The organism is Achromobacter sp. KK8, assembly GCF_054188005.1.
Genome location: NZ_CM135178.1, coordinates 3,033,274 through 3,263,959, shown reverse-complemented (window position 1 = coordinate 3,263,959; position 230,686 = coordinate 3,033,274). Strand labels below are relative to the sequence as shown.

Sequence of the window (230,686 nt, the reverse complement as noted above, 5' to 3'; positions counted from 1 at the left end):
GGACTGGTCTTCAGGTTCGTCGGGCACGCCCGAGTGCGGGCCGGGCCGGTTTGCGCGGTCGATGAGGATCGACATTTCGATACCACGGGCAATCTGCTCGTCGTGGAAGAAGCGCAAAGTGGGGACAGTATGAATGTGCAGCAGCTTGTACAGCTGGGAGTGCAGCCAGCCGGCCTTCTCGTTCAGCAAGGCGGTCGCGGCCTCGGGCTCGGCGCCCAGGACCGTGAAATACACCTTGGCATGCGCGTAGTCGGTCGACAGTTCCACACCGGAGAGCGTGATCAAGCCAGCGCGGGTCGTGTCGATCTCGCGCTGGATGATCCCGGCCAGATCCTTCTGGATCTGGTCGGCCAGCCGCAGATTGCGGCCGGGGATGGCTTTGGACTTGTGACGGCTCATTGGAAGCAATGCCTCGCGACGCTTTACAGCGTACGCGCGATTTCCTTGATTTCAAAGACTTCCAGCTGGTCGCCCACCTGGATGTCGTTGTTGCCGCGCAGCGTAAGACCGCAATCGAAGCCCGACTTGACTTCCTTGACGTCGTCCTTGAAGCGGCGCAGCGAATCGAGCTGGCCGGTCCACTGGACCACGTTGTTGCGCAGCAGGCGGACCTGCGAATCGCGACGCACCAGGCCGTCGAGCACCATGCAACCGGCGATGTTGCCGATGCGGGAGATGCTGTAGACCTCGCGGATCTCGACCAGGCCGATGATCTCTTCCTTCTTCTCGGGCGCCAACATGCCCGACATGGCTGCCTTCACCTCGTCCACGGCGTCGTAGATGATGTTGTAGTAGCGCACGTCGATGCCGTTGGTCTCGGCCAGCTTCTTGGCGCTGGCTTCGGCGCGGACGTTGAAGCCGATCACCACGGCGTTCGAGGCGATCGCCAGGTTGATGTCGCTTTCCGAGATGCCGCCCACGGCCGCGTGCACCACTTGCACGCGCACTTCGTCGGTCGACAGCTTGGTCAGCGACTGCACCAGCGCTTCCTGCGAACCCTGGACGTCGGTCTTGACGATCAGCGCCAGGGTCTGGGTGCCTTCGCCCAGGTTGTCGAACATCGATTCCAGCTTGGCGGCCTGCTGGCGCGCCAGCTTGACGTCGCGGAACTTGCCCTGGCGGAACAGCGCGATCTCGCGCGCCTTGCGCTCGTCGGACAGCACCATCAGCTCGTCGCCGGCGGCCGGCACTTCGGTCAGGCCCTGGATTTCCACGGGGATGGACGGACCGGCTGCCTGGATCGGCTTGCCGTTCTCGTCGAGCATGGCGCGCACGCGGCCGAAGCTGGCGCCGGCAAGCACCACGTCGCCACGGTGCAGCGTGCCGCTCTGGACCAGGATGGTCGCGACGGGGCCGCGGCCCTTGTCCAGGCGGGCTTCGATCACCAGGCCCTTGGCGGGCGCGTCCACCGGCGCCTTCAGTTCCAGCAGTTCGGCCTGCAGCAGCACGTTCTCGAGCAGGGCGTCGATGCCCTCGCCGGTCTTGGCCGACACCGGCACGAACGGCACGTCGCCGCCGTATTCTTCCGGCACCACTTCCTCGGCGACCAGCTCCTGCTTGACGCGCTCGGGGTTGGCGCTGGGCTTGTCGATCTTGGTCATGGCCACCACCATCGGCACGCCGGCGGCCTTGGCATGGTGGATGGCTTCGCGCGTCTGCGGCATCACGCCGTCGTCGGCCGCGCAGACCAGGATGACGATGTCGGTGGCCTTGGCGCCACGGGCACGCATGGCGGTGAACGCCTCGTGGCCCGGGGTATCCAGGAAGGTCACCATGCCACGCTCGGTTTCCACGTGGTAGGCGCCGATGTGCTGCGTAATGCCGCCGGCTTCGCCCGCGGCAACCTTGGCGCGGCGGATGTAGTCCAGCAGCGAGGTCTTGCCGTGGTCGACGTGGCCCATCACGGTCACGACCGGAGCGCGCGGCAGCTGTTCGGCTTCCGACACGCTGGCGGTTTCGTCCAGGAAGGCTTCCGGGTCATCGAGCTTGGCGGCGATCGCCACGTGGCCCAGTTCCTCGACCACGATCATGGCGGTTTCCTGGTCCAGCACCTGGTTGATGGTGACCATCTGGCCCAGCTTCATCAATTGCTTGATGACTTCGGCGGCCTTGACGGACATCTTGTGGGCCAGGTCGGCCACGCTGATGGTTTCCGGCACGTGCACTTCGCGCGCGATGAATTCCTGCGGCGCCGGCTCGTTGCGGCGATCATTCTGCTGGTTGCGGCCACCGCGGCCGCCACCCTTGCCACCGCCCTTGCCGCCGGCACGCCAGCCGTCGCGGCTGGCCGGCGCCGCCGGCTTGTCGGCCGGCTTCTTGCGCGAGGCGTCATCCGACCAGGTCGAGGCGACTTCGGCCGTCTTGATGGTCTTCTTGGTGCCAGGCGCGGCGGGCTTGGCGTCCTTCTTGGCGCCAGGACCCGCGGCCCCCTTGCCGGCCGGCTTGTGCAGCGTGCCCGAAATCGGCGCGGCTGCCGCGGCGGGCGCTTCCGGTTCGGGTGCGCGCAGCACCTTGCGCGGGCGGTTCAACATTTCGCGCAACGCGGCGGCTTCGGCCTCGGCGGCGCGGCGGGCCTCATCACGGCCGGCGCCAGTGGCGGAGGCGGCGAGCGGCGGGCCGGCGCGGCGGTTGTCGGCACGGTTGCCAACCTTGGCGGCGGGCGCGGCGGCCTCGACCGGCTTGGCGGCGGACTTGGCGGGTTCGGACTTCGCCGCAGGCGGGACCTGGGCGACAACAGGCGCGGCGGCCTGGGAGGACGATGGTTCGGACTTATTGGCTAGCACAACGGGTTCCGGCTTGGCTTCTTCAGCCTTGGGCTCGGTGGATTCAGTCTTGACTTCGGGCTTGGCCTCTTCGGCCACGGGCTCGGCAGGAGCGGGCGCCGGCGTCGGTTCCGGTTCAGGCTGGGCCTGGACTTCGGCGGCGGGGGCCGCAACGGGGGCGGGCACTTCGGCCGCGACGGGTTCAACAGGCGCGGGCGCTTCCACCGGCGCGGGCGCTTCTACAGCAACGGGTTCCTGCGCCGGAGCCGGAGCGGGAGCCTGGACCGGCGCGGCTTCGCGCGGCTCGACCGGCGCCGTCACTTCGGGCGCGGCCGGCGCGGACACCTGCGCGGCTTCTTCCGCGCCCGCTTCCTCTTCGGCGCGAGCGGCGGCGGCCTGCTCCAGGGCCAGTTCGGAGGGATCACGCTTGACGAACACGCGCTTCTTGCGGACCTCGACCTGGATGGTGCGCGAGCGGCCGGTGGCATCGGCCTGGCGGATCTCGGAGGTCTGGCGGCGCGTCAGGGTGATCTTCTTGCCTTCGGTCGCGCCGTGGGCGCGGCGCAGCGATTCGAGCAATTTCGCCTTGTCGCTGTCGGTGACGGAATCGTCCACCGATTTGAGGTCAACGCCGGCCGAGCGCAGCTGTTCCAGCAGCACATTGGCAGGCATTTTCAGCTCGGTAGCGAACTGGGCGACGGTGTTACTCGACATTAGGCTCTCTCTTCCCTATATGCAGCTATTACAAACAACGTGAACTTGCGGCGGACTTGACGGCCATCCGCCGCAGACCCGTGTCCTTTTGGTTATTCTTCGTCAAACCAATGGGCGCGGGCACGCATGATGAGGTCGCTGGCTTCCTGCTCGGTCAGGCCGGCGATTTCCGCCAGCTCGTCCGTCGCCAATTCGGCCAGATCATCACGCGTATGCACTTGACGCTCGGCCAGCTTGGCGGCCAGTTCCGGCGTCACGCCTTCGAGTTCGAGCAGATCCTGGGCCGTTTCAAGACGCTCTTCCTGGGCGATGGCCTCGGTCAGCAGCGCATTGCGGGCACGGGCGCGCAACTCGTTGATGGTGTCTTCGTCGAACGCCTCGATCTCCAGCAGTTCCTGCATGGGCACGTAGGCGATTTCCTCGATACCGGTGAAACCTTCGTCGATCAGGATGTCGGCGACTTCCTCATCGACGTCCAGCTTGTTCATGAACGTGGCGCGCAGGCCCGAACGCTCGACTTCCTGGCGGTTCAGGCTTTCTTCCGGCGTCATGATGTTGATCTGCCAGCCGGTCAGCTCGGAAGCCAGGCGCACGTTCTGACCCTTGGCGCCGATCGCCTTGGGCAGGTTTTCCTCGTCCACCACGACGTCCATCGCGTGCTTGTCTTCGTCCACCACGATGGACTCGACGTTGGCCGGGGCCAGGGCGCCGATGACGAACTGTGCCGGATCTTCCGACCACAGCACGATGTCGACCTGCTCGCCGCCCAATTCATTGCGCACGGCGGTCACGCGCGAACCGCGCATGCCCACGCAGGTGCCGATGGGGTCGATGCGCTTATCGTATGCCACCACGGCGATCTTGGCACGCACGCCGGCGTCGCGAGCGGCTGCCTTGATCTCGAGCAGGCCCTGCTCGATCTCGGGCACTTCATTCTCGAACAGCTGGCGGATGAACTCGGGCGAGGTGCGCGACAGGATCACCTGCTGGCCACGAGCGGCGTGGTCGACGCGCAACACGAAGGCGCGCACGCGATCGGCGACCCGCAGGTTTTCCTTCGGGATCATTTCCGAACGCGGCAGGCGCGCTTCGATCTTGCCGGTCTCGATGATGGCGTCGCCCTTGTCCATGCGCTTGATGGTGCCGGACACGATGGTTTCGCCGCGATCCAGGAAGTCGTTCAGGACCTGTTCGCGCTCGGCGTCGCGGATCTTCTGCAGGATCGCCTGCTTGGCGGCCTGGGCGCCGATACGACCGAACTCGATGGGCTCGAGCGGTTCCTCGATGTACTCGCCAACCTGGATGTTGGGCACGATCTCGACCGCGTCCGACAGCATTTCCTGCTTGTCGGGCTCTTGCAGGCCCGCTTCGTCGGGCACCACCAGCCAGCGGCGGAACCCTTCGTGGTCACCGGTTTCACGATCGATGGCAACACGAATGTCCGCATCATCCTTGAAGCGCTTTTTCATGGCCGAGGCCAGCGCGCTTTCCAGCGCCCCGAACACGACATCACGCGTGACGTTCTTTTCACGCGCCAAGGCATCGACCAACAGAAGAATTTCGCGACTCATCGCTTTTTGCCCTTGAAATCCAGAACGGGATCCAGTTTTGCACGCTCGATATCGTCGACCGTGAAATTCAACACCTGGATTTCGTTCTTTTTTGCCTCAAATTCGAGACCGAACACGGTCTTGTGCATGCCTGCCACGGCGTCCGAAGCCGCGGGCGCGTCTTCGGGCACGGTCAACGTGCCGGAGAAGACCTTGCGTCCGTCCAATGCCTCGCGCAGCTTGATCTCGATGCGTTCGCCCGCGAAGCGACGGAATTCGGCCTCGTTGCGCAACGGGCGGTCAATGCCCGGCGAACCGACTTCCAGCCGCTTGTAGTCGATGTTCTCGACCTCGTACACCCGCGACAATTGGCGGGACACCTGCTCGCAGTCTTCGATGCGCACACCGCCGACCCGATCGATCGTGACGCGCAAAAGGCCCAGCGCGGCACGTTCGACGTCGACGAGTTCGACGTCCATGCCGGCCAGTGCCTCTTCGGTCAATGCGAATAAATCAGCCATATACTCAAAAAAAATGGGCTGCACGCCCAGCCCACCGTATTGCACAGTGCCCAGCCGCCACCCTACTGCACGTAAGGAGCAATGCTGGGCAGCGCCCTATATTGCGACCTAAATTTCGGCTCGCGCCGCCCTTGCGACGCATTCGCCAGCTTCGCATTCCGCATTTGCTTGCACACCCGCCGAGCCAACCGCCACAGCCAGGATGCACGCCATCAAACAGGCATTCCGGCGCGCCAGACAGCAAAAGCGGGGCGCGAACCAGGGAACGCGCAACGAACGCGAAGCCATGAAAACCATTGATTTTACCAGATAAACTGGAAAAACGCCTGATTCGTCACGGGCTTACGGTTAAGTGGGACGCATCCGGCCGGCGGCGCCATCCTGGCGCCGCCCCGAGGGTGGCTTAACGCCCCCTGCCGCCTCGGCCGCCCATCACGCCAAGGCGCGATTCATGGGCCGAGGCGCCACGCGGCTGCCAGTCGTCGCCACGAGGCGCCGAACCGCCGCGGGCCGCGCGCGGCTTGCCACCGGCGCCCGGCCCCTTGTTGCCGCCGGCGCGCGCGCCCTCGGCCTTGTTGCCCGCGCGACCGGCTCCCGCCGGCTTGTTCCCGCGGCCGGCATTGCCGCCGCGCGCGCCTGCCGGCTTGCCGCCAGGCTTGGCGCCCGCCGGTTTCCGGCCAGCGCCCACTGCCGCTTCCGGCGCGCCGGCCGAACCAGCGGCCGCGGCACGCACGCCGCGCGCCTTGCCGCCACCCGCCTTGCCGCCTCGTCCGCCGGACTTGCCACCCGTGCCCGCCTGGCCGCGACCGCCAGCGGGCTTGCCGCCCTTGCGATTGCCGTTGGCTTCGCCCGCCAGAGGGTGCCCATTGGCATAGCCGCCCGCGATCATCAAGCCGGTCCCAAAGGGATCGGAGGGACACGCCGCCGCCTGGCCAGCGCTGCCGGCACGGCCACCCTGGATCTTGCCGCGACGACCGATGCGGGCACCGTTCATGCCGTTGCGGTCCATGGTGCCAAAGCCGGGAGGCAAGGCGCTGTCATGCGACTGCGGTTGCTTGGAGCGACGGCGGTTGCCGCCCGACTCGTCGTCTTCACGCAACAGCCCGAGCTGCACCATCAGCGCGGTGACCAGCGAGGCGTCCAATTCTTCCCAGCGGCCACGACGCAGCGTGCGGGGCAACACCACGTCGCCAAAGCGGGTGCGGATCAGCCGGCTGACCGTTACGCCAACCGCCTCGAACATGCGGCGCACTTCGCGATTGCGGCCTTCCTGCAGCGTCACCCGGTACCAACGGTTGCTGCCGTCGCCACCCAGGTAATCGAGCGCGCCGAAAGCGGCCACGCCGTCTTCCAGCTCGATGCCATCGACCAGCGATTGACGCTGCGCCTCGTCCATCTCGCCCAGCACACGCACGGCGTATTCACGCTCGGTGCCGTAACGCGGGTGCATGATGCGGTTGGCCATGTCGCCCGAGGTGGTGAAGATCAGCAGACCCTCGGTATTCAGATCGAGCCGGCCGACCGACAGCCACTTGCCGGTGCGCAGCTTGGGCAGGCGCGCAAACACGCTGGCGCGGCCACCCGGATCGTCATGGCTGACGATTTCACCCGCCGGCTTGTGATACAGGATCACGCGCGGCGGCTTCTTGGTATTGGCCCGCATGATCGGCTTGCCATTGACCCGCACCTGGTCATTCGGCGCCACGCGCTGGCCGATGTGCGCCGGCTCGCCGTTGACCGATACACGGCCGGCGACGATCAGCTCTTCCATCTCTCGACGCGAGCCAATGCCCGCATCCGCCAGCACCTTGTGCAGCTTGGGCATGACGGCTTCGCTGTTCAGGTACTTGCCCAACCGCTGCTCCATGCGGTCGGCGGTCTCGAGGTACGACAGCGCCTGCTCGGCTTCCTGCTCGCCGCCACGGGCATCCGCCGCATCCGCCTGGCCAGCCGTCGCGGCCTGCCCTTCGGTAGCGGGAGCCTGCTCGGCGGCCGCGTCACCGCGACGGCGGCGGAACGGCGTACGCAATTTGCGGCCACGGCCACGGGCTTCGCCCTCGGCGGCCGGTTCGCGGCCGGCGGAAGCTTCCGCCGGCCCATTGGAAACGGCGTCGTCCGGACGGGGGGTGTCGTCCTGCATTGCTGTATTCGTTGTCACTGGGACAGCTCCGAATGTCAAACTTGGGGAGGCCTGCCAGGAGCAGGCGCATCATCATCTGGGGACTCCGGCTCGCGATCAGCCTCGGGCTGATCCGAATCCGGCTCGGTCGACTCCGCCGCGGCGGGGCCGGTATCGGTCTGGAACGACCCGACGCCATGCGCCAGGGGTTCAGCCTCGTCTATCGGTTCGGTCGGTTTCGCGCTTTCCGCGTACTGGGCAACTTCGATTGCAACGCCGGACTCGGCGGCTGCATCGGAAGCGTCAGCGTCTGCGGGATTTTCGGACAACCCGCCATGCGCCTCTTGGGCGGCATCCACCAGCGGCGTTTCGGCCTGCGTTTCGGCTTGATTGAAACGCCCGGCATCCTCGATGTCCGCAGAGGGCGCATCGGACAAGCTTTCGGCTTGCGCCCGGACGGTGGCATCGTCTGCGGGAATCGCGTCTTCTTCTGCGCGCGAAAGCCGGGATTCTACGCTATCGCCCGCCACGATGGTGGCTTCGTCGTCCGAAACAGACAATTCCACAGCCGGAATACTGGTCTGGGCCGCCTCGCCATCGGCGCCCTCGGGCAACTCGGCAGCCTCCGGCGCTGGCGCCGCCCCCTCCAATTCATCGACCGCACCGGCATCATTGGCCGCGCCAGCCGTGTCGGCATCGGCCTCTTCGGCGGCCTGCGCCAATTGTTGCACCTCGCCCAGGTCCAGGCCAGCCAGGGCCGCGGCGGCATGCGCCGATTCGAGCGCCGGCAGTTCGTCCAGCGCGCGCAAGCCCAGATCATCGAGGAACTGGCGCGTGGTGCCAAACAGGGCCGGGCGTCCCGGCGCATCGCGATGGCCGATCACCTCGATCCAACCGCGATCCTCCAACGCCTTCACGATGTTCGACGATACCGTTACCCCGCGAATGTCCTCGATGTCGCCGCGGGTCACCGGCTGGCGCCAGGCCACGATGGCCAGCGTCTCCATCACCGCGCGGGAATATTTGGGCGGCTTCTCGGGATTCAGCCGTTCCAGGTAGCGCTGCATGTGGGGACGGCTTTGAAACCGCCATCCGGTTGCCAGCTGCACCAGTTCCAGCCCGCCATCGGCCCAGTTGTTCTGCAGGGTCTCGAGCAACGCGCGCAATGCGCTGTTGTCGAATTGTTCATCGTCCCCGAACAGCTTGCGCATTTCGGACAGTTGCATCGGCTGCACCGCGCAAAGCAGCGCGGTTTCCAGCACGAGTATCGCCTCGCTATCGTTCATCGACATTCAAATTCAAAAAAGGGCTAACTTGCGTTAGGTTGAAAATAAGGCTATTATTCTTTTCTCAGACGCGGGGTGGAGCAGTCTGGCAGCTCGTCGGGCTCATAACCCGAAGGTCGTAGGTTCAAATCCTGCCCCCGCAACCAAATTGATCAAGGCCTGGCGAATGCGCCGGGCCTTTTTCATTTGCGGCCGAAGAATTGTGGCCGAAGAAAATTGCGGCCGAAGAATCGTTAAAGATATTCCGGGCAAACGCGTCAGGAAAAATGCGTTTTTGAGTGAAGGCGCCCCGGGTAAAGACAGCTCGGGTGAAAACGCCTTGAGCAAGCGCGCCTTCGGCCAGAACCACCTGGGCCGGGGCCTGGCGAACCGGCGAACCACCCTCACAGCCACCGACCCGCGCAGCCACCCGGACCGCCACATCGGCCGGACCGCCACAGACAGCGCTGGTTTGCGTATTTCTCACGAGAATCCTGTAGTTACTGCCAAGCACCGCATCAAGGGCCACATCAAGGGCCACATCAACGGCCACGCATCATCGGCCACACATCGCGGGACGCCCCACGAATAACAACCCCACGAGCCGCGCACCCATCGCTACGCGGTTTAGCGAGCAGGTTCGCGCCGGATGGGCTGCGCATACGCCCCGACGAGGGCGGGGACAAATTCGTCAGCGGTAAATCCGTCAACGAAGAACCGTATAAGCAAAATCTGGAAAAAGCTGGCCAACGAGCCAACGAGCCTGCGGGATGCGCCACCGCCTGGCAGCCTTCTCGCGGCGATCGATATTGCGGCAATCGATATCAAGAACCTGAATCGTCAGGCATCGGTCACTGGCGCCACGCGCCTGCCACCGTCATCCGGAAAATCCGGCGAGCCTCCCCTGGTGCTCCTGGCATCCGACCCCGCAATGTCCAGCCGTGCGGCCGGAACCACGACACATCGGAACCACGATTCTTAGATGTTTTCTAAGACTACATGCTAGCGGACATTGGCAAAAGCCCTGATGCGCAGCGCTCAGCCTGTCGAGGCAGCAATCAAATTATACCGTTATATACCCTGCCCTCAACCCAGGCGACCCGGCAATCCCCCCACGGCAGCAATTCCTAGGACTGATCCCATGGCGCCGGCCCCAGCCTTTCGACCAGGAAGTCCAGCATGGAACGCAGGATCAGGGGCATCTGGCGGCGCGACGCATAGACGCCGTAAATCCCGAGCTCCTGCGGCCTGGCCTGCGGCAGGATGGCCTTGAGCCGCCCCTGCGCAACATATTCGGCGGCGTAATAAGTGGGCAGCATCGCGATGCCCGCGCCCTCCAGGGCCGCCTGCAGCAACACCGACACCTCATTGGCACTGATGTTGCCGCTGACAGGCACGTCCACAGGCACCCCGTCACGCTCGAAACGCCACAGGCTCTTGCCGAAATAGGAGTGGGTCAGGCAATTGCGCAAGGACAGGTCCTCGACCCGCGCTGGCTCGCCTTCACGCTGCAGATATTCGGGCGACGCGCAGACGACCGAACGGCACACGGCCAGCTTGCGGGCAATCAGGTTGGGATCCAGGTCGTTGGTGATGCGCACGGCCAGATCCACCCGCTCTTCGACGAGGTTGACCGCCCGCTCGACCAGCATCAGGTCGACCGACGTACCCGGATGCAGCTTGACGTAATCGGTGACCACCCGCGCCAGATGCCGCGAGCCGAACGACATGCTGGTGGTCATGCGCAGCAGCCCCCGCGGCGTGTCCTCGGGAGTGGACACGGCGCTGCGCAGGTCGCCCACCATGTCAAGCATCTGCCGGCACCGCGGCAAGGTTTCGGCGCCGGCCGGCGTCAGGCTCAGGCGCCGGGTGGTGCGATGCAGCAGGCGCACGCCCACCCATTGCTCCATTTCGGCCAGGTAGCGCGACACCATGGCGCGCGACATATCCAGATGGACCGCCGCCGCCGACAGGCTTCCCCGGTCGGCGACCTCCACGAATACCTGCATCGCTTTCAATCGGTCCATGATTGTCTCGATTCTTGCACCAGACTTTGCGGTTATACCGTACTTCCGTGCATTTTCAGCACCTGAAATGGCAACCACCAGACCATTTCAAGCCCCCTGGCAATCGCCGCCGTGCTTGCGCCCGCCACGACTCATGACCTGCCGGCACGGAACCTGAAGCGTCGATCTTCCCGGCCATCCGCCCCTTGGCGCAAGCCTCGGCTTGCCGTAGCGGCACACCGCAAGAATCCCCGTTCCGGCGCGAAGCCCGGCCGGCGGCCACGCCGCCAGCGATCGCCCCATCCAGCCGCGGGATCAGAGGGGAAACTGCCCCAGCGCGGCGCAGACTTCGGCACGCACTTGCGCCACGTCGACGCCGCGGACGATATAGACCAGCCGTGACAGCCGCTCGTCATCCGGCCATTGCGGCAACGGCCGGATCGGATATAGCTCGCCATGTACGCCATGGACCTCGCACGGCAGGATTTCGCCGTCGAAGCACACCAATCCCTTCATCCGCAGCAAGGCCGTCCCGAACCGTTCCTGCACCCGCGATACGCCCGCCAGGAAAGCCGCCCGCCCTATCGGCGCGACCAACGGCAACGAGAAGCTCGCGACCTGCGCATGGCGGCCGGCCATCGGCTTGGCGAACGCTTGCAGCCATCCGGCCAGATCGGCGCCATCACGACGCGCCTGCGTATCCGACCCCTCCAGCAGCGCGCTCGCCAGGGGCGCATCGCTGCGCTGCACGCAACGACGCGCCCCCGGATTGATCGTCGCGACGGCCTGCTCGACGCGACGCAACTGCGCCGCATCCGCAAGATCGGATTTACTCAGCACGACCGTGTCGGCCAACGCCAATTGCCGCAGCGCCTCGGGTTGATCGGCCATGTGCGCCGCGCCATGCGGCACCTCCACCACCACGATGGCGCCTTGGTAGGCATAGCGCTCGGCCAGGAAACGATCGTGCTTGAGCGTGAACAGGATCGGTGCGGGATCCGCCAGGCCGCTGGTTTCGATCAGCACGCGCCGGAAGGGCTTGATGCGGCGGCTCAGCGCCAGCATGAACAGTTCGCGCAAGGTATCGGCCACTGCGCCGCTGACCACGCAGCAAAGGCATCCGCCTTCTATCAAGACGATATTGTCCTGCGCCATGCGGACCAGGTGATGATCGACGCCGATATCGCCGTACTCATTGACGATCACTACCGCGTCGGCATAAGCGGGTTCGCGCAACAGCCGGTTCAACAGCGTCGTCTTGCCACTGCCCAGAAATCCCGAAATCACCGTCACGCCGATGCGTTTGTCGCCTTCCGCCGCCATCCATGCCACGGACTCCCGCCCGCCCTCTCTATTGCGCCGCGCCCCAAATGGGGAATGGATCCCGAATCGTAGCCAATTCGGCCGCGGGCCGGGCCATTTCTTCCTGCGTCATCAGGCAGGCGCGCAAGCGCGCGTCCAGCGCCGCCTGGTCCATGCCGATGCCGATCAGCACCAGTTCCTGGCAGCGGTCTCCATAGACAGGATCCCAGTCGGCAATGATCCGGGCACGGGAATCCGCATCATCGGGCCAACGCTCGCGCGGCAACGCCGCCCACCAGTATCCTGCCGCACCATGGCGCGTGACCGGCCCGGCCTGCGACCACGAAGCCGCGAAGGCGGGACGCGTCACCAACCAGAAATACCCTTTCGAGCGCACCACCCCGGGCCATTCTTGCTGCATCCAATCCCACAGGCGCTGCGGATGGAACGGACGCCGGGCACGGAACACGAAGCTGCCGATGCCATACTCCTGGGTCTCGGGCGTATGCTCGCCGCGCAATTCCTTCAGCCAGCCGGGCGCCCGCGCCGCTTCCTCGAAATCGAAGCGCCCGGTGTCCAGCACGCGCGCCAAGGGCACCCGGCCGAATTCGCCCCGCACGATATCGGCCCGCGGATTGAGTTTGCGCAATATGGCCTCGAGCCGCGCCAATTCGTCCGCCGCGACCAGATCGGTCTTGTTCAGCACCATCACGTCGCAGAATTCCACCTGCTCGATCAGCAGATCCACCACGGTGCGCCCATCCTCGTCGCCCAGCGTCTCGCCGCGCGCGGCCAGGCTGTCATGGCTGGCATAGTCGCGCAGGAAATTGAATGCGTCCACGACCGTCACCATGGTGTCCAGGCGCGCCAGGTCGGACAGGCTGGCGCCATCCTCGTCGCGGAACGTGAACGTTTCGGCGACCGGCAGCGGCTCCGAGATGCCGGTCGACTCGATCAAGAGATAATCGAAGCGCCCCTCGGCGGCCAGCCGGCGGATCTCGATCAACAAGTCTTCGCGCAACGTACAGCAGATACAGCCGTTGCTCATTTCCACCAGCTTCTCGTCCGCCCGCGACAGCGCCGCCCCGCCCTCGCGCACCAGCCTGGCGTCGATATTGACCTCGGACATGTCGTTGACGATGACCGCCACCCGCCGCCCCTCGCGGTTATTGAGCACATGATTGAGCAGGCTGGTCTTGCCCGCGCCCAGGAAGCCCGACAACACCGTCACGGGCAGACGCGCATCGCGCCGGCGACCGCCGCCGTCCGGACCGCGAGTCAGCTTCTCGACCGACGCCTCGCCCACCGACCCCGCTTCCGCCCCGCCACCAGCCTTCTCATCTTTCATCCGCATGACGCCACCCAAAAAAGGAAATGTTATTACATAACAAATCTTACGCGCAGCGAGGCAACTGGAGCAACACGAAATGGAGCAGCACGGCATGAACCCGCCGCTGGAAAGGTCACGCACACGTATCGCCACGTAGCGACACGGAAAACCAAAAGGGCCACTCACTTGCGTGAGTGGCCCTGAATTCTTTGGCTCCCCGAGCTGGGCTCGAACCAGCGACCTGCGGATTAACAGTCCGTCGCTCTACCGACTGAGCTATCGGGGAACTGCTAAGAAACGAGATTATGAAGGAAAAATTCGAAGTGTGCAAATCCGATGTTTTTTCACGCGAGGGGCGCCGCATGTTTCCCATCGCAGAAAAACTCTGATATGATTTCGGTCTTTCCAGATCGGGCCCCATAAACAGGGCATGAACTGCGAAGAAAAAGATGTTTTGCTTGAAGTTCTGGCTTGCCGGAAACGAAGCAAATGGTCTTGCCGGCATAGCTCAGTTGGTAGAGCAGCGCATTCGTAATGCGAAGGTCGTAGGTTCGACTCCTATTGCCGGCACCAGAATTCAAAAAGCAGCCCGACCGGGCTGCTTTTTTCATTTCCGGCCGCATCCACCGCCCGGCGTCCCCCGCCACTTCCCTTGCGGGAACTCCCGCCTTGCCGCGCGCGTCCAACCCGCTGGACACATCACGGCAACGACTATCATGCGCATCCTTCTCGTAGAAGACGACACCATGATCGGGGAAAGCGTGCTGGACTGCCTGCGCGCCGAGCACTACGCCGTCGATTGGGTCAAGGACGGCCACGCGGCCGAACTGGCCCTGCGCACCGATCCCTACGACCTCGTATTGCTGGACCTCGGGCTGCCTCGCCGCGATGGACTGACGCTGTTGCGCGAACTGCGCGCGCGCAAGGACCGCACCCCGGTGCTGATCGCCACGGCGCGCGACGCCGTCAGCGACCGCATCGCCGGACTGGATGCCGGCGCCGACGACTACATCGTCAAGCCCTATGACGTCGACGAACTGCTGGCCCGCATGCGCGCGCTGATCCGCCGCAGCGCGGGCCGCGCCGAGCCGGTGTTCGAACACGACGGCATCACCATCGATCCGCAATCCCACGCCGCCACGGTCGACGGCACGCCGGTGCCGCTGACCGCGCGCGAATGGGCGGTGCTGGAACCGCTCATCGCGCGGCCCGGCATGATCTTCTCGCGCGCCCAGCTCGAGGAGAAGCTGTACAGCTGGAAGGACAGCGTCAGCAGCAATGCGGTTGAGGTTTATATTCATGGCCTGCGCAAGAAACTGGGGCAGAACCTGATCCAGAACGTCAGAGGCGTCGGCTATGTCATTCCCAAAACATGAGCATTCCGCTTAGCTATTCGCTGCGGGCACGATTGCTGTTCTTCCTGCTCGCGGCGATCGCGGTCGGCGCGCTGGTGCAAGGCGCCATCAGCTACCGCAGCACCTTGCAGCAGGCCGACGACATCTTTGACTCGCTGCTGCAGCGCACCGCGCTGTCGCTGGGCACGGGCGACGGCCTGTTGCGCATGGGTCCCGCCCACGCCCAGGGATCGGCCACGCCCATGGCCGACGACCTGATCATCCAGATCTGGACGCCGGATGGCGTGCGCGTGTTCAATTCGCGTTCGCGCCGCCCCCTGCCCGACCAGATCGTCCTGGGGTTCGCCGACACCGAGGTCGAAGGCAACACCTATCGCGTCTATTCACTGGCCACGCCGTTCCAGGTGATCCAGGTGGCGCAGGACATGGACGTCCGCAAGCGCATGGCGGGCGCGCTGGCCTGGCGCACGGTGGCGCCGATCGCGGCGGCGGCGCCGCTGCTGATGCTGATCGTCTGGTGCGTGGTGAGCTGGTCGCTGCGGCCGGTCAAGCGCGCGCGGGCCCAGGTGGCGGACCGCCAGCCCGAGGACCTGTCACCCATCAACGTGCCCGACCTGCCGGACGAGATCCGGCCCCTGATGCAGGAACTGAACCTGCTGCTGGAGAGGATGCGAGGCGCATTCGCGCTGCAAAAGCAGTTCGTCGGCGATGCCGCGCACGAACTGCGCTCACCGCTGGCGGCGCTGAAACTGCAACTGCAATCGCTGCGACGCGCCGGCGACGACGCCAGCCGCCGCGTCGCCGAGGAACGCCTGGCGGCGGGCATCGAGCGCGCCACGCGGCTGGTGGAGCAGTTGCTGTCCATGGCGCGCCACGAAAACGCCGCCGAACGCGCCGCGCCCGAACCGGTGGACCTGGCCGAGGTCCTGCGGCTGGCCCTGTCCGAAACCCTGGCCGACGCCAACGCCAGGGACATCGATGTGCAAATGCATGGCGAGCCGCAAGCCTGGGTGCGCGGACGGCGCGACGACCTGGTGCTGCTGGCGCGCAACCTGCTCGACAATGCGATCAAATACACGCCGCCCGGCGGCCATATCGACATCCGGCTCGAAGCGCCCGCCGGACAGGCGCTGCTGCTGATCGACGACAACGGTCCGGGCATCCCGCCCGGGGAACGCGCCCGCGTGTTCGACCGCTTCTACCGGCTCGAAGGCAACACCCAGCACGGCAGCGGCCTGGGACTGGCGATCGCGCGCGCCATCGCCGAACGCCACGGCGCGACCATCACCCTTGAAGATGCGCCCGGCGGCAGCGGCCTGCGGGCCAGGGTCGCCTTTGCGCGCGGCCCCGCCCCGACTTAAGATTCACCTAAGTGTCAGGCCCGAAGATAGCGCCATGTCCCCACACATGAACGCAGGAGCCGACATGAAGACTTCGCAGATCAAACCCTCGCGCCTGGTGCTGGCGCTTCTGGCCGCCGGCGCGATTGGCGGCGCGGGCGCCGCCGCCACGTTCGGCGGCGTTTCGATGGCGGCCAGCGCGCCGTCCGCCACTGCCGCCGAGATCGCGGCCACCAGCGCCGCCACGCCGGGCGCCCCGATGATGGTCGCCCCCAACTTTGCCCAGATCACGCGCGACTACGGCCCCGCCGTGGTCAACATCAGCATCAGCGGCACGCGCAAAGTGTCCGACGACGACGACGATCCCTTCGCCCAGTTCTTCGGGCAGATTCCCGGCGCGCGCGGCGGCATGCCCTCGCGCGAAGTGCCGGTGCGCGGCGAAGGATCCGGCTTCATCGTCAGCAACGACGGCATCATCCTCACCAACGCCCACGTGGTGCAAGGCGCCAAGGAAGTGACCGTCAAGCTGACCGACCGCCGCGAATTCCGCGCCAAGGTGCTGGGCGCCGACACGCAGACCGACGTGGCCGTCATCAAGATCGACGCCAGGAACCTGCCGGCGGTCAAGATCGGCGACGTCAACAAGCTGCAGGTGGGCGAATGGGTGCTGGCCATCGGCTCGCCCTACGGCCTGGAAAACACCGCCACGGCGGGCATCGTCAGTGCCAAGGGCCGTTCGCTGCCGGACGACACTTCGGTGCCATTCATCCAGACCGATGTGGCGGTCAACCCCGGCAATTCGGGCGGACCGCTGTTCAATGACCGCGGCGAAGTCGTCGGTATCAATTCGCAGATCTACAGCCGCACCGGCGGCTTCCAGGGGCTGTCGTTCTCGATCCCGATCGACGTGGCGTACAAGATCAAGGACCAGATCCTGGAGCACGGCAAGGTGCAGCACGCACGCCTGGGCGTGACGGTGCAGGAGGTCAACCAGGACCTGGCCAATTCGTTCAAGCTGGACACGCCGTCCGGCGCCTTGGTTTCCAGCGTCGAAAAAGGCAGCGCGGCCGAAAAGGCCGGCCTGCAGCCCGGTGACGTGGTGCGCAGGATCGACGGCAAGACGATCGTGTCGTCGGGCGACCTGGCCTCGCTGATCACGCTGGCCAAGCCCGGCGAAAAGATCACGCTGGATCTGTGGCGCAACGGCGCTCCCAAGGAAGTCGTGGCCACGCTCGGCGGCATGCCGAAGGACCGGACGCAGGCTGCCGGCGACAGCCGCGACGTGCAGAAGGGCCAGCTCGGCCTGGCCTTGCGGCCGTTGTCGCCCCAGGAGCAGGAAGCGGCGGGCACGCAGGGACTGTTGATCGAGCAATCGGCCGGCCCGGCCGCCAAGGCGGGCATCCAGCCGGGCGACGTATTGTTGTCGCTCAACGGCCAGCCTGTGCGCAACATCAGCCAGGTCAAGGATGCGCTGTCAAAGGCCGGCAAGACGGTCGCGCTTCTGGTGCAGCGCGGTGAAGACAAGATCTTCGTGCCGGTGCAGCTCGGCTAAGGCTGGCGGGGCCCCTCGCGGGGCCGCCAGCCTTACTCCGCGTCGGGCTGCTTGCCCGGCGCGGCGGCGTCGAACGCCGGCAACTCGCGGCAGGCGGCGTCAATCCGCACGACCGTGGGCATCGCGGCCAGATCGCATTCGAAGCGGCGCGCGTTGGCCACCTGCGGCACCAGGCAAAGGTCGGCGATGGTCGGCGTGTCGCCATGGCAGAACTTGCCGGTGGCGGACGACCCGGCCAGTTGCGCTTCCAGGGCTTCCAATCCCTGGCGCACCCAATGCTGATACCAGGCCGTCTTGGCGGCTTCGTCCACGCCCAGCGTGTGCTTCAGGTACTTCAACACCCGCAGGTTGTTCAAGGGATGCGTATCGCAGGCAATGCCCAGCGCGAGGTCGCGCACGCGCGCCCGGCCGATGGCGTCGGCCGGCAGCAGCGGCACCTGCGGATGCGTTTCCTCCAGGTACTCGATGATGGCGAGCGATTGACCGATGACCGCGTCGCCGTCGACCAGCGTCGGCACCAGCGCAGTCGGGTTGACCTTGCGGTAGTCGGCCGACAATTGCTGGCCGCCATCCTTCAGCAGGTGCACCGCCAGGTATTCGTACGGCAGGCCCTTCAGGTTCAGGGCGATGCGCACGCGATAGGCGGCCGAACTGCGGAAATAGCTGTACAACTGCATGAAGTCTCCTCGATTCTTGTTCTTGGCGGCGCCCGCGGCGGGGGCCGCGCCTATTCCAGCGATTCGGTCTGCGCCACCTTGCGCGACAGCCCCTTGGGCAACGGGAACGCCACGTTCTCTTCCAGGCCCGGCATGGTGCGCACCGACACCGCGCCCAGTTCCTTGACCCGCGCGATCACCTGCTGCACCAGGATCTCGGGCGCCGAGGCGCCGGCGGTCACGCCGATGCGCTTGCGGCCTTCGAGCCAGGCCGGGTCGATGGAATGCGCGCCGTCGATCAGGTAGGACGCCACGCCCTTGCGGTCCGCCACTTCGCGCAGGCGGTTGGAGTTGGAACTGTTGGGGCTGCCCACCACCAGCACCAGGTCGCATTCCGGCGCCAGCACCTTGACCGCGTCCTGGCGGTTCTGGGTGGCATAGCAGATATCGCTTTTCTTGGGCTCGACGATGCTCGGGAAACGCGCCTTGAGCGCCTTGGATACCGCCGCCGCGTCATCCACGGAAAGGGTCGTCTGCGTGACGTAGGCCAGGTTCTCGGGGTCGTTCACCTGCAGGCCGGCCACGTCCTCGACCGTCTCGACCAGGTACATGCCGCCCTGGGCCTGGCCCAGCGTGCCTTCGACCTCGGGATGGCCCTTGTGGCCGATCATGATGATCTCGCGCCCGGCCGCGCGCATGCGGGCCACCTCGATATGCACCTTGGTCACCAGCGGACAAGTGGCGTCGAACACCTGCTGCCCGCGAGCCTCGGCCTCGGCCCGCACCGCCTTGGACACGCCGTGGGCGGAGAACACCACGATCGCGCCCGTGGGCGCGTCGTCGAGTTCGTCGATGAAGATGGCGCCCTTGGCGCGCAGGTCCTCGACCACGTAGCGGTTGTGGACGATCTCGTGGCGCACGTAGATCGGCGCGCCATGCAACTCGAGCGCGCGCTCGACGATGTCGATGGCACGGTCGACGCCGGCACAGAAGCCGCGCGGCTGTGCCAGCACGACTTCGGCGTCGGCCGCGGTGACGGGGACAACCTGGCTCATCAGAGAACTCCCAGCAGCGCCACGTCGACTCGCAAACGGACGCCCGCAAGCGGGTGGTTGAAATCGAACAACGCCGATTCCTCGTTGATTTCCTTCAGAACGCCCGAATAGCGCCCGCCATTGGGCGCGGCGAATTCGACCAGGTCGCCCGGCTCGAAGGTGGCGTCCGCGCCGGCGTGTTCGGCCAGCATCTTGCGCGTCACGCGCTGGATCAGCTCGGGATTGCGCTCGCCATAGGCATCGGCCGGCTCGAGCGTGACACTGAACCGGTCGCCTTCGGCCTTGCCGAGCAAGGCGGTTTCCAGGCCGGGGGCCCACTGGCCGCTACCCAATTGCAACGTCGCCGGACGGCCGTCGAAGGTGTCGGTGAATACCGACCCCTCGCCCGGCCCCGAGGCCAGGGTGATGCGGTAGTGCAGCGTCAGGTAGGAGTCCGGACGGACCAAAACGTTCACTTCGTTAGAGGCGATGCTCAAGATCTGCCACCGTATTCAGACAGTAAGTAAACCCTGATTTTAGAGCCTCTTATGAAATTGTCTGCGCGGGTGCCAAAAGCCGACCGTCCCAGGGAGCGCCTGCTGCGCCTGGGGGCGTCGGCGTTACAAAATGCCGAACTGCTCGCCATCGCCCTGCGCACGGGGGTGCCGGGCCTGAATGTGCTGGACCTGTCGTGCCAATTGCTGGACCGCTTCCATGGCCTGCGCGGGCTGCTGGGCGCCACCCCCGAGGAACTGCAGGCGTTGCCGGGGCTGGGCACCGCCAAGGCCTGCGCCCTGGCGGCCATACTGGAAATGGCCAAACGCGCGGTCGAAGAGGAACTGGCGCGCGACAGCACGCTCGACCACCCGTCCCGGGTAAAGCAATACTGCCGGGTCACGCTGGCCCACCGCCGGGTCGAACATTGCATCGCGCTCTACCTGGACAGCCGGCTGCGCCTGATCGCCAGCGGCGAACTGGCGCGCGGCACGCTGTCGCAGGCCTCGGTGTATCCGCGCGAAGTCGTGCGCGAGGCCCTGAGGCACCATGCCGCCGCGCTGATCGTGGCCCACAATCACCCCTCCGGCCTGGCCGAGCCAAGCGCGGCCGACCAGGCCTTCACCCGCCACCTGAAACAGGCGCTGGCCCTGGTGGACGTCGCCCTGATCGACCACCTCATCATCGCCGGCGACACGGTCACCTCGATGGCGGAACTGGGCCGCATCTGAGGGGCTGCGCGCGCCGCGGGAATTCGTTAGACTACGGCCCGAAATTGCTTTAGGCTTAACCTAATTCCGCTTTCCCGATTCCGCTTTCGCGACCCGCGCCCTCCATGAAACGCCTGTGGGATATCTCCCCTCCCGTCTCCACGGCTTCGCCCGTGTTCCCCGGCGATACCCCGTATCGCCAGGAATGGAAGTGGTCGCTCGCGCCCGGCTGCCCCGTCAACGTCAGCGAAATCACCCTGTCGCCGCACGTGGGCGCGCACGCCGACGCGCCGCTGCACTACCAGAACGGCGCCGCCGCCATCGGCGCGGTCTCGCTCGAACCGTTCCTGGGCCCCTGTCGCGTCATCCACGCGATCGACTGCGGCCCGCTGATCACCCCGGAGCACCTGCTCCACGCCGCCAACAACCTGCCGCCGCGCATCCTGGTGCGTACCGCCAAGCATGCCGCGCAGGAATGGTGGACCGACGACTTTTCGGCCTACGCGCCGCAAACCATCGAATGGCTGGCCGAACGCGGCGTCATGCTGATCGGGCTGGACACCCCCAGCATCGACCCCGCGTCCAGCAAGACCCTGGACAGCCATCACACCATTCTGCGGCACGACATTCGAGTACTGGAGAACCTGGTGCTCGACGACGTGCCGGAGGGCGATTACGAACTGATCGCACTGCCGCTGGCTTTGATCCAGGCTGACGCCAGCCCGGTGCGCGCCGTCTTGCGCGAATTGGGCTGAAACACCGGCCACGGGCGGACCGTGCGGGCCGCGGCGCAATGATGGCGCCGCCGCTGCGCCGACCGCCCCATTCGAAAGAAGCACGACCATGACCATTCCGTACGACCCGCGCATGGCGCTCGCCTGCGCCCGCCTGCCATTTTCCGGCTGGCGCAGCCTGCCCGCCTCCGCCCGCCGCGCGGCCCCACCCTGCCAGCGAGGCCAGGCATGAGCCAGAACCAACGCCCCGAAGACATCGTCCACGAGGAAAAAGCGCAGCTGGATTTCGCGCGCGACATGACCTACGGCGACTACCTGCACCTGGACGAGCTGCTGGGCGCGCAGCACCCGCTGTCGCCCGAGCACAATGAGATGCTGTTCATCGTGCAGCACCAGACCAGCGAACTCTGGATGAAGCTGATGCTGCACGAGCTGCGCGGCGCCATCGCCAACCTGGCGGCCGACCGCCCGCAGCCCGCCTTCAAGATGCTGGCCCGGGTCAGCAAAATCATGGAGCAGTTGGTCCATGCCTGGGACGTGCTCGCGACCATGACGCCGCCCGAGTACTCCGCCCTGCGGCCCTATCTGGCCCGTTCCAGCGGCTTCCAGAGCTACCAGTACCGCCAGATCGAGTTCCTGCTGGGCAACAAGAACGCCGCCATGCTCAAGCCGCACGCGCATCGCGCCGACCTGCTGGCGCAGGTGCAACAGGCCTACGAGGCGCCCTCGCTGTATGACGAATCCCTGCGCCTGCTGGCGCGGCATGGCGTGACGGTCCCCGCCGACCGCCTGGAACGCGATTGGACCCAGCCTTACCTGGCCTCCGATGGCGTCGAACAGGCCTGGCTGACCGTCTACCGCGACACCGACCGCTACTGGGACCTGTACCAACTGGGCGAAAAGCTGACCGACCTGGAGGATGCCTTCCGCTTGTGGCGTTTCCGCCACGTCACCACGGTCGAGCGCGTCATCGGCTTCAAGCGCGGCACCGGCGGCACCTCGGGCGTGGACTACCTGCGGCGCATGCTGGAAGTGGTGCTGTTCCCCGAGATCTGGAAACTGCGCACGAACCTCTGATCCGGCGCCTATCCGTCCCTGAATGGGCATCCGGGCAGGTCCGCCCGGATTGCCTCGCCCGCCCCGTGATTCCCATGCTAGAATGCACAGTTACTTTTCGGATACGTGGCAGGAACCTGAAAGCGGTTCGTGCTGGCGACCCTAACTTTTGACATGACTCCCTGGGGGAGTCCTAGGAAAGCACCATGAAAGAAGGCATTCACCCCGAATACCGCGAAGTCGTCTTCGCCGACCTGCAAACGGGCAGCAAGTTCATCACCCGCTCGACCGTCCAGACGCGCGAAACCATCGAACTCGATGGCAAGACGTACCCGCTCTTCAAGTGCGACGTGACCTCCGAATCGCACCCGTTCTACACGGGCGCCCAGACGCGTATCGTCGAAACCGGCCGCGTGGAAAAATTCCGCGCCCGTTTCGCCCGCACCGCTGGCACGGTCAAGTCCGCTTCCTGATCCTGTTGCTCCCACGGGAGTCACAGCAAAAAGGCAGCCTCCGGGCTGCTTTTTTTTCCCCTGGCCCTGCTTGTCGATCAACCAGGGGCTGGCGCTTCCCGATCTCTCGGTTACATTAACGCCCGTGTCCCCACTTTCCATTTCCACTCCGGCCCGGCTGACGTCCGTGGCCACCGCGAAACTGCCCAGGCTGATCCTGCTTGGGCTGGCGCTGGCGTACATCGTCGCCGGCCTGTTCATGCGCGACCCGTGGAAAACCGACGACGCGGTCGGCCTGGCGACCATGATCACCGCCATCCGCGAGGGTGGCATCACCTGGCTGCTGCCGCAGGTGGGGCACCTGGCGCATGCCGAGGAAGGCCCGCTGATCACCTGGGTTGGCGCCATCTGCATCTGGCTGTTCGGCCCCTTCATCGGCGACATCACCGCCGGCCGCCTGCCCAACCTGCTCTGGTTCGGCATCACCGCCACCAGCGTCTGGTACGGCACCTATCTGCTGGGCCGCCGCGCCGAAGCGCAGCCACTGGCCCTGCCCTTCGGCGGCGAGCCGGAACCGCGCGACTACGGCCGCATGCTGGCCGACGCCGCGCTGCTGCTGCTGCTGGCCACGGTCGGCATCCTGCAGCGCACCCATGAAACCACGGTCGTGCCCGCCATCATGGCGTGCCAGGCGCTGGCCTTCTATTCGCTGGCGCGTACCGTCGATCGTCCGGTCACCGGCTCGACCACCCTGGGCATCGCGCTGGCCGCCAGCTTTCTCACGCGCGGCTGGATCGGCGCGCTGCCGATCATGGTGGGCGCCCTGCTGGCCTTCTATCCGCGCGGCCCGCTCTGGAAATGCAAGCGCTGGCTGCCCTGGGCGGCCGCGTTGGCCGCCGCGCTGATCCTGGCCTGGTGGATTCCGGCCACCCAGGCCAGCGAATACTGGATCCGCAACTGGAAGACCTGGAACCTGGCGTCCTTCGCCGTGCCCGCCTGGCACGACCTCGGCCGCACGCTGCGCGACCTGCCCTGGTATTTGTGGCCCACCTGGCCGCTGGCGCTGCTGGCCATCTGGCGCTGGCGCGCCTGGATCTATGCGCCGCATATCTGGTTGCCGCTGATGCTGCTGATCTGTTCTGCCCTCGTGCTGTTCGGGTTGGACGAGGCCAGCGATTCGGAATACGTACTGCTGGCCGTGCCTTGCGCGGTGCTGGGCGCGTTTTCGCTGCCGACCTTGCGTCGCGGTGTGGTCAACACGCTGGACTGGTTCGCAGTGATGTGCTTTTCGCTGACCGCCGCCACCGCGTGGCTCGGCTGGATCGCGTTGCATTTCCACTGGCCGGCGCAGATCGCGCGCAACATCGGCCGCCAGACCACCGGGTATGAGCCCGTCATCTCCTGGGTGGCCTTCGCCCTGGCGGTGGTCTTCACGCTCGGCTGGATCGCGCTGGTGGTCTGGCGCCTGCGCGTCAAGCCGCAAGCGCTGTGGCGCGGCACCGTGCTGTCGGCCGGCGGCCTGACGGTCACCTGGATCCTGCTGGTGCTGCTGTGGCAGCCCGCGGTCGACTACGCCCGCAGCTACCGCACCGTGTCGGGCGAGCTGGCGCAGGCCCTGGCGCAGAACCTCCGTCCGGGCGAATGCGTGCGCGGACTGAGCCTGGGCAGCGGCCAGCGCGCCTCGTTCCTGATCTTCAACAACCTGACGTTCACGTTCGATTCGAAGTGCACGCTGGTGCTGCAGCAGACCACCAACCAGAGCCTGCGCGACAACACCGCCGCCTACAGCGACAGCGCCGACGTGCTGTGGCAGGGCGGCCGCCGCGCCGACCGCCAAGAAGTGTTCCGCCTGCTGCGAGTCGGCCCCACCCGATGACGCCCCCCCAACCGGCGGTGCCCGGTTTCGGCGCCACCCTGCGCAACATCGCCAAACAGGCCTGGCCGGTCCTGATCAGCCAATGGGCCGGCATCTCGTTCGGCGTGCTGGACACCGCCATGACCGGCCACGCCAGCGCCAACGACCTGGCGGCGATGGCGCTGTCGGCCTCGATCTACATCACCGTTTTCGTGGGTCTGATGGGGGTGGTGCACGCCCTCATCCCGATCCTGGCGCAGCATTTCGGCGCCGGCAACAACCGCGAAGTGGGCCGCAGTTGGGGCCAGGGCGTGTGGCTGGCGCTGGGCCTGTCGGCGGTGGGCGGCATCCTGATGCTGTTCCCGGATTTCTGGCTGTCGATGTCGGGCAACGTCGATCCCGGCGTGCGCGACCGCATCGCTTCGTACCTGCGGGCGCTGATCCTGGCGCTGCCGGCCGCGCTGGTGTTCCGCACCATCTACGCGCTCGGCACCTCCGTGTCGCGGCCCAAGCTGGTGATGGCGATCAACCTCACCGCCATCGGCTTCAAGGCCTTCTTCAACTGGCTGTTCATCTACGGCTCCCTCGGCCTGCCGGCTATGGGCGCCACCGGCGCCGGCCTGGCGACCGCCGTGGTGTCGTGGATGAGCCTGGGGCTGGGCCTGTGGGTCATCACCCACGACCGCTATTACCGTCGGTTCCACCTGCACGTCGGCCGGCCCGACTGGAAGACGCTGAAAGAACTGCTGCGACTGGGCATCCCCATGGGCGGTTCGTATCTGGTGGAGGTCTCGGCCTTCACCTTCATGGCCTTGCTGGTCGCGCGCGAAGGCACCTTCGTGACCGGCGGCCACCAGATCATGTCGAACCTGGCGGCATTGTGCTACATGATGCCGATGGCGCTGGGCGTGGCTACCGCCGCGCTGACGGCGCAGGCGATCGGCGCCGGCAACCTGACGCATGCCCACCGCACCGGCATGGCCGGCCTGGCGCTGGGACTGATGGGCGCCCTGCTCACCGCGGTAGTGCTGCTGGCCGGCCGTCCGCTGATCCTGGCGGCCTACACCGACAATCCCCAGGTAGCCGCGGTGGCGACCACGCTGCTGGCGGTGCTGCCGCTGTTCCACCTGTTCGACTCCATGCAGTGCATCAACTCGTACCTGCTGCGGGCCTATAAAGTCGCGGTGGTGCCGCTGCTGCTGCAGACGGTGGCGCTGGCCGGCGTCGGCCTGGTCGGCGGCTGGTGGTTCGGTTTCGGCCCGGGCCGCGGCGGCCTGGACGGGCTGCGCGAGATCCTGGTGCCGGGCTCGCCGCAGGGCGCGGGCAGCATGTGGTTGATGGCAATGGCGGGCCTGGCGCTGTCAGCCACCCTGCTGCACTTCTGGTATCGGCATATCGTGCGGACCGTGGCGCGCCAGGCCTGACGGCGCGCCCGGCGGGCAGCGACGGCGCAAAAAAAAGCAGCCCGAGGGCTGCTTTTTTCATGGCGGTGTGGCCGCCCCGCGCCGTTGCCGGCGGCGGGGACGCGCAGCGCGCTCAGCCCTTGGGGCGCTTGTCGATCACACGGCGGGCCTTGCCGGTCAGCGTGCGCTCGACGTGGCCGGCGTCCGACACCTGGATGCGGGCGCTGACGCCGATGTGCGTCTTGACCGCATGCTGCAGTTGCTTGCCCAGCGCCGCGCGCTCGGCGTCCGACAGGGTCGCGAACTCGGCGCGGACTTCCGTCAGGATCTCGAGCTCATCCATATTGCCCGTGCGCGACAGCACCAGCTGGTAATGCGGGGCCAGTTGCGCGATCTTGAGCACCAGTTCCTCGACCTGGGTCGGGAACATGTTCACGCCGCGCACGATCAGCATGTCGTCGCTGCGGCCGGTGATCTTGCCGATGCGGCGCATGCTGCGCGCGGTGGGCGGCAACAGGCGGGTCAGGTCGCGGGTGCGGTAGCGGATGATGGGCATCGCTTCCTTGGTCAGCGAGGTGAACACCAGTTCGCCCGGCTCGCCGTCCGCCACGGGCTCGCCCGTGTCCGGATTGATGATCTCGGCGTAGAAGTGGTCTTCCCACACCACCGGACCGTCCTTGGTCTCGACGCACTCGCTGGCCACGCCCGGGCCCATCACTTCGGACAGGCCGTAGATGTCGACCGCGTCGATGCCCGCTTCGGCCTCGATGTCGGCGCGCATCTGCCCGGTCCAGGGCTCGGCGCCGAAGATGCCGATGCGCAGCGAACTTTGACGCGGATCAATCCCCTGGCGGCGCTGCTCCTCCAGAATATTGCAGAAATAGGAGGGCGTGACCATGATGATGTCCGGACGGAAATCGTTGATCAGCTGCACCTGCTTTTCGGTCTGCCCGCCCGACATCGGGATGACGGTGCAACCCAGGCGTTCGGCGCCGTAATGCGCGCCCAGGCCGCCCGTGAACAGGCCGTAGCCGTAGGCCACGTGCACCGTGTCGCCGGGCTTGCCGCCGGCCGCGCGGATCGAGCGCGCCACCAGGTTGGCCCAGTTGTCCAGGTCGCGCTGGGTGTAGCCCACCACGGTCGGCTTGCCGGTCGTGCCGCTGGACGCGTGGATGCGCGAAATGCGCTCGCGCGGCACCGCGAACATGCCGAACGGATAGTTCTCGCGCAGTTCCTTCTTGGTGGTGAAGGGGAACTTCGAAATGTCGGACAGCTGTTTCAGGTCGTCCGGATGCACGCCGATCTCGTCGAACGCCTTCTTGTAGTGCGGCACGTTCTCGTAGGCGTGCTTGAGCGACCACTTCAGGCGCTCGAGCTGCAACGCGCGCAGCTCATCCTGGCTGGCATGCTCGATGGGGTCCAGCCCCGGCTTGCTCATGGTGTTGGGCATGGTTATCTCTCTCCTGGAATGCTCTACCCTCCGTGCCGGGGGACGCGCCGCGCGCCCGCCTCGGCCGGTGGCCTTGTCTCTGATTGGTTGACGCGTTCAAGCCTCGGTCGGCGTGCCGACGATCTGCCCCTTGATGCGATAGGACCGGCCCCGGAACAGGGCGACGTTGCGGCCGTCCTGGTTGGTGACGGTCACGTCGTACACCCCGGTGCGCCCGGCCAGCGAGCGCTCCTGCGCCACCGCGGTCAGCAGGTCGCCCTCGAAGCCGGGGGCCAGGTAATCGATGGTGCAGCCCGACGCCACGGTGCTGACATTGCGGGAATTGCAGGAAAAGGCAAAGGCGCTGTCGGCCAGCGCGAAGATGAAGCCGCCATGGCAGGTCTTGTGGCCGTTGAGCATATCGGGGCGCACCCGCATGCTCAGGCGCGCATAGCCCGGCGCCATTTCCTCGACCTTCATGTCCAGGCCCTGCGAGGCCGCGTCGCCGGCGTACATCACCGTGCCCACGGCCTGCGCCAGTTCCTGCGGATCCGTCGGCGCCTCGACGGGCGGAACGTGCGTGCTGCTCATCATTGCCCCTTGAACTGCGGTTCGCGTTTGCCCAGGAAGGCCGCCACGCCTTCGGCGTAGTCGGCGCTGCGGCCCAATTCGCGCATCATGTCGCGCTCCAGGTCGAGCTGGGTCGCCAGGTCATTGCCCAGGCTGGCCTGCAAGGCGCGCTTGGTGAAGGCCAGGCCCTTGGTCGGCGCGCGCGAGAAATGCTGCGCCAGGTTTTCCAGGGTCGTGTCGAACGCGTCGTCGGCCACGCATTGCCAGATCAGGCCCCAGGCCTCGGCCTGGCGCGCGCTGAGCTTGTCGCCCAGCATGGCCAGCCCCATGGCGCGGGCGCGGCCCACCAGGCGCGGCAGCACGAAGGTGCCGCCCGTGTCGGGGATCAGGCCCAGCTTGCAGAACGACTGGATGAAGTTGGCCGATTCCTTGGCGATGACGATGTCGCCGGCGAAGGCCAGGTTGGCGCCGGCGCCGGCCGCCACGCCATTGACGCCCACCACCACCGGCATCGGCAAGGCGTTCAGGCGCCGCACCAGCGGCGCGTAGAACTTGTCGACGGTCTCGCCCAGGTCGGGCGGCGTGCCGTCGGGCGCGGGCTTGCGCTCGCTCAGGTCCTGCCCGGCGCAGAAGCCGCGGCCGGCGCCGGTCAGCACCAGCACGCGCGCGCCTTCGGTTTCGACGCGGGTCAGCGCATCCGCCACTTCGCCATGCATGTTGGCAGTGAAGCTGTTGAGCTTGTCCGGGCGGTTCAGCGTCAGGCGAGCGATGCCGTCGGCCAGTTCGAATTGGATGTCTTGATAGGTCATGTCCGGATCCACCGTTCAGATGTGGCGGCGGGTCTGCACCACGCGGAAGCGGTTGGACACGTAGGCCGAGTCGGACAGCGCCGCGTTGGCCGCCGGGTTGGCGCCGGTGCCGTGGAAATCGCTGAAGGCGGCGGTCTGGTTGACGAACACCGCGCCGGTCAGGTTCAGCGACAACGACACGCCGGACTCTTCCGCCGCGTCCTGCACCTGCTCGGCCACCTCGTTGCTGGTGGTGTAGGCCGACAGCGACAGCGCGCCGTGCTCGATCACGCTGTCGCGCGCGATCTGGATGCTGTGGGCGGTGGAATCGGTGGCGACCACGAAGGCGATCGGGCCGAACCATTCCTGGCTGATGGCGGGGTTGCCGGCCTCGGCGCGCAGCAGCAGCGGCGTGCGCACGCGGGCGTTCTCGAACTGCGGGTGCGTCAGCGCCTTGCTGTCGGCCACCACCGGCAGGCCCAGCGCGCGGGCCTTCTCGATGCGTTCGACGATGCCTTCGTTCTGGATCGCGCCGGTCAGCTCGACGGCCTTGGCGGCGTCGGCGCCGAGCTTGTCGACCGCGGCGCCCAGGGCGGCGGCGACCTCATCGAAGCTGACGCGGCCTTCCGGCGTCTGGATGCCGTCGCGCGGCACGTAGATGTTCTGCGGCGCCGTGCACATCTGGCCCGAATACAACGCCAGCGAGAACGCCAGGTTGCGTGCCACGCCCTTCAGGTCGGCGGCCGAATCGATGATGACCTGGTTGACGCCGGCCTTCTCGGTGTAGACCAGCGCCTGGCGGGCGTTGTTCTCCAGCCAGTCGCCGTTGGCGGTGCTGCCGGTGAAGTCGATGATCTTGACGGCGGGGTCCAGCGCCAATTGGCGCGCGGTGTCTTCCTCGGCGGTGTGCGCGGCCAGCAGCACCACGTCCGGATCGAAGCCGGCTTCCTGCAACACTTCGCGCGCCACCTTGACGGTCAGGGCCAGCGGCAGGATCGCGCCCGGATGCGGCTTGACGATGACGGTGTTGCCGGTGGCCAGGCTGGCGAACAGGCCGGGGTAGCCGTTCCAGGTCGGGAAGGTCGAGCAGCCGATCACCAGCGCCACGCCGCGCGGCACCACGGTGAAGTGCTTTTCCATGCGGATGGGGTCGTTCTTGCCCTGCGGCTTTTCCCAGATGGCGACGCCAGGAATGCGCGACATTTCCTGCCAGGCGTAGGCCACAGCCTCGAAGCCGCGATCCTGCGCATGCGGGCCGCCGGCCTGGAAGGCCATCATGAAGCCCTGGCCGGTGGTGTGCTGCACCGCGTAGGCCATTTCGAAGCTGAGCTTGTTCAGGCGCGCCAGGATTTCCAGCGACACGCCCACCCAGGCCTGCGGGCCGGCGCGGCGCCAGTCCTGCAGCGCGCGCTTGGAGGCGGCCACCAGCTTGGCGGCGGGCACGTGCGGATAGGTGATGCCCAGGTCGAAGCCGTAGGGCGACTTTTCGCCGCCGACGGTGCCGTCGGCGTCGTGCAGGTTCAGCGGGAACGGCTTGCCGCGCAGCGCCTCGAAGGCGGCGCGGCCGTCGTCATTGGCGGTCTCGCCATAGTTGCGGGGGCTGGGCGACTCGGCAAACGGGCTCCAGTAGCCGCGCAGGGCGGCGGCGGCCAGGGCTTGTTCCAGCTGGGGCTGGTGGCGTTCGAAGAATTTCTGGGACACTGCGTCTCTCCAAATGGAATAGGGGTGTGGCTGGCGCGCGCCGGGTCAGGTTTCCTGGTCGAAGTCGATCACCAGGCGGTCGCTGACCGGAAAGCTCTGGCAGCTCAGGATAAAGCCTCGGGCCACTTCGTAGTCTTCCAGGGCGAAATTGGCGTCCATGTCCACTTCGCCCTCGACCACCTTGCAGCGGCAGGTGGAACACACTCCGCCCTTGCACGAATACGGCAGCTCGATGCCCTGCGCCAGCGCCGAATCCAGCACGCTGTCTTTGTTCTTGTCGATCACGAACTTGCGGCTGTGGCCGTCCTGCACCACGGTCACCTCGCACTGACCCTTGCCGGGAGCCTGGCGGGCATCCTGCCCCGTGCGCAACGCGCGCGGCCCCTTCGGGGCGCCGAACAGTTCGAACTTGATGTTCGCCTTCGGGATGCCGCGGGCCTGCAGCCGCTCGACCACGCTCTCGGTCATGGTCTGCGGACCGCAGACAAAAGCGTAGTCGATATCCTCGGGACTCATCCAGGCCGACATCAGCTGGTCGACCTTGTCGCCGTCCAGGCGGCCGTTGAACAGCTCGATGTCCTGGGTTTCCCGGCTCATGACGTAGACCAGCGAGAAGCGGTCCATGTACAGGTTCTTCAGGTCCTCGATCTCTTCGCGGAACAGCACGGCCGACGAGGCGCGGTTGCCGAAGAACAGCGTGAACTTGCTGTTCGGCTCGGTCGACAGCGCGGTCTTGACCAGCGAGAACACCGGCGTGATGCCGCTGCCCACCGCGAATGCCACGTAGTGCCGCTGGTTTTCCGGCGCGAAGTCGACGGTGAAGTTGCCGGCCGGCGCCATCACTTCCAGCGTCTGGCCCGGTTGCAGCTCGTGGTTGGCCCAGCTGGAGAAGACGCCCTCGTCGACCTTCTTGATCGCCACGCGCAGCAGCTTGTCGCGCGGCGCCGAACAGATCGAATAGGAGCGGCGCAGTTCCTCGCCGTTGAGCTGCGTGCGCAGCGTCAGGTATTGGCCGGGCTGGAAAGCGAACTCGTCGACCAGCGTATCGGGCAGGTCGAACGTCACGACCACCGCGTCGCGCGTGTTGCGCGCCACCGAGGCCACTTTCAGGGGGTGGAATTGGTTCAGGCTCATTCTCGAAACCACTCTCAGTGAGTCTTGAAGTAATCGAACGGCTCGCGGCAGCTGACGCAGCGGTACAGCGCCTTGCACGAGGTCGATCCGAAGTTGCTGACCAGGCGCGTGTCGCGCGAGCCGCAGCGCGGGCACTCGATGGCGGGCCCGGCACTGCGCCGGCTGATGCCCGAGATGTCGATGGCCTGCTGCGCGGGCGCGGCGATGCCGTAGTCCTTGAGCGCGGCGCGGCCTTTTTCGCTCATCCAGTCGGTGGTCCAGGCGGGCGACAGGCGCGTCTCGACGCGCACCTCGCCGATGCCGTGGCGCGCCAGCACCTGGCGGATGTCTTCGGTGATCTCCCGCATCGCGGGGCAGCCGGAGTAGGTCGGCGTGATGACGACGACACAGGCGTCGCCGTCCCAGGACACGTCCCGCACCACGCCCAGGTCCACCACCGACAGCACGGGGATCTCCGGATCGGGGACCTCCTGCAGCCAGGCGTAGACCTGCTCGATGGACACGGGCGCGACGGCGTTCACCACTTGGCCCCCGGATAGGCGCGCGGCAGGTACTGCATTTCCGCCAGCACGTAGCCCAGTTCCTCGGTGTGACGGCCCTGGCGGCCGCCACGGTGGGCCGGATGGTTTGAGGCCGCGGAGTCCGGCACGGTCAGCGTGGCTTCCTCCAGCACTTCGCGCACATGCTGTTCCCAGGGCGCGCGCAGCGCGGCCAGCTCACAGCCGATGCCGCGCGCCGCCATGTCCTGGTCGATCGCGTCGTCGGTGAACAGTTCGCCGGTGAAGCGCCAGGCGTCGTCGATCGCCGCCTGCATCCTGGCGTGGCTGGTCTCGGTGCCATCGCCCAGGCGCACCACCATGTCCGACGAACGGCGCACGTGGTAGGTCACTTCCTTGAGCGACTTGGCGGCGATGCCGGCCACGCGCTCGTCCGACGATTGCGCCAGGCGCTGCAAGAGGAAGTAGTGCCAGACGTCGAACAGGAACTGGCGCGCCATGGTGTCGGCATAGTTGCCGTTGGGCCGTTCGACCAGCAGCGCATTGTGGAACTGATGGGCATCGCGCAGATAGGCCAACGCGTCTTCGTCGCGGCCGGCGCCTTCGACCTCGCCGGCCAGCGTCAGCCACATGCGGGCCTGGCCCAGCAGGTCGAGCGCGGTGTTGGTCAGCGCCAGGTCCTCTTCCAGGATCGGGCCGTGCCCGGTCCAGGCGCCCAGCCGCTGCGACAGGATCAGTGTGGTATCGCCCAGGCGCAGCAGGTATTCGAAGAAAGTCTTGTCCATGTCTCCCCCGCCGCCTTACATGTGCTTGATTTCTTCAGGCATCGGAAAGAACGTGGGATGCCGGTAGACCTTGCTGTTGGCCGGCTCGAACAAGGGATCCTTGTCGCCCGGGCTGCTGGCGGAAATGTCGGAAGCCCGCACCACCCAGATGCTCAGGCCTTCGTTGCGGCGGGTGTAGACGTCGCGGGCGTGGTTGATCGCCATTTCGGCATCGGGCGCGTGCAGGCTGCCGACGTGCTTGTGCGCCAGGCCGTGCTGGCTGCGGATGAACACTTCCCACAGAGGCCAGTCTTTGCTCATGATGGATATCCTCGGATGCCGGGCGCGCGTGGCGCCCCGGGTATTGGATGGGTAAGGAGTTGGAAGGCCGGGCGCCGCCCGGCCAAGGCTCAGGCCGCCTTGCGCTCGGCCTGCTTGTCGGCGTAGGCGACCAGCGCCTCGCGCACCCAGGCGCCGTCTTCGTGCGCCTTGACGCGCGCCGCCAGGCGTTCGCGGTTGCATGGGCCATTGCCCTTGAGCACGGCGTAGAACTCGCTCCAGTCGATCTCGCCGAAGTCATAGTGGCCGCGCTCGGCGTTCCACTTCAGTTCGGGATCAGGAATGGTCAGGCCCAGGTATTCGGCCTGCGGCACGGTCTGGTCGACCATCTTCTGGCGCAGCTCGTCGTTGGAGAAGAGCTTGATCTTCCAGGCCATCGACTGGGCGCTGTTGGGAGAGTCGGCATCCGACGGGCCGAACATCATGAGGGCCGGCCACCACCAGCGGTTCAGCGAGTCCTGCACCATCGCCTTCTGTTCGGGCGTGCCGTGCAGGCACATCTGCATCAGCAGGTCGTAGCCCTGGCGCTGGTGGAAGGACTCCTCCTTACAGACGCGCACCATGGCGCGGGCGTAGGGGCCGTAGGAGCAACGGCACAGCGGGATCTGGTTGATGATGGCCGAGCCGTCGACCAGCCAGCCGATCATGCCGATGTCGGCCCAGCTGAGCGTGGGGTAATTGAAGATGCTGGAGTACTTGGCGCGGCCGGCGTGCAGGTCGTCGATCAGGTCGTCGCGTGATACGCCCAGGGTTTCGGCGGCGCTGTACAGGTAGAGGCCGTGGCCGGCTTCGTCCTGCACCTTGGCCAGCAGGATGGCCTTGCGCTTGAGCGACGGAGCGCGGGTGATCCAGTTGCCTTCCGGCAGCATGCCGACGATTTCGGAGTGCGCGTGCTGCGAGATCTGGCGCACCAGGGTCTTGCGGTAGGCCTCGGGCATCCAGTCCTTGGCCTCGATCCGCACGCCATCGTCGATGCGGCGCTGGAACGTCTGTTCGCGGCCTTCGAGCTGGTCCGCGGTCTTGACCTGCTTGACGCCGGTTTCGACGAGTTGAGCGTACATGGTTGTCTCCTTGAGACGGTTTGCGATAGCGCAAAGCGAACGCCGCGCAGTGCCGTCATGTCATAGGCGGATTATTTAATACAAAAAAACCATTGTCAAACTCAAATCTGTATCACATTGGATTTATGTATCATATCCAGGATCCCGATATCGGCCCCTTGCGGCCCCCCTTATGGCAAACCCTCAGTCGCCCCTGGACCGTTACCTGTCACGCCTCATCAAGAGCGATCCGCCGCGCGCCAAATCGCTCTGCGTCAGCCTGCTGGGCGACGCCCTTGCGCCGCACGGCGGCGCCATCTGGCTCGGCGACCTGATCGAGTTGCTGGCCCCGCTGGGCATCAACGAACGGCTGCTGCGCACCAGCGTGTTCCGGCTGGTGGCGCAGAACTGGCTGCAGTCCGAACGCCACGGCCGGCGCAGCCTCTACCTGATTTCCGAGCAGGGCCTGCGCCACACGGCGCACGCCTCGCAGCGCATCTACGTCGGCGCGCCGCGGGAATGGAACGGGGAATGGACGCTGGTGGCGCTGCCTCGCACCGGCAACGGGCTGGCCGAGCGCGCGGAGCTGCGCCGCGAGCTGGTCTGGGAAGGGTTCGGGATGATCGCGCCGGGGCTGTTCGCCCATCCGCACACCGAGGCCCGCGCGGCCCATGACATCCTGGAAAAGCTGGGCATTCCGGACAAGGCGCTGGTGCTGTCGGCGCGCGACCTGGCCGGCGCCGGCGGCCTGCCGATAGCCAGCCTGGCCTCGCAGTGCTGGAACCTGGACGACGTGGCCGAGCAATATCGACAGTTCAGCCGCAATTTCGGCCCGCTGGAAAAACTGCTGGAAGCCCCGCCCTCGCCTTCGGACGCCTTCATCGCGCGCGTCATGCTGCTGCACAATTGGCGCCGGATCGTGCTGCACGATCCCCACCTGCCCGGCCCCATGCTGCCGGACAACTGGCCCGGCCACGCGGCCCGCGATCTATGCGGGCGCATCTACTGGCAAGTATTCGACGCCTCGGAAGCGCACCTGAACACCCTGGCCGGGCGCGACAACGAACGCTACACGCCGCTGGCCGCCGACATCGCGGCGCGCTTCGGCGGCCGGCCGACATAGCGCCCTGGGCCGAGGGGCCGCGGAACAGCCCCTTCTCAGGCGTCGTCGTCCTCCCCCGGCATTACCACCCCCAGCGTGTCGAGGTGCAATTCGCCGGCCGCCTGCGCGGCCAGCGCCAGCCCCCGGGCCCGGCCGATGAAGGACAGCGTCCAGCGCGCCCGGATCGGCCGGCCCAGTGCCGCACCGGTATCGGCGTCGATGCCACTGGGTACGTCCAGCGCCAGCACGGGCGCGTTCCAGCCATTGACCGCATCCACCAGCGCCTGCCAATCAGGCCCCAACGGACGATTCAGGCCGATGCCGAACAGGCCATCGATGACCAGATCCGGCAACAGGTCGGGAGTCAGGGTGGACAAGGCGATGCCGCCGGCCGCGACCCAACCCGCATACGCGCGTGCGGCGTCGGGCGGCAGGCATTGAGCGCCCGCCGGCAGCAGGACCCGCACATCATGGCCCAGTTCCCGCAGCCGGGTCGCCGCCTCCAGGGCATCGCCGCCATTGTTGCCGGGTCCGGCCAGCGCCAGCACCACCGAGCAGGGCTCGATCCGCTGCGCCACGAAACGGGCCGCCGCCGCGCCCGCCAGCGGCATCAGGCGCCGGCCTTCGGCCAGGGCCTGGCGTTCGGCGGCGCGGATCCTGGCGACGGAATGGGAAGACGACATGGCGGCTCGCGGGCGGTTGCCGACGGTTCGGCGGCGGCTTACACCTTAAGGAAGTGCTCGCGGTAGTACTTCAGTTCGTCGATCGATTCATAGATGTCGGCCAGCGCCTCGTGGCGGCTCTTCTTCTCGAACCCCTTGTACACGCCCGGCGCCCAGCGGCGCGCCAGTTCCTTGAGCGTGCTGACGTCCAGGTTGCGGTAATGAAAGAACTGTTCCAGGCGCGGCATGTAAGCAAACATGAACCGGCGGTCCTGGCTGATGGTGTTGCCGCACAGCGGCGACTTGCCTGCCGGCACGTGCTGCGCGAGAAACGCCAACAGCGTATCCTCTGCCTGCGCTTCGGAAATCGTCGAGGCGCGCACCTTGTCGATCAGGCCACTCTTGCCGTGGGTGGATTTGTTCCAGTTGTCCATGGCGTCGAGCAGGCTGTCGGACTGGTGCACCACCAGCACGGGGCCTTCGGCGACCACGGTCAGGTCGGCCTCGGTGACCACCACGGCGACCTCGATGATGCGTTCTTTTTCAGGGTCCAGGCCGGTCATTTCCATGTCCAGCCAAACCAGGCGATTTTCGTTCACAGCCATATAATTTGCCTATAAAACACGCGATTTTCCAATACGCAATTTTCGCACATCCCCACTTGAGCCAGCCGCATCGCCCATGTTCACACTGCTGTTCGTTGCCTTCCTGCTGACCGATATCGCCGTGCGCATGTGGCTGGCCAGCCGCCAGATCCGCCACGTGGCGCGCCATCGCGACCAGGTGCCGCCGGAATTCTCCCATCGGATCGGCCTGGCCAGCCACCAGCGCGCGGCCGACTATACGGTGGCGCGGGTCAGGCTGGGCATGTTCGAACGCACCTATGATGCCATCTTGCTGATCTGCCTGACCTTGATGGGCGGCCTGCAGGTCATCGACCTCTGGGTGGGCCAGCTCACCGACAACGACTTCCTGCGCCAGATGCTGTTGCTGGTGACGGTGGCGCTGCTGCTGGGCCTGCTGGGCCTGCCCTTCACGCTGTGGCGGCAGTTCAAGCTGGAGGCGCGCTTCGGTTTCAACCGCATGACGCCCGAACTGTTCATCTCGGACGCAGCCAAGGGCCTGCTGGTGGCGGCGGTGCTGGGGCTGCCCCTGGCGGCCGCCGTGCTGTGGCTGATGGGCAGCGCGGGGCAGTATTGGTGGGTCTGGGCCTGGGCGCTATGGACCGCATTCAACCTGGCGCTGCTCATCGTCTATCCGATGTTCATCGCGCCGCTGTTCAACAAATTCACGCCGTTGTCCGATCCGGAACTGGCCGGCCGCATCCAGCGCCTGGCGCAGCGCTGCGGCTTCGCGCTCAACGGCCTGTTCGTGATGGACGGCTCGCGCCGCTCGGCCCACGGCAACGCCTATTTCACCGGTTTCGGCCGTTCGCGCCGCATCGTGTTCTTCGACACGCTGCTGGCGCGCCTGAACGCCGACGAGATCGAAGCCGTGCTGGCGCACGAACTGGGCCACTTCGCCAAGCGCCACATCATCAAGCGCATCGTCTTCAGCTTCGCGGCGGCCCTGGTATTTTTCGCCATTCTGGGCTGGGTCGCGCAGCAACCCTGGTTCTACGTGGGCCTGGGCGTACTGCCCCAGCTGGGCGGCCGCAACGACGCGATGGCCCTGCTGCTGTTCTTCCTGGCCATTCCCGTCTTCACCTTCATCTTCACGCCGCTGGCCAGCTGGTACTCGCGCCGCGACGAGTTCGAGGCCGATCGCTACGCGGCCGAACAGAGCTCGCCGGACCGCCTGGTATCGGCCCTGGTCAAGCTCTACGACGACAACGCCGCCACCCTGACTCCCGATCCCGTGCACTCCGCCTTCTACGACAGCCACCCCCCCGCCGCCGTGCGCATCCGCCACCTGACGGCGCCCGCGGCATGAGCATGAACGATCGCAACAAGGCCGCCTTCCAGGACTCGCCCCAGACGGGCGCGCATGGTGATGCCGCCAACGAAGGCCGCATCATCGCGGCGCATGGCCGCCACTACACCGTCGAGCTGGCCGACGGCAGCCTGCGCAAATGCTTCCCGCGCGGCAAGAAGGCCGGCGCCGCCGTCGGCGACCGCGTCCGCATCACGCGCCAGGGCCAGGACGAAGGCGCCATCGATGCGATCCTGCCGCGCCGCAATCTGCTGTACCGCTCCGATGAAATGCGGTCCAAGCAGTTCGCCTCGAACGTCGACCAGTTGCTGATCGTGGTCGCGGTGCAGCCGACCTTCTCCGACGACCTCACCGGCCGCGCGCTGGCAGGCGCCTGGAGCGCCGGTATCGAACCGCTGATCATCCTGAACAAGACGGACATCATCGACGCGCTACCCGCCGCCCGCGCCCGCCTGGCGCCGATTGCCGCGCTGGGCGTGGACATCATCGAACTGAGCGCGCTCGAACCCGAAAAGGTCCACACCCTGCTGGCGCCGCGCCTGGCCGGCCGCACCAACCTGCTGCTGGGACAAAGCGGCATGGGCAAGTCGACGCTGCTGAACGCGCTGGTGCCGGACGCCGCGGCGCCCACCCGGGAACACTCGACGGCGCTGGACATGGGCAAGCACACCACCACCAGCACCCGCCTCTATCACCTGCCCGCGCCAGGCGGAGACCTGATCGACTCGCCCGGCTTCCAGGCCTTCGGCCTGCAGCACCTGAGCCGCGAAGACATCATCCGCGGCTTCCCGGAATTCACCAAGCCGATCGAGTCGTGCCGTTTCTACAACTGCACCCATCGCCACGAGCCCGGTTGCGGCGTGGTCGCGGCGCTGGACGCGGGCGCGATCGACCCGGCGCGCTACGCGCTGTACCTGCGCATCCTGGACGAGAACCTGGCGGGACAACAACGGTATTGAAGCCGCTGGTTGGCAGGTCCCGGCACGGCTCTCAACGCGGCTCGAAGCCGTTGCGCAACAGGTGATAAAGGTTGCGCAGCATGCCGGCCGTGGCGCCCCAGATGAAGTGCCGGCCATACGGCATGCCGTAATAGTGACGCACCCGGCCGTCCTCCAGCCGCGCCTCGTACAAACGGTGATTGGCCGGATCCATCAGGAACGACAGCGGCACTTCGAACACCTCGGCGACTTCGAACGCGTCCGGCGCCAGCTGGAAGCCGGGCGTAACCAAAGACACGACCGGGATGATGGAGAATCCAGTGGCGGTCAGGTACGGGGGCATGCTGCCCAGCACCTCGACGTGGTTGGCCGGCAGTCCGGTTTCCTCCTGCGCCTCGCGCAGCGCCGCGGCGACCGGCGTCGCATCGCTGGTCTCGATACGGCCGCCCGGAAAACTGATCTGGCCGGCATGGTCGTGCAGGTGCGCGGCGCGCTGGGTCAGCATGATGTGCACGCCATCGTCGCGCGTCACCAGCGGAATCAGCACGGCCGCGGGCACCGGGGCGCCTTCGCGGCCGGGATAGCGCAGGTCATTGTCGCGCGACAGCTCGAGCGTCCAGGTGGACGGCTGGCTGAGCGTGCCGCGCAGCAGGTCGGGCGTCAGCAAGCCGGCCGGCACCGCCGGCAGGGAATCGTTGGCGACCACCCAGGGTTGCGACGCCGGGTCGAACCCGGGGCGCGCCAGCGGCCGGCGCGGCCGCGCAGAAGACGAGGAATCAGACATTCGGCTTTTCAAAAAGAAAAAGGCACCCTCGCAGGTGCCTTTTTAACCCGGAAACCCGTGCCGAACGAAAACGCTGGATGGCGTGTGCGTCCGACACTGGTAGGGCCGTGTGCCGATAAGCGATCAAGCCGCCGAGGCTTGCTTGCTGACCAGCTTTTCCTTGATACGCGCCGACTTGCCCGAGCGGTTGCGCAGGTAGTACAGCTTGGCGCGGCGCACGTCGCCGCGGCGCTTGACTTCGATGCCGGCGATTTGCGGCGAGTACAGCTGGAACGTACGTTCCACGGCTTCACCCGACGAAATCTTGCGCACGGTGAACGCGGAGTTCAGGCCGCGGTTGCGCTTGGCGATCACGACGCCTTCGAAGGCCTGCACGCGCTTGCGGGTGCCTTCAACGACGTTCACGCTCACGATGACGGTGTCACCAGGAGCAAATTCAGGCTTGGCTTGACCGCCGGTCAGGCGGGCAATCTCTTCCTGTTCCAGGATAGCGATAAGGTTCATTGAGAACTCCTAGATCATCATGCCTTTGCGGACTAAAGCGCTTTGCCGTTCGATGTTGTTCGGGCCGGGGCTGAAAAACCGCGCCTGGCCGTGTACCGCAAGCAGAGGATGAGATTTGGCAAACCAATGATTCTACACCAAAATTTGCCCGGTGCCTCAGGTAACATGACGCCCTGCCCGCGGGTTTGCGGTACCCTAGCGGTTTATGTAACAAACACGTCATAAGACGCTGTTCCCCTCATGTCGTACTCGTCCCTGTTATTGGTCGTCCTGGCGGCGATGGCCCACGCAACGTGGAATCTGCTCGCCAAGCGCGCGGCCATGGTGGGCGCTCCATTCGTCTTCGCCTACGGGCTGTGCGCCTCGGTGCTGTATGCGCCATGGGTGGTATGGGTACTGTTGCATGACGGCATGACGTGGACCTGGCCGGTAGTCGGCGCGATCCTGACCTCCAGCCTGTTGCATCTGGGCTACAGCCTGTGCCTGCAGCGCGGTTATCAGGTGGCGGATCTATCGGTGGTCTATCCCATTGCGCGCGGCACCGGCCCCCTGCTTTCGACCACCGGCGCCTTCCTGCTCCTGCGCGAGCCCGCCACCGGCACCGGCATTGCCGGCATGCTGTGCGTGGTGATCGGGGTGTTGCTGATCGCCACCCAGGGACGGCTGTCGATCTTCCGCAACCCACAGGCCTGGGTCGGCGTGCGCTGGGGCATGGTGATCGGCCTGTTCATCGCCGCCTACACCGTGGTGGATGCCTATGGCGTGAAGGTGCTGCTGATCAGCCCGGTGCTGTTCGACTGGTTCACCTGTGTCACCCGCACCGCCATGATGACGCCGCACATGCTGAACCGCCGCGCCCAGGCCTGGGAATCGATGCGTGGGCATTGGCACCTGGCCCTGGCGGTGGGCTTGCTGTCGCCGCTGGGGTACATCCTGGTGCTCTACGCGCTGCGCAACGGCGCACCGCTGAGCCTGGTGGCGCCCGCCCGCGAAATGTCGATGATGCTGGGCACGCTGGCCGGAATGTTCCTGCTGCGGGAAAAGGTCGGCCCCGGCAGGCTTGCAGGCTGTCTGTCGATCCTGGCGGGCGTGATACTGCTTGGCTCGACCTGAGCCTTCGCCGGCCCCGTGGCGGGCCGGCGGCGAAGGCGCCGCCCTGCGCCCGGGTGCCGGCCCGGGCGGCGACGAGTCCTTCAGAAGCCGCCGGCCACGCCCAGCCACATGAGGGCGGGAATCATCGCGCCCCAGGCCAACACCAGCACCACGTCCAGCACCATGCTTTTCACGCTGACCTGATCCGACACCGGCTCGACCGTGGCATTGCCCAGGCTGCGCTCGCGCGGGCCACGGACGACGGACGCGCCAGCTTCGGCGGCCGGGGGGAACGGCCATTTGCCAGGCAGAGCGCGCTCACGCTTGCGTGGCTCGGTCTCGACGGGCGCCGTCGGGGCAGCGCCGACAGGCAACGCCAGGTCCACCGTCGCCGCGCCAGCCGCCGCCCGGCCCGTCGCCGCGCCGGACCAAGGCGTGGCCAGCCCCGAAAAACGGGCGCCAAGGGCCCTGACGCGTTGAGCGGCACGGCGCAGCGGCGTGAGGGAAACGGCGGCGAGATCATCCGGCAGGACGGAAAGTTGAGCGGTGTTCATGGGGAACTCCTTTAACGCGATCAAGAACCGCGGCACGACGCCACGGCGGCAACCCGGGCAAGCCGCGGGTCAGTCGAACAACGACAGCTGGCCGGCGACCATGGCGCGCAACTGGCGCGCACCGCGCCCGTAGGCGCCGGCCGCCGGCGCGGCACTGGCAAAAGGGACCCCTGAAGACGCTTTCGCGCCAGCCGGGGATGGAAAAACGGGGATATCAGCCATATTGGCGCCCGGGCCGAACAAGGCGGCGGATGCGCCAACCGGCGCAGGCGGCTGGAAGCGGTCGCAGTCGAGCGCCAGGCGATGGCGGTTCAGGCCCAGCTTGCGGGTGGCCACGGCAAAGCGCTGGCGCAGCAGGTCGGCCCAGATGCCGGTGCCGCGCATGCGCGAACCGAAGTTGGGATCGTTGCGGCGGCCGTTGCGCAGGTCTTCGATGCGGTGCAGCACGCGCTGGGCGCGGTCGGGGTAATGGGCGTTGAGCCAGTCCTCGAACAGGGTTTTGACTTCCCAGGGCAGGCGGATGACGGTGTAGCTGGCGTAGTGCGCGCCCGCCGCCTTCGATTCCTGCAGGATGTGTTCCATGGCGTCATCGTTGATGAACGGGATCACGGGCGCCACCAGCACGCCGACCGGCACCCCGGCGGCGGTGAGGCTGCGCACGGCTTCCAGGCGGCGCCAGGGGGCCGCGGCGCGCGGCTCCAGCGTGCGGGCCATGCCGGCGTCGAGCGTGGTGATGCTCATGTAGACGACCACCAGGTTCTGTTCGGCCAACGCCGCCAGGAGGTCGAGGTCGCGCGCCACCAGCGCGTTCTTGGTGACGATGGTGACCGGGTGGCGGGTTTCGAGCATCAGCTCGAGCATGCCGCGCGTCAGGCGCCAGTCGCGCTCGATGGGCTGGTAGGCGTCGGTGGCCGATCCGATGTTGATGGGCGACGGCTTGTAACCCGGGCGGCTGATTTCCGCCCGCAGCGCCTCTACCGCGTTGGCCTTGGCCACCAGCCGCGTCTCGAAATCGAGGCCGGGAGAGTAGCCCAGGTAGGAATGGGTCGGGCGGGCATAGCAATAGACGCAGCCATGCTCGCAGCCACGGTAGGGATTGACGGCGACGTCGAAGGGGATGTCCGGCGAATCGTTGCGCGACAGGATCTTGCGGGCCTCTTCGGCCGTGACGGTGGTCTTGGGCGCGGCGGGCGCCCGGCGGTCGTCGGGCAGGATGGGGATGACGGCGGCCGCGGGCGTAACGGCGGCGGCATCGGCCTGGTCTACCAGGCCGAGCGTGTCGGACGCGCCATCGGGAGAATTATTGGGGACAGCATCGACGAAATCTACCGGGAGGCCCGAAGCGGACCAGCCATCGTCGACCTGCACGCGGTCATCTTTCTGGAAGCGATGCCGAACATTAGTAACCGCACCCCGACCGCGCAAGGCGGCGGGGGCGGCAGCCGGGGACCCAGAACCGGCGGGAAAAGAATGATCGGTGCGTGCCATGAAAACTACTGTACAAAAACACAGTGGTTTTGACAAGCACCAAAAGCCTTTCCGTAAGACAGCCCCACTTTACCGCAAGACGAAGACGGCGTCCGGAGAATTCGATTTCATCTTGCGATATCGCCCGGAAACCCGCGCCAGCATTAGGTTTGGAATAAAAACAACACCGCAGAGACAAGCTCGGCCGAGGCGTTTCCGCCCCGGCTTGCGGTTTACCGCAGCATGCCCGCCGCCGCGGTCTGATGCGTGGCTTCGTCGATCAGGATGAATGCGCCGGTGGCGGGTACATCCGCATATCGATCGATCGCCAAGGACTCGCGCGTGGTGAACGTGACGCGGCCGATGTCGTTCATGCGCAGCGTGCCTTCGGTGTTCTCCACTTCCTGCAATTCGTGGATGTCGCGATGCGTGAGCACCGCGCGGATCTTCGCCGACGTCAGGCGCGTGCCATGCTTGAGCAGATACTTGCGCGCAGGGTTGAGCGCCTGCGCGTCGAGCCAGCACAGCTCGGCCTCGAACTCGCGCGCCACCTGCGCCGGCGCCGACGCATGCACGATCACGTCGCCGCGCGACACGTCGACATCGCGGTCGAGCACCAGCGTGACCGAATCGCCCGCCACCGCTTCATCCAGCGCGCGATCGAACAGCCGCACCTCCTGCACGCGCGCGGTCACGCCCGAGGGCTGCACCGCGATCTCGTCACCCGGACGCAGCACGCCGCTGGCAATGCGGCCCGCGTAGCCGCGGAAATCATCCTTGAGGCTGCCGTCGTGGCGCGACACCCATTGCACCGGAAAGCGCAGCGGCCCGGCGCGGCCATCGGCCGCCAGATCGAGCGATTCCAGCAGCGTCAGCAGCGGCTGGCCCGTGTACCAGGGCGTCTTGTCCGACAGCGTCACCACGTTGTCGCCGTTCAGCGCCGACAACGGCAGCGCGTCGAAGTGCGCGATGCCGAGCTTGCCCGCCAGGTCGGCGTAGGCGTCGCGGATGCGCTCGAACACGGCGGGGTCCCAGTCCACCAGGTCCATCTTGTTGATCGCCACCACGATGTGGCGGATGCCGAGCAGGCGGGCGATGGTGCTGTGGCGCTTGGTCTGCGGCAGCAGCTTGCCGTCGGCCGCGCGCGTGGCGTCGATCAGGATCACCGCCACGTCGGCGGTGGACGCGCCGGTGACCATGTTGCGGGTGTACTGCTCGTGGCCGGGCGCGTCGGCGATGATGAACTTGCGCGCCGGCGTCGAGAAATAGCGGTAGGCCACGTCGATCGTGATGCCCTGCTCACGCTCGGCTTCCAGGCCGTCGGTCAGCAGCGAAAAATCGATGGCGCCCTCGGCCACGCGCTTGTACTTGGCGCGCGAGATGGCGTCGAGCTGGTCGGCGAACACGCCCTTGCTGTCATACAGCAGGCGGCCGATCAGCGTTGATTTGCCGTCGTCGACCGAACCCGCGGTGATCAGGCGCAGCACGCCCGTGTCGGCGCCGGAAAGAAAAGAATCGTTTACTGCGTTCATATGCGTCCCCTGTGGGCCGGGCTGGCGCCGGCCGCTCATGCAATCAGAAATAGCCTTCCTTCTTGCGGCGCTCCATCGAGGCCTCGGAAGTCTGGTCATCCATGCGCGTGGCGCCGCGCTCGGTGATGTCGGTCACCGCGGTCTCGGCGATGATGGCGGCGGTATCGGCGGCCTCCGAGGCCACCGGGCAGGTGCAGGAAATGTCGCCCACCGTGCGGAAACGCACCGACAGGCGCTCGACCGTATCGCCGTCCTGCGGCGGCGTCAGGCGCGTCACCGGCACCAACAGGCCCTTGCGCCGCACCACCTCGCGCTGGTGGCTGAAGTAGATCGACGGCAGCGCCAGCCGTTCGCGCTGGATGTACTGCCAGACGTCCAGCTCGGTCCAGTTGGAGATCGGAAACACCCGCATGTTCTCGCCGCGGTGCACCTTGGTGTTGAACAGGTTCCACAGTTCCGGGCGCTGGGCCTTGGGGTCCCACTGGCCGAACTCGTCGCGAAACGAGAAGATGCGTTCCTTGGCGCGCGCCTTTTCCTCGTCGCGGCGGGCGCCGCCGATGCAGGCGTCGAAGCCGAATTCCTCGATCGCCTCCAGCAGCGTCACGGCCTGCGCCGCGTTGCGCGAATCGGTCTCGCGCCGCAGCACCACGCTGCCGCGCTTGATCGAGTCTTCCACGCTGCGCACGATCAGGGTCTCGCCCAGCTCGGCGGCGCGGGCGTCGCGAAAGGCAATGACCTCGTCGAAGTTGTGGCCGGTGTCGATGTGCATCAGCGGGAACGGAAAGCGTCCCGGGCGGAAGGCCTTTTCGGCCAGGCGCAACAGCACCACCGAGTCCTTGCCGCCCGAAAACAGCAGCACGGGCTTCTCGCTTTCGGCGGCCACCTCGCGCAGGATGAAGATGGCTTCCGATTCCAGCCAGTCCAGGTGGCTGCGTTGGATCACTGCGGACATGAATATTCCCCTAAAACGGATTTCTGATGGGTGGCGGCGTCAGTCGCGGGGAGCCGCGACGATGCCGATGACCCGGTTGCCTGCGTGCAGGCCGCATTCCTTGGAATCCGACGACTCCCACCACCAGCGCCCCGCGCGCAGGTCTTCGCCCGGGCGGATGGCGCGGGTACAGGGTTCGCAGCCGATGGACGGATAGCCCTGGTCGTGTAGCGGGTTGTACGGAATGCCGAGGGCGCGGATCACGCCCCAGACGTCCGCTTCGCTCCATTCGGCCAGCGGGTTGAACTTGTAGAGCCCGAAGGTGGCGTCGTCTTCTTCCAGGTGCAGCTCGCCGCGCGTGGCCGACTGCGCCCGCCGCTGCCCGGTGATCCAGGCGCCGCGCCCGGCCAGCGCGCGCTTGAGCGGCTCGACCTTGCGGATCTGGCAACAGGCCTTGCGCAGCTCGACGCTTTCGTAGAAGGCATAGGCGCCATGCTCGGCCACGTGGCGTTCGACCGCGTCGCCGTCGGGCCGGTACACGGTGACCTCGCGCCCATAGCGCTCGCGCACCGCGTCCAGCACGCCCAGCGTTTCCGCGTGCAGCCGGCCGGTGTCGAGCGTGAAGACTTCCAGGCCCAGGCCGGCGCTGTAGATGGCGTGCGTCAACACCATGTCCTCGGCCGCCAGCGACGACGCCAGTGCCGCATCGGGATAGCGCCGCTGGATGTCGGCCAGCCGCGCCTGCAGTTCGTCCCAGCGTGCTGCCAGGGCCGGCTCCAGGCCGGTATCGAGTGCGGCCGCCGTCATGCTTGCACCGCGAAGATACGGGCCCGGCGCGGGCGGGCCAGCAGCACGTCGCCATCGCGCAGGCCGAGCTCCCGGTACAGGTGCTCGGGCACCTCGGCCTCGATGACGGCGTCGGAATCCTCGCTGGCCAGTTCCAGGTAGGCGCTGGGGCCGGCCAGGTAGGCATGGGACAGGCGCACCGGAATGCCGGCGGCGCCGGCCCGATAGCGCTCGATGTCGAATTCGTGCGGCCGCACATAGGCGGTGGCGCGCTGCGCCTCGGCCTGCGCCAGTTCGGGCGCCGGCAACGACAGGCCCGCCCCTTCCCAGACGCCGCGGCTGGCCACGCCCTGCAACTGGTTGACGTCGCCCAGGAAGCCATAGACGAAGGGCGTGGCCGGCCCTTCCCAGACTTCGCGCGGCGTGCCGACCTGTTCGATCTTGCCGGCATTCATCAGCACCACGCGGTCGGCCACCTCCAACGCCTCTTCCTGGTCGTGCGTGACGAACACGCTGGCCACGTTCAGCTCGTCGTGCAGGCGGCGCAGCCAGCGCCGCAGTTCCTTGCGCACCTTGGCGTCGAGCGCGCCGAAGGGCTCGTCCAGCAACAGCACGCGCGGTTCCACCGCCAGCGCGCGCGCCAGGGCGATGCGCTGGCGCTGGCCGCCCGACAGCTGCGCCGGGTAGCGCTCCGCCAGCCAGTCCAGCTGCACCAGATTGAGCAGGTCATGCACCTTGCGCCGGATCTGCTCTTCCGGCGGCCGCTGCGAACGGTGCTTGACGCGCAGCCCGAAGGCGACGTTCTCGAACACCGTCATGTGCTTGAACAGCGCGTAGTGCTGGAACACGAAGCCGACCTGGCGCTGGCGCACGTCCACCGCGGTGGCGTCCTCGCCGGCGAACAGCACGCTGCCCGTGTCGGCCGACTCCAGCCCGGCGATGATGCGCAGCAGCGTGGTCTTGCCACAGCCCGAAGGCCCCAGCAGCGCCACCAGCTCGCCCGTCCCGATGTGCAGCGAGACGTCGTTGAGCGCCCGGAACTGGCCGAAGCGCTTGGAAAGATTGCGTACTTCGATACTCATGCTTGTCTCCGTCTGGCCGGCCGCGTCAGGCGACCGCCGGCTTGATGGCCGTCGCGGGCCCGGGATACTCGACCGGCAGTTCCGCCGCCTTCAGGTAGCGCGCGTTGCGCCACTCGATCACGTTCTTGGCCACCAGCGTCACCAACGCCAGCAGCGCCAGCAGCGAGGCCACCGCGAACGCCGCCGAATACTGGTATTCGTTGTAGAGAATCTCCACGTGCAGGGTCATGGTGTTGGTCAGGCCGCGGATCTGGCCCGACACCACCGAGACCGCGCCGAACTCGCCCATGGCGCGCGCATTGCAGAGAATGGCGCCGTACAGCAGGCCCCACTTGATGTTGGGCAGCGTCACGCGCCAGAAGATCTGCCAGCCGCTCGCGCCCAGCGTCAGCGCGGCCTGCTCTTCCTCGCTGCCCTGCGCCTGCATCAGGGGGATCAGCTCGCGCGCGACGAAGGGGAAGGTCACGAACAGCGAGGCCAGGATGATGCCCGGCACGGCATAGACGATCTTCAGGTCGTGCGCCTGCAGCCAGTCGCCGAACCAGCCCTGCGTGCCGAACAGCAGCACGAACACCAGGCCGGCCACCACCGGCGACACCGAGAACGGCAGGTCGATCAGCGTGATCAGGAACTGCTTGCCGCGGAACTGGAACTTGGTGATGGCCCAGGCGGCGGCCACGCCGAACACCAGGTTGACAGGCAGCGCGATCGCCGCCACCACCAGCGTCAGGCGGATCGCGGCCAGCGCATCGGGCTCGACGATGGCCTCCAGGTACAGCTGCCAGCCCTTGCGGAAAGCCTCGTAGAACACCGCGGCCAGCGGCACCAGCAGGAACAGTGCCAGGAAACCCAGCGCCAGGAACAGCAGGATGCCGCGCACCCAGCGCGGCTCGGTCAGGTGGGCGGGACGGTCAACAAAGCTCATGCCTGTCTCCCGAGGCCACGACGGGCCTGCCAGCCCTGCAGCAGATTGATGACGAAAAGCAGCACGAACGACAGCACCAGCATCACGGTGGCAATGGCGGCGGCGCCGGCATAGTCGAACTGCTCCAGCTTGGCGATGATCAGCAGCGGCGTGATCTCGGACACCATCGGCATGTTGCCGGCGATGAACACCACCGAACCGTACTCGCCCACCGCGCGGGCGAACGCCAGCGCGAAGCCGGTCATCAGCGCCGGCACCAGGCTCGGCAGCAGCACGCGGCGGATCGTCTGCCAGCGGTCCGCGCCCAGGCTGGCGGCGGCCTCCTCAATCTCGCGCTCGATGTCTTCCAGCACCGGCTGCACCGTGCGCACCACGAACGGCACGCCGATGAAAATCAGCGCGATCACGATGCCCAGCGGCGTGAACGCCACTTTCAGGCCGAACCAGTTGGCCAGCGGCGCGCCCAGCCAGCCCTTTTCCGCGTACAGCGCGGTCAGGGCGATGCCGGCCACGGCGGTGGGCAGCGCGAACGGCAGGTCCACCAGCGCGTCCAGGATCTTCTTGCCCGGAAAGCGGTAGCGCACCAGCACCCAGGCCACGATGGTGCCGAACACCAGGTTCACCAACGCCGCCAGCAGCGAGGCGCCGAAGGTGAGTTGATACGACGCCAGCACCCGTGGCGCCGTCACCGCGTCCCAGAAGCCCTGCCAGCCCAGCGAGGCGCTCTTGATCGGCAGCGCCGCCAGGGGAATCAGCACGAGCACGCTCAGGTACAGCACCGCGTAGCCCATGGAAATGCCGAAACCGGGCAGCACGCCCGGGCTGTTGCGCCGAACGGCAAAAGGCGCCCGCGCGCCCTTTGCCGTCGGAATCGAGGCTGTAGTCATGGCCGTCGTCCGCTGGTTGTCCGCTTACTTCTTCTGCGGCTGGTAGATCTGGTCGAAGGTGCCGCCGTCGCTGAAGTGGTCCTTCTGCGCCTTGCGCCAGCCGCCGAAGATCTTGTCGTCGATGGTCACCAGCTTGACCTTGGGGAACTTGCTTTCGTACTTGGCGGCCACGGTCTTGTCGATCGGCCGGTAGTAGTTCTTGGCGATGATTTCCTGGGCTGCCGGGGTGTAGAGGAATTCCAGGTAGGCCTGGGCCGCGGCGCGGGTGCCCTTCTTGTCGACGATCTTGTCGACGATGGCCACGGGCGGCTCGGCCAGGATCGACAGCGACGGCACCACGATGTCGAACTTGTCCGGACCCAATTCTTCCAGCGCGAGGAAGGCCTCGTTCTCCCACGCCAGCAACACGTCGCCGACGCCGCGTTCGACGAAGGTGGTGGTAGCGCCGCGGGCGCCGGTATCCAGCACCGGCACGTGCTTGAGCAGGTCGCCGACGTAGGCGCGCGCCTTGTCTTCGCTGCCGCCGTTCTTTTCCAGCGCGTAGGCCCAGGCGGCCAGGTAGTTCCAGCGCGCGCCGCCGGAGGTCTTGGGGTTGGGCGTGATCACCTGCACGCCGTCCTTGATCAGGTCGTCCCAGTCCTTGATGTGCTTGGGGTTGCCCTTGCGCACCAGGAAGACGATGGTCGAGGTGTAGGGCGAGCTGTTCTGCGGCAGGCGCGCCTGCCAGTTTTCGGGCAGGAGGCCGCGGTCGGCGATGGCGTCGATGTCGTAGGCCAGCGCCAGCGTCACCACGTCGGCTTCCAGGCCGTCGATGACCGAGCGCGCCTGGCGGCCGGAACCACCGTGCGACTGGCGGATGGTCAGGTCGACGTTGGCCTTTTCCTTGTATTGCTTGATGAAGGCGTCATCGATGGCGCGGTACAGTTCGCGCGTCGGATCATAGGACACGTTCAACAGCGTCTGCTTCTGCTGCGCCTGCGCCGGCGCAATCGCGGCAAGAGACATCGTCACTGCGGCCAAGGCGGCCAACCATCCGGCTTTCCTGAAAGACATTCCTTGCTCCCTTCGCGTGTTTGGCAATGTGAAAGCAAGTGTGCCGGCGGCCTGTTCTGAACGGAACGAATCATTCTTTGATTGCTCATCGCTTCCAGGCATATAGCGCGCCCGCCGCAAGACGTGAAAAAGCCGCGCATTCCCAGGGAATACGCGGCTTTGCGGGCGCTTTTTCGGGCGCCGTCCGGACGGGCGGCGCCGGCCGCCCATAAACGGATTTCTTATTTACTTATTCGGCTGGGGCGTAATGCGCAGGTACGGACGCACCGCCTTGTAGCCCTTGGGGAACTTCTGCTTGATCACGGCTTCGTCCTGCAGCGACGGCACGATGATGACGTCATCGCCGTCTTCCCAGTTGACCGGCGTGGCCACGCTGTGGCTGTCGGTAAGCTGCAGCGAGTCGATGACGCGCAGGATCTCGTTGAAGTTGCGGCCGGTGCTGGCGGGGTACGTGATGATCAGGCGCACCTTCTTGTTCGGGTCGATGATGAAGACCGAGCGCACCGTCAGCGTGGCATTGGCGTTGGGGTGGATCATGTCGTACAGCTCGGACACCTTGCGGTCCTTGTCGGCCAGGATCGGGAAATTGACCTTGGTCGACTGGGTGTCGTTGATGTCCTCGATCCACTTGGTGTGCGAGTCGGTGCCGTCCACCGACAGCGCCAGCACTTTCACGTTGCGCTTGGCGAATTCGTCGGCCAGCTTGGCGGTGTAGCCCAGTTCGGTGGTGCAGACGGGCGTGAAGTCGGCCGGATGCGAGAACAGCACGCCCCAGCTATTGCCCAGATACTCATGGAAACGGATCGGGCCGGCGGAGGATTCCTGCTCGAAATCGGGCGCGGTGTCGCCCAGGCGTAGATGGCTCATGGTGTCTCCTGCTTGCGGATTCGGGTTGCGGAATCGACCGGCCGCCCTGTCCGGCGGCCGGTTGGAAAAACGTTTCGGCGGCGGCCGGTGCCGCCCTCCAAAACGATTCTTCCATCAAACCTGTTGCAGGGGAAATACGCAAGACATATAACCTTATGCAATATTCGCGGCGGCGCCGCAGGCGTCCGCCACCACCCCGGCGCGCACCGCCGCCGACAGCGCCAGGGCGCGCGGCAGGATGTGGGCGGCGTAGAACAATCCGGTCGCCAGCTTCTCGCGATGGAACGGATCGGTCGATCCCGCCGCCAGGTGCCGGCGGCACGCCAGCACGGCGCGCGCCATCTGCCAACCGCCGTGCACCACGCCGGCCAGCATCAGGTACGGCACGCTGCTGGCATAGACGGCGCGGATGTTCACCGCCGTTTGCTCCAGGATGAATTCCACCCCCGACTCGTAGGCCTGGATCGCGCTGTCGAGGTTGTCGCGCAGCAGGCGCAGGCCGTCGCGCTCGGACGCCGCGGCGCGCGAGGACTCGGCCTCGACCGCCCGCAGCGTCTCGCGCATGGCGGCAATGGCGGCGTAGGCGGTGGCACCGGCATCGCGCTGGGTCTTGCGGCTGACCAGGTCATTGGCCTGGATCGCGGTGGTGCCCTCGTAGATCGGCAGGATGCGGGCATCGCGGTAATACTGGGCCGCCCCGGTCTCCTCGATGTAGCCCATGCCGCCGTGCACCTGCACGCCAAGCGAGGCCACCTCCACCGCCGACTCGGTGGCAAAACCCTTCACGACGGGCACCATGTATTCGTAGAAAGCGCGGTTGCGGGCCCGCTGCTCCGGGTCGGGATGGTGAGTGCCCTTGTCGTGGGCCGCCGCCGTCACGTAGGACACGGCGCGCGCCGCCTCGGTCAGCGCCTTCATGGTCAGCAGCATGCGCTGCACGTCCGGATGGCGCGCGATCGCGACGGCGGCGCTGGAACCTTCCACGGCGCGTCCCTGCACCCGTTCGCGCGCGTAGGCCAGCGCGTGCTGGTAGGCGCGCTCGGACACGCCGATGCCCTGCTGGCCGACCGAATAGCGTGCCGCGTTCATCATGATGAACATGTATTCCAGGCCACGGTTCAGTTCGCCCACCAGGTAGCCGACCGCGCCCTCGCCCGCCTCGCCCTTGCCGGATCCGTACAGCAGCACGGCCGTGGGACTGCCATGGATGCCCAGCTTGTGCTCCAGCGACGCGCACCAGACATCGTTGCGCGGCCCCAGGGAGCCATCGGCCCCGACCAGGAACTTCGGCACGATGAACAGCGAGATGCCTTTCACCCCGGGCGGCGCGTCCGGCGTGCGCGCCAGCACCAGGTGGATGATGTTCTCGGCCAGATCGTGCTCGCCGTAGGTAATGAAGATCTTCTGGCCCGACAGGCGGTAGCTGCCGTCTTCCTGGCGCACCGCGCGGGTGGCGACCTGGGCCAGGTCCGAGCCGGCCTGCGGCTCGGTCAGGTTCATGGTGCCGGTCCATTTGCCGCCGATGAGATTGGGCACGAACTTCTTGCGCTGTTCTTCCGAGCCGACGGTGAGGATGGCCTCGATCACGCCGTCGGTCAGCATCGGGCACAGCGAGAACGCCAGGCTGGCCGCCTGGATGTTCTCGCCGGGCGCGGCCGCCACCAGCTTGGGCAGGCCCTGCCCGCCCCAGACCTGCGGATGCTGCAGCCCCTGCCAGCCGCCGGCCGCGTAGTCCTTGAAGCCCTGCGCGTAGCCCGGCGTGGCGGTGACCTGGCCATCGTTCCAGACCGGCGGGCGCGTATCGCCGGGCACGTTCAGCGGCGCGATTGCCTGCTCGACGAATCGGCCGTTTTCTTCCAGGATGGCGTCCACCAGATCGGGCGTCACCTCTTCGAATCCGGGCAGCTTGAGGACGTCGTCCAGGCCGGCCAGTTCCTTCAGCGCGAAGCGGAAATCCTGCAGCGGGGTAAGGTAGGGCATCTTGTCTCCATGAGCCTGCGCCCGTGACGGCGGGTGCGGCGGGGTGCGATGGGATGCCGCCTTGGGCGACAGGCATGGCGCGGTCGCTGGCGGTCTCGGTAGTTTCCCTAGCCTATGTTAAACCCTCGCTCCGCCTCATGGCGCGACGCGCCCTGCCGGCCTCATCCACCGAGGTGATGCGCCAGCGACACGATGATCGGCCCCAGCACCGGCAGCAGCACGTTGGCGATGGCGTAGGTCACCGTGTAACCCAACAGCGGCACCGCGCTGCCGCTGGCCCCCAGGATGGCGCTGATCGCCGGCGTGCTGACGTGCTGGCCCGCGATGGCGCCGACCAGCAGCGGCCCCTCTATCTTGAGTATCTTGTGTCCGACCCACAGCGACAGGCAGGCCGGCCCGAGCGATACCAGCAGGCCGATCAGCGGCAGCACCGCGCCATGCTCGCGGATCAGCGCCACCGCCTCTGGCCCGGCCGACAGGCCGACGCAGGCGACGAACACCGCCAGGCCCAGATCCTTGAGCAATTGCACCGCCTGGTCCGGCATGTGCCCCAATGCAGGTCGCTTGGCGTTGATCCAACCGCACACCAGGCCGCTCACCAGAGCGCCGCCGCCGCTGCCCAGCGACACCGGAATGCCCCAGAGGCGTGCCCCCAGCGCGCCGATCATCAGGCCCGCGAGAATGCCGAAGGCCAGGAACACCAGGTCGGTAACGCCGCTGCGCCGCAGTTCGTTGCCCAGCCCCGCGCCTGCCTGCGACAGCTCGGGCTCCGCGCCCACCAGCGTCACCAGGTCGCCATACTGCACCACGGTGGCAGGCGTGAGCGGCAGCATATGGCCGGACCGCTGGATCGACTGCAGGAACACGCCCCGGGCCCGCTGCGCGCGCGGCCCCTTGGCCAATTCACCCAGGGTGCGGCCATTGACCGTCTTCCTGTTGACGATGACCTGCAGCTCGGCCAGCTGCAGGTCATCGGCATGCGCCTCCGGCAACTGGATTTCCGGCCCGACGACCGAGCCGGCCCGCAGCGCAAAGCGGCGCAGACCCAGCACGACGACGATATCGCCGGTGGCCAGCCGGTCCTCAGGCGTGGGCTCGATCGCCTCGCCATTGCGCAGGATGCGGCTGATGGCGGTGCGTCCGCCCAATTCGGCTTCGACCTCGCCCACCGTCCTGCCGTCCGCGTCCTTGACCACGTGCGAGCGGCCCACCAGCCGCGGCAGGGTCGGCAGCAGGTTCTCGTCGGTCTCGCCCGGCCCCCCGCCCAGTTTTTCCTCAAGCGCTTTGGAGGCCTCGCGCAGGTTGATGCGCAACAGGGCGGGCGCCACCTGGCTGGTGAAGAACACGATGCTGATCAGGCCCACCAGGTAGGTCAGCGTGTAGGCGGTGGCGATATTGGCCTCCATGCGCTGCACGTCGGCGTCGGCCAGCCCCAGGTGCTTGAGCGCCTCCGCCGCGGTCCCGACCACGGCCGACTCGGTTGCCGCCCCCGCAGCCAGTCCAGCCGCCGTGCCCGCGTCCAACCCGAACAGCGGCACCGCCAGCAGCACGATGGTCAGCACCAGCAGCGCCTCGATGATGGGCAGCACGATGTAGCGCAGGCTGGACCGGTTCAGGTTGGCGAAGAACTGCGGTCCGCCCGAATAGCCCATGGCGAAGATGAACAGGGCGAACGCGACCTCCTTCAGATCGCCGCGCATCTGGCAGCCGGTCTGGCCGATCAGCAGGGCAACGATGAGCGTGCCGCACACGCCCCCCAGCTGGATCGGCCCGACCCTGAGCTTGCCGATCAGGTATCCCAAGCCCACCGTCAGGAACAGCACCGCGATGGGAACGTTATTGAAAAACCCGACTGAGCACGTCATGAGGTCATGTCACCCTGGATATGGCGGACGATGGCGGCTACTTCGCCCCTTTGGTGGCCGAGCGCTCGGCCTTGGCGGCCTTCTTGACCGCCTGCTTCACCGCCTTCTTGGCGGCTTGCTTGCCGGCGGCCTTGCGCTTGGCGGCGGCGGGCTTGACCTTCTGGCCCTTGCCGGCGGTCGGACCCGAACGCACCAGTTGACCGGCCTTCCAGGCTTCGACGTATTCCGTGGCGGCGTCGACCATGTGCTTGCCGATCTTGGAATAGTCGCCATCGTCCAGGTTGGCCAGCGAAATACGGATCGACCACGGCGGGCCGCCGAAACCGCCGCCGTCCATCAACACCACGCCGGATTTCTCGGCCACGCGGAACAGGAAGTCGACCGGCTCGTAGTTGGACGTCATGTATTTGCAGAAGGCGTCGCCATAGGTGTTCTTGGCCCAGACCATGAAGTCCAGTTCGACGTAGTACCAGCCACGCATCGGATCCTCGGGCGGCAACGGCACGCCCAGCCCGCGCCACAGCGCATCGCGCCGCGCCCGCACGATCTGCATGGTCAGGTGCTTGTACGCGTCCTTCAGGTCCAGCAGGTGCGACAGGGCGAAAAAGCCCATCTGCACCTGTTGCGGCAGCGACAGGCCGGCAGTGTGGTTCAGCGCCACGTTGCGGCTGTCGGCCACCATGCGGTCGATGAACTTGAGCTTCTCGGGCTCCATGGTCATGGCGCCATAGCGCTTGTTCAGGCGGTTCTTCCACGATGCCGGCAGTTCGGCGATGCGGCGGTCCATGGTGTTCTTTTCATGGGTCGCGATCACGCCCAGGCGCCAGCCGGTGCAGCCGAAGTTCTTCGAGAAGGAATACACGCAGATGGTGTTGTGCGGCACTTCGGCCATCAACGAACGGAAGTTCGGCACGAAGGTGCCGTACACGTCGTCCGTCACCAGCACCAGGTCCGGATTCTTGCGGATCAGTCCCACGATCTGCTTCATCTCGACCGGGCTGAAGGCCACCGACGGCGGATTGCTGGGGTTGACGGTCACCGCCAGTTTGATCTTCGGGTTCTCCAGCTTGGCGATTTCCGAGGCCGGATAGTGCCAGTCGTGGGTGCCGTCGGCGCGCACGCTGCTGGCATTGATGGCGACGATCTTGAACTGGAAGCGCTCCAGGTGCGCGATCTCGATGTAGGGCGTGAAGGTCGGCAGGAACAGCGCGATGGTGTCGCCCTGCTTGAGCAGCCCGTTCTGCATCAGCGAATCAAAGATGTAGCACATGGCCGCCGTGCCGCCCTCGACCGGGAACAGGTCGAACTTGCCCTTGGGCGGACGGCCGTCGCACATTTCCTTGATCAGGTAGTCGTGCACCACCTGCTCAAGATGCACCAGGGCGCGCGGCGGCACCGGGTAGTTGTCACCGATGACGCTGTCGGTCAGCTCATGGATCCATTCGTCGGGCACGAAGTTCTTGATCTTCACGCCGTATTCCAGGACGCCCGCCAGGAAGTCCGCGCCCGCCGCGCCCTTGTTCTTGGACAGGAACTTGCGCAGGCGGTCGGCGCACCCCTTCTTGGGTGGCATGCCCGCCAGGATGACATCGTCGCGCACCCGTCGCGCCTCCTTCATGGCGAACTGGCCCAGCAGGAAGAAAGCGTCGCGCGGCTCGGTGGCGATCCAGTTGGGATTGCCGCGACCGGCGTTCAACATGGTCAGCGCGGCCGTCTGCTGTGTGTCCTTGGCCAGCGTGATCAGGTAATCCTTCAGTTCGAAGGGCGACAGTTGCTCCAGGTCGCGCTGGCGCGACCGGGTGGTTTTCAGGGCCGAGGCCAGGCTGACGGTGAGAGGCGCGGTGGAAGCCATTGTTCAGTACTCCTGGTTTGCGATTGACGGACGAGATTTCCTGCGGCGGAAACGGCCCCTAGGTCATGAGCATGACGATGACGATGCCCCAGATGATGAGCAGGGTGTTGCCGATGGCGTAGGGCACCGTGTAGCCCAGCGCCGGCACCTGGCTCTTCGCGGTCTCGGTGATCTGGCCGATGGCGGCCGTGGTGGTGCGGGCGCCGGCGCAGACGCCCAGCACGATGGCCGGATGGAACTTGAACACGTAGCGGGCGATGTACACCCCCAATATCATCGGCACGCTGGTGGCGATGATGCCGGCGATGAAGAGCTTGGCGCCCAACTGCTGGAAGCCCTGCACGAACCCCGGCCCCGAACTGATGCCGACCACCGCCACGAAGGCAGTGAGGCCGACCGACGTCAGGAACCAGTGCACCGGCTCCGGCACCCGTCCGAAGGTCGGATGCACCGAGCGCAGATAGCCGAAGATGAGGCCGGCGATGAGCGAACCGCCGGAGGTCGACAGCGTGATGGGAATGCCGCCCACGGTCAGCACCAGGGTGCCGAACAGGCCGCCCAACAGGATGCCGAAGCCCACGAACACCATGTCGGTCTGCTCGGTGGCACGGTCCACGTACCCCACCTTGCCGACCACGCGCTCGACATCGCGCTTGGCGCCAAGGATGAACAGGCGGTCGCCGCGGTCGAGCTTCAGGCCCCAGTTGACCGGCATCTCGTGGCCGCCGCGCACCACCTTGCGCAGGAACACGCCGCGGCCCAGCTCGCGCACCTGCTCCATTTCGGCGATTTCCTTGACCGTCTTGCCGGCCAGGTTCTTGTTGGTCAGCACCACCTCGACGATCTCGGCGGGCAGGTTGATCAGGTCACGATCCTCGACTTCGGTGCCGATGATCCCGGCCGCCTGCAGCACCAGCGCGTCGTGCCGGCCAGCCACGCCGAGCACGTCGCCGGCCTGCAGCACGGTGGTCGAATCGGTATCGAGGATCTGGTCGCCGCGGCGGATGCGCTCGATGAACACGCGCGCCTCGACAAAGCGCGACTCCAGCTCGCCCACCGTCTTGCCGGCCAATTCGGGATGATCGAGCTTGTAGGCGCGCGAGATGAACTTGCGATAGCCGGACAGCTCCATCGAATCGGCGCCGCCGGACATCTTGGCCTCGTACTCCTTGCACTCCTTGACGATGTCCACGCGCATCAGCTTGGGACCCAGCGAAGCCAGCAGCCAGGCGCTGCCGACGGTGCCGAAGATGTAGCAGACCGCGTACGCCACCGGAATGCTGTCGATCCATTTCTTCTTGGTGGCCGCGTCGATGCCAAGGCCGTTGATGGTGTCGGTCGCCACGCCCATCACCGCGGAAATGGTCTGCGCGCCGGACAGCAGGCCCGCCCCCGTTCCGGCATCGAAACCGAAACCGACGGCCGTGCCCCAGGTCACCAGCAGGCAAATGACGCAGATTATGACGGCGAAGATGACCTGCGGCAGGCCATCGCTTTTCATGCCGCGAAAGAATTGCGGCCCGACGCCATAACCCAGGCCAAACAGGAACAGCAGGAAGAAGACCTGTTTGACGATCGGGGCGATCGTGATATTGAGCTGGCCGACCAGCACACCGACCAGCAAGGTGCCGGTCACCGCCCCCAGGTTGAATCCGAATATCTTCTTGGCGCCTATCCAATACCCCAGCCCGAGGGTAAGGAATATTGCCAGTTCAGGGTATTTCCGCAGAGTGTCAAATAACCATTCCATCCCGAATCTCCTTCGTTATGTACAGGCCAAGCACTTGCGCGAATCCTAGCTGCGCGCGGCATACATTATCAGAATCCTTCAAAAGATCAAAAGATTTGCTCGGTAAATATCAAATGGTTTCGATTGTCAGCCAGAAATGGAGTTCGTCGACCATGAATAAAAAAAGCCCGCGGACAATAATGTCCGCGGGCTTTTCGGAGTAAGGCCGGAGTGCGTTGGCTTACAGCGCGCCGGTCAGTTCGGGCACCACCTGGAACAGATCACCCACCAGGCCATAATCGGCCACGCCGAAAATCGGCGCTTCGGGATCCTTGTTGATGGCGACGATGACCTTGGAATCCTTCATGCCGGCCAGGTGCTGGATGGCACCCGAGATACCGACGGCCACGTACAACTGCGGCGCGACGATCTTGCCGGTCTGGCCGACCTGCCAGTCGTTGGGCGCGTAGCCGGCGTCGACTGCGGCGCGCGAGGCGCCCAGGGCGGCGCCGAGCTTGTCGGCCAGCGGATCCAGGATCTTGAAGTTCTCGGCGCTGCCCAGGCCACGGCCGCCGGACACGACCACGCGGGCGCCGGCCAGTTCCGGACGGTCGCTCTTGGCGACTTCACGGCCGACAAAGCTCGACAGGCCGGAATCGGCCACGGCGGCGACGTCTTCCACGGCGGCCGAGCCACCCTGCGCGGCCACGGCGTCAAAGCCGGTGGTGCGCACGGTGATGACCTTGACCGGATCGGCCGATTGCACGGTGGCGATGGCGTTGCCGGCGTAGATCGGGCGCTGGAAGGTATCGGCGGATTCCACGCCGATGATGTCGGAGATCTGGGCGACGTCGAGCTTGGCGGCAACGCGCGGCGCGATGTTCTTGCCCGAGGCAGTGGCCGGGAACAGGATGTGGCTGTAGCCCGAGGCCACGGCCAGCACCTGGGCGGCGACGTTCTCGGCCAGGCCGTCGGCCAGCTGCGGCGCGTCGGCCAGCAGCACCTTGGCCACGCCGGCCGCCTGCGCGGCCTGGTCGGCCACGGCGCGGGCATTGGCGCCGGCGACCAGCACGTGGACGTCGCCTCCGATCTTGGCGGCGGCGGCGACGGCGTTCAGGGTTGCGCCCTTGAGCTGGGCGTTATCGTGTTCGGCAATAACCAGCGTCGTCATCTCAAACCACCTTCGCTTCGTTCTTGAGTTTATCCACCAGGGCCGCGACATCGGCCACCTTGATGCCGGCCTTGCGAGCGGGCGGCTCGCTGACCTTGAGCGTCTTCAGGCGCGGCGCCGGATCGACACCCAGTTCTTCGGGGGTGACGGTGTCCAGCTGCTTCTTCTTGGCCTTCATGATGTTCGGCAGCGTAACGTAGCGCGGCTCGTTCAGGCGCAGGTCGGTGGTGATGATGGCCGGCAGCTTGAGCGTCAGCGTTTCCAGGCCGCCGTCCACTTCACGCGTGACGGTGGCCTTGCCATCGGCCAGCTCGACCTTGCTGGCGAACGTGGCTTGCGGCCAGTCCAGCAGCGCGGCCAGCATCTGGCCGGTCTGGTTGGCGTCGTCATCGATGGCCTGCTTGCCCAGGATCACCAGCTGCGGCTGTTCCTTGTCGACCAGCGCGCGGAGCAGCTTGGCCACGGCCAGCGGTTGCAGTTCGGCGTCGGTCTGGACCAGCACGCCGCGGTCGGCGCCGATGGCCATGGCGGTGCGCAGCGTTTCCTGGCATTGCGCAACGCCGCAAGAAACCGCCACGACTTCGGCCACGGCGCCCTTTTCCTTCAGGCGGGTGGCTTCCTCGACGGCGATCTCGTCAAAGGGGTTCATCGACATCTTCACATTGGCGATATCCACGCCGGTCTGATCAGACTTGACGCGCACCTTGACGTTGTAGTCAACGACGCGCTTGACAGGTACCAACACCTTCATCCCGCTGCCTCCAAATGGAAATAATTACCCGGGGGGAGTTAACGATCCGCCGGGATCGCATTGCACAATTTTTTCCTGATTCTACAGCTTCGCCAGCGCCCGTATATGGGCCACGACGCTGCGGCCCAGGGCGGACAGGTTGTAACCGCCTTCGAGCGTGCTGACGATCCGGCCCTGGCAGTGGCGTTCGGCCACGTCCACGAGCTGCTCGGTGATCCATGCATAATCGGCCTCCACCAGCCCCATTTGACCCATATCGTCCTCGCGATGGGCGTCGAATCCGGCCGAAATCAGAATGAGTTCGGGGCGGTGCGCCTCGAGTCGCGGCAGCCAGGTGTCGGTGACGATGGTGCGCACGGCGGCGCCCGCCGTATAGGCCGCCACCGGCACATTGACCATGTTGGCCGCCGGCTGCTCGGTGCCGCTGTTGGGAAAGAACGGGTGCTGGAAAATGCTGCACATCAGCACCCGCTCGTCGCCGGCGAAGACGTCCTCGGTGCCGTTGCCGTGGTGCACGTCGAAGTCGACGATGGCCACCCGCGCCAGGCCGTGGAACTCCATGGCGTGGCGGGCCGCGATGGCCACGTTGTTCAGAAAGCAGAAGCCCATGGCCTGCGAGCGGCAGGCATGGTGCCCGGGCGGACGCACCGCGCAAAAAGCCGTGCGGGCCTCGCCCCCCATCACCGCGTCAACGGCCGCCACGCCCGCGCCCGCCGCGTACAGCGCGGCTTCGTAGGTATGGGGGTTCATCAGGGTGTCCGGATCTATCGGGTAATACCCGTGTTCCGGCGTATGCTCGCGCAGACTGTCCAGGTACTGGACAGTGTGCACCCGCAGCACGTCGTGGCGGGACGCCTGCGGCGCCTGCCGGTCATCCAGATAGGGCATCAAGCCGCTGGCAAGCAATTGGTCGGAAATGGCGTCCAGCCTCTGCGGGCTCTCCGGATGCCAACTGCCCATTTCATGCAAGCGGCATGCCGGGTGGGTAAGATACATGGTCTCCATAAGGAAGATTATGTTCATCTGTCGGCGATTACTGCAACTCGGCACGCTTTCGGCCCTGCTGGCCGGGTGCTCCACCACCGCTCCCACCGCCCCCAATCCAGCCGCCGGCCAGCCGCCGGCGGCCACCACCGGCACCACCCCCATCCGCATCGGACCCAGTACGCCGACACTCGGCTCCGAACCCGCCGATGACGGCCCGGCCGCCCTGACGCCCGGCGGCGCCCTGCGGCCGGAGGTGCGCGCCTTCGTCGAAGGCCTGGCCGCCGAACGCGACCTGCCGCTCAAGCCCATGGTCGCGGCGCTCGAAAGCGCGCGCTACAACGCCACCGTGGCGCGGCTGATCGCGCCCTCGCCGCCCGGCAAGAAAATCTGGCGCAGCTGGCTGACCTACCGCTCGCGCTTCGTCGAGCCCAAGCGCATCGGCTGGGGCGTGGAGTTCTACAACGAACATCGCGACCAGCTCAACCAGGCGGCGCAACGCTTCGGCGTGCCGGCCCCGATCATTGCGTCGATCATCGGTGTTGAAACACTGTATGGCCGCAACATGGGCAACTTCCGCGTGCTGGACGCGCTCACCACGCTGGCCTTCGATTATCCGGACCCCGCCAAGCCCGAGCGCGCCACCATGTTCCGCGGCCAATTGGCCGACTTCCTGACTCTGGCGATGAAAGGCAAGCTGGACATGGAAACCCGCGGCTCGTATGCCGGCGCCATCGGCATGCCGCAATTCATGCCCACCAGCATCAAGCACTACGCGGTGGATGGGGACGACAGCGGCCACATCGACCTGACCAACAACACCCGCGACGCCATCATGTCGGTGGGCAGTTTCCTGTCGCAGCACGGCTGGCAACGCGGCCTGCCGGTGTTCGCGCCGGTGACTCTGCCGGCCGATCCCACCGCCCTGGTGGATGGCGGACTGGAACCCAAGCAGACCTGGGGCACGCTGACCGCGGCCGGCGCGCGCCTGCAGCCCGGCGCCTCGGCCAATGGCTGGAGCAGCCAGCCCATGGGCGTCGTCGACCTGGTGGAGGAAGCCCGCGGCACCGCCCAGTACCGCGTCGGCACGCCCAACTTCTTCGCGCTGACGAAATACAACCGCAGCTACTTCTACGCCACCGCGGTGGCCGACCTGGCCAGCGAAATCGAGGCGCGCGTCGGCCGCTGAAGGCGCGGCGCCCGCCGCGCCCACGCCCGGCAGGCCCCGGGCGGCGGGAATGGCATGTCCCGGCCCTGCCCATTCCGGGTTGGCCCGGTCCAGGTCATCCCCTGGCTCAGACCGTGGCCACCGGCGTGGCGGGCGAACCCACCGCGCCCGGCAGATTCAGCGGCGGCGCGGTCAGGAGGAAGCGGCTGCGGCCGTTGGCGGTCAGCCAGCGGGCCAGCGCGCCCAGATACCACATCTCGCCGATCGGCAGGCCGAGCTTGAAAATGCAGTGGTGGTGCAGCGGCAATGCCGCGCAGCACGCGTTCGGCTTCTGCGTCGGGTAGATTTCCAGCGCGTGGTTGTCCGACGCCATGGCGGCCACCTTGGAATCGGTGATCCACTGCAGCAGCTTCTCGTCGCTGCCATCCAGCCCGGCGCAGATCTCATGCAGGGTGTGGTGATCCGGCTGGCGCTGCTTCTCCAGCAGCGCATCGCCGAATTCCGTGTGGAACAGCACGATATCGCCCTGCTCGATCTCGATGCCATCGGCCTCGATGATGCGCATCAGATCGTCGTAGCCCACCGACTTCTGCTCGCGTCCATAGTGGCGCGCCAGGTCGACCATCACGCCGCGGCTCTGCAGGCAGGACTCGGCCAGCTGGGTGATGTCCAGTTTCTTGGCATGGGAGGCGCCGCCCTGGCCCAGGTCGGTCTTGGCGAAGCCGTTGTCGACGTCGTAGTCCACCGGGCCGACCACGTGTTCGTTGGGACGGTAGCCGTTGTAGTAGACGCGCTCGGGCAGGCCATCGCCATTGGCGTCGAACAACGCGCCCACGTGCGCCAGCGAATCCCACTGGGTCGAATACTGCAGGCTCATCTCGACAATGTCGTCGCTCAGCACGTCGACGCATCCCGGGCGCAGGCGGCCCAAGGGGAAGTTCAGGTACTGGTCGCCGTCGCGCTCGGTGGGGCGCAGCTTGGGCGGATGGCGGCGCACGTTGACGCCATTGCCGCCGGGATAGTCCAGCGGCAGCGACAGGCAGAAGCTCAAACCTTCGCGAACCTCCTGGATTCCCTTCATCACGTTGGCGGGAGTGATGTAATTCAGGCAGCCCCGTTGGTCATCAGGGCCGAAATCCCCCCAGTTCGATCCCTCGGGACGGTTCTTCCATCTCATATGGCGCGGCTCCTTGGCCAGGAATTAAGAATTTGACACAAATTTATCACATATAGGATAATAACATCATGGATGTGAAAACAGCTGCCAGAGTCCTCGATGTCCTGAACCTCTTTGCCGAGGCGCAGAAGCCATTGCTGTACAGCGAAATCGCCGCGCAGATGGAGATTCCGCTGTCCAGCTGCCATGGCCTGCTCAAGACCATGGTGGCGCGCGGCTATCTCTACGAGATCGGCAAGAAACACGGCTATTACCCGACGCAGAAGCTGATCCACGTCGCCACCCTGATCTGCCGCAGCGACCCGCTGAACGCGGTGATCGAGCCGGTGCTGGCGCGGGTGCGCGACCTGACCGGCGAAACCGCCCTGCTGGCCAAGCTGGCGGACGACAAGGTGGTCTATCTGATCGTCGCCGAATCCAAGCAGACCATCCGCTTCTCGCACCAGGCGGGCGGATTCAAGGCAGTGCACGCCACCAGCTCGGGCAAGGCCCTGCTATCGGTGCTGTCCGAGGACGAACGCCAGAAGTGGTTCAAGACCTATCCCGGGTTCGCCTCGTACACCGAGACCACCCTCACCAGCCAGGCCGCCTTCGAGCGCGACCTGCAGGCCGGCATCCAGCGCGGCTGGCAACGCTCGCTCGGCGAAAACGTCGAGGACGTGATGTCCATCTCGCTGGGCTTCAAGGCCTATGAACAACCCTTTGCCATCGTGGTGGCCGGCCCCCTGGGGCGCATGCAGAAGAACGAAGCCACCACTGGGCAGCAACTCAAAGAGGTCAAGGCGCTGCTGTACGCGGCCCTGCCCTCGGCCAACCTTACCTTTGTAGGAGAAGACAGCAGATGAACAAGCGCACTTTGCTCGCCGCGGCATGCTCGGCAATCGCCATCGGCGCCCTGCCCCTGGCTGGCGCGCAGGCCCAGGATGCCTATCCCGACAAGCCGATCCGCGTGATCATGCCGTGGGCCGCCGGTGGCCCGACCGACGTGGTGGGCCGCGTGATCGCGGTGCGCATGGGCGAGATCCTGGGCCAGCCGCTGGTGATCGAAAGCCGGCCCGGCGCCAGCGGCACCATCGGCGCCGCCCAGGTGGCGCGCGCGCCGGCCGACGGCTACACCGTGCTGATGAATCCGTCGGTGCAGGGCATCTACCCCGCCCAGTTCAAGAGCCTGACGTTCGACCCGATCAAGGATTTCCGCATGGTCGGCGTGCTGGGCACGGTGCCGATGGTAGCGGTGGTGCCGCCTGATTCGAAGTTCAAGACCTTCGGCGAGCTGATCGCGCAGGCCAAGGCCCAACCGGGCTCGTTGAGCTTCGCCTCGCCCGGCGTGGCCACCCTGCCGCACCTGGCCGGCGAGCTGATCAACACCACCACCAAGGCGTCCATCTCGCACGTCGGCTACCGTGGCAGCAGCCCGGCCCTGACCGACGTCGCCGGCGGCCACGTCGACCTGATGTACGCGCCGCTGGCCCCCGCCCTGCCCCTGATCCAGAGCGGCAAGGTGCGCCCGATCGCCGTCACCACCAAGGCCCGCCTGGCCGAACTGCCCGACGTGCCGACCATCGCCGAAAACGGCCTGCCCGGTTTCGACATCGTCACCTGGTACGGCATGTGGGTGCCCAAGGACACGCCCGAGCCCATCGTCGCCAAGCTCAACAAGGTCATGATCGAGGCCTCGCAATCGCCCAAGGTGGTCGAGGCGCTGAAGTCGCAGGGCACCCAGCCCAGCACCATGACCTACCAGGAAGCCGAAGCCTTCAACCTGGCCGAAAGCGCGCGCTGGATCAAGGTCATGAAGGACGCCAACATCCAGCCCGAATAAGGCCCTGGCGACAGTCCGCGCCGCATGGCCGGACCTCGCAACGCAAACGCCCCACGTCCCGGACGGTTTCCGGGTCGTGGGGCGTTTTTCCTCGGCGGACGCAATGGCGCCGGCGCGCGGCCTCAGGCGTTGAAGACGCCCGTGGACAGGTAGCGGTCGCCGCGATCGCAGACGATGAACACGATGGTCGCGTCATTGACGCGCTCGGCCACGCGCAAGGCCGCGACCAGCGCGCCGGCCGACGAAATGCCGCCGAAGATGCCCTCTTCGGCCGCCAGGCGGCGCGCCATGACCTCGGCCTCGGCCTGCTCGATCGATTCGTAGGCGTCCACTCGGCTGCGGTCGAAGATCTTGGGCAGGTAGGCCTCGGGCCACTTGCGGATGCCGGGAATCGACGACCCCTCGGCCGGCTGCGCGCCCACCACCTGCACCGCCGGGTTGCGCGACTTCAGGTAGGTGGACACGCCCATGATGGTGCCGGTCGTGCCCATGGCGCTGACGAAGTGCGTGACGCGGCCTTCGGTCTGCGTCCAGATTTCCGGACCGGTGGTCTCGATATGCGCGCGCGGATTGTCGGGGTTGGCAAACTGGTCCAGCACCACGCCGCGGCCGTCCGCCTGCATTTCGGTGGCCAGATCGCGGGCGTATTCCATGCCGCCCTTGTCGGCCGGCGTCAGGATCAGCTCGGCGCCATAGGCCGTCATGGCCGCGCGCCGTTCCACCGACAGGTTGTCGGGCATGATCAGGATCATGCGGTAGCCACGCATGGCGGCCGCCATGGCCAGCGCGATGCCGGTGTTGCCGCTGGTCGCCTCGATCAGCGTGTCGCCCGGCTTGATGTCGCCGCGCTCCTCGGCATGCCTGATCATGGACAGCGCCGGCCGATCCTTGACCGAACCGGCGGGGTTATTGCCTTCCAGCTTGGCCAGGATGACGTTGCCTCGGGCCGCACCAGCGGCTCCGGGAATGCGCTGCAGGCGCACCAGCGGCGTATTGCCGACGGTCTGCTCGATAGTGGGATAGGTAGTAGTCATGCTGCCGATCATAACCCCGCCCGGCGCCGGGCGCCGCCAAAAGCCGCGCTCGTGCCAGGGGTTCACGCCACGGGGCGGCCCCCCCCTGCCCCAAGGCCGGCCAACGCGGGAAGGCCTCCTCGCGCCTATCCGGTGGATGGCGAAGCGCCGGCCTTTGCGGATCAGGGGCGCGGCGGGGATACCGCAGCAGGTCGGCCTGCCGCCGTCGGCTTGGCTGCGGCCGCCTTGGCGGCGACTACGCCAGCGCCGCCGGGCCTGGCCGTTCCGGCCCCACGCTCCCGTGGTGCGAGGGGCTTGGCGGCGGACTCCACCTTGGCGGGGGCGCCTGCTGCCGTCGACGCGGCGCCGGACGCGCCCACCGTCAGGCCGGCTACCCCGAGGGCCTGGGCCTTTTTCTGGCTGATGCCGCGCACCCGCTCGGCCAGGTCTTCCAGCGATTCGAACCGGCCGGCGCGCTCACGTTCGCTGACGATGGTCTGCGCGGTACGCGGACCGATACCGCGGATGCCCGCGAGTTGCTGCGCGGTGGCGTCATTCAGGTCGAGCGCCTGCGCCGGCGCGTGCGCCACGCCGGCCGCCAGCAGGGCGACGCCCAGCGCCTGGCGCAAGCCGGTCCGCGCACGCGCGGAGGTGGCGGTACGCGGGCGGTGCCACGGCAAGGCCGGCAGGCGGCGGGCGACAGTGGAATGCAGGAAGGGATTCATGAACAGGTCTCCGGAAAAAGCGCGGGGCAACGGCTGTTGCGCCACGTCCTGATCATGGCCTGTCCAGGCACACAGGCGGGCAAGCAGTGATCGGTTTCATCCACCCCGGCAATCACGTAGACAAGAAAAAAGCCGCCTGTGGCACGGCGGCTTTGTCACGCTCGAGCAGGCGGCGCTTGCGGGCCGCCATGTGCCGCCTACTTGCGGGCGCGCCAGTAGCGCACGTACTCGGACACGCCGGTCTGCACGTCGCGCATGGGCGCGCTGAAACCGGCGGCGCGCAAGCGGCTCACGTCGGCCTGGGTGTAGCTTTGGTAGCGGCCTTTCAGGTCGTCGGGGAACGGAATGTAGCGGATCAGGTCCAGTTCCACCAGTTGCGCCAGCGTCAGTTGCGCTTCGCCGCGCTCGGCGCGCAGCGTGTTGACCACGGCCGCCGCGACGTCGTTGAACGGCTGGGCGCGGCCGGTGCCGCAGTTGAAGATGCCCGACTGTTCCGGATGGTCGAGGAAGTGCAGGTTCACCGCCACCACGTCCTCCACCGAAATGAAGTCGCGGCTCTGGCCGCCGTCCACATAGCCGTCCCAACCGGCGAACAGGCGCACATGGCCATGTTCCAGGAACTGGTTCATGTTGTGGAAGGCCACCGAGGCCATGCGGCCCTTGTGCTGTTCGTGCGGGCCGTAGACGTTGAAGTAGCGCAGGCCCACGACCTGCGCGGTCAGGCTGTCCATGCGCTGGCGCAACACCTGGTCGAACAGCAGCTTGGAATAGCCGTAGACGTTGAGCGGGCCCTCGTTGGCGGGGTCTTCCACGTAGACCGACGAGCCGCCATAGACCGCGGCCGACGAGGCATACAGGAACGGGATGCGGCGCGCCTGGCAGAACTCGAACAGTTCCAGCGTGACGCGGTAGTTGTTGTCGAGCATGTAGCGGCCGTTGCGCTCGGTGGTGTCCGAGCAGGCCCCCTGGTGCAGCACCGCGCGGACTTCCGGCAGGCTGCCATCGGCGACGCGGCGGCGGAAGTCGTCCTTGTCGAGGTAGTCGGCGATCTTGCAATCGACCAGGTTGACGAACTTGTCGCCTTCGGTCAGGTCATCCACCGCGATGATGTCCACGATGCCGCGGCGATTCAGGCCACGCACCAGGTTGCTGCCAATGAAGCCCGCGGCTCCGGTAACGACGATCATGAGAGTTCTCCTGCCAGTTCGGCGGCGGTGACGACGGACGTGCCCAGCTTGCCCACGGCGATGCCGCCGGCCCGGTTGGCCCAGCCCATGGCATCTTTCCATGGCAGGCCGATGGCGCGCGAGACGGCCAGCGTCGCCAGCACGGTATCGCCCGCGCCGGACACGTCGAACACCTCGTGAGCCTGCGCGTCGATGTGCTCGCGGCCCGTGTCGGTAAACAAAGTCATGCCCTGCTCCGAACGCGTCACGAGCAGGGCTTCCAGATCCAGGTCGGCGCGCAGGCGCTGCGCGCGGTCGGTCAGTTCGGATTCGCTATTCCAGCGGCCCACGGCCTGCTGCATTTCCGAGCGGTTGGGCGTGACCAGCGTGGCGCCACGGTAACGGGAGTAATCGTCCCCCTTGGGATCGACCAGCACGGGGATCCCCGCGCTGCGGGCCAGGCCGATCAGCGATTCGACCCGTGCCAGCACCCCCTTGGCATAGTCGGACAGCACCACGATATCGTGATTGGCGAGGTGGCGCGCCAATGCGGCGTCGATGCTGTCGAGCGCCTCCTGCTGCGGATGCTGCTCGAAGTCGACTCGCAGCAGTTGCTGCTGGCGACCCAAAACCCGCATCTTGAGCGTGGTATGCAGGCTGCGGTCGGTGATCAGGTCGGCCTGGACGCCGGCCTCCGCGGCCAGGCGCCGCACGCTGTCACCCGCCTCGTCTTCGCCCAGCACGCCGACCAGGGTGACGTGGCCGCCCAATGCCGCGACGTTGCGCGCCACGTTGGCCGCGCCGCCCAGGCGATCCTCGCGGCGCGCCACGCGCACCACCGGCACCGGCGCTTCAGGCGAAATTCGCTCCACCTCGCCGAACCAGTAGCGGTCCAGCATGACGTCGCCCACCACGAGCACCCGGCTATGCGAAATGGATTCGACGGGAAATTGGCTCATTCAAGTTCTTCCAGACGGCGCGGCGCGTAGGTTTCCCAGGCATTGCAGCCAGGGCACTGCCAATAGAAGCGGCGCGCTTGAAAACCGCAGCTCCGGCACGCATAGCGGTCCAGTCGTTGCGTATGTTTGTGGATCAGGCTGCGCAGCAGCGTCAGGTCCGCCCCGGGAACGGGGCCCTGTTCGCTGGCGCCTTCGGGATTGGCGAGCTCGGCTTCCAGCAAGCGGTCCAGCCCGAGCAGCGAAGGATGGTTGCGCAAGGCGCCGCGCGCGAAAGCCCAGGCCGTCGCCGACCCCTGCTGCACGCGCAATTCGCGGAACACGACGTTGAACAGGTCGAGCGACGCATGGCGCGTGTACTGGCGCTGCAGCAGTTCCAGGCCGGCCTCGACCTGTCCGGCGGCCCGATAGTTGGCCAGCAACTGCTCGGCCACCAGGCCGACGTATTCGGGGGCGTCGGTCATGACCGACTCCAGATACAGGCGCTCGCGCTTGGGATCCTGCTCGATCAGGGCCAGGCGGGCACGCAGCATCGCGGTGCGCACCATGGCGCCCTTGCTCGACATGCCGGCATCGGCGGTCGACAAGGCGTGGTCGGCGGCATCCAGGGCGGCATGCGCGGCGTCGATGTTGGGCGGCTTGGCCGCCAGCGCCGTCGCGGCCTGCTCGCAGTAGTAATGGACGATCTGCGGCACCGGCTCGTCGACCAGGCCATGCAGCGTCTTGACGGCCTCGATGGCGCGCGGCCAGTCGTGCTCGGATTCGTAGATGCGGATCAGCGATCGCAGCGCGGGCAAGGCGTAGCGGGTGTCCTTGAGCTGCTCGAAGCCGCTTTCGGCGCGATCGAGCATGCCGGCCTTGAGGAAGTCCTGCGCCAACTCGTGCTGCGCGTGTTCGCGCTCGGCGGCCGGCAGGTCGGAACGGTTCAGCAGGCTCTGGTGCACCCGGATGGCGCGTTCCATTTCGCCGCGGCGACGGAACAGGCTGCCCAGCGCGAAGTGCAGTTCGGTGGTCTCGGGATCGAGCTTGGCCACTTCGACGAAAGCATCGATGGCGCGATCGGGCTGCTCATTGAGCAGGAAGTTCAGGCCCCGGAAATAGGAATCGGGCAGGCTGCGGGTTTCCCGCAGCATCTGCCGGATGTCGAAGCGCGCGGCCAGCCAGCCGAGCGCGAACAACACCGGCACGAATATCAACCACCAAGGTTCAAAATCCACTGTGCGGGCTCTTGCGTAGATTCAATGCGGAAATGACGGAGTGCGAACGACGCGGCGCCGTCACAGGGGCGACATGGGAGCGACCGCTTCGGGCGGCACGGCCGGCGTGGTGCCGTTGACGGCGGCCTGCACGCGGTCGAGTTCGCGGCGCAGGCGGATGGCCTCGCGGCGGCGGCGCATGGCGGCGGGCACGGTCAGCAGCAGGCCGAACAGCGCGCCGACCACGAACACCACCAGCATGACGACGATCAGCGGCACATCCTGCACCACGTAATCGGCGTAGAACTTCACGGCGACGGGATCGGTGTTCTTCAACGCGAACATCAATACCGCCACGAACACGAGCAATCGCAGGGCCCAGACAAGGTAGCGCATGACGCATGCTCCTAAGAATTCGAGAGGGTCAATTGTAAGCGACCTCCACACCTCGTGTACGGCCTTCAACGGGGTTTCCTCGAAGGGCGCCGGCGTGTCCGGAAGGACGCCCAAAAACAAAGCCCCTTGATTTCTCAAGGGGCGTTGCTCGCGGTCCGATCTGCCCGAAGGCAGCTTACTGGCCGGTGCTGTCAATGCATGGCGTGCAAGCCTGCCATGGACGGCATCGGTTCGCTCGATCCAGAGGATTGAGCGTCCTCGTCGTTGCCGCCGACCAAGTCCACCCGCTCGCGCAATTCCTTGCCCGCCTTGAAGTGCGGCACCTGTTTGCCAGGCACCAGCACTTGTTCGCCGGATTTCGGATTGCGGCCGATACGGGGAGACCGCTGCGACAGCGAGAAGCTGCCAAAACCGCGGATCTCGATGCGCTGGCCCGAGGCCAGGGCCTGGGTCATTGCATCGAGCACGGTCTTGACCGCGTAATCGGTGTCGCGGGCGGCCAGCTGAGGATAGCGGGCCGCCAAGGCGGCGATCAGCTCCGACTTGGTCACGAATTAACCGTCGTTGCGCTGTTGGTCCAGCTTGGCCTTCAGCAGCGCGCCGAGGTTGGTGGTGCCGGACGAAGCGCTGGCGTCGGACATGCGCTGGATCGTTTCGGCGGTTTCGGCGTTGTCGCGGGCCTTGATCGACAGCTGGATCGAACGCGTCTTGCGGTCGATGTTGACGATCATGGCTTCGATGTTCTCGCCGGCGGTCAGCACGGTGGTGGCATCTTCGACGCGGCCCGAGGAGATCTCGGAAGCGCGCAGGTAGCCTTCGACGTCCACGGACAGCGTCACGACGGCGCCCTTGGCTTCGACCGACTTGATGGTGCCCGGAACAACGGCGCCCTTGTCGAACGTGGCAACGAAGTTGTTGAAGGGGTCGCCTTCCAGCTGCTTGATGCCCAGCGAGATGCGTTCCTTGTCGGTATCGATGCCCAGGACCACGGCTTCGATCTCGTCGCCCTTCTTGAAGTTGCGCACGGCTTCTTCGCCGGTTTCCGTCCACGACAGGTCGGACAGGTGAACCAGGCCATCGATGCCGCCGGGCAGGCCGACGAACACGCCGAAGTCGGTGATCGACTTGATGGCGCCGCGGACCTTGTCACCACGCTTGAAGTTGGTGGCGAACTCTTCCCACGGGTTCTGGCGGCACTGCTTCATGCCCAGCGAGATGCGACGACGGTCTTCGTCGATTTCCAGGACCATGACTTCGACTTCTTCGCCCAGGGTCACGACCTTGCGCGGATCGACGTTCTTGTTGGTCCAGTCCATTTCGGAGACGTGCACCAGGCCTTCGATGCCGGCTTCGACTTCAACGAACGCGCCGTAGTCGGTCAGGTTGGTGACCTTGCCGAACAGGCGGGTGCCTTGCGGGTAGCGGCGAGCCAGGCCCACCCACGGATCTTCGCCCAGCTGCTTGACGCCCAGCGAGACGCGGCTCTTTTCCTGGTCGAACTTGAGGACCTTGGCTTCGACTTCCTGACCCACTTGCAGGACTTCGGACGGGTGACGCACACGGCGCCAGGCCATGTCGGTGATGTGCAGCAGGCCGTCGATGCCGCCCAGGTCCACGAACGCGCCGTAGTCGGTGATGTTCTTGACCACGCCCTTGACCACCGCACCTTCGTGCAGGGTTTCGAGCAGCTTCTGGCGCTCTTCGCCCATGCTGGCTTCCAGCACCTGGCGACGCGACAGCACGACGTTGTTGCGCTTGCGGTCGAGCTTGATGACCTTGAATTCGAGGGTCTTGCCTTCGTACGGGGTGGTGTCCTTGACCGGACGCAGATCCACCAGCGAACCCGGCAGGAACGCGCGGATGCCGTTGGTCATGACGGTCAGGCCGCCCTTCACCTTGCCGGTGATGGTGCCGGTGACCAGCTCGCCGTTTTCCAGGGCCTTTTCCAGTTGCAGCCAGGCCGACAGGCGCTTGGCGCGGTCACGCGACAGGATGGTGTCGCCGTAGCCGTTTTCCAGGGAATCGATGGCCACCGAGACGAAATCGCCGGGTTGCACTTCGAGCTCGCCCTGGTCGTTCAGGAACTCTTCCAGGGGGATCAGCGCTTCGGACTTCAGGCCGGCGTTGACGACGACGAAGTTATGGTCGACGCGCACGACTTCGGCGCTGATGACCTCGCCGGACTTCATGTCCTGGCTCTTGAGGCTTTGTGCGAAAAGGTCGGCGAAGCTTTCGCCGCCGGTGGCGGTAGTGGAAACGGAAGACATGGGGTTGAAATCCATTGGGCCGAAATGGCCGTTAAAAACACACCGCAGCGGATTGCCCGCCACAGTGGAGTCAAAATACCTGCCTGCCGGTTTGCCCTTGCGGGGTGTCCCGTGGGGGTGTCGCCTGGCCAGGACAGGGCCGATAAAAAAACGACTGGCGAAGGTGCCCGCCCCTCAATGCGTGGGGTTGGCCTGCCAGAAATCCAGTATTGCCTGCACGGTTTCCGCAATCGTCAGATTCGACGAATCCAGCACATGTGCATCCGCTGCGGGAGCAAGCGGCGCCGTGGCGCGCTGCGTGTCGCGGGCATCCCGCTCGCGCATATCCCGCAAAAGGTCGTCTAGATTAGCAGAAATTCCCTTTTCGATCAACTGCTTACGCCGCCTCTCGGCCCGCGCGACCACATCGGCCACCAGGAAGACTTTCAGGGACGCATCAGGAAACACCACCGTGCCCATGTCGCGGCCATCCGCCACCAGCCCGGGAAGCAGGCGAAACGCGCGCTGGCGTTCGAGCAGCGCCTGCCGCACGCCGGGGAACGCCGCCACGCGCGAGGCGAAATTGCCCACCTCCTCGCGACGGATTTCATGGCCGACGTCGGCGCCCTCCAGGTAGACGTGGGGGCCGTCGAACCGCACATCCAGCGTCTCGGCCACGCGCGCCACGGCGGGCTCGTCGGCCGCATCGACGCCGCGGTTGATCGCCGCCAGGGCCGTCAACCGGTACAGCGCGCCGCTGTCCAGCACCGCCCACCCCAGCGCCTTGGCGACGCGGTGGGCCACGGTGCCCTTGCCCGAGGCGGTGGGGCCGTCGATGGTGATGACGGGAGCGGCGGAAGTCACGGTCGGTTCAGTCGAAGTCATGTAAGGAAATGGGCCGCGCGGCCCGTGGTCGCTATGCCGACACCAGGCCGGCATAGACATCAAAGTAACCCGGGAACGTCTTGCTGACGCAACCCGGATCCAGAATCCGCACCGCCGCCGGGCCGAACGCGGCCAGCGAGAAGCACATTGCCATGCGGTGATCGTCCCAGGTGCCGATATGCGCGTCGCGCCAGGCGCCGTCAGCCGGCGGAGTGACCCGCAACCAATCCGGCCCCGATTCCACTTGCGCGCCCAGCTTTTCCAGCTCGGTCTGCATGGCGTGGATGCGGTCGGTTTCCTTGACGCGCCAGCTGCCGATGTTGCGCAGCCGGCACGGGCCATCGGCGTACAGCGCCAGCGCGGCGGCCGTCATGGCGGCGTCGGGGATCAGGTTGAAATCGGTATCGAAGGCCTTCAGGCGCCCGCCCTCGGCCACGCGCACGCCGGTCACCTCGATCCAGCCGTCGCCGTATGCCACCGTCGCCCCCATGGCGGCCAGCGTGTCGGCGAATTTCACATCGCCCTGGATGCTGTCGGCGCCCACGCCCGTCACCCGCAGCGGTCCGCCGCCGATGGCGCCGAGCGCCAGGAAATACGAGGCGGTGGAGGCATCGCCCTCGACCGCGATCTGGCCCGGGCTGCGATAGCGGGCGCCGCCGGCGATGGTGAAACGACCCCAGCCATCGCGTTGCACGGTGACGCCGAAACGCGCCATGAGGTTCAGCGTGATCTCGATGTAAGGCTTGGAGATCAGCTCGCCCAGCACCTCGATCACCACCGGCTGGCCACTCTGGCCGGCCAGCAACGGCGCGGCCATCAGCAAGGCGGTCAGGAACTGGCTGGAAACCGAACCCTGCACCTGCGTCACGGCCGGCGTGGCGATTGCGCCGCGGCCGATGTGCAGCGGCGGATAGCCGGGCTGCCCCAGATAGTCGATCCGAGCGCCCAGCGCCTTGAGCGCATCGACCAGGTCGCCGATGGGACGCTCGTGCATGCGCGGCACGCCGGACAGGCGATAGTCGCCGCCCATCAGCGCCAGCGCCGCCGTCAGCGGCCGGATGGCGGTGCCGGCGTTGCCCATGAAGAGGTCGGCGCTTTCAACCGGGAAGCGGCTCACGCCGCGCACGGTGACACGGCCCTCGGCCAGTTCGGACACCGCCACGCCCAGCTGGCGCAAGGCGGCCAGCATGACGCGGGTGTCGTCGGAATCCAGCAGTCCGGTGATGGCGGTCTCGCCGTCGGCGATGGCCGCCAACAGCAGCACGCGGTTGGAAATGCTCTTGGAACCGGGCAAGGCCATGACGCCCTGCGCGCGCCGCACCCGCGGCAGATCCAGGAAAGGCAAAGCGCCCATGTGGGTTTACTCCTTGCGCCAGTTGCGGCGCGCCTGCGCCGCCGTGTCCAGCAGCGCCAGCAAGGCCGCGCCATCGCCGCCATCGATCGCGCGCTCGGCCCGATCCAGCACGGCGCGCACGGCCGCCAGCTCCGCCAGCATGGCGTCGCGGTTGGATAGAAAGATATCGCGCCACATCTCGGGCGATCCCGCCGCGATGCGGGTGAAGTCGCGAAAGCCGCTGCCCGCCAGCGCCAGCCGCGTGGCGGCGTCGGCCGCGGTGGCGACCTGCTCCATGTACACCGACGACAACAGGTGCGGCAGGTGGCTGACCGACGCCAGCACCCGGTCATGCGCGCCGGCGTCCATGTCGATCACCTGCGCGCCACAAGCCAGCCACGCATCGCGCACCAGGGCAATGGCGGCGGCACTATTCTCGGCCAGCGGCGTCAGGATGACGCAACGGCCCTGATACAGGCCGGCATCGGCGGCCTCGGGTCCGCTGCGCTCGGCGCCGGCGATGGGATGGCCCGGCACGAACTGGCCGATGCGCGCGCCCAGCGCCAGGCGGGCGGCATCGACCACCTCGGCCTTGGTGCTGCCGCCATCGGTCAGCAGCGTGGCATCGCGCAGATGCGGCAGCATGCGCGCCAGCATGTCCTGCAGGCCGCCCACGGGCGTGGCCAGGAACACCAGGTCTGCGTGGGCGGCGGCGTCTTCGGCGCTGACGGCTTCGTCGATCAGGCCCAGTTCCACCGCGCGCGCCAGCGACGCGGCATTGCGGCCCACGCCCAGCACCCGTCCCACCTGCCCCGCCCGGCGCAAGGCCGCGGCGAAGGAACCGCCGATCAGGCCCACGCCGACGACGGCCAACACAGGAATCAGGGGGCCAGCGGCCCCCTGATTCGGCTTGGAGGAAGCGCCGTTCATTCGGACAGGATGGCGGTCAGCGCGTCGATGAAGCGGGCGTTTTCCTGCGGCAGGCCGATGGACACGCGCAGCCACTCGGGCAGGCCGTCGCCGGCCACCGGACGCACGATCACGCCGCGCTTGAGCAGCGCCAGGTTGATGCGCGGCGCGTCGCCCACGTGCACCAGCACGAAGTTGCCGTAGCTGGGCACGTAGCGCAGCTTGAGGCGGTCGAAGGCTTCGCACAGTTGCGCCTTGCCGGCCTTGTTGGACGTGTACGCCTGTTCCAGGTAGGCGGCATCGGCCAGCGCGGCCACGGCGGCGGCCTGTGCCAGCGTGTTGACGTTGAACGGCTGGCGCACGCGATTGAGCAGGTCGGTCAGGGCCGGTTGGGCCACCGCGAAGCCCACGCGCAGGCCCGCCAGGCCGTAGGCCTTGGAGAAGGTGCGCGAGACGATCAGGTTGGGATAGCGGCGCACCAGCGCGGTGCTGTCGAACCGGAATTGCGGTTCCAGGTATTCGTTGTAGGCCTCATCCAGCACCACCGTGACGCGATCGCCATGCGCGGCATGGACGCGCTCCAGGAACGCGGCCACCTGGTCGCCCGGCACAAAGGTGCCGGTGGGGTTGTTGGGGTTGGCGATGAACAAGAGGCGCGTGTCGTCGGCGATGGCGTCGAACATGGCGTCCAGGTCATGGCCGTAGTCCTTGGCCGGCACCACGATGTGGCGCGCGCCGCGGGCCTGCGTGGCCAGGCGGTAGACCGCGAAGGAATGCTGCGCGTAGACCGCCGAGGCGCCCGGCTCCAGCAATGCCAGCGCGGCGATTTCCAGGATGTCGTTGGAGCCGTTGCCCAGCGTGATCCAGTTCATCGGCACGTCGTAGCGCGCGGCCAGCGCGGCCTTCAGATCGAAGCCGTTGGGGTCCGGATAGCGCGCCAGCGACTCGGCGGCGGCCAGCATGGCGGCGCGCGCCGACTGCGGCATGCCCAGCGGGTTCTCGTTGGAGGCCAGCTTGACGATCCCGGCCGGATCCAGCCCGAATTCGCGGGCCAGTTCCTCGATGGGCTTGCCTGCCTGGTAAGGCGCGATGGCGCTGACGTGCGCGGGAGCGGCGAGAGGCTTGGAGGTGTTGGTCATGGAAGGGCTCACGGCGCCGGGTAGGAACCCAGCACTTTCAGGTAGGCGACCTGCGCCCGCAGGGTATCCAGGGCGAGCGCGACATTCGGATCGTTGCGATGTCCCAGGACATCGACGTAGAAATAGTATTCCCACTCGCCGGTGCGGGCGGGCCGGGACTCGAAGCGCGTCATCGACACGCCGTTGGCGGCCAGCGGCGCCAGCATTTCATAGACCGCGCCGGCGCGGTTTGGCACCGCCAGGATCAGGCTGGTCTTGTCCTTGCCGCTGACCAGCGGCTCGATGTTGCCGATGGCCAGGAAGCGCGTGCGGTTGTGCGGATCGTCCTGGATGCCGGCGCTGACGACCTGCAGGTTCCAGGCCGGCGCGGCCACTTCACCGGCGATGGCGGCGATGGTCGGATCCGACGCGGCCACGCGCGCGGCCTCGGAATTGCTGGCGGCGGCCACCCGTTCCAGGTCGGGATAGTTGCGCGTCAGCCAGCCCTGGCACTGGGCCAGCGCCTGCGGATGCGCGGAAATCGTCTTGATGCCGTCCATCTTGCCCGACTGCGACATCAGGCAATGGCGGATCACCAGGGAGCGCTCGCCCAGGATGCGCAGGGGCGTGTTCAGCAGCAGGTCCAGGCTGCGGTTGACCGCCCCTTCGGTGGAGTTCTCGACCGGCACCATGCCGACGTCGGCCTGCCCCGCCTCGACGGCGCGGAAGACCTCGTCGAACGACACACACGGCAGCTTCTGCACCGCATGGCCGAAATGCTCCAGCGCGGCCTGCTCGGAAAACGAGCCCTGCGGCCCCAGGTAGGCGACGGTCATGCCGCGCTCCAGGCCGCGGCAGGCCGAGATGATCTCGGTCCAGACCGAGGCCACGCCGGCCGCCGGAAACGGGCCGGGATTGAGTTGTTGCAGCCGGCGGATGACCTCGGCTTCGCGCTCGGGGCGCAACACCGGACCGTCGGCATGGGCGGCATGCTTGGCCTCGCCCACTTCCTGCGCGGCGCGGGCGCGCTGCGAAAGAAGATCCAGGATTTGCGCATCGATGGCGTCGATGCGGTCGCGCAGGGGGCGCAGCTTGCGCTGCAGGTCATCATCCATAGCGGCGCTCGAATTCCTTCAGGTACTCGACCAGCGCGGCCACGGCGGCCAGCGGCACCGCGTTGTAGATCGAGGCGCGCATGCCGCCCACGCTCTTGTGGCCCTTGAGCTGCGTCAGGCCGGCGGCGTCGGCGCCCTGCAGGAAGGCGTCGTTGAGCGATTCGTCGCGCAGCACGAACGGCACATTCATGCGCGAACGCACGGGGGCGTGGATCGGATTGCGGTAGAAACTGGTGCTATCGAGGTAGCCGTAGAGCAGTTCGGCCTTGGCCTTGTTGGCCGCTTCCATGCCGGCCACGCCGCCATTGGCCTTGACCCACTTGAACACCAGGCCGGCGATGTAGATCGCGAAGGTCGGCGGGGTGTTGTAGCGCGAATGCTCGGCGGCCACGTTGGCGTAGTCGAACGCCGACGGGCAGATCGGCAGCGCGTGGCCGATCAGGTCGCGGCGGCAGATGGCCATGGTGACGCCGGCCGGGCCGGCGTTCTTCTGGGCGCCCGCGTACATCATGCCGCAGCGGCTCACGTCCATCGGACGCGACAGGAAATGCGAGGAAGCGTCGACCACCAGCGGCACGTCGGGCGCACCGAGCGCGGCCGTGTCGGGCCAATCCAGGAATTCGACGCCGCCGATGGTTTCGTTGCTGCACAGGTGCAGGTACGCCGATTCCTTGCGCACCTTCCAGGTGTCGACCGGCGGCACCCAGGTGTACGGCGCCTGCTCACGGCCGTCCAGCTGCGTCGCCTGGCCGCTGGTGGCCGCGACCTGCGCGTCACCGTAGCGGCCGGCTTCCTTGTGGGAACGCGACGACCAGTGGCCGGTCACGACGAAGTCGGCCGCCGGCGTGCCGCGCCGTCCCATGAGATTCATGGGAACGATGGCGTTCTCCCCGGAACCTCCGCCCTGCATGAACATCACCGCGTAGTCCGAGGACAGGCCGAGCAGATCGCGCAGGTCGCTTTCCGCTTCGTCGCAGATCTGCACGAAGTGCTTGCCGCGATGACTCATTTCCATCACGGACATGCCACTGCCGTGCCAGTCCAGCATTTCCGCAGCGGCTTGCTGCAGTACCACCTCGGGCAAGGCCGAGGGGCCTGCCGAGAAGTTCCAGGGGCGGGCCATTATTGCTCCGTAGGTTCCGTCGAATCCGTTGCACCGGCGTCGCCGTTGCCCTCTTCCTGACCCTCTTCCTGGCCGTCGTCCAGGTCTTCGCTGTCATCGTCGGCATCGCTTTCGACGACCCGGCGCACGCCGGACAGCGAACTGCCGTCATCGACGTTGATGAGGGTGACGCCCTGCGTGGCGCGGCCCATTTCGCGGATTTCCGCGACGCGGGTACGCACCAGCACGCCGCCGGTGGTGATCAGCATGATTTCATCCGAAGGCATCACCAGCACGGCGCCAACCACCTTGCCGTTGCGCGAGCTGGTCTGGATGGCGATCATGCCCTTGGTGCCACGGCCGTGGCGCGTGTACTCGGTGATCGGGGTGCGCTTGCCGTAGCCATTTTCGGTGGCCGTCAGCACGCTCTGCGTTTCATCCCCGGCCACCAGCAGCGCGATCACGTTCTGCGTGTCCTCGAGCATCATGCCGCGCACGCCGCGGGCATTGCGGCCCATCGGGCGCACGTCGTTCTCGTCGAAGCGCACGGCCTTGCCGGCGTCCGAGAACAGCATGACGTCGTGCTTGCCGTCGGTGAGGTCGGCGCCGATCAGGTAGTCGCCGTCGTCCAGGTCGACCGCGATGATGCCGGCCTTGCGCGGGTTGGAGAAGTCGGACAGCGGGGTCTTCTTGACCGTGCCGCGCGAGGTCGCCATGAAGACATAGTGGTCTTCGCTGAATTCCTTGACCGGCAGCACCACCGTGATCTTCTCGCCTTCGGCCAGCGGGAACATGTTGACGATGGGCTTGCCGCGCGAGTTGCGCGTGCCTTGCGGCACTTCCCAGACCTTGAGCCAGTAGACCCGGCCGCGGTTCGAGAAGCACAGCAGGAAGTCATGGGTGTTGGCGATGAACAGCTGGTCGATCCAGTCGTTTTCCTTCATCGCCGTGGCCTGCTTGCCGCGGCCGCCGCGCTTCTGCGAACGGTACTCGGACAGCGGCTGGCTCTTGATGTAGCCGCCGTGCGACAGCGTCACGACCATGTCGGTGGGCGTGATCAGGTCTTCGGTGTCGAGTTCGGTGGCGTTGAGCTCGATTTCCGAGCGGCGCGTGTCCTTGGCGCCGGTCGAGAACTCGGCCTTGATCGCCTGCAGTTCCTCGCCAATGATGGTGGTGATGCGCTCGGGACGGGCCAGGATGTCCAGCAGGTCGGCGATGGTGGACATGATGTCCTTGTATTCGCCGACGATCTTGTCCTGCTCCAGGCCGGTCAGGCGCTGCAGGCGCATGTTCAGGATTTCCTGGGCCTGGGTATCGCTCAGGCGGTACAGCCCGTCGCCCTGCAGGCCGAACTCGGCGCCCAGGTCGTCCGGACGGAAGGCCGCGCGGCCTCCCGGCGTGTCGCCGTCGGCGCGCGACAGCATTTCGCGCACCAGCGAAGAATCCCACGACTTGGCCATCAGTTCCTGGCGCGCGACGGGAGGCGTCGGCGCGGCCTTGATGATGGCGATGAAGTCGTCGATGTTGGCCAGCGCCACGGCCAGGCCTTCCAGCACGTGGCCGCGTTCGCGGGCCTTGCGCAGCTGGAACACCGTGCGGCGCGTGACCACTTCGCGGCGATGCTGCAGGAAGTAGTCGATCATCTGCTTCAGGTTGAGCAGGCGGGGCTGGCCGTCGACCAGCGCCACCAGGTTCATCCCGAAGGTGTCCTGCAGTTGCGTGTTCTTGTAGAGGTTGTTCAGCACCACCTCGGGCACTTCGCCGCGCTTGAGCTCGATCACCAGGCGCATGCCGTCCTTGTCGGACTCGTCGCGGATGTCGGAGATGCCTTCGATCTTCTTGTCGTTGACCAGCTCGGCGATGCGTTCCTGCAGCGTCTTCTTGTTGACCTGGTAGGGAATCGCGTCGACCACGATGGCCTGGCGGTTGCCCTTTTCCATGTCTTCGAAGTGGGTCTTGGCGCGCATGATGACGCGGCCGCGACCGGTGCGATAGCCTTCACGCACGCCCGACATGCCGTAGATGACGCCGCCCGTGGGGAAATCCGGCGCCGGGATGATCTCCATGAGTTCATCGACCGAGCACGCCGGATTGCGCAGGCAGTACAGGCAACCGTCGACCACTTCCTGGAGGTTGTGGGGCGGGATGTTGGTGGCCATGCCGACGGCGATGCCCGAGCTGCCGTTGACCAGCAGGTTCGGCAGGCGCGAGGGCAGCAGCAGCGGTTCCTGCTCGCTGCCGTCGTAGTTGGGACCGAAGTCGACCGTTTCCTGGTCGATGTCCGCGAGCAGCTCGTGGGCGATCTTGGCCAGACGGATTTCGGTGTAGCGCATCGCCGCGGCGTTGTCGCCGTCGATGGAGCCGAAGTTGCCCTGGCCGTCGACCAGCATGTAGCGCATGGAGAAATCCTGCGCCATGCGGACGATGGTGTCGTAGACGGACTGGTCGCCGTGGGGGTGGTACTTACCGATGACGTCCCCGACGATACGCGCCGACTTCTTGTAGGCGCGGTTCCAGTCGTTGTTGAGCTCGTGCATCGCGTAGAGCACGCGCCGGTGGACGGGCTTGAGCCCGTCCCGCACATCCGGTAGCGCCCGCCCGACGATCACGCTCATCGCGTAATCGAGGTAACTGCGGCGCATCTCTTCTTCCAGCGATACCGGAAGCGTCTCCTTGGCAAAGGAATCCATATATATAACGACAGAATCGTGTAAGGAGGAACCCGGGCCGGGTAAACAGGAAATTCTATCATTCGATTGGGATCGCGGCCCCAAGGGCCCCGAGCGGCCATCGGCGCGGCCCCGCAACCGGATGTCGGCGGCAAGCGGCACCGACGCGTTCGCCAAGGTCCCGCGAGCCTGTTGTCAAAAACCAACATGGCAAACGGATGGAGCGCGGAAAACGTCATATCCAGCACCAATGCGGCTGTCCAGGGAAGCCAAAGCCCCCCAAATGCCTTAAGATTGTTTCCAGCACGCAGGAAACCCAGTAGCTATTCCTTTGAACCAGCTCTTGGCGTTGCTATACTGGCCCCGTTTTCCTGATATGCGGCGGGGGTTCGCTGCGAGTCACTTATCCAGCTTCAAGCTCAACGAGGAGAAACATGAACAAACCCTCCAAATTCGCTCTGGCGCTCGCCTTCGCCGCCGTCACGGCCTCGGGTGTAGCCTCGGCCCAGACCTATCCCCAGACGGTGGACAACTGGCGCAATCCGTTCGGTAACGTTTGGAAGAACGGTACGAACGAACTGTGCTGGCGCGATGCGTTCTGGACCCCGGCCACCGGCATCCCCGGCTGCGACGGCGTTCCGGTTGCCCAACAAAAGGCGAAGCCGGCCCCGATGGCGGCCAAGGTCGTGTTCAACGCTGACACGTTCTTCGACTTCGACAAGTCGACGCTGAAGCCCGAAGGCCGTCAGCTGCTGGACCAAGTCGCCCAGCAAGCTCGCGGTATCGAGCTGGAAACGATCATCGCCGTTGGCCACACCGACTCGATCGGTACGGACGCCTACAACCAGAAGCTGTCCGAGCGTCGTGCCGCTTCGGTCAAGGCCTACCTGGTCAGCAAGGGCATCGATCCGAACCGTATCTACACGGAAGGCAAGGGTGAAAAGAACCCGATCGCTTCCAACAAGACGAAGGAAGGCCGCGCCCAGAACCGTCGCGTTGAAATCGAAATCGTGGGTAGCCGCAAGTAATTGCCGGACTAGCTACAATAAAGGGCCTCGCATAGCGAGGCCCTTTTTTTCGCCTGGCTTGCACCAATGCGGTGCAATCACCCCGGCGCCCACCGGCGCCGCCGTCCCGCTCTATATATAGAGTGCCGCCTTACGCTGGACCGCCCATGAGCACCCACACCTCTGATACCGCCCAAGCCACCGTCAACGCCGACCAGGCCGAACTGGACAAGTTCGGCGCGCTGGCCAGCCGCTGGTGGGACCCTGAAAGCGAGTTCAAGCCCCTGCATGCCATCAATCCGCTGCGCCTGGAATGGATCCAGGAAAGCGTGGGCAGCCTGGCCGGCAAGAAGGTGCTGGACGTCGGCTGCGGCGGCGGCATCCTGTCGGAGGCCATGGCGCGCAGCGGCGCGCAGGTCACCGGCATCGACCTGGCCGACAAGTCGCTCAAGATCGCCAAGTTGCACGGGCTGGAATCGGGCGTGAAAGTCGAGTACCGCAAGGTGCCGGTGGAACAGCTGGCGGCCGAGCAGCCCGGCCAGTACGACGTGGTCACCTGCATGGAAATGCTGGAACACGTGCCGGATCCCGCCTCCATCGTGCGCGCCTGCGCGGCGCTGACCAAGCCGGGCGGCTGGGTGTTCTTCTCGACCCTGAACCGCAACCCCAAGTCGTTCCTGTTCGCCATCATCGGCGCCGAATACGTGCTGCGCCTGCTGCCGCGCGGCACCCACACCTACGACATGTTCATCAAGCCGAGCGAACTGGCCGCCGCCGCCCGCGGCGCCGGCCTGGAACCGGTGGGCATGCGCGGCATGGAATACAACCCGATCACGCAAATCTATTCGCTGACGTCCGACACCTCGGTCAACTACCTGATGGCTACCCGCAAATGAGCGCCCTGATCCTGTTTGACTTCGACGGCACGCTGGCCGACACCGCCCCTGACCTGGCCGCCGCCGCCAACCAGCAGCGTACCCGCCGCGGCCTGGAGCCGCTGCCCTACGAAACGCTGCGTCCGGTCGCCTCGCAGGGCGCGCGCGGCCTGCTGCGCGTGGCGCTCGGCCTGAAGCCGGGCGACGACGAGTACGAACCGACCCGCCTGCAGTTCCTGGAAGACTACGCCGCCAGTTCCACCGTCCACAGCAAGCTGTTCCCCGGCATCGAGGCGCTGCTGGCCGACATCCGCCAGCGCGGCCTGTCGTGGGGCATCGTGACCAACAAGGTCACCTACCTGACGCTGCCGATCGTCGAGCACCTAAACCTGACCCGCGACAGCGCCGTGCTCGTCTGCGGCGACACCACCGCCCACGCCAAGCCGCACCCGCTGCCCCTGCAGCACGCCGCGCGCGAGGCCGGCTTCGCCACCGACCGCTGCGTCTACGTCGGCGACGACCTGCGCGACATCCAGGCCGCGCACGCGGCCGGCATGCCGGCGGTGGCGGCAGCTTACGGCTACGTCGGCGAAGACGACGACATCATCAGCTGGGAAGCGGAAACCTGCGCCAACACGCCGGCCGAGCTGTGGTCCGCGATCGAGCCGCTGCTGCCGCGCGATCTGCGTTGATGCACCGGCATCCGCGCCGATCCCCCGCGACCCGCATCGCCGCCCGTCACGGCGACGCGCGGTCCGGATGACAAGGGTTCGGTCGGATTAGTTGACCTGACCGAACAATTTATCCGGTGCAAAAGGGTTTATCCCTACCCGCCGGTGAATTAAAGTACGTTTCATGCAAGGCAATCCGGGTGCCTCCCGATTGCCTTTCCCGGCCAATGCCGGATGCCGCGTGGCAACGCCCGCACGGCATTTCTCGTTACGCATCGACGGTTTGCCGCCCTCATGCGCCCGCGCGCCGACGTCTCCCCGGCGCGCAACCTAGACCTGTTAGACCATTCATCCGCCCACTGCGCGTTGCCTCACGGCGTCGCGCGCACCTGGAATTGCCTATGCTTTTGCCCATCCTGCTACTTTCTGCCGCCGGTTTCACCATTCTGACCACCGAATTCCTGATTGTCGGCCTGCTGCCCAGCCTGGCCCGCGACCTCGACGTGACGGTATCCCAGGCGGGGCTGCTGGTGTCGCTGTTCGCCTTCACGGTGGCCGCCACCGGTCCGCTGCTGACCGCGCTGATGGCCAACATCGAACGCAAGCGCCTGTTCATCAGCGTGCTGGTGTTGTTCGGCCTGTCCAACGCCCTGGCGGCGGCGGCGCCGAACATCTGGGTCATGGCGGTGGCCCGCTTCGTGCCCGCCCTGGCGTTGCCGGTGTTCTGGTCGCTGGCCAGCGCCACGGCGGTGGAACTTGTCGGGCCGGCCCGCGCCGGACGCGCCATCTCGATGGTGGCGTTCGGCATCGTCGCCGCGACCGTGTTCGGCATTCCCATCGGCGTGCTGATTTCCGATGCGTTTGGTTGGCGCGCGGCCTTCGGCGTGCTCTCGGCGGTGGCATTCGCCAAGGCGCTGTTGCTGCTGCTGGCCTTTCCCAGCACCCGCATCCGCGCCGAGAGCGTCAAGCTGGTGACGCAGCTGCGCATCCTGCGCAACCCGATCGTGGTCGGCCACGTGCTGCTGTCGCTGCTGGTGTTCACCGGCATGTTCACCGCCTACACCTATCTGGCGGACATGCTGGAGCGGTTGGCCGGTTTCAACGGCCAGATCGTCGGCTGGACCATGATGGCATTCGGCGCCGTTGGCCTGGTCGGCAACACGCTGGGCGGCCGCATGGTCGACCGCAGCCCGCTGGGCGCCACCGCGCTGTTTTCGTCGCTGATGGCGGCGGGCCTGGCATTCGTGGGCCCGGTGATGCAGTCGCATGGCCTGCTGGCCGTGGCCTTGACGGTCTGGGGCATCGCCCAGGCGGCGCTTTTCATCGTCTGCCACGTGCGGCTGATGAAGTCGGCCCCCGAGGCGCCCGCCTTTGCCGCCTCGCTCAACATCTCCGGCGCCAACATCGGCATCGGCCTGGGCGCGGTGGTGGGCGGCCACGTGATCGACCAGTACGGCCTGGCATCGCTGGGCTGGGCGGCGGCGGTCATCGTGGCCCTGTCGGTGGCCCTGGCTTTCGCGCTGATGGCGGCCTCGCGCGCGCGGCCTGCCTCCAAGGCGGCCTGCGCCAACGCCTGAAGCGTGCCGCCGGCCACCTGCTCCACCCATGCGCCCTCCCGGGCGGGACGGCGTTGAGGCATCCGCGCCACGCTCGGGCGGGCGGGCGCGGAAAGGCAGCGGACTATCGCGTTTACCAGTACAATAGAAGTTCTTGGGGCCGATCCGGATTCGACGTGGGTCGCGAAACAACTCAGGGCATGCCGAGCACCAGTACGCTCGTTAAACCACTGGAACACTACAAACGCCAACGACGAGCGTTTCGCTCTCGCCGCTTAAGCGGTGAGCCGCTGCACTGATCTGTCCTTGGGTCAGGCGGAGGAAGGCAACTTCCCAGGGGGGCAACCCTCGAACCGCAGCAGCGACATTCACAAGGAATCGGTTTGAACTGGGGTCACACGGTTCAAATTTAAATTACGTGAATCGCTCTGGTCCGGCCTGTCGGTTGGCTAAGTCCAGGGTTAAAACCAAATAGATCGACTACGCATGTAGAACTGGTTGCGGAGGGCTTGCGGACGGGGGTTCAATTCCCCCCGGCTCCACCAAATTTCCGCCATAGCGCCAAATGGCCGACCTTCACGGGTCGGCCATTTTTTTTCGCGTCGCTCAGTGGATGTGTTCCTGCTCGGAACGATCCGAACGTTCGACCTGCAGCGTCGTATGGTGCAGGTCGAAGTCTTCCTGCAAGCGTCGCTCGATCTCCAGGCGGACGGTTTCGCCGTCGGCGCCCGCCGCCAACACCACGTGGCCGGTCAGGAGCGGCTGCTTCTGCGTGATCGCCCACAGGTGAATGTCATGCACGCTGGCGACGCCGTCGGTGCCGGCGATGGCGTCGCGCACCGCGCTCAGGCTCATGCCGGGCGGCACGCCTTCGAGCAGCAGGTTGATGCATTCGCGCAGCAGCACCCAGGTACGGGGAAAGACCATGAAGCCGATGGCCACGGCCAGCGCCGAATCCACCCAGCGCCAGCCCGTCAACCAGATGATCGCGGCCCCGGCGATGACGGCGACCGAGCCCAGCATGTCGGCCCAGACTTCGAGGTAGGCGCCCTTCACGTTCAGACTGTCGTCCTTGGAACCGGCCAGCAGCCGCATCGACACCAGGTTGATCGCCAACCCCGCGATGGCCACGGCCAGCATGCCGGCGGACTGGATATCCGGCGGCGCCTCCAGACGGCGCCAGGCTTCGTACAGGATGTAGAAGGCCACGCCCAGCAGCACCAATGCATTGATCGCGGCAGCCAGGATCTCGAAGCGGGCATAGCCGTAGGTGCGCATCAGATCGGCGGCCTTGCGGCCAGCGCGGATCGCGATCAGCGCCAGCAGCAGCGCGATGGCGTCCGTCATCATGTGCATGGCATCGGAGATGAGCGCCAGGCTGCCGGTCCAGAGACCTCCGACGATCTCGATCACCATGAACGTGCCGGTCAGCGCGAAGGCGATCCAGAGACGCGATTCGGGCAACGCGCGCACGTCACCGTGTTCGTGATTGCCGCTCATGCGCGGCCTCGGCGCCGCGCTGCCGGCGTGGCCGGCATGGCGCGGACATGCGCGCCGCGAGTGCGGCGCTGACCGCCGGCGGATCGTGGTTTCGATGGCTTCATATGACAGGCGCTCCGGGTTGCTGCCGCGCCGGCCAGGAGATGAGGGCGCGCCGGATGTATGTAAAAGCGTGAAGCCGCTACGGGGTCAAGGCATTTTCGGCTTCGCCTTCAAGGAATCACGTAGATGCACACGACCTGTCGTGTTCGTAACCAAAGGAAACTCGCAGGGACATGGGGCGATATGTCATAGACAGCATATTGAAAGATGATGTGACCCCATTTTACGGGTCGAGAGAGTGGGCCGCTTTCATCTTCCCCCGGGGCGCTTCGATAAATCACTGTCAGCTGAACGGAAGTCCGGGAAATACTCCGACACATATTACGAATACTTTCAAGACATAATAAACGCAAGAAAATGCCACCGGCTCCGGCCGCTTGATTGCGATGAAGATACTTTCCATATTCGGAACGCGTCCTGAAGCCATCAAGATGGCCCCGCTGGTCGCCGCGTTGCAGGAAGAATCCCGGATCGACAGCGTGGTCTGCGTGACCGGACAGCATCGCCAGATGCTGGACCAGGTGCTCGCACTGTTCGATCTGCGCGCCCGGCATGACCTGGACATCATGGTGCCCAACCAGACCTTGAACGGTCTGTATGCGCGGTTGATCAGCCAAGTGGACGGGGTATTGGAAAAAGAACAACCGGACTACGTGCTGGTGCATGGAGACACCAGCACCGCGTCGGCCTGCGCGCTGGCCGCATTCCATCGCCGGATACGCATCGGCCATGTCGAAGCGGGCTTGCGCACCGGCAACCTGGCCATGCCCTTCCCCGAGGAAATGAACCGCCGCGTGGTCGATGCGATCGGCGACGCGCTGTTCGCCCCGACCGCCGAGTCGCGCGCCAATCTGTTGCGCGAAAACCTTGCCGGGCGCATCACGGTGACCGGCAATACCGTGATCGACGCGCTGGCGCTGACCTGCGCCAAGCTGGCGCCGGACGGGCCGCTGGCGCGCGGACTCGAGGCCCGCTACCACTGGCTCGATGCGCGGCGCCGCCTGATGCTGGTCACCGGCCACCGGCGCGAGAGTTTCGGCGGCGGCTTCAAGAACATCTGCGCCGCGCTGGCGGAACTGGCCAGGCGCGAGGATCTGCAGATCGTCTATCCCGTGCATTTGAATCCGCAAGTGCGCAACGTCGTGATGAAGGACCTGGCGGGGTTGGAACGCGTACACCTGATCGACCCATTGGATTACCTGGACTTCGTCTGGTTCATGCAACGCGCCTATTTGATCCTGACCGACTCGGGGGGCGTGCAGGAAGAAGCCCCCTACCTGGGCAAACCCGTGCTGGTGATGCGCGATGTGACCGAACGCCCCGAGGCCGTGCAGGCGGGCACGGTGGCGCTGGTAGGCACCGACACGCAGCGCATCCTGACCGAGGTCAACCGGCTGCTGGACGACCCCGCCCTGCATGCCTCGTTTTCGCGCCGCATCAATCCCTACGGAGACGGCAAGGCCAGCGGGCGCATCGTCGACGCGCTATGCGGCCGGCCGGTTTCGGAATTCGATCCTCATGGACCGGCCGCCGGCACCGCGGCCTGACGCCCTGCCCTGCATATCCGCCCGGAGTTCCCATGCCAAAACCCTCCTCCTTTTCCGCCCTGACGCTTCGACGCGCGCTGATGGCCGCCGGCCTGTTGCTGCCACTGGGGACGCTGGCCAGCCCGGCCGGCGACGCACTGCGCCAGTTGCAGGGCGACGATTGGGTGACGCGCAACACCACGCTGGCCGATCTGGGCATCAGCGAGCCGGTGGTCCTGAGCAACAGCGACGCGCGCCATGAGTTCTACGTGCCGGTGCCGCGCGGCGTGCCGATCGCCGACGCCACGCTGAACTTCGATGCCAAATACACCAAGGGCGAGCCGGGCCGTACCAGCCTGGTGCTGTGGGCCGACGGCGTGCCGCTCAATGCGCAACGCATCGCCGACGGCGACGGCAGCATCGCGCACGGCTACACGGTGGACCCGCGACGCCGCGAGACCGGCTTCCTGCGGGTGGGCGTGGACTGGCAATCCGAAATCGCGCTGCGCCACTGCGAAAGCAACCGCGCCACCGCCAACGCGCTGACCATCTCGCCGCAGACGCGCCTGACCTACCGCTACGATGCCTCGGCCATCGGCAACCTGGATGATGCCTGGGGCACGCTGCCCGGCAAGCCGACCCTGATCGTGGCCGGCGCCAAGCTGGACCAGCAGGCCTTCGACAGCGCCTGGCGTGTCGGCGTGGCGCTGGAACGCGCCGGCAAGCGCGTCGCGGTGCGCGCCTTCCCCTCGGTGGGCGACGAGATCGACACACGCGGCCTGCAGGCGCCGGCCGGGCTGGCGCAGGTGCCGGCCTTCGCCGCGCTGGCGGACAACGGCAAGCACAAGATCGCCAATGCCGCCGAGATCGGCGCTTTGCTGGTGATGGGCGCGCCCGCCGTCGCCGGTGACGTGGTGATCGCCGATGCCACGCTGCGCGGCAAGTTGAACGAAGCGCTGGACGCGTTGCAATCGCAGCTGGCCAACGATGCCGACGCCGCGGCGGCCTTCAAGTCCTGGCGCGAGCGGCGCGTGCCGCTGGCCAACGCCGACATGCAGTCCAAGGAAATCCGCCTGGCCGCGATGGGCCGCCAAGCCGTGATCGCATTGGCCGCCGATGCCGGCGCGCAGGGCGCGGGCGCGTTCGACACGGCCTGGCGACGCATCCTGGTGACGCGCCAGGTGCGGGTCAAGGCCGCGATGCCGCCGGAAACCTTCAAGGACGGCGGCCTGCGCCTGACGGCGCTGGGCGGATCGCCCAACAGCTTCAACGTGGTCGCCAGCGGCGACTGGACCACGACGTTCCCGTTGGCCGCTGTGTCGGCGGACGGCCGCATGCCCGGCGAATTGGTCATGGACGTCTCGGCCGCGCCCGGCGCCTCGTCGACGCGCCCGGTGGCCTCCGTCTTCTGGAACGGCATCCTGCTGGCCGCCAAACAGCTGGATGCCGACGGTCGCCCCGAGCGTCTGACCGCCCGGGTGCCCGGCTACGTGCTGGGGGTCACCAACGCCGTGCGCGTCACGTTCCAGCGCCAGCCGGTGTCGGTGGACTGCAACGAGATCCCGCAAGGGTATCCGGTGAACGTGCTGCCGACCAGCTACGTCAAGCCGGAAAAGGCCGAACCGGACGGCACCTTCGTCGGCCTGCTGCCGCTGCTTGCCGGCACGCCACAGGTCGTCGTGCCCGACAGCTATCTGGCAAGCGCGCCCGACAACCTCAAGCGCCTGATCGGCATCGCTTCGGCCAGCGGCATTTCGACGACCCGCGCCGAACTGTCCGTGGCCGCCGGCGGCCAGGCCTTCAAGCCGACGCGCCCCTTCCTGGCGATGGAAGTGCCGGTGGAAGGCGCCAAGCCGATGGTGACGGTCACCGATCGCAAGCAACTGCGCGTGGACGGCAAGGACACGACCTGGCTGGATATATCGGGCCTGGAACAGCTGAGCTCGGCCGAGGTGGTCAGCGCCGCGGGCCAGGACGGCGTGTTGTGGCACACCCTGGGGCAGCGGGCCGGCATGCTGGACGCGCCGTTCGTGCTGAACCGCGGCAACGTCGCGCTGATTGGCGCCGCCGGCCCGGTGGCCTGGATCGACAGCGCCAACCCCGACGCCAGCCATCCGCCGGGCGCCGGGGAAAGCGCTTTCTTCGAATGGCGCCGCTACATCTCGTGGAGCGTGCCCGCCATCAGCGTCGGCCTGCTGGTGTTGCTGCTTATCCTGATTGTCGCGATGCGCGTCAGCCGCAGGAAGAACAAGGAAACCCGATAAACCCGGATCGGCCCGCCCATGTCTTCGCTCTACTGGCCCTATCTCATCGCCGACTACTACCGCGGCCTTGAGATCGTGACCGCCGTCGTTGGCGTGATCATCCTGCTTTCGAGCCTGGATGACCTGTTCATCGACGGCTGGTACTGGGTGCGCGAGCTGCGGCGCGCCTTGACGGTCAAGCGCCGCTACACGCCGTTGACGGCAGCGCAATTGCGCGCCAAGGAAGAACAGCCGCTGGCGATCATGGTGCCCGCCTGGCTCGAGTACGACGTCATCGCCTCGATGCTCGAGACGATGGTGTCGACGCTCGAATACAAGAACTACATGATCTTCGCCGGCACCTACCAGAACGACGAACGCACCATCAAGGAAGTCGAGCGCATGCGGCGGCGATATCGCCAGCTGATAAGGGTGGAGGTGCCGCACGATGGCCCGACCTGCAAGGCCGACTGCCTGAACTGGATCGTGCAGGCCATCTTCGCGCAGGACGCACGCCAGCCCGTGCCGTTCGCCGGCGTCATCCTGCACGACAGCGAGGACGTGCTGCACCCGCTGGAACTGAAGTACTACAACTACCTGCTGCCGCGCATCGACTTCATCCAGCTGCCGGTGACGTCGCTGGAACGCCACTGGTACGAGCTGGTGGCCGGCACCTACATGGACGAGTTCGCGGAATGGCACACCAAGGACCTGGTGGTGCGCGAGAGCCTGTCGAAGATGGTGCCTTCGGCTGGCGTGGGCACCTGCTTCTCGCGTCGCGCACTGGTCGAACTGGCCGCCGAGACCGACAACCAGCCCTTCAACACCGACACGCTGACCGAGGACTACGACATCGGCGCGCGGCTGGCGCAGCGCGGCATGCGGCAGATCTTCGGCAAGTTCGGCGTCGAGTACGTGACGCGGCGCCGCGCCTGGTTCGGACTGGGCAAGGAGAAGGTGTCGAGCATCCACATGCCGCTTGGGGTGCGGGAGTATTTTCCCAACACCTTCCGCACCGCCTACCGGCAGAAGGCGCGCTGGACGCTGGGCATCGGGCTGCAGGGCTGGCAGCAGGTCGGCTGGACCGGTTCGCTGGCGACCAAATACCTGCTGTTCCGCGACCGCAAGGGCCTGGTGACCTCGTTCATCGCGATCCTGGCATACCTGCTGCTGGCCAACTTCTTCCTGTTCTACCTGGCCGACCTGTTCGGCTGGTGGACCGTGTATTACCCGTCCTACTTCCGCCCGGGCGGCTGGCTGGTGACGCTGATGTGGATCAACGCGGTGGCCTTGCTGCTGCGGGTGGTGCAGCGCGCCTATTTCGTCGGTCGCATGTATGGCTGGGAACACGCGATCCTGTCGATCCCGCGCATGATCGTCGGCAACTTCATCAATGCCATGGCCGCGGCGCGCGCCTGGAAACTGTTCATCGGCCACTTGATCACGGGCAAGCGGCTTGCCTGGGACAAGACCATGCACGATTTCCCGTCCACCGACCAGCTGGCGCAACAGCGCCAGCGCCTGGGCGAGCTGCTGCTGTCCTGGCAGGCGATCGACGAGGACAAGCTGGCGCGGGCGCTGGAGATCCAGTCGCGCGACAAGCGGCCGCTGGGCGAAATCCTGATGGAACAAGGCTGGCTGGACGAAGGCACGCTCAGAGAGGCGATCCACTTCCAGCAAGGCGGCCAGGCCGATATCGCGCCGACGCACGGCGAAAACAAACCCGCGACTCCATGAAGCCATTGACCCGTTCCTTCCTGCTGTCCGCCGCGCTGGCCTGCGCCGGCCACGCCGGGCCCGCCGCCGCGCAGTCGGCGCCACGCGCCGCCGAGGCGCCGCTGGAAGGCGCCGCCTATCAGTTCGCCGACGAGGGCTACAAGAGCTACGACGCGGGCAACTACGCGCAGGCCCAGCAGCAGGCCGAATCGGCCATCGCACTGCGCCCGGACGTGGAGCGGCTGCGCCTGCTCCTGATCTACGCGCTGCAGAAGCAGGGCAAGCTGCGGGAGGCGGACAAGGCCGCCGCCGACGCCATCAAGAGCGGCCTCGATACCCCCGCCTTGCGCCAGGCGCGCGCCAATCTGCGACCGCGCACCGCGCCGGCCGCCGCCGCGGGCGGCGGCGCGCCCGGCGCCACCGCCGCCTATCGTCGCGGCTTCCCGATAGCCACGCGCGCCTACGCCGACTACAACCGCGGCGACTACGTTGCCGCGCAGCGCGGCGCCGAGCAGGCCTTCAGCATCGACCCCAAACAGGGGCCGTGGGCCATGTTGTGGCTGGATGCGCTGGAAGCCCAGGGCAAGTACGCCGAGGCGCAGGCCGCCGCGGACAAGGCCATCGCGCTCGGCGCCCCCAACAAGAACGACCTGACCGCGCGCCGCGCCACGATGCAACGCCGCCTGGCCATCAAGCCCGCCGAACAGGGCTACCAGGCGCTGATCGCAAACCGACCCGGCGACGCGGTGCCGCTGGCGCGCGAGGCCGTGGCGCTGGCCCCGGATACCGCCAGCCACCGCCTGCTGTTGATGACCGCGCTGATGCTGGACAACCAGCTGGGCGCGGCCGAGGACGCCGCCACCGACGCGCTCGGGCAGGATGACGAGAACACGGTGGCGCTGGTGATGCGCGCCTACCTGCGCCAGCGCCAGGGCAAGACCGACGAGGCCAATGCCGATTTCGATGCCGCGCTCAAGCAGGACTGGCTGGACGACGACCAGCGCCGCAATGTGCGCCTGATCGCGGCCGACGCCGCGCTCGCCGGCGGCGAGACCAAGCGCGCGCTGGCGCTGCTGGAGCCGCTCGGGGCCAAGGACGAAGCCGCCGCAGCCCGTATCAAGCGGGCGCGCTCGGCGCCCACCGTGCCGGCTACGCTGACGCTGGCCAACTACCCGGCGCCGCTGCAGGATTGCCGCGATACGCCTTACGGCACGTCCTGCGAACTGCTGCCGTCGGACGCCGCCGGCAGCGGCGGCCCCGCGGCGCTGGCCTACGCCGCCTATGCGCGCGAGGACTACCAGGAAGCCATTGCGCAGGCGCGCAAGGCCGCCGAGCAGGATCCCGCCAACAAGGAATTGCAGCGCCTGCTGACCACCACGCTGGCCGCGGGCAACGCGGCGCAATTGGCCGAGGCCGAGAAACGCATGGGCGAAGCGCTGGCCGCGCAGCCCGACGACCCCGCCCTGCTGATGCAGCGCGGCTACCTGCACCAGCGCATGGGCAAACCCCGCCTGGCGCTGGAGGACTTCCAGGCGGCCCGCGCCACCGGCAAGGCGCCGCCGACCGTGATCCTGGACGAAGGCTATGCGTTGTCGGGCGTCGGCGACAAACGCGGCGCCGTGGAGAAACTGAAACAGGCCATCGACGAGGCCGATGCCGGCAAACTGGAATTGACACCGCAACAGCGCTACGACACGCGCAGCGGCATCGCCGGCCTGTCGCGCGAATGGGGCGGCTACGTTTCCGCCGGTTATCGCGGCGCGCGGCCGGCGTCTTCCGGGCTCGGGGGCGCGGCGATCACGGTGCCGGGCGATGCGGTGTTCAGCACCGCCGAGATTTTCTGGCGGCCGTCCGACTTCCTCAACTCATCGACGCGCACGTTCGAACTGTATGGACGGCTGTCCAATACGCTGTACGACAACGGCAGCCGCACCAAGAGCCAGACCGTCAGGAACCGTTGCGGCGAAGGGGTGATCGATGTCGCGGGCCAGAACAACGACGGCATCGCCGGCATCCCCACCACCGTCGGCTCGCTCGGTATGCGCTTCACGCCATCCACCGAGGTGGGGCTGACCTTCGGCCTGGAGCGCCAGTTCAACCTCGGAACGGCGACGCGCACCGGCATCCTCACTCCGCGCTCGACCGATACGTTCTGCGGCCTGAACAGCGCCAACCAGACCGCCCACTACAAGGCGGACGCCGGCAGCGGAGGCTGGCTCGCCTACGTCACCTACGGCCTGTACGAAGGCACGACGTTGCGCATCGACCGGCCCGACTGGTTCACGATGGAAGGCTATGTGCAGGCCGGGTATTCCTGGCAGGACATGCCGGCCCGATTCTGGCTGCGCGACAACGCCACCGGCAAGGACACGGACAGCGTCCGCGGCAAGCTCAAGCGCGACCAGGCGTTCGGCGCGGGGGAATTGCGGATCGGGCGCAGTTATCGCCTGGACGCCATCAGCGAAAAGCTGGTGTTCTTTCCCTATGGGGTGATCGGCGCCGACTGGCTGTGGACCAACAACAAGGTGACCGGTGTCCAGCTGGGCGACAGCAGCACCCATCCGCTGCAAGGCAACGGATCGAGCTGGTCGCTGGGCGCGGGCCCCGGCTTCAACCTGCGCTACTGGTTCCGCGAGGATCACTACAACGCGCCACGGTCCTACCTGGACCTGACCACCCAATACCGTTTCAACATCGGCGGCGGCCAGGCCGACCGGGCCAAAGGCCTGTTCATCAACCTGACCCTATCCTACTGAGCCCCGCCGATCCGTATCCATGAAGGAATCCGCAAACATGACTACCGCTATCCGCCCCCTGCCCCGCCGCCCGCGCCTGGCGTCGGCCCTGTGCGGCTTGCTGCTGGCGCTGGCCGCCGCGGGCGCACAGGCGCAGCGAGCCTCATCCATCGTCATCCAGGGCAAGGACAACTGGCTGTTCCCGGGCTGGGGCAGCCTGACCCAGGTGGATACGCGTGGCATCGACGCCGCCACCCAGCTGGTGCGCGAAACCCGCGACGCGCTCGCCGCCAGGGGCGTCCAGCTGGAAGTGCTGGTACTGCCAGACAAAACGCTGTTCTACCAGGACAAGCTGCCGGACGGCACGACGCTGAGCGCCGATGTCAGGAAGCGCTACCAGACCATACAGGACAAGCTCAAGGCCGCCGGCATCTCCACCATCGACGACGAGGCCGTGCTGCGCCGCCTGAAGGATGGCGGCCAGGATGTGTTTTATCGCACGGACCAGCACTGGACCCAGGCCGCCGCCGACGCCACCGCCGAGGCCCTGGCCCAGCGCATCAGGCAGGACGTGAAGACGCTGGCCGGCAAGCCGGGCACCGGCATGGCGCTGGGCAGCGTGGTCAACGAACGCCGCTATGGCGATCTGGCCGAACTGTTCCTGACGCCCGAACAGCGCAAGCAGGCGGGGCGCGAGACCTTCACCGTGCGCCGCCAGGCCGACAACCAGAGCCTGATCGATGACGCGCCCGCCCCGGTGCACGTCACCGGCCACAGCATGGTGCAACCCTACTTCGGCTTTCCGCAGAAGCTGTCCAATCTGCTGGATCGCCCCGTTTCCGTGAATTGGAAGCCCGGCAACGTCGGCCACTGGATCATGCTGCTGGAATACCTGGAGTCGCCCGCCTTCAAGCAGAACAGGCCGCAGGTGCTGGTGTGGCAGATGTTCGAGCCCACCTATGCGCAAGGTCCCGATGCCAAGGGGCTGTGGGACAACGCGTCCATCATGACCGCCGACGCCTGGCGCGGCCGCATGAAGGCGGCGGTGGAGCAATAGCGCCGTGGCGCAACCCGACAAGGCGGCGCCGCCCGAGACGGGCCATCGGCGCAACGCGATCGTGATCGGCGTGCTGCTGGCGCTCGGCCTGGGCTGGGGCGCCTGGTGCCTGGCGCAAGCCAGGCTGGGGGCCGCCGACGTCGCGCCCACGGCCTGGATGAACGGCACCGCGGGGACCGTGCTGAACCAGTCGCTGCGGCTGCCGGCGCAGGGCGCGGTCAACACCTGGAATGCCGCGATCCGCTACCGCCTGCTCGGCGACCTGGGTGAGCAGGTGGCCATGGGCTGCCCGCAATGGCTGTTCTACCGTGACGGCCTGCGGCCGCAACCCGGGGTGCATGTCTTCGATGAGCGCCTGCGCCTGATGCGCCACTGGGTCGAACAACTGCGCCAGCGGCAGGTGCAACTGCTGGTGGTGGCGGTGCCCGACAAGTCGCGCATCGAGGCCGATCACCTGTGCGGCCAGACCGTCTCGCTGCCGATGCGGCGCACGCTGGACGACTGGAATGCCGCCCTGCGTGCGCAGGGCGTGCCGTTCGTCGATCTGCGCGACGCCCTGGCACAGGCCGAAGCGCCGCGCTACTTCCGCACCGACGTGCACATGAACGCCACCGGCGCGCAGGCCGCGGCCGCGCGCGTGGCGCAGGCCGCCCTGCCGCTGCTGGGCGGCTCCGGCACCCAGGCCTTCAAGGAAGATCCCGCGGGTGCGCCGCAGCCGCGCATGGGCGACCTGATCGTGCTGGCAGGGCTGGAGCAGGCACGACCTGGCTGGCGCCCCGATCTGGACCTGGCCGCGCCGCGGAAGATCGAACCGGTGCGCGGCGGCGGGCTGCTCGATGACACGCCACCGGTGGAGGTGTTGCTGGCCGGCAGCTCCAACGGCCGCCGCAGCAATTTCGCCGAGCGGCTGGGCATGGGACTGGGGCGCGAGGTCTGGAACCTGAGCCTGGATGGCGGGCAGTTTTCCGGGGCCTTGCTGGTGGCCCTCAAGCAGCGCGAGCAATGGCCCAAGAGCCTGAAGCTGGTGATCTGGGAGTTTTCGGAAATGGCGCTGTCGCTGCCGCTGACCGACGACGAGAAATCCGTGCTGGCCCGACTGCCCTGACCGAAGATGCTATTCAACTCCTACCTGTTCCTGCTGATCTTCCTGCCCATCACGCTGGCCGTGTACTACGGCGCGGGCCGCTTCAATCTGCGGTTGGCGGCATTGTGGCTGTGCCTGACCTCGTTCGTCTTCTACGGTTGGTGGAACCCGCAGTTCGTGGTGCTGCTGGCGGGTTCGATCGCCTTCAACTTCCTGGTCAGCCTGCTGATCCTGCACACCGCGGCACGGCCCCGGTTGCAGGGGCTGATCGTGGGACTGGGCGTGGGCGCCGACCTGGCGCTGCTGTTCCACTACAAATACTTCGCGACGCTGCTCAATTTCCTGACCGACCTGGGCATGACCAGTTCGACCATGGACGCGATCATCCTGCCGCTGGGCATTTCGTTCTTCACCTTCACCCAGATCGGCTACCTGCTGGATTGCCGCGCGGGCGTGGTCAAGGAACGCAGCCTGCTCAGCTACGTGCTGTTCGTGACCTTCTTCCCGCATCTGATCGCCGGCCCGATCCTGCATCACAAGGAGATGATGCCGCAGTTCGCGCAGCCCGAGAATTACCGCTTCAAGGCCGAGAACCTGTCGGTGGGCGGCATGCTGTTCGTGATCGGCCTGGCCAAGAAAGTGCTGCTGGCCGATGGCATCGCGCCTTACGCCGATGCCGGTTTCGCCGCGCCTGGCGAACTGCAGTTCTGGGGCTCGTGGGGCGCCAGCCTGTGCTATGCCTTGCAGCTGTATTTCGACTTCTCCGGCTATTCGGACATGGCGCTAGGCCTGGCCAAGATGTTCGGCATCCGCTTCCCGCTGAACTTCAACTCGCCCTACAAGGCGGGCAGCATCATCGAATTCTGGGCGCGTTGGCACATGACACTCACACGCTACCTGACCGCCTATCTCTACTACCCGGTGGCCATGGCCATTTCGAAATGGCGCACCGATCGCAATCTGCCGGTCGGGGCGCAGGGCGTGGCCACGGCGGGCGGTTTCCTGGCCAGCATCGTCACGCCGACGCTGTTCACGATGGCGCTGGCCGGCGTCTGGCACGGCGCCGGCTTCCAGTTCCTGGTGTTCGGCCTGCTGCACGCCATGTACCTGTCGGTGAACCACGCCTGGCGCATCTTCGTGGTGGGCCGCAAGCCCGCCGCCGCGCGCAACCTGAACGTGGTCAAGCGAGCCGCCTGCGTGCTGCTGACCTTTGTCGCGGTGCTGGTGGCGCAAGCGTTCTTCCGCGCCCACGGGGTCGGCGACGCCATGCTGCTGATGCAGGGCATGATCGGCCTGCGCGGCATGGAAACGCTGGACCTCGCCACCCACGTCAGCGGCCTGGCCTGGGGCGATGCCTGGCGCGTGCTGGTCGGCCACCACCTGCAGTTGATCTATGCTGTGGTGCTGCTGGGCATCGCCTGGTTCGCGCCCAATGCGCACCAGATCCTGGGCCGCTACTCGCCGGCGCTGTTCAAGCCGCAGGAAGCGCCTTCGCCCTGGATGCGCTGGCGTCCCAACCTGCCCTGGCTGGCCGCGATGCTGGCCCTGCTGTTCTTCTGCCTGGTCAACCTGCACAAGGAAACCCGGTTCCTCTATTTCCAATTCTGACCGCGGCGCGGTCGCGGAGTACGCTATGGACATCAACGATATCGAAGCCAAGGTGGCCGACCTGATCGAAGGCATCATCCTCACCAAGGTCGATCCCGATACCCTGCTGATCGAATCCGGGCTGGTGGATTCGCTGGCCGCCGTGGACGTGGCGTTGGCGGTGGAACGCCAGTTCGGCTGCAAGATCCCGCCGACCGAGATCGACGTGCACCTGGAGTCGGTGCACACGCTGGCGGCCTTCATCGCGGAGCACGCGCGCGCCTGACGTCTTCCTGGGGGGCAGCATCATGCGTTTCGACTTCAACGCCTACGATTTCGCCGATACGGCCGTCGCTGCCGACGCCATCGCGGTGGTCGACGCGCAGGGCGCGTTGACCTGGGCAGCGCTGCGCGCCGCCACGCAGGCCTGGGAACAGGACGCGCTGCGCGCCGGGGTCACCGCCGGCGTGCCGCTGGTGATCTCCGGCCACAAGGAAGCCGCCTTCCTGGTGGCGATCCTGGGGTGCCTGCGGCTGCGGGTGCCATTCGTGCCGGTCGACGTCATCAACCCGCCCGAACGCATCGCCCGCATCGGCGAACTGGTGCGCGCCGGCCTGCGCTACGACGCCCAGGCCAACACCTTCGCCGCCGGTTGCGCCAGCCCCGCGCCGCTGGCCGAGGCCGGACTGGCCTACATCATGTTCACCTCGGGCAGCACCGGCGACCCCAAGGGTGTGCAGATCGGCCGCGAAAGCGTCACCCTCTTCGCAGGCTGGATCCGCGACTGCCTGAACCTCGGCCCGGCGCCCGCGTTCATGGACCAGATGCTGTTCAGCTTCGACTTCTCGCTGTTCAACTGGGTCGGCGCGCTGGAACTGGGCGGCGCCTGCGTGCTGTGCCCGCGCGAGACGATCGCGCAGCGCGACCGCTTCGTGCAATACCTGGCCGACACCGGCATCAACGTCTGGGCCTCGACGCCGTCGTTCGTGCGCCAGCAGCTGTTCAACCCGGATTTCGACCACGCCCACCTGCCGCGGCTGCGCGCCTTCGTATTCGGCGCCGAGTCGCTCACGCCGACGCTGGCCGAGGAGCTGTGGCAGCGTTTTCCGGACGTTCGCATCATCAACTCGTACGGCCCCACCGAGGCGACCTGCTCCACTACCTGGGTCGAGATCGACCCCGCCCTGCGCGCCCAGGCGCCCAACCCCTTCCCCATCGGCCGCGCCAAGCCGTATGCCGAGGTCTTCATCGAGAACGGCGAAATCAGCATTGCCGGCGACCACGTCATGCGCGGTTACCTCAATCGCCCGGACCTGAACGCCTCGCGCATGTTCACGCGCAATGGCAAGCGCGGCTATCGCAGCGGCGACCTGGGCGAGATCGATGCGCGCGGCCTGGTGACGTTCCGCGGCCGCATCGACGACCAGATCAAGTTGCACGGCTACCGCATCGAACTGGCCGAGATCGATGCCGCCATCGCCGCCCTGCCCGGCGCGCGCGCGGGCGCCACCGTCGCGCTGCGGCGGCCCGATGGCGCTATCATCCGTCTCATAGGATTCGTCGAACCGGCCGAGCCCGGCGCCGCGGGCCTGCAGCCGCTGCCCGCCGCGCTGGCGGACTGGAAAGCCCGGTTGGGCCGCAAGCTGCCTCCCTACATGATCCCGTCCGAACTGGTGGCCTGCCACCGCTTCCCGACGACCAGCACCGACAAGGCCGACCGCAAGCAGCTCGAGCGCATGTATCTCGACGCCCGCCTCAGCAAGAAACCGGAGCCGCAAGCATGATCCGTCGCACCCATTTCCCCATCCTGGCATTGACGCTGGCGCTGGCCAGCGCCAGCGCCGCCACGCAGGCCGAAGGCGTGCTCGCCCAGCTGTATGCCGCCCGTCCGCCGGCCGGCTCATCGTTCGTGCGGGTCGTCAATCCCGAAACGGGCCCCGTGCGCGTGCAGATCGCCAACGGTCCATCGCAGGAAATCAGCCCGACCCAGCCCGCCAGCACCTACGCCATCGTCAAGGGCAACCAGCCGTTCAACCTGCTGATCGACGGCAAGCCGGCGGCCAGCCTGCAGGTCAAGCCCGACACCTTCACCACGCTGGTGGTGCGGCGCGACGGCGTCAATGTCAGCTACACGGCCATCGACGACAGCAATGGCGCCCAGGACGCGCTCAAGGCCGAGCTGCGCTTCTACAACCTGGCGGCCGATTGTCCCGGCGCCAAGCTCGAGGTGAGCCCGACCGGCCCCACGCTGTTCCAGGACGTCCAGCCGGGCGCATCGATGGCGCGCGCCATCAACCCCGTCAGCGCCACGCTGGCGGCGGGCTGCGGCACCGTGCTCTCGCCCTCGCTGGCCCTGCCGGCCCTGCAACCCGGCGATCACTACAGCCTGTTCCTGACCGGCAGCGCCACCGCGCCCACCCTGCACGGCCAGGCCAGCGCCACGGACCCCTACGGCAAGTAAGGAGGCCGCATGCGCCGCGTATTCCGGGACGACCACGAACTCTTTCGCGACCAGGTCCGGCGCTTCGTCGCCCAGGAGATCGCGCCGCACTACGCCGAATGGGAAAAGGCCGGCATCGTGCCGCGCTCGCTGTGGCGCCGCGCCGGCGCGGAAGGCCTGCTCAACTGCGCCCTGCCCGAACCCTACGGTGCCGGCGGCGATTTCGGCCATGCCGCCGTCGTGATCGAGGAACTGGCGCGCGCGAATTTCCTCGGCATCGGATTCTCGATCCATTCCGACATGGTGGCGCCGTATCTGGACGCCTTCGGCACCACCGCGCAGAAGGAACGCTGGCTGCCCGCCATGGCGCGCGGCGACATCATAGGCGCGATCGCCCTGACCGAACCGGGCGCGGGCAGCGACCTGAAGGCGGTGCGCACGCGCGCGCGCCGCGACGGCGACCACTACGTCCTGGACGGCCAGAAGACCTTCATCACCAACGGCGTCAATGCCGGCCTGGCGATCGTGCTGGCCAGCACCGATCCCGACCTGGGCGCGCGCGGCCTGTCGCTGTTCTGCGTCGAGGAAGGCCAGCCCGGCTTCACCAAAGGCACGCCGCTGAGCAAGATCGGCCAGCATTGCCAGGACACCTGCGAGCTCTATTTCGACGGGCTGCGCCTGCCCGTCGATTGCCTGCTGGGGCGCGAGAACAACGCCTTCGAATACCTGACCCAGGAACTCGCGCGCGAACGCCTGGCGATCGCGCTGCGCGCCGGCGCCTCGCTCGAAGGCATGATCGACGAAGCCGCCGAGTACACCCGCAACCGCAAAGTCTTCGGCCGCCGCGTCATCGACTATCAGAACTCGCGCTTCAAGCTGGCCAGCGCCCGCGCGCAGGCCACCATGCTGCGGGTGTTCCTGGACGACTGCCTGGAAAAGCACATGGCCGGCGAACTCGACGCCACGCGGGCGGCGATCGCCAAGCTCAATGCCACCGAAATGCAGGGCGCCATCCTGGATGACCTGCTGCAGCTCTATGGCGGCTATGGCTACATGGCCGAATACGGCATCGGCCGCGCCTGGGCCGACGCGCGCGCCCTGCGCCTGTTCGGCGGCACCAGTGAAATCATGCGGGAAATCATCGGCCGCGGCTTCGCCTGAAGCCGCGTGGCGTCAGACGCGCGCGGCCATCCAGGCGTCCATCAACGCGCGGGCCTCCGGCGTGTCGCCGATGACCCAAGGGTCGAGGGTGAATGCCACGATGCGCTTGGCGCCGTAGCCGCGGGCCACGTCCCATTGCTGCCTGACCCGGTTGAAATCGGCCGAGCGCGCCTTGAACGTGGTGCCGTCCGTCTTGCCCGACGGCAATTCCTCGAACAGCTCCATGACCAGGTCGAACGCGGCGCGGCGCTTGAGCAACATGTCGTGCAGCGGCTCCAGCGCCTGGTAGTTGGCCAGGCCCGCCACGCCCACGCCGTCCTGGATCATCGGATGGATGCGCACTTCGTCCAGCACCCGTGACCACAGTTGCATCAACGAGCCGGTGCCGCCGAGCCGGCTATGGTAGGTCGAGACCGACGGGATGCGATGGCAGCTGGCCAGCGAGGCGCGGGTGAAAGCGTCCAGCCATGGCACCAGCAGCGCCTGGCGCTCCGGCCGGGCCCAGTTGTACTGCTCCAGTTCGTACGGCACATACCAACCGCGGAAATTGCGGCGCTCGGGCCAGGCGGCCGCGCGCATGTAGGCAACGCCGCGATCGCGGGTGTGGTCAAGGTAGGCCGCCAGCGCCGCGTCGTCGGGCGCGGCCAGCATGTTCCACCAGCGCTGATCGTAGGGCAGGCCCACATGCACGCCCAGGCCGCTACGGTCGGCTTCGTCGAAGATGGCATCCAGCATCGACCGCGGCGCCATCCAGTCATCCGGCCGGCCGCCTTCCAGGCCGACCCATTGCAGGAAAATCTCGCGGCAACCCAGCCGCCGGTAGGTGGCGATACGGCGCCGCCATTCATCGCGCGTCAGGTCGAGATGGCTGAGCCACAGTTGCAGAAAGGTCGCGTTCAGCGAGATCGGCGGCGCGCAGGCCGCCAGGGGCGCAAGCGCGCCCAGCGCCGCCGCCTGCAGCAGGCGGCGGCGCGCCAGCGATTGAAGCCGCGGGCGCGTCAGGGAAAGGCCCCTTGCCGGATCAGCCGCGATTGCCGAACAGGCCGGACAGCGAAGCCAGCAGGTCGGTCGGATTGAAGGACTGGCCCGGCTCGACGGCGCCCTCGGGCGTGGCCTTGTCGACCAGCTGCGGCAGCAGCGCGGACAGCGAGCCCAGCACCGAACCGGTGTCCTGCCCGGTCTTGGCGGCCAGTTCGTTGACCACGCCGGGATCCAGCACCCGGCCAAGCTGATCGGCGCTGACCGGCAGGTTCTGGCCCTTGCCGATCCATGACGCGACGATTTCACCCAGGCCGCCCTGCTGGAAGCTGGCGATCAGGCCGGACAGGCCGCCGGGGTATTTGTTCAGTTGTTCGATCAAGGCCGGCAGCAACGAGGCCGAGCCCCCTTGCTGACCGCCGCCAGCCATCGAGGCCAGGGTATCCAATAGACTCATCGCCGTGCTCCAGGAAAATCGGAAATCCAGTATAGGCCCATGACGCCGCGCATTCCGTCATCCAAAGGATACCGGCCCCGATCTTTGCAAAACTTGTCCTTTGGCGCGCCGGCCGCGCCTCAGGCCGCCTCGCGCAGGGCCCGCAGCGCCTTCTGGCCGGCGCGGCCATCGGCCGGCAGGCCCAGGGCGCGCTGCGCCGCCCGCAGCGCCTCGCGCGTGCGTTCGCCGATCATGCCATCGGGTTCGCCCAATTCATAGCCACGGGCAATCAGCAGCCGTTGCAACTCGCGCCGCTCGGCCCGCGACAGGCCGGGATCGTCCGTCGGCCAGGCCTGCGCCAGCGGCCCGCCGCCGCGCAGGCGGTCCGACAGGTGCGCGATCGCCAGGGCGTAGCTCTCGGCCGCGTTGTACGAGTACAGCGCATCGAAGTTGCGCGTCACCAGGAAGGCCGGCCCCGTGGGCCCGGCAGGCAACAACAGGCCTGCCGGGGTCTCTCCCGGCGGCAACGGCGTCCCGTCGACCCGCGTCACGCCCTGGCCGCGCCAGGACGACAGCGGCCGCTTGTTCTTGCGCCCGGCGCCGACCGTGGCCAGGCCCGCGGGCAGCCTGACCTCATAGCCCCAGTCCAGACCGCTGTTCCAGCCGGCCCGCTTGAGGAAATTGGCCGTGGACGCCAGTGCGTCCGGCACGCTGTCGATCAGGTCGCGGCGGCCGTCGCCGTCGAAATCCACCGCCAGCCGCAGGTAGGTCGACGGCATGAACTGGGTCTGGCCAAAGGCCCCCGCCCAGGACCCCTTGAGCTTGTCCGGGTCGATGTGCTCGTCCTGGATGATCTTGAGCGTGGCGTAGAACTCGCCGCGGAAGTACGCCTGCCGGCGGCCGAAGCACGACAGCGTCGACAGCGACGTCAGCAGCGGCCGGCCGCCCAGCGTGCGGCCGTAATTGCTCTCGACGCCCCACACCGCCGCGATGGTGGCGGGATCCACGCCATAGCGCGATGCGGCGCGATCGAGTTCGGCACGCCAGCGCGCGATACCTTCCTTGCCGTCGGCGACGCGCTCGTCGTCGACCAGCGCCGCCATGTAGTCCCAGATCGGCGTCTTGAATTCCGGCTGGGCGTCCAGCAGGCCGATCACGGCCATGTCGGGCGCCAGGTTGGCGGTGTGCGTGGCGAAAGTGGCGCCGGACACGCCGGCCTTGGCCGCGGGCGCGCGCAGGCCGGCCAGGCAGGTCGCGAACGCGTCGGCGGCCTGCGCGGAAGTGGACAGCGTCAGCGCCAGGGCGGCCAGCGACGCGGTGTAGCGGATTATCATGTCGAGGGAGTTCCCGTGGAAGCGTCGGCCGGGTCGCCCTGCAGGCGCCGCTGCCAGTCTTCGACCTGGCCCAGCCGGGCGCGCTTCTCGAACAGCGCGCGCCAGTTGGGCGACAACGCCGGCAGCGCCGCCAGCTCGACCAGCGTCGGCAGGTCCAGCACCCGGCGGTTGAGAATGTCCTGGATGCGGGCCAGCGACCACTGTGGATGGGGGCGGTCGCGCAGCGACAGCGTATCGCCCGGCGCCAGCCAACCCTCGCGCAGCACGCGGTAGTACCAGCCAGTCTTGCCGCTGGCCTGCACCTGGGCCGACATGCCCGGGTGCGCGAAACGGTGGTTCAGCTTCCAGCATGGCTGGCGTGCCTGGGATACCTGTATCAGCGCCCCGCCCACCGCGTACGTGTCGCCCACGCAGACATCTTGTTCGGTCATGCCGTGAGTGGAGAGATTTTCGCCGAACGCGCCCGGGGCGCGCAGCACGGCGCGTTCGCCCAGTTCCCGCAGCCATGCGGGATAGTGCTCGCGGGCATAGTGATGCAGCGCCTTCTCCGGGCCGCCGTGAAAGCGGCGGTCAGCCTGTTCGTCGCCGCGCAACCCCTCCAGGCCGAGCCACAACGGCCCTTCGACCGGATGCTTGTCGATGCCGCTGTCGCGGCCGGAATCCCCCAGCGGGCGCACCGCCCCCGCCAGCAGCGCGTCGATCACGATTTCCATGCCGTCATCCTCGATCCGCCTGCAGGGCAGCCAGTTCGGCCTCGTCGAAACCCGCGGCGCGGCGCGCCGCCAGGTTGAAGGGGCCGCGCAAGCGCGGCGCGTTGTAGCGGCTGGCCAGTTCGGCGTAACAGGCGACCGGCTCCCTGCCCTGCCGCGCGCACAGCAGCTTGTACCAATGATTGCCGATCGCCACGTGGCCGATCTCGTCGCGCAGGATGATGTCGACGATGGCCGCGCTGCGCGCGTCGCCGGCGCCCGCCAGCTTGTTGCGGATCAGTGGCGAGGCGTCCAGCCCGCGCGCCTCCAGCGTGCGCGGGACCAGCGCCAACCGGGCCAGCAGGTCGTCGCGGGTACGTTCGGCCATTTCCCACAGCCCGTCATGGCCGGGAAAATCGCCGTAGGCGTAGCCCAGGTCGGCCAGGCGCTGGTTCAGCAGCTCGAAGTGGGTGGCCTCTTCGCGCGCCACGCGCAGCCAGTCGCGGTAGAAGGCGTCCGGCATGCCGGCGAAACGCCAGAGGATGTCCAGCGCCAGGTTGACCGCGTTGAATTCGATATGCGCCAGGGCGTGCAGCAGCGCCGCGCGGCCCTCGAGCGTGGCCATGGAACGCTGCGGCACCTCGGACGGCGACACCAGCACGGGCACGGCGGGCCGCCCCGGCAGCGCGCCATGGGCAACGTAGTGGCGCGCGCAATCCAGCGGCGCCTGGTCGCCGATGGCGCGCACCCGCGCCAGCTTGTCGGCCCAGCCGACGGCGGCCAGCGCCTCCAGCGCCGCCGCCCGCAGGCAAGCCATGCCGCCTGTGCGAGGTTCATTGCCGCCCGGGGCGACGATTGAATTGCTATCCATGAAAATTTCCGCCGCGAAACGGCTCGGGGCCGCACGCAAGACCATGACCATGCGCAATAACCCTGCGCGCTCATCAGGCGCCGCGCACCGCGCGCCAGTGAAGACTTTATCATTCGTGCATGGATTCGCCGCTACGCCTGACCATCGAGACCGACCTGTCCCGCATCGACGCCCGCCAGTGGGACGCCCTGGCAGGCGACCAGCCGTTCCTGCGGCATGCCTTCCTGCATGCGCTGCACGACAGCGGCTGCGCCGCGCCGCGCACCGGCTGGTCGCCGCACTACCTGATGCTGTGGCGCGGCGATGCGCTGGCGGGCGCCGTGCCGCTCTACCTGAAATCGCATTCGCGCGGCGAGTATGTGTTCGACTACGCCTGGGCCGACGCCTTCGAGCGCCACGGCCTGCGCTACTACCCCAAGCTGCTGGCGGCGGTGCCGTTCACGCCGGTCTCGGGCCCGCGCCTGCTGGCCGCCAGCGACGAGGACCGCGACACGCTGGTGCGCGGGCTGGTCGCCTTCGCCGAAGAAATCCAGGTGTCGTCGCTGCACCTGCTGTTTCCGGCCGCGGACGACCTGCGCGCCCTGCGCGAGGCCGGCTTCATGGTGCGCGAAAGCGTGCAGTTCCACTGGACCAACCCCGGCTACGCCGACTTCGACGCCTTCCTGGCCACCATGAGCCACGACAAGCGCAAGAAGATCCGCCAGGACCGCAAGAAGGTGGCGCAGGCCGGGCTGGCGTTCCGCTGGCTGCGCGGCGCGCAGATCGACGCGGCCGAACTGGATTTCTTCCACCAGTGCTATTGCCACACCTACTTCAACCACGGCAATCCGCCCTACCTGAGCCGCGAATTCTTCCTGCGCGCCTATCGCGACCAGCCCGACGCCTTCGTGCTGATCCTGGCCGAGCGCGACGGCCAGCCGGTGGCGGCGGCCCTGAACCTGGCGGGCGGCGACACGCTGTACGGAAGGTATTGGGGCGCGACGGAATACGTGCCGGGGCTGCACTTCGAAACCTGCTATATGCAGGCCATCGCCTACTGCATCGCCCACGGCATGGCGCGTTTCGAGGGCGGCGCGCAAGGCGAGCACAAGATGGCGCGCGGTTTGCTGCCCACGCCCACCTGGTCGGCGCACTGGGTCGCCGATCCGCGCTTCGCGGCCGCGATCCAGCACTTTCTCGATGAGGAAACCGCCGCGGTCGACGACTACCTGGGCGAACTCGAGGCCCACACGCCGTTCAAGCGCGCGGCGGCGGATTGACCGCTCAAAGGAAGCGGTCCAGCAGTTTGCGGCTGTGCTTGTCGAGCGACAGGATGTCGCGCACCAGGTAGAAGATGCCGTGGCTGTCGGCAATCAGCAGCGTCTGCGGGTTCAGGCGCCGGATGTCCTCCTCGCCACGCAGCGTGAAACTGGTGGGGCCCTTGTCGGTCTCCACCTTCCAGACGCTGGGCGTGGCGAAGGTGGACACGCTGGCCAGCTTGCGGATCTCGGGCATGAATTCCCGCCCGGCCAGTTCCTCTTCGATCAGGGCGCGTTCGGCGGCGGGCACATCGGCCAGCCGCTCGATCCACAGCAGTTCGCGGCCTTCGCCTGTCACCAGCGACAATCCGCGATCGGCCTCGCTGATCGGAAAGGCCCGCACCGGAATCACGCCTTCGTGCGCGACGCCGTCGGCGCCCTGGAACACCAAACGCCCGAACGCGTTGCGTCGCAGCTGGAAAACGGGAAGCGTCATGACGGTTATCTCGCTCAGGCCACGGCGGCCATGTCTTCGCTGCCGGAGGCCTGCGCGTCGGCCTCGTTCTGGCGCGCCTGCGCCTGGTACAGCCGGTAGTAGGCGCCTTCACGCGCCATCAGTTCCTCGTGCGGGCCCTGCTCCACGATCTGGCCGCGGTCCAGCACCACCAGCCGGTCGGCCTTGCGCAAGGTGCTCAGGCGGTGGGCGATGGCGATGGTGGTGCGCCCGCGCACCAGATTGTCGAGCGCCTTCTGGATTTCCTTCTCGGTGGTGGTGTCCACCGACGACGTGGCTTCGTCCAGGATCAGGATGCGCGGATCGATCAGCAGCGCGCGCGCGATCGAGATGCGCTGGCGCTCGCCGCCGGACAGCGCCTGGCCGCGTTCGCCGACCAGCGAATCGTAGCCATGCGGCAGCCGCAGGATGAATTCATGGGCATGGGCGGCGCGGGCCGCCGCCACGATCTCGTCGCGGGTGGCGTCCGGCTTGCCGTAGGCGATGTTCTCGGCGATGGTGCCAAAGAACAGGAAGGGTTCCTGCAGCACCAGCCCGATGTTGCGGCGATAGTCAGCCACCCGCACCGAACGGATGTCGGCGCCGTCCACCAGGATCGCGCCTTCCGACACATCATAGAAACGGCAGATCAGGTTGATCAGGGTGCTCTTGCCCGAGCCGCTGTGGCCCACCAGGCCGATCATCTCGCCGGGCGCGATGCTCAGGTCCAGGCCGCGGATGACCTGGCGGTTGCCGTAGCGGAAACCGACGTCGCGCAATTCGATGCGGCCGTTAATCTGCGGCAGCTTGGCCGGGTTCTGCGGCTCCGGCACGCTCGACACGTGGTCCAGGATGTCGAAGATGCGCTTGGCGCCGGCGGCCGCCTTCTGCGTCACCGACACGATGCGGCTCATCGAGTCCAGCCGCGTGTAGAAGCGCCCGATGTACGCCAGGAAGGCCGCCAGCACGCCCACCGTGATCTGCTTCTGCGACACCTGCCAGATGCCGAAGATCCACACCACCAGCAGGCCGACCTCGGTCAGCAAGGTGACCGTGGGCGAGAACAGCGACCAGGTGGTGTTGACGCGGTCGTTCACCTCCAGGTTGCGGTTGTTGGCCTCGCGGAAACGCGCCACTTCGCGCTTTTCCTGGGCAAAGGCCTTGACCACGCGGATGCCGGGAATGGTGTCGGCCAGCACGTTGGTGATCTCCGACCAGATGCGGTCGACCTTCTCGAAGCCATGGCGCAGGCGGTCGCGCACCGCGTGGATCATCCAGATGATGAACGGCAGCGGCACCAGCGTGACCAGCGCCAGCCACGGATTGATCGACACCAGGATCGCCGCGGTCATGGTGATCATCAGGATGTCGTTGGCGAAGTCCAGCAGGTGCAGCGACAGGAACACGCAGATGCGGTCGGTCTCGCTGCCGATGCGGGAAATCAGGTCGCCGGTGCGCTTGCCGCCGAAATACTCCAGCGACAGCTGCTGCAGGTGCTCATAAGTGGTGGTGCGCAGGTCGGCGCCGATGCGCTCGCTGACCCAGGCCAGGATGTAGGTGCGGGCCCAGCCCAGGCCCCACGCCAGGATGGCGGATCCAAGCAGTCCGCCCAGGTACAGGCGCACCTTGCCATAGTCGATCGGCGCGCCGTTCTGGAACGGGATCAGCACGTCGTCCATCAGCGGCATGGTCAGGTACGGCGGCACCAGGGTCGCCGCGGTGCCCAGCAGGGTCAGCAGGAAACCGGCCAGCAACGGCAGGCGGTATGGCCGCGCGAAACGCCACAGGCGCAGCAGCGCCCAGGTGGTGGATGGGGATGCCTGTTCCTGGTTGCAGGTGGGGCATTCGTCCTGGCCGGCGGGAATGACGTTATTGCAGATGGTGCACTGGCGTTCGCCCGGCGCCGCCTCCTGGTGGCCGGACAGGCGGATGGCCTGCTGCGCCTCGAACTGGCCCAGCAGCCGCAGCGCGGCCGGATTGCAGGCCAGGGTGAAGCGCCAGACGCCCAGGCGAGCGCTGTCGTCGTGCAATTCCAGCACGGCGGCGCCGGCGTGGTCGGAAAGATTCAGGGACAGTTGAGGGCCATAGGGCCAGGCTTCCCAGCCGGTATCGGCGGGATTGCGGGCGATCAGGCGGCGGTCGGTCACCGCGACCAGGCCCGGACGGAACTTCAGGCGCTGGTCCAGGTCTATTTCGAGCCAGGCCAGCAGGGTTTCGCCCTCCGCCAGTTCTGCGCGGAATTCATCCCGCCAGCGGGCAGGAAAGGCTTCGGCTAGGCCGGAAAGCAGGTGTGTTTTTTTCATTGGAACGCATACCGGGCCAGGACTCTGCCCTACAAGGCGGCGACGGCATCCCAACCCCGGGTTGGAAACGTGTCCCTTCCTTACAACACAACGAGTTCACGCCTTTGAAGGCGTCGTATAGTATCAGCCGATTTTTCTAATTAGGAATATCTGGGATCCCCCACTCGTTGGCATTATTCTTAAGGCGCAACCCCAATAAATTCGCGGTCTTGCATAGGGGCGTCCGCGCGTGCCAACCTGCTTCTCAAGTAAATTAAAACATGAAAAAGAAAGACATTGAATTTCTCGATGTCGTGGCTTTGCGCGGCCCGAACATTTGGACGTACCGTCCGGTACTTGAGGCGTGGGTGGACATCGGCGAGCTGGAGGACTACCCCTCCAACACGATCCCCGGCTTCTACGAGCGGCTGACCGCCTGGCTGCCTACCCTGATCGAGCACCGCTGCAGCCCGGGCGTGCGCGGCGGTTTCCTGTCGCGCGTCAAGGAAGGCACCTGGCCCGGCCACATTCTCGAGCATGTCACCCTGGAATTGCAGAACCTCGCCGGCCTGCGCGGCGGTTTCGGCAAGGCCCGTGAAACCTCCACCCGCGGCGTCTACAAGGTCGTCGTGCGCGCCTGGCAGGAACAGGTCACCCGCACCGCCCTGAACGAAGGCCGCGACCTGGTCATGGCCGCCATCGAAGACCGCCCGTTCGATGTGGACGCCGCCGTGGCGCGCCTGCGCCGGCTGGTCGACAAGCACTGCCTGGGTCCCAGCACCGCCTGCATCGTCGATGCCGCCGACGACCGCGACATCCCCTACATCCGCCTGTTCGAGGGCAACCTGGTGCAGTTCGGCTACGGCTCGCGCCAGCGCCGCATCTGGACGGCCGAGACCGACCGCACCAGCGCCATCGCCGAAGGCATTTCGCGCGACAAGGACCTGACCAAGGAACTGCTCTCGACCTGCGGCGTGCCGGTGCCGGAAGGCCGGCTGGTCGACAGCGAGGACGACGCCTGGTCAGCCGCCGAGGACATCGGCCTGCCGGTGGTGGTCAAGCCGTACGACGGCAACCACGGCCGCGGCGTCTTCACCAACCTGACCACCCGCGAAGAAGTGGTTTCCGCCTACCGCGTCGCGGTCGACGAAGGCAGCGGCGTCATCGTCGAACGCTTCGTGCTGGGCAACGAACACCGCCTGCTGGTGGTCGGCAACCGCATGGTGGCCGCCGCCGCGGGCGAGCCGGCCTGGGTCACGGGCGACGGCAAATCCACCATCACCGAACTGATCGACAGCCAGATCAACACCGACCCGCGCCGCGGCCGCACCGAAAACCACCCGCTCAACCCGGTGCGGCTGGATTCGGCCGCGCGCCTCGAGATCGCCCGCCAGGGCCTGTCCGAAGACAGCGTGCCGGCCGATGGCCAGCGCGTGCTGGTGCAGCGCAGCGGCAACGTCGCCTTCGACGTCACCGACCGCGTGCACCCCAGCGTCGCCGCCACCGTGACCCTGGCGGCCCGCGTGGTCGGCCTGGACATCGCCGGCGTCGACCTGGTGGCCGAGGACATCTCACGTCCGCTGGACGAACAGCGCGGCGCCATCGTCGAAGTCAACGCCGGCCCCGGCTTGCTGATGCACCTGAAGCCGGCCGACGGCACCCCGCGCCCGGTCGGCCGCGCCATCGTCGATCACCTGTTTCCCGAAGGCGACGCCGGCCGCATCCCCATCGTCGGCGTCACCGGCACCAACGGCAAGACCGTGGTCGCGCGCCTGGTCGCGCGCCTCCTGCACCTGTCGGGCAAGCGCACCGGCCTGGCCTGCAGCGAAGGCCTGTACCTGGACCGCCGCCTGGTGCAGAAAGGCGACCGCGCCGACTTCGCCTCCGGCACGCGCGTGCTGATGAACCGCAACGTCGATGCCGCCGTCATCGAGAACGACAGCGGCGTGATCCTCGGCCAGGGCCTGGCCTACGACCGCTGCCAGGTCGGCGTGGTCACCAACATCGACGACGCCGACCATCTCGGCGACTTCGACATCAATGAAACGGAACGCATGTTCAACGTGTTCCGCACCCAGGTCGACGTGGTGCTGCCGACGGGCGCCGCCGTGCTCAACGCGCGCGATCCGCGCGTGGTGGAAATGGCCGAGCTGTCCGACGGCGCCGTGATCTTCTTCGGCATCGATCCCGCCCTGCCCGCCATCACCGCCCACCTGCAACAGGACGGCCGCGCCGTGTTCGTGCGCGACGGCGGCATCGTGCTCGCCCAGGGCGCCCACGAAGAGCGCCTGGCCGACGTCGCCGCGATTCCGCTCACCCATGGCGGCCGCGTCGCCTTCCAGGTCGAGAACGTGCTGGCCGCCGTCGGCGCCGCCTGGGCGCTCGACATTCCGGTCGAACTGATCCGCGCCGGCATCGAGACCTTCGACATCGACCAGGCCGACGCGCCCTGGCAGTTCACGCTGTTCGAGCGCAACGGCAGCACCGTGGTGGTGGACGACGTCCACAACGCCTCCGCGCTGCGCCCGCTCATCGCCGCCATCGACCAATTCCCGTCGACCACGCGCGCCGCCGTCTATTCGGCCGGCGCCGACCGCCGCGACGCGGACCTGATCGAGCAGGGCAGGCTGCTGGGCGACGCCTTCGACCGCGTGGTGCTGTACGACGACGCCACCGTCACCAGCAAGCGTCCCGCCGGCCAGGCGCGCGCGCTGCTGCGCCAGGGACTGGAACAAGGCAGCCGCGTAAAGCAGATCATCGACGAGCCGGACCACGGCAAGGCCATCGAGAGCCAGCTGTCCGGCATCGCCGCGGGCGACTTCGTGCTGCTGCAATCCGACGAAGCCTTCTCCGGCCCCACCATCGATCTCGTCCGCCGCTGGATCCAGCAACACTGACATCATCGCGCGCGCCACGGCCATCGCCGCCGGCGCGCGCAAGCTAGACAGGAATACCTGCCATGGAAGTTTCCCGTATCCGAGCGCTGCGCGGCCCCAACCTGTGGAGCAAGAACACGGCGATCGAAGCCATCGTGTCGTGCGCCGACGCTGAATGCTCCATCGACAACCTGCCCGATTTCGAAGCGCGCCTGCGCGCGCGGCTGCCGCAGACCGGCCTGCTGCGTCCCGAGGGCCACCAGGGCGCCGTCTCGATCGCGCACGTGCTGCAGATCGTCGCCCTGACGCTGCAGGCCTACGCCGGCTGCCCCGTCACCTTCGGCCGCACCTCATCCACCATCGAGCCCGGCGTGTTCCAGGTGGTGGTGGAATACAGCGAGGAAGAAGTCGGCCGCCTGGCCATGGACCTGGCGCAGCAGCTGGTGCAGGCGGCGCTGGACGATGCGCCGTTCGACCTGGCCGACGCCCTCAAGCGCCTGCGCGAGCTGGACGAGGACGTGCGCCTGGGCCCTAGCACCGGCTCCATCGTCAACGCCGCCACCGCCCGCAATATTCCCTACCGCCGCCTGACGCAAGGCAGCATGGTGCAGTTCGGCTGGGGCAGCAAGCAGCGCCGCATCCAGGCCGCCGAAACCGACCTGACCAGCGCCATCTCCGAATCGATCGCGCAGGACAAGGACCTGACCAAGATGCTGCTGGACGCGGCCGGCGTGCCCGTGCCGCTGGGCCGCTCGGTCACCACGGCCGAAGACGCCTGGGCCGCGGCCCAGGAGCTGGACGGCCCGGTGGTGGTCAAGCCGCGCGACGGCAGCCAGGGCCGCGGCGTGGCGGTCAACATCGAGACGCGCGAGCGCGTGATCCAGGCTTTCGAAGTGGCCGAGGAGATCAGCTCCGAAGTCATCGTCGAGCGCTACATCCCCGGCCACGACTTCCGCCTGCTGGTGGTGGGCGGCGCGCTGGTCGCGGCCTCGCGCCGCGATCCGCCGCAGGTGACCGGCGACGGCGTGCACACCATCCGCCAACTGGTTGACCAGGTCAACGCCGACCCGCTGCGCGGCGACGGCCACGCCACGTCGCTCACCAAGATCCGCTTCGACGACATCGCGCTGGCCACGCTGAAAAAGCAGGGCTTCGACGCCGATTCGGTGCCCGCCCCGGGCACCCTGATCTTCCTGCGCAACAACGCCAACCTCAGCACCGGCGGCTCGGCTACCGACGTGACCGACGAAGTGCACCCCGAGATGGCGGCGCGCGCGGTCTCCGCGGCCCGCATGATCGGCCTGGACATCTGCGGCGTCGACGTGGTGGCCGAAAGCGTGCACTACCCGCTCGAAGACCAGAACGGCGGCGTGGTGGAAGTGAACGCCGCGCCCGGCCTGCGCATGCACCTGAACCCCTCCTTCGGCAAGGGCCGCGCCGTGGGCGAAGCCATCATCGCCAACATGTACGCCGATGGCGACGACGGCCGCATCCCGGTGGTGGCGGTGGCCGGCACCAACGGCAAGACCACCACGGTGCGCCTGACCGCCCACATCCTGGGCACGGCCGGCAACCGCGTCGGCATGACCAACTCCGACGGCGTCTACGTCGACAACCTGCGCATCGACACCGGCGACTGCAGCGGTCCGCGCAGCGCCCGCAGCGTGCTGATGCACCCGGACGTCGACGCCGCCGTATTCGAGACCGCGCGCGGCGGCATCCTGCGCGAAGGCCTGGCCTTCGACCGCTGCAACGTCGCCATCGTCACCAACATCGGCATGGGCGATCACCTCGGGCTGGGCTACATCAGCACCGTCGAAGACCTGGCCGTGGTCAAGCGCGTGATCGTGCAGCACGTGCATCCGAGCGGCACCGCCGTGCTCAACGCCGCCGATCCCATCGTCGCGGAAATGGCCTCCAGCTGCCCCGGCTCGATCACCTACTTCGCCGAGGACCGCAACCACCCGGTGATGGCCACGCACCGCGCCCAGGGCCTGCGCGTGGTCTACCGCGACGGCGACGCCATCGTCGCGGCCCAGGGCGGCGAGGAAACCCGCTTCCCGCTGGCCCAGATTCCGCTCACGCGTAACGGCACCATCGTGTTCCAGGTCGAAAACGCCATGGCCTCGATCGCCGCGGCCTGGGCGCTGGGCCTGGACTGGAGCATCGTGCGCCGCGGCCTGGCGACTTTCGTCAACGACGCCCAGACCGCGCCCGGCCGCTTCAACGTGTTCGACTATCGCGGCGCCACCGTGATCGCGGACTACGGCCACAACCCGGATGCCATCCTGGCGCTGGTGCGCGCCGTCGACGCCATGCCGGCCAAGCGCCGCTCGGTGGTCATCAGCGGCGCCGGCGACCGCCGCGACGAAGACATCCGCATGCAGACCGAGATCCTGGGCGAAGCCTTCGACGACGTGCTGCTGTACCAGGATCAATGCCAGCGCGGCCGCGCCGACGGCGAGGTGCTGGCCCTGTTGCAGCAAGGCCTGGTCAACGCCAGCCGTACTCGCCACATCGAGGAGATCCACGGCGAGTTCCTGGCCATCGACACGGCGTTGGCGCGCCTGAACGCCGGCGACCTGTGCCTGATCCTGGTGGACCAGGTGGAAGAAGCGCTGGCGCACATCGCCCAACGCATCCGCGAAGCCTGATCCCGGTCGCGGGACCGAATGAAAACGGGGCGCCTTGTGCGCCCCGTTTTCATTGCCCGGCCCTTCAGCCGCGGGCCGATAGGTCGGGCGCCGCCGCCTGGTACCGGTCCGTCACGTGGGTGCAACCGAGCGCCGCCATCGCGGCCAGCGCCAGCAGGATCGTGCCAAGGAATCGTTGCGTCATGCATGTCCTCTCTGTGTGAAGGGGGCCCGGCCACGCGGGCAGCAAACCCGTGCGTGGAACCTGCCCCAAATATACCGGTGCCCCGGCCACCCGGCCAGCCTCGGATGGCCCGCCTGCCGGCCTCAATTGCCGTCCCGCCCGAGGCGCGGGTCGGACAGGCCTTCGTCGGGTAGGGGTCCGTTACCTGCCCCGCTCAAAACGGCTCAAGACGTTGCTCAGATGTAACTTCCCCTCCTGGTGCGCCTGCGCTACCTGCCGTCGAAAGACGCGCGCTTTGCCCCGTCCCCCGCCGTTACATTTGCCCACAGCGTCCTTTGACAGGGCTCGCGGACGGCCTGTACCTTGAACTCAAGCTGATCAGTGTCCAACTCAACCGCGAATGCACAAGCTTATCGGCCATAAGCCGCCGCATCCGCCACAACGAAGAGAGGTCACCATGAATAACGACATCATCGCTGGCAAGTGGAAGCAACTTACCGGTAAGGCCAAAGCGGCCTGGGGTGAACTCACCGACGACGAGTTGACCCGTACGGAAGGCAACGCCGAGCGCCTCGCTGGCCTGATCCAGGAGCGCTACGGCAAGACCAAGGAACAGGCGGAAAAGGAAGTGCGCGATTTCTTTGATCGCAACCCCTGATCCCCACGCCACCAGGAGAAGCTGACATGTTGCACTACGCCGTAGTTTTTTTCGTTATTGCGATCATCGCGGCTGTCCTGGGCTTCGGCGGCATTGCCGCCGGCGCCGCGGGCATCGCCAAGATCCTGTTCTTCGTCTTCCTGGTTCTGGCGCTGCTGTCCATCCTGGGCGGCGCATTCCGCAAGAAATAGAAGAACATCGCACCCCGAGAATTTTCGCTTAGCCGTTGCGTCCCGAACGCGCTGAACCACACACAAGGAGCACCACTATGGAAATTCGCAAGCTGATCGCCGCCGCCGCACTGGGTACGGGCGCTGTCTTCACTTCCATGGCCTTTGCCGCCAATGACGGCAAGCCCAAGCAATCCGTGGGCGAATACGCCTCCGACGCGACCGTGACCACCAAGGTCAAGGCCGCCTTTGTGGCCGACAAGCAACTGAGCGCGCTGGACATCGCCGTTGAAACCACCGATGGCGTAGCCAAGCTGACCGGCACCGTCGGCACCGCCGCCGAAGCCGACCACGCCGCCACCGTCGCCCGCGGTGTCGAGGGCGTGAAGCAGGTGATGAACAACATCAAGGTCGACCCGGCCAAGAACAAGAAGTAACCCGCCGGGCCTTGATGGCCATCCAATGAAAAACCGGCGCCTGTGCTCACACACAGGCGCCGGTTTTTCATTGGGCGCGGGATCGCGGCAGCCCGAAGGGCGCGCCAGACCGCTTTGCCGCCAGCGCTACCGCGGCCCGCCTGACAGGCACCGCCCGGTCATGCCGGACCCGCGCGAACACTCAGACGTCCACCGTGCCGCGCCCGATCTCCAACGCGCGGCCGCCCACCTGGATGCGGCCATCGGCCTGCACGTCCAGCAGCAACCGGCAAGGACGGCCCATCTGGTCGCCCTGCTCCACCAGGAAACTGGCGGGCAGCGCGTGCTGCCGATGCCGCAGCCAGCCCCCCAGGTTGGCGCAGGCCGAGCCGGTGCCGGCATCTTCCTGCACCCCGCCGCCGGGCTTGGCGTAGAAATAACGCGTCACCACGACGTCGCGCCCGTCCTGCCGGCGATTCGGGTCGAAGGCGAACAGATAGCAGACCTTGCGCCCCAGGCTGTTGGCCTGCCAGCGCTCCAGCTGCGAAGCATCCGGATGCGCGCGCCGCAACGCGTCGACGTTCTTCAGCGGCACCAGTAGCTGGTCCGCGCCCGTATCCACCCAGATGGGATCATCCGCCAGGTCGTCCAGGTCCAGCCCCATCAGTCCGGCAATATCAGCGGCCGGCAGCGTCGGCGCCGCCGTGCGCACGCCATTCGGGCAAGGCGCGGTGAAAGTCCAGGCGTCACCCTGCGCGGTGACCGGCACGACGCCGGCCTTGAATTCCAATGTCAATGCATCGCCACGCTTGAGCAGGTCGCGCACCACCTGCGACGTGCCGATGGTCGGATGGCCCGCGAAACCCATCTCGAAGCCGGGGGTGAAGATGCGCACCCGCGCATCGGCCACGTCGGACGGCAGGATGAAAGTGGTTTCGGAAAGATTGAACTGCGCCGCCAGCTCGCGCATGGTGGCATCGTCCATGCCACGCGCGTCTTCGAATACACAGAGGGGATTGCCGGTGAAGGTGCTGGAGGCGAAGACGTTGAGAAGACGGAATGCGTAGGTGGCCATGGGCTGCGGGAGGTTGCCGTGGGGAGGAAGGCCATTACTTTATCGCAACGGGCCGGCAAAGAGACGCTCCCATTGCAGTTGATCCCTGATCATCAATTCCGTACGAATTCCTCTCAGCTTCACCCACCTCTCCCGGGTTACCGTAATTTCACGCCCAACACGGCCTATATGAAGATTTTCACTTAATAAAAATCATCATCCAACACTCCTTCCGATTTCAGAATGGCTATAAATTTCTCATAGGCAACCTTATCCAACTCCAACAAATCATCCAACAAATTCTCCTGAATCAAAGCCCAATGATTGACACCATGCGCACTACCATTGGAAAAAAACACGGTTTTAAAATTCATCTCCCTATCGACAACAGTCACTTCCTCGAACCTATAGGCTTGCAACCCCCCGTGACCTTCTTGCAAACCATAAAAGTATGTTTCCGCACCGAACCAATATATGGAAAACACGTCAACAACAGACCCATCCCGTTCTTTAATCTTCATTTCATTTCTCTTTTAAATTATCCAAAACCGATCTTGGATCCCTCAAACTCGGCTTAGGAGAAGTAATTTTCATATCATAAACCTTACCTGTATTTGAATTGTATTGATAATGAATTATTATACTTTTCCCATTCGGAAGCTTATGCTTTGCCTCCATTTTCTGGAACCCCGCCATTTCAGGAAAGCGGGCGTCATTGTTCATACCATACAGTTTTCTTCCTTGCAGAGGATTGGACCGAACCTCCCTCCAGAACATTTGCTCATTTATATCTCTAGGAACAGTCGTCTGCGACCCTAGCTTAGCCGTAGATATTTTTTCAGCATTTTCAATTAATCTCCTGATGTACGCGGACTTTAATTCTTCTCGACTTAGGCGCGGCTTATTTGCAGCTATTTCATCGACATGTTCGATATCACCTGCGAAGCCCCCCGTTCTCTTGGATCCAGACCCTCCCCCTCCTACCTTATTTCCTTTGCCTCCGCCTCCGCCCACACCACTCACCACCGCCGGCAGCGTCGCAGCCATCACCCGTGCCGTATCGGCATCAAACCCCATGGCTTCAAAACGCTTGGTCCAACCGTGCTCGGCAACAATCCCTCCCGCGTCCACGTCCGACATGTACACCGCCGGCATATAGTCGCGAAAATCATCAGGTAGCGATTTGTCCTTCGCCAGCCTTTTTATCGTGTCGTCGAACAACTCCCACTCGTCAAGCAAATAGCCATATCGTTGCTGGCATTGCTGAGGTGACTTGGCGCAGACTTCCTTTATCTCATCCTGCTGGCGGACATTGGTATCCACCATGTCTTGAATGACTTTCTGGCGTTCTTCCCCTGTGCCGACCTTCGCCCGATGCGCGAAGTCTTCCAACTGGGCAACATCTAGGAAGTTATTCTCGACCGCGTTCCTGCCCGCCTGCGCGCCAGTCACCCCGCCGGCCGCATCCCCCGTGGCGAGGCCACCCGCGATTCCCGCCGCTAACTGGCTCAGCGCGCTTACCTGCTGCTTCTCGGTTTCGCTCAGCGCGTCGGGGTCTTTGCCCGGAAACAGCTGCCGCGCGATCACCCGCGCCGCCAGTTCGCCGCCGCCCGCGCCCAGGCCGCCGGCCAGCGGCGATTGGCCGTTCAACTGCGCCGTCACCGCGCCCAGCACCGCGTGCGCCATGGCGTTGGCCGCGGGATTGTCCTCGCCGATCCGCCGCTTGATTTCGGTCGCCAGGTAGGGCGCGGCGGCGCTGCCCAAAGCGCCGGCCAGGTTGTCGCCCGCCAGCGCCGTCAGCGCGCCGGTCACCGCCTGCGCCGCTTTCTGCAGGTCGCTGCCAGTGCCATAGTGCTTCATGGCATTGGCGTACGCCCTGTCCATCACGTCCGCATCGGTGTAGAGCCGGCCCTCCTTGCCCAGCTGTGCCCTCGCCTCGGCCAGCGCCTTCGGGTCCGTCTGCGCCTTCAGGCCCGCGATATCGCCCTGCGTGCGGATGACGTCCATCGACTGGCTGCCGATCTCGCCGATCAGCTGCACTTGCCTGAGACGGTTCTGCTCTTTCTCCTTGTTGAAGATCGGGCTGATGCTGCCGTCGTTCGCGTGCGCCGCGTCACGATTCAGTTCCGCCACGTCCTGGCGCTGGTTGGCCTGGTCGTGCACGCGTAAACCGCCTTCGCTCACCGCCGCCAGGGTGGTGCCCGACGCATGCCCGCCGTGATTGGCGCCGGACAACATGCCGCCGGCCGCATTGGTCAACAGGTCCTTGCCCACCGGCCCGCCGGTTCCCATCGAACCGCCGCTGTGCCGCGCCTGGAAGTCCGCCCGGTTGTCGATGTCGCGCCAACCCAGCGTGCCGGTATCCAGCAGGTTCTGGTCCGGGCCGGCCGTGCTTGCGATCACCGCGCCATCCAGCTGGGTGTGATGGCCCACGTTGATGTCGTAGCCGCCCCGGCCCGCGAACAGGCCCGTCTGCTCCTTGACCGAATCGAAGTCGCTGCGGAGTTTGTCCTGGCTGGCGCTGATGTTCGCCGTGCCGCTCATCGAGCCGAAGCTGAAGCTGCCTCCCGCGCTGATGTCGCGCTGGCGCGCGGAATAATGGTCGCTGTCTTGCTCGCTCTGCAACGTCAGATTGCGGTCGGCGTTGACCTCGATGTATTCACCGCCGACCTGCGCGCCCTTGAGCAGCGTGTCCCGACCGCTGGCCAACATCACCGTGCCGCCCGCGTCCAGCGTGGTCTCGGTATGGGTCAGCCCACGTCCTTTTTCGCGGCCTTTGCCCGCATTGACGCCGGCCGATACATTGATGCCGTAGCCCCCGGCGCCCGCGCCGATGCCAATGCCGACATTGCCGCCGTGGCTGCCGCTTGTGCCGTCGATGCGCTCGACGTTCCGCGCCGACAGCAATTCAATATCGCGGTCGGCCGAAAGCAGCACGTCACCGCCGGCCTTGACCTGGGTGCCGGCCAACACGACATCGCCGCTGTCGGCCCCCCTGCCCGCGCCGGTGGCGGTGATCGAGATATCCCGCCCCGCATTCAGCGTGCTGCCCTGCGCGCGCCGGCTCTCGCTGCGCGTTTCGGTTTTGGACGACTGGCTGCCATAGGAAATGTTGACGCCGATCGTGTTGGTCGCCCCCTGCGCCGCATCCTTGTCGCCGGCGCTCAGGCCTGCCGCGGTGTTTTTTGCATCGGCGGCTTGCGTCTGCAGATCGTCCCGCTCCAGCGCCTGCGCGGCCTGGACGCCGGACAGCGCCGCCTTGGCGCCCTGCAGCGCCCGCAACCGCCCGTCGCTCTCTTGCCCGGCCTGCCGAGCCGCGCTGACCGCGGTGTTGAGCGCGCTGCCCACCGTTCCCGACAGCGCGATGGTCAGGCCGCGTTGTTTCGATTCAAAGGTCTCGTGGCGGGTACGCTCGTCATAGCCCGGGTCGATACGCACGCTGTCGCCAGTGATGTCCAGGTCCGTCCCCGCCACCAGGTCGGCGCCGCGGACATGCACGCGGTTTTCCGCAGTGATGGTCACGTTGCCCTGGGTACTGCCTATGGTGCTGGCGCTCTGGCTCTGGATGACGCCGTGCTCGTCCGCTTCGTGGCGCGAGGACTGGTTGCCGAGGGTGAAGCCGATGCCGCCGCTGTCCAGCAGTCCGCTCTTTTTCTTCTTTTCCAGCAGGTAGTGGGATTCGGTTTCGGTGGCCGCTGAAATATCGACGTCGCGCCCTGCGCGCAGATTGACGTCGCGGTCGCCGACAATGGCCGAACCGGTCACCGTCAGGTCATTGCCCGCCACGATGCTGACCCGATCTCCGCTCAGCACGCTGCCGGCCTCGCGCGTCATGCGGTCGTCCTTGACCGTATCGCTGCTACTTTTGCGCAGGAAGCCTTTTTTCTCGGCGTGTTCCCGCGACTGCCGCGTCTCGCTCTCGGTGCTGCTGGCGATCCGCACATCCTGCCGCGCCTGCAGGGCGAGATCCCCCTGCTCACTGTGCAGCGTGCTGGCCTTCACGGCGATATCGCCAGTGCGGGCGACGATCGTTATGCCATCCTGGCCGCTGAGCGTGCTGCCAGTGGCTTCATTGCGCGACGATTCCATCTCGCGCCAGCCTTTGGTCTTGCCGTCACGCGTATGCTCGACGTCCCGATCGGTCACTCGCCGACGCGCGCTGCCGACGGAGACGTCGTTGGCCTCCAGGCTTATGTGTCCCTGCCGACTGTCGACCTGCGCGCCTTCCAGCACGGCGGCATTGCCCGCCAGCACCGTGACGCCTTTATCACCGCTCACGCTCGCCAGGCTCAAGCGCTGCTCTTCCCGCTGGTTGTCGACCGAAGACGTGCTGCTGCCGGCCTTGAGCCGGGTCGTGTTGGTGGTGGAGGCCGCCGACAACCGCACATCGCCCTCGGCCTGCAAGTGCGCCGAACCGCCCGCCGCGACCTGGCTGCCCTGCAGGACCAGATCCCGCCCCGCCGTCACGCTGACGTTGTTGCCCGCCTTCAGGCCGCTGCCCTGCGACTGCTGCCATTCGCCGCTGACTTGCGCCACCCGCTGGCCGGCGGTTTCCATGCCCGAACGGGTGCGGTTGCCCATGGCGCCGGAAATCACGTCGACGCTGGCAGTGTGGCGGCTCTGCGCGACGCCGATGTCCAGGCTGTCACGCGCGCTCAGGTTCAAGTCGTGCGTGGCGTCCAGCCTGGCGCCCCGCAAACGGATGTCACCGCCACTCAAGGCAATGTCGGTGGCGCTCATGCTGGCCTGGCGCAACGCGTCCTGCAGATTGCTGCTGATCGCCAGGTGATCCGCCTGTATATCGATGCGGTCGGCCTTGATATCACCGCCTCGATGCAGGAACTGGTCGGCATCGATCCCGAGCGCCCGGTCGGCGAAGAGATTGCCCGCGTTATCGACGCTGCCTGCCGACAGCTGAAGGGCGCCGCCGCCAACCAGCGCGCCATCGCCAGTGAGGCGCAGCGTGGATGCGGCCAGGTAGACTTTGGGCACCCATACGGTCTGCGGACCGGTAGCGGTATCGACCGATTCGCTCACCATCCACACGATATCCTGCTGCAGCGCCGCGATCTGGGCAGGCGTCAAGGCCACGCCTGGCACCAGTTGCAGGTCTTGCGCCGTTTTTGCGCCATTGGCCATCAACGCCTGGTACTGGTCCATCGCGCTTTCACCGCGCACGGACGGCCGCCCGGTCAATTGCAGCACCTGTTCCCGCACCAGCCGCTGTTCGTAGAAGCCATCCCCCAGGCGCTTGTGCGCCCGCGCCGGATCAAACCCGACCTGCTTCAGCAGATAATCACTGCTGATGAATCCGCTGCGGCTGGTGAAGCGGGCATCGGTCACGACCAGGTATGGGCTGTCCTGGGCCGCGGGCTGGCGGAACAGGCCGTTGTCCGGGATCGAGGTCGCCACGCGGCGCAAATGCCGCTTCTGCGTCAACGCCTGTTCGGCGGGCAGGAGCGGACGGTCGCTCGCCAATTGTGTATCGCCGTCGATGCGGTCCGCGTCCGGCACCGTGACCGCCAGCGGGTTGCGCTCCCATTCGGCGCGTTCGGCCTGCACCGCCTCGAATGCGGCGGCCACGTCGCTGATCTGCGCCTGCGCGACTGTGGTGTTGGTGATACTGGCGCCGCGGATGGTGACGTTGCCATTGCCGCTGATGATTCCATCGACGGTACTCAGCGCCGTGGTGACGTCGCGATTGAAGGTCGGATACCAGTGCACCGTATCCTTGTCGTAGTGGTCGACAATGATCTCCTGGCGCCGCTCATTCACCGAATACCCGCGGTTGTCGACCACGCCGTCATCAGGGATATCGAGGTTGCCGTTTGCGGTGATGACGCTGGCGTCGTTCAGCAGGCTGCCGGAGATGCGCAACGCCATGTCGCCGCCCGCCAGGATGCGGGCGCCCGTGCCTTCGGATACCAGGCTGTCGCGCGTGACGGTGCTGGTGACGGTGCGCTCGCGGAAATTGCTGTAATCGGTCACGAAAGGCGCGGCGGCAATATCGACGTGCCTTTCCGGATCCCACTGTTCCAGGCGCCCCCAGTCGAACTCGCGCCAGACGGTGTTTTGATACGGCGTCGGCACGAGGCCCTGCCGATGCCCGCGCGTTTCGTAGAAGGTCATGGCATAGCTGCCATCCGCGCCAGGCACCAACGCCAGATAGTTGACCCATAGGTCGGTCAGCTTCCCCCATCGGTTGCGGACCCGCAGCTGTGCGCGTTTGGCCGGCGCATCGATCGCCAACAGGGTGCCGTACGGGTTGCTTTTGGCGGCATCCTCGTCCTGGAAGGTCAGGCGTTGCGTGGTGGGCGCCACGCTGCTCAGGTCGGGGTTGACCTTGGAGCCGTAGGAACGCCAGTAGTAGTTGTAGCGTTGCCACTTGGTGGCGGGATCTGTCTGCGCGTCCCGGGCGATCACCAGGCCTTCGCGCAGGTTCTCCAGGCGCTTGGCTTCGATCGCCACGTCGCCATCGGCTTCAATGACGCTTGCACGGTTCTCCAGCAGGTCGCCGCTGCCCAGGTTCAGCGCGCCGCCGCTATACAGCAGGCTGCCGTCCCGGTTGCTCAACCGTTCCCGGGCCTGCAACGACAGCTGCTGCGTCGCGGCGACCACGCCATCGCGGCCATGGTTGTCGATCACGCGGCCACGCACGGCGACGTCATCGCCCATCACGCTCGCGGCGTTGTCCAGCGTATCGACATCGAGCGCAATGCGGTCGGCTTCCAGCCGCCCCTGGTTGCGCAAGGCGCCCGTCGTCACTTGCAAGTGCCTGGCCGCCAGGGATCCCTGGTTGGTCAAGTGCGTGGAGTGCACGACAAGATCGCCCGGCAACAGCCATTCGGCCTGGTTGGTCAACGTGCCATCCACGGCAAGCGTGACCTGGGCATTACTGCTGATCGTGTCACTGGCCTGGTGGGTGTAGTCCTGCCCGATCGAAAGGGACAGCGCGTCCTGGCTGCGCAGGGTGCCCGCCCGGTTGTCCAGGGCATGGGCATCGATGGCCAGCGTGCCAGCGCTTTCCACCAACCCGTCCTGGTTGAACAGGAACAGCGCGGAAGGCGAATCCGCTTCGTCCGCCTGGATCCGCAGCGCCCCGTTGGCCTGGATGCTGCCCTGTCGATTGTCCAGGCTCGCCAGTCCCGACAGCGTGAGGCTGCCGACGCTCTGCAAACGTCCCGACGTGTTGTCCACCGAGCGGGCCGCCACGCCGGTATGGATTGCCCCCAGCAACAGGCCGCCATCGCTATTGTTCAACCAGTCTGCCGTGATGTTCAGCCGCTCCTGGCTGGTGATGTTGCCGCGCCCGCTGTTGTCCAGCCGCGCCGCATCGAGCAGGAATGTCCTGGTGGCAACCAGCTGGCCGGCCTGATTGTCCAGTTGCTCGCTGTTCAGCGTCAGGGCATCGCCGCTGTGCATCTTGCCTTGCCGGTTATCCAGCATGGCAACGCGGTAGTCGCCCGCCCCCTGGCTGATGAACATGCCATCGGCGTTGTTCAGGTGATCGGCGACCACGGCCAGCCCGCCCCGGCTGCTGAAAACGCCAGCCCGATTGCCGACCCGGGCAGCAACGATCCGCTGATCACCATTGCTGCGCACGGCTCCACGGTCATTGCCCAATCGTCCGGCAATGCGTAGATCGAGCTCGCGCTGGCTGTCGATTGCGCCGCCTTCGTTCAGCACCTGTCGCGCATCGAGTTGCAAGGCCTCGCCGCTTTGCACGTGGCCGTCGCGGTTGTCCAGCGATTCGCCCAGGTCGAGCCGCAGTTGGCGCTCGCTGTGAATCAGGCCCTGCCGCGTGTTATCCAGGCCTTGCGCGGCCAGCGCCAATCCCGCGCCGGTCGATATCCGCCCCGCGGCGTTATTGAGGGCGCCGGCGCGGGCGCCCGCCTCGGCGCCTTGCACGTCCAGCCGCCCCCCGACGCTGATGTCGCCGGCCTGGTTATCGATGTCCTGCGCAACGCGCAGCGTCAGATTTGCGGCCGACCGCAGCGCGCCCTTGCCGTTGTCCAGGGCATTCGCGGCAAGCGTGGCGTCGCCCAGCGTCTGTATCGACCCGTCCCGATTGCTGAACGCGCCACCGACGGCGGACCACTCCCCCTGGCTGCCCATCCACCCTTGCGTATTGAGGATGTCCTGCGCATGCAACCGCTGGCTTTCGCGGCTGAAAATACGGCCATCGCGGTTGTCCAACGCGCCCGCGAACCAGAGATCCAGGCTGGCGAGCGACTGGATGCTGCCTTGCGCATTGCGCAACTGCCCGGCACGAACCGCCGTCTGGCCGTGGCCGGTCAGCATGCCGCCCTGGTTGTCCAGCGTTCCGTCCAGCGTCAACGCCAACGCCTGCTGGCTCAGGACGACGCCTTGGTGGAGATTGCGCAGCGCTCCTCCCGTCAACGACATGGCGCCGCCGCTTTGCAGCGAGCCCGCGCCGTTGTCGAGCAGGCTTGCCGCGCCGCCCTGCCAGGTCAGCGCTTGCCCGGCCGTCAGGATGCCCTGCCGGTTGACGAGATCGTGGAAGGTGCCAAGGCGCAGGTCACCGCCCGATTGCAGCCTTCCGGCGGTGTTATCGAGCCCGTCCACCGTCACCCGGACCTGCTCGCCTCCCAGGGCGGTCGCGTCGCGGTTATCCCAATGGCCGCCTGCCTGGACCGACAGTGTCCGCCCGGCTTCGAGCCAGCCCTGCGCGTTATCCAGCGCCTGCCGCGCCGTCAGGCGCAGGTCGCCCTGGCCAATGAGCTGCCCTTGCCTATTGCGGACGCGCTGCGCCGTCACATCGACCTGCGCGGCGGCAATCATTCCGCTGGCATTGTCGAGCACGCCCTGGGCATTCAATTTCAGCCCCTTGCCAACCCGCAGCGTGCCTTCGCCGTTATGGAAATCACCACCTGACACAACGTCCAGCGACTCCGCGTTGGAGATCATGCCGGACCGGTTATCCATGCTTGCGGCGCTCAGCGCCAGGTCACCATTGCCGCCCAGTTCGCCGCCGCGGTTATCCAGCAGGCCAGCGATGCGCCCATGTGATGCGCCACCGCCGAGCATCACCAGGCGTCCCTGTCGGTTGTCCAGGGAGCCGGCATCCAGCTCCAATTGGCGGGCTTCGATCACGCCGCCGCTGTTGTCCAACGCCCCCGTCAAGGCGAAGCGGCTTTCTCCGTCTTCCACCTGGGTCCAGACGGCGGCCTGGTTGAGCAGGCTGTTGCCACCGACCCGCCAGCTGCCGGCTCGGACCTTGGCCTGTTGCGCATCGATGGCCCCGGTGGTGTCCAACGCCAACCGGCGGCTGTCGATCGTGGTTTGCCGCAGCGCGATCTCGCCGTCTTGCGCGTGGATACGCAATTGGTCTGCCGCAAGCGTGCCCTGGCTCAGGTCGATGCGGTTGCCCTTTATATCGATTGATTTCCGACTCAGCAGATTGCCGCTGGCCCGCACGTCCTGCTGGCTGGTCAATACCAGGTCCGCCATCCGAGTCAGCGAGCTGTTGATGTCGCTGCCGGCCAGCAGGTTGCCGCGGCTCTGGATGCCCTGCCCGGCCGTCAGCCGGACGTCACCCGCGGCCGCCAGCGTGCCGGATTGTTCGATGTTCCCGGTCCGGCTTGCGACCGACAGCGCGCCGCCGCCATACAGCTTGCCGTGATGCTCGAGGCCGTCCCGCGCGGCCAGGGAAATATCACCGCCCGCCTGGGTCACTGCCTCGGTGGAACCGGATAGCCAGCTGAGCCTGCCTTCGCTGCTGACCGTCAGCGTTCCCGCCGCCTGCAGATGCCCGCCCTGATTGCGCACTCCCACTCCGGCCTCAGTGCCAATCATGCGGATGTGGCCGCTGTACATGCCGCCCAGCTGGCCCATGTCTATCGCCAGTTGCGGCGTCATGGCTTCAGCGCCCAGCGGCGCGACCGTTTTCGCATCGGCGCTAACGCGGTTGCGCCCCGCTATCACCGACACGGCGTCCCTGGCCCAGACGCCGGCGTTTATTTCGACCGCGCGCGCCAGGATGTCCACATAGGCGGTGTCATGGCGCGCATCGCCGTTCAGGCCGCCGCCTTCGATGCGCACGACGCCCCGCTCGACCTGGAATCCCGCCAGGCTGCCGTCGGCGTTGCGCTGCGGACTGCCGGTGCTTAGCGTCATGCGCCCCGCATTGATCGTGCCGCAGCCATCGCACACAATGCCCGACGGATTGGCCACGATGACCTGCGCCTTGTCGCCCGCCACCTCCATGAAGCCGCGCAGCATGCTGGGATTGCTGCTGTTGATCTCATTGAGAATGACACGCGCCGTGGCGCCGTTCGGACCGAAGTTGGGATTGCCCTGGATCATCCCGGCCAACCCGGTGGAGGTCATCGTGGCCGCGTTGTTCAGAATCGCGCCACGCCGATCCACGTCGAACCGCAGGTACCGGTTGTGCGACAACCCACCCTGATCGGGCGCGGCAATGTTGACTTGCGGCAGACCATTCTGCGTGGTCGCCACATGCGGGCGCTGCCCGGTTGGCGCCGCGCCGTCGGCAACGATTCCGTCCGCGGCCGCCGGCCTGCCAGGCATGACCAAACCCGCCAGCCAGACGGTCCACAGGATGAAAGCGAAGCGGTAGCGGTATTGCATGAGCCAGGTCTTTGAAAAAGCGGGATCAGATTTCCAGATTCATGCTGAATCCGATCGTCATTGCCGCGGTGTGGAAATCACGCGGTTTGTAGAGGGGCACGCCGGCAAACAGGTCATAGCCAAGTTTTTTCCAGAGCGCGCCCCGCACGCCCAAGGCTGCGCCCGCCAACTGGCGTCCGACCAGATATCGGGCGCCCTGGCCGCCTACCCGCCCATAGTCCAAAGCCACATACAGCGCATCGCTGGATGAAAGCCCGTTCCAGGCCAGTTCATTGCGCCAGAGCAGGCCGTTCTCGCCGGACAGTGTCTGCTCGCCGTCAAAGCCGCGCACCGTATAACGGCCGGCAATGGCCATGCGTTCCTGTGGCGTCAGCGCGTCCGGGCTCCATTGGCCCCGGACGATCGCCAGATACCGCCAAGGCTGCTTGCCCCAGGCGAAGGGTTGATCGAGGCTTACGTCGCCCGACAGCACACCGCCGCGGGCACTGCCGCTACGCGACGCTTCCTCGGGCGCCGCGAGGGCGCCGAATGCGCCGGTGCCGTGGCGCCAGCCGAGGTTCGCATCCAGCGTGGCGCTTCCGAGATAGCTGTGCTGGTTGACGCCGAACTCCCATCCGGCCGTGCGGCGCCGCTGCTGCTCGATGGCGATGTCATTGACGGCATTGGTGGAGTATTTGCGATACACACGCAGGTTGAGCGTGGTCTTGTGGGACTGGTCGCGATATGCCAGCCGTGACACGGCGGCCTGAAGGCTCGCGCTTTTTCCGCTGTACCGGAGTACTTCGTTGGCGCTGGGGATGTTCTGGTGATAGGCGTAGTTGTTGTAATTGACGGAGTAGGCCCAATAACCGACCGGGAATACGTAGTTCAAGGCATGTGAACGGTTACCGAGCGGCGCATGCTGGAACAGATCCCTGCCGACGTTGGCGTAGAACAGATCGTTGTGCGCGAAGGGAGCATCCACGGCCAGGGTGGCCGAGCCCAGGTAACGCCCGGTGCTATCCGAACCGCTATCGTCCAGGCCGAGGCTCAGCCGGATGGGTCGGCTTTCCTGCCAACTCACCAACAGGTCGCTGGTGGCCTCGCGCTGCCCTGGCGTGATCCGGATATCGGCGGCCGCGCTGGGGACTCGCTTGAGATTCTCCAGGCCCTGCTCGATATCGCGCAGATTGAGAATATCGCCGGACGATGCCGGGATGGCATTCCATAACCGGCCGCGCCACGACACTGGCTGGTCGAAGCGGATATCGCCAACGCGACCGGGCAGCAGCGTCAACGTCAGAAGGCCGCGGGTCAGGTCCTGCTCGCGCGCCATCACGCGTGTCGTGACGTAGCCTTTGGCCAGAATGGCGTTCTGCACCCGGTTGATGGCCGCCGTGATGCCCTGGCCGCCCAGGCAGTGGCCTATTGTGTCGGCGGCGGCATCGAGCGCCCATTGAAAGTTGGCGGCGGAATCGCCGCTCAGCCGCAGGGCATCGATGACGAAGCAAGGGCTTTCATCGGCGGGATAATCGGATGGGGAGGCTTCAGGACGAGGAAGGCGCTCGTCGACCCGCGGGGTATTCTGCTGTTGCAGGACACGTTCACGCTCTTGCTGGCGCAACTGCTCGCGGGCATCGATGGAGAGTGCTGGCGGTGTCGGCGCCTCGGGCACCGAGGCGCCGAAAACCGGTGAAACGACGGCGGCGAGAACCAGAAACCCTGGCCCCAGGAAAAACAACAGCTCACCGCGACGACCGCACCGCATCTCTGCTCCTTGATTGCGCGGAGCCAGAGTAGCAACGAATTACCAGCGTACGTAATTGTTAAATGGTCGTACAAATTCAAGCGCCACCGCGGATGCGGGAAATGGCGCGCGATATTTCCCGCGCGTGACGCCGCGGTTTCTTCGCCTGCTTGCTTGTTATCTTGCGGGCTTTACCAGATGGCGAAGAACAGCACCCAGGACCAACAGAAAGGCGCCAGCCCGGCGGCCAGCACCAGCCATGCCGCGGTCTTCCTGAACACGCCGACCGGACGCTGGTTCAACAGGCGCGCGAACAGGCGCAAGGTCCACAGCACCGCCAGCGTCAGCAGCGTGAAGCGCACCGGCGCCGCCCAGGCGGCGCGCACGCCTTCGTGCTTGAGCAGGTTGATGGTGGTGGCGGACAGGCCCAGGAACACGCCGATGCCGGCCGAAGGAATCAACCCCTGGGCCAGCTTGTGCAGGCCCGGACGGAACCAGCGGTTCGCTTCCTGACCGATGACCGGAGCGGCCGGCGCCAACCGGTCGGCGATCCACAATGACAGGAAGGTGGCGCCGCCCACGCACACGGTGGCGCCGACCACGAACATCAGGATGCCCGCGCCATCCAGCCACGAGAAGCTGTCGTTCACTTCCGGATAGTGCGTCAGGATGAACCACGGCGCGTTGTCCAGCAGCGGCCACATGATGTCGTGCTCGACCAGCCAGGTCGCGGCCCACTGCTTGGCGGTCACGTACCAGGGGCTGGCGCTCCAGAGGAAGGCGCCCATGGCGATGCCCATCAGGCCGAAGCACAGCAGCGCGGTCTGCCACGGTTCGCCATCGGTGACGCTGACGACCTCTTCCTCGGGCGAGCGCGGCGTCAGTGCGATGGCGCCGCGATAACCGCTGCAACGGCCGCATACATGGCAGTCGCCGGCGCCCTTCATGTGCCGCAACGGCACCAGCGGCGCACAGTTGATGGGCTCGATGCGGATAACCGGATGGCGCCACTTTTCCTCGTCGACCTTGAAGTGCCACGGCGCCAGCTTGGCCAGCAGATTGAAGACGCCGTTGACCGGACAGAGGTATTTGCACCAGACCCGCTTGCTGCGGCCGTAGCGCCAGCCGACGACCATGGCCGCCGCGGTGGAGCCGCCGAGCACCGCCAGCACCGCCAGCGGATACTGGTAGACGCTGACCAATTGTCCGTAGATGGTGGTCAGGGCGAAGGCCACGAACGGCCAGCCCCCCCAGCGCATCCACTTGGGAATGGCATGCCCCTGGCCGCGTTCGCTGGCCCATTCGGTGAGCATGCCCTCCGGACAGAACCAGCCGCACCAGGCGCGTCCCAGGATCGGCATGGAAATCAGCACGAACGGCCACCATACGCCCCAGAAGGCGAACTGGGCCACGATGGTCAGGTTGTTGAATACCGACGCCGAGTTGTCCGGCAGGGGCATGATGGCCGGAATGATCAGGAGGAAAGCGTATATCGCAACAATGCCCCACTGCAGCTTGCGCAACAGAGGGGCATGGTCTCGGAGAAAGTCGGCGATACGGGAGGTCGCCCTCCCGAGTGCAGCTGCCATGGTCAAACCTTCATTAATTCAGTCCGATCAATACGTCGGAGTCCGTGCTCAAGAGGTGGCGCGCGCCGCCACCGGCGCGGGCTTGCCGCCCACCCAGCGCAGCAGCGCCCACACCACGATCCAGTAAGCAACCCACAACAATACCGAAATCAGGGCCGGCAGCGCACGATAGCCGGCAAAATCAGCCAGAACCTTGCCGAAACCGGTGCTGTCGCTGAGCAGCCACGAGCTGTCCCAGACCGGATCGATGATGGTCGGCAGCACGTCCAGCGAAATCAGGTGATCCAGGCCGCCCACCAGCAGCGCCCCCGCCAGCAGCAGCAACAGGATTTCGGTCACGCGGAAGAAACGGCGCCAGGTGATGAGCTTGCCGCCCAGCTGCAGCAGCCAGAAGGTCAGCAGCGCCACCACGAAGCCGGCCACGCCGGCCAGCGCCAGCATCAGCATGTTGCCGCCGCCTTCGCCGGCCGCCACGGTGCCGTACAGGAACACCACGGTTTCGCTGCCCTCGCGGGCCACGGCGATGGCCACCAGCACGAACAGGCCCCACCAGTTGTCATTGGCCATCGACGAGCGGGCGCCGCTTTCAAGCTCGCCCTTGAGCGTGCGACCGTGCTTTTTCATCCACACGACCATCTGCACCACCAGCGCGCACGCCGCCAGCGACATGATGGCCTGGAACCATTCCTGGCCTTCGTCGCTGAGCCACGAAGATACGCCCAGCAGCACCAACGCCAGCGCCACGGCCAGCGCCAGTCCGGCGCCCACGCCGCCCCACAGATATTTCAGTCCGCGTTTGCCTTCGGGCGTCGAGCGCAGCCAGGTGTACAGGATGCCCACCACCAGCATGGCTTCGACGCTTTCGCGCCAGACGATGAAAAGAACCTGTTCCATGTATTGCGGCTGCCTATTCCTTGGGCTTGACGACCAGCGTGCCTTTCACCGCCTGGTGGAAGTCATCGAAGAAGGGATACTCGCCGGGACGCGAGATGGTGATGACCACGAACGACTTGACGCCGGGACCCAGCACCTTTTCCTTGCGCAGCGGGATGCTTTCGAACTCGACCGGCTCGTTGCTTTCGTTGATCAGTTCGATCTTGAAACGGCCGGCAGGGACTTCCAGCGTGGCCGGTTCAAAGGTGCCGTTGGGCTTGAACGTCAGCGTGAACGTGGGCAGCTCGTCCGCTTGCGCGGGCGCCATGCCGGCCAGGCACGCCAGGCCGATCGACAGCGCGGCGCAGATGCGGAGCAGAGGGCGCGCGATTCGCACGATCAGTAGCCGCCCTTCTTGCCGGTGCCGGCATAGACGAATTCGTATTCCAGGTCGAACGGCTGGAACCAGTCGCCCACGCCGGTTTCCTTGTCGATGTGGCGGCCGAAGTGGCTCATCTTGTCGGCGGTCGGCGGCAGGATGGTGTACTTCAGCTTGTACTTGCCCGGGCCTTCCAGCTTGATGTTCTCGCCGTAGTGCGGGCCGTCGTTGGCGACCATGGGCATGAAGGTGCCCTTCTGCACGTTCTGGCTGCCGACCTTCTGGATTTCGTATTTGACGACCAGGTAGGGCATCCATTCGCCTTCGGGAAAGCCGGTGGGATTGCCGGCCGTGGCGTGGATGTCGGCCTCGAGGTGGATGTCGGAATCCTTGGCGGGGCGCATCATGCCCGGGGGGTCCATTTCGATCGGCTGCAGGTAGACCGCACCGATTTCCATGCCGCCCTTTTCCACGGGCTTGCCGATGGGGTATTCAGCCGCTTGGGCGGCGGACACGCTCAAAGCGACAATGGCCAGGGCCAAGGCTTTCTTCATCATGTGGGTCATCCTCGAAGCTCGATTGAAACGACGGATCCTAAAAACATAAACAAGAACCGTTTGTATTAATGTAACGGAAAAATCTGACACCTCCCTGAATCAGATAAGTCCGAAATCCGCGGATTGTTGCGTCCAATCAAGCAAAACAAAACCGGCGGGCAACAACGCCACGCCGGCCGGTCGACAGTCGGATCCGCGGCATCGCCGCGGTCGGACGTTGCGGTTAGGACTTGCGTCCGCCGCCCTGCGAGCCCCCGGGGGTGAACGGGAAGTTCGAGAACATGGCGCGGGTCTGGTCCTGCATCTGGTCCTGCATCTGCACGAACAGGTTTTTGCTCTGGTCGATGTAGTTGTTCATCATGTTCTGCAGCATCGGCGTCTGCACGTTCATGAACTGGGTCCAGGCCTCGGGACCGAACTGGCTGCCATACAGGCCCTTGGACTGTTCGGCCATGCGCTGCTGGATTTCCATGAAGGCCTGGATGTTCTTTTCCAGGTAGGAACCCATGATGCCCTGCATCGCGTGGCCGTAGAAACGGATGATCTGCGACAGCATGTTCGACGAGAACATGGGCATGCCGCCGCTTTCTTCTTCGAGAATGATCTGCAGCAGGATGCTGCGCGTGAGGTCTTCGGCGCTCTTGGCGTCGACGACCTGGAATTCCTCGTTGGCCAGGACCAGTTGCTTGACATCCGCCAGGGTGATGTAGGTACTGGTCCGAGTGTCGTACAGGCGACGGTTGGGGTACTTTTTAATCAGGCGCAGGCTGGCGCCGGTTTGTGCTTGCGTCATGGTTGTCCCCGGATCGGGCGATCTCTAAGACTTCGAATAGGGTGAAGTGTAATGCCGCGGCGCCGTCTCCCCGAGACACCGCGGCGCGAAAGGGCCGCCCGCCGGGCGACCCGCGATGCGTCAGCCCATGTGCAGGCCGCCGTTGAGCGAGAAGTCCGCGCCGGTGGAAAAGCCGGATTCGTCCGAAGCCAGCCACGCCGTCATCGAGGCGATTTCCTCGGGCGTGCCCAGGCGCCGCACCGGGATGGTGGCGACGATCTTTTCCAGCACGTCGGGACGAATGGCGCGCACCATATCGGTCCCGATGTAGCCGGGCGAAATGGTGTTGACGGTGACGCCCTTGCTGGCGACTTCCTGCGCCAGCGCCATGGTGAAGCCGTGGATGCCGGCCTTGGCGGTGGAGTAGTTGGTCTGGCCGAACTGGCCCTTCTGTCCGTTCACCGAGCTGATGTTGATGATGCGCCCCCACTGGCGCTCGACCATGCCGTCGATGACCTGCTTGGTCACGTTGAACAGGCTGTTCAGGTTGGTGTCGATGACCGCGCGCCAATCATCGGCGGTCATCTTGCGGAACAGCCCGTCGCGGGTGATGCCCGCGTTGTTGACCAGCACGTCGACCGGGCCGAGTTCCGCGGTGACACGCTCGAAAGCGGCCACGGTGGAATCCCAGTCGGACACATTGCCGACGGAAGCATGGAAGGTATATCCCTGCGCCGCCTGTTCATCCAGCCATTGCTGGTAATTGCGGCTCGGGCCGCAGCCTGCCACGACGCGAAAGCCCTCTTTGGCCAGGCGTTGGCAAATAGAGGTGCCGATCCCGCCCATCCCGCCTGTAACGTAAGCCAGTTTTCCGCTCATTGGACTTCCTCCTGTGTGCGACGGACGCCTCGTTGATTGACTTCTTATTGGCCTGGGCCCACCGCATGCGCGGCTTCAGGCAGCCCTGACCTTCACATACCTGCCCGGCGCCGGTTCTATCGGCCGGTACCGGGCGTTACCTGATTTTGCACGCGCCTTGACCTGCTTGCCGGAATGCCCGGCCAGCCAGGCGGCCCAATCGGGCCACCAACTGCCCGGCTTTTCCTGCGCCTGGGCCAGCCAGGCGTTGGGATCGCCCGGCAATGGCTGGCCTGCGCCGCCCATATTGTCCGCCACCCAATAGCTGCGGCGCTTCTTGGCGGGCGGATTCACCACCCCGGCGATATGGCCCGAGGCGCCCAGCACGAAGCGTTGCGGCCCGCGCAGCACCTGGGTGGAGGCATAGGCCGACACCCACGGCACGATATGGTCTTCGCGCGAACCGAAAATATACGCCGGCATCGACAGGCGCGTCAGGTCCAGCGGCAGCCCGGCGGCCTGGGCCCGTCCCGGCACCTTGAGATTGTTTTCGAGATAGGTGTTGCGGAAGTACCAGGAAAAGAACGGCCCGGGCAGGTTGGTGCTGTCCCCGTTCCAGAAAAGCAGGTCGAAGGCCGGCGGCTTCTGGCCTTTCAGGTAGTTGCCGACGACGTAGTTCCAGACCAGTTCGTTGGGGCGCAGGAACGAGAAGGTGGTGGCCAGGTCGCGCCCGGGCATCAGCCCGCCGTTGCCCAGTTGATGGTCGCGCAGCAACGCGTGCGCCTCGTCGACGAAGACATTCAGGATGCCGGTGTCGTGGAAATCGAGCAGCGAGGTCAGCAAGGTCAGCGCCGCGACCGGATGTTCGCCGCGCGCTTCGGCCAGCGCCAGCGCCGAAGCCAGCATGGTGCCGCCGACACAGAAGCCGAGCGCGTTGACCTGCGGCTGGCCGGAGATGTCGCTGGCCACGCGCAGGGCCTGCAGCACCGCGTCGTCGAGGTAGTCGGACCAGGTCGCGCGATCGATGCCGTCGGTATCACTGGCCAGCGGGTTGCGCCAGGAGATCAGGAACACCGTGAAGCCCTGCTCGACCGCGTGGCGCACGAACGAGTTGTCGGGTTGCAGGTCGAGGATATAGAACTTGTTGATGTTCGGCGGCACGATCACCAGCGGCCGCTCGTGCACCGTGGCGGTGGCGGGCTTGTACTGGATCAGCTGGAACAGCGCATTTTCGAACACCACGTCGCCGGGCGTCACGGCCACGTTGCGGCCGATCTCGAACTGGGTTTCGTCGGTCTGGGTGATGCGGCCTTTCTTGACGTCGCCGAGCAGGTTCGCCAGGCCTTCGTTCAGGGCGCGGCCGGCGCTTTCGACGATGGACTGCTGGGCATCCGGATTCAAGGCCAGGAAGTTCGACGGCGACAACGCGTCGACCCACTGCATGATCGAGAAACGCAGGCGATCGCGCATCGGTTCGCTGACCTGGGCCGCATCGACCATGCGCGACATGGCCCGGGCCGACAGCAGATAGGTGTGCGCCATCAGCAGATGCTGGCCACTGGCCGCCCAGGCCTCGCCGCCGAAACGGCGGTCGGCCGGCGGGGCCAGCGCGCCGCGGCGGGCATCATCACACAGCCGCTGCCATTCGCGCGAGAATTCAGCCTGGATATCGGCCAGGACGTCCGGAGCCACGCTCACCGGAAGAGGCCCTGAAGCGGAGAGATTGGCATTCACTTCGACACCTTGTTATCGAGACTTCCCGATTGATGTTGCATGTCGGGTCCAGGGCTGTCAATGCGGGTATTCAATGAGGCAGCCAGGGCCGCCCGCCCGCGCGTGCGGCCGCTTTGCGCGGGATCAAACCGGATCGAGCCAGGCCAGCAAGGCCATCCTGCCGGTCTCGCCGTCGCGCCGGTAGGAAAAGAACCGCTCCGCGTCCGCCACCGTGCACAGCCCGCTCAGGCTGATGTCCTGCACGCCGGCGCGGCGCAGACGGAATTGCGCCAGTCCGGCCAGGTCGGCCAGCCATTTGCCAGGCACGCCCGGGCGCGGCCGGAAATACCGTTCGGCGGCGGGGTCATCGGCCATGAAGGCGTCCAGCACGTCACGCCCGACCTCGAAGGCGTCCGGCCCGATACCGGGGCCGATCCAGGCGCGCCACGCGGTGGCATGCGGCGCCTTGGCGCGCATCGCCGCCAGGGTGTGCTCCAGCACGCCGCCAGACAGGCCGCGCCAGCCGGCATGCGCCGTGCCCAGGACCCGCCCGCCCGCGTCGGCAATGACCACCGGCAGGCAGTCCGCCACCATCACGGCCAGCACGCGGCCCGGTTGCGCGGTGACGCTGGCGTCCAGCGCGGGTTCGTCGGGCAGGCCGGCCGCGTCGGCATCGACCACCTCGCTGCCATGCACCTGGCGCAGCCATAAGGGTTCGGCCGGCAGCGCGGCCCGCAAGCGGCGGCGGTTCTCTGCCACGGTGTCGGGATCATCGCCGGCACGGCGCCCCAGGTTGAGGGTGTCATGCGGGGCAACGCCCACGCCGCCGGCCCGGGTGGTGCAGAAATAGTTGACGCCGGCCCAGGCGGGGCCGGTCACGACGGGCAAGCCTTCAATCACGCGTTCCATGCGATCGCTTCCTGGACCAGGGTCATGTCCGCCGGCACGGGGGCGGCGAACTGGACCTCGCCACGCCCGCCCGGATCGTCGAAATGCAGGGCGCGGGCATGCAGCATCTGCCGCTGCGCGCCCGCGATGTTCTTGCCACCGTAGATCGTATCCGCCAGCAGCGGATGGCCGAGGCTGGCCAGGTGCACGCGGATCTGGTGGGTGCGGCCGGTCTCCAGGCGACAGACCACTTCGGTGGCGCGGCCGCCGGGATCGATCTGGCCGCGTCGCGCGGGCGCGTAGTGGGTGACGGCCGGCTTGGGCGCCACCGGCCGTTCGACGCTCATGCGCACCGGCACCCGCGGATCGCGCCCGATCGGGCGGTCGACCTTGCCGGCGGCGGCCAGCCAGCCATGCGCCAGCGCCACATATTCGCGGCCCATGCTGCGCGCCTGCAGCTGGCGCACCAGGTGCGTCTGGGCGATTTCGTTGCGCGCCACCACCATCAGGCCGGACGTATCCTTGTCCAGCCGGTGAACGATGCCGGCGCGCGCCACCTGGGCCAGTTCCGGATACCGGTGCAGCAGGCCGTTGAGCAGCGTGCCGCTCCAGTTGCCGGCGCCAGGGTGCACCACCAGGCCGGCCGGTTTGTTCACCACGATCCAGTCGGGGCTTTCATCCACCACGGGAAAATCGATCGCCTCCGGCGCGAACGCCAGGGCTTCCGGCGCGGGCTGGGCCCAGACGGCGATCTCGTCGCCCGGGCCGACGGTCTGGCGGACCTTGCCAGGCGCGCCATTCACCTGTACGTTGCCAGCCTCGATCCAGCCTTGCAGGCGGCTGCGGGAATGATCCGGCAACAACCCCGCCAGCACCTTGTCGAGCCTATCGGCGCGCGTGCCCGACGGCACCGTTACAAGTTGCGGCTCGCCCCGCTGGTTTTCACCGGAGGATTCGCCGGGAAAGCCCAGGAGTTCATCGTCGGAAACGAGATCTGCGGGGGTGGCTGTATCAGACATGGAGACAAATCATATAATCAGCCTGCCATGCTAACACCAAGGATACGATTCTCGTGATTCACCACTCCGCAGCTCCCTTGAACCCCGCCTCCCGAAGCGGGTCGGTTTTGCGCGTGGTTATCGCGCTATTTGCCGTCATCGCGATCGCCGGTTGCGGTTCGACCAACAGCAAGTACGACAAGACCACCAACTGGAGCGCTGAACAGCTCTACGCCGACGCCAAGGCCGAAATCTCGTCGGGCGGCTGGAAGGAAGCCCGCGAGCGACTGACCGCCATCGAAAGCCGCTACCCGTTCGGCGTCTACGCCCAGCAGGCCCTGCTTGAACTGGCCTACGTCAACTGGAAGGACGGTGAAAACGAACAGGCCCTGGCCGCGATCGACCGCTTCCAGCAGCTCTACCCGAACCACCCCGGCACCGACTACGCGCTGTATCTGAAAGGCCTGATCAACTTCACGCCCGCCAGCGCCTTCATGAGCAGCATCACCGGCCAGGATCCGGCCGAGCGCGACCCGAAGGGCCTGCGCGCTTCCTACGACGCGTTCAACGACCTGATCAAGCGCTACCCGGAAAGCAAGTACACCCCGGACGCCGAAAAGCGCGTTGCGTGGCTGGTCAACACCATCGCCATGAACGAAGTCCACGTGGCCCGCTACTACTACGAGCGCGGCGCCTACATCGCCGCGGCGAACCGCGCGCAGACCGTCATCACCGACTTCGAGGGCGCCCCCGCCACCGAAGAAGCGCTCTACCTGATGGTGCAGTCCTACGACAAGCTCGGCATGACCGAACTCAAGAACGACTCGCAGCGCGTGTTCGACAAGAACTTCCCCAACAGCACGTTCAAGGACAAGGGCCTGAAGGCTGACAAGAGCTGGTGGAATCCGTTCAACTGAACTGAACACCGCCGCATGGGAAAAAGCCCTTCGACGAATCGAAGGGCTTTTTTTTGGATCCGTGTCGTCCTCTTGTGGTCCTATTCCTGCTTGCGCCGGTAGAAGGCCAGCACTTCCTCCAGTTCGCGCGTCCGCGCGAAGGGCGGCAGGCCGCGCCACAGTCGCTTGCCGTAGGGCTTCTCGACCAGTCGGGCATCGCCCACCATCAACACCCCCCAGTCGGATTCCGTCCGAATCAGGCGGCCGGCCCCCTGCTTGAGCGAGATGGCCGCCTCGGGCAATTGGTATTCCGAGAAGGGATTGCCGCCGTGGGCGCGGCAGGCGCGCAGCCGCGCCTCGATCACCGGGTCGTCCGGCGGCGCGAACGGCAGCTTGTCGATCGCCACCAGCGTCAGCACGTCGCCCGGCAGGTCGATGCCTTCCCAGAAACTGGCGCTGCCGACCAGCACCGGATGGGTCAGCTTGCAGAACCTGTCCAACAGATCGCGGCGGGTGCCCTCGCCCTGCTTGAGCAACGGCCAATCGTGGCCGGCATCGTCGAAAGCGTCGGCCAACAGGTTGGCGACCTTGTCGACCGCGCGCAAGGTGGTGCACAGCACCAGCGTGCCGCCCGGGCTGGCCTGCAGCAACGGCAGCAACGTCTGCACGAAACGGTCGAGGAACTGCGGCGACTGCGGTTCAGGCATGCCACGCGGCACGAACAGCAGCGCCTGCTCGGGATAGTCGAAAGGCGATTCCCACTTGCCGGTGCGCGCTCGCTCCAGCCCCAGCTGGCTGGTGAAGTGGGTGAACTCGCCGTTCACCGACAGCGTGGCCGAGGTCATGATCCAGGCCTGCCCGGGCTTGCGGTATTTGGAAAAAGCCTGCGCCACCGACAGCGGCGCGGAATGCAGCCGCACGTGATGCTGGCCATGCTCGACCCAGCGCACCGCCGGGCCGGTCCATTCACCTGCCGCCGCCGCGCCTTCGAGAATGGCCGTCGGCGTGGACAGGCCGTCCGCCAGCGCCGCCACGGACGCGGGCGCCTGGTCGTCGCGGCCCCAGCCTTCATCATCGAAACCGGAGCCCCCCGCATCGCGCCCGGGCGTGGCCCAGCGTTTCAGGCGCACCGCGATCTCGGCGCCGCTGCGCGCGGCCGCCACCAGGTCGGGATGCCGCTCGGCGACCGAGCCCAGCGCGTTGGTGGCGACGTCGATCGCTTCGCGCAGCACCGCCAGCGCGGTGTCGAACTCCTCGGCATTGGGAATGGCCTCGAACGTGGCCTTGCGGCCCGGCATCCGGTCCAGTGGCGCACAGGCCAGGCGCAACTCGCGCGCCGCCGTCTCGACGTGGCGCGCCACGTCGCTCCATTTGGTGGCTTCGCGCGCATAGGCCAGGCCCGCGGCCTCCAGCGCGCGGCCAAAGTCCAGCAACTGGTGGGTCGACACGCTGCTGCCCAGGAAACGGGTGGCGGTGTCGGGCAGTTGATGGGCTTCGTCGAAGATGACGGTGTCGGCCTCGGGCAGCAGATCGGTGACGCCCTCTTCGCGCAGCACCAGGTCGGCCATGAACAGCGCATGGTTCACCACCACCACGTCGGCCTCCTGGGCCTGGCGGCGGGCCTTCACCACGAAGCAGTCGCGGATGCGCGGGCATTCCTGGCCCAGGCAGTTCTCGCGGGTCGAGGTAACGCGCTGCCAGATATCCGCATCTTCGGGCACCTGCGCCAGGTCGCTGCGGTCGCCCGTCTTGGAAATGCCGGCGAATACCTGGATCTGGCGCAATTGCTGGATCTCGGAACGCGATTTCAGCGCCCGGTCGTCTCCCTGCAGGCGATCCAGGTGGTAATGACAGACATAGTTGCCGCGGCCCTTGAGCAGCGCGGCCGTGACAGGCGCGGCCAGCGCGGCGCGCACGCGCGGCAGGTCGCGGGCGAACAGTTGGTCCTGCAGTGTGCGGGTGCCGGTCGAAATCAGCACCTTGCCGCCCTGGATGAAGGCGGGTACAAGATAGGCCCAGGTCTTGCCGATGCCGGTGCCAGCCTCGGCCACCAGGGTGGCGCGGTCCCGGATGGCCTCGCCAATGGCCTGGGCCAGCTCCACTTGGGACGGGCGCGGCTTGTAGCCGGGCAAGGCCGACGCGAGCGGGCCGTCCTCGGCGAAGAATTCGGAGATGTCCAGGTCCAGCATGGAAACAGCCTAGCGTCGCAAGCGACCGTGCCGGGGGACGGTCGGGGCGCCAGACACTGAGTGGGTGGGAAAGGATCAAATGATACCCGCTGGCGCCGCCCTTTTCCGCCGCAAGCGTCGCAAACGATGCACCAGAGGGGGACGGATGCATCCCGCCTGGCACTTTCTGTAACAGCGGCTTATGGCACAATCCGCCCCTTGTTTTTCCTTTTTGCCGTCGTATCGAGATGTCTGAAACTTCCGTTATCACGAACGTCGCCGCCGGCGTCGACAATGCCCGTATCGTGGCCCAGCTCGCCACCGAGCTTGGCGCCCGCGCCTCCCAGATCGCCTCGGCAGTGGAACTGCTGGATGACGGCGCCACCGTGCCGTTCATCGCACGCTACCGCAAGGAAGCCACCGGCGGCCTGGACGACACCGTCCTGCGCAACCTGGAAGTGCGCCTGGGCTACCTGCGCGAACTCGAAGAGCGCCGTGGCGCGATCCTCGAATCGATCTCGCAGCAAGGCAAGCTCACGCCCGAACTGCAGCAGGAAATCGCCACCGCCGATACCAAGCAGCGCCTGGAAGACCTGTACGCGCCGTACAAGCCCAAGCGCCGCACCCGCGCCCAGATCGCGCGTGAGGCCGGCCTGGAACCGCTGGCCGACGCCATCCTGGCCGACACCGCGTGCGATCCGGCCGCGCTGGCCGCCCAATACCTGAATCCCGAAGCCTCGATCAACGATGCCAAGGCGGCGCTGGACGGCGCCCGCGACATCCTGGCCGAGCGCTACGCCGAGAACGCCGACCTGCTGGCCGACATGCGCGAGCACCTCTGGTCCACCGGCTATCTGTATTCCAAGATGGTCGACGGCAAGGAAACCGAAGGCGCCAACTTCCGCGACTGGTTCGACTTCAACGAGCCGCTGCGCACGCTGCCGTCGCACCGCATCCTGGCGCTGTTGCGCGGCCGCCAGCAAGGCGTGCTGGAAATCCGCCTGGGCCTGGAAGCCGAACTCGAAGCGCAACTGCCGCATCCCTGCGTGGCGCGCATCGCCAGCTTCCTCAAGCTGGGCAACGGCCTGTTCGCGCTGGACGCCTCGCCGCGCGCGCGCTGGCTGGGCGAAGTCTGCCGCTGGACCTGGCGCGTCAAGCTGGTGACGGCCTTCGAAAGCGAACTGATCGGCCGCCTGCGCGAGACCGCCGAGGCCGAAGCCATCCGCGTGTTCGCCGCCAACCTGAAGGATCTGCTGCTGGCCGCGCCGGCCGGCCCCAAGGCCGTGCTGGGCCTGGATCCCGGCATCCGCACGGGCTGCAAGGTGGCGGTGATCGACCGCACCGGCAAGGTGGTCGACACCACCACTGTCTACCCGTTCGAGCCGCGCCGCGACCGCGAGGGCACCATCAACACCCTGGCCGCGCTGGTTGCGCGCCATAAGGTCGACCTGATCGCCATCGGCAACGGCACCGCCTCGCGCGAAAGCGAGAAGCTGGTGGGCGACATGCAGGAACGCTTCCCCGACCTGAAGGTGACGCGGGTGGTCGTGTCCGAGGCCGGCGCCTCGGTCTATTCGGCCTCCGAGACCGCCGCCCAGGAATTCCCCGACCTGGACGTGACGCTGCGCGGCGCCGTGTCGATCGCGCGCCGCCTGCAGGATCCGCTGGCGGAACTGGTCAAGATCGATCCCAAGGCCATCGGCGTGGGCCAATACCAGCACGACGTCAACCAGCGCGAGCTGGCGCGTTCGCTGGACGCGGTGGTCGAGGATTGCGTGAACGCGGTCGGCGTCGACGTCAACACGGCATCCGCGGCGCTGTTGGCGCGCGTGTCGGGCCTGAACTCGCTGCTGGCCAAGAACATCGTGGCGTGGCGCGACGAGAACGGCGCCTTCCCCACCCGCGAGCAACTGCGCAAGGTGCCGCGCTTTGGCGACAAGGCGTTCGAACAGGCCGCCGGCTTCCTGCGCATCCCCAACGGCGACAACCCGCTGGACGCCTCGTCGGTGCACCCGGAAGCCTATCCGGTGGTCGAGCGCATCGTCGCCAAGATCAAGGCGGAAGTGAAACAGATCATCGGCCAGCGCGACGCGCTCAAGGGCGTGTCGCCGTCCGATTTCACGGACGAACGCTTCGGCCTGCCGACGGTGCGCGACATCTTCGCCGAACTGGAAAAGCCCGGCCGCGATCCGCGTCCCGAGTTCAAGACCGCGCAGTTCAAGGAAGGCGTCGAGACCCTCAACGACCTGTACCCCGGCATGGTGCTCGAAGGCGTCGTGACCAACGTCGCCAACTTCGGCGCGTTCGTCGACATCGGCGTGCACCAGGACGGCCTGGTCCACATCTCGGCATTGGCCGAGAAGTTCGTGAAGGATCCGCGCGACGTCGTGCGCGTCGGCCAGACGGTCAGCGTGAAGGTGCTGGAAGTGGACGTGGCGCGCAAGCGCGTGGCCCTGACCATGCGCCTGAACGACACCGCCGCCCCGGCGCGCCGAGGCGCCGATGCCCCCAAGGGCGGCGATCGTCCCGGACGCCGTCCCCAGGGCGACAATGGCCGCGGCAACGCCGGCGGCGCCGGCATGAACAGTGCCATGGCCGACGCATTCGCCAAGCTCAAGCGTTGAATCGCGCCTGGCCGGCTCCCCCTTCCGGGAGCCGGCCAGGCGGCGTCGCAGCACCTTCCGACCGGCGCCCAGGCGCCGGTTGTCGTTCAACCTAGGACTTTCCCGCGGTTGCTACCTTTCCTTGCGTTCTCTCAAGCCGGATTCAACAAAAATAAGCGAAAATATCGAATTGTGTCCAAATAATAAAAGCCGGCGAAGTCGGGTCCGCACGGCAGTGGCACACCCATGATCAGGCGAGCTGCGGCGCAAGCGCCTATCGGGTAGAAGCACAAGAAAAATAGCGCCATACCTGAGAGACCGGAGATCCGCCCGCCATGCGCAATACCATTACGCTTGCCGCCAACGAAACGGCAACCATTACCGAAAAGGAAGCCAGCCTGAGCGGCGCCTACAACGAAGTCACCCTGGGCCAATACGCTCACCTGAAGGTGGACGGCGCCGAGGTCACCTTCAAGCACATCACGCTGGAACGCCTGGGCAGCCGCATCATCGAACTGACCAACGGCGCGCAATTGCATGTCGGCGCGCTCGGCTTTGCCAGCATGGGCGCAAGCATCATCTACCGTATCGGCGCCGGCTGTGTCCTGACCTTCGACGCCAGCCAGTGGGATCCGGAAGTCGTGGCCAACACCACCTTCGATTTCGCCAGCCAGGGCAGCGGAACGCTGAAGTACTTTCCGTTCATCAACCCGGAATGGCTCGATTGCCCGACGGTCACCGGCTATTCGGAAGGCGACATGCTCGAGATCGCCGGCCAGGGCAATGCGCAGCGCTTCCAGGTGCGCGACGGCCGCATCGTCTCCGCCGGCGCGCGTTAAGCGGTATCGGTTTCGGATTACAAACGACAAGGGCGGCGCAATCGCGCCGCCCTTGTTGTTGCGCTCGCGGCGTTATTCCTGCGCCATCGACAGCAACGCGTCGCGCGCTTTCGCCAACTGCGCCTGCGCGTCACCGGCGGCGCCCGCGGGCGCCGCCGCCACGACCGCGCCGTCCAGTACCGCGGCCAGGCCATCGGCGGTGGCTTGCAACAGCGCTTCTGGCGATTCCGACTGCAGGCGTCGCATCAGCGCGCCGGCCTCCTTGGGGTCGGCAAAACGTTGCGACAGCAGCAGTTCCTCGCCATCCGCGGCCAGCAGGCGGAAGCGGAAGCCGCCGTTTTCATCGCGGAAGCTGACGAAGCGCGCGCCCTTGCCCTTTTCCTTCTTGGCCTGCGCCTGCTTGCCCGGCGCCTGCGCATTCAGGTTGCGCAGGCCCACGGCCTCGCGCAGCTCGCGCATCATCGGCACCGCCAGCTTGCGCGCCTTGGCGGCGCCCGCCTGCAACACGTCTTCGATGCGGCCGGGGTTGGCCATCAGGTCGAAGTAGCGCTCGCGCATGGGCGCCAGCAGGTTCTCCAGATGGTCGTAGAGCGCCTGCTTGGCCTCGCCCCAACCCAGGCCTTGCTCGAGCTGCTGGCGGAACGCCGTGGCCTGTTCATGCGTGGCGAAGGCGCGATAGATGGTGTACAGGTGCGAGCCTTCGGCGTCCTTGGGTTCGCCTGGTTCGCGCGAGTCGGTGACGATGCGCATGATCGAGGCGCGCAGGGCCTTGGCGCCGCCCTCGAACAACGGGATGGTGTTGTTGTAGCTCTTGGACATCTTGCGACCGTCCAGGCCCGGCAAGGTGGCCACGTCTTCTTCGATGGCAACCTCGGGCAGCGTGAAGTACTCGCGGCCGTACAGGTGGTTGAAGCGCTGGGCGATGTCGCGCGCCATTTCCAGGTGCTGGATCTGGTCGCGGCCCACCGGCACCTTGTTGGCGTTGAACATGACGATGTCCGCGGCCATCAGCACCGGATACGAGAACAGGCCCATGGTCACGCCATCGTCGGGGTCCACGCCCTTGGCCACGTTCTGGTCGACCGAGGCCTTGTAGGCATGCGCGCGGTTCATCAGGCCCTTGGCCGTGACGCAGGTCAGCAGCCAGCTCAGTTCGGGGATCTCGGGGATGTCCGACTGGCGATAGAAGGTCACGCGGTCCGGGTCGAGCCCCACCGCCAGCCAGGTGGCGGCGATCTCAAGCCGCGAGCGGGCCACGCGGGCCGGGTCGTCGCACTTGATCAGCGCGTGGTAGTCGGCCAGGAAGAAAAACGCGTCGACACCCGGTTGCGTGCTGGCCTGGACCGCCGGGCGGATCGCGCCAGCGTAGTTGCCGAGGTGAGGGGTTCCGGAGGTGGTGATGCCAGTGAGGACGCGGGTATTCATGGACGATGAAGGCGTTTGCTTGGTGAAACGCCCAGTGTAACGTGCCGCGCGGGGCGCCTGAATGACCGGCGCCGCCCGGGCGCGATGCCGCCCCTGCGCGGCGGGTGCGCGCGCGGACGCGGACACCAGGCCGACGGTGCGCCTACAGGACGGCCAGCAAGGGCGCAGCCACCGCGCACAGCCCGCCGGCCGTCAACGCGGCGCGTGGGCGGAAGGTCAGGAACCAGATCAGCAGCAGGCCCGCGATGCTGAGGATGCCGATCCATTCGACGGTGCCGTAGCTCCAGCCCCAGACCGCGGCCGAGGCGCACAGGGACAGCGCCAGCGCCAGCCAGCCGAAGGTGCGCAGCGGCACGCGATGGCGGCGCGGCAAGGCGCGGTCGAACAGGTCTTCGTAGTGACGGTCCATGCCCAGGCACAGGGCGGAGAACCCCGCGTAGGCCAGGCAGAAGGCGGCGAGCGTCATGGCGTATCACCTCGGTTCATAGGCGGCTTCGGAAGGCGTGGCTTGCGCCATCGCGGACGCGACCGGCGCGCGCGGCCGGGCGACGGGTTGGGCTGGCGTGTCGGGTTGGGGTCGGGCCTGGACTTGCGCCGGCGCCGCCGTCCGGGCCGCGGCCTTGCCGCCGGCCTTGGCCGGCGCCTTGCGCGCGCGGGCGGCCTTGCGCGCCATCCAGCCCAGCAGCAGCGCGCCCGCCAGGCAGGTCAGGTCGAAACCGGCCATCACCCAGTCACCGGTCGGCAGGGACACGCCCAGGTGGCGCGAGGTGGTCACGGCGTTGATCACCGGCACCAGCGCCAGCGACGCGGCGGCGGCCGAGAGCAGATCCACCCATTTGCGCTTGTGGAACACGAAGGCGTACACCAGCGACAGGCCCCAGGCCGCGAAGAACGCCCGCACTTCCCATAGCGGGCGGCCCGGCAGGTCGGCCGGCGCCAGGCGGTTGGCCCAGAAGAACGCGGCGACCGCGATGAACAGGCCAGCGATGGTGCCGGCGTTCAAGCCATCGACCAGGCGCAGCGAGAAGGCCTCGCGTGCGCCGGGGCGCGCTTTCTGGCGCCGTTTGGCGATCCACAGCACCAGGCCGGAACCGACCATGCCGGTGCCCGCCAGACTGACCAGGAAATAGAACCAGCGCAACAGCGGTTCGGCAAACAGGCCCAGGTGCAGCCCGACGATCACGCCAGCGGTGCGCACGGTGGGGCTGAGCTCGTCCTGCCCTTCCTGGAAGGCGCCGGTGACACCGTCAAAGCGCGCGTAGGGCGCGAGCCGGCCATAGGACACGCCGTCCGCCGCATCGCGCGTCAAGGTGACGGTGGCGCCGGCGTCGCCGGGGTTGTTGACCGTGACGCGGCCGACCCGGCCCTGCCAACGCTGCTCGACCTGCTCCACCAGCGGCGCCAGCGCGACCAGCGGCGCAGGTTCGTTACGCGGTGGCGTGACCTTGAACCCGGGGAATACATCGTCGGAATACTGGCGCGGGTTTTCGTAGACCGCCAGGATGCCTGCCGGCATCAGCATGGTCGCAAACAGCACCAGGCCGCTGAACGTGATCATCAGGTGGAATGGCAGCCCCAGCACCGACAACGCGTTGTGGCCGTCCATCCAGGCCCGCTGGCCGCCCTTCTTCGGGCGGAACGTGAAGAAATCGGCGAAGATCTTCTTGTGGGTGATGATGCCGCTGATGATCGCCACCAGCATGAACATGCCGGCGATGCTGGCGAGCCAGCGCCCCCATGGGAACGCCGTTTCGAGTTCGAAGTGGAAGCGGTAGAAGAAATCCCCGCCGCGCGTCTCGCGCCCTTGGACGGCCTGGCCGGTCCGCGGATCGAGCTTGACGCGCACGAAACCGCGCTCGCCCGGCTTGGGCTTGGGCACCTGGTACAGCAGCTGGATCAGCGGTTCGCGGTCGGTCGGCGGCGTGATGAACCAGCGCTTGGCGTCGGGCGCATGCTCGGTCAGGTAACGCTGCGCCATGGTCACGGATTCGAGCGTGGGCGCGGCCTGCGCCTGGATCTCCGGCTGCATCCAGCGGGTGATTTCGGGGCGGAAGAATGACAGCGTGCCGGTCAGGAACATGGCGAACAGCACCCAGCCGAAGATCAAGCCCGACCAGGTGTGCAGCCACGACATGGATTGGCGCAGGCCCTCTTCGCCTTGCGCTTTTCCGGTACTGGGTTTCATGCGCCCCCCACCATGCGGCCGATCAGGAACAGGCCGCCGAACAGCGCCGCCGGCAACAGGATGCCGGCCCAGGCGCGCCAGGCGTTGCGGGTGGCGAACACCCAGATGACGCCACAGGTGTAGACCACGAAGGCCGACATCTGCGCCGTGACGACGGCATCGGCGCGCTGCATGGGCAGCCAGATGGCCAGGCAGGCCGCGGCCGCCGAGGCCAGGCCGTAGCCGCCGAGGATGGCGGCCAGGGCCCGCGAGGCCACGGCCAGACGGTAGCGCATCATGCCTGCGCCGGCTGCGGGAGCTTTCACTTGGTCACGTTGAAGGTCAGGGTGGAAACGTAGCGGATCTTGGCGTAGGCCTTGCCGTCGGCCTCGCCGGCCTTGTCCTCGACGTGGGCGGCTTCCAGCACGTACTGGCCCGGCCACGGCGTGGTGATCTCGATGCGGCCGTTCTCGTCGCTGCGCAAGCGCTTTTCCCACTTGGGCGGGCCGAACACGGTGACTTCGGTCTTGGCCAGCGGCTTGCCCTTGAACTGCAGCACGAAGGTATTGCTGCCCGCCGCGGCCGGCACCAGTTCCAGGTCGAGCTTGCCCTGGGTGTCTTCGCGGCCGGCCTTGGCGCCGTACTGCATCAGCGTGTCCTTGAACTGGATCGGCTGCGACAGGCGCACATCGCCCTTGCCGCTGGCGGCGAACTCGACGAAATCCGCCCCCTGGGCCGACGCCTTGAGCGCCTTGCCGTCGGCGCCGGTGACCACCGGCGCCACCAGGACCTTGCCCAGCAGGCCGTCGCGCCTTTCGCGCAGGTCGTCCGCCCATTCGCCGAAGTACGCCTTTGCCGGCCCCTGGTCGGCCCGCTCGAGCCAGACGAAGTGCGCCTGCGCCGCGCCGGCGCTGCCCAGCAGCGCCACGGCTGCCAAAGTCCTTGCGAATTTCATTGTCGATTTTCCTGTTGTGGATGCCGATCCGGAATCGCCCCGCGGCAGGTTCCGTGTCGATTGGGCTTGAATTATAACCATTCTCACTACGATGCGAGAGACTGCCTGAAAGCGTGTCCGTGGCCCGGCCGCGGACACGCCGGCCACGCTACCAGCGATAGCGCAGGCTGGCCTTGATCGAGCGCTGGTAGCCGTACCAGCACCACGAATCGCCCGAGCACGATGCGATGTATTCCTTGTCGAACAGGTTCTGGACGTTCAACGCCACCTGCATGCCCTTGAGCGACGGCGACACACGGCCCATGTCGTAGTCCAGCATCAGGTCGAACAGCGTCACCGATGGCACCTTCATGGTGTTGGCCTCGTCGCCGTACGACGACCCGATGTAGCGCACGCCGCCGCCCACGCCCAGGCCGGCCAGCGGGCCGCCCTGCAACTGATAGCGGGCCCAGGCCGAGGCCTGCTGTGACGGCACGCCCACCGGCGCCTTGCCCTTCAGGTTCAGGCCCGTGGTGCCGGGGTTGGCCTTGGAGTAGGCGTTGTCCAGCAGCGAATAGCCGGCCATCAGCGTCAGGCCGCGCAGCGGTTCGGTCTTGGCCTCCAGCTCGATGCCCTGCGTGCGCAGTTCGCCGGACTGGATCTGGCAACGCGCGTTCGAGGTGCCGCACAGGTGCGTCGGATCGGGATCGGTGGTCAGCATGTTCTCGCGGCGGATGTCGAATGCCGCCACCGACAGCAGGGTCGCGCTGCCCGGCGGCTGGTACTTGATGCCGACCTCGTACTGGTTGCCCTCGATCGGCTTGAACGGCGCATTGTTCCAGCCCGTGCCCGACTGCGGCTCGAACGATTCGGAATAGCTGAAGTACGGCGCCACGCCGTTGTCGAAGTTGTAGATCACGCCGAAGCGGCCGGTGAAGGCCTCGGCGCGCAACGACGAGGGCGTGGTGCGGCCGGTGGCGATGGCGGTGCTTTCGCCGACATTGCGCGACCAGTCGTAGCGGCCGCCCAGCAGCACCGAAAGGCGATCGATCTTGATCTGGTCCTGGAAGTACAGGCCGGTCTGGTACTGCGTGGTGGTGGCGTCGGTGGAGAACGCCGGCACCGGGATGTCCTGGCGGTTGTCCGGGTTCATCACGTTCAGCGGAGGCGCGCTGCCGAAGCCCGACAGCGTGTCGGTCTTGACGTGCTGGTAGTCGAAGCCCAGCAGCACCGTGTGGCCGAAGGCGCCGGTATCGAAGCGCGCCTGCAGGTTGTTGTCGATGGTCAGCGCGCCGACCTCGACGTCGGTCGCGATCGCGGCGCGCTGCTGGTACAGGTAGCGGCTGTCGGTGTAGCCGTAGAAGCGGCTGGAGGCGCCGTAGACGCTGCGGTACTTGGCGTCGGAATGGGTCCAGCGCAGGCTCTGCGTCGCCTTCAGGTTGTCATTGAAGCGGTGATCCAGCACGTAGCCGAGCGAATAGCTCTTGCGATCGCTCTTTTCGAAGTTGGCGTCGCCGTCGTAGTAGCGCGGCGACAGGCGGATGCCATCCGGCGCCGACAGCAGCGAGCGCATGGGCGGCACAGCGCCATAGGAGCCCATGTCGGGATCGCGCTGGAAGTTCGTCAGCACGGTCAGCGAGGTATCGCCGTTGGGCTTCCAGGTGAAGGCCGGCGAGACGAAATAGCGGCGCTCCTTGGTGTGGTCGATCTGGCCGTCGGACATGTAGCCCGATCCCACCAGGCGGTACAGGTACCTGCCGTCCGCATCCAGCGGGCCGCCGAAGTCGAAGTTGGCGCGCCGGTAGTCGTAGTTGCCGACCTGCAGCTCGACTTCGTGCAGGGCTTCTTCCAGCGGCCGCTTGCTGACCTGGTTGACCACCCCGCCCGGGCCGCCCTGCCCGTACATCACCGAGGCCGGTCCTTTCAGCACGTCCACGCGTTCCAGGCGGTAGGCGTCCACCTGCGGCAGGGCGTCGCGCCCGCCGAACACGCGCAAGCCGTCCAGGTAGGTCGACGCGGAAAAACCGCGCACGCTGAACTGGTCCAGCCGCGTAGCCGTGGCGCCGCGCGTTTCGGTCGCCACGCCGGGGGTGTAGCGCAGCACCTGGTTCAGCGTCTGCGCGCCCTGCTCCGCGATCTGCTCGCGCGTGACCACGGACACCGATTGCGGCGTCTCGATCAGCGGGGTATCGGTCTTGGTGGCGCTTACGCTGGCGCTGGCCACGTAGCCCACGGTCGGCGCCAGCGCGCTCAAGGAGCTGCCCGACACCGTCACGGGCGCCAGCGTCTGCGTGTCGCCAGCGGGCGCCGCCACCAGCGTCCAGGTGTTGCCCGCCTGGGCCCGCGCCTGCAGGCCGCTGCCTGCCAGGATGCGGGCGAAGCCCGCACCCACCGGATAGGCGCCGTCCAGGCCTTCGGAACGCAGGCCGCGCACCTGCGCCGGATCGAACGACAGCACCACGCCCGCGTTGCGCGCGAATTGGGTCAGCGCGTCGCCCAGCGGACCGGCGGCGATCTGGTAGGTGCGCGGCGCCTGGGCCGCGGCGGGCGACGCTTGCGCCCAGGCGGCGGGCGCGGCGGCCAGCCAGGCGCCGGCGCAAGTGGCGGCAAGCACGGCCAGGCGGCCGGCGGTCAAGGGTGCGCCCAGGCGCGGGCAAGATGAAGCGGACACGAAAACTCCCTGTACGTAGGTCTCTATCTCTGCCTTTCCGTACCAGGAAGGAAAACCTGCAATGCGCCGGCCGGGAAATTTGTAACGTTCAGGCCGTGCGCGGCCCCACCTGCAGCCAATACTGCGTGTGACGCGTCACCACGATAGGCAGGGCCGGCTCAAGCGCCTTGAGTGCGCGCTCGGCATCGTCCAGCGGGAAGACGCCCGACAGCCGCAGGCCCGCCACCGCCGGATCCACCCGGATCAGGCCGACCCGGTGGCGCGCCAGGTAGTCGGCGAAATAATCCAGGCGCCAATCCTTGGCCACCACCAGGCCGTCGACCCAGGCCAGGCGATCCGGATCCGCCGCCTGCCGTTCGACGCCGCCCTGGTCGTCGTAGCCCAGGCGTTCGCCCGCGTCGGCGGTCTGGGTGGACAGGCCTTCGCGCTGCAGCGCGACGCTGCCCTCGTAGACGCCCAGTCGCGCGCCGTGAGGCGTGCGGCGCACGTCGAAACGCGCGCTCCCGGCCAGCAGCACGCCATAACCGGTATCCACCCGCAATGCCGGAGCGCCCGGGCGCGATTGCGCATCGACCAGGATCTCGCCGCGCAGCAGATGGATGCCGCGCGCGCCGTCTTCCAGCCGCAGCCGCAGCGCGCTATCGCTGTTCAGGGTGATGTGCAAGCCGTCGGCCACCACCACCGCGCGCCGCTCGCCGATGCCGGTGCTCAGATCGGCGGCCAGGCGCTGCCAGGGCGCGTGCCGATAGCCAGCCCAGCCCGCCATGCCCACGCCGGCCAGTGTCAGCACATCGCGCAAGATGGCGCGCCTGCGTGGCATCGCCGGGCCTTCCAGCGCCGCATGCGCCAGCGCGGCCGGCACGCGGCGGGCATCGCGGCCGATCCTTTCCAGCCGCTCCCAGGCCTTGCGGTGCGCCGGGTCCCGCGCCAGCCAGGCATGACAGGCCTCGCGATCGCCGGCGTCGGCCACCCCCGATTGCAGGCGCGCCCACCAGGCGATCGCTTCGCGCACGACCGCCTCGGACGGCATGGCGGCGCGGTCGACCGCGCTAGTCATGAAGCGCGGCATAACAGGCCGACATGGCGCGCACCATGTACTGCTGCACTGAACTGACCGACACGCCGAGCCTCTGGGCGATTTCGGGATAGGTCAGGCCGTCCAGCTGCGACAGCAGGAAGGCCGAACGCGCCTTGGGCGGAAGGCTGTCGAGCAGGCGGTCAAGTTGCATCAGGGCCTGCATCTGCTCGGCCTGTGTCTCGGGCGACGGCGCATGGGCCTCGGGCAGGTCGGCCAGATAGGCCAGGTAGGCATGTTCCAGCGCCGCGTGGCGCTGATGATCGATCACCAGCCCCTTGGCGATGGTGGTCAGCAGCGCCCGAGCCTCGCCAGCCCGCACCGTCTTGCGGCCCTGGATCACGCGCACGAACACGTCCTGCGCCAGGTCCTCGGCGCGATGCGCGCATCCGAGCTTGCGGCGCAGCCAGCCGAACAGCCAGGGCCGATGGTCCCGGTACAGGCCGTCGACCTGCGTGGCGGGCGCATCGGCGCAGGAGGCCGGAGACGAAAGGATGGGGGAGGACACGGGAAGACTGCGGCGCGGGACCAGAAGTCTTCGGATGTTAATTGATAATGACTTGCATTACCAACGCAAATGCCGCAAATTGCGCCACGTCCGCCCCGCGGGCGGACGCTTGCGGCATAACTACAACGTTGCGGTCAGGCGGCGTTCCGACTCGAGGTATTCGCGCGACTGCATTTCCAGGATGCGCGATACCGTGCGATGGAACTCGTTGGCGAGCGCGCCCTCGGTGTAGATCTCTTCCGGCTCGCATTCGGCCGACATGATCAGCTTGACGCGATGGTCGTAGAAGACGTCGATCAGCCAGGTGAAACGGCGCGCCTCGGAAGCCTGGCGCGGACCCATGCGCGGCACGCCGGACAGGATCACCGCATGGAAGCGGTTGGCCAGTTCCAGGTAGTCGTTCTGCGAACGCGGGCCGCCGCAAAGCGTGGCGAAGTCGAACCACACTACCGAACCAGCCAGCGCCAGCGCGCGGATTTCGCGATGCTCGATATGCAGCAGCGGCTCCTGCGGCGGCGTATCGGCCAGGCTGTCGAAGGCCCGCTGCAACGCCTGCTGCGCATGCTCGTCCAGCGGCGTGTGGTAGCACTGCACCTGCTCCAGCGACCGGCGGCGATAGTCGACGCCGGCGTCCACATTCATCACGTCCATGCGCGCCTGGATCAGCTCGATCGCCGGCAGCACGCGGTCGCGGTGCAGGCCGTCGGGATACAGCGTCGACGGTTCGTAGTTGGACGTCATGACGAACGAGGTGCCGTATTCAAACAGCTTGAACAGCAGGCGGTGCAGGATCATCGCGTCCGCCACGTCCGACACGTGGAACTCGTCGAAGCAGATCAGGCGGTAGCGCTTGGCGACGCGCTTGGCGACCTCGTCCAGCGGGTCCTGCATGCCCTTCACTTCTTCCAGCTCGCGATGCACGCCGCGCATGAACTCGTGGAAGTGCAGGCGCGTCTTGCGCACCACCGGCACGGTGGCGTAGAAGGCGTCCATCAGGAAGCTCTTGCCGCGCCCCACCCCGCCCCACAGATAGACGCCACGCGGCACATCGGGGCGGTTCAGCAGCTTCTTCAGGGCGTTCGAGCGCATCGCCTTGAACTTGACCCACTCGTCGTAATAGCGCTGCAGCCGGTCGATCGCCTTCTTCTGGGCTTCGTCGGGCTTGTAGCCGCGTTCGGCCAGGGCGTGTTCGTAGTATTCGCGGACGTTCATGGAGATGGCACAGGCAAAAGAAAAAAAGGGCGGGTCCGAAAACCCGCCCCCTTTGGCAGAGCCGCAGCGTGGCGGATCAGAAGTTCAAGGCGCGCTTGTCGACGGCCAGGGCGGCTTCCTTCACGGCTTCCGACAGCGTCGGGTGCGCGTGGCAGATGCGGGCGATGTCTTCGGCGGCGCCGCGGAATTCCATGATGGTCACGGCTTCCGAGATCAATTCCGAGGCCATCGGGCCCACGATGTGCACGCCCAGGACCTCGTCGGTCTTGGCGTCGGCGATCACCTTGGCAAAGCCGGTGGTGTCGCCCAGCGCGCGGGCGCGGCCGTTGGCCAGGAACGGGAAGCTGCCGGCCTTGTACTCGCGGCCTTCGGCCTTGAGCTGCTGCTCGGTCTTGCCGACCCAGGCGATTTCCGGCGAGGTGTAGATCACCCACGGCACGGTGTCGAAGTTGACGTGGCCGTGCTGGCCGGCGATGCGCTCGGCAACCGCCACGCCCTCTTCCTCGGCCTTGTGCGCCAGCATCGGCCCGCGCACCACGTCGCCCACTGCCCAGACGTTGGGCAGGTTGGTCTTGCAGTCGCCGTCCACGGCGATGAAGCCGCGCTCGTCGAGCTTCAGGCCTACCGCGTCGGCGTTCAGGCCGCCGGTGTAGGGCACGCGGCCGATCGAGACGATCAGCTTGTCCACCACCAGCTTCTGCTCGGCGCCCTTGGCGTCGACGTAAGGCACGGTCACCGACTTGGCGGTCGCCTTGATCTCGCCGATCTTGACGCCCATCTGGATGTTCAGGCCCTGCTTGGTGAAGGCCTTGAGGGCTTCCTTGGCCACTTGCTGGTCGGCGGCGGCCAGGAACTCCGGCATCGCTTCCAGGATGGTGACTTCCGCGCCCAGGCGGCGCCACACGCTGCCCATTTCCAGGCCGATCACGCCGGCGCCGATCACGCCCAGCGTCTTCGGCACGGCGCCGATGTTCAGCGCGCCATCGTTGGACAGCACGACCTTTTCATCGAACGGCAGGCCGGGCAGCTCGCGCGCCGACGAACCGGTGGCGACCACCACGTGCTTGGCAACCAGGTCTTCCTCGGCGGTGCCGGTGACCTTGATGGCCCAGCCGCCCTCGACCTGGCCGGCGAACGCGCCCTTGCCGTGGAAGAAGGTGACCTTGTTCTTCTTGAACAGGTACAGGATGCCGTCGTTGTTCTGCTTGACCACCGAGTTCTTGCGGCCGATCAGCGTGTCGAGCTTCAGGCTGACGCCCTTGACTTCGATGCCGTGCTCGGCGAAGTGGTGGTTGGCCTGCTCGAAGTGTTCGGACGATTGCAGCAGCGCCTTGGAGGGGATGCAGCCGACGTTGGTGCAGGTGCCGCCGGGAGCCGGGCCGCCTTGGCCATTCTGCCAGGCGTCGATGCAAGCCACCGACATGCCGAGCTGCGCGGCGCGGATGGCGGCGATGTAGCCGCCGGGGCCCGCGCCGATGACGACGACGTCGAATTGTTTGGACATAGTGTTCTCGCGAATGAGGAGGGAGTGAAACTCGCCCCGGCCCGCGCTGGCCGGCCCCTGGGGCCGGCCGGGCGCCGCCGACACGAGGGTCGCGCGGACGCCGGGCTCAGGGCGCCGAGATTACAGGTCCAGCAACAGGCGCTGCGGATCTTCCAGGGCGTCCTTCATGGCGACCAGGCCCAGCACGGCTTCGCGGCCGTCGATGATGCGGTGGTCGTAGGACAGGGCCAGGTAGTTCATCGGGCGGATGACGATCTGGCCGTTCTCCACCACGGCGCGTTCCTTGGTGGCGTGCACGCCCAGGATGGCCGATTGCGGCGGGTTGATGATCGGGGTCGACAGCATCGAGCCGAACACGCCACCGTTGGAGATCGAGAACGTGCCGCCGGTCATCTCTTCGATGCCCAGCTTGCCGTCGGCGGCGCGGCGGCCGAAGTCGGCGATGGTCTTTTCGATTTCAGCGATGGACAGCTGGTCGGCGTTGCGCAGGATCGGCACCACCAGGCCACGCGGGCTGCCGACAGCGATACCGATGTCGAAGTAGCCGTGGTAGATGATGTCCTTGCCGTCGATCGAGGCGTTGATCAGCGGGAACTTCTTGAGCGCGGCAACGGCGGCCTTGACGAAGAACGACATGAAGCCCAGCTTGATGCCGTGTTCCTTCTCGAACTTGTCCTTGTACTTGTTGCGCAGATCGATGACCGCTTGCATGTTCACTTCGTTGAACGTGGTCAGGATCGCGTTTTCCTGTTGCGACTGCAGCAGGCGCTCGGCGATGCGGGCGCGCAGGCGGCTCATCGGCACGCGCTGTTCCGGACGGCCGTCGAGCGACAGCGTGGTCGGGGCGGGGGCGGCCGGGGCCTTGGCCGGAGCGGCCTTGGCGGCGGGGGCGCTGGCGTTCAGGGCGTCGCCCTTGGTGACGCGGCCGTCACGGCCGGTGCCGGCCACGCTGGCGGCGTCCACGCCCTTTTCGGCGAGGATCTTGGCGGCGGCGGGCGAAGCCACGCCGGCGGCGGCGGTGGAGGCGGGAGCGGCCGGGGCAGCGGCGGCTTGCGCGGCGGCCTTGGGCGCTTCGGCGGCGGGGGCGGTGGCCGGGGTGGCGGCGGCCTTGCCGGCGGTGTCGATACGGGCCAGGACTTCGCCCGAGGTCACGGTGCTGCCATCGCCCTTGACGATTTCAGCCAGCACGCCCGAGGCGGGGGCCGGCACTTCCAGCACGACCTTGTCGGTTTCGACTTCGATCAGGATTTCGTCCGCTTCGACGGCAGCGCCGGGCTGCTTCTTCCAGGTCAGCAGGGTCGCTTCGGAAACGGATTCGGAGAGTTGGGGGACGACGACGTCGGTGATAGCCATTTTGTTTATTCCGTAGAGTGTGTGTTCTGGACCGCGCGACACGGACAAAGTTCGAAACCGGGTTTCTGCACCTTGCCGCGCCCCGCGCGTGCATCGGGTTGGGTTACTTGGTCAGCATGGCCTTGAACTTGGGCGCGAAAGCCGCTTCGATCAGCGCCTTTTGCTGCTCCTGGTGCTTGGCCAGGTAGCCCACCGCCGGCGAAGCCGACGCGGCGCGACCGGCGTAGCCCAGCTTCTGGCCTTCGACCATGTTCTCGTACACGTGATGCTGAACGTAGAACCACGGGCCCTGGTTCTGCGGTTCGTCCTGGACCCAGATCACTTCGGTTGCCTTCGGGTACTTGCGCAGTTCGGCCTCGAACGACTTGTGCGCGAACGGGTACAGTTGCTCGACGCGGATGATGGCGACGTTGTCGGCGCCACGTTCACGGCGGGCATTGACCAGATCGTAGTAGACCTTGCCCGAGCAAGCCAGCACGCGCTTGACCTTGGCGGCGTCGATGGCCTCGTCGACCTCGCCGATCACCGGGCGGAAGCTGCCGCCGGCCAGTTCGGTCAGGGGCGAGCCGGCGTCCTTGTTGCGCAGCAGCGACTTGGGCGTGAACAGCACCAGCGGCTTGCGGAACGGACGGATCATCTGGCGGCGCAGCACGTGGAAGATCTGCGAAGCCGAGGTCGGCTGGATCACCTGCATGTTGTTGTCGGCGCACAGCTGCAGGAAGCGCTCGATGCGGCCCGACGAGTGCTCGGGACCCTGGCCTTCGTAGCCGTGCGGCAGCATCAGGGTCAGGCCCGACTGGCGGCCCCACTTGGCTTCGCCGGAGCTGATGAACTGGTCGATCACGACCTGGGCGCCGTTGACGAAGTCACCGAACTGGCCTTCCCAGATGGTCAGCGTGTTGGGTTCGGCGCTGGAGTAGCCGTATTCGAAGCCCAGCACGGCCTCTTCGGACAGCACCGAGTCGATCACGGTGAACGGGGCCTGGCCTTCCGAGACGTTCTGCAGCGGAATGTAGGTGCCGTCGTTCCAGCGTTCGCGGTTCTGGTCGTGCAGCACGGCGTGGCGGTGCGTGAACGTGCCGCGGCCCGAGTCCTGGCCGGTGATGCGGATGGCGTAGCCCGACGACACCAGCGTGGCGAAGGCGAGGTGTTCGCCCATGCCCCAGTCCAGGTTCATCTCGCCCTTGGCCATGGTGCGGCGGTCGTTCAGCAGCTTGGCGACCAGCGGGTGCACCGTGAAGCCTTCCGGCACGGTGGTGATGCGTTCGCCGATGCGCTTGAGCTCGGCCAGCGGCACGGCGGTGTCGGCCTGGTCGGTCCACTTGGCGCCCAGGAACGGCGACCAGTCGATGGCGTACTTGCTCTTGTAGTCGGTCAGCACCGGTTCGATGGTGCGCTGGCCGTCTTCCATCAGTTGGCGGTAGTCCTTGACCAGTTGGTCGGCTTCGCCTTCGGCCAGCACGCCCTGCGTGGTCAGCTTGTCGGCGTACAGCTTGCGCGTGCCGGGATGGTGGCCGATGCGCTTGTACATCAGGGGCTGCGTCAGCGACGGGGTGTCCTGCTCGTTGTGGCCCAGCTTGCGGAAGCAGACGATGTCGACGACGACGTCGTGGCGGAATTGCAGGCGGTAATCCAGGGCCAGCTTGGTGACGAACACGACGGCTTCGGGATCGTCGCCGTTGACGTGGAACACCGGCGCTTCGATCATCTTGGCCACGTCGGTGCAATACAGCGTCGAGCGCGAGTCGCGCGGATCCGACGTGGTGAAGCCGATCTGGTTGTTGATGACAATGTGCATCGTGCCGCCCGTGCCGTAGCCGCGGGTCTGGGCCAGGTTCAGGGTTTCCATCACCACGCCCTGGCCGGCGAAGGCCGCGTCGCCGTGCACCAGCACCGGCAGCACCTGCTTGCCTTCGGCGTCGCCGCGGCGTTCCTGGCGGGCGCGCGCGCTGCCTTCGACCACGGGGTTGACGATTTCCAGGTGGGACGGGTTGAACGCCAGCGACAGGTGCACCGGACCGCCACGGGTCGACAGGTCGCTCGAGAAGCCGTTGTGGTACTTCACGTCGCCGTCGGTCAGGCCTTCGGCGTGCTTGCCTTCGAACTCGGCGAACAGGTCGCCGGGCATCTTGCCCATGATGTTCACGAGCAGGTTCAGGCGGCCGCGGTGGGCCATGCCGACCACGATTTCCTGGACGCCGTTTTCACCGGCGTGGTTCACCACTTCGTCCATCGAGGCGATGAAGCTTTCGCCGCCTTCCAGCGAGAAGCGCTTCTGGCCGACGTACTTGGTGTGCAGGAAGCGCTCGAGGCCTTCGGATTCGGTCAGCTGCTGCAGGATGTGGCGCTTTTCCTCGGCCGTGTAGCTCGGCGCGCCCAGCGTGGTTTCCAGGCGTTCCTGGATCCAGCGCTTGGCGGCGGGGTCGGAGATGTGCGTGAATTCGGCACCGATGCTGCGGCAGTACGTGTCGCGCAGCGCCTTCAGGATGTCGCGCAGCGTCATGGTGCTGGCGGTCGTGAAGTAGGTGTTGGTGGCCGAGTAGGTCTGGTCCAGGTCGGCTTCGGTCAGGCCGTAGAAGGCCGGATCGAGTTCCGGGATCGGCGGACGTTCCTGGCGCTTGAGCGGATCCAGGTCGGCCCAGCGCGAACCGAGCGAACGGTAGGCGGCGATGAGCGATTGCACCGAGACTTGCTTGGAGGCGACGCTCAGGTCGGGTTCGGCGGCGCGTTGCACGAAGGCATTGGCCTTGGCGCGCTGGGCGAACGATTCGACGATGGGAGCGTGGGCCTGGTCGCGGGTGGATTCCTGGCCGTCGGTGGCGGGAGCGTGCTGCAGCTGGTCGAAGTATTCGCGCCAGTTGTCAGGTACCGAACCGGGGTTGTCGAGGTAGGCTTCGTAAAGCTCCTCAACGTAGGGGGCATTCCCCCCAAACAAGTAAGACGTGGATAGGGATTCTATTTCCGAAGACATAATCGCTTCACCTTTACGAGTGCTTCACTCGATTACGATGCAGGAAAACCTTCCGCGACACGGGCTTCCCGTTTAGCGGATAGCAGGGGCAGAAGGCGCGTACAAGCCTTGAAAGCCGTATGGATGAAAGTATAACCCTTTGAGTTTATGGGCGTCTTCTTGCGATTGCGTGACGCAAAAGCGCATGCGGAATGGCTTCATGCGGTGTTGGAATGTCCGCGCAACCCCTGCAATTACGCCGTCTACGCGCCAGCAAGTTCCGCCAACGAAAAATGCCGCATTGCGGCATTTTTTTCGGCTTCCGCGCCGGATGTTGCGCAATTGCCTCGTCAGAGCGGCAATTCGGTGGTCGACAGGATCTCCTTGAGCACGAAAAAAGTGCGGATCTGGCGCACGCCGGGCAGCTTGATGATCTCGCCCGCGTGCAACTTGTTGAAGCGTTCCAGGTCGCGGATGCGCAGCATCAGGAAGTAGTCGAACTCACCGGCCACCAGATGGCATTCGAGGCAACCGCTGATGCCGCGCGCGGCCGCCTCGAAATCGGTGAAGGACTCGGGCGTGGAGCGGTCCAGCACCACTCCGACGATGACCAGCGTGGCCATCTCGACCTCGGCCGGTTCCAGCAGCGCCACCGTCTTGCGGATGACGCCCTCGGCGCGCAGCTTTTCCACCCGCCGCAGGCAGGCCGCGGGGCTGAGGTGTACGCGCGCGCTCAGGTCCAGGTTCGTGATCTGGGCATCCTGCTGCAGCAGGCGCAGGATCTGGCGGTCGATGCGATCCAGCCCGGCGATGGCGGCCATTTAATATGTCCCTATAAAATTTAATTCGGTATTTATTCTTTGTTCATAAATATTAGATCGAAAAATAAATTCTCTGAAAAATTTAGACTGGATAAATCCCAAAAATACGCAATTGACCAATAATCCGACCGGTTCCTATGATTTTTCCATCCGCGGCGCCGTCCGCCCGGACCGACACTCCCAGGAGCCCGCATGGATCTGCAACGCTTTCCCCGCCATCGCCTGACCTTCGGCGACACTCCCATCGAGAAGCTCGAGCGCCTGTCCGCCCACCTCGGCGGCAAGGTCGAGATCTACGCCAAGCGCGAAGACTGCAACAGCGGCCTGGCGTTCGGCGGCAACAAGCTGCGCAAGCTGGAATACCTGATTCCGCAGGCGCTGGAACAGGGTTGCGATACCCTCGTGACCATCGGCGGCATCCAGTCCAACCACACCCGCATGGTGGCGGCCGTGGCCGCCAAGCTCGGGCTGGCCTGCGTGCTGGTGCAGGAAAACTGGGTGGACTATTCCGACGCGGTCTACGACCGGGTCGGCAACATCATGATGAGCCGCCTGATGGGCGCCGACGTGCGCCTGGTGGACCAAGGCTTCGACATCGGCTTCCGCCGCAGTTGGGAAGAGGCGCTGGAAGACGTGCGCAAGCGCGGCGGCAAGCCCTATGCCATTCCGGCCGGCGCCTCCGACCATGAACTGGGCGGATTGGGCTACGTGGGCTTCGCCGAGGAAGTGCGGCGGCAGGAGGCCGAACTGGGCTTCAAGTTCGACTACATCGTGGTCTGCGCCGTCACCGGCAGCACGCAGGCCGGCATGGTGGTGGGCTTTGCCGCCGACGGTCGCGCCGACCGCGTCATCGGCATCGACGCCTCGGCCACGCCCGACCAGACCCGCGCCCAGATCCTGCGCATCGCGCGCCGCACCGCGGACCTGGTGGGCTTGCAGCGCCCCATCACCGACAGCGACGTGGTGCTGGATACGCGCTACGCCTACCCGGCCTACGGCCTGCCGTCGGCCGAGACCAACGAAGCCATCCGCCTGTGCGCGCGGCTCGAAGGGATGATGACCGACCCGGTGTACGAGGGCAAATCGATGCAGGGCATGATGGACATCGTGCGGCGCGGGGAAATCCCGGCCGGCTCGCGGGTGCTGTACGCGCATCTCGGGGGGGTGCCGGCGATCAACGCCTACAGCTTTCTCTACCGCAACGGCTGACGGCGGCTACGGCGCCAGCGGCTGGCCCTGCGGCGATCTGCGCTGAACGTCCGTTTTCCGATGTCCCCGAACAACCCGCCGGCAGCGCATGCCGGCGGGTTGTTCGCTTCATGGCGGCCGGCCTTGCGTGCCGTATTAGGGTCATCACTAATGATGTACATAAATTGTATACAAACAATGCGGTTTACCTTATCGTGTCGAACACGATGTCCACGCTTGCCCAGCCATGAGCACCTACGACGCCACTGACTCCTATCCGCGCGACCTGATCGGCTACGGCCGCAACCCGCCGCATGCGCAATGGCCCGGCAACGCCCGCATCGCGGTGCAGTTCGTGCTCAATTACGAGGAAGGCGGCGAGAACTGCGTCTTGCACGGCGACGCCGGCTCCGAACAGTTCCTGTCCGAGATGTTCAACCCGGCCAGCTACCCGGAACGCCACCTGAGCATGGAAGGCATCTACGAGTATGGCTCGCGCGTGGGCGTCTGGCGCATCCTGCGCGAATTCGAAAAGCGCGGCCTGCCGCTGACGGTGTTCGCCGTCGGCATGGCGCTGCAACGCCACCCCGAGCTGGCCGCGGCGCTGGTCGAACTGGACCACGAGATCGCCTGCCACGGCTGGCGCTGGGTGCACTACCAGAACGTGGACGAAGCCACCGAACGCGAGCACATGCGCCTGGGCATGGACGCCATCGCGCAACTGACCGGCGCGCGCCCGCTCGGCTGGTACACCGGCCGCGACAGTCCGCGCACCCGCCGCCTGGTGGCGGACTACGGCGGCTTCGAGTACGACAGCGACTACTACGGCGACGACCTGCCGTTCTGGATGCGGGTGCAAAAGAGCGACGGCAGCGTGGCGCCGCAGTTGATCGTGCCCTACACGCTGGACTGCAACGACATGCGCTTCGCGCTGCCGCAGGGCTATTCGCACGCCGATCCGTTCTTCCAGTACTTGAAGGACAGCTTCGACGCGCTCTACGCCGAAGGCGACGAAGCGCCCAAGATGCTCAGCATCGGCATGCATTGCCGCCTGCTGGGCCGGCCGGGCCGCATCGTCGCCCTGCAACGCTTCCTGGACCACATCGCGCGCCACGACCGCGTCTGGGTCTGCCGGCGGCTGGACATCGCCCGCCACTGGCAGGCGCGCCATCCCTATCAACCCGCTCCCTGAACGGCGCAACCATGGCCCACACCCTCGCCCAATTCAACGACGCCACGCCGCAAGGCGCGGCCGCCATGCTGGCCGACCTGTATCCGCACGCGCCCTGGGCCGCGGAGCAGGCGGTGCGCGCGCGACCGATGCACAGCGTGGCCCAGTTGCAGCTGGCGCTGCAACGCGCGGTGGACGACGCCGATGCCGCCACGCAACTGGCGCTGCTGCGCGCCCAGCCTGCGCCCGATGCGGGAACCGACGCCGCCGCGCTGATCGCCGACCATGCCGCGCGTTTCGGCTTTCCCTTCGTGCTTTCCCGATACAGCCCGCGCGGCGCCAGCCTGCAAGGCACCCAGTTGGTCCAGGCGCTGGAGCGCCGCCGGCACAACGCGCCGGACGACGAACGCCGCGAGGCCCTGCGCCAGTTGCACCGCGACGCTGAAGTGCGGCTGTATGAACGCTTCGGCGTCGAACCGGAGCTGGGCAACGACATCTGGGACTGGCAGGAAAAGCTCAGCGCGCACAGCGACCCGGGCTACGCCGAGAACGGCCAGCTCACCGTCACCTACCTCACCGACGCGCACCGCGCCTGCGCGCAGCGCATCTCGCACTGGATGCGCGACTGCGGCTTCGACGAAGTCGGCATCGACGCGGTCGGCAACGTGGTCGGCCGCTATCACGCGGCCCGCGCCGATGCGCCCATCCTGATGAGCGGCAGCCATTACGACACGGTGCGCAATGCCGGCAAATACGACGGCCGTCTCGGCATCTTCGTGCCGATGGCCTGCGTGCGCGCGCTGCAGCGCCAGGGCCGGCGCCTGCCCTACGCCATCGAAGTGATCGCCTTTTCCGAAGAAGAAGGCCAGCGCTATCCGGCCACCTTCCTCGGTTCCGGCGCGCTGATCGGCGACTTCCAGCCGCGCTGGCTCGAACAACGGGACGCCGACGGCATCAGCATGCGCGAGGCCATGGCGCGCGCGGGACTGTGCGTCGATGACATTCCCAAGCTCAAGCGCGACCCGGCCCGTTACCTGGGCTTCGTCGAAGTGCACATCGAACAGGGTCCCGTGCTGAACGAAATGGGCCTGCCGCTGGGCGTGGTCACCTCCATCAACGGCTGCGTGCGCTACCGCGTGCGGATCCACGGCACCGCCTGCCACGCCGGCACCACGCCGATGGATCGACGCCGCGACGCCGCCGTGGCCGCGGCCGAACTGATCGTGTTCGTCGAAGGCCGCGCCGCGCGCGACGGCGACTCGGTCGGCACCGTCGGCATGCTGGAAGTGCCCAACGGCTCGATCAACGTGGTGCCCGGCGAATGCCGCTTCAGCCTCGACCTGCGCGCCCCCAGCGACCCGCAGCGCGATGCGCTGGCCAGCGACGTGCTGGCCGAACTGGAAGCGATCTGCCTGCGCCGCGGCCTGCGCTACACGCTCGAGGAAACCATGCGCGCCGCCGCCGCGCCCAGCGCGCCGGCCTGGCAGCAGCGCTGGGAACGCGCGGTGCAAGCGCTGGGCGTGCCGGTGCATTGCATGCCCAGCGGCGCCGGCCACGACGCCATGAAGCTGCACGAGATCATGCCGCAGGCCATGCTGTTCGTGCGCGGCCAGAACGCCGGCATCAGCCACAACCCGCTCGAATCCACCACCAACCACGACATGCAGCTGGCCGCACAGGCGATGCAGCGGCTGCTCGACGATCTCGCCAACGACGCAACGAGCTGAACCATGACCGATTACGCCCGACTCGACGCCTGGGTGGACGCCCACTTCGACGAAGAAGTGCGCTTCCTGCAGGAACTGGTGCGCGTGCCGACCGACACGCCGCCGGGCAACAACGCCCCGCACGCCGTCCGCACCGCCGAACTGCTGCAGGGCTTCGGCCTGGCGGCCGAGTCCCATCCCGTGCCGGCCGATGAAGTGCGCGCCTACGGCATGGAGTCCATCACCAACCTGATCGTACGGCGCGAATATGGCGCCGGCGGCCGCCGCGTCGCGCTCAACGCCCACGGCGACGTGGTGCCGCCCGGCGACGGCTGGGAGCACGATCCGTACGGCGCCCAGATCGAGGACGGCTGCCTCTACGGCCGCGCTGCCGCGGTCAGCAAGAGCGACTTCGCCAGCTTCACCTTCGCGCTGCGGGCGCTGGAAGCCGTGGCCCGTCCGAGCCAGGGCGCGGTTGAACTGCACTTCACCTACGACGAGGAATTCGGCGGCCTGCTCGGTCCCGGCTGGCTGCTGCGCCAGGGCCTGACGAAACCCGACCTGCTGATCGCGGCCGGCTTCAGCTATGAGGTCGTGACGGCGCACAACGGCTGCCTGCAGATGGAAGTGACGGTGCACGGCAAGATGGCGCACGCCGCCATCCCCGCCACCGGCGTGGACGCGCTGCAAGGCGCGGTGGCCATCATGAACGCGCTCTACGCGCAGAACGCGCGCTACCGCGAGATCACTTCGCGGGTCGAAGGCATCAGCCATCCCTACCTGAACATCGGGCGCATCGAGGGCGGCACCAACACCAACGTGGTGCCCGGCAAGGTCGTGTTCAAGCTCGACCGCCGCATGATTCCGGAGGAGAACGCGGCCGAGGTGGAAGCCGACATCCGCCGCATCATCGGAGAGGCCGCGGCCGCCACGCCCGGCATCCGCGTCGAGATCAAGCGCCTGCTGCTGGCCAACGCCATGCGGCCGCTGCCCGGCAACCAGCCGCTGGTCGACGCCATCCGCAGGCACGGCCAGGAGCTGTTCGGCGAATCGATCCCCGCCATGGGCACGCCGCTCTATACCGACGTGCGCCTGTATGCCGAAGCCGGCATCCCCGGCGTGATCTACGGCGCCGGGCCCCGCACCGTGCTGGAATCGCACGCCAAGCGCAACGACGAGCGCGTGGTGCTGGAAGACCTGCGCCGCGCCACCAAGGTCATCGCCCGCACGCTGGCCGACCTGCTCCAGCCGGCATGAAAAAAGGGCATGACGCGCGCGTCATGCCCTTTCTGTCCTTGCCTGGCGCGACGCCTGGCCTATGGCTGCGCCAGGCGCATCACCCGGCGCCAGAACAGCACCGCCACCAGCGCGAACACCGCCAATCCCAGGAACGAAGCGGTGCGCGCGAATTCCTCGCCCGCGATCGCCAGCGGCGCGTCGGTGCCGGAGGCGCCGATGATCGCCGCCATCACCACCCCCACCAGGCTCTCGCCCACGATCAGGCCCGAGGCGATCAGCACGCCGCGCCGGTTGGCGGCGTCGGCGAACGATACATAGTCCTTGCCGGCGGCCGCCGCGCGGCGGCGCAGCGCGCGCTCCAGCAGCCAGGCCAGCAGCGCGCCCACCACGATCGGCGCCGCCACGGTCGGCGGCAGGTAGATGCCGATGCCCACCGCCAGCACCGGGATGCGGGCCACCTTGCAGGTGCGCTTGAGGATCTCGTCCACCACGATCAGGCCGACGCCCACCGCCATGCCGATCAGGATCATGGTCCAGTTCAGCTGGTGCGTGAAGATGCCGCGCGCGATCGCCAGCATCAGCGTGGCCTGCGGCGCCGACAGCGCCTGGGACGGGTCCATGCCTTCGCGCGGCATCGCATCGGCGAAGCCGTAGGCGTTGTACAGCAGGTCCAGCACCGGCGAGATCACCGCCGCGCCAAGGACGCAACCGATCAATAGCGCCACTTGCTGGCGCCACGGGGTCGCGCCGACCAGCCAGCCGGTCTTCAGGTCCTGCAGATTGTCATTGGAGATCGAGGCCACCGCCACCACCGCCGACGTGCTGAAGATCGCCAGCGCGATGGTCATCTGCACGCCATTCTGCACCGCCAGCAGTTCACCGCCCAGGACCAGCAGCAACAGCGACACCAGCACGATGGCAACGATGCCCACGCCCGAGATCGGGCTGGTCGAGGTGCCCACCAGGCCGGCCATGTAGCCGCAGGCCGCCGCCACCAGGAAGCCGAATACGAAGGCGAACAACACCGCGTAGGCCACCAGCTTCCAGACCGCCGCGGCCGACAGCGGCGCGTCCGCCAGGAACACCTGGAACGTGATCACCAGCACCGCCACCAGCACCAGCGTGACGACCGAGATCCAGCCCGCGGACAGGTCGCGCTCGGTGCGCGGCGCCTTGCCGGCGCGCGCCGCGCCCGCGCGGGTCAACGCCGAGAAGGAGGCCTTGACGCCACGCGCCATCGGCATGAACAGCGTCGCCAGCGTCCAGATGGCGCCTACGCCGATCACGCCGGCGCCGATGAAGCGCACCTGCGACGACCACAATCCGGTGGCGAACTTCGCCAGCGACATGTCCGCGGGGATCTCGGCCATCGAGGTCAGGATCGGCACCGCGATGCCCCACGAGATCACCAGGCCGGTCAGCATGGCCAGGCCGGCCACGATGCCGATCAGGTAGCCGGCGCCCAGCAGCGCCAGCGAAAACCCCATCGGCAGCCGGAACACCGCGCCACCCAGCGCGAACCAGCCGCTGACGCCGTCGCCCAGCACCCGCAGGCCGCTGGCCGCGAAGCTGACCGCTGCCGCCGCCACGCCGCCGCTGACGATGTCGCCCATGCCGGTGGCGGCCGGCCCGGCCGGCGCCCGCCCGGCATCCGCTGCCACGTCCTGGGCGCGCTCGGCGCTGCCGACCCGCAGGATCTCCGCCGCCGCCACGCCTTCCGGGTACGGCAGGTCGCTCTGCACCACCATCACGTGGCGCAGCGGAATCGTGAACATCACGCCCAGCATGCCGCCAGCGGCGCAGATGCCCAGGGTCTGCCAGAACGGAAAGCCCTGCCAGTGGCCCATCATGACCAGGGCGGGCAGGATGAAGATGATGGCAGACAGCGTGCCGGCCGCCGAGGCCTGCGTCTGCACCATGTTGTTCTCGAGGATGTTGGCGTCCTTGAACAGGCGCAACACCGACATGGAAATCACCGCCGCCGGGATCGCCGACGAGAAGGTCAGGCCGACCTTGAGCCCCAGGAACACGTTGGAGGCGGTAAAGATGATGGTGATCACTGCGCCCAGCAGCACGCCGCGGAACGTCAGTTCCGGTAGCGTGACCTCTGCCGGGACGCTGGTGGGTTGAGTCATTGAAGTCTCCCTTTACTGGCCGGGACGCGATCCCGCCTGTGGGGCGGGACGGCCCCGGCTATCAGGGCGTTGCCGCCCTGTCTGGTTGCCGGTTTGTTTTTTATGAAGGGCGAATTCTAGCGCCTTGGCGTCCAGCAGGTGGTCACCACCGGTAAGCGGCCCTGGGCGGCAGATCCTGCCGCCCATCCCCAGCCTGGCAAACGATTATGCTGAAAACCTGCTTTTCACGGCGGTATTTTGATCACCCATGCCCCGTGGACAGGACTAGCATGGCGCTACAAGGAGACAAAACCATCATGTGCGACGCCAGCCATTCCTCCGCCGGACCAGACCCCCGGCATGACGCCGATCCGGCCGAAACCGCCGAGTGGCGCGACGGCCTGCAGTCCCTGGTCGAGGCCTCGGGCGCCGAGCGGGCCGGCTATGTGCTGGATAACCTGCTGGGGCATGCCGCCACGCTGGGACTGCGCGCCAACAGCCAGACGCGCACCGCCTACCTGAACACCATTCCCGCCGACCAGGAACCTCCCTTTCCCGGCAACCTGGCGGTCGAGGAACGCATCGCCCGCATCAACCGCTGGAACGCGCTGGCCATGGTGGTGCGCGCCAACCAGGCCCATGGCGAGCTGGGTGGCCACATCGCCAGCTACGCCTCGGCCGCCGACCTGTTCGAGGTCGGCTTCAACCACTTCTTCCGCGCCGCCGGCGCCGACGGTCCGGGCGACCTGGTCTACATGCAACCGCACTCGGCGCCCGGCGTCTACGCCCGCGCCTACCTCGAAGGCTTCCTCAGCGAGGACGACCTGGCCCACTTCCGCCAGGAAATCACCGCCACCTCGCGCGGCCTGCGCGGGCTGTCGTCGTACCCGCACCCGTGGTTGATGCCGGACTTCTGGCAGTTCCCGACCGGCTCGATGGGCATCGGCCCCATCAACGCCATCTACCAGGCGCGCTTCATGCGCTACCTGGAACACCGTTCGCTGGTGCCGGGGGGCGACCGCAAGGTCTGGGGCATCTTCGGCGACGGCGAGATGGACGAGCCCGAATCCATCGCCGCGCTGACCCTGGCCGCGCGCGAAAAGCTCGACAACCTGGTGTTCGTGGTCAACTGCAACCTGCAGCGCCTGGACGGCCCGGTGCGCGGCAACGGCCGCATCATCGACGAACTCGAAACCCTGTACGCCGGCGCCGGCTGGAACGTCATCAAGCTGGTCTGGGGCAGCGACTGGGACGCCCTGCTGCGCCGGGACGGCAACGGCGCCCTGGCGCGCGCCTTCGCCAACACGGTGGACGGCCAGTTCCAGACCTTCGCCGCCAACGACGGCGCCTTCAACCGCGCCCACTTCTTCAACCAGAATCCCGAACTGGCGGCGCTGGTGGCCGACTGGACCGACGAAGCCATCGACCGGTTGCATCGCGGCGGCCACGACATGGTCAAGATCCACGCCGCGTATCACCGCGCCGCGCATCACCGCGGCCAGCCCACCGTGATCCTGGCGCAGACCAAGAAGGGCTTCGGCATGGGCGCGGCCGGCCAGGGCAAGATGACCACCCACCAGCAGAAGAAGCTGGACGACGAGGCGCTGCTGGCGTTCCGCGACCGCTTCGCCCTGCCGATCTCCGACGCCGACTGCCTGGCGCTCAAGTTCTACCGTCCCGCCGACGACAGCGCCGAGCTGCGCCACCTGCAGGCGCGCCGCGCCGCGCTGGGCGGCCACATCCCGCGCCGCCGGACGCAGGCGCCGCGCCTGTCGCCGCCCGCGGTCGATCAATGGGCCCGCTTCGCGCTCAACGCCGACGGCAAGGAAATGTCGTCCACCATGGCCATCGTGCGCATGCTGACGGCGCTGTTGAAAGACCCGCAGGTCGGCCCGCGCATCGTGCCCATCGTGGCCGACGAAGCGCGCACCTTCGGCATGGCCAACCTGTTCCGCCAGATCGGCATCTATTCGGCGCAAGGCCAGCTGTACGAACCCGAGGACATCGGCTCGGTGCTGTACTACCGCGAGGCGCGCGACGGCCAGATCCTGGAAGAAGGCATCACCGAGGCGGGCGCGATCTCGTCGTGGACGGCGGCCGGCACCAGCTACTCGGTCAACGGGCTGCCGATGCTGCCCTTCTATATCTATTACTCGATGTTCGGCTTCCAGCGCATCGGCGACCTGATCTGGGCCGCGGCCGACCAACGCACGCGCGGCTTCCTCATCGGCGCCACCTCCGGCCGCACCACGCTGGGCGGCGAAGGCTTGCAGCACCAGGACGGCTCCAGCCACATCATGGCCGCGGCCGTGCCCAACTGCCGCGCCTACGATCCGGCCTACGCCTATGAAGTCGCGGTGATCGTCGAATACGGCATGCGCCGCATGCTGGACGAACAGCGCGACGAATTCTTCTACCTGACCGTCACCAACGAAAACCTGGCGCAGCCCGACCTGCCGCGGGACGGCGCGGCGGCCGAGGGCATTCTGCGCGGCATGTACCGCCTGCGCCCGGCCCGCCAGCAGGCGGCCGTGCGCCTGCTGGGCGCCGGCCCCATGCTGCGCGAAGCGGAAATGGCCGCCGAGCGCCTGCATGCGGAATACGGCGTGGATGCCGAGGTCTGGAGCGTGACCAGCTTCTCCGAACTGGCGCGCGACGGCCGCGAGGCCGAACGCGCCCGCGCGCTCGGCCTGCCTGCCGCGCCGGACGCGGACTGGGTGCGCGCCTGCCTGGGCGGCAGCGACGCGCCGGTGGTGGCCGCGACCGACTACGTGCGCGCCGTGCCCGAGCAGATCCGCGCCTGGGTGCCCGCGCCCTACCGCACGCTGGGCACCGACGGCTTCGGCCGCAGCGACACCCGCGCCCGCCTGCGTGACTTCTTCGAAGTCAGCGCCGACTGGATCGTGCTGCATGCGCTGGACAGCCTGGGCCGGCAGGAGCAAGCCAACGCATTGCGCCTCAAACTGGGCGCGGCCGATCGCGCCACGCCGCCCTGGGCGCAATAACACCCTGAAAGCAAAGGAGAAAAGCCCCGAACCGGGGCTTTTCTCCTTTTTCACCGGCGTCATCACGAAGCGCGCCGCCTTGATCAAAATCGGACGATCGCTGCGGTGCAGCAACCAATTCGCGCCGCTTTCTGTTGAAATACGGGTGTTCCCTAAGCATTTCCCAAAGAATACGGCGGGCCGCGAGCCCGCTTTTTGCTTTCCGCTTTTTACCTACAGTTAGCGCCGAAAAGGCTGTATCCCATGGACGAAACCCTCACCAAGCTGGCGTTGGATTACCACGCCTATCCCACCCCCGGCAAAATCTCGGTCACCCCGACCAAGCCCCTCGCCAACCAGGACGACCTGTCGCTGGCGTACTCGCCCGGCGTGGCCGCCGCCTGCATGGCCATCTTCGACCAGGGCGACGACGCCGCGTCCAAGTACACCTCGCGCGGCAACCTGGTGGGCGTGATCACCAACGGCACGGCCGTGCTGGGCCTGGGCAACATCGGCCCGCTGGCCGCCAAGCCGGTCATGGAAGGCAAGGGCTGCCTGTTCAAGAAGTTCGCCGGCATCGACGTGTTCGACATCGAACTGGCCGAGAACGACCCCGACAAGCTGGTCGACATCATCGCCGCGCTCGAGCCCACGCTCGGCGGCGTAAACCTCGAGGACATCAAGGCGCCCGAGTGCTTCTACATCGAGAAGAAGCTGCGCGAACGCATGAAGATCCCCGTCTTCCACGACGACCAGCACGGCACCGCCATCATCTCGTCGGCCGCCATCCTGAACGGCCTGAAGGTCGTGGGCAAGGACATCGGCACGGTCAAGCTGGCCTGCTCGGGCGCCGGCGCCGCCGCCATCGCCTGCCTGGACCTGCTGGTGCACCTGGGCGTCAAGCGCGAGAACATCTACGTGGTGGATTCGCGCGGCGTGATCTGGGAAGGCCGCGATGAAAACATGGAAGCCAACAAGAAGCGCTACGCGCAGAAGACCGACGCGCGCACGCTGGCCGACGTGGTCAACGGCGCCGACGTGTTCCTGGGCTGCTCGACCGCCGGCGTGCTGACCGCCGACATGGTCAAGACCATGGCCGATCGTCCGCTGATCCTGGCGCTGGCCAACCCGGAACCGGAAATCCGCCCGGAAGTCGCCAAGGCCGCCCGCCCGGACTGCATCATCGCCACCGGCCGTTCGGACTACCCGAACCAGGTCAACAACGTGCTGTGCTTCCCCTTCATCTTCCGCGGCGCCATGGATGCCGGCGCCTCGCGCATCACCGAGGAAATGAAGCTGGCGTGCGTCAAGGCCATCGCCGAGCTGGCCCAGGCCGAGCAGAACGATGAAGTGGCCCGCGCCTACGCCGGCCAGGAACTGTCGTTCGGCCCCGACTACATCATCCCCAAGCCGTTCGACCCGCGCCTGATCGTGCAGATCGCCCCGGCCGTGGCCCAGGCTGCCGCCGACTCCGGCGTGGCGGCCCGTCCGATCGAGGACATCGAGGCCTACCGCCAGAAGCTGATGGGCTTCGTCTACCACTCGGGCCAGCTGATGCGCCCGCTGTTCGCCCAGGCCAAGAAGGCGCCCAAGCGCGTCATCTACGCCGACGGCGAAGACGAGCGCGTGCTGCGCGCGGTGCAGACCGTGGCCGACGAAAAGCTGGCGTTCCCGATCCTGATCGGCCGCCCGTCGGTGATCGAGATGCGCATCAAGAAGTTCGGCCTGCGCCTGATCGCCGGCCAGCACTTCGAGATCGTCGATCCCGAGGACGACAGCCGCTTCAACGAAACCTGGAGCGCGTACTACCAGCTCAAGGGCCGCGAAGGCGTGACCCCGGCCATCGCCAAGGCGATGATCCGCAAGCACAACACGCTGATCGGCGCGATGCTGCTGCGCCGCGGCGATGCCGACGCGCTGCTGTGCGGCGTGGCCAGCAAGTACGACAACCAGCTCAAGTACATCGACGAAATCATCGGCAAGAAGGAAGGCCAGACCTACGCCGCCCTGAACGTGCTGATGCTGCCCGACCAGACGCTGTTCGTCACCGACACCCACGTCAACGAGAACCCGTCGGCCGAGGAAGTCGCCAACATCACCATCCAGGCCGCCGACGAGATGCTGCGTTTCGGCGTGGTGCCCAAGATCGCCCTGCTGTCGCATTCGAACTTCGGCAGCCGCGTCACGGAGTCGTCGCGCAAGATGGCCGCCGCGCGCCAGCTGGTGCAGGACCGCGCGCCCGACCTGGAAGTGGACGGCGAAATGCACGCCGACGCCGCCCTGTCGGAAAAGATCCGCGTGCTGGCCTACCCGGACAGCACCCTGAAGGGCCGCGCCAACCTGCTGGTCATGCCGACGCTGGACACCGGCAACATCACGTACAACATGCTGAAGATGACGGGCAGCAATGGCGTCGCGATGGGTCCGATCCTGCTGGGCGCCGCGCGCCCGGTGCACATCCTGACGACCAGCGCCACCGTGCGCCGCATCGTCAACATGACCGCGCTGGCCGTGGTCGATGCGCAGCAGGAAGCCGCCGAAGCCGCCAAGAAGCGCCGTTGATCGCATTGCGCTGATCGGCACGCAAGGGACGCCCCGCGGGGCGTCCTTTTTTTCTGTCCTGCTTGATGCCACGATAGTGCGCGGCGACGGGCCAATGGTAAAAACGGAGCAGAGACTCCCCTCGCCCCTTCCCTACCGGAGCCCGACCCTATGCTGCTCGACGCCTTCCTGGCCTGGTTTCATTTCCTGGCCATCTTCGTGCTGGTGGTGGTGCTGACCGCCGAAGCGGTGCTGCTGCGCCCCGACCTGACGCCAGCCACGCTCAAGCGCCTGGTGATCTACGACCGGCTGTACCTGCTCAGCGCGATCCTAGTGCTGGCCACCGGCGTGCTGCGCCTGATGCTGGGCATCAAGGGCGCCGCCTTCTACATGGGCAACCCCTGGTTCCACGCCAAGATCACGCTGTTCGTCATCATCGGCCTCTGTTCGATCCCGCCCACACTGGCCTTCCTGCGCTGGGCCAAACAGGCGCGCCAGCAGCCCGCCTTCGTGCCCGACGCCGCGCAGATCAAGCGCGCCCGCCGCTGGGTGATGATCGAATCACACCTGTTCATCTTCCTGCCGCTGTTCGCCGTGTTGATGGCGCGCGGCATCGGCGCGTAAGGCGCGCACCGCCAGCGAGGCACACGGTCCGCGCGCCTCAGGGACAGCGCGCGCGGGTCGGCTGCGGCATGTCGTCACCGACCGTGATGGTGGCAAAATGGAACACACCCACCGTGTCGTTCTTGACCACGTCCACGACCTCGCCCGCCAGCGTCTGCATCACCGACATGCCCTCGGGCACGTCGGCCAGGCCCTCGCGCCTGGCGACCTGGCCATTCCACGGACTCAACACCAGCACGCCCGGATAGGGTTCACGCTCATCGCCGCGGCCGCGCCGCACCGTCTTGACCTGCGTGCCCGCGGCGTAGCTCACGCCGCCCAGGCGCGTCGGGCAGGCCAGCTCCGCATCGCTCACGCGCAGCAGCCGCCGCTCGCCATCCAGATAGAGGCGCGGCTCGCTCAACGGCAGCCCGAACACCTTGACCGCGACCGGGTCCTTGACCTCGATGCGCCATTGATCCGCATCGCGCGAGCCATCGGTGTAGACGGTGCCGGTCGAACCATAGACGATGGACCCGGGCGCGAGATCCAGTCCCTCGACCCGGTTGCCGGGCCCCAGCACGCACTTGTTCAACGCCACCATCGCGCCATCTTTCGCCACGTCGAATTCAATGTCCTGGGTGGCGTCGCACTGCCAGCCCAACACCGCCTGGCTGCCCGCGCCGCGCAGCAGGACGCTACGCGGATGACGCCCGCGCAGCGCGTAGGTCTCGCTGTCGTATTCGCTGTCCAGGTAGCGCTGCGCGCGCGAGGCCTGCACGCCGTACATGGCCACGGGCTGCGCAAATTCGGCTTCGACGTAGGTTTCCAGCTGGCCCTCATCCTGCAGCTTCAGGCGCGTGCCGGCGGGCATGACAATGCCCGCCACCGTCGTCGGCGCCTGCAGCGTGACGTTGCGGGCAGCCTCGCGGCGGTCGCTTTCACGCTCGATCTGCCAGATCGCGGTCTGCACCCAGCCATAGAAGGCAAACGGCACCGCCAGCACCACGAACACCAGGCTGGAAGTCTTCCAGTACCTGCGGACGGCGCGCCGCGCCCCCTTGCTGGCAATCAGCACCAGCGCCCAGCCAAGCAGCACCAGGCCGGCGAGGAATCCCAGGGAAAGGAAGATGTAGAAGCCCGCGGAGGGCAGCGCTATCGGAATCATGGCCAGGATGATAAACGCCAAAGCGCCACGCCGCGAATGCCCGATCGCCAGGCAACAAAAAACCGCCCGAAGGCGGTTTTTTGTTCACGCGGGAAAGCGTATCAACGCTTGTCCATCGGGGGCACGTCGCGCGTGACCGAACCGGTGAACAGCTGGCGCGGACGGCCGATCTTGTAATCGGGATCCGACAGCATTTCGTTCCACTGGGCGATCCAGCCCACCGTGCGGGCCAGCGCGAAGATGGCCGTGAACAGCGAGGTCGGGATGCCGATGGCGCGCTGGACGATACCCGAGTAGAAGTCCACGTTCGGGTACAGCTTGCGCTGCACGAAGTACGGATCCGACAGGGCGATGCGTTCCAGTTCCATGGCCAGCTTGAACAGCGGATCGTTTTCCAGGCCCAGGGCCGAGAGCACTTCCTTGCACGTTTCCTGCATCAGCTTGGCGCGCGGGTCGTAGTTCTTGTAGACGCGGTGGCCAAAGCCCATCAGGCGCACGCCCGAGTTCTTGTCCTTGACCTTCTCCATGAACTCGCCGACCTTGGCGATGCCGCCGTTGGCTTGCAGTTCTTCGAGCATCTGCAGGCAAGCTTCGTTGGCGCCGCCGTGGGCCGGGCCCCACAGGCAAGCCACGCCGGCCGAGATGGCGGCGAACGGGTTGGTGCCCGACGAACCGCACAGGCGGACCGTGGAGGTCGAGGCGTTCTGCTCGTGGTCGGCGTGCAGGATGAAGATGCGGTCCAGGGCGCGCTCGACGACTTCGTTGACCTTGTACTCTTCGCACGGCGTGGCGAACATCATGCGCAGGAAGTTGCCCGTATAGGACAGGTCGTTCTGCGGGTAGATGAACGGTTGGCCTTGCGAGTACTTGTACGCCATCGCGACCAGCGTCGGCATCTTGGCGATCAGGCGGATGGCCGAGATGTGACGATGCTGCGGGTTCGTGATGTCGGTCGAGTCGTGGTAGAACGCCGACAGCGCGCCCACCAGGCCCGTCAGGACGGCCATCGGGTGGGCGTCGCGACGGAAGCCGCGCAGGAAGAAGTGCAGCTGTTCGTTGACCATCGTGTGATGGGTCACTTGCGAATCGAAGTCGGCCTTCTGTTCCTGGTTCGGCAGTTCGCCGTTCAGGATCAGGTAGCAGATGTCCATGAAATCGCAATTGACGGCCAGCTGTTCGATCGGGTAGCCGCGGTACAGCAGCTCGCCCTTGTCGCCGTCGATGTAGGTGATGCCCGATTCGCAAGCCGCGGTCGACATGAAACCGGGGTCGAACGTGAACATGCCCGTCTGGCCGTACAGCTTGCGGATGTCGATCACATCCGGACCGACCGTGCCCTTGTAGACAGGGAACTCAATGGGTGCGCTGCCGTCCGAGAAGGACAGAGTGGCTTTTTTGTCAGACAGGTTCATGTTTTTTCCTCTCAATTAATCAGAGCGACCGCATCTGGCCGATGATGCCGCGGAGCCGGGGCGTGTCCAGTGCGCCCTCGAGCTCCTTGCGGGCCAGCAGCAGGTCGAGAAGATCGTTGTCTCCCAACTCGAAGAGCTGCGTCAATGCCGTCACGTCATCGTCGGTAAGCTCGGCCTCGTGGGCGTCGAGATACCGGGTGATGATCAAGTCGTTTTCGAGCAGGCCCCGGCGCGCCCGCCAACGCAGACGCGCCCGTTCCAGTTCAGTAAGCCTGCTCATCATTACACCTTAAATACACCAAACTACTAGACCGTGCGACGGACCATCAGTTCCTTGATCTTGCCAATGGCCTTGGTCGGGTTCAGTCCCTTGGGACAGACGTCGACGCAGTTCATGATGGTGTGGCAACGGAACAGGCGGTACGGGTCTTCCAGGTTGTCCAGACGGCTGCCGGTGGCTTCGTCGCGGCTGTCGGCGATGAAGCGGTAGGCTTGCAGCAGGCCGGCCGGGCCGACGAACTTGTCCGGATTCCACCAGAACGACGGGCAGGAAGTGGAACAGCACGCGCACAGGATGCACTCGTACAGGCCATCCAGCTCTTCGCGCGCCTCGGGCGACTGCAGGCGCTCTTTCTCGGGCGGCGGCGTGTCGTTGATGAGGTACGGGCGGATCGAGTGGTACTGGTTGAAGAAGTGCGTCATGTCCACGATCAGGTCGCGGATCACGGGCAGGCCCGGCAGCGGGCGCAGCACGATCGGTTCTTTCAGCTCGCGCAGGTTGGTCGTGCAGGCCAGGCCGTTCTTGCCGTTGATGTTCATGGCGTCCGAACCGCACACGCCTTCACGGCACGAGCGGCGCAGGGCCAGGCTGTCGTCGACGTCGTTCTTGATGCGCACCAGCGCATCGAGCAGCATCTTGTCGGTGGGCTGGAGTTCGACTTCCAGCTTCTGCATGTAGGGGCGCTCGTCCTTGTCCGGATCGTAGCGGTAGATTTCGAACTTGACGATTCTCTTGGTGCTCATAGTAGGCTCTATCCGGACTTAGAAGGTACGCGCCTTGGGCGGGAAGGACTCGACCGTCAGCGGCTTCATCTGCACGGGCTTGTAATCCAGGCGGCTGCCTTCGGAGTACCACAGCGTGTGCTTGAGCCAGTTCTCGTCGTCACGGGTCGGGTGATCGTCCAGCGCGTGGGCGCCGCGGCTTTCGGTGCGGTTGGCGGCCGACTTGATGGTGGCGCGGGCCACTTCGGTCATGTTGGCCAGTTCCAGCGCTTCGACGCGCGCGGTGTTGAACACCTTGGACTTGTCCTTGAAGTAGATGTTGTCGGCCTGCTTGGCCAGGTCTTCGATCTGGGTCACGCCTTCGTTCAGCAGGTCCAGCGTGCGGAACACGCCGCAGTGGCGCTGCATCGAGAAGCGGATCGCGTTGCCGATGTCCTGGGTCTTCTCGCCCGAGGTGCGCGATTCCAGCTTGTTGATGCGATCCATCGAGAATTCGACGGCCTGCTGCGGCACGGGCTGGTGCGCGTGCTGGCGTTCCGGATGCGAATTGACGATGTGGTTGCCGGTGGCGCGGCCGAAGACGATCAGGTCCAGCAGCGAGTTGGTGCCCAGGCGGTTGGCGCCGTGCACCGACACCGCGGCGCATTCGCCGATGGCGTACAGGCCGTTGACGATCTTGTTCTCGCCGTTTTCGCGCGTCAGCACCTGGCCGTGGTAGTTGGCCGGGATGCCGCCCATCTGGTAATGGATGGTCGGGACGACGGGGATCGGTTCCTTGATCGGGTCGACGTTGCCGAACTTGATGGCGATTTCGCGGATCGAGGGCAGGCGCTTGTTGATGACGTCGGCGCCGAGGTGGTCGAGCTTGAGCACCACGTAGCTGCCGTCCGGACCGCAGCCGCGGCCTTCCTTGATTTCCTGGTCCATCGAGCGCGACACGAAGTCACGCGGCGCCAGGTCCTTCAGCGTAGGCGCGTAGCGCTCCATGAAGCGTTCGCCGTCCTTGTTCAGCAGGATGCCGCCTTCGCCACGCACGCCTTCGGTGATCAGCACGCCGGCGCCGGCCACGCCGGTCGGGTGGAATTGCCAGAATTCCATGTCCTGCAGCGGGATGCCCGCGCGGGCGGCCATGCCCAGGCCGTCACCGGTGTTGATGAAGGCGTTGGTGGAAGCGGCCCAGATGCGGCCGGCGCCGCCGGTGGCCAGCACCGTGGTCTTGGCTTCCAGGATGTAGATCTCGCCGGTTTCCATTTCGAGCGCGGTCACGCCCACGACGTCGCCGGCTTCGTTGCGCAGCAGGTCCAGCGCCATCCATTCGACGAAGAACTGGGTGCGGGCGGCAACGTTGCGCTGGTACAGGGTGTGCAGCAGCGCGTGGCCGGTACGGTCGGCAGCGGCACAGGCGCGCTGGACCGGCTTTTCACCGAAGTTGGCGGTGTGGCCGCCGAACGGACGCTGGTAGATGGTGCCGTCGGGGTTGCGGTCGAACGGCATGCCGAAGTGCTCGAGTTCGTACACGGCATTGGGAGCTTCGCGGCACATGAACTCGATGGCGTCCTGGTCGCCCAGCCAGTCCGAACCCTTGACGGTGTCGTACATGTGCCAGTACCAGTTGTCTTCGCTCATGTTGCCCAGCGAGGCGCTCACGCCGCCTTGCGCGGCCACGGTGTGCGAGCGCGTGGGGAACACTTTGGACAGCACCGCAACGGACAGGCCCGCTTGGGACAGTTGCAGCGAACAACGCATGCCGGCTCCGCCGGCGCCAACGACCACCACATCAAACTGGCGGCGCGGCAAGGATTTCATGACAGAGACCACGGCTTAGATGCTCCAGAGGATTTGCGCGAAGTAAACGACCGAACCGATCAACCAGAGGATCGTCAGCACTTGCAGCAGCAGGCGCAGGCCCACCGGCTTGACGTAGTCCATCCAGATGTCGCGCACGCCAATCCAGGCATGCCAGGCCAACGCAACGAATGCGAGGGTCGCCAGGATCTGGCCGACCGGAAGAACGCCCACGTAGAACGTGAACAGCGCGTGCCACGATTCATACGTGAAGGCAGGCATCAACAGGATGCCGATGAGCAGCACCAGCGTATACACGGCCATGATGACGGCGGTGATGCGCTGGATGATGAAATCCATGACGCCATAGTGGGCGCCGACGACCAGGCGCTTGGGTCCGTAGTTTTTAGCGGCGGCCATTTACAGCACTCCGAACAGTTTGAGGGCGAACACCAGGGTCAGCGCCAGGCTGACACCGAAAACCACGCCGGCGCTTTTCTTGGCCGACAGCTTGTCGATGCCCAGGTGCAGGTCCAGCAACAGGTAGCGGATGCCCGCACAGAAGTGGTGCAGGTAGCCCCAGATCAGGACCAGGAGGACGAGCTTGACGATCGGATTGCCGGCATACGCGGCCACGGCCGCGAAGGTCTGCGGCGAGGCCACGCTGGCCGCGAACAGCGGCAGAATGACCAAGGGCAGACAGAGGAACAGCAATATGCCGCTGATGCGGTGCAGGATGGACAGCTTGCCGGCCAGGGGCAGGCGATAGGAGAACGCAACTTGGGCAAGCCCAATATTGCGAAACTGCGGACGTGGCTTGGCAGCGGTGTCGGACATGACGGCCTCGGTGTTTCGGAACTAGGGAATCGTGACGGCGGCAATGCCGTGGCCCTTGCGGGCAAACACGGTATTTTCGCCCAGAGATCGGGTTGGTATCAAATCGTAGGTAAAAAGCTCATCAATTCAGACTATTGCGGTAGTGGTATCGATCGGTCAAGTACAAGCCCCGCCGGATTTCCATGGGGCGGTCACCGTACGTGTACGACACACGATCCACCTGCAACAACGGCGTGCCGGCGGCAACATTAAGCAGCGTACAGACTTCGGCCGGCGCGGCCACCGCGCGCAGCTTTTCGTCCGCGCGCACCATGCTGACGCCGAACTCGGATTCAAACAGGCCATAGAGCGGCGCCTTGTTCGCGCTCAACAGCTCGAAGGTGAGGCCGCGGAAGATGGATCCCGGCAGCCAGATGTCGTCCAGCACGGTGGGTGTCTGCCCCATGGACAGCAGGCGGCGGATCATGACGACGGTTTCGCCGGCCCGCAGGTCGAGCGCGCGCGCGATCTCGGCGGGCGCCCGCAGGCGCCGGCATTCGAGGATGCGGCTTTCGGCGCGGCCGGCCTCGCCCTCTTCGTCGGGGGCCAGGCGCAGGAAGCGGTAGCGCACGCGGGCTTCATGGTGGGTGGCGACGAAGGTGCCCTTGCCCTGGCGGCGCAGCAGCAAGTGTTCGGCGGCAAGTTCATCGACCGCCTTGCGCACCGTGCCCTGGCTCACCTGGAAACGGGCGGCCAGATCGATTTCGCTGGGGATGAGTTCGCCGGGCTTCCATTCGCCGCGGTCCAGGCTCTGGACGAGCAGGTCCTTGATCTGGCGGTACAACGGACTGAAAGCGGCCCCCTCGCCCGTTGGACGGGCGGCGCGAGTGCGTAGGGGAGTTTCGGGCCGGGGGTCTGCCATGGATCGTCTTGGAAGTGTCATGTTCATCCGGAGAATGGAAAGGCAGCGCAAACGATGCGGTTTCCATTCGCATGCGCTGCTGCGGTGCCGGTGTTCTGGCCTGATACAGGCGCGCAGCCGGCGGTGCTGCGGCGCATTCGAACAAACGCTCTATTGTGGCATATCGGGGGCAACGCTGTCCAACGTCTTATGTCTTATATAAGATATAAGATCAATTGACGCACCCGTAAATTAGTTCTAGGATTTCCGTCTGTCCGGCAACCTGGCCGCCCCTCGCGCGCAGGCCGTTTGCGCCGCTCAACGGATTACACTGATTGGCGAGATTTCTTTCTCGCCACACCATTACGGAGAACGTCCATGTCTAAGCCTGCCTTGCGTGTCGCCGTCACCGGCGCCGCCGGCCAAATCGGTTACGCACTGCTGTTCCGCATCGCCTCCGGCGAAATGCTGGGCAAAGATCAGCCCGTCATTCTGCAACTGCTTGAAATCCCCGACGAAAAAGCGCAAAAGGCCCTGAAGGGCGTCATCATGGAACTGGATGACTGCGCCTTCCCGCTGCTGCAGGAAGTCACCGCCCACAGCGATCCGCGCACGGCGTTCAAGGACGCGGACGTGGCCCTGCTGGTCGGCGCCCGCCCGCGCGGCCCCGGCATGGAACGCAAGGACCTGCTGTCGGTCAACGCCCAGATCTTCACGGCCCAGGGCAAGGCCCTGAACGACGTCGCCAGCCGCAACGTCAAGGTCCTGGTGGTCGGCAACCCGGCCAACACCAACGCCTACATCGCCATGAAGTCGGCGCCGGACCTGCCCGCCAAGAACTTCACCGCCATGCTGCGCCTGGACCACAACCGCGCCCTGTCGCAACTGGCCGCCAAGTCGGGCAAGGCCGTGGCCGACATCGAGAAGCTGGTCGTGTGGGGCAACCACTCGCCCACCATGTACCCCGACTACCGCTTCGCCACCGTCGGCGGCGAATCGCTGTCCAAGCTGATCAACGACGACGCCTGGAACCGCGACACCTTCATCCCCACCGTGGGCAAGCGCGGCGCCGCCATCATCGAGGCCCGCGGCCTGTCGTCGGCCGCCTCGGCCGCCAACGCCGCCATCGACCACGTGCGTGACTGGGTCCTGGGCAGCAACGGCAAGTGGGTCACCATGGGCATTCCGTCGGATGGCTCCTACGGCATCCCCGAAGGCATCATCTACGGCGTGCCGGTCACGACCGAAAACGGCGAATACAAGCGCGTCGAAGGCCTGGAAATCGACGCCTTCTCGCGCGAGCGCCTGGACTTCACGCTGAAAGAGCTGCTGGAAGAGCGCGACGGCGTCAAGGACCTGCTGAAGTAAGCAGTCCGCAAGCAGAATTGGGCCCGTTGACGCGGGCCCAATTCGCAAGCGCGGCGCATTCGCGCAATGCGCCGCGCGGCACGTACACCTGTCTCTTTGCCGCCGCGCAAGGAATTGTCGCGAAGGGGACAGATTTACGCGCCGCGACCGCGGTAAGGTCATGGCAAGGCGCCGGACCCCGATCCGGCCCGCCGCGGACCCGCAAGACCTGACATCCCAGCCGGGGCAACGTCACGACACCCGGCCCCTATAACGGAGACCACCCATGTCCAGACCCGAATCCGCCGGCGCCCTGTTCCGCCGCGCGCTCGCCGAAGAAAACCCGTTGCAGATCATTGGCGCCATCAACGCCAACCACGCCCTGCTGGCCAAGCGCGCCGGTTACCGCGCCATCTACCTGTCGGGCGGCGGCGTTGCCGCGGGTTCGCTGGGCCTGCCCGACCTGGGCATCAACACCATGGACGACGTGCTGACGGACGTGCGCCGCATCACCGACGTCTGCGACGTGCCGCTGCTGGTCGACATCGACACCGGCTTCGGCCCGTCGGCGTTCAACATCGCCCGCACCGTCAAGAGCCTGATCAAGTTCGGCGCCGCCGCCTGCCACATCGAAGACCAGGTCGGCGCCAAGCGCTGCGGCCACCGTCCGGGCAAGGAAATCGTCAGCACCGAGGAAATGGCCGACCGCGTCAAGGCCGCGGCCGACGCCCGCACCGACAGCGACTTCTACCTGATCGCGCGCACCGACGCCATCGCCTCGCACGGCGTGGACGCCGCCATCGAGCGCGCCCTGGCCTGCGTCGAAGCCGGCGCCGACGCCATCTTCGCCGAAGCCGCCTACGACCTGCCGACCTACGACCGCTTCGTCAAGGCGGTCAAGGTGCCGGTGCTGGCCAACATCACCGAATTCGGCAAGACGCCGCTGTTCTCGGTGGAAGAACTCAAGAGCGTGGGCGTGGGCATGGTGCTCTACCCGCTGTCGGCCTTCCGCGCCATGAACAAGGCCGCCGAGGCCGTCTACACCGCCATCCGCCGCGACGGTCACCAGAAGAATGTGGTCGACCTGATGCAGACGCGCGAAGAACTGTACGACCGCATCGGCTACCACGAATTCGAATCGCGCCTGGACGCCCTGTTCCAGAAGGGCAAGGCCTGAGCGCGCCACCGCATCCGGCGCCGCGGCGATCCCGCGGCGCCCCAGCTTCCCCCATTGCATCGACCACCGCGAAAGGAAAGGAGTAGAGACATGAGCACGGCTCCCAAGAAGCAGGCTGCCAAAACGGATACCACCCCGGCCGCCAAGCCGGAAGAAAAGGCCGGCTTCAAGCCCAAGAAATCGGTCGCGCTGTCCGGCGTGGTCGCCGGCAACACCGCGCTGTGTACCGTCGGCCGCAGCGGCAACGACCTGCACTACCGCGGCTACGACATCCTGGACATCGCCCACACCAGCGAGTTCGAGGAAATCGCCCACCTGCTGGTGCACGGCAAGCTGCCCAACAAGGCCGAACTGAAGGCCTACAAGGAAAAGCTGCGTTCGCTGCGCGGCCTGCCGGTGCAGCTGCAGGACGCGCTCGAGGCGCTGCCCGCCGCCAGCCACCCGATGGACGTGATGCGCACGGCCGTCTCGGTGCTGGGCTGCGTGCTGCCCGAAAAGGACGACCACAACCTGCCCGGCGCGCGCGACATCGCCGACCGCCTGATGGCCAACCTGGGTTCGGCCCTGCTGTACTGGTACCACTACAGCCACAACGGCCGCGTGATCGACGTGCAGACCGACGATGACAGCATCGGCGGCCACTTCCTGCACCTGCTGCACGGCGAGAAGCCGAGCGACGAATGGGTCAAGGCGATGCACATCTCGCTGAACCTGTACGCCGAGCACGAATTCAACGCCTCCACCTTCACCGCCCGCGTCATCGCCGGCACCGGCTCGGACATGTTCTCGGCCATCACCGGCGCCATCGGCGCGCTGCGCGGCCCCAAGCACGGCGGCGCCAACGAGGTCGCCTTCGACGTGCAGAAGCGCTACGAGACGCCGGACGAAGCCGAGGCCGACATCCGCCGCCGCGTCGAGGCCAAGGAAGTCATCATCGGCTTCGGCCATCCGGTCTACACCGTGTCCGACCCGCGCAACAAGGTCATCAAGGAAGTGGCCAAGAAGCTGTCCAAGAAGGCCGGCAGCACCAAGATGTTCGACATCGCCGAACGCCTCGAGACGGTCATGTGGGACATCAAGAAGATGTTCCCCAACCTGGACTGGTTCTCGGCCGTCAGCTACCACATGATGGGCGTGCCCACCGCCATGTTCACCCCGCTGTTCGTGATCGCGCGCACCGCGGGCTGGTCGGCCCACATCATCGAGCAGCGCGTGGACAACAAGATCATCCGCCCGACCGCCAACTACGTCGGTCCGGAAGATCAGAAGTTCGTGCCGATCGACAAGCGCAAGTAAGACGACGACATGGGCCTGCCGACGCCATACCCCGCGCCGCGCGGGCCCAGTGCCGCCTGTAAACACTCAGGAGAGGTACCAAATGTCTGCCCCGATCTCCAACGTCCGTCCCGAGCCCGACCAGGTCCTGGTCGATATCGCCGACTACGTACTGAACTATGAAATCCAGAGCGGCCTGGCCTACGAGACCGCTCGCAACTGCCTGATCGACACCCTCGGCTGCGGCCTGGAAGCGCTGGAATATCCGGCGTGCCGCAAGCTGCTGGGCCCCGTCGTCCCCGGCACCGTCGTCCCGCACGGCGCCAAGGTGCCCGGCACCCAATTCCAGCTGGACCCCGTGCAGGCCGCGTTCAACATCGGCGCGATGATCCGCTGGCTCGATTTCAACGACACCTGGCTGGCCGCCGAATGGGGCCACCCGTCCGACAACGTGGGCGGCATCCTGGCCACCGCCGACTGGCTGTCGCGCACCGCCGTCGCCGCCGGCAAGCCGCCCCTGACGATGCGCGCCGTGCTGACCGGCATGATCAAGGCGCACGAAATCCAGGGCTGCATCGCGCTCGAGAATTCCTTCAACAAGGTCGGCCTGGACCACGTGGTGCTGGTCAAGGTCGCGTCCACCGCCGTGGTGGCGCAGATGCTGGGGCTGAACCGCGACGAAGTCATCAACGCCGTCTCGCTGGCCTGGGTCGACGGCCAGAGCCTGCGCACCTACCGCCACGCCCCCAACACCGGCAGCCGCAAGAGCTGGGCCGCCGGCGATGCCACCAGCCGCGCCGTGCGCCTGGCGCTGATCGCCCGCACCGGCGAGATGGGCTACCCCTCGGTGCTGTCCGCCAAGACCTGGGGCTTCTACGACGTGCTGTTCAAGGGCCAGCCGTTCCGGTTCCAGCGCCCCTACGGCAGCTACGTCATGGAAAACGTGCTGTTCAAGATTTCGTTCCCGGCCGAGTTCCACTCGCAGACCGCGGTCGAGTGCGCCATGCAGCTCCATGACCGCCTCAAGTCCCTGGGCAAGTCCGCCGACGACATCGCCAGCATCACCATCCGCACCCACGAGGCGTGCATCCGCATCATCGACAAGAAGGGCCCGCTGAACAACCCCGCCGACCGCGACCACTGCATCCAGTACATGGTCGCCGTCCCGCTCCTGTTCGGCCGCCTCACCGCCGCCGACTACGAGGACGACGTCGCCGCCGACCCGCGCATCGACGCCCTGCGCGACAAGATCGCCTGCGTCGAGGACCCGGCCTACACCCGCGACTACCACGACCCCGACAAGCGCTCCATCGCCAACGCCCTCACCGTCAGCTTCACCGACGGCACCCAGCTCGACGAGGTCGTCTGCGAATACCCCATCGGCCACAAACGCCGCCGCGCCGACGGCATCCCCCTGCTGGAAGCGAAATTCCGCACCAACCTCGCCCGCATCTTCCCCGCCCGCCAACAGGCCCGCATCCTGGAAGCTTCGCTGGATCAGAAAAAGCTGGAAGCGATGCCGGTGCACGAGTACGTCGACCTGTATGTGATCTGAGGCGACACGCGTGGATCTGATCCGAAGCGACAAGCGCAGATCTGAAGCAACAAGCTGCACGCCCCACGGCCCCATTACGGCAAAACCGTCCGGGGCCGCTCTTCTCCCTTCCTCGCGGCTGCGCGCCAAGCAAGCACCTGTCCACCACCGCGCAGCGCCCCCCGTCCCGACGCAAACCACCGCGTAAGTCAAAACCGGCCGCCCGCGCGGCCGGTTTTGACGGGCCCCGCAAACCTCCCCAGAACCCCACCGGTCTGGCAGCGCCTCATTTCTCGAAACCCGCAGCCCGTCGCGGCGGCGGTTTGGGGGGCGGGCAACCTCGATGCGCCCGACGGAAACCGAAGGCAGCCGCCGAACGGCGGCCACGAGGTTGAGGCAGGGGCAGTCCGGAGCGAACGCTCCGGACCGCAATCGTGGGCGCCCGCCCCCCAAACCGCCGCCGCGACGGGCGACCTACGAAGAACCGCCCGCCCCCAGCAATTACAATCCCCCTTCCCCAAGAAAACAAAGACCGCCCCCACCATGTCCATGCTCTGGGTAAAAACCTTCCACATCGTCTTCATCGCCTCCTGGTTCGCCGGCCTGTTCTACCTGCCCCGCATCTTCGTGAACCTGGCCCAGCAATCGGATTCGGCCGTCCAGGTCACCCTGCTCGGCATGGCGCGCCGCCTCTACCGCTTCACCACCATCCTGGCGGTTGTCGCGGTGGCGCTCGGCATGTGGCTGTACCTGGGCTACGGCATCGGCGTCGGCCCCGGCAACGGCTGGATGCACGCCAAGCTCTTTTTCGTCCTGCTCGTCATCGGCTACCATCACGCCTGTGGCGTCATGCTGCGTAAATTCGAACAGGGCAAGAACACCCGTTCGCACAAGTTCTATCGCTGGTTCAACGAAGTTCCCGTCTTGCTGCTCTTGGTGGTGGTGGCGCTGGTCGTCGTCAAACCCTTCTGATTCCCCCTACCCTTTGCACATTCGCCAGGATTCGTATGTCCGCTGATGACCAGGACCGCCCGCGCAAGACGCTGACGATCAAGAAAACCGCGCGCGACGCGCACGCCGAAGCCGCGCCCAAACGCGTGCGCAGCGGCGCCCGCGCCCGCCTGGTCGCCCAGAACGAGCGCGCCAAGGACAACATCGAGCGCCAGAAGGACCCCGAGGGCTACCAGCAGCGCCAGGCCGCGGCCCGCGCCGCGCGCCGATCGGCCGACGGCGACCGGGGCGACGGCCCGCGCCGTGGTGACGGCGCGCGTGGCGACAATCCGCGCCGCGGTGATGGTTCCCGCGGCGACAGCCCGCGCCGTGGCGATGGGCCGCGTGGCGACCGCGCCCGCAGTGGCGATGACCCGCGCCGCGACGCCCCGTCGGCGCCGCGCTCGGGCCGCACGCCGCAGCGCGCGCCGCGCATGGACGACCAGTACATCGCCCCTGCCACGCCCGCCGGCCGCTTCTACGATCCCTTCGAGGACGACGGCCCCGCGCCCGAGTTCGCGCCGGAACCCGACTACGACGACGATGCGTCGATCAACGCCGGCCCGGCCCGGGACGCCGACGCGCCGCGCGACCGCGCGCCCTCCGTCGAGATCCGCGAGCGCCGCCCGCGCGAACCGCGCCAGGCCGAGCGTTTCAAGGTCTTCGCCCCCTGCCCCCAGGGCCTGGAGGAAGCCCTGACCGCCGAAATGCAGGCCCTGGGCTACGACGACGCCGAAGCCGGCCGCGCCGGCTGTTCCTTCACCGCCGATTGGGCGGGTGTGCAACGCGCCAACCTGTATTCGCGCCTGGCCACCCGCATCCTGGTGCAGGTCGCCCACGCCGAGATCTCGCACGAAGACGACATCCTCGACCTGGCCCGCGATACGCCCTGGGAGCGCTGGTTCGGCGCCGAACAGACGCTGCGCGTGGATACCTCGGCGATCAAGAGCCCCGTGCAGAGCCTGCAGTACTGCAATCTGCGCGCCAAGGACGGCATCTGCGACCGCCTGCGCGAACTGGAAGGCGAACGCCCCAGCATCGACACGGTCCGCCCCGACGCGCGCGTGCACCTGTTCCTGACCGGCCACACCGCCACGCTGTACCTGGACACCTCCGGTGAATCGCTGTTCAAGCGCGGCTGGCGCCTGGACAAGGGCGACGCGCCGCTGCGCGAGAACCTGGCCGCGGGCATGCTGGCGCTGGCCGGCTGGGACCCGGTCGCGCCGCTGCTGGATCCGTTCTGCGGCTCCGGCACCATCCTGATCGAGGCCGCCTGGATCGCGCTGGGCGTGCCCCCCGGCATCTCGCGCCCGTTCGGCTTCGAACGCCTGCGCGGCCACGATGCCTACCGCTGGCGTGACCTGAAGGACGATGCGCGCTCGCGCATCCTGCCGCAGCTGGACGCGCCTCTGGTCGGTTACGACCTGGATCCACAGGCGGTCGAATTCGCCCGCAACAACGCCGAGCGCGCCTGGCTCACCGCCGACACCATCCGGTTCGAGGTGGGCGACGCCCGCGAAGTGCAGGCGCCCGCCGACCATGGCTGGATCGTCACCAACCCGCCCTACGGCGAACGCATGGCGACCGAGCAGGACGCCGACCTGTGGCGCGACTGGGCCACCTGCCTGAAGCGCAATTTCGCCGGCTGGCAGCTGCACATCATCACCAGCGACCTGACCCTGCCCAACCAGATGCGCCTCAAGCCCAAGCGCCGTGTGCCGCTGCACAACGGCGCCCTGGACTGCCGCCTGTTCGGCTTCGAACTGGTCGCCGCCGGCTACCGCGACGCCTGACGCGCCGCCTCCGCGCCCGGGGCATTCCATTCCCCGGGCGTCCGGCCTCCTGCCCCCATGCCACTGCGCGCGCGTTGTAAAAGCGCCGCAACATCGCGCCCGTATCTTTGCTTATGCTGCCCCGCAGCGCCGATTTGGGGCATCATCAGCACCAGGATGTTGCCGATACGCACCAGGCACTTGCACAGCTTCAGGGTTAACCCTATAATTCGGGTTATCCCTAGTAGCTAAACAACAGTGCAAGCCCGTGGAGGCTATTGTGATCAACCCGAACAACACCATCCGCCTGACCGACGAACTCGAGCGTCAACTGATGCTCCAGGCTATTGAAGAACAGTTCCGCCCGCACCCGATGCGTGCGTTGGCCGCCGGCCTGCGTAAGCTGGCCCACGGTATCCGTGCCCTGGCTGGCAAGACGAGCGCCAAGAACGCGCACTCGGCCGCCTGAAGCAGGATTGCAGGCCTGATGGCCTGAACGATTTCCCCTTGGGGGCTGCATAGCCCCTTTTATAGACCCGCCCTTACCGGCGGGTTTTTTTTATGGCCGGAGCAGGGAAACCGTCAACCCACCGGGTGGCCGCTTTGTCGGATAATACCGGCCCATGACCGACGCCTCCCTCGACCAGACCCCCAACCGGCTGCGCCGGTTCGCCTGCATGATGTACGAAGCCGTGCTGCTGTTCGGCGTGGTCTTCCTGGCGGGATACCTCATGGATACCCTGACCCAGAGCAAGAACGCGCTGGAACTGCGGCCCGCCCGCCAGGCCTGGCTGTTCGTGGCCATTGGCGCCTATTTCGTGCTGTGCTGGCGCCGCCGCGGCCAGACGCTGCCGATGAAGACATGGAACATCCGGCTGGTCGATCGCGATGGCAACCCGCCGTCCACCGCCCGCCTGATCCTGCGCTACGTGCTGGCGTGGCCGCTGGTGCTGGCGGGCGCCGCCGTGGTGTGGGCCGCCGCCAGCGCCACCGGCTGGCCCTCGATGGACATGTTCATCGTGGCCGCGCCGTTCACGATCTTCATCTGGTCCTGGTTCGATCCGGACGGCCAGTTCCTGCACGACCGCCTGCTCGGCACCCGCCTGCGCAACGCGCCGCAGCGCAAGAAGACCCGTTGAGCGACAGGAATCGGACGCCTGAACGGGCGCTGAACATACCTGCTTACAACTGGCAAAATCGTGCGGCGAATTAGGCGTTGGCTTTCAGAAAGTTGAAAGTCGCGTGCAAAGACAATGGGGCCCCTTTCACAGACGCTCCAATAATTATCATGCGCGCTTTCCTTTCCCGCCTGTCCCTGGCCGCCGCCAGTGCCTTGTTGTTCCTGCCCTTCGGCGCCTCGGCCCAGAATGCCGCCGCGCAGCAGGAAATCGAGGCCGCCATGAAGGCAGCCTACGCCGCCGCCCAGGAAGGCCCGGCCGACGTCAAGCTGGGCGACCAGGCCGTGGTGCACCTGCCTGAATCGATGTTCTTCGTGCCGCGCATCCAGGCCGACCGCCTGATGGCGGCCTACGGCAACGGCAAGGATCCCTCGCTGCTCGGCGTGGTCATGCCCAAGAGCGACGATGACGACTGGGTCATCACCGTCAATTTCGACAAGGCCGGCTACATCAAGGACGACGACGCCAAGAACTGGAACGTCAGCGAACTGCTGGACAGCCTGCGCGATGGCACCGAAGAGTCCAACGTCGAGCGCAAGAAGCGCGGCTTCCCCGAGCTGGTGATGGACGGCTGGGTCGAGGCGCCCAAGTACGACAGCAGCACGCAGCGCCTGGTCTGGTCAGTGGCCGTCAAGCACAAGGGCGAAACCGCCAACGACAATCCCACCGTCAACTACAACACCTACGCGCTGGGCCGCGACGGCTACATCACGCTGGACCTGATCACGCAGAAGAACCTTGTGCCGAAGGACAAGACCGCGGTGCTGACCCTGCTGGACAACCTGAAGTACGTCGAAGGCAAGCGCTACGCCGACTTCAACTCGTCCACCGACAAGGTCGCCGAATACGGCCTGGCCGCGCTGGTCGCGGGCGTGGCCGCCAAGAAGCTGGGCCTGTTCGCCGTGATCGCCGCGTTCCTGGCCAAGTTCGCCAAGGTCGGCATCCTGGCGGCCGCCGCGCTGGGCGGCGGCCTGTGGAAGCGCTTTCGCGGCAAGAAGGCGGAACAACAGCAGCCCTGAGCCATGAAGCTGCTCCTGTTGCTGTTCTCGGGTATCAAGTACCTGAAGTTCGGCAAGCTGCTGGCGACCGGCGGCACAATGCTGCTGTCGGTCGCGGTCTATGCCTTCGTGTTCGGCTGGCGCTACGCGGCAGGCTTCGTGCTGTTGCTGCTAGTGCATGAACTGGGCCATTACATCGCGGCGCGCCAGCGCGGCCTGGATGTCGGCGCACCCGTGTTCATTCCATTCGTGGGCGCCTGGATACAGCTGAAGGAAATGCCGCACGATGCCGATACCGAGGCCTACGTGGGCCTGGGCGGCCCGCTGGCGGGCACGGTGGCCTCGCTGGCCTGCTATTTCGCGGCGCGCAGCACCGGCAGCGACCTGCTGCTGGCGCTGTCCTACGCGGGCTTCTTCATCAACCTCTTCAACCTGATCCCGCTTTCGCCGTTCGACGGCGGCCGCATCACCGCGGTGCTGTCGCCGCGCATCTGGCTGGTGGGCGTGCCGGTGCTGGTGGCGCTGTTTTTCTGGCGCCCCAGCCCGATCCTGATCCTGGTGGCCGTGCTGGCGTTTCCCAACGTCATCCGGGCGTTCAAGTACGACCCCGCCCTGCCCGAGAACCAGGCCTATTACGGCACGACGCTGGAAAGCAAGCTGACCTACACCTGCGCCTACCTGGGGCTGGTCTGCGTGCTGGCCATCATGGCCCACGACGTGCACGACATGCTGAGCCATCTACGCGCCTGAAGCGGGTTCATCTGACAGCGCCCGGCGCCCGCCGGGCGCGGCCGTCACAACAGCGTCACTTTTTTTTCATGTCACGGTCATCGCGGGGTGGTTTCATTCCCAGGCATGACGACAGCCCCCATGGACAGCACCGTGAACGAAATCCGCCCCACGCACTGGCGCGCTCTCTGGATTTCCGATATTCACCTGGGCACCGCCGGGTGCAAGGCGGAGTTCCTGCTGGATTTCCTCGAGCACAACGATTCCGACACCCTCTACCTGGTCGGCGACATCGTCGACGGCTGGCAGCTGCGCAAGCACTGGCATTGGCCGCGGGCCCACAACGACGTGATCCAGCGCATCCTGCGCAAGGCCCGCAACGGCACCCGGGTGGTGTTCATCCCCGGCAACCATGACGAATTCGCGCGCGAGTTCGCCGGCTACGCGTTCGGCGACATCGAGATCCTGGACGAAGACGTGCACGTGACCGCCAAGGGCATGCGCCTGCTGGTGCTGCACGGCGACCAGTTCGATGGCGTGATCCAGCACAGCCGCTGGCTGGCGCACCTGGGCGACGGCCTCTACCAGCTGGCGCTGTGGATCAACCACCATTTCAACCGCCTGCGCCACCGCCTGGGGCTGCACTACTGGTCGCTGTCGCAGTACCTCAAGCACAAGGTCAAGAACGCCGTGTCCTTCATCACCGACTTCGAGGAGGCGCTGGCCGGCGAGGCCCGCCGTCGCGGCCTGGACGGGGTGGTCTGCGGCCATATCCACAAGGCCGAGCTGCGCGACGTGGGCGGCATCCTGTACTGCAACGACGGCGACTGGGTGGAAAGCCTGTCGGCCCTGGCCGAGACCCATGACGGCCAGCTGCAACTGCTGGACTGGGCCGCGATCCAGGCCGAACGCCAGGCCGACCCGGCGCAGCGCAAGCCGCGCTCGCTGTCGTTGCCGGCGCTGCCGTCGGCGCTGCGCCGCCAGGGCAAGCACCCGTGATAACCCTTATACGTCCCCGTTACGCAACGGGGATATTGCAGTTCACGGCCCTCTAGGTCATGCTTGCAATTGGGGCAACGGGCAAAAACTGACCCGTTCACGCTGCAACATGCTCACAACATAGGGCCATGAACGACCAATATCAGGTGCTCTACCAAACATTCCGCTGGCTGGTTCCCACCCAGTTCAACATTGCGGAAGCGTGCTGCCACCGCTGGGCATCCAGTAGTCCGGATGCGCGGCGCATCGCCATCTACTACGAAGATGAAGCCGGCAACCGCGAGGTCTGGACCTATGCGCGGCTGGCCGAGGCCGCCAATCAGCTGGCCAATGGCCTGGTGAAGATGGGCGTGGGCCGCGGCGACCGCGTCGGTGTGGTTTTGGGACAACGCCCTGAGACCGTGGTCGCGCACATGGCGATCTACAGCGTGGGCGCGGTGGTGTTGCCGTTGTCGGCCCTGTTCGGTCCCGAAGCCCTGCAAAGCCGCTTGTGCGATTCGGAGACCCGCGTCGCCATCGTCGACCACGCCTCCAGCGCCAACCTGCTGGCCGTCAGCGACAACTGCCCCAACCTGCAACAGATCATCGGCATCGGCTTCGCCGACGAGCGCGTGCTGCCCTGGCGCAGCCTGCTGGCGCGCCAACCCAGTGAATTCAAGCCGGTGCCGACGCGCTCGTCGGATCCGGCCATCCTGCTCTATACCTCCGGCACCACCGGCGCGCCCAAGGGCGCCCTGCTGCCGCACAGCGCGCTGATCGGCAACCTGCCCGGCTTCGTGGCCTCGCAGGACTGGTTTCCGCGGCCCGCCGACGTGTTCTGGTCGCCGGCCGACTGGGCCTGGACCGGCGGCATGATGGATGCGCTGCTGCCCACGCTGTATTTCGGCCATCCCATCATCGGCACCCGCGGCCGCTTCTCGGTCGAGCGGGCGTTCGAGCTGATGGAGCGCTATCAGGTCACCAACACCTTCCTGTTCCCGACCGCGCTCAAGATGATGATGAAAGCGGTGCCCGAACCCCGCAATCGCTATCAGCTGGCCCTGCGCTCGATCATGAGCGCCGGCGAAAGCGTCGGCGAGACCGTCTTCGAGTGGTGCCAGTCCGCCCTGGGCGTGACGCCCAACGAAATGTTCGGCCAGACCGAGATGAACTACGTGGTCGGCAACAGCCAGAAGCGCTGGCCGGCCAAGCCGGGCAGCATGGGCCGGCCCTACCCGGGCCATCGGGTCGCGGTGCTGGACGACGCCGGTCAGCCGGTGGCGGCCGGAGAAACCGGCGAAATCGCCGTCAATCGCTACGATATCCACGGTTATCCCGACCCGGTCCTGTTCCTGGGCTACTGGCGCAACGAAGCCGCCACCCAGGCCAAGTTCAAGGGCGACTGGTGCCTGACGGGCGACCTGGCGCGGATCGACGCAGACGGCTACCTCTGGTACGCCGGCCGCGCCGACGACGTGTTCAAGTCATCCGGCTACCGCATCGGCCCGGGTGAAATCGAAAGCTGCCTGATCGGCCACCCCGCGGTGGCCAATGCCGCCGTGGTGCCCAAACCGGACGCCGAGCGCGGCGCGGTGGTCAAGGCCTACGTGGTGCTGACACCCGAATTCGCCCAACGCGACCGCAACGACATCATCGAAAACCTGCAGGAACACGTGCGCGAACGCCTGGCGCCCTACGAATACCCGAAGGAAATCGAGTTCGTCGAAGAGCTGCCCATGACCACCACCGGTAAAATCCAGCGTCGCATCCTGCGCCAGCGCGAAGAAGAACGCGCGCGGGCGTCCAGGCCCCAATGACGCGGGCGGGTCCGCCAGGGACCCGCCGCATCCGGAGACAGGGCATGCCCATTTACCAGCTCGACGACCTCATTCCCCGCATCGATCCCGCCGCCTACGTGGCCGACAGCGCCGACATCATCGGCAATGTCACGCTGGAAGCCGGCGTCAGCATCTGGTCGCACGTCTCGATCCGGGGCGACAACGACGCCATCCTGATCCGCCAGGGCACCAATATCCAGGAAGGCAGCGTGCTGCACGTGGATACCGGCTGTCCCATGACCATCGGCCCCAACGTCACCGTGGGCCACCAGGCCATGCTGCACGGCTGCACCATCCACGAAGGCGCGCTGGTGGGCATGCAGGCGATCGTGCTGAACAATGCCGTGATCGGCCGCAATTGCCTGATCGGCGCGGGCGCCATCATCCCCGAAGACCGGGTGATTCCTGACAATTCCCTGGTCATCGGCATCGGCAAGATCGTGCGCGAGCTGTCCGACGAGGAAATCGCCAATCTGCACAAGAACACCGCCCACTACGTGGCGCGCGGCCAACACTACAAGACGGCCTTGAAGCGGCTGGCCTGACATTGCCGCCGGGAACGCCCCGGCAAGGGCCTACACCCCTGTCGCCGGCAGGGGGAATCGGCCGTCCGATCGGCTAACATTCCCCCATGACCGATCAGCTCAAGAAATACCTCCTCGAAGACCGCAGCGTCCGCGTCCAAGCGGTGCGCCTCACGGATACCTGGAAGGCCGTCCAGGCCAACCACGACTACCCGCCCGCCATCACCCACTTGCTGGGCGAACTGGTGGCGGCCTCCACCCTGCTGGCCGCCAACATCAAGTTCGACGGCTCGCTGGTACTGCAGATCCAGGGCGACGGCCCGATCGCGCTGCTGGTGGTGGAATGCCGTTCCGACCTCAGCCTGCGCGCCACCGTGAAGGTGCGCGAAGGCCATGACGTGCCGGCCGACGGCGACATGCAGAGCCTGCTCAACCCCGGCGGCAATGGCCGCTTCATCGTGGTGCTGGATCCGCAGCACAAGGTGCCCGGACAGCAGGCCTACCAGGGCATTGTGCCGCTGGAAGGCGATACCGTCGCCGAGGCCCTGCAGCACTATATGAAGGCCTCCGAGCAGCTGGACACCCGCTTGTGGCTGGCCGCGGACGGCGAACACGCCGCCGGCATGCTGATCCAGCGCCTGCCCTACCACGGCGGCGCGGATGCGCCGGCCCTGACCGAGCAGGCCGCCGCCGAGACCTGGGACCGCGCCTCGGCGCTGGCCGCCACGCTCAAGCGCGAGGAACTGCTGGCCACCGATATCGACACCCTGATCCACCGCCTGTATTGGGAAGAGACGCTGGTGGCGTTCGACCCGCAGCCGGTGCGCTGGCACTGTCCCTGCACCCGCGAGCGCGTGGCCAACATGCTGCGCTCGCTGGGCGAGGACGAGGTCAAGGACATCCTGGCCGAACGCGGCCAGGTCGACGTGTCCTGCGATTTCTGCGGCAAACCGTATGCCTTCGACGCGGTCGACTGCGCCGCCCTGTTCACCTCAAGCCCGCCCACCGCGGACGGCACGCCGCCGACGGTGCACTGACGTCCCCGGCAGCCCCCTCGGCTTGCACGAATCGACAGGCGGTCATGCCCGCGCCACACTGGCCGGCCATGACCGCCTTTTTCTTGCCCCGCCGTTCCTTGCCTTCGTCCTTTGCGCCGGGCGCTGCAAGGCCTCGTGTGCCGCAACGCGGCGCCGCCGCGCTCGAATTCACCCTGGTCATGGCCGTGCTGCTGTCCGTGGCGGCGCTGGTGGCCGACGCGGCGCGCTGGCAGGTGACACGCCAGGTCGCCCATCTGGCCTTGATGGAAGCCGCCCGCGCGGGCAGCACCGGCCACGCCGATCCCACCCGCATCCGCGACGCCTTCCTGAGGGCGCTGCGGCCACTGCATGCCGGCCCGCAGGGCGAGACCGCCGGGCGCCGGCTGGCCCGCAACCAGGAACGTATCGCCGCGCGGATGGGCACGGTGCCATGGCGCATCGAAATCCTGCAGCCCGATATCTTCCGCGCCAACATACTCAGGCTGCGGCTGACCTACCTGTACCAGCCATTGCTACCGCCGCTACGGACGCTGCTGGCGGGCCTGGCGGAAAACGACGGCAGCTACGCCGCCGCCGCGCGCGCGCGGGGCCTGGCGCCCATCAGCATCGAACTCGAAATGGAAATGCACAGCAAGCCGGTGGACTGGCTTGCCGGTCCGCCGTATCCGGCGGGCGTGGTGCAGGGGGTATGCCGCAGCTTGCGCTGCCCGTGAATGGGCAGCTTTTGGATGCGATCAGTGCCGGGAGGCGCCGGCGTTGCCGCCAGTGGCGCCCGTAGCCGGCCGCGCGGCGGGCCTGGGCGGCGTGGCGGGCGCGCTGGCGCGGGTGGGAGTGGCGGGCCGCGCCGCGGCATCGGTCGCCAATGAAGCGCCGCCCGCGGGCGGCTGGGTGTTCTGGGGCAGGATATGCACGAAGACTTCGCCTTCGCGCATCATGCCCAGTTCGCCCCGGGCCCGTTCCTCGATGGCGCCGGAACCGTTGTCCAGGTCGCGGACTTCGGCTTCCAGCGCGGCGTTGCGCGCGCGCAGGCCTTCGTTGGTCTCGCGCTGCGCCGCCACCTGGCGTTGCAGGTCCCAGACCTTGAACCAGCCGCCCTTACCCAGCCAAAGCGGGTATTGGATCAGCCCTACCAGCACGAACAGCACCAGGAACAACAGGCGCATACGCGGGAACCCTCAGCAGTCGTGGCGCTAACAGGGCCGCGGCGCGTGCCGCGGCCCGCTTACGTTAACGCAAGTTGTAGAAGGCTTCCAGACCGGGGTACGACGCCACTTCGGCCAGTTCTTCCTCGATGCGCAGCAGCTGGTTGTACTTGGCCATGCGGTCCGAACGCGACAGCGAGCCGGTCTTGATCTGCATGGCATTGGTGGCCACGGCGATGTCGGCGATGGTCGAGTCCTCGGTTTCGCCCGAACGGTGCGAAACGACGGCGGTGTAGCCGGCGCGCTTGGCCATTTCGATGGCGGCGAAGGTCTCGGTCAGGGTGCCGATCTGGTTGATCTTGATGAGGATCGAGTTGGCCACGCCCTTCTGGATGCCTTCGCGCAGGATCTTGGTGTTGGTGACGAATAGGTCGTCGCCCACCAGCTGCACCTTCTTGCCGAGCTGGTCGGTCAGCAGCTTCCAGCCTTCCCAGTCGTTTTCGGCCATGCCGTCCTCGATCGAGATGATCGGGTACTTGTCGCACCAGGTGGCCAGCAGGTTGGTGAATTCCTGCGAGGACAGCGAGATGCCGCCTTCGCCGGCCAGGGTGTACTTGCCGTCGCGGTAGAACTCGGAGCTGGCGCAGTCCAGGCCCAGGGCGATCTGCGTGCCCGGCTCGTAGCCGGCTTCGGTGATGGCCTTCAGGATCAGCTGGATCGCGGCTTCATGGCTGGCCACGTTGGGGGCGAAACCGCCCTCGTCGCCCACCGCGGTGGACATGCCCTGGCCGTGGATCAGCTTCTTGAGCATGTGGAAGACTTCGGCGCCCCAGCGCAGGGCCTCGCGGAAGCTGCCCGCGCCCACCGGCAGGATCATCAGTTCCTGCAGGTCGAGGGTGTTGTTGGCGTGCGCGCCGCCGTTGATGACGTTCATCATCGGCACGGGCATGCTCATGGGGCCGCTGCCGCCGAAATAGCGGTACAGCGACAGGCCGGACTCGTCGGCGGCGGCGCGGGCCACGGCCATCGAGGCGGCCAGGATGGCGTTGGCGCCCAGGCGTTCCTTGGACTCGGTGCCGTCCAGCTCGATCAGGGTGCGATCGACGAAGGTCTGCTCCTGGGCGTCCAGGCCCATCAGCGCTTCCGAGATTTCGGTATTGAGGTTCTCGACGGCGCGCAGCACGCCCTTGCCGAGATAGCGGCCCTTGTCGCCGTCGCGCAGCTCGATGGCTTCGCGGGCGCCGGTGGACGCGCCCGACGGCACGGCCGCGCGGCCCATGGCGCCGGACTCCAGCAACACGTCACATTCGACGGTCGGGTTGCCGCGCGAATCCAGGATCTCGCGGCCGATGATATCGACAATTGCACTCATGACTTTACATTCCCTGAACGATAAACATATTCATCACGGCCGCGCCTTCGCGGGCATTGCGGGCGCGTCGGTACTGCCAGGAGTCGTAGAAGGCCTGGGCCGCGGCCATGGACGGAAACTCCATGACGACGGTGCGGCCGGGCTCACGCCCCTCGAGGTGCCGGGATTCGCCGCCGCGCACCAGGATCTTGGCATCGTACGCGCGCATGGCGAGCGTGGACAGACGCTTGTAATCCTCGTACTGCGCGGGCTTGGTCACTGTGACGTCGGCGATGAGATAGGCACTCATGGGGTTCCTTCAGGGCAGTTGCGTTGATGGGGTCGCGGCGCCGGACCGCATGACACAGGCAGTGTCGCGCAACACGGTCGCGCCGTGCCTGTCCGATGCTAAGTGGTTGTATCCGAAAGCAGCGCAGCGGCGCGGGGCCGCGGCGCATTGTCCGCCAGGAGCGACGGCGGGAACAAGGCCGGCGGCCCGGGCGGCGCAGATGCGCGGCTCGGTGCCGCCGGCCTGCATTACGCCCCCTGGCCGCGGCGAGCCTTCTGCTCGATGGCGGCGCGGATGTAGCTGGAGAACAGCGGGTGGCCGTCACGCGGGGTCGACGTGAACTCCGGGTGGAACTGGACGCCGACGAACCAGGGATGGTCGGGCAGTTCCATGATTTCCGGCAGGTTCTCGGTCGGGGTGCGCGCGCTGATCACCATGCCGGCCTCTTCCAGGCGCGGCACGTAGACGTTGTTGACTTCGTAGCGGTGGCGATGGCGTTCGTTGACTTCGTCGCCGTAGATCGACTGGGCGCGGGTGCCCGGCTTGATCGGCACGCGTTGCGCGCCCTTGCGCATGGTGCCGCCCAGGTCGGACGAGTTGTCGCGCTTCTCGACCTTGCCTTCGCGGTCCATCCATTCGGTGATCAGGGCCACCACGGGATGCGGCGCCGACGGATCGAACTCGGTGCTGTTGGCGCCGCCCAGGCCGGCCACGTGGCGCGCGAACTCGATCACGGCCAGCTGCATGCCCAGGCAGATGCCCAGGTACGGCACGCCGTTTTCACGGGCGTAGCGGATCGCGGCGATCTTGCCTTCGGTGCCGCGCTTGCCGAAGCCGCCCGGCACCAGGATGGCGTCCAGGTGCTTGAGCTGGTCGGTGCCGCGGGTTTCGATGTCTTCGGAATCGATGTACTCGATGTTGATCTTCGAGCGCGTGTGGATGCCGGCGTGCACCAGGGCTTCGGTCAGCGACTTGTACGACTCGGTCAGGTCGACGTACTTGCCGACCATGCCGATGGTGAGCTGGTGCTCGGGGTGTTCGAGCGCATCGACCAGGTTGTCCCACATGGACAGGTCGGCCGGCGGCGGGGTCAGGCCCAGCGCTTCGCAGACGATGTTGTCCACGCCCTGCTTGTGCAGCATGGCCGGGATCTTGTAGATCGAGTCGGCGTCCCACACCGAGATGACGGCATCCAGGGGGACGTTGGAGAACATCGAGATCTTGGCGCGTTCGTCGTCCGGGATGGGACGGTCGGCGCGGCACAGCAGCGCGTTCGGGTAGATGCCGATTTCGCGCAGCTTCTGCACCGAGTGCTGGGTCGGCTTGGTCTTGAGTTCGCCGGCGGACGCGATGAACGGCACCAGCGTCAGGTGCACGAAGGCGGCGTTGTTGCGGCCCATGCGCAGGCTCATCTGGCGCGCGGCTTCCAGGAAGGGCAGCGATTCGATGTCGCCCACGGTGCCGCCGATCTCGACGATGGCGACGTCGGTGTTGCCATTCCAGGCGGCGTCGGCGCCACGGGCGATGAAGTCCTGGATCTCGTTGGTGATGTGCGGGATGACCTGGACGGTCTTGCCCAGGTAGTCGCCACGGCGCTCTTTGCGCAGCACCGATTCGTAGATCTGCCCGGTGGTGAAGTTGTTCACCTTGTGCATGCGGGCGGACACGAAACGCTCGTAGTGGCCCAGGTCCAGGTCGGTTTCGGCGCCGTCTTCCGTGACGAACACCTCACCATGCTGGAACGGGCTCATGGTGCCCGGATCGACGTTGATGTAGGGATCGAGCTTGAGCATGGTGACCTGCAGACCACGCGACTCGAGGATGGCGGCAAGCGACGCAGCGGCGATGCCCTTGCCCAGGGAAGACACCACTCCGCCGGTGACAAATACGTATTTGGTCATCGTAATAAGCGCCCGGGACGAGCGGGCGCGTGCGGGAAATTTGGATTATAGCCGGGAGGCGGAACTTGTCTGGGTTTTCCCCTAGCGGGCCAGGCGTAACATTTGGCTGCACTCGCGCCGAAGACCGAAATGCCGTGGCGGCGACCTTCATGCTATGGTCGTCCCCGATTTTCTCGTCCCTAGGCCCCCTGCCGATGAACCTTCCGACCGCACACCCGAACGCGCTGGCCAGGCGCCTGACCACGGCCGCCGTCGGCCTACAGCTGCTGGGCGCCATCCTGGTCCAGCTCTACCTGATAAGCGCCGGACCGCTGGCCGCGCTGACGCGCGAGGCGTTTGCCCGGCCCGACATGGTGGCGAGCACGGTCGTGAACATCGTCGCCGGCTGCATCCTGGTCGGCCTGACCACCTGGGGCGCCACGCAGCGCTGGCTGCGCCGGCACAACGCGGGCGGCGTCGACCGCCCGGGCCGGATGGTGGCCGTGCTGCTGGTGGTCTCGCTGGTGCTGTTCGTGCTGATCTCGACCGGCCTGGCGTTGCTGAATCACGGCTTCTACGCGCTCATCGTCAGGCACAAGGAATGGGTGGACCAGGCCTTCGGCTATTACGGCACCCGCCGCATGCTGCTGATGGCCCTGCCGCCCAAGCTGTGCGCCATCCTGCTCACCATCCTGGGCAGCTGGCTGGCGGTGCGCATCGCGGCCTGGAGCGTCACGCCCGTCGCCGCCACGCAGGCGCCGTTCCTGCAGCGGCGCCACGCCGCGTGGATCGCCGCGCTGACGCTGCTGCTGTGGCAGTTGCACGTCGCGCTGGTGATCGGCCTGTACTTCATGAGCGATGCGGGATCGGCCGGCATGCTGGAACACGCGATCGGCTACTGGATAGTGCCCGCGTTGCTGCTGGCGCTGGCCGCATGGGTCTGCCTGCGCAGCCTGCCGCAAGCGCTCGGCACGGCCGGCATGGGCCGCGCCATCGCCCACGGCACCTTCGCCTTCTGGCTGACCCAGGCGCTGGGAATCGGCCTGGCGCTTTTGATCATCTGGACCATGACCTGGAGCCAGCTGATGCGCGCGGCCGCGTCGTACACGACCTCGGTGGTGTCGGTGCTGATCTACAGCGTGCTGCTGGCGCTGAGCTGCTATCTCGGCGCCCGGCTGTTCTACCGCCGCCGGACGCCGCCGGAGAGCGCCTCGGCCTGAGCGTGAGCGCCGCGCGATGGCGCGCATGCCATGGAAAAAGGCCCCGAGGGGCCTTTTTCCATGGTCGGAAACAGCGATCAGATGGCCGCGGTGCGCCGCTCCAGCCAAGCCAGGGCCTCGCCTTCCACCAGCGGCGACAGGCGCTCGAGCACGGTCTTGTGATAGTCGTTCAGCCACGCGATTTCATCCGCGCGCAGCAGCGACGGTTCGATGCAGCGCGTGTCGATCGGGCACAGCGTCAGCGTCTCGAAACACAGGAACTCGCCCAGTTCGGACGTCAGCCAGGCGCGGTTGGCCACCAGGTTCTCGATGCGCACGCCCCAGCGGCCCGGGCGGTAGATGCCCGGTTCGTTGGACGTGATCATGCCCGGTTCCATCGCCGTGTGCGGGCCGGGGGCCGCGCGGTAGGAGATGACCTGCGGACCTTCGTGCACGTTCAGGAAATAGCCCACGCCGTGGCCGGTGCCGTGGCCATATTCGGCGCCACCTTCCCAGATCGGGGCGCGCGCGATGGCGTCCAGCATCGGCGACGGCGTGCCGCGCGGGAACGAGGCGCGCGACAGCGCGATCATGCCCTTGAGCACCAGCGTGAAGTCGACTTTCTGGTCGGCGCTGGGCGCGCCCACCGCGACCACGCGGGTGATGTCGGTGGTGCCGCCCAGGTACTGGCCGCCCGAGTCGATCAGCAACAGGCCGTCGCCCTCGATGGTGGCGTGCGACTCGGCCGTGGCGCGGTAGTGCGGCATGGCGCCGTTGGCGTTGAAGCCGGCGATGGTGGCGAAGCTGGGGCAGACGTAATCCGGGCGGCGCGCGCGGGCGGCGGTGATCTGCTCGTCGATGGTCAGCTCGGTGATGCGCTGGTTGCCCAGCGCGCCTTCGAACCAGGCGAAGAACTCGCACAGGGCGGCGCCGTCCTGCGCCATGGCGTGGCGCACGTTGGCCAACTCGGCGTCGGTCTTGCGCGACTTGAGCAGCGTGGACGGGTTGATCGCCTCGACGCGCGGCACGGCCGGATCCATCGCGTGGAACACGCCGCAGGTGACGCGGGCCGGGTCGATCAGCAGCTTCTGGTCCAGTTCGAGCGAGGCCAGCGCGTCGGCGGCCTGGGCGTAATCGGCCACCTCGACGCCATCGGCGGCCAGCGTGGCGCGCAGCGCGGCGTCGATCTTGCCGTCGGCCACGAACAGCGTGGCGTGGTCCAGGCCGATCAGGGCGTGGCCGACGAACACCGGGTTGTAGTCGACGTCGGCGCCGCGCAGGTTCAGGAGCCAGGCGATGTCATCGAGCGTGCTGATGAAATGCACGTCGGCGCCGTGGGCGCGCATGGCGGCGCGCACCTGGGCCAGCTTGTCGGCGCGCGCGACACAGGCCTGCGGCGCCACGTGTTCGTAGATCGCGGCCGACGGCAGGCCGGCGCGGTCCGTCCAGATGTCGTCCAGCAGGTCGGCGCGGATTTCCAGCGTCGCGCCCGATGCGGCGGCGGCCGCCGACAGCGCGCGGAACGCGGCCAGGCCCAGCACCTGCCCATCGACGCCGATGACGTCGCCGACGCGGGTGTTGGCGGCCAGCCAGTCCACATGGCCCGGCGTGGTGGCGACGGCGATCTTCATCAGCTGCACGCCGGTGCCGGCCAGTTGCGCCTCGGCCTGCACCCAATAGCGGCTGTCGACCCACAACCCGGCGAAATCGGCCGTCACGACCAGCGTGCCCACCGAGCCCGTGAAGCCCGACAGCCAGCGCCGGCCCTGCCAGCGCGCCGGCAGGTACTCGGACAGGTGCGGATCCGAGGACGGCACGATATAGGCGGACAGGCCGCGGCGGCGCATGGCCTGCCGCAGTTGGGCGATACGGGTGTCGGTGCTGGACATGGGTTTCCTTAGCGCAACATGAAGGACATGGCGGCCAGGCTGTTCAGGGTGCGGATGGCGGCCTGCATGCTGTCCGTGGTGAACCGCAGCGTCACGCCGTCCACGCGCTCCAGCGTGGGCCACATGCAGAACAGGTCGGCCAGGGCCGACGACTGCGTCTGCAACCGGCATTCTATAGGGGCGGGGATGCGGAACGGAACCGCCTTCTTCACGTTGCGCACCGCGGTCTCGGCGGCGGCGGCGATCGCGCGGCGCGAGGCCGCCGGCGACAGCGTCACGCCGCTGCCCTGGCCATGCGCCACCTTGGTCTGCACCCACTGGGCGCCGGGGAACAGGTCGGTGGTCTCGGCGATGAACACGTCGTCGCCGGTGGCCAGGATGACGGGCACGCCCATTTCACCGGCCAGCGCGCCGTACAGGCCGGCCTCGCCCAGTTCCATGCCGTTGATGAAGACGCGCGCGAAGGCAAAGCTGTTGATGGTGTGCGCCAGGATGCCGCGGCCCTGCGAGCGCGAGTGGTAGCCGATCATGAAGACGGCGTCGCAGCCCTCTTCCAGGCCGCCCATCATGCCCAGGTAGCGCGGCTTGCCCAGCACCAGGCGGGCGCGTTCGTCGATGCCGTCCGGCAGCAGGTTGCGGAAACCGCCGTGCGAATCGTTGACCAGGATCTCTTCGGCGCCGCCGGCGATGGCGCCCTGCACGGCGGCGTTGGCCTCGGCCGTCATCCAGGCGCGGGCACGCTCGTATTCGCCGTTGCCGGCGCGCACTTGTTCGGCGTGGAAGACGCCGGCGACGCCTTCGATATCGGTGGAAATCAGGATCTTCATGGAGTGTGCCTTCGTAGGATTCAGAATTCGGTGTCGGCCAGCCATTGGCGCCAGTCGGGCGCGGCCTCGCGGATGGCGGCGCGGTGATGGCCGTCGCGGCCGCGCACGCCCTCGGCCTGCCACAGCGCGGCAATGATGGCCTGCTCGCAGGCCTCGGCCGCCGCCTCGAACAGCGGATCGATGCGGGTCTCGTGCAGCATGGCGATGGCCGGCATCGGCCGCTCGGCCTGTTGCGGCACGGTGTATGCGGTGGAGAACGCCAGCGCGATGTCGCCGCTGCCATGGCCGAACACCGAGCCGGTGCGGGCCAGGCCGGCGCCGGCGCGCAGCGACAGGCGGCGCAGCTGGCGCGCGTCGAGCGGCGCGTCGGTGGCCACCAGCAGGATGATAGATCCCTTCTCCGGCACGATGGCGGCGTTCTCGCCGGCCTGCGCCAGGCCGCGGTCCAACTGGTCCGCCAGCCGCCGGCCAAAGGGCCGGCCCGCCACCGTCAGGTTGGGCAGGCGGCCAAAATTGGCCAGCACCAGCGCGCCCACGGTATGGCGCAGGCCCGGCTGGATCGAGGCCACGCGCGAGGCTGAGCCGATGCCGCCCTTGAAGGAAAAGCACGACATGCCGCGGCCTGCGCCGACCGCGCCCTGCGCCATGCGCTTGTCCGCGGCGGCCAGCGCCTGGGCGTAGTGCGACTCCTGCACCGCCATGGCCTGGATGTCATTCAGGTAGCCGTCGTTGCATTCGAAGACCAGCGGATTGACCGTCGACATGCCGCGGCCGATCTCGGGCGTGGCCGCCACCGCCGCGCGGATCTGGGCGTTGGCCACGGTGCCCACGCCGAAGGTGTTGGTCAGCGCGATCGGCGTTTCCAGCACGCCCAGTTCCTGCACCTGGACCAGGCCGGTGCTCTTGCCGAAGCCGTTCAGCACCGTGGCGGCCGCCGGCACCTTGTCCAGGAACGGGTTGCCGCCGTGCGGACGCAGCACGGTCACGCCGGTCTGCAGCGCGCCATCGTCCAGCGTGCAGTGGCCGACGCTGATGTCGCCCACGTCGCAGATCGAATCGAGCGGGCCGGCGTCCAGCTTGCCGATGCGGGGTTGGTCGAACGCTTGTTTTTCCATGCTTGTCGCTGCGTGTCGCCACGCTCCAGAATGCAAAATGCCGCCGTCCCGCGCGACCGTGGCGCGCGCCGCGAGGCGGGCGCCCGGACGCGGGCGGCGGCAAGGGGATCAATGGGGCGCGCCGCGCCCCGAAGGGCGGCCGGCGCGGCGGCCATCATCCGCTTGGCGGTTACTTGCGGTCGATCTTGGGATCGAGCGCGTCGCGCAGGCCGTCGCCCAGCAGGTTGAACGCCAGCACGGTCAGGAAGATCGCCAGCGCCGGGAAGATCGCCACATGCGGGGCGATCACCATGTCGGCACGCGCCTCGTTCAGCATCGCGCCCCACTCCGGCGTGGGGGGCGAAGCGCCCATGCCCAGGAACGACAGGCTGGCCGCGGTGATGATCGAGGTGCCGATACGCATCGTGCCGTACACCACGATCGGCGAGATCGTGCCGGGCAGGATGTGGCGCATGATGATGGTCCAGTCGGACGCGCCCACGCTCTTGACCGCTTCGACGTAGGTCATCTGCTTGATCGACAGCGTGTTGCCGCGCACCAGGCGGGCGAACGCCGGCACGCTGAACACGGCCACGGCCACGATCACGTTGACCATGCTCGAACCCAGGATCGCGACCACGCCGATGGCCAGCAGCATGCCGGGGAACGCCAGCAGCACGTCGGAGATACGCATCGTGATGCGTTCCCACCAGCCTTCGTAGTAGCCGGCCATCAGGCCCATGAAGGTACCGACGATGGCGCCCATGGCGACCGACAGGAAGCCGGCGGCCAGCGAGATGCGCGCGCCCATGATGATGCGGCTGAAGATGTCGCGGCCGAGCGAGTCCACGCCCAGCCAGTGCGTCCAGGACGGACCGGCGTTGAGCGCGTCGTAGTCGAAGAAGTTCTCCGGGTCGAACGGCACGATCCAGGGGGCGAGGATCGCCACCACGACCAGCAGCAGGACGAAGACGCCGGCGCCCACGGCCAGCTTCTGCTTCTTGAATTTGCGCCAGAACTCGGTGGCGGGCGTGCGCACGTCGTTCTTGGGCACGGCGGCGGCAACGGTTGCGGCGGGTGTCGTATTGCTCATGGCCGCCTCACTTGTAACGGATGCTGGGATTGATGACGCCGTAGAGCACGTCGACAATCAGGTTGATCAGGATGAATTCCAGCGAGAACAGCAGCACCAGGCCCTGGATCACCGGATAGTCGCGCTGGGTCACGGCGTCGACCAGCAGGCGGCCGAGGCCGGGCCAGTTGAACACCGTCTCGACCACGATCGAGCCGCCCAGCAGGAAGCCGAACTGCAGGCCCATCATGGTGACGACAGGAATCAGCGCGTTGCGCAGCGCGTGCTTGATGACCACGCGGCGCTCGCTCAGGCCCTTGGCCCGGGCGGTGCGCACGAAGTCTTCCTGCACCACTTCGACGAAGGACGCGCGGGTGAAGCGCGCCATCACCGCGGCCACGGCCGCGCCCAGCGTGATGGACGGCAGGATGTAGTGTTTCCAGCTGGAGGCGCCCACGGTCGGCAGCCAGCCCAGGTTCACGGAGAAGATCTGCATCAGCATCATGCCCAGCGCGAAGGCGGGGAACGAGATGCCGGACACCGCCAGCGTCATGCCGAGGCGGTCGGGCCAGCGGTTGCGCCACACGGCCGACACGATGCCGATGATCATGCCGAAGGTGACGGACCAGACCATGCTCGCGATGGTCAGCCACAGCGTGGGCATGAAGCGATCGGCGATTTCGGTCGAGACGGGACGCTTGGTACGCAGCGAGGTACCCAGGTCGCCTTGCAGCATGTGACTGAAGTAGCGCACAAATTGCTGCGGCAGGGGCAGATCCAGCCCCAGTTCCTTGCGCACCAGTTCGACGGTCTGCTGGTCGGCCTCCTGGCCCGCGGCCAGTCGCGCCGGGTCGCCCGGAAGCATGTGCACAAACAGGAACACGACCACGGCCACCAGCAGCAGCGTGGGGATCATGCCCAAAAGACGTTTGACGATGTAGGTCAGCATTGAAATTCCTGCAACATCGGCGGGGACACCGCGTCCCCGCCGTATGTGGCCTTGCAAGGGGCCGAACGGCCCCGTGAGTTACCGCCGCGCGATTACTGCTTCAGGTCGATGTCGCCGAACCAGAACGAGGTGTCCGGTTCCACGTACACGCCCGACAGGTTCTTCGACTTGACGTACAGGTTGTTCTGGGTCACCAGGAAGGCCCACGGGGCGTCCTTCCAGATGGTTTCCTGAACGTTCTTGTAGATCTCGGTCTTCTTGGCGCGGTCGGTCGTGGCCAGGGCTTGCTGGATGCCGTCGTCAACCGACTTGTTCGAGTAGTACGACACGTTGTTGAGCACCGGCGGGAAAGCCGCGGTGGTCAGCAGCGGACGCAGGCCCCAGTCGGCTTCGCCGGTCGAGGACGACCAGCCGGCGTAGTACATGCGGACCTTGGCGTCTTCAGGCTTTTGCACCTGTTGCACGCGCTGCACGCGCTGGCCCGATTCCAGCACTTCCACCGACACCTTGATGCCGACTTGCGCCAGTTGCTGCTGCAGGAACTGCACCACCTTCACCGAGGTGCCGTCGTTGTAGGCGGACCAGAGCTGGCTTTCGAAGCCGTTGGGGTAGCCGGCTTCGGCCAGCAGGGCCTTGGCCTTCTTGATGTCGTACGGCCACGGGCCGGTCTTGTGGGCGAAGTCCACGCCTTGCGGCACGACGCCATCGACGATGGTGGCGTAGCCCGAGAAAGCGACCTTGGCCAGGGCTTCCTTGTTGATGGCGTAGTTGATGGCTTCACGCACCTTGACGTTGTCGAACGGCTTTTGCTGCGTGTTCATCGACAGGTAGCGGGCCATGATCGAGTTCTTGTGGTCGACCACATCCAGCTTGTCGTTCTTGGACAGCACGGCGGCCTGCTCGAACGGCACCGGGAAAGCGAATTGCGCTTCGCCTGTCTGCACCACGGCGGCGCGGGTGTTGTTGTCGGTCACGGTGCGGAAGGTCAGGGTGTCGACCTTCGGGTAGCCCTTCTTCCAGTAACCGTCGAACTTCTTGACCTTCAGGTATTCGGCCGGTTTCCATTCGACGAATTCGAACGGGCCGGTGCCGACCGGGTGGAAGCCGATTTCCTTGCCGTACTTGGCCAGGGCGGCCGGCGAGATCATCATGGCGGCCGGGTGGGCCAGCGCGTTGATGAAGGCCGAGAACGGCTTCTTCAGCGTGATCTTGACGGTCAGCGGGTCGACCACTTCGGTCTTCTCGATGACGCTGAACTGGATGTAGCGCGACAGGCGGTTGTCGGGGTTGGCCGGACGGTCGAAGTTGATCTTGACGGCTTCGGCGTTGAACGGCGTGCCGTCATGGAACTTGACGCCATCGCGCAGCTTGAAGGTGTACACCAGGCCGTCTTCGCTGACGGTGTAGTCGGTGGCCAGCACCTTCTGGACCTTCAGGTCCTTGTCGAACTCGAACAGGCCTTCGTAGTAGGCCTTGCCGGCCGCCTGGTTCAGCGTGCTGTTGGTGTTGTACGGATCGAGCGTTTCCAGCGCGATGGAGACGGCAAACGTCACGTCCTTGGCAGCATGCGCCAGCGGCGAGGTGAGCACGCCGAAGGCCACCGCGGCGGCGGCCATCAGCTTGGTGGGGCGCAGAACTTTCATCATTGCAACTCCTGGTTCCGTGAGGAATTAGGGGGTTTGGTGGAAGAAAAACAAGTACGACAACTGACTCAATACGCTCCGCCGACCGCATGGCGGGCGACGAAGTGATCGGTTCCTACCTGTACCAGCGGTTGCACCACCGGCTCGTCGCCGAGCTTGCGGATCGGGCTGGGGATTTCATCGGACAGCAAGGTGCGCTTCATGTGGCGGCGCGCCGGATCGGCGATCGGCACGGCCGCCATCAGCTTCTTGGTGTACGGGTGCTGCGGGTTCTCGAAAATGGCCCGGCGCGGGCCGATCTCGACGATCTGCCCCAGGTACATCACGGCCACGCGATGGCTGACGCGCTCGACCACGGCCATGTCGTGAGAAATGAACAGGAACGAAATGCCCATGTCGCGCTGCAGGTCGATCAGCAGGTTGACGATCTGCGCCTGGATCGACACGTCCAGCGCCGACACCGATTCGTCCGCGATCACGACCTTGGGGTTCAGGGCCAGGGCGCGCGCGATACAGATGCGCTGGCGCTGGCCGCCGGAGAATTCATGCGGATAGCGCTGCGCCATCTCGGGCGGCAGGCCGACGCGCTCGAGCAGTTCGGCCACGCGCCGCTCAGCCTCCTTGCCCTTGGCCACGCCGTGCACCAGCAACGGTTCCATGATCGAGAAACCGACCGTGACGCGCGGGTCGAGCGAGGCGAACGGATCCTGGAACACGAACTGGATGTCGCGGCGCAGGGATTGCAGTTCGGATGTCTTCAGGCGCACGATGTCGCGCCCGCCGAAGCGGATCTCGCCGCCCTGGCTTTCGACCAGGCGCAGCAGCGAGCGGCCGGTGGTGGACTTGCCGCAACCGGACTCGCCCACCAGCGACAGCGTCTCGCCGGGGTACAGGTCGAAGCTGACCTTCTCGACGGCATGCACGCGGCGCTGCACGCGGCTCATGATGCCGCCGCGCAGATCGAAGCGCGTCACCAGATTGCGCACGCTCAGGATGGGCTCGCGACGCTCGGCCGGCACTTCCTGGGTGCTGGCGGCGCCGGGCTCGGCCACCGGCTGGGCACGGCCGTCCACCTGCAACAGCGGGAAACGCGCCGGCAGGTCGGTGCCCTGCATCGCGCCCAGCTTCGGCACGGCCGACAGCAACGCCTTGGTATAGGCGTGCTGGGGCGTGGCGAACACCGACGCCGACGGGCCTTCCTCGACCTTGTCGCCGCGGTACATGACCAGCACGCGATCGGCCACTTCGGCCACCACGCCCATGTCGTGGGTGATGAACACCACGCCCATGTGCATTTCTTCCTGCAGCTGACGGATCAGTTGCAGGATCTGCGCCTGGATGGTGACGTCCAGCGCGGTGGTGGGCTCGTCGGCGATCAGCAGCGCCGGCTTGCAGGCCAGCGCCATGGCGATCATGACGCGCTGGCGCATGCCGCCCGACAACTGGTGCGGGTAGCGGTCCAGCACCGACTTGGCTTCCGGAATGCGCACCTGTTCCAGCATGCGCAGGGCCTCGGCGCGCGAGGCCGCGGCGTCCATGCCCTGGTGCTCGCGGATCGATTCGGCGATCTGGTCGCCGGCCGTGAACACCGGGTTCAGGGAGGTCATCGGCTCCTGGAAGATCATCGCCATGTCGGCGCCGCGCACGTTGCGCATGGTGCGCTGGTTGGCGCCGACCAGGTCGATCACGGAACCGTTGCGCCGGCGCAGGGCCATGCGGCCCTGGGCGATGCGGCCGCCGCCGTGTTCCACCAGGCGCATCAGCGCCAGCGACGTCACCGACTTGCCCGAACCCGATTCGCCCACGATGGCCAGGGTCTCGCCCCGGTCCACATGGAACGACAGGTTGCGCACGGCTTCGACCGTGCGCTCCGAACCCACGAAGCGCACCGTCAGGTCGTCGACCTGGACCACGCGGTTATCCGGCAGCGCCAGGCTGTTTGCGCGATCAACCATATCTCTAGTAATCCCCAAAACTGACAAAAACGAAGCCCGCCGCCGCTCAGCGGTAGATGGCGGTGACCGGCTTCTCGCCGACGCGGGCGTAACCGCGGTACATGCCTTCCGTGTTGAACGGCAAGGCCACATTGCCCTGGGCGTCGACGGCCACCAGGCCGCCCTTGCCGCCGATGGTGGGCAGTTTTTCCATCACGACGCGGTCCGCCGCCGCTTCCAGCGACGCGCCGCAATATTCCATCTGGGCCGCCACGTCGTAGGCGGCGACCATGCGGATGAACATCTCGCCGGTGCCGGTGGTGGACACGGCGCAGGTCTTGTTGCTGGCGTAGGTGCCGGCGCCGATCAGCGGCGCGTCGCCGACGCGGCCGACCTGCTTGTTGGTGATGCCGCCGGTGGAGGTGGCCGCGGCCAGGTTGCCCTGCGCGTCCACCGCCACGGCGCCCACGGTGCCGAACTTCTTGTCGGAATCCAGCGGATCGGCCGGCGCCGGCTGGCCGCGCGCGACCATGGCCTGGCCGTCGTGGTCCAGCACCGCCGCTTCCGGCGTTTCGCGCTGCACGCGCAGCAACTGCTCGCGGCGCGCCTCGGTGGAGAAGTACGACGGGTCGACGATTTCCAGACCGGCGTCCTTGGCGAAGGTTTCGGCGCCCTCGCCCACGAACAGCACGTGCTTGCTGGTTTCCATGACCTTGCGCGCGGCGAACACCGGGTTGCGCACGCAGTTGACGTTGGCGATGGCGCCCGAACGCAGCGTGGCGCCGTCCATGATGGCGGCGTCCAGCTCATGGGTGCCGGCGCTGGTGAACACGGCGCCATGGCCGGCGTTGAACAGCGGGCAATCTTCCAGGAGACGCACGGCTTCGGTGACCGCGTCCAGCGCGCTGCCGCCACGGGCCAGCACGGCCTGGCCGGCGGTCAGGATGGATTCGAGCGCGCTCAGGTATTCCTGCTCTTTCTCGGGCGACATGGCCGCGCGGGACATCGCGCCGGCGCCACCGTGAATCGCGATCACGGGTTGAATCATCGTTTACCTACTCCATGGATGAGCCACGGCATCACGGACTGGGTCACCCCAGCGGCGGCCGCGACGGAATTCTTGGCCCGATAGGCCACCGCCGCCGACAGGGCCTCGATCAGGCCCAGCGCGGCGGTTTCGGAATTGGGGATCAGCTGGCGCGTGGACACGGCGTACAGCACCACCGACGCGGTCGGCGCCAGCGGCGAGGTGGGCTTGTCGGTCAGCACCAGCACCGGCACGCCGGCCTGCTTGGCGGCGCCCGCCAGGGTCACGGTGTCGGCCAGGTAGCGCGGAAAGCCGATCGCGATGACCAGATCCTTGCTGGTCATGCGCGACATCTGGCGCGCCGCATGCGATACGCCGCCCGGACCGGCCAGCGACTCGACCGAATGCAGGTGCATGCACAGGCCGCGCTGCAGCATGCCGGCCAGGAAACCACTGGCGCCGAAGCCGATGATGAAGACGCGGTCGGCGGCCAGGATGGCCTGGACCGCTTGTTCACAGGCGACGGCGTCCAGGCTCTGCAGGTTGCGCTGGGCGTTGCGGATGTCTTCTTCGAGCGTGGCGGCGAAGATCTGCACCGCGCTGGCCGAATGCGCCAGCTCGGTGCGCAGCTTCTCGACCGGTTCCAGCGCGGCTTCGAAACCACGCGCCAGTTCGGCGCGGAATTGCGGATAGCCTGGCAGGTCCAGGGCGCGCGCGAACCGGTTGGCGGTCGCCACCGACACCCCCGCCGCCGCCGCGAATTCGTCGATGGTCATCGTGGCCACGCGGAACTGGTGCGCCAGGACGTACTCGGCCATCTTGTGCTGCTTGCGGCTCAGCGCGGGCTGGGCCCGGGCGATCCGATCAGCAATCGTGAGTGCGGCCTTGTTCATCGAAAGTGGGAGGGGGAGCGTAGCGGGGGTTTATGTAAATCTGTTTACACACAAATTTTAGATAAGAAAATTCATTTTCATACTAAGGGTATACCCGTGAATTTATGTAACAGTGCATCAAAAGAAACGGGGTCGGTTTGAGGTACGCTAACCGCCCTGCCCCACCCACCCTTTTCGGACTATCTCGAATGCCCGCCTGGACCTGCAAACCCCACGCCGAACTGACCCTGGCCGAGCTGTACGCCGTGCTGCGCCTGCGCTCGGAAGTCTTCGTGGTGGAACAGAATTGCGTCTTCCTCGACCTGGACGGCAAGGACCTGCTGGGGCAGACGGAACACCTGATGGCATGGGAAAACGGCGAGCTGCTGGCCTATTGCCGCCTGCTGGAACCGGCGCTCAATGACGGCCAGGCGGTCATCGGCCGCGTCATCACGGCGCCTGCGGCACGCGGCACGGGCCTGGGCCACGAGCTGATGCGCCGCGCCAAGGACGAAGTGGCGCGGCTGTGGCCCGGCGCGCCGGTCTACCTGGGCGCGCAGGCCCGGCTCAAGGGCTACTACGGCGGCCACGGCTTCGTGCCGGTGACCGACGAATACATCGAGGACGGCATCCCGCACGTCGGCATGCTGCTGCGGGAATCGGCCTGAACGACCATCCCGGCCGCCGCCGTCCCAAATGAAAAACGCCCCTTGTGAACTGACCCCCAGAAGTTGGACGGTCGGCTAAAGCCCGAAGGCCTGGACTCGGTATTGCACCGGGCTCAGGCCTTTTAGCTTGAGCTTGATGCGATCGTGATTGTAGTAACAAATGTATTGCCGGATACCGGTCTGCAACTGGTCGATGCTTTCGAAGCGGTTCAGGTGGAAGAACTCGGCCTTGAGCGTGCCGAAGAAGCTTTCCATGGCGGCATTGTCCAGGCAGTTTCCCTTGCGTGACATGCTTTGCGTCACCGATCTATCTGCCAGCATCCGCCTGTAGTTCTGCTGCTGGTACTGCCAGCCCTGATCGGAGTGCAGCACTGGACGCTCCGTCGGCAGCAGCCGCGCCAGCGCCTTCTTCAGCATGCTGCCCACGAGCTTGAACACCGGCCGGCGGCTGGTCTCGTAGGCCACGATCTCGCCGTTGTACAGGTCCATCACCGGCGACAGGTACAGCTTCTCGCCACGTACGTTGAACTCGGTCACATCGGTGACCCACTTTTGGTTCGGACGCGCCGCCTCGAAGTCGCGCGCCAACACGTTGGCCGCCACGTGGTGCGATTGGCCTCGGTAGGACCGGTACTTCTTGGCGCGCACCAGCGACTTCAAGCCTAGCGCCTGCATCAGCTTCTGCACGGTCTTGTGGTTCACTAGCTCGCCGGCCTGGCGCAAGACCGCCGTAATCCGGCGGTAGCCGTAGCGGCCCTTGTGACGGGCGTAGACCGCGCTGATGCGCTGCTTGAGCTCGGTGTACGGGTCCACGGCTCTGAACGACTTCAGGTGGTAATAAAACGTGCTGCGCGACAGCTTGGCTGCGCGTAGCAATAGCGCCAGCGGATGCTTGGGCCTTAATCCTTGGACCACTTGCGCTTTCCAACCAGCGCCCGGGTCTTCTCCGCTTCGATCAAGGCCTTCATTTTTTTTAGGTAATCGTTCTCCGCGCGCAGATACGCCAGTTCTTGCTCGAGTTCTTCCTTGGTCATGTCCTTGGACACCGGCTCTGGGGGGTACTTATGCGGCATGCTTGCTCCTGGGCGCTTGCGCGCCAGCGCCTCTATACCCCCAGCATCATACTGGGCGCGCCATTTCGTAATGTGCCCTGTATGACGAATCCCCAGCAACACCGCCGCCTGCGTGTCCGATAGACCTTCGCGCCGGATCTTGATCAGCACCGATTGTTTGAAGGCCGCACTGTACGAGCCAGATTGCCTGCGCAACCCATCAACGCCATGCGCTCGAAAGCTCTCGACCCACCGCCGAACCATGGAGTACGGCACATCGTGTCGGCGCCCCACCGATTTGAAGCCGCCTGTGCCTTGCAGGTATGCCTGCACCACCTTGATCTTGAATTGCTCTTCGTACTTCGCCATGCGAAAAACCCCCGAAGGTTGGATTGCGTCCAACTTTCGGGGGTCAGTTCAGACAGGGGCGGTTTCGTCGTGGCGAAGCTGGGCCTTACTTGACGGCCGACACGTCCAGCTTGGCGAGCGTCTTGGACTGGATCTCGTCCACGGTGACGCCCGGCGCCGTTTCCAGCAGCTTCAGGCCCTTGTCGGTGACTTCCATCACGCCCAGGTCGGTGATGATCAGGTCGACCACGCCCACGCCGGTCAGCGGCAGATTGCATTCGGGCAGCAGCTTGATGTCCTCGGTGCCGTCTTTCTTCTTGGCCACGTGTTCCATCAGCACGACCACGCGGCCGACACCGGCCACCAGGTCCATCGCGCCGCCCATGCCCTTGACCATCTTGCCCGGGATCATCCAGTTGGCCAGGTCGCCCTTTTCGGACACCTGCATCGCGCCCAGGATGGCCAGGTTGATCTTGCCGCCGCGGATCATCGCGAACGAGTCGGCCGACGAGAAGATCGACGAGCCGGGCAGCGTCGTGACCGTCTGCTTGCCGGCGTTGATCAGGTCGGCGTCGACCTCGGCGTCGGTCGGGAACGGGCCGATGCCCAGCAGGCCGTTTTCGGACTGCAGCCAGACTTCGACGCCCTTGGGCACGTGGTTGGCCACCAGGGTCGGCAGGCCGATACCCAGGTTCACGTAAAAACCGTCTTGCAGCTCGCGCGCGGCGCGCGCCGCCATTTCATCGCGGGACCATGCCATGTCGTCTTCTCCTTAGGCCGGGCGAGTGGTGCGTTGTTCGATGCGCTTTTCCGGATTGGCGTTCAGCACGATCCGGTGCACATAGATGCCGGGCAGGTGGATCTGGTCGGGGTCCAGGCTGCCGGTGTCGACGATCTGCTCGACCTCGACCACGGTGAACTTGCCGGCCATCGCCACGTTCGGGTTGAAGTTGCGCGCCGTCTTGCGGAACACCAGGTTGCCGCTGCGGTCGGCGATGTGCGCCTTGACCAGCGACACGTCCGGCACCAGCGAGCGTTCCATCACGTATTGCTGGCCGTCGAATTCGCGGATTTCCTTGCCGTCGGCGACGATGGTGCCCACGCCGGTGCGGGTGAAGAAGGCCGGGATGCCGGCGCCGCCAGCGCGCAGCTTCTCGGCCAGCGTGCCCTGCGGCGTGAATTCGAGCTCGAGTTCGCCCGACAGGTACTGGCGTTCGAATTCCTTGTTCTCGCCCACGTACGACGCAATCATCTTGCGGACCTGGCGCGTATTGAGCAGCTGGCCCAGGCCGAAGCCGTCGACGCCCGCGTTGTTGCTGACGCACGTAAGATCCTTCACGCCCGAATCGCGCAGCGCGGCGATCAGGGCCTCGGGAATGCCGCAGAGGCCGAAACCGCCGACGGCGATCATCTGGCCGTCCTTGACGATGCCTGCCAGCGCCTCCTGGGCGCTTGCAAAAACCTTGTCCATCGCTCCAACTCCTAGTTAAGGTCGAACTGAAGAGAGTCCGCCCGCCTGCCGGAACGCATGCCTCGAGAAGGAGGCGGGCGATCCTGGGTGGACCCTGTTTTACTTGGGGCGCGGCTGCCGGTTTCGCGGCCCGGCGGCATCGCGGCGTGGCCCGATGCCTGCTGGTTCGCGGCGCCGAGGGTGGCGCGCCCTGTCATTCGTATTGTGGTTCTGTCGTGGATTTTAACGGCATGGCCGGCAAATGCGGGCGCCGTTTCAAACGCCGCATTGAAGTCGGACTGCCGCCGCTCCCTTGCGCTAGGCGGCCGGCTGGAACTGCGTGGCCATTTTCGCCAGCACTTCGGGCGGCCACGGGGCGGACGTATTGGCCACGTAATCCATCCACACCAGTACGTTGCGGCCGCGGGCGTATGGGCCGCCATCATCGCCGACCTTCTCGAGCAGCAGCTCGAATTCGGCGCTGGAACGGCCGATACGCGTCACCTTGTGCGTCACGCGCACGGTCGCCGGATAGGTCAACGGGCGCAGGAAATCGCAGGATGCGTGGGCCAGAATGGCGCCGTCGTCGGCCGGCAATTCGAAGCCCGCGTCATACAGGATCTGCATGCGCGCCTCTTCCATGAGGCGGAAATACAGCGTGTTGTTGAGATGGTTCAAGGCGTCGGAATCGCCCCAACGCAAAGGCAAATCCACCTGGTGGGTATCGCCCACCGTCAGAATCCGCGCAGACAGTGTGTCCGGGTTCACCAAATACTCCTGATGGCTGAAAGAAATGCGAAGACGTGCAAGGTCTCCGCCTGCAATACAATCGTCGATAATACTTCCAGCCATATATGGAATACATACGGGGAGCTTTGCAATGTCTGAACGCGAGTCGATGGAATATGACGTGGTCGTGGTTGGCGGGGGTCCCGCCGGTCTGGCCACCGCTATCCGTCTGAAGCAGCTGGCCGCTGAAAAGAACCAGGAAATCGGCGTCTGCGTCCTGGAAAAAGGCGCCGAGCTGGGCGCCCACATCCTGTCCGGCGCCGTGATGGACCCGCTTGCGCTGACCGAACTGATCCCCGACTGGAAGGACAAGGGCGCGCCGCTGAACGTACCCGTGACGCAGGACAAGTTCCTGTTCCTGTCCGAGAACGGCGCACGCGCCACGCCCAACTGGCTGCTGCCGCCCTGTTTCCACAATGAAGGCAACTACATCGTCCGCCTGGGCGACGTGGTCAAGTGGCTGGGCGAACAGGCCGAGGCGCTGGGCGTCGAGATCTTCCCGGGCTTTGCCGCGGTCGAGGTGCTGTACGACGAGAACGGCGCCGTGCGCGGCGTGGCCACCGGCGACATGGGCGTGGCCCGCGACGGCAGCCACACCGCCCACTACCAGCCCGGCATGGAACTGCACGCGCGCTACACGGTGTTCGCCGAAGGCGCGCGCGGCCAGCTCGGCCGCCAGTTGATCGAACGCTACAAGCTCGACGACGGCCGCGACCCGCAGGCCTACGGCATCGGCATCAAGGAAATGTGGGAGGTCGACCCGGCCCAGTCCAAGCCCGGCCTGGTGATCCACACCGCCGGCTGGCCGCTGGACGCCGACACCTACGGCGGCTCGTTCCTCTATCACCTGGACAACAATCTGGTCGCGGTCGGCATGATCGTCGGCCTGGACTACGCCAACCCCTGGCTGTCGCCGTTCGACGAATTCCAGCGCTACAAGACCCACCCCGCCATCCGCGGCACGTTCGAAGGCGGCAAGCGCATTGCCTACGGCGCGCGCGCCATCACCGCCGGCGGCCTGCTGTCGCTGCCCAAGCTGACGTTCCCCGGCGGCGTGCTGGTCGGCTGTGAGGCCGGCTTCCTGAACGCCTCGCGCATCAAGGGCAGCCACGCCGCCATCAAGTCCGGCAAGCTGGCAGCCGAAGCCGCGTTCGACGCGCTGGTGGCCGACCGCCGCCACGACGAACTGGCGGCCTATCCGGAAGCCTTCAAGAATTCCTGGCTGCACGCCGAACTGAACAAGGCGCGCAACTTCAAGCAGTGGTTCAAGAAGGGCCGCACCGTGGCCACGCTGATGACCGGCATCGAGCAACTGGTGTTCAAGGGCAAGATGCCCTGGACGCTGCGCCACAGCAAGCCGGATCACGCCTGCCTGCAGCCGGCCTCGCAGTGCGCCCGCATCGACTATCCCAAGCCCGACGGCAAGCTGACCTTCGACAAGCTCAGCTCGGTGTTCATCTCCAACACCAACCATGACGAGAATGAACCCGTCCACCTGACGCTGAAGGATCCCTCGGTGCCGGTGCAGGTCAACCTGGCCAAGTACGGCGGCCCGGAATCGCGCTACTGTCCGGCCGGCGTCTACGAGTTCGTCAAGGACGATCACGGCGACGATCGCCTGCAGATCAACGCGCAGAACTGCGTGCACTGCAAGACCTGCGACATCAAGGACCCGACCCAGAACATCGTCTGGGTGGCGCCGCAAGGCGGCGAAGGGCCGGTCTACAGCGGCATGTAGCAGGCGCCCGGCCATGGCGGAACGCGTGCTGTTCATCGGTTGCGGCGACCTCGGCCAGCGCGCCGCGCGCCGCCTGCTGGCGCGCGGCGACGCGGTCTACGCGCTGCGCCGCCATCCACCGGCGCACGACAGCAGCGGCATCCACTGGCTGCAAGGCGACATCACCCGCCCCGACGGCCTGCCGGCCTTGCCGGCGGGCATCACCCGCGTGATCCATGTGGCCACCGCCGGCGCGCGCGATCCGGCCGCCTATCGCGGCGTGTTCGTCGACGGACTGAACCACGTGCTGGATGCGCTCGACACGAACCGCGTCGAGCGCATCGTGTTCGTGTCATCCAGCGCGGTGTATGGCGAACATCACGGCGACTGGGTCGACGAAGACACCCCGACCGCGCCCCAGGGCTTCAACGGCCGCATCCTGCTCGAGGCCGAAGCGACGCTTGCCGCGCGCGCGATCCCGCACACTACCTTGCGGTTTGCGGGCCTCTATGGTCCCGGCCGCCTCCAGTTGCTCGAGCGGTTGCGCGCGGGCAAGGCCAGCGCGCCGGTCGAGCCGCCGCACTGGGCCAATCGCATCCACATCGACGACGCCGCGGCCGCCATCGCGCACGTGGCGTTGCTGCCGGAGGCATCGCCGGTCTACATCGGCTGCGACGACACCCCCCTGCCGCTGCATGAACTCTATGCCGAACTGGCGCGGATGATCGGCGCGCCTTTGCCAGCCGACGGCCCGGCGCCCGCGGGCGTGGGCAGCAAGAAGCTCAGCAACGCCCGCCTGCGCGCCAGCGGGCTGGCGCTGCAATGGCCGGACTCGCGCGCCGGCTACGCCGCGCTGCTGGCCGACAGCATGCAGGCATAGTTCGGCCGCGGCCGAATCGTCGAGGGCGCGACGCGGCGATACTGGCCTGCCCTCCACCCGCCGCGCCGCCCATGTCCACGCCTTTCCCGACCGATCCGCTGCAGGCGGTCACGCACGCCGATCCCTATCCCTATTACGCCGCCCTGGCCCGTGACCGGCCGCTGTACAGGGACGCCCGGCTGGGCCTGTGGGTGGCCAGCGCCCCGGGGACGATCCGCGACATCATGCGTCATCCCGCCGCCCGCGTGCGGCCCATGGCCGAACCGGTGCCCAGGGGCATCGCCGCGGGACCGGCGGGCCTGCTGTTCGGCCGCTTCCTGCGGATGAACGATGGTCCGCGCCAGGCCCGTCTCAAGGCGTTGTTCCGCGCGTTCCTGGCGCGGCAGGCGCCGCTGGCGCCCGCACCCGACTGGCCGCGGCTGGAGATGGACACCGGATCGGCCGGCGCCATTGACCGCTACCTGCATGCCGCGCCCGTTTTTGCGCAAGCCTGTGCCCTCGGACTGCCCGGCGCCGTGGCCGCCGACTGCGCGCGCGAGGTCGGCGCGTTCCTCGCGGCCCTGCCGCCGGCCGCGCCTGAAGACCGGGTCGCCGCAGGGCACACGGCCGCCGAGCGCCTCCTGGCACGGTTGGGCGCCCACCTGGACGATCGCGCCGCCAGCCCGGCCTTGCGCGAGCTGCGCGGCCAGGGCGCCGATGCCGGCCTGGAGCCGGCGCTGCTGGCCGCCAATCTGGCGGGCCTGCTGTTCCAGTCCTGTGAAGCCGGCGCCGGCCTGCTGGGCAATGCGCTGCTGCGGGCGGGCCGCCAGCGCGCCGGCGCCGCCCTGACGCTGGCGCAGGCATGGGAACTGGTCGACGCGACGCTGCGGCACGATCCTCCCATTCACAACACCCGCCGCTTCCTGGCCGGCCCCATCGAACTGGAAGGCCAGCTCATGCAGGCCGGCGAGACCGTGCTGCTGGTGCTGGCCGCGGCGGCCATGGCGCAGCCCGAGGCGCACTGGACCTTCGGCGCCCAGGGCCATGCATGCCCCGGGCGCGACGCGGCGCGCCGCGATGCGGCCGGCGCGCTGGTCCATCTGCTGCGGGCCGGCGTCGACGACGCCGCCCTGGTGGCGCGCTTTCGCTACCGCCCCCTGCCCAATGCCCGCATTCCCCAATTTGATTTCACCGAGGAGCCCACCCCATGATCGCCGTGATATTCGAAGTCGAACCCGCCGCCGGCGACCCCGCGCCCTATCTGAACATCGCCGCGGGCCTGATCGACGAACTGAAGACGATCGACGGTTTCATCTCGGTCGAACGCTTCCAGAGCCTGGCCACGCCGGGCAAGCTGCTGTCGCTGTCGTTCTGGCGCGACGAAGATGCGGTCAAGCGCTGGCGCACGCTGGAATCCCACCGCCGCGCCCAGGAGGCAGGACGGGGCGGCGTGTTCGCCAACTATCGCCTGCGCGTTGCCCAGGTGCTGCGCGACTACGGCATGCAGGAACGCGACCAGGCGCCGGGCGACAGCCTCGCCCGCCATGGCTGACGGCGCGCCGGTCCGTTACCATTGCTGCACCGTCGCTGCCACGCCCATCCATGCCTCCTGCCGCTCCCGCCCGCCCCACTGCGCTGCAAGTCGATCTGGCGCGCCTGATCGCGCAGGACATCGTGGCGCGGCGCCACGCCCCCGGCGCCCACCTGTCCGAGGAAGCGTTGGCGGCAGGCTACGAGGTCTCGCGCACGCCGGTGCGCGGCGCGCTCAGGCTGCTGGCCGCGCAGGGATTGATCACGCACCGCCCCAACAGCGGCTACACCGTGGCCGAAAACGCCGCCTTGGCCTCGCCCGCGATCAGCGGTACGGGTCCGACCCAGGATGAACTCTACCGCCGCCTGATCGCCGACCGCGCCACGCGCGCATTGCCCGAGCAATTCACGGAACGCGAGCTGCTGCAGCGCTATCCCGCGCCGCGCAGTGTGCTGGCCAAGGCCCTGCTGCAATTGTCGGCCGACGGCCTGCTTGAAAAACGCAAGGGCCACGGCTGGCAGTTCGCGCCATCGCTGGAAAACCGCGAAGCGCTCGACGAAAGCTACCGCTACCGCATGATCATCGAATGCGCCGGCCTGCTGGAGCCGACCTTCAAGCTCGACCGCGACGCCCTGGCGCGCATGCGCGCGGCCCACGAAGCGCTGGTCCAGCGTGGCGATGGCGAGATCTCGGCCACCGAATTCTTCGGCCTGAATGCCTCGTTCCACGAAACGCTGGCGCGCTGCTCCGGCAACCGCTACATCCTGCAGGCAGTGCAGCAGCAGAACCAGCTGCGCCGGCTGGAAGAACACGCCGCGTTCCACCGCGATGCGCGCTTTCTCGATTCCAGCAACGAGCACCTGCGCATCATCGCCGCGCTGGAGGCCGGCGACCAGGAAGGCGCCTCGCAACTCATGCGCGACCACCTGAAGACCTCGCTGCGGCAATCCTGATCCCCCCTCGCGGACCATCGCTCCGTCTTTTTCCGTTCCACCTTCTTCGTCTACGCATTTGCCAGCGGGCGCCCCTTCGCGGGGAATCCGGGGACGACGGTCGCATCAGATTCGACCTCGCACGCCCTAAATTGTATTTTTCTTATTATTAATACAAAATAGGTAAGCCTGAACTCCCTTGAAGCAGGAAGCCATGTCCTCGTCCGCGCCTTTTTCGTCGTCTCCCCTCAATACCGACGCCTATTGGATGCCCTTCACCGCCAACCGGCGCTACAAGCGCGATCCGGTGCTGTTCAGCGCGGCCGAGGGCATGCACTACATCCGCCCCGACGGCCGCCGCGTGCTGGACGGCATCGCCGGCCTGTGGTGCGTCAACGCCGGCCATCGGCGCCCGGAGATCATCGAGGCCATCGCGCGCACCGCCCACGACCTGGACTATGCGCCGTCATTCCAGATGAGCCATCCCCTGGCATTCGAACTGGCCGAAAGGCTGTGCCAGCAAGCGCCGGCCGGCTACTCGCAAGTGTTCTTTTCGAACTCCGGTTCCGAGGCGGTCGACACCGCCCTCAAGATCGCGCTGGGCTATCACCGCGCGCGCGGCGAAGGCCAGCGCGTGCGCCTGATCGGCCGCGAACGTTCGTATCACGGGGTGGGCTTCGGCGGCCTGTCAGTGTCGGGCATCGGCGGGCATCGCAAGCCCTTCGGCAACCTGCTGCCCTATGTCGACCACCTGCCGCATACCTATGACCGCGAACAGATGGCCTACAGCCGCGGCCAACCGGACTGGGGCGCGCACCTGGCCGATGCGCTCGAACGCATCGTCGCGCTGCATGACGCCTCGACCATCGCCGCCGTCATCGTCGAGCCGGTGGCGGGTTCCACCGGCGTGCTGGTGCCGCCGCGCGGCTACCTGCAGAAGCTGCGCGAGATCTGCGACCGGCACGGCATCCTGCTGATCTTCGACGAAGTGATCAGCGCCTTCGGCCGCGTCGACGGCGCCTTCGCCTCGGCCCATTTCGGCGTCACGCCGGACCTCATCACCAGCGCCAAGGGCCTGACCAACGGCGCCATCCCGATGGGCGCCACGCTGGTGCGCCAGCACGTCCACGACGCCTTCATGCAAGGCCCAGACAACGCCATCGAACTGGCCCATGGCTACACCTACTCGGGCCATCCGGTGGCGTGCGCGGCCGCCCTGGCCACGCTCGACCTCTGCCATCGCGAAGGCTTGTTCCAGCGCAGCCGCGAACTCGGACGCTATTGGGAAGACGCGGCCCACAGCCTCAAGGGCCTGCCGCACGTGGTGGATATCCGCAACATCGGCCTGCTGGCCGCGATCGAACTGGCGCCCGAGGCCGGCAAGCCCGGTCAGCGCGGCTATGCGGCACACCAGGCCTGCCTGGAACGCGGCTGCCTGATCCGCGCCGCCGGCGACACCATGCTGCTGTCGCCCCCGCTCATCATCGAGCGCGCGCAGATCGACGAGTTGTTCTCGGTATTGGCCGACGTGCTGCGCGCGGGCGCCTGACGCCAGCCCTCATGGCCGCGCGGCCGGCCACGGCGGCATCAAGCCAGGTGGCGCGCCACGGCCTCGATCACCCGGCGCACGTCGTCGCTGGACAGGTCCAGGTGCGTCACCATGCGCGTCGGGCCGCCATAGACGGCGCGCATCAGGATGCCGTCGGCCGCCAGCGCGGCGGTCAAGGCATCGCACCGCGCCGGCTCAAACTCCGCGAACACCATGTTGGTGTCCTGGCTCAGCACCCGCACGCCGGCGATGCCGCGCAGTCCTTCGGCCAGCAGGCGCGCGTTGGCGTGGTCTTCGGCCAGGCGCTCGACATTGTGTTCCAGCGCATACAGGCAGGCTGCCGCCAGCACCCCCGATTGGCGCAGGCCGCCGCCCAGCACCTTGCGCCAGCGGCGGGCGCGGGCGATCAGTTCGGCGCTGCCCGCCAGCACGGAGCCGACCGGCGCGCCCAGCCCCTTGGAAAAGCAGATCGACACCGAATCGAACGGCGCGCACATCTCGGCCAGCGGCTTGCCGCTGGCCACCGCCGCGTTGAACACGCGCGCGCCGTCCAGGTGCGTGGCCAGGCCATGGGCGCGGGCCCAGTCGGTGGCGGCACGCACGTAGTCGGCGGGAATCAGCTTGCCGTGGAACGTGTTTTCCAGCGCCAGCAGGCGGGTGCGGGCAAAGTGGGGATCGCCTTCGGGCTTGAGAGCGGCCGCCAGCTTTTCCAACGGTAGCGTACCGTCCTCGGCGTGTTCGATGGGTTGGGGCTGGATGCTGCCCAGCACCGCCGCGCCGCCGCCTTCGTACTTGTAGGTATGCGCCTGCTGGCCCACAAGATACTCATCGCCCCGCTCGCAATGCGCCATCAGCGCCGCCAGATTGCTCTGCGTGCCCGACGGGAAGAACAGCCCGGCCGCCTTGCCCGCGCGTTCGGCCACGGCTTGCTGCAGCTGGATGACGGTGGGGTCATCGCCCATCACGTCATCGCCCAGCGGCGCGCTGACCATGGCCTGCAGCATGGCCGGGGACGGCCGGGTGACGGTATCACTGCGCAAATCGATCATGAAGCTTCCTTGAGGGAAAACGGAATCCGGTAAACGGGCCGGTCAGCCCGCGCGCGCGGCGGGCGCCGCGCGGCTCACGACAAAAATGCCGGCGAGAATCAAGGCCATGCCGCCCAACTCGACCGGCGACGGACGCTCGGACAGCACCGCCCACGCCATCAGCATCGCCACCACCGGCACGCCCAGGCTGGACAGGCCGGCAATCGAGGCCGGCACGCGCCGCACCACCTGCAGCCACAACAGCCAGCCGGCGGCCGTGGCGATCAGCACGATATAGACCATGCCGGTCCACAGTTGCCAGCCCCACTGCGCCGGGATCTGCGGCACCAGCCACGCCACCGGCGTCATCACCAGTCCGCCAAACAGCATCTGCCAGGCGGTGAAGGTCATCACGTCGGGCGCATGGCGATCGAACATGCGCTTGGACAGCACCGTGCCCACGCCCCAGCACAGGCCGCTGCCCAGTCCCAACAGCGCCGGCCGCAACTCGCCCACGCCGTGCCACGGTTCGATGAACAGCACCAGGCCGATCGCGGCCAGGCCGATGCCGACGCCGTGGCGGGCCGTCGGCCGCTCGCCCAGCAGGCCCCACGCGAACAGCACCACCCAGAACGGCATGGTATAGGCCATCAACGACACCTTGCCGACGCCGCCGGACACCAGCGCGGTCTGCACGAAGCCCTGGAAGCCGGCGGTCTGGGTCAGGCCGATCAGCAAGGTCAGCTTCCAGGAGGGCAAGCCGAGCGGCCGCCGAGTGGCGGCGGCCAGCGCGAACAGCACCAGCGCGCCGGTCACGTAGCGCAGCGCCACGAAATCGAAGGGGCCGATGTAGGGCACGATCAGCTTCATCGCGATCCAGCTACCCGCCCACACGAGGATGGTGCTGAACATCAGGGCAAGCCCTGCGCGATCGAAACTGCTGCGGCTCACGGCGGCGTCTCCGGTGGAAGATTGAACGGGAAAACTTGAATGGAAAAAACGACGATGCCCATGCCGGCAAACCGGCATG

General features: G+C 66.7%; 192 protein-coding genes, 3 tRNA genes and 1 other RNA gene (1 of these 196 cut by a window edge). 74 read left to right on the top strand and 122 right to left on the bottom strand.

Annotation, left to right across the window (positions count from 1 at the left end; all coding sequences use genetic code 11):
- From rbfA to scpB, 6 genes are all read right to left on the bottom strand, one after another.
- Positions 1–399 carry the 5' portion of a 30S ribosome-binding factor RbfA gene (rbfA, locus tag ACVN9Z_RS15005; protein WP_006388333.1) on the bottom strand. It extends 3 nt beyond the left edge of the window, so the window shows 399 of its 402 coding nt (coding positions 1–399); it begins with the start codon at positions 397–399; the stop codon falls past the left edge of the window.
- A gap of 23 nt (positions 400–422) precedes the next feature.
- Positions 423–3,476, bottom strand: a complete 3,054-nt coding sequence (infB, locus tag ACVN9Z_RS15000) for a translation initiation factor IF-2 (protein ID WP_038503098.1) — start codon at positions 3,474–3,476, stop codon at positions 423–425.
- 92 nt (positions 3,477–3,568) lie between these two features.
- Positions 3,569–5,047: a transcription termination factor NusA gene (gene nusA, locus ACVN9Z_RS14995; protein ID WP_006388330.1), complete on the bottom strand. Its 1,479-nt coding sequence runs from the start codon at positions 5,045–5,047 to the stop codon at positions 3,569–3,571.
- The gene (gene rimP, locus ACVN9Z_RS14990; RefSeq protein WP_026383122.1) at positions 5,044–5,547 is read right to left on the bottom strand and encodes a ribosome maturation factor RimP; all 504 of its coding nucleotides are present in this window, start codon (positions 5,545–5,547) and stop codon (positions 5,044–5,046) included. Before rimP ends, nusA begins: the two co-directional genes overlap by 4 nt.
- A gap of 403 nt (positions 5,548–5,950) precedes the next feature.
- The gene (rluB, locus tag ACVN9Z_RS14985; RefSeq protein WP_458212368.1) at positions 5,951–7,687 is read right to left on the bottom strand and encodes a 23S rRNA pseudouridine(2605) synthase RluB; all 1,737 of its coding nucleotides are present in this window, start codon (positions 7,685–7,687) and stop codon (positions 5,951–5,953) included.
- A 35-nt stretch (positions 7,688–7,722) separates the two neighbouring features.
- Complete coding sequence (scpB, locus tag ACVN9Z_RS14980) at positions 7,723–8,958, bottom strand: SMC-Scp complex subunit ScpB (RefSeq protein WP_053501349.1); 1,236 nt, start codon at positions 8,956–8,958, stop codon at positions 7,723–7,725.
- A gap of 63 nt (positions 8,959–9,021) precedes the next feature.
- On the opposite strand from scpB, the gene ACVN9Z_RS14975 reads away from it, so the two are divergent.
- Together ACVN9Z_RS14975 and ACVN9Z_RS14970 are read left to right on the top strand one after the other, a co-directional pair.
- Positions 9,022–9,098 (top strand) — tRNA-Met (locus ACVN9Z_RS14975).
- A gap of 2 nt (positions 9,099–9,100) precedes the next feature.
- The gene (locus ACVN9Z_RS14970) at positions 9,101–9,523 is read left to right on the top strand and encodes a hypothetical protein (protein ID WP_458212367.1); all 423 of its coding nucleotides are present in this window, start codon (positions 9,101–9,103) and stop codon (positions 9,521–9,523) included.
- Between the two features lie 535 nt (positions 9,524–10,058).
- On the opposite strand, the gene ACVN9Z_RS14965 is transcribed toward ACVN9Z_RS14970, so the two are convergent.
- The 4 genes from ACVN9Z_RS14965 to ACVN9Z_RS14950 all read right to left on the bottom strand — a co-directional run bounded on the left by ACVN9Z_RS14965 (position 10,059) and on the right by ACVN9Z_RS14950 (position 13,855).
- Positions 10,059–10,958 carry a LysR family transcriptional regulator gene (locus ACVN9Z_RS14965; RefSeq protein WP_006388323.1) on the bottom strand — a complete coding sequence of 300 codons (900 nt, stop codon included), beginning with the start codon at positions 10,956–10,958 and terminating at the stop codon, positions 10,059–10,061.
- Positions 10,959–11,252: 294 nt separating this feature from the next.
- Positions 11,253–12,260 carry a CobW family GTP-binding protein gene (locus ACVN9Z_RS14960; protein ID WP_458212366.1) on the bottom strand — a complete coding sequence of 336 codons (1,008 nt, stop codon included), beginning with the start codon at positions 12,258–12,260 and terminating at the stop codon, positions 11,253–11,255.
- Positions 12,261–12,288: 28 nt separating this feature from the next.
- The gene (zigA, locus tag ACVN9Z_RS14955; protein WP_233639345.1) at positions 12,289–13,587 is read right to left on the bottom strand and encodes a zinc metallochaperone GTPase ZigA; all 1,299 of its coding nucleotides are present in this window, start codon (positions 13,585–13,587) and stop codon (positions 12,289–12,291) included.
- Positions 13,588–13,779: 192 nt separating this feature from the next.
- A tRNA-Asn gene (locus tag ACVN9Z_RS14950) sits at positions 13,780–13,855 on the bottom strand.
- Between the two features lie 211 nt (positions 13,856–14,066).
- On the opposite strand from ACVN9Z_RS14950, the gene ACVN9Z_RS14945 reads away from it, so the two are divergent.
- The 4 genes from ACVN9Z_RS14945 to ACVN9Z_RS14930 all read left to right on the top strand — a co-directional run bounded on the left by ACVN9Z_RS14945 (position 14,067) and on the right by ACVN9Z_RS14930 (position 17,816).
- A tRNA-Thr gene (locus tag ACVN9Z_RS14945) sits at positions 14,067–14,142 on the top strand.
- Between the two features lie 143 nt (positions 14,143–14,285).
- Positions 14,286–14,945 carry a response regulator gene (locus ACVN9Z_RS14940; protein ID WP_006388320.1) on the top strand — a complete coding sequence of 220 codons (660 nt, stop codon included), beginning with the start codon at positions 14,286–14,288 and terminating at the stop codon, positions 14,943–14,945.
- Positions 14,942–16,285 carry an ATP-binding protein gene (locus ACVN9Z_RS14935; protein ID WP_054443065.1) on the top strand — a complete coding sequence of 448 codons (1,344 nt, stop codon included), beginning with the start codon at positions 14,942–14,944 and terminating at the stop codon, positions 16,283–16,285. The genes ACVN9Z_RS14940 and ACVN9Z_RS14935 overlap by 4 nt, the downstream gene beginning before the upstream one ends.
- Positions 16,286–16,349: 64 nt before the next feature.
- On the top strand, positions 16,350–17,816 hold the full coding sequence (locus ACVN9Z_RS14930; protein WP_458212365.1) for a DegQ family serine endoprotease: 1,467 nt from the start codon (positions 16,350–16,352) through the stop codon (positions 17,814–17,816).
- Positions 17,817–17,848: 32 nt separating this feature from the next.
- Here the strand turns inward: ACVN9Z_RS14930 and maiA are convergent, their stop codons facing one another.
- From maiA to ACVN9Z_RS14915, 3 genes are read right to left on the bottom strand one after another with little or no spacing between them, the layout of a single operon-like run.
- Complete coding sequence (maiA, locus tag ACVN9Z_RS14925) at positions 17,849–18,493, bottom strand: maleylacetoacetate isomerase (RefSeq protein WP_006388316.1); 645 nt, start codon at positions 18,491–18,493, stop codon at positions 17,849–17,851.
- A 50-nt stretch (positions 18,494–18,543) separates the two neighbouring features.
- Positions 18,544–19,527, bottom strand: a complete 984-nt coding sequence (gene ispH, locus ACVN9Z_RS14920; RefSeq protein WP_006388315.1) for a 4-hydroxy-3-methylbut-2-enyl diphosphate reductase — start codon at positions 19,525–19,527, stop codon at positions 18,544–18,546.
- Positions 19,527–20,003 (bottom strand): FKBP-type peptidyl-prolyl cis-trans isomerase, encoded by a 477-nt coding sequence (locus ACVN9Z_RS14915; protein ID WP_006388314.1) that lies wholly within the window; start codon positions 20,001–20,003, stop codon positions 19,527–19,529. Before ACVN9Z_RS14915 ends, ispH begins: the two co-directional genes overlap by 1 nt.
- Before the next feature lie 51 nt (positions 20,004–20,054).
- Between ACVN9Z_RS14915 and radC the strand changes: the two genes are divergently transcribed.
- From radC to ACVN9Z_RS14885, 6 genes are all read left to right on the top strand, one after another.
- A complete protein-coding gene (radC, locus tag ACVN9Z_RS14910; protein WP_006388313.1) occupies positions 20,055–20,732 on the top strand; it encodes a RadC family protein in 678 nt (225 codons plus the stop codon).
- Positions 20,733–20,836: 104 nt separating this feature from the next.
- On the top strand, positions 20,837–21,466 hold the full coding sequence (kynB, locus tag ACVN9Z_RS14905) for an arylformamidase (protein WP_006388312.1): 630 nt from the start codon (positions 20,837–20,839) through the stop codon (positions 21,464–21,466).
- 207 nt (positions 21,467–21,673) lie between these two features.
- Entirely contained in the window at positions 21,674–22,522 is an 849-nt protein-coding gene (gene kynA, locus ACVN9Z_RS14900) for a tryptophan 2,3-dioxygenase (RefSeq protein WP_006388311.1), read from the top strand.
- Between the two features lie 185 nt (positions 22,523–22,707).
- Complete coding sequence (locus ACVN9Z_RS14895; protein ID WP_006388310.1) at positions 22,708–22,974, top strand: type B 50S ribosomal protein L31; 267 nt, start codon at positions 22,708–22,710, stop codon at positions 22,972–22,974.
- A gap of 124 nt (positions 22,975–23,098) precedes the next feature.
- A complete protein-coding gene (locus tag ACVN9Z_RS14890) occupies positions 23,099–24,829 on the top strand; it encodes an ArnT family glycosyltransferase (protein WP_006388309.1) in 1,731 nt (576 codons plus the stop codon).
- Positions 24,826–26,232 (top strand): MATE family efflux transporter, encoded by a 1,407-nt coding sequence (locus ACVN9Z_RS14885; RefSeq protein WP_054496645.1) that lies wholly within the window; start codon positions 24,826–24,828, stop codon positions 26,230–26,232. The genes ACVN9Z_RS14890 and ACVN9Z_RS14885 overlap by 4 nt, the downstream gene beginning before the upstream one ends.
- 112 nt (positions 26,233–26,344) lie before the next feature.
- Here ACVN9Z_RS14885 and paaK read toward each other — a convergent pair whose 3' ends face one another.
- From paaK to paaA, 9 genes are all read right to left on the bottom strand, one after another.
- Complete coding sequence (paaK, locus tag ACVN9Z_RS14880; protein ID WP_006388307.1) at positions 26,345–27,661, bottom strand: phenylacetate--CoA ligase PaaK; 1,317 nt, start codon at positions 27,659–27,661, stop codon at positions 26,345–26,347.
- A 96-nt stretch (positions 27,662–27,757) separates the two neighbouring features.
- A complete protein-coding gene (gene paaI / locus ACVN9Z_RS14875; RefSeq protein ID WP_054484739.1) occupies positions 27,758–28,231 on the bottom strand; it encodes a hydroxyphenylacetyl-CoA thioesterase PaaI in 474 nt (157 codons plus the stop codon).
- Positions 28,231–29,019: a 2-(1,2-epoxy-1,2-dihydrophenyl)acetyl-CoA isomerase PaaG gene (paaG, locus tag ACVN9Z_RS14870; RefSeq protein WP_006388305.1), complete on the bottom strand. Its 789-nt coding sequence runs from the start codon at positions 29,017–29,019 to the stop codon at positions 28,231–28,233. Before paaG ends, paaI begins: the two co-directional genes overlap by 1 nt.
- A 15-nt stretch (positions 29,020–29,034) precedes the next feature.
- Positions 29,035–30,699 (bottom strand): phenylacetic acid degradation protein PaaN, encoded by a 1,665-nt coding sequence (gene paaN / locus ACVN9Z_RS14865; RefSeq protein WP_006388304.1) that lies wholly within the window; start codon positions 30,697–30,699, stop codon positions 29,035–29,037.
- A 45-nt stretch (positions 30,700–30,744) separates the two neighbouring features.
- On the bottom strand, positions 30,745–31,833 hold the full coding sequence (paaE, locus tag ACVN9Z_RS14860) for a 1,2-phenylacetyl-CoA epoxidase subunit PaaE (RefSeq protein WP_020924563.1): 1,089 nt from the start codon (positions 31,831–31,833) through the stop codon (positions 30,745–30,747).
- Positions 31,834–31,847: 14 nt separating this feature from the next.
- A complete protein-coding gene (paaD, locus tag ACVN9Z_RS14855) occupies positions 31,848–32,357 on the bottom strand; it encodes a 1,2-phenylacetyl-CoA epoxidase subunit PaaD (protein WP_370445613.1) in 510 nt (169 codons plus the stop codon).
- Positions 32,351–33,115 carry a 1,2-phenylacetyl-CoA epoxidase subunit PaaC gene (gene paaC / locus ACVN9Z_RS14850; protein ID WP_024068195.1) on the bottom strand — a complete coding sequence of 255 codons (765 nt, stop codon included), beginning with the start codon at positions 33,113–33,115 and terminating at the stop codon, positions 32,351–32,353. The genes paaD and paaC overlap by 7 nt, the downstream gene beginning before the upstream one ends.
- 15 nt (positions 33,116–33,130) lie before the next feature.
- On the bottom strand, positions 33,131–33,415 hold the full coding sequence (gene paaB, locus ACVN9Z_RS14845) for a 1,2-phenylacetyl-CoA epoxidase subunit PaaB (RefSeq protein ID WP_006388300.1): 285 nt from the start codon (positions 33,413–33,415) through the stop codon (positions 33,131–33,133).
- 89 nt (positions 33,416–33,504) lie between these two features.
- Entirely contained in the window at positions 33,505–34,494 is a 990-nt protein-coding gene (gene paaA, locus ACVN9Z_RS14840) for a 1,2-phenylacetyl-CoA epoxidase subunit PaaA (RefSeq protein WP_006388299.1), read from the bottom strand.
- Between the two features lie 172 nt (positions 34,495–34,666).
- On the opposite strand from paaA, the gene paaX reads away from it, so the two are divergent.
- Positions 34,667–35,596, top strand: a complete 930-nt coding sequence (paaX, locus tag ACVN9Z_RS14835; protein WP_006388298.1) for a phenylacetic acid degradation operon negative regulatory protein PaaX — start codon at positions 34,667–34,669, stop codon at positions 35,594–35,596.
- Between the two features lie 35 nt (positions 35,597–35,631).
- Here paaX and ACVN9Z_RS14830 read toward each other — a convergent pair whose 3' ends face one another.
- Together ACVN9Z_RS14830 and orn are read right to left on the bottom strand one after the other, a co-directional pair.
- Positions 35,632–36,258 carry an NAD(P)H-hydrate epimerase gene (locus ACVN9Z_RS14830; protein ID WP_054484664.1) on the bottom strand — a complete coding sequence of 209 codons (627 nt, stop codon included), beginning with the start codon at positions 36,256–36,258 and terminating at the stop codon, positions 35,632–35,634.
- Positions 36,259–36,296: 38 nt separating this feature from the next.
- A complete protein-coding gene (gene orn / locus ACVN9Z_RS14825; protein ID WP_006388296.1) occupies positions 36,297–36,842 on the bottom strand; it encodes an oligoribonuclease in 546 nt (181 codons plus the stop codon).
- Between the two features lie 76 nt (positions 36,843–36,918).
- Here orn and ACVN9Z_RS14820 point away from each other — a divergent pair, with 76 nt between their 5' ends.
- Together ACVN9Z_RS14820 and rsgA are read left to right on the top strand one after the other, a co-directional pair.
- Complete coding sequence (locus ACVN9Z_RS14820; RefSeq protein ID WP_006388295.1) at positions 36,919–38,169, top strand: M48 family metallopeptidase; 1,251 nt, start codon at positions 36,919–36,921, stop codon at positions 38,167–38,169.
- Positions 38,166–39,128 (top strand): ribosome small subunit-dependent GTPase A, encoded by a 963-nt coding sequence (gene rsgA / locus ACVN9Z_RS14815; RefSeq protein ID WP_082385300.1) that lies wholly within the window; start codon positions 38,166–38,168, stop codon positions 39,126–39,128. Before ACVN9Z_RS14820 ends, rsgA begins: the two co-directional genes overlap by 4 nt.
- 31 nt (positions 39,129–39,159) lie before the next feature.
- On the opposite strand, the gene ACVN9Z_RS14810 is transcribed toward rsgA, so the two are convergent.
- Together ACVN9Z_RS14810 and rplS are read right to left on the bottom strand one after the other, a co-directional pair.
- Positions 39,160–39,891: a CoA pyrophosphatase gene (locus ACVN9Z_RS14810; protein ID WP_006388293.1), complete on the bottom strand. Its 732-nt coding sequence runs from the start codon at positions 39,889–39,891 to the stop codon at positions 39,160–39,162.
- Between the two features lie 123 nt (positions 39,892–40,014).
- Positions 40,015–40,395, bottom strand: coding sequence for a 50S ribosomal protein L19 (gene rplS, locus ACVN9Z_RS14805; RefSeq protein ID WP_006218237.1), 381 nt, complete (start codon positions 40,393–40,395; stop codon positions 40,015–40,017).
- A 240-nt stretch (positions 40,396–40,635) separates the two neighbouring features.
- On the opposite strand from rplS, the gene ACVN9Z_RS14800 reads away from it, so the two are divergent.
- Positions 40,636–41,508 carry a DMT family transporter gene (locus tag ACVN9Z_RS14800; protein WP_026382787.1) on the top strand — a complete coding sequence of 291 codons (873 nt, stop codon included), beginning with the start codon at positions 40,636–40,638 and terminating at the stop codon, positions 41,506–41,508.
- A gap of 80 nt (positions 41,509–41,588) precedes the next feature.
- Here the strand turns inward: ACVN9Z_RS14800 and ACVN9Z_RS14795 are convergent, their stop codons facing one another.
- From ACVN9Z_RS14795 to ACVN9Z_RS14715, 17 genes are all read right to left on the bottom strand, one after another.
- Positions 41,589–42,041, bottom strand: a complete 453-nt coding sequence (locus ACVN9Z_RS14795) for a hypothetical protein (RefSeq protein WP_024068189.1) — start codon at positions 42,039–42,041, stop codon at positions 41,589–41,591.
- 69 nt (positions 42,042–42,110) lie between these two features.
- Entirely contained in the window at positions 42,111–43,529 is a 1,419-nt protein-coding gene (locus ACVN9Z_RS14790) for a PA0069 family radical SAM protein (protein WP_458212364.1), read from the bottom strand.
- A gap of 212 nt (positions 43,530–43,741) precedes the next feature.
- On the bottom strand, positions 43,742–45,040 hold the full coding sequence (locus ACVN9Z_RS14785) for a sulfate adenylyltransferase subunit 1 (protein ID WP_458212363.1): 1,299 nt from the start codon (positions 45,038–45,040) through the stop codon (positions 43,742–43,744).
- Between the two features lie 43 nt (positions 45,041–45,083).
- A complete protein-coding gene (gene cysD / locus ACVN9Z_RS14780) occupies positions 45,084–45,992 on the bottom strand; it encodes a sulfate adenylyltransferase subunit CysD (RefSeq protein WP_006388288.1) in 909 nt (302 codons plus the stop codon).
- Positions 45,993–46,031: 39 nt separating this feature from the next.
- Positions 46,032–46,778, bottom strand: coding sequence for a phosphoadenylyl-sulfate reductase (locus ACVN9Z_RS14775; protein ID WP_053499717.1), 747 nt, complete (start codon positions 46,776–46,778; stop codon positions 46,032–46,034).
- Positions 46,775–47,839 (bottom strand): sulfate/molybdate ABC transporter ATP-binding protein, encoded by a 1,065-nt coding sequence (locus ACVN9Z_RS14770; protein WP_238920295.1) that lies wholly within the window; start codon positions 47,837–47,839, stop codon positions 46,775–46,777. The genes ACVN9Z_RS14775 and ACVN9Z_RS14770 overlap by 4 nt, the downstream gene beginning before the upstream one ends.
- 25 nt (positions 47,840–47,864) lie before the next feature.
- A complete protein-coding gene (gene cysW, locus ACVN9Z_RS14765; RefSeq protein WP_006388285.1) occupies positions 47,865–48,764 on the bottom strand; it encodes a sulfate ABC transporter permease subunit CysW in 900 nt (299 codons plus the stop codon).
- Entirely contained in the window at positions 48,761–49,651 is an 891-nt protein-coding gene (gene cysT, locus ACVN9Z_RS14760) for a sulfate ABC transporter permease subunit CysT (RefSeq protein ID WP_006388284.1), read from the bottom strand. The genes cysW and cysT overlap by 4 nt, the downstream gene beginning before the upstream one ends.
- Before the next feature lie 24 nt (positions 49,652–49,675).
- Positions 49,676–50,704, bottom strand: a complete 1,029-nt coding sequence (locus ACVN9Z_RS14755; RefSeq protein WP_035183508.1) for a sulfate ABC transporter substrate-binding protein — start codon at positions 50,702–50,704, stop codon at positions 49,676–49,678.
- 225 nt (positions 50,705–50,929) lie between these two features.
- On the bottom strand, positions 50,930–51,571 hold the full coding sequence (locus ACVN9Z_RS14750; protein WP_006388282.1) for a peroxiredoxin: 642 nt from the start codon (positions 51,569–51,571) through the stop codon (positions 50,930–50,932).
- Between the two features lie 153 nt (positions 51,572–51,724).
- On the bottom strand, positions 51,725–53,551 hold the full coding sequence (locus ACVN9Z_RS14745; RefSeq protein WP_458212362.1) for an acyl-CoA dehydrogenase: 1,827 nt from the start codon (positions 53,549–53,551) through the stop codon (positions 51,725–51,727).
- 161 nt (positions 53,552–53,712) lie between these two features.
- Complete coding sequence (gene aspT / locus ACVN9Z_RS14740) at positions 53,713–55,416, bottom strand: aspartate-alanine antiporter (protein WP_458212361.1); 1,704 nt, start codon at positions 55,414–55,416, stop codon at positions 53,713–53,715.
- A gap of 37 nt (positions 55,417–55,453) precedes the next feature.
- A complete protein-coding gene (locus tag ACVN9Z_RS14735; RefSeq protein ID WP_458212360.1) occupies positions 55,454–57,268 on the bottom strand; it encodes a bifunctional aspartate transaminase/aspartate 4-decarboxylase in 1,815 nt (604 codons plus the stop codon).
- A gap of 58 nt (positions 57,269–57,326) precedes the next feature.
- Positions 57,327–59,018, bottom strand: a complete 1,692-nt coding sequence (gene aspT / locus ACVN9Z_RS14730; protein ID WP_006388276.1) for an aspartate-alanine antiporter — start codon at positions 59,016–59,018, stop codon at positions 57,327–57,329.
- Between the two features lie 220 nt (positions 59,019–59,238).
- The gene (locus tag ACVN9Z_RS14725) at positions 59,239–60,168 is read right to left on the bottom strand and encodes an electron transfer flavoprotein subunit alpha/FixB family protein (RefSeq protein WP_020924585.1); all 930 of its coding nucleotides are present in this window, start codon (positions 60,166–60,168) and stop codon (positions 59,239–59,241) included.
- Between the two features lies 1 nt (position 60,169).
- Positions 60,170–60,919: an electron transfer flavoprotein subunit beta/FixA family protein gene (locus ACVN9Z_RS14720; protein ID WP_053501343.1), complete on the bottom strand. Its 750-nt coding sequence runs from the start codon at positions 60,917–60,919 to the stop codon at positions 60,170–60,172.
- Positions 60,920–61,000: 81 nt separating this feature from the next.
- Positions 61,001–61,924, bottom strand: coding sequence for a histone deacetylase family protein (locus tag ACVN9Z_RS14715; RefSeq protein WP_006388273.1), 924 nt, complete (start codon positions 61,922–61,924; stop codon positions 61,001–61,003).
- A 10-nt stretch (positions 61,925–61,934) separates the two neighbouring features.
- Between ACVN9Z_RS14715 and mltB the strand changes: the two genes are divergently transcribed.
- Positions 61,935–63,092 carry a lytic murein transglycosylase B gene (mltB, locus tag ACVN9Z_RS14710; RefSeq protein WP_173000906.1) on the top strand — a complete coding sequence of 386 codons (1,158 nt, stop codon included), beginning with the start codon at positions 61,935–61,937 and terminating at the stop codon, positions 63,090–63,092.
- 106 nt (positions 63,093–63,198) lie between these two features.
- Here the strand turns inward: mltB and ACVN9Z_RS14705 are convergent, their stop codons facing one another.
- Positions 63,199–64,248, bottom strand: coding sequence for a cyclase family protein (locus ACVN9Z_RS14705; protein WP_006388271.1), 1,050 nt, complete (start codon positions 64,246–64,248; stop codon positions 63,199–63,201).
- A 68-nt stretch (positions 64,249–64,316) separates the two neighbouring features.
- Between ACVN9Z_RS14705 and ACVN9Z_RS14700 the strand changes: the two genes are divergently transcribed.
- Positions 64,317–65,093 (top strand): IclR family transcriptional regulator, encoded by a 777-nt coding sequence (locus ACVN9Z_RS14700; protein WP_024068178.1) that lies wholly within the window; start codon positions 64,317–64,319, stop codon positions 65,091–65,093.
- The gene (locus ACVN9Z_RS14695; protein WP_458212359.1) at positions 65,090–66,070 is read left to right on the top strand and encodes a Bug family tripartite tricarboxylate transporter substrate binding protein; all 981 of its coding nucleotides are present in this window, start codon (positions 65,090–65,092) and stop codon (positions 66,068–66,070) included. Before ACVN9Z_RS14700 ends, ACVN9Z_RS14695 begins: the two co-directional genes overlap by 4 nt.
- A 122-nt stretch (positions 66,071–66,192) precedes the next feature.
- On the opposite strand, the gene cysM is transcribed toward ACVN9Z_RS14695, so the two are convergent.
- The 15 genes from cysM to gyrA form a co-directional block, all read right to left on the bottom strand.
- Positions 66,193–67,104: a cysteine synthase CysM gene (cysM, locus tag ACVN9Z_RS14690; protein WP_026382781.1), complete on the bottom strand. Its 912-nt coding sequence runs from the start codon at positions 67,102–67,104 to the stop codon at positions 66,193–66,195.
- Positions 67,105–67,265: 161 nt separating this feature from the next.
- Positions 67,266–67,808 (bottom strand): ComEA family DNA-binding protein, encoded by a 543-nt coding sequence (locus ACVN9Z_RS14685; RefSeq protein WP_080969365.1) that lies wholly within the window; start codon positions 67,806–67,808, stop codon positions 67,266–67,268.
- Positions 67,809–68,005: 197 nt separating this feature from the next.
- A complete protein-coding gene (rfaD, locus tag ACVN9Z_RS14680) occupies positions 68,006–68,995 on the bottom strand; it encodes an ADP-glyceromanno-heptose 6-epimerase (RefSeq protein ID WP_054506943.1) in 990 nt (329 codons plus the stop codon).
- Entirely contained in the window at positions 68,992–69,933 is a 942-nt protein-coding gene (gene rfaE1, locus ACVN9Z_RS14675) for a D-glycero-beta-D-manno-heptose-7-phosphate kinase (RefSeq protein ID WP_006388266.1), read from the bottom strand. The genes rfaD and rfaE1 overlap by 4 nt, the downstream gene beginning before the upstream one ends.
- Positions 69,930–71,147: a lipopolysaccharide assembly protein LapB gene (lapB, locus tag ACVN9Z_RS14670; protein WP_006388265.1), complete on the bottom strand. Its 1,218-nt coding sequence runs from the start codon at positions 71,145–71,147 to the stop codon at positions 69,930–69,932. Before lapB ends, rfaE1 begins: the two co-directional genes overlap by 4 nt.
- 60 nt (positions 71,148–71,207) lie before the next feature.
- Positions 71,208–71,522: a lipopolysaccharide assembly protein LapA domain-containing protein gene (locus ACVN9Z_RS14665; RefSeq protein WP_006388264.1), complete on the bottom strand. Its 315-nt coding sequence runs from the start codon at positions 71,520–71,522 to the stop codon at positions 71,208–71,210.
- A 191-nt stretch (positions 71,523–71,713) separates the two neighbouring features.
- On the bottom strand, positions 71,714–72,073 hold the full coding sequence (locus ACVN9Z_RS14660) for an integration host factor subunit beta (protein ID WP_006388263.1): 360 nt from the start codon (positions 72,071–72,073) through the stop codon (positions 71,714–71,716).
- Positions 72,074–72,076: 3 nt separating this feature from the next.
- Positions 72,077–73,789 (bottom strand): 30S ribosomal protein S1, encoded by a 1,713-nt coding sequence (gene rpsA / locus ACVN9Z_RS14655; protein ID WP_026382780.1) that lies wholly within the window; start codon positions 73,787–73,789, stop codon positions 72,077–72,079.
- Positions 73,790–73,963: 174 nt separating this feature from the next.
- Positions 73,964–74,653: a (d)CMP kinase gene (gene cmk / locus ACVN9Z_RS14650; RefSeq protein ID WP_026382779.1), complete on the bottom strand. Its 690-nt coding sequence runs from the start codon at positions 74,651–74,653 to the stop codon at positions 73,964–73,966.
- A 31-nt stretch (positions 74,654–74,684) separates the two neighbouring features.
- A complete protein-coding gene (aroA, locus tag ACVN9Z_RS14645) occupies positions 74,685–76,007 on the bottom strand; it encodes a 3-phosphoshikimate 1-carboxyvinyltransferase (protein WP_024068176.1) in 1,323 nt (440 codons plus the stop codon).
- Between the two features lie 6 nt (positions 76,008–76,013).
- Entirely contained in the window at positions 76,014–76,916 is a 903-nt protein-coding gene (locus ACVN9Z_RS14640; protein WP_155864694.1) for a prephenate dehydrogenase, read from the bottom strand.
- A complete protein-coding gene (gene hisC / locus ACVN9Z_RS14635; RefSeq protein WP_049055231.1) occupies positions 76,913–78,034 on the bottom strand; it encodes a histidinol-phosphate transaminase in 1,122 nt (373 codons plus the stop codon). The genes ACVN9Z_RS14640 and hisC overlap by 4 nt, the downstream gene beginning before the upstream one ends.
- An 8-nt stretch (positions 78,035–78,042) precedes the next feature.
- Positions 78,043–79,128: a prephenate dehydratase gene (pheA, locus tag ACVN9Z_RS14630; protein ID WP_020924595.1), complete on the bottom strand. Its 1,086-nt coding sequence runs from the start codon at positions 79,126–79,128 to the stop codon at positions 78,043–78,045.
- Positions 79,121–80,251 (bottom strand): 3-phosphoserine/phosphohydroxythreonine transaminase, encoded by a 1,131-nt coding sequence (gene serC, locus ACVN9Z_RS14625; protein ID WP_006388257.1) that lies wholly within the window; start codon positions 80,249–80,251, stop codon positions 79,121–79,123. Before serC ends, pheA begins: the two co-directional genes overlap by 8 nt.
- Positions 80,251–82,920 carry a DNA gyrase subunit A gene (gene gyrA, locus ACVN9Z_RS14620; RefSeq protein WP_006388256.1) on the bottom strand — a complete coding sequence of 890 codons (2,670 nt, stop codon included), beginning with the start codon at positions 82,918–82,920 and terminating at the stop codon, positions 80,251–80,253. The genes serC and gyrA overlap by 1 nt, the downstream gene beginning before the upstream one ends.
- 413 nt (positions 82,921–83,333) lie before the next feature.
- Between gyrA and ompA the strand changes: the two genes are divergently transcribed.
- The 5 genes from ompA (at position 83,334) to ssrA (ending at position 87,553) form a co-directional block, all read left to right on the top strand.
- Positions 83,334–83,927 carry an outer membrane protein OmpA gene (gene ompA / locus ACVN9Z_RS14615; RefSeq protein WP_006388255.1) on the top strand — a complete coding sequence of 198 codons (594 nt, stop codon included), beginning with the start codon at positions 83,334–83,336 and terminating at the stop codon, positions 83,925–83,927.
- A gap of 146 nt (positions 83,928–84,073) precedes the next feature.
- Positions 84,074–84,802 carry a bifunctional 2-polyprenyl-6-hydroxyphenol methylase/3-demethylubiquinol 3-O-methyltransferase UbiG gene (gene ubiG / locus ACVN9Z_RS14610; protein WP_006388254.1) on the top strand — a complete coding sequence of 243 codons (729 nt, stop codon included), beginning with the start codon at positions 84,074–84,076 and terminating at the stop codon, positions 84,800–84,802.
- On the top strand, positions 84,799–85,473 hold the full coding sequence (locus tag ACVN9Z_RS14605; protein ID WP_006388253.1) for an HAD-IA family hydrolase: 675 nt from the start codon (positions 84,799–84,801) through the stop codon (positions 85,471–85,473). Before ubiG ends, ACVN9Z_RS14605 begins: the two co-directional genes overlap by 4 nt.
- Before the next feature lie 380 nt (positions 85,474–85,853).
- Positions 85,854–87,029, top strand: coding sequence for an MFS transporter (locus ACVN9Z_RS14600; protein WP_006388252.1), 1,176 nt, complete (start codon positions 85,854–85,856; stop codon positions 87,027–87,029).
- A 135-nt stretch (positions 87,030–87,164) separates the two neighbouring features.
- Positions 87,165–87,553, top strand: a transfer-messenger RNA (tmRNA) gene (ssrA, locus tag ACVN9Z_RS14595).
- 61 nt (positions 87,554–87,614) lie between these two features.
- Here the strand turns inward: ssrA and ACVN9Z_RS14590 are convergent.
- Positions 87,615–88,508 (bottom strand): cation diffusion facilitator family transporter, encoded by an 894-nt coding sequence (locus ACVN9Z_RS14590; protein ID WP_058664001.1) that lies wholly within the window; start codon positions 88,506–88,508, stop codon positions 87,615–87,617.
- A gap of 488 nt (positions 88,509–88,996) precedes the next feature.
- Between ACVN9Z_RS14590 and wecB the strand changes: the two genes are divergently transcribed.
- From wecB to ACVN9Z_RS14535, 11 genes are read left to right on the top strand one after another with little or no spacing between them, the layout of a single operon-like run.
- A complete protein-coding gene (gene wecB, locus ACVN9Z_RS14585; RefSeq protein ID WP_035183499.1) occupies positions 88,997–90,157 on the top strand; it encodes a non-hydrolyzing UDP-N-acetylglucosamine 2-epimerase in 1,161 nt (386 codons plus the stop codon).
- A 32-nt stretch (positions 90,158–90,189) separates the two neighbouring features.
- A complete protein-coding gene (locus ACVN9Z_RS14580; RefSeq protein ID WP_053498467.1) occupies positions 90,190–92,400 on the top strand; it encodes a cellulose biosynthesis cyclic di-GMP-binding regulatory protein BcsB in 2,211 nt (736 codons plus the stop codon).
- A gap of 18 nt (positions 92,401–92,418) precedes the next feature.
- A complete protein-coding gene (locus tag ACVN9Z_RS14575) occupies positions 92,419–94,116 on the top strand; it encodes a glycosyl transferase family protein (protein WP_251200334.1) in 1,698 nt (565 codons plus the stop codon).
- Entirely contained in the window at positions 94,113–96,851 is a 2,739-nt protein-coding gene (locus ACVN9Z_RS14570; protein ID WP_458213494.1) for an NfrA family protein, read from the top strand. The genes ACVN9Z_RS14575 and ACVN9Z_RS14570 overlap by 4 nt, the downstream gene beginning before the upstream one ends.
- 37 nt (positions 96,852–96,888) lie before the next feature.
- The gene (locus ACVN9Z_RS14565; RefSeq protein WP_049059062.1) at positions 96,889–97,887 is read left to right on the top strand and encodes an alginate O-acetyltransferase AlgX-related protein; all 999 of its coding nucleotides are present in this window, start codon (positions 96,889–96,891) and stop codon (positions 97,885–97,887) included.
- A 4-nt stretch (positions 97,888–97,891) separates the two neighbouring features.
- On the top strand, positions 97,892–98,992 hold the full coding sequence (locus tag ACVN9Z_RS14560; RefSeq protein ID WP_054496659.1) for an alginate O-acetyltransferase AlgX-related protein: 1,101 nt from the start codon (positions 97,892–97,894) through the stop codon (positions 98,990–98,992).
- Between the two features lie 6 nt (positions 98,993–98,998).
- The gene (locus tag ACVN9Z_RS14555) at positions 98,999–100,579 is read left to right on the top strand and encodes an MBOAT family O-acyltransferase (protein ID WP_006384427.1); all 1,581 of its coding nucleotides are present in this window, start codon (positions 98,999–99,001) and stop codon (positions 100,577–100,579) included.
- A 25-nt stretch (positions 100,580–100,604) separates the two neighbouring features.
- Positions 100,605–100,844: an acyl carrier protein gene (locus ACVN9Z_RS14550; RefSeq protein WP_006384428.1), complete on the top strand. Its 240-nt coding sequence runs from the start codon at positions 100,605–100,607 to the stop codon at positions 100,842–100,844.
- Between the two features lie 22 nt (positions 100,845–100,866).
- Positions 100,867–102,342, top strand: a complete 1,476-nt coding sequence (locus ACVN9Z_RS14545; RefSeq protein WP_458213493.1) for an AMP-binding protein — start codon at positions 100,867–100,869, stop codon at positions 102,340–102,342.
- Complete coding sequence (locus tag ACVN9Z_RS14540) at positions 102,339–103,019, top strand: alginate O-acetyltransferase AlgF (RefSeq protein ID WP_006384430.1); 681 nt, start codon at positions 102,339–102,341, stop codon at positions 103,017–103,019. Before ACVN9Z_RS14545 ends, ACVN9Z_RS14540 begins: the two co-directional genes overlap by 4 nt.
- Positions 103,020–103,028: 9 nt before the next feature.
- Positions 103,029–104,159, top strand: coding sequence for an acyl-CoA dehydrogenase family protein (locus ACVN9Z_RS14535; RefSeq protein WP_006384431.1), 1,131 nt, complete (start codon positions 103,029–103,031; stop codon positions 104,157–104,159).
- Between the two features lie 12 nt (positions 104,160–104,171).
- Here ACVN9Z_RS14535 and ACVN9Z_RS14530 read toward each other — a convergent pair whose 3' ends face one another.
- The 5 genes from ACVN9Z_RS14530 to ACVN9Z_RS14510 form a co-directional block, all read right to left on the bottom strand.
- Entirely contained in the window at positions 104,172–105,017 is an 846-nt protein-coding gene (locus ACVN9Z_RS14530) for a DUF4434 domain-containing protein (protein WP_390624479.1), read from the bottom strand.
- Positions 105,018–105,180: 163 nt separating this feature from the next.
- Complete coding sequence (locus ACVN9Z_RS14525; protein ID WP_006384432.1) at positions 105,181–105,594, bottom strand: YidB family protein; 414 nt, start codon at positions 105,592–105,594, stop codon at positions 105,181–105,183.
- A gap of 119 nt (positions 105,595–105,713) precedes the next feature.
- A complete protein-coding gene (locus ACVN9Z_RS14520) occupies positions 105,714–106,907 on the bottom strand; it encodes a lytic murein transglycosylase (protein ID WP_458213492.1) in 1,194 nt (397 codons plus the stop codon).
- Positions 106,904–107,620 carry an MOSC domain-containing protein gene (locus tag ACVN9Z_RS14515; RefSeq protein ID WP_110135235.1) on the bottom strand — a complete coding sequence of 239 codons (717 nt, stop codon included), beginning with the start codon at positions 107,618–107,620 and terminating at the stop codon, positions 106,904–106,906. Before ACVN9Z_RS14515 ends, ACVN9Z_RS14520 begins: the two co-directional genes overlap by 4 nt.
- 4 nt (positions 107,621–107,624) lie before the next feature.
- Positions 107,625–108,467 (bottom strand): ferritin-like domain-containing protein, encoded by an 843-nt coding sequence (locus ACVN9Z_RS14510; protein WP_070540314.1) that lies wholly within the window; start codon positions 108,465–108,467, stop codon positions 107,625–107,627.
- A 119-nt stretch (positions 108,468–108,586) separates the two neighbouring features.
- Here ACVN9Z_RS14510 and ACVN9Z_RS14505 point away from each other — a divergent pair, with 119 nt between their 5' ends.
- Positions 108,587–109,726 carry a GNAT family N-acetyltransferase gene (locus ACVN9Z_RS14505; RefSeq protein ID WP_006389418.1) on the top strand — a complete coding sequence of 380 codons (1,140 nt, stop codon included), beginning with the start codon at positions 108,587–108,589 and terminating at the stop codon, positions 109,724–109,726.
- Positions 109,727–109,730: 4 nt separating this feature from the next.
- On the opposite strand, the gene ACVN9Z_RS14500 is transcribed toward ACVN9Z_RS14505, so the two are convergent.
- Positions 109,731–110,201 (bottom strand): cyanophycin metabolism-associated DUF1854 family protein, encoded by a 471-nt coding sequence (locus ACVN9Z_RS14500; RefSeq protein WP_026383735.1) that lies wholly within the window; start codon positions 110,199–110,201, stop codon positions 109,731–109,733.
- Between the two features lie 14 nt (positions 110,202–110,215).
- Positions 110,216–112,501: a cyanophycin metabolism-associated ABC transporter gene (locus ACVN9Z_RS14495; protein ID WP_020924614.1), complete on the bottom strand. Its 2,286-nt coding sequence runs from the start codon at positions 112,499–112,501 to the stop codon at positions 110,216–110,218.
- Between the two features lie 260 nt (positions 112,502–112,761).
- On the opposite strand from ACVN9Z_RS14495, the gene cphA (ACVN9Z_RS14490) reads away from it, so the two are divergent.
- From cphA (ACVN9Z_RS14490) to ACVN9Z_RS14470, 5 genes are all read left to right on the top strand, one after another.
- Positions 112,762–115,377, top strand: coding sequence for a cyanophycin synthetase (cphA, locus tag ACVN9Z_RS14490; RefSeq protein WP_006389415.1), 2,616 nt, complete (start codon positions 112,762–112,764; stop codon positions 115,375–115,377).
- Between the two features lie 62 nt (positions 115,378–115,439).
- Positions 115,440–118,010 (top strand): cyanophycin synthetase, encoded by a 2,571-nt coding sequence (gene cphA, locus ACVN9Z_RS14485; protein ID WP_458213491.1) that lies wholly within the window; start codon positions 115,440–115,442, stop codon positions 118,008–118,010.
- A 620-nt stretch (positions 118,011–118,630) separates the two neighbouring features.
- Positions 118,631–118,831 carry a CsbD family protein gene (locus ACVN9Z_RS14480; protein WP_006389412.1) on the top strand — a complete coding sequence of 67 codons (201 nt, stop codon included), beginning with the start codon at positions 118,631–118,633 and terminating at the stop codon, positions 118,829–118,831.
- A 26-nt stretch (positions 118,832–118,857) separates the two neighbouring features.
- Positions 118,858–119,022 (top strand): DUF1328 domain-containing protein, encoded by a 165-nt coding sequence (locus ACVN9Z_RS14475; RefSeq protein WP_006389411.1) that lies wholly within the window; start codon positions 118,858–118,860, stop codon positions 119,020–119,022.
- Positions 119,023–119,099: 77 nt separating this feature from the next.
- Positions 119,100–119,438, top strand: coding sequence for a BON domain-containing protein (locus tag ACVN9Z_RS14470; RefSeq protein WP_006389410.1), 339 nt, complete (start codon positions 119,100–119,102; stop codon positions 119,436–119,438).
- 181 nt (positions 119,439–119,619) lie between these two features.
- Here the strand turns inward: ACVN9Z_RS14470 and ACVN9Z_RS14465 are convergent, their stop codons facing one another.
- The 13 genes from ACVN9Z_RS14465 to ACVN9Z_RS14405 all read right to left on the bottom strand — a co-directional run bounded on the left by ACVN9Z_RS14465 (position 119,620) and on the right by ACVN9Z_RS14405 (position 141,456).
- The gene (locus tag ACVN9Z_RS14465; RefSeq protein ID WP_024068162.1) at positions 119,620–120,492 is read right to left on the bottom strand and encodes a PhzF family phenazine biosynthesis protein; all 873 of its coding nucleotides are present in this window, start codon (positions 120,490–120,492) and stop codon (positions 119,620–119,622) included.
- A gap of 182 nt (positions 120,493–120,674) precedes the next feature.
- Positions 120,675–120,992 (bottom strand): hypothetical protein, encoded by a 318-nt coding sequence (locus ACVN9Z_RS14460; RefSeq protein ID WP_053500614.1) that lies wholly within the window; start codon positions 120,990–120,992, stop codon positions 120,675–120,677.
- A gap of 1 nt (position 120,993) precedes the next feature.
- Positions 120,994–131,082, bottom strand: a complete 10,089-nt coding sequence (locus ACVN9Z_RS14455; RefSeq protein WP_458213490.1) for a hemagglutinin repeat-containing protein — start codon at positions 131,080–131,082, stop codon at positions 120,994–120,996.
- Between the two features lie 25 nt (positions 131,083–131,107).
- Positions 131,108–132,829, bottom strand: coding sequence for a ShlB/FhaC/HecB family hemolysin secretion/activation protein (locus tag ACVN9Z_RS14450; protein WP_458213489.1), 1,722 nt, complete (start codon positions 132,827–132,829; stop codon positions 131,108–131,110).
- 170 nt (positions 132,830–132,999) lie between these two features.
- Positions 133,000–134,397 carry a 4Fe-4S binding protein gene (locus ACVN9Z_RS14445; RefSeq protein WP_458213488.1) on the bottom strand — a complete coding sequence of 466 codons (1,398 nt, stop codon included), beginning with the start codon at positions 134,395–134,397 and terminating at the stop codon, positions 133,000–133,002.
- 48 nt (positions 134,398–134,445) lie between these two features.
- Complete coding sequence (locus tag ACVN9Z_RS14440; protein WP_006389403.1) at positions 134,446–135,291, bottom strand: FTR1 family iron permease; 846 nt, start codon at positions 135,289–135,291, stop codon at positions 134,446–134,448.
- A 13-nt stretch (positions 135,292–135,304) separates the two neighbouring features.
- A complete protein-coding gene (locus ACVN9Z_RS14435) occupies positions 135,305–135,649 on the bottom strand; it encodes a cupredoxin domain-containing protein (RefSeq protein ID WP_255288690.1) in 345 nt (114 codons plus the stop codon).
- A gap of 20 nt (positions 135,650–135,669) precedes the next feature.
- Positions 135,670–136,206: an iron transporter gene (locus ACVN9Z_RS14430; protein WP_006389401.1), complete on the bottom strand. Its 537-nt coding sequence runs from the start codon at positions 136,204–136,206 to the stop codon at positions 135,670–135,672.
- A gap of 223 nt (positions 136,207–136,429) precedes the next feature.
- Positions 136,430–136,999, bottom strand: a complete 570-nt coding sequence (gene phaR, locus ACVN9Z_RS14425; RefSeq protein WP_006389400.1) for a polyhydroxyalkanoate synthesis repressor PhaR — start codon at positions 136,997–136,999, stop codon at positions 136,430–136,432.
- A 120-nt stretch (positions 137,000–137,119) separates the two neighbouring features.
- Positions 137,120–137,857 carry a 3-ketoacyl-ACP reductase gene (locus tag ACVN9Z_RS14420; protein ID WP_006389399.1) on the bottom strand — a complete coding sequence of 246 codons (738 nt, stop codon included), beginning with the start codon at positions 137,855–137,857 and terminating at the stop codon, positions 137,120–137,122.
- A gap of 75 nt (positions 137,858–137,932) precedes the next feature.
- Complete coding sequence (gene phaC / locus ACVN9Z_RS14415; protein WP_026383742.1) at positions 137,933–139,570, bottom strand: class I poly(R)-hydroxyalkanoic acid synthase; 1,638 nt, start codon at positions 139,568–139,570, stop codon at positions 137,933–137,935.
- Between the two features lie 123 nt (positions 139,571–139,693).
- Complete coding sequence (gene pgeF / locus ACVN9Z_RS14410) at positions 139,694–140,458, bottom strand: peptidoglycan editing factor PgeF (RefSeq protein WP_006389397.1); 765 nt, start codon at positions 140,456–140,458, stop codon at positions 139,694–139,696.
- Positions 140,446–141,456 (bottom strand): RluA family pseudouridine synthase, encoded by a 1,011-nt coding sequence (locus ACVN9Z_RS14405; RefSeq protein ID WP_006389396.1) that lies wholly within the window; start codon positions 141,454–141,456, stop codon positions 140,446–140,448. Before ACVN9Z_RS14405 ends, pgeF begins: the two co-directional genes overlap by 13 nt.
- Positions 141,457–141,563: 107 nt before the next feature.
- Between ACVN9Z_RS14405 and ACVN9Z_RS14400 the strand changes: the two genes are divergently transcribed.
- Complete coding sequence (locus tag ACVN9Z_RS14400) at positions 141,564–142,352, top strand: outer membrane protein assembly factor BamD (RefSeq protein ID WP_006389395.1); 789 nt, start codon at positions 141,564–141,566, stop codon at positions 142,350–142,352.
- Between the two features lie 80 nt (positions 142,353–142,432).
- On the opposite strand, the gene ACVN9Z_RS14395 is transcribed toward ACVN9Z_RS14400, so the two are convergent.
- On the bottom strand, positions 142,433–144,520 hold the full coding sequence (locus tag ACVN9Z_RS14395; RefSeq protein WP_458213487.1) for an ATP-dependent DNA helicase: 2,088 nt from the start codon (positions 144,518–144,520) through the stop codon (positions 142,433–142,435).
- A 227-nt stretch (positions 144,521–144,747) separates the two neighbouring features.
- Here ACVN9Z_RS14395 and tex point away from each other — a divergent pair, with 227 nt between their 5' ends.
- Both tex and ACVN9Z_RS14385 read left to right on the top strand, forming a co-directional pair.
- Positions 144,748–147,123, top strand: coding sequence for an RNA-binding transcriptional accessory protein Tex (gene tex, locus ACVN9Z_RS14390; protein ID WP_024068156.1), 2,376 nt, complete (start codon positions 144,748–144,750; stop codon positions 147,121–147,123).
- Positions 147,124–147,437: 314 nt separating this feature from the next.
- The gene (locus tag ACVN9Z_RS14385; protein WP_006389392.1) at positions 147,438–147,941 is read left to right on the top strand and encodes a hypothetical protein; all 504 of its coding nucleotides are present in this window, start codon (positions 147,438–147,440) and stop codon (positions 147,939–147,941) included.
- A 72-nt stretch (positions 147,942–148,013) separates the two neighbouring features.
- Here the strand turns inward: ACVN9Z_RS14385 and ACVN9Z_RS14380 are convergent, their stop codons facing one another.
- The 13 genes from ACVN9Z_RS14380 to ACVN9Z_RS14320 all read right to left on the bottom strand — a co-directional run bounded on the left by ACVN9Z_RS14380 (position 148,014) and on the right by ACVN9Z_RS14320 (position 164,558).
- Positions 148,014–149,366: a tryptophan--tRNA ligase gene (locus tag ACVN9Z_RS14380; protein ID WP_458213486.1), complete on the bottom strand. Its 1,353-nt coding sequence runs from the start codon at positions 149,364–149,366 to the stop codon at positions 148,014–148,016.
- Positions 149,367–149,508: 142 nt separating this feature from the next.
- Complete coding sequence (locus ACVN9Z_RS14375; RefSeq protein WP_020924626.1) at positions 149,509–149,832, bottom strand: DUF3325 domain-containing protein; 324 nt, start codon at positions 149,830–149,832, stop codon at positions 149,509–149,511.
- A 6-nt stretch (positions 149,833–149,838) separates the two neighbouring features.
- The gene (locus ACVN9Z_RS14370; RefSeq protein WP_458213485.1) at positions 149,839–151,551 is read right to left on the bottom strand and encodes a PepSY-associated TM helix domain-containing protein; all 1,713 of its coding nucleotides are present in this window, start codon (positions 151,549–151,551) and stop codon (positions 149,839–149,841) included.
- On the bottom strand, positions 151,548–151,829 hold the full coding sequence (locus tag ACVN9Z_RS14365; protein WP_053498021.1) for a DUF3649 domain-containing protein: 282 nt from the start codon (positions 151,827–151,829) through the stop codon (positions 151,548–151,550). Before ACVN9Z_RS14365 ends, ACVN9Z_RS14370 begins: the two co-directional genes overlap by 4 nt.
- Before the next feature lie 23 nt (positions 151,830–151,852).
- On the bottom strand, positions 151,853–152,485 hold the full coding sequence (locus tag ACVN9Z_RS14360; RefSeq protein ID WP_458213484.1) for a DUF4198 domain-containing protein: 633 nt from the start codon (positions 152,483–152,485) through the stop codon (positions 151,853–151,855).
- A gap of 148 nt (positions 152,486–152,633) precedes the next feature.
- Positions 152,634–155,135: a TonB-dependent siderophore receptor gene (locus tag ACVN9Z_RS14355; RefSeq protein WP_109433523.1), complete on the bottom strand. Its 2,502-nt coding sequence runs from the start codon at positions 155,133–155,135 to the stop codon at positions 152,634–152,636.
- 88 nt (positions 155,136–155,223) lie between these two features.
- Complete coding sequence (locus ACVN9Z_RS14350) at positions 155,224–156,192, bottom strand: FecR domain-containing protein (protein WP_458213483.1); 969 nt, start codon at positions 156,190–156,192, stop codon at positions 155,224–155,226.
- Positions 156,185–156,718: a sigma-70 family RNA polymerase sigma factor gene (locus tag ACVN9Z_RS14345; RefSeq protein ID WP_458213482.1), complete on the bottom strand. Its 534-nt coding sequence runs from the start codon at positions 156,716–156,718 to the stop codon at positions 156,185–156,187. The genes ACVN9Z_RS14350 and ACVN9Z_RS14345 overlap by 8 nt, the downstream gene beginning before the upstream one ends.
- A gap of 120 nt (positions 156,719–156,838) precedes the next feature.
- A complete protein-coding gene (gene zapE, locus ACVN9Z_RS14340; protein WP_006389384.1) occupies positions 156,839–157,930 on the bottom strand; it encodes a cell division protein ZapE in 1,092 nt (363 codons plus the stop codon).
- A gap of 76 nt (positions 157,931–158,006) precedes the next feature.
- Positions 158,007–159,434 (bottom strand): dihydrolipoyl dehydrogenase, encoded by a 1,428-nt coding sequence (gene lpdA / locus ACVN9Z_RS14335; protein ID WP_006389383.1) that lies wholly within the window; start codon positions 159,432–159,434, stop codon positions 158,007–158,009.
- A 120-nt stretch (positions 159,435–159,554) separates the two neighbouring features.
- The gene (odhB, locus tag ACVN9Z_RS14330) at positions 159,555–160,787 is read right to left on the bottom strand and encodes a 2-oxoglutarate dehydrogenase complex dihydrolipoyllysine-residue succinyltransferase (protein ID WP_020924633.1); all 1,233 of its coding nucleotides are present in this window, start codon (positions 160,785–160,787) and stop codon (positions 159,555–159,557) included.
- 103 nt (positions 160,788–160,890) lie between these two features.
- Positions 160,891–163,758: a 2-oxoglutarate dehydrogenase E1 component gene (locus tag ACVN9Z_RS14325; protein WP_006389380.1), complete on the bottom strand. Its 2,868-nt coding sequence runs from the start codon at positions 163,756–163,758 to the stop codon at positions 160,891–160,893.
- Positions 163,759–164,087: 329 nt separating this feature from the next.
- Positions 164,088–164,558, bottom strand: coding sequence for an Lrp/AsnC family transcriptional regulator (locus ACVN9Z_RS14320; RefSeq protein ID WP_006389379.1), 471 nt, complete (start codon positions 164,556–164,558; stop codon positions 164,088–164,090).
- A gap of 192 nt (positions 164,559–164,750) precedes the next feature.
- Here ACVN9Z_RS14320 and ACVN9Z_RS14315 point away from each other — a divergent pair, with 192 nt between their 5' ends.
- The 4 genes from ACVN9Z_RS14315 to ACVN9Z_RS14300 all read left to right on the top strand — a co-directional run bounded on the left by ACVN9Z_RS14315 (position 164,751) and on the right by ACVN9Z_RS14300 (position 169,880).
- Positions 164,751–165,767, top strand: coding sequence for a 1-aminocyclopropane-1-carboxylate deaminase (locus ACVN9Z_RS14315; RefSeq protein ID WP_049054423.1), 1,017 nt, complete (start codon positions 164,751–164,753; stop codon positions 165,765–165,767).
- A 226-nt stretch (positions 165,768–165,993) separates the two neighbouring features.
- Positions 165,994–166,938 (top strand): allantoinase PuuE, encoded by a 945-nt coding sequence (gene puuE / locus ACVN9Z_RS14310; RefSeq protein WP_006389377.1) that lies wholly within the window; start codon positions 165,994–165,996, stop codon positions 166,936–166,938.
- Positions 166,939–166,949: 11 nt separating this feature from the next.
- The gene (locus tag ACVN9Z_RS14305; protein WP_054517557.1) at positions 166,950–168,644 is read left to right on the top strand and encodes a hydantoinase/carbamoylase family amidase; all 1,695 of its coding nucleotides are present in this window, start codon (positions 166,950–166,952) and stop codon (positions 168,642–168,644) included.
- Positions 168,645–168,647: 3 nt separating this feature from the next.
- Positions 168,648–169,880 (top strand): M20 family metallopeptidase, encoded by a 1,233-nt coding sequence (locus tag ACVN9Z_RS14300; protein WP_024068144.1) that lies wholly within the window; start codon positions 168,648–168,650, stop codon positions 169,878–169,880.
- 59 nt (positions 169,881–169,939) lie between these two features.
- Here ACVN9Z_RS14300 and ACVN9Z_RS14295 read toward each other — a convergent pair whose 3' ends face one another.
- On the bottom strand, positions 169,940–171,997 hold the full coding sequence (locus tag ACVN9Z_RS14295) for an OPT family oligopeptide transporter (protein ID WP_241076990.1): 2,058 nt from the start codon (positions 171,995–171,997) through the stop codon (positions 169,940–169,942).
- Positions 171,998–172,293: 296 nt separating this feature from the next.
- Between ACVN9Z_RS14295 and mdeB the strand changes: the two genes are divergently transcribed.
- The 3 genes from mdeB (at position 172,294) to ACVN9Z_RS14280 (ending at position 178,125) form a co-directional block, all read left to right on the top strand.
- Positions 172,294–174,981 carry an alpha-ketoglutarate dehydrogenase gene (mdeB, locus tag ACVN9Z_RS14290; protein ID WP_054448095.1) on the top strand — a complete coding sequence of 896 codons (2,688 nt, stop codon included), beginning with the start codon at positions 172,294–172,296 and terminating at the stop codon, positions 174,979–174,981.
- Between the two features lie 243 nt (positions 174,982–175,224).
- Positions 175,225–177,522, top strand: coding sequence for an NADP-dependent malic enzyme (locus ACVN9Z_RS14285; protein WP_006389370.1), 2,298 nt, complete (start codon positions 175,225–175,227; stop codon positions 177,520–177,522).
- A gap of 150 nt (positions 177,523–177,672) precedes the next feature.
- Positions 177,673–178,125: a DUF2214 family protein gene (locus ACVN9Z_RS14280; RefSeq protein ID WP_006389369.1), complete on the top strand. Its 453-nt coding sequence runs from the start codon at positions 177,673–177,675 to the stop codon at positions 178,123–178,125.
- A gap of 37 nt (positions 178,126–178,162) precedes the next feature.
- Here the strand turns inward: ACVN9Z_RS14280 and ACVN9Z_RS14275 are convergent, their stop codons facing one another.
- The 8 genes from ACVN9Z_RS14275 to ACVN9Z_RS14240 all read right to left on the bottom strand — a co-directional run bounded on the left by ACVN9Z_RS14275 (position 178,163) and on the right by ACVN9Z_RS14240 (position 185,209).
- The gene (locus ACVN9Z_RS14275) at positions 178,163–179,293 is read right to left on the bottom strand and encodes a hypothetical protein (RefSeq protein WP_458213481.1); all 1,131 of its coding nucleotides are present in this window, start codon (positions 179,291–179,293) and stop codon (positions 178,163–178,165) included.
- Positions 179,294–179,373: 80 nt separating this feature from the next.
- Positions 179,374–180,684, bottom strand: a complete 1,311-nt coding sequence (locus tag ACVN9Z_RS14270; RefSeq protein ID WP_006389367.1) for a citrate synthase — start codon at positions 180,682–180,684, stop codon at positions 179,374–179,376.
- A 19-nt stretch (positions 180,685–180,703) separates the two neighbouring features.
- Positions 180,704–180,964, bottom strand: a complete 261-nt coding sequence (locus ACVN9Z_RS14265) for a succinate dehydrogenase assembly factor 2 (protein ID WP_026384752.1) — start codon at positions 180,962–180,964, stop codon at positions 180,704–180,706.
- 26 nt (positions 180,965–180,990) lie between these two features.
- Positions 180,991–181,707, bottom strand: a complete 717-nt coding sequence (locus ACVN9Z_RS14260; RefSeq protein ID WP_024068140.1) for a succinate dehydrogenase iron-sulfur subunit — start codon at positions 181,705–181,707, stop codon at positions 180,991–180,993.
- Between the two features lie 18 nt (positions 181,708–181,725).
- Positions 181,726–183,504 (bottom strand): succinate dehydrogenase flavoprotein subunit, encoded by a 1,779-nt coding sequence (sdhA, locus tag ACVN9Z_RS14255; protein WP_006389364.1) that lies wholly within the window; start codon positions 183,502–183,504, stop codon positions 181,726–181,728.
- Between the two features lie 3 nt (positions 183,505–183,507).
- Positions 183,508–183,891 (bottom strand): succinate dehydrogenase, hydrophobic membrane anchor protein, encoded by a 384-nt coding sequence (gene sdhD / locus ACVN9Z_RS14250; protein ID WP_006389363.1) that lies wholly within the window; start codon positions 183,889–183,891, stop codon positions 183,508–183,510.
- A complete protein-coding gene (sdhC, locus tag ACVN9Z_RS14245; protein WP_006389362.1) occupies positions 183,892–184,308 on the bottom strand; it encodes a succinate dehydrogenase, cytochrome b556 subunit in 417 nt (138 codons plus the stop codon). It lies immediately after the preceding gene.
- Between the two features lie 121 nt (positions 184,309–184,429).
- On the bottom strand, positions 184,430–185,209 hold the full coding sequence (locus ACVN9Z_RS14240) for a GntR family transcriptional regulator (RefSeq protein ID WP_026384753.1): 780 nt from the start codon (positions 185,207–185,209) through the stop codon (positions 184,430–184,432).
- 357 nt (positions 185,210–185,566) lie between these two features.
- Here ACVN9Z_RS14240 and ACVN9Z_RS14235 point away from each other — a divergent pair, with 357 nt between their 5' ends.
- The 15 genes from ACVN9Z_RS14235 (at position 185,567) to ACVN9Z_RS14165 (ending at position 201,278) form a co-directional block, all read left to right on the top strand.
- Entirely contained in the window at positions 185,567–186,556 is a 990-nt protein-coding gene (locus tag ACVN9Z_RS14235) for a malate dehydrogenase (protein ID WP_006389360.1), read from the top strand.
- Between the two features lie 265 nt (positions 186,557–186,821).
- Positions 186,822–187,712, top strand: a complete 891-nt coding sequence (gene prpB, locus ACVN9Z_RS14230) for a methylisocitrate lyase (RefSeq protein ID WP_006389359.1) — start codon at positions 186,822–186,824, stop codon at positions 187,710–187,712.
- A gap of 90 nt (positions 187,713–187,802) precedes the next feature.
- A complete protein-coding gene (prpC, locus tag ACVN9Z_RS14225) occupies positions 187,803–189,008 on the top strand; it encodes a bifunctional 2-methylcitrate synthase/citrate synthase (RefSeq protein ID WP_020924646.1) in 1,206 nt (401 codons plus the stop codon).
- A gap of 82 nt (positions 189,009–189,090) precedes the next feature.
- On the top strand, positions 189,091–190,542 hold the full coding sequence (locus ACVN9Z_RS14220) for a bifunctional 2-methylcitrate dehydratase/aconitate hydratase (protein ID WP_458213480.1): 1,452 nt from the start codon (positions 189,091–189,093) through the stop codon (positions 190,540–190,542).
- A 522-nt stretch (positions 190,543–191,064) separates the two neighbouring features.
- Positions 191,065–191,493, top strand: a complete 429-nt coding sequence (locus tag ACVN9Z_RS14215; RefSeq protein WP_006384749.1) for a CopD family protein — start codon at positions 191,065–191,067, stop codon at positions 191,491–191,493.
- A gap of 35 nt (positions 191,494–191,528) precedes the next feature.
- Positions 191,529–193,304, top strand: a complete 1,776-nt coding sequence (locus tag ACVN9Z_RS14210) for a THUMP domain-containing protein (RefSeq protein ID WP_458213479.1) — start codon at positions 191,529–191,531, stop codon at positions 193,302–193,304.
- A gap of 259 nt (positions 193,305–193,563) precedes the next feature.
- Positions 193,564–193,752 carry a hypothetical protein gene (locus tag ACVN9Z_RS14205; protein ID WP_006389355.1) on the top strand — a complete coding sequence of 63 codons (189 nt, stop codon included), beginning with the start codon at positions 193,564–193,566 and terminating at the stop codon, positions 193,750–193,752.
- A gap of 154 nt (positions 193,753–193,906) precedes the next feature.
- On the top strand, positions 193,907–194,422 hold the full coding sequence (locus tag ACVN9Z_RS14200) for an RDD family protein (RefSeq protein WP_006389354.1): 516 nt from the start codon (positions 193,907–193,909) through the stop codon (positions 194,420–194,422).
- A gap of 149 nt (positions 194,423–194,571) precedes the next feature.
- Positions 194,572–195,480 (top strand): DUF2167 domain-containing protein, encoded by a 909-nt coding sequence (locus ACVN9Z_RS14195; protein ID WP_006389353.1) that lies wholly within the window; start codon positions 194,572–194,574, stop codon positions 195,478–195,480.
- A 3-nt stretch (positions 195,481–195,483) separates the two neighbouring features.
- Complete coding sequence (locus ACVN9Z_RS14190) at positions 195,484–196,209, top strand: site-2 protease family protein (RefSeq protein ID WP_006389352.1); 726 nt, start codon at positions 195,484–195,486, stop codon at positions 196,207–196,209.
- Positions 196,210–196,314: 105 nt separating this feature from the next.
- Entirely contained in the window at positions 196,315–197,187 is an 873-nt protein-coding gene (locus tag ACVN9Z_RS14185) for a UDP-2,3-diacylglucosamine diphosphatase (protein WP_085941830.1), read from the top strand.
- 128 nt (positions 197,188–197,315) lie between these two features.
- Complete coding sequence (locus ACVN9Z_RS14180) at positions 197,316–198,983, top strand: acyl-CoA synthetase (RefSeq protein WP_238877068.1); 1,668 nt, start codon at positions 197,316–197,318, stop codon at positions 198,981–198,983.
- 44 nt (positions 198,984–199,027) lie between these two features.
- Entirely contained in the window at positions 199,028–199,549 is a 522-nt protein-coding gene (locus ACVN9Z_RS14175; RefSeq protein WP_006389349.1) for a gamma carbonic anhydrase family protein, read from the top strand.
- An 86-nt stretch (positions 199,550–199,635) separates the two neighbouring features.
- Positions 199,636–200,565: an Hsp33 family molecular chaperone HslO gene (hslO, locus tag ACVN9Z_RS14170; RefSeq protein ID WP_020924651.1), complete on the top strand. Its 930-nt coding sequence runs from the start codon at positions 199,636–199,638 to the stop codon at positions 200,563–200,565.
- A gap of 137 nt (positions 200,566–200,702) precedes the next feature.
- Positions 200,703–201,278 carry a TadE/TadG family type IV pilus assembly protein gene (locus ACVN9Z_RS14165; protein ID WP_020924652.1) on the top strand — a complete coding sequence of 192 codons (576 nt, stop codon included), beginning with the start codon at positions 200,703–200,705 and terminating at the stop codon, positions 201,276–201,278.
- A gap of 21 nt (positions 201,279–201,299) precedes the next feature.
- On the opposite strand, the gene ftsB is transcribed toward ACVN9Z_RS14165, so the two are convergent.
- The 4 genes from ftsB to ACVN9Z_RS14145 all read right to left on the bottom strand — a co-directional run bounded on the left by ftsB (position 201,300) and on the right by ACVN9Z_RS14145 (position 205,248).
- On the bottom strand, positions 201,300–201,728 hold the full coding sequence (ftsB, locus tag ACVN9Z_RS14160) for a cell division protein FtsB (protein ID WP_020924653.1): 429 nt from the start codon (positions 201,726–201,728) through the stop codon (positions 201,300–201,302).
- Between the two features lie 64 nt (positions 201,729–201,792).
- Positions 201,793–203,079: a phosphopyruvate hydratase gene (eno, locus tag ACVN9Z_RS14155; protein ID WP_006389345.1), complete on the bottom strand. Its 1,287-nt coding sequence runs from the start codon at positions 203,077–203,079 to the stop codon at positions 201,793–201,795.
- 4 nt (positions 203,080–203,083) lie between these two features.
- On the bottom strand, positions 203,084–203,368 hold the full coding sequence (locus ACVN9Z_RS14150) for a DUF1330 domain-containing protein (protein ID WP_006389344.1): 285 nt from the start codon (positions 203,366–203,368) through the stop codon (positions 203,084–203,086).
- A gap of 227 nt (positions 203,369–203,595) precedes the next feature.
- Complete coding sequence (locus tag ACVN9Z_RS14145; RefSeq protein WP_006389343.1) at positions 203,596–205,248, bottom strand: CTP synthase; 1,653 nt, start codon at positions 205,246–205,248, stop codon at positions 203,596–203,598.
- Between the two features lie 194 nt (positions 205,249–205,442).
- Between ACVN9Z_RS14145 and ACVN9Z_RS14140 the strand changes: the two genes are divergently transcribed.
- Positions 205,443–206,447 (top strand): hypothetical protein, encoded by a 1,005-nt coding sequence (locus ACVN9Z_RS14140; RefSeq protein WP_053498729.1) that lies wholly within the window; start codon positions 205,443–205,445, stop codon positions 206,445–206,447.
- 77 nt (positions 206,448–206,524) lie between these two features.
- Here ACVN9Z_RS14140 and ACVN9Z_RS14135 read toward each other — a convergent pair whose 3' ends face one another.
- The 9 genes from ACVN9Z_RS14135 to ACVN9Z_RS14095 form a co-directional block, all read right to left on the bottom strand.
- The gene (locus tag ACVN9Z_RS14135; RefSeq protein ID WP_049055385.1) at positions 206,525–208,315 is read right to left on the bottom strand and encodes an aminopeptidase P family protein; all 1,791 of its coding nucleotides are present in this window, start codon (positions 208,313–208,315) and stop codon (positions 206,525–206,527) included.
- 8 nt (positions 208,316–208,323) lie between these two features.
- On the bottom strand, positions 208,324–209,142 hold the full coding sequence (locus tag ACVN9Z_RS14130; RefSeq protein ID WP_020924656.1) for a M55 family metallopeptidase: 819 nt from the start codon (positions 209,140–209,142) through the stop codon (positions 208,324–208,326).
- A gap of 20 nt (positions 209,143–209,162) precedes the next feature.
- The gene (locus ACVN9Z_RS14125; protein WP_006389339.1) at positions 209,163–210,257 is read right to left on the bottom strand and encodes a DmpA family aminopeptidase; all 1,095 of its coding nucleotides are present in this window, start codon (positions 210,255–210,257) and stop codon (positions 209,163–209,165) included.
- Positions 210,258–210,426: 169 nt separating this feature from the next.
- Positions 210,427–211,329 (bottom strand): glutathione ABC transporter permease GsiD, encoded by a 903-nt coding sequence (gene gsiD / locus ACVN9Z_RS14120; RefSeq protein WP_020924658.1) that lies wholly within the window; start codon positions 211,327–211,329, stop codon positions 210,427–210,429.
- 7 nt (positions 211,330–211,336) lie between these two features.
- Entirely contained in the window at positions 211,337–212,257 is a 921-nt protein-coding gene (gene gsiC, locus ACVN9Z_RS14115; RefSeq protein WP_006389337.1) for a glutathione ABC transporter permease GsiC, read from the bottom strand.
- A gap of 92 nt (positions 212,258–212,349) precedes the next feature.
- Positions 212,350–213,903: a glutathione ABC transporter substrate-binding protein GsiB gene (gene gsiB, locus ACVN9Z_RS14110; RefSeq protein ID WP_006389336.1), complete on the bottom strand. Its 1,554-nt coding sequence runs from the start codon at positions 213,901–213,903 to the stop codon at positions 212,350–212,352.
- A 65-nt stretch (positions 213,904–213,968) separates the two neighbouring features.
- Positions 213,969–215,855 (bottom strand): dipeptide ABC transporter ATP-binding protein, encoded by a 1,887-nt coding sequence (locus ACVN9Z_RS14105; RefSeq protein WP_054437421.1) that lies wholly within the window; start codon positions 215,853–215,855, stop codon positions 213,969–213,971.
- A gap of 46 nt (positions 215,856–215,901) precedes the next feature.
- Positions 215,902–216,882: an isoaspartyl peptidase/L-asparaginase family protein gene (locus ACVN9Z_RS14100; RefSeq protein WP_049052545.1), complete on the bottom strand. Its 981-nt coding sequence runs from the start codon at positions 216,880–216,882 to the stop codon at positions 215,902–215,904.
- Positions 216,879–217,754 carry a MurR/RpiR family transcriptional regulator gene (locus ACVN9Z_RS14095; RefSeq protein WP_054499392.1) on the bottom strand — a complete coding sequence of 292 codons (876 nt, stop codon included), beginning with the start codon at positions 217,752–217,754 and terminating at the stop codon, positions 216,879–216,881. The genes ACVN9Z_RS14100 and ACVN9Z_RS14095 overlap by 4 nt, the downstream gene beginning before the upstream one ends.
- Before the next feature lie 188 nt (positions 217,755–217,942).
- On the opposite strand from ACVN9Z_RS14095, the gene ACVN9Z_RS14090 reads away from it, so the two are divergent.
- Positions 217,943–218,401, top strand: a complete 459-nt coding sequence (locus ACVN9Z_RS14090; protein ID WP_006389332.1) for a GNAT family N-acetyltransferase — start codon at positions 217,943–217,945, stop codon at positions 218,399–218,401.
- A 75-nt stretch (positions 218,402–218,476) separates the two neighbouring features.
- Here the strand turns inward: ACVN9Z_RS14090 and ACVN9Z_RS14085 are convergent.
- The 4 genes from ACVN9Z_RS14085 to ACVN9Z_RS14070 all read right to left on the bottom strand — a co-directional run bounded on the left by ACVN9Z_RS14085 (position 218,477) and on the right by ACVN9Z_RS14070 (position 222,019).
- Positions 218,477–219,822, bottom strand: a protein-coding gene (locus ACVN9Z_RS14085; RefSeq protein ID WP_458212536.1) for an IS3 family transposase whose coding sequence is annotated in 2 segments (ribosomal slippage) — positions 218,477–219,355 and positions 219,358–219,822 — 1,344 coding nt in all. Because the reading frame shifts where the segments join, the coding sequence is not laid out codon by codon here.
- 85 nt (positions 219,823–219,907) lie between these two features.
- Positions 219,908–220,561, bottom strand: a complete 654-nt coding sequence (locus ACVN9Z_RS14080; protein ID WP_006389331.1) for a CoA transferase subunit B — start codon at positions 220,559–220,561, stop codon at positions 219,908–219,910.
- A gap of 12 nt (positions 220,562–220,573) precedes the next feature.
- Positions 220,574–221,272, bottom strand: a complete 699-nt coding sequence (locus ACVN9Z_RS14075) for a CoA transferase subunit A (protein ID WP_006389330.1) — start codon at positions 221,270–221,272, stop codon at positions 220,574–220,576.
- A 297-nt stretch (positions 221,273–221,569) separates the two neighbouring features.
- A complete protein-coding gene (locus ACVN9Z_RS14070; RefSeq protein WP_026382551.1) occupies positions 221,570–222,019 on the bottom strand; it encodes an acyl-CoA thioesterase in 450 nt (149 codons plus the stop codon).
- Between the two features lie 112 nt (positions 222,020–222,131).
- Between ACVN9Z_RS14070 and ACVN9Z_RS14065 the strand changes: the two genes are divergently transcribed.
- From ACVN9Z_RS14065 to ACVN9Z_RS14040, 6 genes are all read left to right on the top strand, one after another.
- Complete coding sequence (locus ACVN9Z_RS14065) at positions 222,132–223,778, top strand: electron transfer flavoprotein-ubiquinone oxidoreductase (RefSeq protein WP_006389328.1); 1,647 nt, start codon at positions 222,132–222,134, stop codon at positions 223,776–223,778.
- Positions 223,779–223,791: 13 nt separating this feature from the next.
- Positions 223,792–224,637, top strand: a complete 846-nt coding sequence (locus tag ACVN9Z_RS14060) for an NAD-dependent epimerase/dehydratase family protein (RefSeq protein WP_006389327.1) — start codon at positions 223,792–223,794, stop codon at positions 224,635–224,637.
- A gap of 71 nt (positions 224,638–224,708) precedes the next feature.
- A complete protein-coding gene (locus ACVN9Z_RS14055; protein ID WP_049051186.1) occupies positions 224,709–225,827 on the top strand; it encodes a cytochrome P450 family protein in 1,119 nt (372 codons plus the stop codon).
- On the top strand, positions 225,824–226,168 hold the full coding sequence (locus tag ACVN9Z_RS14050; RefSeq protein ID WP_054480869.1) for an antibiotic biosynthesis monooxygenase family protein: 345 nt from the start codon (positions 225,824–225,826) through the stop codon (positions 226,166–226,168). Before ACVN9Z_RS14055 ends, ACVN9Z_RS14050 begins: the two co-directional genes overlap by 4 nt.
- Positions 226,169–226,218: 50 nt before the next feature.
- A complete protein-coding gene (locus ACVN9Z_RS14045) occupies positions 226,219–227,100 on the top strand; it encodes a GntR family transcriptional regulator (protein WP_155871448.1) in 882 nt (293 codons plus the stop codon).
- A gap of 193 nt (positions 227,101–227,293) precedes the next feature.
- Positions 227,294–228,628 (top strand): omega-aminotransferase AptA, encoded by a 1,335-nt coding sequence (locus tag ACVN9Z_RS14040; RefSeq protein WP_155871449.1) that lies wholly within the window; start codon positions 227,294–227,296, stop codon positions 228,626–228,628.
- Between the two features lie 38 nt (positions 228,629–228,666).
- Here the strand turns inward: ACVN9Z_RS14040 and ltaE are convergent, their stop codons facing one another.
- A complete protein-coding gene (ltaE, locus tag ACVN9Z_RS14035) occupies positions 228,667–229,677 on the bottom strand; it encodes a low-specificity L-threonine aldolase (protein WP_024068121.1) in 1,011 nt (336 codons plus the stop codon).
- 42 nt (positions 229,678–229,719) lie between these two features.
- Positions 229,720–230,607 (bottom strand): DMT family transporter, encoded by an 888-nt coding sequence (locus tag ACVN9Z_RS14030; protein WP_458213478.1) that lies wholly within the window; start codon positions 230,605–230,607, stop codon positions 229,720–229,722.
- Between the last annotated feature and the right edge of the window lie 79 nt (positions 230,608–230,686).

Bases quoted from the DNA above. Each gene is read 5' to 3' on its own strand.
- infB (WP_038503098.1), bottom strand. From the start codon at position 3,476: ATGTCGAGTAACACCGTCGCCCAGTTCGCTACCGAGCTGAAAATGCCT.
- nusA (WP_006388330.1), bottom strand. From the start codon at position 5,047: ATGAGTCGCGAAATTCTTCTGTTGGTCGATGCCTTGGCGCGTGAAAAG.
- rimP (WP_026383122.1), bottom strand. From the start codon at position 5,547: ATGGCTGATTTATTCGCATTGACCGAAGAGGCACTGGCCGGCATGGAC.
- rluB (WP_458212368.1), bottom strand. From the start codon at position 7,687: ATGCAGGACGACACCCCCCGTCCGGACGACGCCGTTTCCAATGGGCCG.
- scpB (WP_053501349.1), bottom strand. From the start codon at position 8,958: ATGTCGATGAACGATAGCGAGGCGATACTCGTGCTGGAAACCGCGCTG.
- ACVN9Z_RS14965 (WP_006388323.1), bottom strand. From the start codon at position 10,958: ATGGACCGATTGAAAGCGATGCAGGTATTCGTGGAGGTCGCCGACCGG.
- ACVN9Z_RS14960 (WP_458212366.1), bottom strand. From the start codon at position 12,260: ATGGCGGCGGAAGGCGACAAACGCATCGGCGTGACGGTGATTTCGGGA.
- zigA (WP_233639345.1), bottom strand. From the start codon at position 13,587: ATGAAAGATGAGAAGGCTGGTGGCGGGGCGGAAGCGGGGTCGGTGGGC.
- ACVN9Z_RS14940 (WP_006388320.1), top strand. From the start codon at position 14,286: ATGCGCATCCTTCTCGTAGAAGACGACACCATGATCGGGGAAAGCGTG.
- ACVN9Z_RS14935 (WP_054443065.1), top strand. From the start codon at position 14,942: ATGAGCATTCCGCTTAGCTATTCGCTGCGGGCACGATTGCTGTTCTTC.
- ACVN9Z_RS14930 (WP_458212365.1), top strand. From the start codon at position 16,350: ATGAAGACTTCGCAGATCAAACCCTCGCGCCTGGTGCTGGCGCTTCTG.
- maiA (WP_006388316.1), bottom strand. From the start codon at position 18,493: ATGCAGTTGTACAGCTATTTCCGCAGTTCGGCCGCCTATCGCGTGCGC.
- ispH (WP_006388315.1), bottom strand. From the start codon at position 19,527: ATGAGCCAGGTTGTCCCCGTCACCGCGGCCGACGCCGAAGTCGTGCTG.
- radC (WP_006388313.1), top strand. From the start codon at position 20,055: ATGAAATTGTCTGCGCGGGTGCCAAAAGCCGACCGTCCCAGGGAGCGC.
- kynB (WP_006388312.1), top strand. From the start codon at position 20,837: ATGAAACGCCTGTGGGATATCTCCCCTCCCGTCTCCACGGCTTCGCCC.
- kynA (WP_006388311.1), top strand. From the start codon at position 21,674: ATGAGCCAGAACCAACGCCCCGAAGACATCGTCCACGAGGAAAAAGCG.
- ACVN9Z_RS14895 (WP_006388310.1), top strand. From the start codon at position 22,708: ATGAAAGAAGGCATTCACCCCGAATACCGCGAAGTCGTCTTCGCCGAC.
- ACVN9Z_RS14885 (WP_054496645.1), top strand. From the start codon at position 24,826: ATGACGCCCCCCCAACCGGCGGTGCCCGGTTTCGGCGCCACCCTGCGC.
- paaK (WP_006388307.1), bottom strand. From the start codon at position 27,661: ATGCCCAACACCATGAGCAAGCCGGGGCTGGACCCCATCGAGCATGCC.
- paaI (WP_054484739.1), bottom strand. From the start codon at position 28,231: ATGAGCAGCACGCACGTTCCGCCCGTCGAGGCGCCGACGGATCCGCAG.
- paaG (WP_006388305.1), bottom strand. From the start codon at position 29,019: ATGACCTATCAAGACATCCAATTCGAACTGGCCGACGGCATCGCTCGC.
- paaE (WP_020924563.1), bottom strand. From the start codon at position 31,833: ATGAGCCTGAACCAATTCCACCCCCTGAAAGTGGCCTCGGTGGCGCGC.
- paaC (WP_024068195.1), bottom strand. From the start codon at position 33,115: ATGGACAAGACTTTCTTCGAATACCTGCTGCGCCTGGGCGATACCACA.
- paaB (WP_006388300.1), bottom strand. From the start codon at position 33,415: ATGAGCAAAGACTGGCCTCTGTGGGAAGTGTTCATCCGCAGCCAGCAC.
- paaA (WP_006388299.1), bottom strand. From the start codon at position 34,494: ATGTACGCTCAACTCGTCGAAACCGGCGTCAAGCAGGTCAAGACCGCG.
- paaX (WP_006388298.1), top strand. From the start codon at position 34,667: ATGGCAAACCCTCAGTCGCCCCTGGACCGTTACCTGTCACGCCTCATC.
- ACVN9Z_RS14830 (WP_054484664.1), bottom strand. From the start codon at position 36,258: ATGTCGTCTTCCCATTCCGTCGCCAGGATCCGCGCCGCCGAACGCCAG.
- orn (WP_006388296.1), bottom strand. From the start codon at position 36,842: ATGGCTGTGAACGAAAATCGCCTGGTTTGGCTGGACATGGAAATGACC.
- ACVN9Z_RS14820 (WP_006388295.1), top strand. From the start codon at position 36,919: ATGTTCACACTGCTGTTCGTTGCCTTCCTGCTGACCGATATCGCCGTG.
- rsgA (WP_082385300.1), top strand. From the start codon at position 38,166: ATGAGCATGAACGATCGCAACAAGGCCGCCTTCCAGGACTCGCCCCAG.
- ACVN9Z_RS14810 (WP_006388293.1), bottom strand. From the start codon at position 39,891: ATGTCTGATTCCTCGTCTTCTGCGCGGCCGCGCCGGCCGCTGGCGCGC.
- rplS (WP_006218237.1), bottom strand. From the start codon at position 40,395: ATGAACCTTATCGCTATCCTGGAACAGGAAGAGATTGCCCGCCTGACC.
- ACVN9Z_RS14800 (WP_026382787.1), top strand. From the start codon at position 40,636: ATGTCGTACTCGTCCCTGTTATTGGTCGTCCTGGCGGCGATGGCCCAC.
- ACVN9Z_RS14795 (WP_024068189.1), bottom strand. From the start codon at position 42,041: ATGAACACCGCTCAACTTTCCGTCCTGCCGGATGATCTCGCCGCCGTT.
- ACVN9Z_RS14790 (WP_458212364.1), bottom strand. From the start codon at position 43,529: ATGGCACGCACCGATCATTCTTTTCCCGCCGGTTCTGGGTCCCCGGCT.
- ACVN9Z_RS14785 (WP_458212363.1), bottom strand. From the start codon at position 45,040: ATGAACGCAGTAAACGATTCTTTTCTTTCCGGCGCCGACACGGGCGTG.
- cysD (WP_006388288.1), bottom strand. From the start codon at position 45,992: ATGTCCGCAGTGATCCAACGCAGCCACCTGGACTGGCTGGAATCGGAA.
- ACVN9Z_RS14775 (WP_053499717.1), bottom strand. From the start codon at position 46,778: ATGACGGCGGCCGCACTCGATACCGGCCTGGAGCCGGCCCTGGCAGCA.
- ACVN9Z_RS14770 (WP_238920295.1), bottom strand. From the start codon at position 47,839: ATGAGTATCGAAGTACGCAATCTTTCCAAGCGCTTCGGCCAGTTCCGG.
- cysW (WP_006388285.1), bottom strand. From the start codon at position 48,764: ATGAGCTTTGTTGACCGTCCCGCCCACCTGACCGAGCCGCGCTGGGTG.
- cysT (WP_006388284.1), bottom strand. From the start codon at position 49,651: ATGACTACAGCCTCGATTCCGACGGCAAAGGGCGCGCGGGCGCCTTTT.
- ACVN9Z_RS14755 (WP_035183508.1), bottom strand. From the start codon at position 50,704: ATGTCTTTCAGGAAAGCCGGATGGTTGGCCGCCTTGGCCGCAGTGACG.
- ACVN9Z_RS14750 (WP_006388282.1), bottom strand. From the start codon at position 51,571: ATGAGCCATCTACGCCTGGGCGACACCGCGCCCGATTTCGAGCAGGAA.
- ACVN9Z_RS14745 (WP_458212362.1), bottom strand. From the start codon at position 53,551: ATGCCCTACCTTACCCCGCTGCAGGATTTCCGCTTCGCGCTGAAGGAA.
- aspT (WP_458212361.1), bottom strand. From the start codon at position 55,416: ATGACGTGCTCAGTCGGGTTTTTCAATAACGTTCCCATCGCGGTGCTG.
- ACVN9Z_RS14735 (WP_458212360.1), bottom strand. From the start codon at position 57,268: ATGGCTTCCACCGCGCCTCTCACCGTCAGCCTGGCCTCGGCCCTGAAA.
- aspT (WP_006388276.1), bottom strand. From the start codon at position 59,018: ATGGAATGGTTATTTGACACTCTGCGGAAATACCCTGAACTGGCAATA.
- ACVN9Z_RS14725 (WP_020924585.1), bottom strand. From the start codon at position 60,168: ATGACGACGCTGGTTATTGCCGAACACGATAACGCCCAGCTCAAGGGC.
- ACVN9Z_RS14720 (WP_053501343.1), bottom strand. From the start codon at position 60,919: ATGAAGGTGTTGGTACCTGTCAAGCGCGTCGTTGACTACAACGTCAAG.
- ACVN9Z_RS14715 (WP_006388273.1), bottom strand. From the start codon at position 61,924: ATGGAGACCATGTATCTTACCCACCCGGCATGCCGCTTGCATGAAATG.
- mltB (WP_173000906.1), top strand. From the start codon at position 61,935: ATGTTCATCTGTCGGCGATTACTGCAACTCGGCACGCTTTCGGCCCTG.
- ACVN9Z_RS14705 (WP_006388271.1), bottom strand. From the start codon at position 64,248: ATGAGATGGAAGAACCGTCCCGAGGGATCGAACTGGGGGGATTTCGGC.
- ACVN9Z_RS14700 (WP_024068178.1), top strand. From the start codon at position 64,317: ATGGATGTGAAAACAGCTGCCAGAGTCCTCGATGTCCTGAACCTCTTT.
- ACVN9Z_RS14695 (WP_458212359.1), top strand. From the start codon at position 65,090: ATGAACAAGCGCACTTTGCTCGCCGCGGCATGCTCGGCAATCGCCATC.
- cysM (WP_026382781.1), bottom strand. From the start codon at position 67,104: ATGACTACTACCTATCCCACTATCGAGCAGACCGTCGGCAATACGCCG.
- ACVN9Z_RS14685 (WP_080969365.1), bottom strand. From the start codon at position 67,808: ATGAATCCCTTCCTGCATTCCACTGTCGCCCGCCGCCTGCCGGCCTTG.
- rfaD (WP_054506943.1), bottom strand. From the start codon at position 68,995: ATGATCGTCGTTACCGGAGCCGCGGGCTTCATTGGCAGCAACCTGGTG.
- rfaE1 (WP_006388266.1), bottom strand. From the start codon at position 69,933: ATGAGCCAATTTCCCGTCGAATCCATTTCGCATAGCCGGGTGCTCGTG.
- ACVN9Z_RS14665 (WP_006388264.1), bottom strand. From the start codon at position 71,522: ATGCGCTACCTTGTCTGGGCCCTGCGATTGCTCGTGTTCGTGGCGGTA.
- rpsA (WP_026382780.1), bottom strand. From the start codon at position 73,789: ATGTCTTCCGTTTCCACTACCGCCACCGGCGGCGAAAGCTTCGCCGAC.
- cmk (WP_026382779.1), bottom strand. From the start codon at position 74,653: ATGACTTCGACTGAACCGACCGTGACTTCCGCCGCTCCCGTCATCACC.
- aroA (WP_024068176.1), bottom strand. From the start codon at position 76,007: ATGGGCGCTTTGCCTTTCCTGGATCTGCCGCGGGTGCGGCGCGCGCAG.
- ACVN9Z_RS14640 (WP_155864694.1), bottom strand. From the start codon at position 76,916: ATGAACGGCGCTTCCTCCAAGCCGAATCAGGGGGCCGCTGGCCCCCTG.
- hisC (WP_049055231.1), bottom strand. From the start codon at position 78,034: ATGACCAACACCTCCAAGCCTCTCGCCGCTCCCGCGCACGTCAGCGCC.
- pheA (WP_020924595.1), bottom strand. From the start codon at position 79,128: ATGGATGATGACCTGCAGCGCAAGCTGCGCCCCCTGCGCGACCGCATC.
- serC (WP_006388257.1), bottom strand. From the start codon at position 80,251: ATGGCCCGCCCCTGGAACTTCTCGGCAGGCCCCTCGGCCTTGCCCGAG.
- gyrA (WP_006388256.1), bottom strand. From the start codon at position 82,920: ATGGATTCCTTTGCCAAGGAGACGCTTCCGGTATCGCTGGAAGAAGAG.
- ompA (WP_006388255.1), top strand. From the start codon at position 83,334: ATGAACAAACCCTCCAAATTCGCTCTGGCGCTCGCCTTCGCCGCCGTC.
- ubiG (WP_006388254.1), top strand. From the start codon at position 84,074: ATGAGCACCCACACCTCTGATACCGCCCAAGCCACCGTCAACGCCGAC.
- ACVN9Z_RS14605 (WP_006388253.1), top strand. From the start codon at position 84,799: ATGAGCGCCCTGATCCTGTTTGACTTCGACGGCACGCTGGCCGACACC.
- ACVN9Z_RS14600 (WP_006388252.1), top strand. From the start codon at position 85,854: ATGCTTTTGCCCATCCTGCTACTTTCTGCCGCCGGTTTCACCATTCTG.
- ACVN9Z_RS14590 (WP_058664001.1), bottom strand. From the start codon at position 88,508: ATGAGCGGCAATCACGAACACGGTGACGTGCGCGCGTTGCCCGAATCG.
- wecB (WP_035183499.1), top strand. From the start codon at position 88,997: ATGAAGATACTTTCCATATTCGGAACGCGTCCTGAAGCCATCAAGATG.
- ACVN9Z_RS14580 (WP_053498467.1), top strand. From the start codon at position 90,190: ATGCCAAAACCCTCCTCCTTTTCCGCCCTGACGCTTCGACGCGCGCTG.
- ACVN9Z_RS14575 (WP_251200334.1), top strand. From the start codon at position 92,419: ATGTCTTCGCTCTACTGGCCCTATCTCATCGCCGACTACTACCGCGGC.
- ACVN9Z_RS14570 (WP_458213494.1), top strand. From the start codon at position 94,113: ATGAAGCCATTGACCCGTTCCTTCCTGCTGTCCGCCGCGCTGGCCTGC.
- ACVN9Z_RS14565 (WP_049059062.1), top strand. From the start codon at position 96,889: ATGACTACCGCTATCCGCCCCCTGCCCCGCCGCCCGCGCCTGGCGTCG.
- ACVN9Z_RS14555 (WP_006384427.1), top strand. From the start codon at position 98,999: ATGCTATTCAACTCCTACCTGTTCCTGCTGATCTTCCTGCCCATCACG.
- ACVN9Z_RS14550 (WP_006384428.1), top strand. From the start codon at position 100,605: ATGGACATCAACGATATCGAAGCCAAGGTGGCCGACCTGATCGAAGGC.
- ACVN9Z_RS14545 (WP_458213493.1), top strand. From the start codon at position 100,867: ATGCGTTTCGACTTCAACGCCTACGATTTCGCCGATACGGCCGTCGCT.
- ACVN9Z_RS14540 (WP_006384430.1), top strand. From the start codon at position 102,339: ATGATCCGTCGCACCCATTTCCCCATCCTGGCATTGACGCTGGCGCTG.
- ACVN9Z_RS14535 (WP_006384431.1), top strand. From the start codon at position 103,029: ATGCGCCGCGTATTCCGGGACGACCACGAACTCTTTCGCGACCAGGTC.
- ACVN9Z_RS14525 (WP_006384432.1), bottom strand. From the start codon at position 105,594: ATGAGTCTATTGGATACCCTGGCCTCGATGGCTGGCGGCGGTCAGCAA.
- ACVN9Z_RS14520 (WP_458213492.1), bottom strand. From the start codon at position 106,907: ATGATAATCCGCTACACCGCGTCGCTGGCCGCCCTGGCGCTGACGCTG.
- ACVN9Z_RS14515 (WP_110135235.1), bottom strand. From the start codon at position 107,620: ATGGAAATCGTGATCGACGCGCTGCTGGCGGGGGCGGTGCGCCCGCTG.
- ACVN9Z_RS14510 (WP_070540314.1), bottom strand. From the start codon at position 108,467: ATGGATAGCAATTCAATCGTCGCCCCGGGCGGCAATGAACCTCGCACA.
- ACVN9Z_RS14505 (WP_006389418.1), top strand. From the start codon at position 108,587: ATGGATTCGCCGCTACGCCTGACCATCGAGACCGACCTGTCCCGCATC.
- ACVN9Z_RS14500 (WP_026383735.1), bottom strand. From the start codon at position 110,201: ATGACGCTTCCCGTTTTCCAGCTGCGACGCAACGCGTTCGGGCGTTTG.
- ACVN9Z_RS14495 (WP_020924614.1), bottom strand. From the start codon at position 112,501: ATGAAAAAAACACACCTGCTTTCCGGCCTAGCCGAAGCCTTTCCTGCC.
- cphA (WP_006389415.1), top strand. From the start codon at position 112,762: ATGAAAAAGAAAGACATTGAATTTCTCGATGTCGTGGCTTTGCGCGGC.
- cphA (WP_458213491.1), top strand. From the start codon at position 115,440: ATGGAAGTTTCCCGTATCCGAGCGCTGCGCGGCCCCAACCTGTGGAGC.
- ACVN9Z_RS14480 (WP_006389412.1), top strand. From the start codon at position 118,631: ATGAATAACGACATCATCGCTGGCAAGTGGAAGCAACTTACCGGTAAG.
- ACVN9Z_RS14475 (WP_006389411.1), top strand. From the start codon at position 118,858: ATGTTGCACTACGCCGTAGTTTTTTTCGTTATTGCGATCATCGCGGCT.
- ACVN9Z_RS14470 (WP_006389410.1), top strand. From the start codon at position 119,100: ATGGAAATTCGCAAGCTGATCGCCGCCGCCGCACTGGGTACGGGCGCT.
- ACVN9Z_RS14465 (WP_024068162.1), bottom strand. From the start codon at position 120,492: ATGGCCACCTACGCATTCCGTCTTCTCAACGTCTTCGCCTCCAGCACC.
- ACVN9Z_RS14460 (WP_053500614.1), bottom strand. From the start codon at position 120,992: ATGAAGATTAAAGAACGGGATGGGTCTGTTGTTGACGTGTTTTCCATA.
- ACVN9Z_RS14455 (WP_458213490.1), bottom strand. From the start codon at position 131,082: ATGCAATACCGCTACCGCTTCGCTTTCATCCTGTGGACCGTCTGGCTG.
- ACVN9Z_RS14450 (WP_458213489.1), bottom strand. From the start codon at position 132,829: ATGCGGTGCGGTCGTCGCGGTGAGCTGTTGTTTTTCCTGGGGCCAGGG.
- ACVN9Z_RS14445 (WP_458213488.1), bottom strand. From the start codon at position 134,397: ATGGCAGCTGCACTCGGGAGGGCGACCTCCCGTATCGCCGACTTTCTC.
- ACVN9Z_RS14440 (WP_006389403.1), bottom strand. From the start codon at position 135,291: ATGGAACAGGTTCTTTTCATCGTCTGGCGCGAAAGCGTCGAAGCCATG.
- ACVN9Z_RS14430 (WP_006389401.1), bottom strand. From the start codon at position 136,206: ATGATGAAGAAAGCCTTGGCCCTGGCCATTGTCGCTTTGAGCGTGTCC.
- phaR (WP_006389400.1), bottom strand. From the start codon at position 136,999: ATGACGCAAGCACAAACCGGCGCCAGCCTGCGCCTGATTAAAAAGTAC.
- ACVN9Z_RS14420 (WP_006389399.1), bottom strand. From the start codon at position 137,857: ATGAGCGGAAAACTGGCTTACGTTACAGGCGGGATGGGCGGGATCGGC.
- pgeF (WP_006389397.1), bottom strand. From the start codon at position 140,458: ATGGAACGCGTGATTGAAGGCTTGCCCGTCGTGACCGGCCCCGCCTGG.
- ACVN9Z_RS14405 (WP_006389396.1), bottom strand. From the start codon at position 141,456: ATGTCTGATACAGCCACCCCCGCAGATCTCGTTTCCGACGATGAACTC.
- ACVN9Z_RS14395 (WP_458213487.1), bottom strand. From the start codon at position 144,520: ATGCTGGACCTGGACATCTCCGAATTCTTCGCCGAGGACGGCCCGCTC.
- tex (WP_024068156.1), top strand. From the start codon at position 144,748: ATGTCTGAAACTTCCGTTATCACGAACGTCGCCGCCGGCGTCGACAAT.
- ACVN9Z_RS14385 (WP_006389392.1), top strand. From the start codon at position 147,438: ATGCGCAATACCATTACGCTTGCCGCCAACGAAACGGCAACCATTACC.
- ACVN9Z_RS14380 (WP_458213486.1), bottom strand. From the start codon at position 149,366: ATGAATACCCGCGTCCTCACTGGCATCACCACCTCCGGAACCCCTCAC.
- ACVN9Z_RS14375 (WP_020924626.1), bottom strand. From the start codon at position 149,832: ATGACGCTCGCCGCCTTCTGCCTGGCCTACGCGGGGTTCTCCGCCCTG.
- ACVN9Z_RS14370 (WP_458213485.1), bottom strand. From the start codon at position 151,551: ATGAAACCCAGTACCGGAAAAGCGCAAGGCGAAGAGGGCCTGCGCCAA.
- ACVN9Z_RS14365 (WP_053498021.1), bottom strand. From the start codon at position 151,829: ATGATGCGCTACCGTCTGGCCGTGGCCTCGCGGGCCCTGGCCGCCATC.
- ACVN9Z_RS14360 (WP_458213484.1), bottom strand. From the start codon at position 152,485: ATGAAATTCGCAAGGACTTTGGCAGCCGTGGCGCTGCTGGGCAGCGCC.
- ACVN9Z_RS14350 (WP_458213483.1), bottom strand. From the start codon at position 156,192: ATGACTAGCGCGGTCGACCGCGCCGCCATGCCGTCCGAGGCGGTCGTG.
- zapE (WP_006389384.1), bottom strand. From the start codon at position 157,930: ATGAACGTCCGCGAATACTACGAACACGCCCTGGCCGAACGCGGCTAC.
- lpdA (WP_006389383.1), bottom strand. From the start codon at position 159,434: ATGTCCAAACAATTCGACGTCGTCGTCATCGGCGCGGGCCCCGGCGGC.
- odhB (WP_020924633.1), bottom strand. From the start codon at position 160,787: ATGGCTATCACCGACGTCGTCGTCCCCCAACTCTCCGAATCCGTTTCC.
- ACVN9Z_RS14325 (WP_006389380.1), bottom strand. From the start codon at position 163,758: ATGTCTTCGGAAATAGAATCCCTATCCACGTCTTACTTGTTTGGGGGG.
- ACVN9Z_RS14320 (WP_006389379.1), bottom strand. From the start codon at position 164,558: ATGGCCGCCATCGCCGGGCTGGATCGCATCGACCGCCAGATCCTGCGC.
- ACVN9Z_RS14315 (WP_049054423.1), top strand. From the start codon at position 164,751: ATGGATCTGCAACGCTTTCCCCGCCATCGCCTGACCTTCGGCGACACT.
- puuE (WP_006389377.1), top strand. From the start codon at position 165,994: ATGAGCACCTACGACGCCACTGACTCCTATCCGCGCGACCTGATCGGC.
- ACVN9Z_RS14305 (WP_054517557.1), top strand. From the start codon at position 166,950: ATGGCCCACACCCTCGCCCAATTCAACGACGCCACGCCGCAAGGCGCG.
- ACVN9Z_RS14300 (WP_024068144.1), top strand. From the start codon at position 168,648: ATGACCGATTACGCCCGACTCGACGCCTGGGTGGACGCCCACTTCGAC.
- ACVN9Z_RS14295 (WP_241076990.1), bottom strand. From the start codon at position 171,997: ATGACTCAACCCACCAGCGTCCCGGCAGAGGTCACGCTACCGGAACTG.
- mdeB (WP_054448095.1), top strand. From the start codon at position 172,294: ATGTGCGACGCCAGCCATTCCTCCGCCGGACCAGACCCCCGGCATGAC.
- ACVN9Z_RS14285 (WP_006389370.1), top strand. From the start codon at position 175,225: ATGGACGAAACCCTCACCAAGCTGGCGTTGGATTACCACGCCTATCCC.
- ACVN9Z_RS14280 (WP_006389369.1), top strand. From the start codon at position 177,673: ATGCTGCTCGACGCCTTCCTGGCCTGGTTTCATTTCCTGGCCATCTTC.
- ACVN9Z_RS14270 (WP_006389367.1), bottom strand. From the start codon at position 180,684: ATGAACCTGTCTGACAAAAAAGCCACTCTGTCCTTCTCGGACGGCAGC.
- ACVN9Z_RS14265 (WP_026384752.1), bottom strand. From the start codon at position 180,964: ATGAGCAGGCTTACTGAACTGGAACGGGCGCGTCTGCGTTGGCGGGCG.
- ACVN9Z_RS14260 (WP_024068140.1), bottom strand. From the start codon at position 181,707: ATGAGCACCAAGAGAATCGTCAAGTTCGAAATCTACCGCTACGATCCG.
- sdhD (WP_006389363.1), bottom strand. From the start codon at position 183,891: ATGGCCGCCGCTAAAAACTACGGACCCAAGCGCCTGGTCGTCGGCGCC.
- sdhC (WP_006389362.1), bottom strand. From the start codon at position 184,308: ATGTCCGACACCGCTGCCAAGCCACGTCCGCAGTTTCGCAATATTGGG.
- ACVN9Z_RS14240 (WP_026384753.1), bottom strand. From the start codon at position 185,209: ATGGCAGACCCCCGGCCCGAAACTCCCCTACGCACTCGCGCCGCCCGT.
- ACVN9Z_RS14235 (WP_006389360.1), top strand. From the start codon at position 185,567: ATGTCTAAGCCTGCCTTGCGTGTCGCCGTCACCGGCGCCGCCGGCCAA.
- prpB (WP_006389359.1), top strand. From the start codon at position 186,822: ATGTCCAGACCCGAATCCGCCGGCGCCCTGTTCCGCCGCGCGCTCGCC.
- prpC (WP_020924646.1), top strand. From the start codon at position 187,803: ATGAGCACGGCTCCCAAGAAGCAGGCTGCCAAAACGGATACCACCCCG.
- ACVN9Z_RS14220 (WP_458213480.1), top strand. From the start codon at position 189,091: ATGTCTGCCCCGATCTCCAACGTCCGTCCCGAGCCCGACCAGGTCCTG.
- ACVN9Z_RS14215 (WP_006384749.1), top strand. From the start codon at position 191,065: ATGTCCATGCTCTGGGTAAAAACCTTCCACATCGTCTTCATCGCCTCC.
- ACVN9Z_RS14210 (WP_458213479.1), top strand. From the start codon at position 191,529: ATGTCCGCTGATGACCAGGACCGCCCGCGCAAGACGCTGACGATCAAG.
- ACVN9Z_RS14200 (WP_006389354.1), top strand. From the start codon at position 193,907: ATGACCGACGCCTCCCTCGACCAGACCCCCAACCGGCTGCGCCGGTTC.
- ACVN9Z_RS14195 (WP_006389353.1), top strand. From the start codon at position 194,572: ATGCGCGCTTTCCTTTCCCGCCTGTCCCTGGCCGCCGCCAGTGCCTTG.
- ACVN9Z_RS14190 (WP_006389352.1), top strand. From the start codon at position 195,484: ATGAAGCTGCTCCTGTTGCTGTTCTCGGGTATCAAGTACCTGAAGTTC.
- ACVN9Z_RS14185 (WP_085941830.1), top strand. From the start codon at position 196,315: ATGACGACAGCCCCCATGGACAGCACCGTGAACGAAATCCGCCCCACG.
- ACVN9Z_RS14180 (WP_238877068.1), top strand. From the start codon at position 197,316: ATGAACGACCAATATCAGGTGCTCTACCAAACATTCCGCTGGCTGGTT.
- ACVN9Z_RS14175 (WP_006389349.1), top strand. From the start codon at position 199,028: ATGCCCATTTACCAGCTCGACGACCTCATTCCCCGCATCGATCCCGCC.
- hslO (WP_020924651.1), top strand. From the start codon at position 199,636: ATGACCGATCAGCTCAAGAAATACCTCCTCGAAGACCGCAGCGTCCGC.
- ftsB (WP_020924653.1), bottom strand. From the start codon at position 201,728: ATGCGCCTGTTGTTCCTGGTGCTGTTCGTGCTGGTAGGGCTGATCCAA.
- eno (WP_006389345.1), bottom strand. From the start codon at position 203,079: ATGAGTGCAATTGTCGATATCATCGGCCGCGAGATCCTGGATTCGCGC.
- ACVN9Z_RS14150 (WP_006389344.1), bottom strand. From the start codon at position 203,368: ATGAGTGCCTATCTCATCGCCGACGTCACAGTGACCAAGCCCGCGCAG.
- ACVN9Z_RS14145 (WP_006389343.1), bottom strand. From the start codon at position 205,248: ATGACCAAATACGTATTTGTCACCGGCGGAGTGGTGTCTTCCCTGGGC.
- ACVN9Z_RS14140 (WP_053498729.1), top strand. From the start codon at position 205,443: ATGAACCTTCCGACCGCACACCCGAACGCGCTGGCCAGGCGCCTGACC.
- ACVN9Z_RS14135 (WP_049055385.1), bottom strand. From the start codon at position 208,315: ATGTCCAGCACCGACACCCGTATCGCCCAACTGCGGCAGGCCATGCGC.
- ACVN9Z_RS14130 (WP_020924656.1), bottom strand. From the start codon at position 209,142: ATGAAGATCCTGATTTCCACCGATATCGAAGGCGTCGCCGGCGTCTTC.
- ACVN9Z_RS14125 (WP_006389339.1), bottom strand. From the start codon at position 210,257: ATGGAAAAACAAGCGTTCGACCAACCCCGCATCGGCAAGCTGGACGCC.
- gsiD (WP_020924658.1), bottom strand. From the start codon at position 211,329: ATGAGCAATACGACACCCGCCGCAACCGTTGCCGCCGCCGTGCCCAAG.
- gsiC (WP_006389337.1), bottom strand. From the start codon at position 212,257: ATGCTGACCTACATCGTCAAACGTCTTTTGGGCATGATCCCCACGCTG.
- gsiB (WP_006389336.1), bottom strand. From the start codon at position 213,903: ATGATGAAAGTTCTGCGCCCCACCAAGCTGATGGCCGCCGCCGCGGTG.
- ACVN9Z_RS14105 (WP_054437421.1), bottom strand. From the start codon at position 215,855: ATGGTTGATCGCGCAAACAGCCTGGCGCTGCCGGATAACCGCGTGGTC.
- ACVN9Z_RS14100 (WP_049052545.1), bottom strand. From the start codon at position 216,882: ATGATTCAACCCGTGATCGCGATTCACGGTGGCGCCGGCGCGATGTCC.
- ACVN9Z_RS14095 (WP_054499392.1), bottom strand. From the start codon at position 217,754: ATGAACAAGGCCGCACTCACGATTGCTGATCGGATCGCCCGGGCCCAG.
- ACVN9Z_RS14090 (WP_006389332.1), top strand. From the start codon at position 217,943: ATGCCCGCCTGGACCTGCAAACCCCACGCCGAACTGACCCTGGCCGAG.
- ACVN9Z_RS14080 (WP_006389331.1), bottom strand. From the start codon at position 220,561: ATGGCATGGTCCCGCGATGAAATGGCGGCGCGCGCCGCGCGCGAGCTG.
- ACVN9Z_RS14075 (WP_006389330.1), bottom strand. From the start codon at position 221,272: ATGGACAAGGTTTTTGCAAGCGCCCAGGAGGCGCTGGCAGGCATCGTC.
- ACVN9Z_RS14065 (WP_006389328.1), top strand. From the start codon at position 222,132: ATGTCTGAACGCGAGTCGATGGAATATGACGTGGTCGTGGTTGGCGGG.
- ACVN9Z_RS14060 (WP_006389327.1), top strand. From the start codon at position 223,792: ATGGCGGAACGCGTGCTGTTCATCGGTTGCGGCGACCTCGGCCAGCGC.
- ACVN9Z_RS14055 (WP_049051186.1), top strand. From the start codon at position 224,709: ATGTCCACGCCTTTCCCGACCGATCCGCTGCAGGCGGTCACGCACGCC.
- ACVN9Z_RS14050 (WP_054480869.1), top strand. From the start codon at position 225,824: ATGATCGCCGTGATATTCGAAGTCGAACCCGCCGCCGGCGACCCCGCG.
- ACVN9Z_RS14045 (WP_155871448.1), top strand. From the start codon at position 226,219: ATGCCTCCTGCCGCTCCCGCCCGCCCCACTGCGCTGCAAGTCGATCTG.
- ACVN9Z_RS14040 (WP_155871449.1), top strand. From the start codon at position 227,294: ATGTCCTCGTCCGCGCCTTTTTCGTCGTCTCCCCTCAATACCGACGCC.
- ltaE (WP_024068121.1), bottom strand. From the start codon at position 229,677: ATGATCGATTTGCGCAGTGATACCGTCACCCGGCCGTCCCCGGCCATG.